Below are 179,666 nucleotides of genomic sequence, written 5' to 3'. Positions count from 1 at the left end.
GGGAGAACCAGCTATCTCCGGGTTCGATTGGAATTTCTCCGCTATCCACACCTCATCCGCCGCCTTTTCAACGGAGGTCGGTTCGGTCCTCCATGGGCTTTTACGCCCACTTCAACCTGGACATGGATAGGTCACCCGGTTTCGGGCCCTATGCATGCAACTTGACGCCCTATTCAGACTCGGTTTCCCTTCGGCTCCGCACCATAAGTGCTTAACCTTGCTGCATACATACGCTCGCCGGACCATTCTACAAAAGGTACCACATCACGCCTTGACGCGCTCTGTGTGCTTGTAGGCTCAGGGTTTCAGGTACTATTTCACTCCCCTCCCGGGGTGCTTTTCACCTTTCCTTCACAGTACTATTCACTATCGGTCACTGGGGAGTATTTAGGCTTGGAGGGTGGTCCCCCCGGCTTCCCACGGGGTTTCACGTGTCCCGCGGTACTCTGGATCCTGCCAGCTGTCTCTCTCTTTCGCTCACGCGACTCTCACGCTCTCCGGTCTGCCTTCCCATGCAGTTCAGCTAGAGATTGACAATGCTTTATGCAGTCCACAACCCCGGAAAGATTGCTCCTTCCGGTTTGGCCTATGCCGCGTTCGCTCGCCACTACTTGCGGTATCTCGGTTGATTTCTCTTCCTCGCCCTACTTAGATGTTTCAGTTCAGGCGGTTCCCCTGACGCACCTATTTGATTCAGTGCGCCATGACGGATCGTTACATCCGCCGGATTGCTCCATTCAGACATCCACGGATCAATGCCTATTTGCGGCTCCCCGTGGCTTTTCGCAGCTTATCACGTCTTTCTTCGGCTCCCAGTGCCAAGGCATTCGCCCTGTGCCCTTTGTAGCTTGACCATGCTTGAATCTTGGTTCTCGTTCGGCTATTGTAGTTTCTATTACCCTATTCCTAGAATAATTTCTTTACTTAGCTTGCAGATATTTGTTTCCATTGTTCAATTTTCAAGGTGCGTTACAAAGCGATAAAAGCTTTGTTGGCGGGCTCAAGTCCCGAGTCACACTCCGCTTACGGCTTATGTGTTTCTCTCAACTTTCGCCCAACTGCTTTCGCAGTTGGTGGGCTCAAGTGGACTCGAACCACCGACCTCGCGCTTATCAGGCGCGCGCTCTAACCGCCTGAGCTATGAGCCCAAATTGAAGGCAGCGCCTTCAAAAATGAACAACGAGCAGATTCCCTTGCTGACCAGAACTCTTGGCCCAAAAGCCAATCGCTCCTTAGAAAGGAGGTGATCCAGCCGCACCTTCCGATACGGCTACCTTGTTACGACTTCACCCCAGTCATCAATCCCACCTTCGACAGCGCCCTCCTTGCGGTTAGGCTACTGGCTTCGGGTGTTACCGACTCCCATGGTGTGACGGGCGGTGTGTACAAGGCCCGGGAACGTATTCACCGCGGCATGCTGATCCGCGATTACTAGCAATTCCGACTTCACGCAGGCGGGTTGCAGCCTGCGATCCGAACTGAGACACTTTTTTGGGATCCGCTTCACCTCGCGGTGTCGCTTCCCTCTGTTTGAGTGCCATTGTAGTACGTGTGTAGCCCAGGTCATAAGGGGCATGATGATTTGACGTCATCCCCACCTTCCTCCGTTTTGTCAACGGCAGTCTCATTAGAGTGCTCTTGCGTAGCAACTAATAATAAGGGTTGCGCTCGTTGCGGGACTTAACCCAACATCTCACGACACGAGCTGACGACAACCATGCACCACCTGTCTGGATGCCCCGAAGGGCTTCCCATATCTCTATGGTATGCATCCGATGTCAAGACCTGGTAAGGTTCTTCGCGTTGCTTCGAATTAAACCACATACTCCACTGCTTGTGCGGGCCCCCGTCAATTCCTTTGAGTTTCAACCTTGCGGCCGTACTCCCCAGGTGGATTACTTATTGTGTTAACTGCGGCACGGAAGGGGTCAGTCCCCCCACACCTAGTAATCATCGTTTACGGCGTGGACTACCAGGGTATCTAATCCTGTTTGCTCCCCACGCTTTCGAGCCTCAGCGTCAGTTAAGGCCCAGCAGGCCGCCTTCGCCACTGGTGTTCCTCCTAATATCTACGCATTTCACCGCTACACTAGGAATTCCGCCTGCCTCTACCTCACTCAAGAACGCCAGTTTAGAACGCTGCCACCAGTTGAGCCGATGGATTTAACATTCTACTTGGCATCCCGCCTACGCTCCCTTTACACCCAGTAATTCCGGACAACGCTCGCTCCCTACGTATTACCGCGGCTGCTGGCACGTAGTTAGCCGGAGCTTCCTCTTAGGGTACCGTCATTTTCTTCCCCTAAGACAGAGGTTTACAATCCGAAGACCGTCTTCCCTCACGCGGCGTCGCTGCATCAGGCTTTCGCCCATTGTGCAATATCCCCCACTGCTGCCTCCCGTAGGAGTCTGGGCCGTGTCTCAGTCCCAATGTGGCCGTTCAACCTCTCAGTCCGGCTACCGATCGTCGCTTTGGTGGGCCATTACCCCGCCAACTGGCTAATCGGACGCGAGCCCATCTTTCAGCGGATTGCTCCTTTGATTGCCAGGCCATGTGACCCGGTAATATCATGCGGTATTAGCAGTCGTTTCCAACTGTTATCCCCCTCTGAAAGGCAGGTTGCTCACGTGTTACTCACCCGTCCGCCACTAAGTGTAACCACTTCCATCCGAAAACTTCCGTGAAAACACTCCGTTCGACTTGCATGTGTTAGGCGCGCCGCCAGCGTTCGTCCTGAGCCAGGATCAAACTCTTTGATTATGGTATCTAAAGCCTTTCGGCTTCAAATCTTCTCAAAGGTCCTCCCGGCAAAGTTTCCTTTGCTGGTTTCGCTTTTGTATCCGGAGATACTCAAATTCTTTTCAAGGGTGATTCCCCCAAAACCTTCGTTTCGGGTTCCTCGTTTCTCTTCTCTCGTTGTTCATTTTTCAAGGTGCTGGCCGCTGTCGCATACCGGGCATTTCTGTCGTTATGCACGAGACAGCTTTTGTATAATACCATAATCAAAAAATTTTGTCAACGGGTTTCCCAAAGTTTTTTTATGAAAATTGGGAGCGGCCTGCGCCGGGGCCCGTCTTCCCTTGATTTTGCGGGCGCAATGCGCTATCATGAAGGTTATCAAACGTCGAAGGTGGTATCCCCATGCCGATTAAAATCCCGGACAGCCTGCCGGCTTCCCGGATCCTCGAAAACGAGAACGTCTTTGTGATGACCGAGTACCGCGCGCTGCATCAGGACATCCGCCCGCTGAAGATCGTCATCCTGAACCTCATGCCCAAAAAGATTGAGACCGAGACCCAGCTGCTGCGGCTGCTCGGGAACTCCCCCATCCAGGTGGACATCGAACTGATGCAGACCAAGTCCCACACCTCGAAGAACACGCCGTCCGAGCACCTCTTCAAGTTCTACAAGACCTTCGACGACCTGCGCGGGCAGCGGTTCGACGGCATGATCATCACCGGCGCGCCGGTCGAGCAGATGGCGTTCGAGGAGGTCGAGTACTGGGACGAGCTGTGCGAGATCATGGAGTGGAGCAAGCAGAACGTCTACTCCACCCTGCACATCTGCTGGGGCGCGCAGGCGGGGCTCTACTACCACTACGGCGTCAACAAATACCCCCTCGACGAAAAGCTCTTCGGCATCTTCCAGCACCGCCTGCTTGTTGAGAACCACTCGATCACCCGCGGATTCGACGAGCTCTTCTACGTCCCCCACTCCCGCCACACGACGGTCAGCCGCCGGGAGATCGACCGATGCCCCGAGCTGGAGATCCTCGCCTCCTCCAAGGAGGCGGGCGTCTATATGGTCGGCCGGCGGGACGGACGGCAGTTTTTCATCACCGGGCACTCCGAGTACGACCGCGACACCCTCTCGCAGGAATACTTCCGCGACCTGGAGAAGGGACTGCCCATCCACATCCCGGAAAACTACTTCCCCCACAACGACCCCAAGCAGAAGCCGCCCTACACCTGGCGGGGGCACGCGAACCTGCTCTACTGCAACTGGCTCAACTATTACGTCTACCAGACGACCCCCTACGATCTCGAGGAGCTCGACGAAAATACCCCTCCGACTGTATAATGCCGCGAAAGGCGGTCAAAAATCCCTCCAACGAAAGCTGGGGGGATTTTTCATGAAATACAAAAAGCGGCGTTTCCAACTGATTACCCGCCTCGATCTCGCGGTGCTGCTGGGGATCGTGCTGGCGGTTTTCCTTTCCAACGTGGCCGCCTTCGGGCAGGAGTGCGACGCCGTGCGCGCCGACGTGGTCCGTCTACATATCCTCGCGAATTCGGACAGCCCCGCCGACCAGCAGGTAAAGCTGCGGGTGCGCGACCGCATCCTCGCCGACGTGGGCGGCGTGTTCGCCGGGCCGCAGACCCAGGCGGACGCGAAGGAGGCCGCGCGGCAGAACCTGCCCGCCATCGAATCCGCCGCCCGCGCCGCGCTCGACGAGGCGGGGGTGGACGCGCCGGTGCGCGCCGAGCTCTGCCGCATGTACTTCACCACGCGGCAGTACGACGACCTCATGCTGCCCGCCGGCGATTACGACGCGGTGCGCGTCACGATCGGAGAGGGCGCGGGGCACAACTGGTGGTGCGTCATGTACCCGCCCATCTGCGTTTCCGCCGCCATGGCAGAGGACATGCCCGCCTTCGAGGAGATCGAGACGCTCAACAGCGAGCCGCTCTTCAAACCCAAGCTCGCCGTCGTCGAGGTCTTCGAGAAGCTCTTTGGAAAAGATACGGACCCGGAGTAACGGAAAGCCGGGGCGCGGTCACCGCGCCCCGGCTTTTTGATTCTGGATTCGGGGACTACGCCCGCGAGACGATCTCCTCCGTGTCGCGCGCGATGAGCAGCTCCTCGTTGGTCGGGATGATCCACGTCTCGACGAGGCTGTGGGGCGCGGAGATGTTGCGCTCCTGTCCCTGCGCCTCGCGGTTGGCGACCACGTCGATGCTCAGCCCGAGGAACTCCATGTCGGCGCAAACGCGCTTGCGGACGTGGTGGTCGTTCTCGCCGATGCCGCCCGTGAAGACGACCGCGTCGAGCCCGCCGAGCGCCGCCGCGTAGCTGCCGACGAACTTTTTGATCTGGTAGGAGAGCATATCCACCGTGAGCTGGGCGCGCGGGTCGCCCTTGTCCGCCGCGCGGGTGACGTCGCGGTTGTCGCTCGAGATGCCCGAAAGGCCGAGCAGGCCGGATTTCTTGTTGAGCATGTCGCTCATCTCCTTCATCGACAGCCCCTCCTTCTCGGCGAGGTAGGTCACGATCGAGGCGTCGATGCTGCCCGCGCGGGTGCCCATAATGAAGCCGTCGAGCGGGGTGAAGCCCATGCTGGTGTCGATGCAGATGCCGTTTTTGATGGCGCAGAGCGAGCTGCCGTTGCCGAGGTGGCAGGTGATGATCCGGCTGCCCGAACGGCTGATGTCAGAAATATCAAAGAGGCGGTTGCTCACATAGCGGTGGCTCGTGCCGTGGAAGCCGTAACGGCGCACATGGTATTTCTCGTAATACTCGTAGGGCAGGCCGTACATATACGCCTTCTCGGGCATCGTCTGGTGGAAGGCGGTGTCGAACACCGCCACCTGCGGGGTGTCCCCGAACACGTCGCGGCAGGCGCGGATCGACTGGACCGCCGCCGGGTTGTGCAGCGGGGCCAGGTCGCAGATGTCCTCGATCCCCTTGAGGACGTCGTCGGTGATGAGCACCGATTTGGTGAACAGCTCGCCGCCGTGCACGATCCGCTGGCCGATCGCGGCGATCTCCCGCACGCTGTCGATCGCGCGGCCCTCCCCCTCGGTCAGCAGCTTCACCAGCTCCTTCAGGGCCTGGGTGTGGGTCGGGAAGGGCACCTCGTAGGAGGTCTTCCGCTCCCCCGCCTTGTGGGTGATCACCCCGTCGATCCCAATCCGCTCGCAGTTGCCCTTCGCGAGCACCTGCTCCTCCTCCATATCGATCAGCTGATACTTCAGCGACGAGCTTCCCGCGTTGATAACCAGTATCTTCATGTTTGCTCTCCCTTTCTTTGTTGTTGCCCGATGGTCCCTTTGCTTGACATCGACACATACATTTATATATTATTACACTATGGCTAAAAATACAAGGCGCTTGCCGGGAATGCCGCAAATATTTCCGCCAGCCGCCGGGCAAAAAGAGGGGAATCGGATGGGCAATCAGGTCGTCGCGGGGATCGTCGCGGAATACAACCCCTTCCACAACGGTCACGCGCATTTGATCGAGGCCGCGCGCGCGGCGGGCGCGACCCACATCGTCGCCGTGATGAGCGGCAGCTTCGTGCAGCGGGGCGGGCCCGCCTGCGCGCCCAAAACGGTGCGCGCCAACGCCGCCGTCGCCTGCGGGGCGGACCTCGTGCTCGAGCTTCCGCTCCCCTACGCGATGGCCACCGCTGAACGGTTCGCGGCCGGCGCGGTCGGGATTCTTGGCGGGCTGGGGTGCGTCGACGTGCTCGCCTTCGGCAGCGAGTGCGGCGACATCGACCTGCTCGCGAAGGCGGCGGGCGCGGTGCTCGCCCCCTACTGCGGCGAATACACGAAAAACCTGCTCGATACGGGCGTCACCTACGCCCGCGCCCGCCAGAAGGCGGTCGAGGAGCTCTACGGCCCCGAGGTGGCGGAGGTGCTCTCCTCCCCCAACAACACCCTCGCGGTGGAATATCTCAAGCAGATCTCCCTCCAGGAGCTGCGCATCGCGCCCTTCACCATCCCGCGCGCGGGCGCGGCCCACGACGCGCGGGAACCCGGGGAGCAGTTCGCCTCCGCCTCCCACCTGCGCAACCTGCTCGACCTCGAATCGGCCGAGGCGCTCGCGCCCTACGTCCCCGCGGCCGCGATGAGCGTCTACCGCTCCGCCGCGGCCGCCGGGCTGATGCCCTTCGACCCGCACAGCCTCAACACGGCGGTGCTCTCCACCCTGCGGCGGATGGAGAAGAGCGCCTTCTCCGCCCTGCCCGACGTGTCGGGAGAGGGGCTCGACAACCGCCTATACGACGGGGTGCGCGCCGCCGTCTCCCTCGACGAGCTGCTCTCCCTCGTCAAAACCAAGCGCTATCCCCTCTCCCGCATCCGCCGGCTCGTGTGGAACGCCTACCTCGGCGTGGACGCCGACCTCATGACGCTGCCGCCCCCCTACGCGCGGGTCCTCTCCTTCAACAAGCGCGGCATGGAGATCCTCTCCGCCGCCAACAGAACCACCCGTATCCCCGTATCCCATTCGCTGCTCAAGCTCGCGGAGAAAAACGAGGCCTGCGCGCGGTTCGCTTCCCTCGAGGCCCGCGCCACCGACCTCTATTCCCTCGGCCTGCCCGCCGTCCAGCCCTGCGGCTCCGACTATACCCAGAAGATTACGGTAAGATAATTTGGGGAAACTTTTGAAAAAGTTTCCCCCAAACCCCTTCAAAACTTTTGGTGCAGGCCGGCCGCCATCCGCCGCCACCGGCTCTGCCCGTGCCGCAAAGCGTTTTGAAAGAGCTTCCCCAAAACCCTTTCAAAACTTTTGGTTCAGGCGAAGCGCGGCGGCCCGCCGCATTCGCCGCCCCTGCCGGCTGGTTCCGTCCCCGTCCCTCCCGCACGGGCCGCGGGAGGCGGGGCGGGCGGAGGCCGGCCTGATCAAAAAGTCTTTGGGCGCTTTCTTCAGAAAGCGCGAAAAAGAATCCCCCGGCCGGACGCCGGGGGATCGTTTTTCCCGCATCCCGGTGAAACCGGAAAAAAGTCCGCCGTTCCGAGGGAACGGCGGCTTTTTTCTTGTCCCCCGCGGGAAAAAATGGTATAATGACATTAGACACAATGTATGTGCGAAGAATGGAGGAACAGCTATGGTTATGAATTCGGTTAAAATCGTATCGTCCAGCAACCGCAACCTGGAGATCACCGCGATTCCCGGCCACTTTGTCACGAGCCATTCCCACATCAACTACTACATCGACATCACGATGATGAAGCACGATTTCGTGATGGCGCGCGAGGCGGCCGTCACGCTCGCGCAGCATTACGCCTATGAGAAGCCCGTCGACACGATCATCTGCATGGACGGCAGCGAGGTCATCGGCGCGTTCCTGGCGCAGGAGCTCGCCAAAAATAACCTCGCATCGGTCAACAGCGAAAAGGACATTTTCGTCGTCACCCCCGAGTTCAACACCAACGGGCAGATGATCTTCCGCGACAACCTCATCCCGATGCTTACCGGCAGGCACGTGCTCCTGCTGCTCGCCTCGGTCACCACCGGCAAGACGATCCACCGCGCGCTCGAATGCATCGCCTACTACGGCGGCATCGCCGAGGGGATCACCGCCGTGTTCAGCGTGCAGGACGAGATCGAGGGCTACCCGATCACCCATCTCTTCTCCGCCGCCGACCTGCCCGGCTACCAGTCGAACTCCTTCCGCGACTGCCCGATGTGCAAGCAGGGTCGCAAGATCGACGCGCTGGCCAACAGCTTCGGCTTCTCTCAGCTCTGAGCGCATAAACGGTAAAAGCCCCCGCCGCTTTCGCGGCGGGGGCTTTTTGACGCGGTCAGTCCTCGGACGGCGCGTCTCCGTTGACGTATTTTTCCCACATCGCGGAGGTGTTGCCGTAGCCGCAGCACCCTCCGAGAAACACCGGGTCCCCCTTCTTGCGCACGAGCGGGGCGTCCACCACGAGGTTTTCCGCCTCCGCCGGGGTGAGGGAGAATTCCCTGTCCCGGAGGCGCACCAGCGCGCCCCCCTCCGGCGTGAGGGAGAGCAGCGTCACGTCGACGCCCGCGACCACGCCGCGCTCCTCCAGCGGGCGGGCGATCCTGCCGCCGCCTTTCACCCAGCTTACCGTGTAGACCTTACCCGGGGTCCCCTGCCTGAGCCTGATCATCCGAAGGCCTCCTTCCGTCCCCGTCGAGCGGGGCTTCCACATTTATGCTACTACAGCCCCTCCCGTTTGTCAACGCGGTTTCGCCGGAAGGGCCCGCCCGCTACTGCAGATATTCGTGTTCCCGGTAGAGGCACACGGTGATGAGGGCGGAAGCGAGCAGGGCCGCCGCCCCGACCAGCCAGAGCAGGGAAACCTCGCCGGACGGCAGCGGCGGAAGCCCCCCGCGCCCCGCCTCCGAGGCGTACCGGAAGAGGAGGAAAAAGACCGCCATGTAGATCGCGACCAGCCCGTAGCGCGCCCGGATCGAGCCGAGCAGCAGGATGAGCGGCAGCGATACCGCGATGATGACCGCGGCGCCGCAGAACTGGAGGGCGAGCAGCGAGCCGATCGGCAGCGGATTGACGGAGGGCGGCAGCAGTCCGGCGGCCGCGCGGTTCACGAGCAGCACGACCCCGTCCGCCAGCAGCAGGAACGCGGTGCAGAAGAAGTACTTTCCCCACACGATCTGGGCGCGGCTGACGGGGAGCGTCCCCGTGAAGAGCCCGGCCGCGCCGTTGTCGTCGAAGCCCACGACCGTGGCGGACAGGACGTAGCAGGCCATGATATAGCCGATCGGAGCCACATGGGTGGAGACGGAAAAGCCGGCCAGGATGAGCAGGTAAACAAGGGAATACCTGGGCAGGCCGGCGAGCCGGAACCAGTCCGTCCGGCAGAGCAGCAGCACGTTTCGCATGGCGGGCCTCCTCAGTCGGTGAACTGGCGGCGGGCGTAGAGCCGCCGCGCGATGGGATAGGATACCGCGAGCAGCGCCGCGCCGAACAGGATCAGCAGCGGGGCGAGCCAGCCGGGCAGCGCCGAAGGCATCTGCGCGCGCGTTCCGCCCACGTTCATGCCGAGCACGGTCGCCGCCGCGACGCCGAACGCGTAGGCGGCCAGGATCCAGTAGCGGGCCCTCGTCACGCCGAACCCGAGGATGAGCGGCTGGACGAACGCCGTGAAGGCGCAGCCGATCAGGATGAGCACCGGCAGCATCCCCGTCACCGAGCCGCCCCGGCCGAGCTTCAGCGCCGCGCCGATCCCCCCGGCGGCCAGCGCCGCCAGGCAGGCTCCGGCGACCACCGCGAGATCATAGAGGTATTTCGCCGCCACGAGCTTTTCCCGCCGCACGGGCAGCGAGCCGGTCAGGTAGTCCCCCTTGCTCTGCTCGTCGTAAGCGGCGGGGGTGTACACGAAGAAGTAGACGACGATCACATAGAGGAAGACCGCCGCGCTGACGCTCAGCGTCGCGGACAAAAAGAACACGATGATGAGCAGCGGGAACATCGCCCCTGCGACGCTGCGCAGCTTCAGCAGGTCCATGCGGATGACGGAAAGCATCTCCTTCACCGCGCCTCCCCCCTTTCCCTGCGGGTATAGCCGAGGAAGAGGTCCTCGACCGTCGGCTTCTCGTAGAGCGCCTCGTCGCCGAGCAGCGCGTGCACCGCGCCGGGGTCCCCCGCGAGCCCGCGGAAGCCGAACTCGGTCGCCTCCACCCCGCAGAGCAGCCTCTCGACCTCGCCGGTCAGCAGCTCGCGGCGTCCCTTGACAATCCGGTGGCTGTCGGTAAGGACGTCCTTCTCCCCCTCAAGCAGCAGCTTCCCGCCGTGCAGGAAGAGGATGTAATCGGCGATCTTGTCGAGGTCGGAGGTGATGTGGGTGGAGAAAAAGACGCTGACCCCCTCCTGCTCGATCTCGTCCGCGAGGATGTCGAGCAGCTCCTGCCGCACCAACGGGTCGAGATTCGCGGTGGGTTCGTCCATCAGCAGCAGCTTCGGGTGGTGGGAGAGCGCCAGCGCAAGCGCGAACTGCTTCTGCTTGCCCTTCGAGAGGTCCTTGAACTTCTTGCCCGGGTCGAGGGAAAAGCGGTCGAGATAACGGCGGAAGACCACGTCGTCCCAGTTGGGATAGAAGGGCTTCACCATCTCGCGCAGGGTCCTGAGCTTCGCCTGCCCGAGAAAGCCCGTCTGCTCCCCGATGTAGCCCAGATCCCGCTTGATCTGCTCGGAAAAGGCGTGCGCCTCCCGGCCGAACACCCTGACCTCCCCCTCGTCGGGGAAGAGCAGGTCCATCACGAGCTTGATCGTCGTGGTCTTGCCCGCGCCGTTCTCGCCGATGAAGCCGGTCACGTACCCCTCCCGCACCGTGAGGCGGGGCAGGTCCAGCACAAAACCGCTCTTATCGAACCGCTTTTTCAGTCCGGTGATCTCAATGACGTTCTGATCCATCCTATGGTTCCTCCCTGTACAGCGTGGCCGTGATCTCCCAAAGCTCGTCGAGCGTCAGGCCGATCGACTTTGCCGCGTCGATGATCTCCGAGAGCTTCCCCTCGATCTGGCTCATGGCGACCTCCCGCAGGCGGTCGCGGCCGGCAAGCGACACATAGGTCCCCTTGCCCGGCGTCGTCTCGAGGAAGCCCTCCGCCTCGAGATCGTCATAGGCCCGCTTGGTTGTGATGACGCTCACCCGCAGCTGTTTGGCCAGGTAGCGGATGGAAGGCATCGCGTCCCCCTGCCCGAGCGCCCCCGACAGGATTCCGTTCTTGATCTGTTCCTCGATCTGCTCATAGAGCGGGCGCGGCGAGGAATTCGACAGGATAATGTCCAGACGACCGCCTCCGATCTTTCTGCGCCTTACTGTGTCTTTCTGTATCTATATTATGTATACAGTTAGTCACGCTGTCAAGAGGAAATTCCTGCGAAATGCAAAAAAACATCCCACGGCCGACTCCCCGGGCCTTACAGCCACATGCCCAATAAAAGACGCCGCCCCTCGGTATTTCTTCCAATTCGTATTTTCCGGCCTTGCGGAGCAGGCATCGGACCGGTATAATAAAAACTGAAATAAAATTTTGTTCTTATTTTCGAGCGGAGGGACGTCATGCCCAAGATAGCTTATTCCGAGGCGGAGCGGGAGCGGGTCAGGAAGGAACTGATCACCACGGGGCTTGAACTGATGGCAAAGCAGGGCATTCAGCACACCACGATCGAACAGATCTACCTGCGGGTGGGAATTTCCCGCACCTTTTTCTATTCCTTCTTCCCGGCCAAGGAGGATCTGGTCGTGCAGGCGTTTTATTACCAGCAGCCGCAAATGCTGGCGCGCGCGCGGGAGCTGATGGACGACCCCGGGCTCGGCTGGCGGGAGGGGGTCGAAAGGTTCCTCCGCCGTGTCTGTTATGGGGGGCGGGACCGCTTCGCGATCATGAGCATCGAGGAGCAGCAGGCGCTCGCCAAATGTCTGTCGGAGGATAAGCGCCGGGAATTCCTGAAAAGACGGCTTGCGTTCTTTACGGAAATGCTGCGCGCCTTCGGCATCCGCGCCGGGACGCAGACGGTAAAGCTGCTCGGCAACCTGCTGTTTTCCGCCGCCATCCTGCGCAAAGCAATCCCGGATACGCTGCCCTTCCTCTTCCCGGACGCCGCCGATGATGCGACCGATTTTCAGCTCAACGCCATTTTGGACTATATGGAAACACTGCGCGGGCAGGATCATCCATAAATATCAAGGAGGAACATTCGTATGGGACTTTTCAGCAAGCTGTTTCAGGGGCCGGAGATCGACCAGGCCAAAAGCGACGCCAACCGAAAGAAGATGCGGGCCCTGTTTAACCAGGTGGTGGAAAACGGGGACGCTTATCAGCTGATCTTCGGCTTCACCGAGGACGTGAGCCGTTTCAACTACGGCCTCGTCCGCGGCAGCAAGAGCAAGATCGGCAACCTGATCGTGGGCTGGGACGAGGCCGCCGAAACAATCGTGGCGGTGCCCACCGTTCCGGACCTCTCCGGCTGCGGCGACCCTGTGTATTACCGCCGCTCTGAGATCCACAAGGCGTACCGGAACAAGTATCCCACCGACGCCTTTATCATCTACCCCGACCGGAAGGGCTACATCGGCATCAACGCCTACGACTGGCTGGAGGACGAATCGCTGTACGTCTATGTCTCCCAGGAGGAGGAGTTGAAGGCGTTCACTGAGTTCTTCATGACCAAGTTTAAGACGAAATAAGGGGGCGGAAATATGTCCTGGGGACAGATTGGCGCGGTACTGATCGCTCTGGTGGTTGTGTTTATTGTGGGACACCTGTGGTTCCACATCGTCGAGGGGGTGTTGGGCGGCCTGAAGCGGCTGTTCTCCCGCAAAAAAGAGCCCCCCGCATGGCACCCCCTCCCGCCAGACGCGGACAATGCCGACAAGGAGGAAACGAAGCATGTTTGATATCGACGAGCTCATGAAGCGGGCCCAGGCCGCCAGCGACGCGGCCTCACAGCAACTCCAGGAATCCATGGAGAAGAGCCGAAAGATTGCGGAGCAGGCGCAGAAGGACGCCGAAAAAGCGGCGGAAGATGCGGCGAAACGGCAGAACGACGAGGGGCAAGCCGCCGAGCTGGACGCGGCCAACCAGCAGCGCCAGGTGGAAATCCTTGGCCAGATGTTCAGCCCGGAGGCCATGGCGCAGATGGCGGTCAACCAGGAGCTGATCCAGCAGGCGGTGGACGAAAAGGTGGCCGCGGCGGCCGCCCTCGGCGCGGAGGGCATGATGGGCCAGCTTTTTGGGGAGGACATGGGCGTCATCGCCGCCGCCCTGGAGACCCTGGCCATGGAGGAAGAGGACGGCGAGGATGAGGAGCGGGAGCTCGACCAGGCGATGGAGCGGGAGCTCTATCAGGTGCTGGAGGAAAAGCTGGCCCAACTGGACGCCCTGCCCGAGCCCGAGCCGGCCCCCTACGCCAAGGACGACCCCCGCTGGGGCCGGTTCGGCATCCTGCTCTCCGGCATTATCTCTACGCTGAACGACCACGAGCTGGACGGCATGGATGTGGAGGAGCATATCCCCGTTATGGAGCAGCAGATTGTCTCCCTGGTCCGCCGCTCCTGGGGCATCAACGGGCGGGGCGAGCTGCTGGACACCATCCGCTACCTGACCCGGGAGGGCTACACCCTGCGCTACGCCCTCTACTGTGAGGCGGATTCGCCGGAGGAGCTTCTGGAGGAGGACATGGACGAGGAGGACCGGGCGTCGGTCTGCCGGGGCTGGCGGTTCGCCCGGTACTTTAAGGGCCGCTTCCTCCCCGACTTCCTGCTGGGCTGGGACGTGGGCCGGGCGGCCATGCTGGCCCGCTGGGGCTGCTATCTGGGCTGGATCACCGAGGGGGAGGCCGTGGGCGTCCTGTGGGAGCTGTCCCAAAAGGCGGCCCGGGGGCTGCACAGCTGGCGGGAATTCGCGGAATCGTACCTGTTCGGCGGCCTGATGTGGAAGCTGCTCTGCGGCGACAGCGCGGCAGAGAGCTATCTGGGCTTTTTGGCGGACGCCGCCGTGGACCTGCTCACCGGGGATCCGGACGAAAACGAGGGACAGTGGCGGGAGTGCCCCTGGCCCGCCGCGCGGAAAATCGGATTCCAGCCTTAGACGCGCGCCTCCGCCGGGGAATCAGAGAAGGACGCCAATGAAGCATTGGCGTCCTTCTTCCGTTTTTTCATCTTCAATTCACCGGCAAATCCGTCAATCATGCGGCGGCGAGCGCCGGCTTTCGCGGGGGGGCCCGGAATCTCTCCGTCAGGGGGTCTCGAGCTTCCCGAAGGTGACGCGGACCTCGCCGTTTTCCGTGCGCAGCGTGAATTTCGGCTCGCCGCTTCCGAGGGTGACGCCGCCGTCCCAGCCGCGCGGAAGCCTTATCTCGTCGAAGTTGCCGCCCGAAAAGACGAAGTCGAGGTCCTGCGGCTCCTTGCGGAAGTTGACGCGGACGTCCCCGTTCAGGTCCTTCAGATAGGCGTCCTTGGTGAGCTCCTTCACGTCGAGCAGCAGGTCGCCGTTCTGGGTCGTAATCGTCGCGCGGCCGAGCGTTTCGGCCCGGACGGCGATATCCCCGTTTTCACTGCGGAAATAGAGCTCGCCGCCGACCTTCCCGGCGATGACGGCGATGTCGCCGTTGTCCGTCTGGACGTCCTGCTTCCCGGTGATCTCGTCCGCCTCGATCACGATGTCGCCGTTCGTGCAGGTCATCGTGCAGCGCGCGGAGAGCTTTTCGGCGGTGACGTAGAGCATCCCGCCGTCGGCGCTGCCGCCGACCGATCCCACCGCTTCGCCGTAGGCGTGCACGAGCGCGTCGCGCGCCGAGAGCGTCAGCGAAAAATACCGCTGCGCGGGCACCCGCAGCAGGACGGTGTTGACCCGCGCGTCCTCACGGGTGCAGAGATAGCGCAGGCCGGTGGAGCCCCGCGCCGTGAGGGTGAGGGTCCCGCCCGAAAGGGTCAGCTTGGCGCTGATCGGCCCCGAAGCGCCGACGGTATCCAGTTCAAAGCTGCCTGTGTCCGACGGCTCGATCACAACGCCGCAGAGCGCGGCGTTGACCGCCAGCCGGCTCACCCCGTCGGCGGGGAAGGTCTGGAGGTGGACGGTCTCGCCGGAGGCGTATTTCGACGCGGCGGCCGCGAAGGGGTTGCCCTCCAGCCTCCAGTCGGCGGGACCGAAGAGCATCTGCTCCCCGTCGAGCGCCACGGCGTAGGAACTCGCGTCCGCCGAGGGCGCGGGAGGCAGGACGTTCTCATGCACATCAGCCGCGCCGGCGGCCAGCGCCGCCGCGGAAAGGCTCATGCTCAGGGCGGCGGCCGCCGCCAGCAGGAAGGCCGGCATTCTGCGCGTTTTCATATCAAACACCTCGCTGTCTTAATGGTTCCACTTTACGCCGCGCGGGGGAGTTTGTCAAGCGCGGCGGATACAAAAGCGGACCTGCGCGCAGGTCCGCTTTTATCAGGCTTCTTCATCGCGTCCGACCAGCCCCTGCGCCGCGTAGCTCGACGGGGGCGTGCTGTTCGCCACGTTGTCGAGCAGGCGCCGCCGCACGTCATAGTCGTCCAGGGTCTGCGCGTTCCTGTTGACCGCGCTGGATTCGGCGCTGCGCAGCACGAAGTAGAGGGTCGGCAGCTCCTCCAGTCCCTCCGCGTTGGCAAACGGCTTGCCCGAGATCGCGTAGCGGTACCGCCCGACGACCGCCGGGTCGTCGGGATAGCGCGCCGAAAGGTCCTCGAAGAGGGTGTCGTTGCCGAGCAGGTCATAGACGTAGCTGTCGAGCAGCACCAGGTCGGCGTCCCCCTCGGAGAGGGCGCCGCTCAGCTCGCCGAGCATCTTCGCCGTGTCGCCGCCGCCCGTGGCCGGGAACTCGTAGGTCACCAGCGTCACCGGCGCGCCCCCCTCCTCAATATCGGGGGCGTAGCCGGTCAGCTGCATGGTCAGCGCGTCCTTCTGCTCGACCGAGAGGTAGCCGCGCACCGCGGCCACGACGGTCAGCTTCCCGTCGTCGGTCCCCTCGCTGAAAAAATAGGCGAGCGCGAGCAGCACGACGACGATCAGCGCGACGACAAAAATGCCCAGCCTGCGCTTGTGCACCACACGGGATTCCTTTTTATCCGGTTCTCCCAAGGACGCCCACCTCCTTTTGTCTGTTCAGCGGTCCGGTCAGTCCCTGATCGGCTTCATGGTCGGGAAGAGCAGCACGTCGCGGATCGACGCGCTGTTGGTCAGCAGCATCACCAAGCGGTCGACGCCGATGCCGAGCCCGCCCGTCGGGGGCATGCCGTATTCGAGCGCCGTGAGGAAATCCTCGTCGACGTCGGTGGCCTCCTCGTCGCCCGCGGCCTTGAGCGCCGCCTGGTGCTCGAACCGGCCGCGCTGGTCGATCGGGTCGTTGAGCTCACTGAACGCGTTGGCGTGCTCCCGCCCGAGGATGAAGAGCTCGAACCGCTCGGTGTATTCGGGGTCCTCCGGCTTGCGCTTGGAAAGCGGGGAGATGTCCACCGGATGGTCGGTGATGAAGACCGGCTGGATCAGGTGCTCCTCACAGTATTCCTCGAAGAAGAGGCTCAGGATATCCCCCTTGCCGTGGCGCTCCTCGTATTCGATGTGGTGCTCCTTCGCGAGCGCGCGCGCCTGCTCGAGCGTCTCCACCTCCGCGAAGTCGACGCCGCCGTACTTTTTGACCGCGTCGCGCATCGTGAGGCGCTCGAACGGCTTATCGAGGTCGATCTCCACGTCGCCGTACCGGATGACGCCGGTGCCGAGCACCGCGTGCGCGCAGTGGCGGATGAGCCCCTCGGTGATGTCCATCATGCCGTGGTAGTCGGTGTACGCCTCATAGAGCTCGAGCAGGGTGAACTCGGGGTTGTGGCGGGTGTCGATGCCCTCGTTGCGGAAGACCCGCCCGATCTCGTACACCTTGTCGAACCCGCCGACGATCAGCCTCTTCAGGTGCAGCTCGAGCGCGATGCGCATGTACATGTCGATGTCGAGGGCGTTGTGGTGGGTGATGAACGGCCGCGCGGCCGCGCCGCCCGCGATCGTGTGCAGCACGGGGGTCTCGACCTCGAGGAAGCCCAGCCCGTCCAGGTAGCCGCGGATAGCGGTGATGATCTTCGAGCGCTTGACGAAGGTCTCCTTGACCTCGGGGCTCACGATGAGGTCGACATACCGCTGGCGGTAGCGCAGCTCGGTGTCCTTGAGGCCGTGCCACTTCTCGGGCAGCGGCAGCAGGGATTTGGAGAGGAGCACGATCTCGTGCGCCTTGACCGAGATCTCCCCCTTCTGGGTGCGGAAGACCTCGCCGCGGATGCCGACGATGTCGCCGATGTCCCATTTCTTGAAATCTGCGTACCGCTCGTCGCCCACCTCGTCGCGGCGCACATAGCTCTGCACCCGGCCCGAGGCGTCGCGCAGGTCGAGGAAGGAGGCCTTGCCCATGATGCGGCGGCTCATCATGCGCCCCGCGATGGACACCTCCTGTCCCTCCAGCTCGTCGAACCGGTCGACGATCTGCCGCGCGTAGGCGGTGCGGCTGTAGGTGGTAATCTCAAAGGGGTTCTTTCCCTCGGCTTTCAAGGATTCCAGCTTGTCGCGCCGGATCTGCAGGACCTCGGACAGCTTCTGCTGTTCCTCCTGCTCGGTCAGCTCCCCCTCCGGGAGGTTGCGGGATTCTTCCATCGTATGCACATCCTTTATCTGTTGCGGGCCCCGCGGCCCGTCTGCCATGCGGTTATTATAACAAAAAAGCGGGCTCTTGCAAAGCCCGCTTTTACAAAATATTGACTCTGCTTACCGGCTGATCTCGAGAATTTTCAGTTTCAGGACGGCGGCGGGCGCCTGGATTTCCACCACATCGCCCACCTTGTGGCCGATGAGCCCCTTGCCCACCGGCGACTCGTCGGAGATCGCGTCGAGGTCGGAATGCGACTCGACCGAGCTGGCGATGACGTACTCCATCTCCTCGTCAAAATCAACGTCGAGGATTTTAACCTTGCAGCCGACCGAAACGGCGTCGGTGGAGATCTCGTCCCGGCTGATGATCTTGACGTTCTTGAGCTGGTCCTCCAGCTTTTTGATGCGCGCCTCGACGACCGCCTGCTCGTTCTTGGCCTCGTCGTATTCGCTGTTCTCCGACAGGTCGCCGAACCCGCGCGCCACGCGGATTTTTTCGGAGATCTCCCCCCTGGTCACGCTCTTGAGTTCATTCAGTTCCTTTTTGAGCGCCTCGTAGCCCTCTTGTGTCATTAACATTTCCGTTGCCATATCCCATTCTCCTTTACAGAGCATTTGGTTCCATCACGAAATCCCGCAGATACGAAAAAAGCGCATACCCCCGGCGGCGCGGACATCGGGTCTTCCCGCTTCTCGCGCGCGTTTTGCAGCCAGACGTATAGCAATGGTTAGTATTATAGTCAAAACGTTCAAATATGTCAAGCGTTCCAAAGTTTTTTAAGGAATTGTTTACAGGTAATCTTTCCCTGCTCCCCTCTTACGACCTGTCCCTTCATCTTATGTCCCGGCCGCGCGGGATATGCACGGGGCCGCCGGTTTCACGCGCGCGGCGCTTTTCCGCGCACACGCAAAAGAGGCGGCCGCCTTTCGGCGGCCGCCCGGACGCTTCGCTTATCTTCTGCCGCTGGAAAACGCCCCGAGGCGTGCGGGCGGCGCGGAGGACGCCTCGCTCGACGACTCGGTCTCCTCCTCCCCGGAGGTCGCGGTCTCCTCGGAGGAGGAGCCCTCCGGGCCGCTCTCCGTCCCGGAGGATTCCGCGGGCGGCTGGCTCTCCGCCTGCGATTCGGCGGGGGCCACGCTCTCCGCGGGCTGGGATTCGGCGGGCTGACTCGCCGGAGGCTCGCTCACGACGGGTTCGCTCGCGGCGGGCGCCTCGGACTGCACCGGAGGCGCGGGCGGCGCGGGCACCTCGAAGGTGAGCCCCGCCAGCAGGTCGATCGCGGCGCTGAATTCCGTCAGGTCGAGCGGTTCGCGCGCCGGTTCCGGTTCGGCTTCGGGCTCCGGTTCGCTCGACGAAGCCTCTTCCTCCTCAGAGGAGGCCTCGCCTGACACGTCCCGCGGTTCCTCCATATCGGAGGATTCCGCGGCGGACGACTCCTCGCCGGAGGACGCCGTCTCGGACGATTCGGCGGCGGACGGCTCCTCCTCCGAGGAGCTCGCGTACGCCGCGTCGGGCAGAGACGTGGCGGACGCCGTGCCGCCGCTCTCCTCCGGCTCCAGGTCGATGATCGTCATGTTCATGCGGATGGTCGCAATGATCGAATCCACCGCCTTCTGGAGCTGCGGGTCGGTCAGCAGGTTCCCCGGCATCGAGTCGTCGTTCATCTTGACCTCGAAGTCGGGCCGCACGCCCTCCCCGTCAAAGCTCGGACTGGTCGGCGGGTTGTAGACCGCCGTCGTGATTTCGATCGCGCTGCCGTCGGTCAGCGGGAAGATGCGCTGCATCGTCCCCTTGCCGGCGGTCTTCTGGCCGATGAGCTTGCCCTTGTTGTAATCGCGGATGACCGCCGCGAAGAGTTCCGACTCCCCCGAGGTCTTCTCATTGATGAGCACCGCCATCGGAAGGGTGACCTCCCGCGCGTCGGAAATTTTGGTGTTTTCCACCCGTCCCGTCTTGTCGACGGTCGAGGCGAGTACCCCGGAGGGGAGGAGCTTGTCGAGCGCCTCGGCCACCGAATCGAGGGCGGAGGTGCCGGAGGAGGTGATGCTGACCCCGCGCACGTCGAACACAAGGCCCTGTGCGCCCTCGTCGATCAGCCTGTCCACCTGCTTGGTGAACTGGTCGGGGGTATTGTCGGCGAAGTCCTTGATGACGACCAGGCCGATCTGGTTTTCAAGCATGGAGGAATAGACCGACGGGACCTCGACGAAGCGGCGGGTCATGTCGGGCAGCGTGCTGTCCTCGACGCCGCGGCGCACGACGATATTCATCTTGGTGCCGGCCGCGCCGTAGAGCATCGAAACCGCCTCGCTGTAGTTTTCGGCGGTGATGTCGGTCTCGTCGATGCGCACGATCAAGTCGCCCTCCTGCAGGCCGGCGGCCTGCGCGGGCGAATCGGGATAGACCTCGTCGACGACGATGTAGCCGCTCTCATCCATCCGGGGCACGATGCCGATCTGCACCCGCTGGTCGTTGTAGCTCTGTTTGAGGCGGGCATAGGCGGCCGCGTCGTAATAGCGCGCGTACGCGTCCCCCGTGCCGTTGAGGTAGCCGGTGACGAGCTGGTTGACCAGCTCGCCCTCCCCGATCGCGCCGGTGTAGTTCTGCCGCACGTAGTCGTCCACCTCGGCGAGCTTGGAATACATCGCCTCGCGCTCGCTGAGGTTATAGGCGGTCTCGTCAAAGCTGCGCCGCGCAAAAAGCCACGTCATCGTGATCGTCGCCGTGATGACGATCACCGTGAACGCGATCGCCGCGCCCAAAGAAATCTTTTTGCTCATCAGTCGTCTCCTTTCGGCCTGCGTTCTGTCGCCCGGACGGGTCAGGCCGGCCACTCTGTCCGCGGGGGCCGCCCCGCGGCCTCCGCCAAATCCGGCCGCCGCCCGGCGCGGCCGCGCCGGACAATGCGAAGGGCGGAGAGTCTCCGCCCTTCACCGGAAGGTTCTTTGTTTTTCACGTCACGGGGACCAGCCCTGCGGGTTGACCGCCTTGTTGTTGACGCGGATCTCAAAGTGGATGTGCGGGCCGGTCGACCAGCCGGTCGAGCCGACCTCGCCGATCTTCTGCCCCTGCGCCACAACGTCCCCGACCGAGACGGAAAGTGCGCTCATATGCCCGTAGAGGGTCTGGATGCCGCCGCCGTGGTCGATGATGACGTACTTGCCGTAGCCGTAGCCGGGCGTGAAGGAGGTGTTCGCGACCTTGACGGTGCCCGAGTTGGCCGCGAGCACGGGCGAGCCGTAGGCGCCGCCGCCCGAGATGTCGATGCCCGTGTGGAAATCGCTGCCGCCGAAGCGGGAGCCGTAGGGGCAGGTCACCTGGAAAAGGGAGGCGGAGGGCCACGCCATGCCGCCGCCGATATATTTCGTGTTGAGGGAGGTCTTATTGATCTCCGCGATGATCGCCGAAATTTCCGCCTGGACCTGCTGCATCTGCTTGGTGAGCTCGGCCTTGTTGGCCAGGAACTCCTGCTCCTGGGCGGCGATGTCCTGAATCCGTGAAACGGCGGTCGCCTGCTGGGCCTTGAGCTCCTCCTGCTTGGAGACCGTCTCGCGCTTGTCCTCCTCGACGGAGGTCTTGTCGTCCTCGATCTCCTTCTTGATCGCCTCGAGCTCCGCCTTCTGCTCCTTGAGCTCGTTGATCAGGTCGGTGTCATGCTGCGCCACGGCGGTCACGACGTCGGTTCGCAGCAGCATGTCGGAAAAGTCGTCCACCCCGAGCACGAGGCCGAGGGTGCTTGTCCCCTGCAAGGAGCACATCGCGCGCAGCCGCTGCTGGTAGAGGGAAAAGTTTTCGTCGATCTCCTTCTGCTTGGCGGACATCTCGCGGGTCTTCTCCGAGATCCGCTGCTCGAGCACCGCGATCCGCTCGTCGAGCGTGTCGATCTGCTCGATCGTCGTGTTGATCTGCCCGTCGATCTCCTGCTTGATGACGACCTGCTTCTGTTTCTCGGAAGCGGCCGCGTTGATCTTCTGCTGCACAGCGTTGTTCTGCTCCTGCAGCTTCTTGTATTTGCTGTTGAGGCGGTCGAGCATGTCCTGGAGGTCGTCCTCGTCCTCGTCGTAATCGTCCTCGTATTCCTCGTCGTCGTCCGCGTGCACCAGGATCGACACGGTCGGCGCCACGACCATGACAGCCATAAGCAGCGCCATCATCCATGCAAAGACGCGTTTGCCCTTTTCGCCCACATCCAGGCCCCCCTTCCGCCTTCCGCCGCAGCGGAGGTCATACTTTCAGGTATCTGTTTACAAAGAACATGCTGCCGAACACGCCGATCCCGATACCTCCGCCCGCGAACCAGGCGAGCAGCTCGAGCGCGACCTCCTCAAAGGGGATCGTGTTCTGATAGGCCGACTGGATAAAGGCGGAGGGATTGAGGGACACCGCGTCGAGCACATAGTTGTAGCCGATCCACAGCAGCCCGAAGGCGAGCAGCGCGGAGAGCAGCCCGAGCAGGAACCCTTCCACGAAGAAGGGCAGCCGGATGAAGGCGTCGGTCGCGCCGACGTATTTCATGATATTGATCTCCTTGCGGCGGTTGAAGACGGTGACCTTGATCGTGTTGGCGATGATGACCAGCGACACGACAATGAGGATGGCGACGATAAACATGCCGCTGACCGACACCGCGCGCTTGATGCTGGAAAACGCCTCCGCGACCGCGTCGGGGGCGCGCACCGCGGAAACCCCCGAGATCGATTCGAGCCGCATGACCGTGCCGGTGAGGACGGAGAGGTCCTTCACCCGCACGCTGTAATAGTTGAAGAGGGGGTTCTGGTCGCCCTCCAAGCCGGTGAGCAGGTCCTCCAGCTCGGGGGACTTGGCCTTCTGCTCCTCCAGCAGCTCGTCCTTCGAGACGAACCGCTGGTTATAGATGTTGTCCACAAGCCCGAGCTCCAGCCCGACGTCCGCGATCTGTTCCTCGTCGAGGCCGTCCTCCAGCTGGACCACGACCTCGTTCTGGGTCTCCGCGAAGCCGACGATCTTGTTGACATTCATCGAAAAAAGCATCGAGGCGCCGATCAGGAGCATGCACGCCACCAGCGTGCCGATCGACGCGAACGACATCAGCCGGTTCGCGTAGATGCTCTTGGCGCCCTCCTTGATGAGGTACCCGAAACTGCTGCCCTTCATTCGTCGTAGTACCCCCTGTTCCGGTCGTCCGAGATGATGGTTCCCTCGTCGATCGTAATCACCCGGTGATCGAACTCGCTCACCAGGTTGTGTTCATGGGTGACCATGACGATGGTGGTGCCGCATTTGTTGATCTCGCTGAGCAGGTCGACGATCTCAAACGAGAGATCGGGGTCGATGTTGCCGGTGGGCTCGTCCGCGATGATGAGCGGGGGGTTGTTGACGAGCGCGCGCGCGAGCGCGACGCGCTGCTGTTCGCCGCCCGACAGGTGCTCGGGCAGGCTCTTGGCCTTGCCGGAAAGCCCGACCAGGCCGAGTATGTACGGAACGCGGCTGCGGATGTCCTTGGCGGACACGTTGGTGACCCGCAGCGCGAACGCGACGTTGTCATAGACGTTCATGGTCGGGATGAGCCGGAAATCCTGGAACACCACCCCGAGCGTGCGGCGGTAGTAGGGGACCTTGCGCCGCTTGAGGCGCACGAGGTTCTGGCCGTTGACGTAGATCTCTCCCGACGTCGGCTTCTCCTCCCGCATCAGCAGCTTGATAAAGGTGCTCTTCCCAGCTCCCGACGGGCCGACGACGAATACGAATTCCCCTCTGTCAATACTCACATTGAAATTGCTGAGCGCGCGCGTCCCCGTCGCCTTGTAGACTTTGGAGACATTGACGAATTCGATCACTGGTACACCGCCTTTGAAAAGGCCTGTCTTTCGGCAGGCCAGGTTTCACAATTAATATTTCACCGGATTCGCCGTCAGGTATTTCTTGACCATCAGCGCCACCTTGAAGATGATCGCGTGGTCGAATTCCCGCAGGTCGAGCCCCGTGAGCTTTTTGATCTTCTCGAGCCGGTAGACGAGGGTGTTGCGGTGGACGAAGAGCTTGCGGCTCGTCTCCGACACGTTGAGGTTGTTCTCAAAGAATTTCTGGATGGTAAAGAGGGTCTCGTGGTCGAGGCTTTCGATCGAGCCCTTTTTGAAGACCTCCCGCAGGAACATGTCGCACAGGGTGGTCGGCAGCTGGTAGATCAGCCGCGCGATGCCGAGGTTGTCGTAGCTGACGATCGCCTTTTCGGTGTCGAACACCTTGCCGACCTCAAGCGCCACCTGCGCCTCCTTGAAGCTGCGGGCCAGATCCTTCACGCCGACGATCGAGGTGCCGATGCCCACGACCACCTTGGTGTAGAACTCGCTGCCCAGCGTGTCCACGATCGAGCGCGCGAGCTTTTCGAGGTCTTTCGACTCGATGCCGGGCTTTGTCTCCTTGACGAGCACGATGTCGCTTTCGGAGATGTTGAAGACAAAGTCCTTCTGCTTATCGGGGAAGAGGTTCTGAATGACGTCGAAGGCGGAGATGTCGTTGGAAGCGACGATGCGGATGAGCAGGACGACGCGGGTGGAGTCGGTGTTGAAGTGCAGCTCCCGCGCCTTGACGTAGATGTCCCCCGGCAGGATGTTGTCGAGGATGACGTTTTTGATGAAGTTGTTCCGGTCGTATTTCTCGTCGTAATACTGCTTGATTGACGAGAGGGAGATCGCCAGGAGGTTGCAGTATTTTGCGGCGGGATCGTCCACACCTTCGACAAAAACCGCAAATTCGGGTTTCATCTTGTTGCCAAACGGCTTATACGTATAGCCGTCGCGCACGAACACCTCGTTCGTGTCGCCGACGTCGAGCGTAAAGAAATCGCTCGTTTCGCCAATTTTGGTGAGATCGCTGCACGAGATGATCGTCGCGCTGTCATCCACGACGCCGATCACCCTGTCGATACAGTCTCTCATCTGGTGGACGATTCCCTGGAAAAGCCTGTTTGACATTCAAATCCCCTCTTTACTCGTAATCGGTTGTGCTTTGCCAAACACATGGATCTTTCTGTGGCCGAGGCGCGATTTTTGTCCGCCGTAGATGGACGAAAAAAAGGCCGCGTTTTTAATCTTACAAGCCATTACGAATATTTTACAACAAATTTGTATATATTGCAACACAAATTCTTATTTTCGTTGTGGAAAAATCATTATTTTTTCCACAGCGGTTTTTCTGGGGATCGGAACCAGGCTTTTCGACCATCATACTACATTTTTATAGGCAATGTGTGTCCAAACTTTGTCGCTTTTTTGAACAGCCTGTCCCTTCCCCGGCGGCCCGCGCCCCCAAATTCCCCGCCGCAACGGGCTTTACAGCCCCTCCGTCAAAATCCGTTCTACCTCTATTTTACTGAGTTTCCTGCATTTTCCGGGCTCCAGATCCGGGTCTAAAGCCAGCCCCCCGATCGCGTCCCGGCGCAGCGCCGTGACCGTGATCCCGTACGCTCCGAACATCCGTTTGACCTGGTGGTACATCCCCTGCCGCAGGACCACCCGCGCCGTCCGGGGGTCGTCCGGGTCGGGCGCGAGGAGAGCGGGCATGCACGTCCTCCCGTCGAGGACGACTCCCGCCGCGAACGCCTCGACAAGCTCCGGCCCCGCCGGCCTGTCCAGCCGCGCGGTATAGGTTTTGGGCACGTGGCTCCTGGGCGCGAGGATGCGGTGGGCAAACTCCCCGTCGTCGGTGATGAGCACGAACCCCTCGGTGTCCTTGTCCAGCCTGCCCGCCGGGAAAAGCCCGCTGCGCCGCAGCTCCTCCGGCACCAGGTCGAGCACCGTCGGCAGCTTATCGTCGTGGGTGGCGCACACCACCCCGCGGGGCTTATTGAGCATCAGGTAGGCGTGGCGGCCCATTTCCAGCGCCCTGCCGGCCACGGCGATCTCGTCCGTATCCGGGTCGACCCGCCGCTCGCAGGAGCGCTCGGGCAGGCCGTTCACCGTCACCTGCCCGCGGGAGGCAAGCCGGCGCACCTCCCGGCGGGACAGCGCCGTCCGGGAGGCCACCACCTTATCCAGTCGCTCGGTTTCCGCCATACCTTCGCCCCCTTCTCCCGCGCGGCGCCTGCCGCGCGGGGATTCCGGGGACTATTGTACCACAAGCGCAAAGCGCGCGGTGGGACAATCGCGCATCGGGACGAAAGCGCCAGGGGCGCGGATCGTCCTGCGCATAAGTCCGGTACAATAGCCGCCTCGCGGATATTGTACCATATCCGCGCCGCCCGTTCAATCAGTGCGCTGCGCGAACCCGTGCATGAAACCGTCCAGCTCGACCGAACAGACGTCGCCGCCGATCACCTTGTTCTTATAGACAAGGATGTTGGCGCGCACGCCCTCCGCCTGGCCGGGGTAGTTTTCGATTACATAGGTGTAGCGTTTGCACCGCTTGCCCGCGTACTTGCTCAGATCGCAGCCCTGCTGCTTCTGGATCTCATTGTACTTCTCGAATACGTCGTCGAATTCCTGCGGGATTTTGACCTCCACGATCTCGTCCTCTTCCCCTTCGACCTCCCAGCCGAACGTTTCGAGGAAGGAGATCCTCTGTTCATTCGTCTTGGCCGCGACCTTTTCCACCTTCGCTTCCGCCGGGGCCTGCGCCGGGTCGCCCCGCAGCTCCGACAGCGCCGCCTGCGCCCAGATGCCCCCCGCCAGCGCCAGCACAAACACCGCCGCCGCCGCGGCCACCTGCTTTTTGGTCACCCGGAATGAGACTGTAAACATACTGCTAACCTCCCGCGCCGTATTCGGTTCCGTTCTATATGTATACGCGCGCGGGGGACTTGTTATGCCGTCCTGTCCTCTGTTGTGCCGCTCGAGAGCGGCGGAGCTTGCCGTCCTTCCGGCGGCGGAGGTTCTCAGGTTTGCCGCTCAGTGAGCGGTGGAGCTTGCCGGGTCCCGCCCCGGCGGGCGGGCCGACTTCTTGCGCGCCCAAGAAGTCGGCGGAAGAAGGGCGCTCAAGGGGACTTCCGCCAGTCCCCTTGAGAAACCCCCGGGAGTACCTTGCCATAACCCGCAGACTACCGCCGCTCCCCACGGGTACACCAGCTGAGGGCTCAATTCAGGTTGCGGACGCTCCCAACGGCGGAAACGAAATGTGCGGCGAGCTTGCCGGGCAGGGGCCGCAACTGACGTGCGCACAGCCCTCCGCTCACGTCCAGCCTGCCGCGTGCAGCAGACCGGTTCCACCCGCGCCGGCAAAAAGAGCGGCCGCCCTTTCGGGCGGCCGCTTCTGTATGCAGTTGCCAGGTGGGGGCCCATGGGGGAGGGTCGCCGACCCTCCCCCATGAGGCGCGCCGGGCGGGCGTCGGCGCGAAGCGCCGCTTCGACGCGCAGCGTCGAGCAGTCCCGCCCTTCCTTAACGTACTTTTGGTCGGGGGCCAAAAGTACGCGCGCCTCAGTCTTCCTCGTTCATCTTTTTGGCTTCCTCGATGACGGCGGCTTCGAGCTGGGGCGGGAGCAGCTCATAGCGCTCGAAGGTGAGGGTGAAGTAGCCGCGGCCCTGCGTGGTGGAACGCAGCACGGTTGCGAAATCGCCCATCTCGCTCATCGGGACCTCGCCCTCGATCATCTGGAGGCCGTCGTCCGCCGGGTTCATGCCGAGCACGCGGCCGCGGCGTTTGTTGAGCTCGCTGATCATGTCGCCCGTGTTGGAGTCGGGGACGTAGACCTTGAGGTTGCCGATCGGCTCGAGCAGCGCTGGGGAAGCCTGCGCCATGCCCGCCTTGTAGGCGAGGGACGCGGCGGTCTTGAACGCCATTTCGGACGAGTCGACCGGATGGTAGGAGCCGTCGACGAGGACCGCCTTCAGGCCGACCACCGGGTATCCGGCGAGCACGCCGTGCTTGACGCAGTCCTGGAGGCCCTTTTCGACCGCGGGGAAGAAGTTCCTCGGCACCGAGCCGCCGAAGACGTTCTCCTCGAAGAGGAGGTCCTCGCCGTCGTAGGGGGAGAACTCGACCCACACGTCGCCGTACTGGCCATGTCCGCCCGACTGTTTCTTATGCTTGCCCTGCACCTTGACCGCCTTGCGGATCGTCTCGCGGTAGGGAACGCGGGGCTTGGTGAGGTCGATGTCCACGCCGAACTTGGTTTTCAGCTTGGAGACGATCACGTCGATATGCTGCTCGCCCAGGCCGGAAATCACCTGCTGGTGGGTCTCGGCGTTCTGCTCGAACTTGATGGTCGGGTCCTCCTCCATCAGGCGGACCATGCCCTGCGCGACCTTGCCCTCGTCGCCCTTGTTCTTGACCTTGACGGCCATCGACAGGCACGCCTCGGGGAAGTTCATCCGCGCGAAGGAGACCACCCGCTTGGGGTCGCAGAGGGTGTCGCCAGTGATGGCGCTCGACAGCTTGGTGACCGCGCCGATGTCGCCCGCGGTGATGAAGGCGGTGTCCTCCTGCTTCTTGCCGGTCATGTAGATGAGCTTGCCCAGGCGCTCCGGCTCGCCGGTGCGGGAGTTGACGGGAGCGATCTCGTTCGAGAGCTTGCCCGCGACGACCTTGAAATAGGAGAGCTTGCCGACGAACGGGTCGGCGACCGTCTTGAAGATATAGGCGGCCAGCGGGGCCTCGTCGGTGCAGGCGATCTCCACCGGGTTGCCGTCCTTGTCCTCGGCGGTCTCGGCGCCCGCCTCCCACGCGGAGGGCAGGTGGTCGACCAGCGCGTCGAGAAGCATGTCGATGCCTTCGAGCGTGGCCGCGGAGCCGCAGAGCACGGGGGTGATGGTGCCGTTGTGGACGCCGTCGTGGATGCCCTTGAGGATTTCGTCGCGGGTGAACTGCTCGCCCGAGAAGAACTTCTCGAACAGCTCCTCGTCCGTCTCGGCGACCGCCTCGCTGATGGCGGCGGTCAGGCCCTCGAAGCGGTGCTCGATGTCGGGCATCGCGACCTCGGAGGGCTCGCCCTTGGCGTTGTATTGGTAGGCCTTGTTGTCGACCAGGTTGATGTAGCACTGGACCTTGTGGTCCTCGACGACCGGCACGACGAGCGGGCAGACCGACGGCCCGAACGCGCCCTTGAGCTCCTCGAGCACCTTGTAGAAGTCGGCGTTCTCGGTGTCCATCTTGTTGACGAAGAACATCCGCGATTTGCCCATCTGCTCGGCGAGCTTATACGCCTTTTCCGCGCCCACGTTGAGGCCGGAACGCGCCGACACGGCGATCAGCACGCTCTCCGCCGCGCGCACGCCTTCATACATGCCCGCAGCGAAATCGAAAAGTCCCGGGGTGTCGATCAGGTTGATCTTGACGCTGCCCCAGCTGAACGGAGCGACCGCGCTCGAAACGGAAACCTTGCGTTTGACCTCCTCGGGGTCGAAGTCGCAGACGGTGTTGCCGTCGGGAACCTTTCCCAATCTATCGGTTGCGCCGGCCTTAAAGAGCAGGGCCTCCGCCAGGGAGGTTTTGCCGCTGCTTCCGTGGCCGGCAATTGCAACGTTCCGGATCTTACCCGCTAAGTATTGTCTCATGTAATAACACTCCTTTTTCTATCTGCACTGAGCATTAGTCATAATTGCCAGCAATCGCCGTGTGTTTGCGAGGCATTATATTGATATTATATAATTTCTCGGAGGCGTGCGCAAGGGATATCCCCTCCGTTCGCCTGTATAAATAATCCGGAAAATACTATGGACTTTGCACAAGGAATATGCGAAAAAAGGGGCCGCTGCTGGTGCAGCGGCCCTGTTGCGGGTAAAATCGATTATTTGCCCGCCGAAGCGGCGGCGCGGGTGATCAGGTACCACGCCAGCCCGAAGAGGAGCAGCACCCCGTAGGAGGCGAGCTGCAGCGAGCCGGTGAAGGCCATGAAGGCGACGAGCCCGTAGCCCGCGACGATGCCGATGAGCTGGACGACGGTGGCGCGCATGACCGATTTCCGGACAGCCGAGGCGGCGCGCACCAGCGCGAGCACGCCCGCGAGCCCGCCCCCGTGGCAGCCGCCCGCGGAGATGCGCTCCTTGGGCTTTGTGAGGAAGGCGTATTCCGCGTGGATCTTGGCGGGGAGCACCCGCACGCTCGTGCGGCGCACGCCGAACGCGGCCGCGACCAGCTCGCTGGTGATGTTCGGGTCGGTGGTGTAGAGCGCGACCGAAACGCCCCGGCGCTCCAGCTCGGAGAGGGCGTCGGCGGTTTCGGGGTCGGCGTTGTAGCTCACGACGAACATCGCGGAGAGCTCGCCCGAATTGGCGATATAGAGCACCTGCCTCCCGTCGCGGGTGTAGCGCATCTCGAAGTCGCGGGAGGGGCAGTCGATGTCGTGGTTGCGCATGAGCTCGTGGCTGCCGATCAGCACCCGCTTGCCGTCCACCCACGCCGAAAGGCCCATCCCGTCCTCGTACATGAGGCTGTCGACCTTTTTGAGCATCCGGCGGTTGCCGCCGATCATATTGAGGAAGATGCCCGACATGATGCCCCCGCAGGAGATGATCACGCTGGCGGCGTCGAGGATCGCCTCGTCGATCCGTTTTTCGGCGAACACCTTCATGCCGTGGAGCATGACGCTGTCGTCCGAGAAGAGGTCCCGGTCGCTGACGACCACCGCGCCGGTGTCGGCGTAGTCCTCGGCGGCGGTGTAGCCCGCGAGCATCGCTCCCTTCCGGGAGAGGCGCCTGGCCTGGCGGGCGAGCATGAGGTTGGGCACGAGCGAGCCCGAGAGGGGCGCGCAGATGCACAGCACCGCCGCGAACGCCGAAACGGCGGAAACCAGCTCACGGTCCATCAGGAAGAAGCCTGCGATCCCCACCACCAGCGCGCCCCCGAGGCAGATGGGCGAGGCGATGTTGGAGAAGGACTCGCTGTAGTCGGGAGAATAGCTGCGGTCGAGGAAGCCGGTGATGAAGCCGGCGCGGGCGCTGTAAGCGACCCGGTCGACGTCCGGCCCGAGGCCGCGGGAGAATTCCCGCGCGAATTCGCGGTTCTGGATCTGGACGAGCGCGTATTTGTCCCCCTCCGCCGTGAGGGTGGCGAAGTTGCGCTCAATCCGTTTCATCATCAGCTTCTTGCCGAAGAGGGAGAAGAGCAGCACCACGACGGCCAGCGGGAAATAGAGGCTGACGTTCCCGTTGCCGAGCACCGCGTCGGGCAGCACGGTCAGCACGATGCCCTGGATGAGCACGGCGAGCACGGCGAGCGCGGCGGGGGTGTCGCAGTTGGCGCGCATGCGGCAGAGGGCCGCGATGCCGCCGCCCACGATGTTGCTGCACACGATGGCGGCCAGCACCACGAGCACGAGGTTCACGATCAAAAAGAGCCGCATGTTGTTTTCCGGCGCGACCGCCGGGGGCAGCGGCAGCATATACCCCTCGGGGATCCCGAGCTTCCCGGCGAAGGGGACCACCTTGAGGGAAACGGTGAGGTAGAGGGACAGAAAGGCGAGCACCGCCGTCACGACCTGCCGGACGGTCAGCCCGGTGCGGATGGACCGGAGGTCCTTCTCCACATAGGGCGCGTCCTCCGGCGCGCCGAAATCGTCCTCCGGGACCTCCTGCTCGAGCAGCTCCTGCTCGGCGTAGGACTGCCGCCACTTGGACTGGGCCAGCTCCTGCGGGCCCTCCTCCCGCGCGCGGCGCGGCGCGGCCGTGTCGATCTCCTGCGTGTGACCCGCCGACGCGTTCCTGCGCGGGCGCGGACGCAGGGGGATGTCCATCCGGGTGCCGTCCGGTTCCGGTTCCGTCCCGGCGTCGAACCCGAACTGGAACCCGAAGCCGCCCGCCTCCGGCGGGGGCGCGTCGTCCTCCCAGGAGGGCAGCCGGAAATCGTCCGCCGGTTCCTCCGGCGCGGCGCGGAAGGTGAAGCCCTCCCCTGCCCCCTCGCGGGGCGCGGCGGGCTGCTGCGCGGCTCCGCCGCGCGAACGGCGCAGCCGGTCGAGCGTCTCCCCGAGCGTCTCGCCCTGCGGCAGCGGCGCGGAATCGCTCTCGAAATCGTAGGGCGTCTTGGGCGCGGGCTCCGCGGGGTAGTCGTCGTAGCGCGGACGCGCGCTCTTCGGCGCGGGCTCCGCGGGGTAGTCGTCATAGCGCGGGCGCGCGCTCTTCGGCGCGGGCTCCGCGGGATAGTCGTCGTAGCGCGGGCGCGCGCTCTTCAGCGCGGGCTCCGCGGGGTAGTCGTCGTAGCGCGGACGGGCGTGCTTCGGCGCGGGTTCCGCGGGGTAGTCGTCATAGCGCGGGCGCGCGCTTCCCTGCGCGGGACGCCGGGGGGGCTCCTCCCGGCGCGGCGCCTCCTGCGCCTCCTGCCCGAACCCGCTCAGGCGGGAGCGCCGCTCCTCCTGGGGGGCGTGCTGGGGGGCGGCCGGCCGGCGCTGCGGCCGGCGGGTGCGCTCATAGTAGGGCTCGTCCGCGCGCGGGACGGCCCTGCGGGGCTCCTGCGCGTCCTCCGCGCGGCGGGGGCGGTAGTCCTCCTGCGGCGCGGGCGCGCGGGCCGGGGGGGCCTCCTGCCCGTATGTATCCTGCGCGGCCTCGCGGCTCTTCTTCCGGCGGATTTCCTCCAGGATATCGTCGACATTGTAGTTCTGAGCCATTCCCGTTTCCACTCTCCTCTAAAATCGCAAAAAATCCGGGTTTACCGCTCTGCACGCGTCCGCTGCCGGACGACCTCATACATCAGAATCCCCGCCGCGACCGACGCGTTGAGGGAGTTGACCTTCCCCAGCATCGGCAGCGACAGGATCACGTCGCAGGTCTCGCGGACGAGCCGGGAGAGGCCGAACCCCTCCGAGCCGATCACGAGGGCGGCCGGGCCGGTCAGGTCGCACTCTTCCCAGCGGCCGCCGCCCGCCTCCGCGCCGTAAATCCACACACCGCGCTTTTTGAGCTCCTCGAGCGTGCGCACGAGGTTGGTCACCCGCGCGACCGGCAGGTGCTCGACCGCGCCGGCGCTCGTGCGCCCCACGATGGGGGTGAGCCCCACGCCGCCCCGCTTGGGCAGGATGAGGCCGTGGGCGCCCGCCGCCTCGGCGGTGCGGATGATCGCGCCGAGGTTGTGGGGGTCCTCGATGCCGTCCGCCACGAGGAAGAAGGGCGGTTCGCCGCCCGCCCGCGCAAAGAGGCCGTCGACCGTGCTGTAGGAAAAGGCCGCCGCCAGCGCGGCAACCCCCTGGTGGGGCAGGCCGTTCGAGAGCGCGTCGAGCTTTTTCGCGTCGACCTTCTTGACCGGCACCCCGCGCTCCTTCGCCATGGCCACGATGCGGGAGATCGGCTGGCCGCGCGCGGGCACCTCGTCGCAGATGTAGACGCACTCCACCTCGCGGGAGCCGCGCAGCAGCTCGATCACCGCGTTGCGGCCGAGCACGGTGTTCTCGTCCTCCCGGTCGAGCCGGGGATTGGAATTCGCCATACGGAGCCCTCCTCCGGAGGGATGGCCTCCGGTTATACGTTCTGTTTTATACAGAGTATATTATAACATAACAGTATACCGGATGCTAGAGATTCGTTGCGATTTTGCAAAAAAAGAGACGATTTTTGCCGAAAAAGATCACAGCAGGAAGAACGCGCACGCAACCGCGGCCCCCACCAGCGCCGCCAGCCCGATTTTGAGGGCCTCTCCCAGCGGGGTTTTGCGCTTTTCATGCCCCGCGGGGTTGTAATCGATCTGCGAGAGGTATTCCCCCGCGCGCGCCCGCAGGCTCAGCTTGTCCTCCCCCTGCGCGTTCGGCCGCAAAAATAAAATCGCCTTTTCAAAGTACCGGTTGTCGGTGTGCACCACCTCGATCACCTTTTGACTGACACCCTTCAGCATCTGCTTGCTCCTTCCCCCGCGCCCGAAAAATTTTTCACCTTCCGCCCCGCGCGGCGGGCGGAAGGGCCTTGCGCCGCAAAAGAGGGGCGGGCGGGCCGCGGCTGCCGCCCGCGCCGCCCCCGACGCCCCGATTTTAAAATCGTTTTGCTTTCCTATTTTGAACAGCGGGTCTTCATTTATTCCCCTGTCAAGGGCCAATTTGAACAAAAATCAGCCGCCCGGTTTTCGGAAACGTTATACGCCGGGTATTACAAAAAAGCCGGAATGGATTCCCCATTCCGGCCCATTGTGGAAAACTCTGTGGAAACGGTAGAAAACTTTGCGGACGTATCCGTGTTTTCCACCTTGTCCCCCTTTCAACGGCGGTGAAAAAAAACGGCGCCTCCCAGTTTCTTCCACTACTGCGAGTAATCCGGCCTTCCCCCCGTTTTTGTATAGATTGATAAAGTTCCCTGTAAAATCTTTGTTCCTTTTGGCGGCGCGATCTGCTATACTGGGAGGGTAAAAATTCTGAAAAAGGAGTCCCGCCCATGGCACCAGTTTCGACCGGATGCGGCGCGTTCCTGCGCGGAAACGACGTGATTCTCCCCGATTCGGGCGATTTCTCCCTGCCCGAAACGCTCGACTGCGGACAGGCGTTCCGCTGGAAAAGGCTGCCCGACGGCGGCTTTTTCGGTGTGGCGCGCGGCAGGGCCTGTCACATTGCACAAACGGCCGGGGAAATCCGCATCCTGGGCGGCGCGGAGGACTTCGAGGCGGTGTGGCGCGGCTATTTCGACCTCGACCGCGACTACGGGGAGGTCAAACGCCGCCTCTCCTCCGACCCCGTCCTCGCGCGCGCCGTCGCCTACGCCCCCGGCGTCCGCGTGCTCCGGCAGGAGCCGTGGGAGGCGCTCTGCTCCTTCATCATCAGCCAGAACAACAACGTCCCCCGCATCAAGGGGATCGTCGAGCGGCTGTGCGCCGCCTTCGGGGAGCCGCTCGGGGAGGGCGTCCACGCCTTCCCCTCCCCCGAACGCCTCGCCGCGCTCGAGCCGGACGACCTTGCGCCCATCCGCGCGGGCTTCCGGGCGCGCTACCTCGTGGACGCGGCGCGAAAGGCCGCCTCGGGCGAGGTGGACCTCCCGGCGCTCGCGCACCTGCCTCTCGAGGAGGCGCGCGGGGAGCTCCGGAAGATCACCGGCGTGGGCGCCAAGGTGGCCGAATGCGCGCTGCTCTACGGCTGCGGGCGCGTCGAGTGCGTGCCGATCGACGTGTGGGTGCGCCGGGTGCTCGACCGGCTCTACCCGGACGGCCTGCCCGCCTGCGCGCGCGGCGTGGAGGGGCTCGCCCAGCAGTACCTCTTTCACGCGGCGCGCACCTGTCCCGGCTTCCTGCCCGGGGAAGCCGCCCAATCCTCCGACGGAAGGTGAAGCCATGTCCCCCGCCAAACTCCCGCGGCCCGGCCTGCGGATCTTAAAGTCCGCGCTCGCCGTCTTCCTCTGTTTTCTCATCGACACGCTGCGCGGCGACGGCGTCCCCTTCTACTCCGCGATCGCCGCCATCCTCTGCATGCAGCCCGACGTGCGGGGGGGCCTCCGCGTCGGGCTCAACCGGGTCGTCGGCACGCTGATCGGCGGTCTCTACGGCATGGGCGTGCTCTACCTGCTGCGCACCTTCCTGCCCGAGGGGACCGGGCTCTTGCAGTACGCGATCATCTCCGCCGCCCTCGTCCCGCTCATGTACCTCACCGTGCTCGTCAAAAAGACCTCCGCCACCTATATCACCTGCGTCGTCTTTTTGAGCATCACCGTCTCCCACGGGCTCGACCTCGTCCCCTATGTGTTCGCGCTCAACCGCATCCTCGATACGCTCATCGGCATTTTCATCTCCCTGTTCGTCAACTGGATCCCCTTCCTGCGCAACCGGAAGGCGGGCCAGGAGCAATAAAAGGAACCGGCGTCCGCCGGATGGAGGCAGTATGGACCAGACGGAACGCATCACGATTCCAGGCGCGGCGGAGGGGATTCCCGCCCTCCTGTGGGGGCCCGCCTCCGACCGCTGGATCATCGCGGTGCACGGCAACTTCTCGCACAAGGCGGACCGGGTTATCGCCCTGCTGGCGCGGCGCGCCGCCGAAAAGGGGTACCGGACGCTCAGCTTCGACCTGCCGCAGCACGGCGAACGGGCCGGCGGCGCCCTGCCGCCCGATCCGCCGTCCTGTGTAAGCGACCTCGGCACGGTCTACGAATACGTCCGCCCGCGGGCGGGAAGCGTCGCCCTCTTCGGGTGCAGCATGGGGGCCTATTTCGGCCTGCTCGCCTACCACGGGCTGCCCCTCTCCCAGAGCCTCTTCCTCTCTCCCGTGGTCAACATGGAGCGGATCATCCGCGACATGATGGCCGCCGCCGGCGTGAGCGAGGAACGGCTGCGGGCGGAAAGGCTCATCCCGGTGGAGGGCGGCCCGCCGCTCGACTGGGATTATTTCGGCTACGTGAGGACCCACCCCGTGCGCTTCGCGTGGGAAAGCCCGACGTCCATCCTCTACGGCGAAAACGACGCCCTCTGCGCGTGGCCGGAGATCGCCGCCTTTTCGCGGCGGTACGGCGCCGAGGTGCGGGTCCTTCCGGGCGGGGAGCACTTTTTTCACACGCCCGGGCAGCTGTCGGCCTTTGACGACTGGGCCGCAGGCGCCCTGCGGGAATAAAAGGCGGCCGCCCCCGGGGCGGCCGCCTTTTATTCCCCCGCGGCGCGCGCCCGGGAAAAAGGGGGGCCGCGGGAACCGGCATTTATTGACATCCTCCGACAATGCATTATAATGGAAGCAACCGGACACCTCTCCATTGGGAAACAAAATCTGACAGGCGGTGGTGCAGTTGACCTTCGCGCAGTTCAAACGGATGAAGCCCAAATACAAGCGCCGGCTGATCCTTGTGACGCTCATTGCCCTCGCGCTCTGCATCGGGGTGCTCTTCGGCATCTCCAAGGGCATCGAGGCACTGCGCGTGCGGCTCAACACCACGACGCTCGACAAGATCACCGCCGCCAACGTCCTGGATAAGGCGAGCATGAATAAAATTCTCGAGGTCATGAAGCAGGACGACCCGGCCAACGTGCTCGTGGTGGACAGCGTCCTCACCATGTCGGGCGAGGGCAGGGTGACGGGGCTCACGATGAACCTCACCAACCTCGTCAGCCAGGGCTCCGCCGAGGAGTGGCGGCTGACCGCCACCGAAAAAAAGGCGAAGCTTCGCAAGGTCAAGACCCGCTATGAGAACCTCAACGCCCAGCGCCTGCGGCTCATGGAGTTCAAGACCTACTACCCCGCGCTCTCCCGCGCGGCCTCCCCCCAGCTGCTCACCCTGCTCACCGACCGCGCCCCCGCCGGGGCGAACGGCTCCTATACCTTTACCGACCATTTCGGCAACAACCTCTCCCCCGAATACGACTCCTTCCTCGCCCGCGGGCTCGAGGGGGTGTGGGTCTCCCGCATCGGCGGGGTCTCCGGCTTCGCCGAGGGCTACGCCCGCCCCAACGACTGCGCGCCCGCCGTCGTCTCGGTCGAGGCGGTCGACACCGCCAGGAGCAAGAACAAGAAGGTCGTCCTGCTCCCGCCCGAGGACCGGTTCGTCGTCCTGCTCGAGGCGGGCCCCTACGCGTAGGGCCGCTTAAATCCCCCGCTCGAGCATGAGCACGATCACCGTGATGTCGTCCTCGTGCCCGTCGGTGCGGCGCCGCCTGGCCTCGTCGGCCAGCTGTTCGCTCAGCTCCTTCGGGTCGTCCCCCCCGTAGTGCTCGAGGTCGGACACCAGCCATTCATAGCCGCCGGCCACCGCGCCGTCCGACACCATGACGATCACATCGCCGTCACGCAGCGTGACGGCGTTTTTTTCGAAGTTCACGCCCCCGAGGATGCCCACCGGCAGCGAGCTCGACTCGACATATCCCCCCTTGCCCGACTTGCGCAGGAAGGTGGGGGCCGCGCCCGCCTTGTAGAACTCCGCCTTGCCGGTGTAGAGGTCGACGCCGGTGATGTCGATCGTGGCGAGCGATTCGTCGCCCGATTTGACGAGCAGCGCCGAATTGACGAGCTTGAGGGAGGCGTCGAGGCTCACGCCCGCCTCGATCAGCCGCGCCAGCAGCTCGGAGGTCATCGTCGAGTCGACCGCCGCCGCGCCGCCGCTGCCCATCCCGTCCGACAGGATGACGTTCACCCGGCCGCCCCGGCCGTCGACATAGCTGTAGCTGTCCCCGCACAGCCGCGAACAGCTGCTCCCCAGCTGGGTCGCGCCCCACTTGACCGTGTAGACCGCCTTCTCGGTGAAGGTCATCACCGTCGCCGCGCAGTCGGTCCGGTTTTTGCAGGCGGGCAGGCCGAAATCCCGCCCGCAGATGTCCGACAGTGACACCGTCAGCTCGGTCAGGTCGAGCCGCGAGAGCTTGTAGGTGGGGACCGTGACCTCCAGCGTCATGTTCGCGCCGCCGTCCACCGTGCAGGTCACGAGGTCGGGAAAGACGTTCAGCGACTGGAGGTACTCCCGCACCTTGCCCGCCGTCGTGCCGTCCTGCGTGGCCAGCTCGTCGAGGTCGCGCCCCATCGCGTCGATCATCAGCGCCATCCCCTCGAACTGGTCGGTCACCACCCCGCGCACCTGCGACACCTTGCGCCGCATGCTCTCCCGCGCGGTATATTCCTGGAAGAGCAGGTTCATCTGGGTCGAAAGCTCGGGGAGGCGCAGGCAGCTCTTGGAGAAGTAGGCGGGGAACGCCTCGGGCGCCAGCTCCTCCCCCCTGCGCAGCACCCCGAGCGCGTCGTTGAGCACATTGCAGGTGTCGGTATATTTGAGCTGCCAGCAGACCGAGCGGTTCTTGCACTTGCGGCACACCCGGTCCGCGGCCGCGTTGTAGACCGACGAGAGGTCCCCGCTCACCATCCCGGAGAGCCGCTCGTTGACCCTGCGGGTCGTGTCGGCCACGTCCCGCAGGGCGAGCGACACGCCGCCGATCCGGTTCTTCAGCAGCGCCTTGTAGGTCTCCCCCTGCACCGCCCGGTCCCCCGCCGGGCGGGCGGAAAACCGCTTGAGGAAGGAGGCGGGGATGAGGATCGAGAGGATGCTCGCCACGAATACCTCGATGAGCAGCCCGCGGTCGAGGATGCGGCGGGCGGCGAGCAGCGCGAAGGTGTTGACGACGATGAACGCCCCGGCCGAGGCGGCGCGCCCCATCGGCGCGAACACCCCGGCCAGCAGCCCGCCGAAGCCGTAGGTCCCCATCAAAAAGGTGTACGGCCCGCCGATCACCCCGGCGGACACGCCGGCCGCGACCCCGGCGATCGCGCCGCCCGCCTCGCGGGCGGCCTGCGCGCAGATGAGGATGACGAGCACCGCCAGCGTGCGCCCGACCGACACGCCGAGCACCTTGAGATTGACGAGGGCGAGGATCACGATGCAGAAGGTGATCACCAGCGAGGTGACGTCGGTCTGGCGCAGGTTGTCGGCCCCCAGCTCGAGCGCCTGTGCGGACCGGGAAAAGAAGTAGGCGGCGCAGCAGGCGAGCAGCAGCTCGGCCACCGCGAGCACCCCGTCGTAGACGCTGCCGCCCGAGAGGAAGGTGATCGCCAGCGAGGGCGGCCCGAGGGCGAGGGCGGTGAGCGCCTGGCCGGACGGGCGGATCCCCTTGAGCAGGCTGCCGGAGGAGAGGACCCAGCGCAGCAGAAACAAAAACGCCATCGCGACGATGTACTTGACGTTCCCGAGCACGTCGAGGGAGAACAGATAGCCGAGCGTGGCGCCGAGGATGGCCGCCGCGCCGAACTTCTGTTTCGCGGACGCCGCGAACGCCACCCCAAAGGGGGCGAGCCCGCCCAGCACGAACGCGTTGGCCGACACAAAGCCCGCCGCGATATACCCGAGATATCCGAGCCCGAGCTTGTGGGCGCGTACCGCCTGGCGCGCCCTCGCGCCGATCGAAAGCCCCGCGAGGCCTGTCCTGTTCTGCATAAAGTTCACCTGTTCCTCATATGATAGAAGGTTATCCTTGCTGTAACATTAATTGTAGATATTACAGTCTGCATAACCGGTCGAAAGAGGTTGTCGATTTTGGAGGCTTTCCGGCGGAGCGCGCGGCAAAAAAGCCTCCGCCTTCCTTGAAATGCCTTTCCGCTTGTGCTAAAATACTTGCATATGATTTAATGTGCGAAAGCATCCTGCCGGAACGCAGAAAGGACGGCCCATCATGACCTATCAGTTTTCCAACCGCATGTCCTCCCTCCAGCCCTCGCTGGTGCGTGAGATTTTGAAAGCCACCTCCGACCCGGAGGTCATCCCCTTCGCGGCGGGCAACCCCGCCCCCGACGCCTTCCCCGTCGACGACGTGCGCCGCATCACGGCGGAAATCCTCCGGGACCGCCCCATCGACGCGCTGCAGTATTCGATCACCGAGGGCTACCCGCCCCTGCGCGAGGCGCTCAAAAGGATGGTCGCCGACCGCTACGGCGTCCCGATGGAGGGAAACGACCTCATCATCCTGTCGGGCGCGCAGCAGGGCGCCGACCTCGCCACCAAGGCGTTCGTCAACGAGGGGGACACCGTCCTCTGCGAGGACCCCTCCTTCATCGGCTGCCTGAACTGCTTCCGGTCCTACAACTGCAACCTCGTCGGCGTCGAGATGGAGGCGGACGGCCTCAACCTCGAAAAGCTCGAGCGCGCGATGGCCGAGCAGCCCAACGTCAAGCTCCTCTACGTCATCCCCAACTTCCAGAATCCGACCGGCATCACGACGAGCCTGCATAAGCGCAGGGAGATCCTGCGCCTCGCGCAAAAATACGACGTCATGGTCTTCGAGGATAACCCCTACGGCGACCTGCGTTTCGCGGGCGAGCCGCTCCCCGCGATCAAATCCTTCGACACTGACGGCCACGTCCTCTATGTCGGCAGCTTCTCCAAAATCCTCGCGCCGGGCGTCCGCGTCGCCTTTGTCGCCGCGCCTCCCGCCGTCATCGCCAAGATGACCGTCGGCAAGCAGTGCGCCGACGTGCACACCAACATCCTCGCCCAGATGATCTGCGAGCGGTGGCTTGCCACCGCCGACCTCGGCGCGCATTTCGCGCGCCTCCAGGAGATCTACCGCCGGAAATGCGCCCTCATGCTCGACTGCATCGACCGGGAGTTCTCCCCCCGCGTCGCCCACACCACCCCCGAGGGCGGCCTCTTCCTCTGGTGCACCCTGCCCGAGGGCGCGGATATGATGGATTTCTGCAACCGCGCGGTCGCCGAGAAGGTCGCCGTCGTGCCGGGCATCGCCTTCCTCGCGAGGGAGACCGACCCCTGCCGCAGCTTCCGCATGAACTTCTCCACCCCCACCGACGAGGCGATCGTCGAGGGGTGCAAACGCCTCGGCAGGCTGACCCACGCGCTTTACGACTAAGAAGATAGGAGCTTTCACAATGGAACAGACCGCACAGCCCAAACCCGAGCGCAGACAGCGCATCTTTTCCGGCATCCAGCCCACCGGCATCATGACGCTGGGCAACTACCTCGGCGCGATCAAAAACTGGGTCGCGCTCCAGGATGAATACGACTGCGTCTACTCGGTGGTCAACATGCACGCGATCACCGTCCGCCAGGACCCCAAGGCCCTGCGCGAAAACACCCTCGCCGCGCTCGCGCTCGTCATGGCCTGCGGCATCGACCCGGAAAAGTCGGTGCTCTTCATCCAGAGCCATGTCAAGACCCACGCCGAGCTCTCGTGGGTGCTCTCCTGCAACACCCAGTTCGGCGAGCTCTCCCGCATGACCCAGTTCAAGGATAAGTCCGCCAAGCATCCCGAAAACGTCAACGCCGGCCTCTTCACCTACCCGGTGCTCATGGCCGCCGACATCCTGCTCTATCAGGCCGACCTCGTGCCCGTGGGCATCGACCAGAAGCAGCACCTCGAGCTCGCGCGCAACATCGCACAGCGGTTCAACGGCGTTTACGGCAACGTCTTTACCCTGCCCGACGGCTATATCCCCAAGCTCGCCGCCAAGGTCATGTCCCTTCAGGAGCCCACCAAAAAGATGAGCAAGAGCGACGACAACCCCAAGGCTTTTATCGGCATCCTCGACAAGCCCGAGACGATCGTCAAGAAGTTCCGTTCCGCCGTCACCGACTCGGAGGCCGAGGTCGTCTGCCGCGAGGGCAAGGACGGCATCAATAACCTCATGGCGATCTATTCCGCCGTCACCGGCAGGGACTTTCCCGCCATCGAGGCGGAGTTCGCCGGACGCGGCTACGGCGACTTCAAAACCGCCGTCGGCGAAGCGGTCGCAGAGACCCTCCGCCCCGTGCGCGAGCAGTTCGACCGCTATATGGCCGACAAGGCCTTCCTCGAGGAATGTTACAGGAAGGGCGCCGCGCGCGCCGAGGCGATTTCCCAGCGGACGCTGGATAAGGTCTATAAGAAAATTGGGTTTTTGGCGAAATAGGTTTTTTTGAATTTGCCGCTCGGGGAGCGGTGCAGTTTGTCGGTGGCCGGCCGACGGCCGTTTTAGGTTTGCCGCTCATTGAGCGGCGCAGTTTGTCGGTAGTCGACCGACGGCGGGTTTCGATTTGCCGCTCATTGAGCGGCGGAGCTGCCGGGTCCCGCCCCGGCAGGCGGCCCTATTTCTTGGCCGCCCAAGAAATAGGGGAAAGAAACCGCAGGGGGCTGCGCCCCCTTGACCCCCGCGCCGCCTCCGGTTGGCCTTCGGCCAAAGTCGGCGGCGCCCTGTCCACGCATCAACGGACAGGTGTTCAGCATCCCGCCTGCCGCCGCGCCGCGGGCGCAATGCCTCTGCCCGAGAGCCTCCGGGACCGTCCCTGTCATGCTTTCGGGGAGATACGATCCCAGAACGCAAAAGAGCGCCGCCCATCCGGGCGGCGCTCTTTTATTCTTCATCGTCATTGAGGTCGTTCTCGAACGATACATCGTTCATCTCTTTAAAATCCAAAAACTCTGAAATTGTCATGTTCAGACCATTCGCTATTTTGTGAAGCGTCATAATGCGTGGATTCTTTGTCAGGCCCCGAACGATATTGTCTACCGTCGACTGCTTCAATCCACTTATCGAGGCGAGTTTGTTGTAGGTTATTCCGCGCTTGCCGCAGAGCGATTTGATTCGCCAAACAATGATTTCTGAATACTCCACAACATCCCCTCCTCCCATGAGCATTACCCGTATACCGGTTAATACCCATATTAGCAGAGGTTTTTTAGCGAATTACCCGAATTCGGGTTGACTTTTCTTATGTTGTCTGCTAAAATTTTGTTATAACCCGAATCCGGGTAATCTGGAGGTGCAAAATGCCCGACTATCAAAAAATGTACCACCTGCTGGTGGGGACAATGAGCGAAACGGCGGACCTGCTGGACATCTACGGAAGGCTGGCGGCGGGGCAGTCGCTTAAGGTGAAGCAGGCGCTTCGGGAAGCCGAAGAACTCTACATATCAGACGAAAGCGCGGAGGACGCGTAAAGGAGCCGCCGAGAGGCGGCTCCTTTGATATAGCGCGGCGTGGCCCGCAAGGTTGGGCGGAAAACTGCGCGGCTTCGCCGCGCACACGCGCAAAGCGCGCGAACGCCCCTGCGGGGCGTTGTTTTCCGCCCTGTGGCCGCCGCGCGCCCACCGTCAGCGGCCGTGCCTCCCCAGGAGCACCCCCGGTACGGTTCCGGGGGCTCTCCGGCAGAGGCATTGCGCCCGCGGCGCGGCGGCGAGCGGGATGCTGCACACCCGCCCATTGATCCGTGGCAGGGCGCCGCCGACTTTGGCCGCAGGCCAACCGGAGGCGGCGCGGGGGTCAAGGGGGCGCAGCCCCCTGCGGCTTCTTTCCCCCATTTCTTGTCCGCACAAGAAATGGGGCCGCCCGCCGGGGCGGGACCCGGCAACTACGCCGCTCAATGAGCGGTAAGCCTAAGGGGTCGCTGTCGGTCGACTACCGACAAGCTCTGCCGCTCCCCGAGCGGCAAATCTAAGCCCGCCGTCGGTCGGCCACCGACAACCTCCGCCGCTCCCCGAGCGGCAAATCTAAGCCCGCCGTCGGTCGGCCACCGACAACCTCCGCCGCTCCCCGAGCGGCAAATCTAAGCCCGCCGTCGGTCGGCCACCGACAAGCTCCGCCGCTCCCTGAGCGGCACATCTGAAGCGCCCCGAAGGGGCAGTCCTCCGAACGAAAGCTCAATAAAAAAGAAGCTTCACAGCAAGCGCCGAAAGAAAGAATCCGGAAATATCCGCGCTGAGGGCGGCGGGGATGGTATGCCGGGTATTTTTGATGCCCGCCGCGCCGTAATAGACGGCGATGGTATAGAAGGTGGTTTCCGTGGAGCCCATCATGACGCTGGCGATGCGGCCGGCGAGGCTGTCTGGGCCGTGGCTGCGGAGGATGTCGTTGAAGATCGCCATGGCGCCGCTGCCCGAAATGGGGCGGATGAGCGAAAGGGGGATGACCTCGCGGGGCAGGCCGAGCAGCTTTCCGATCGGTTCGAGGGCAAAGGAGAGCAGATCGAGGCCGCCGCTGGCCTTGAACATGCCGACGGCGACGACGAGCGCCACAAGGGCGGGCAGGATGTTGACGGCGGTCGTGAGCCCCTCCTTCGCGCCCTCGACGAAGAGGTCGAACACCTTGACGCCGCGCAGAAGCCCGAACCCGACGATCCCGGCGATGGCGAGCGGGACCATCCAGACGCCGACCGCGGTCACGGCCGTTTCCTCCAGAGGGGCGCGAGCAGCCCCGCCATCACGATGCCCACGGCCACCGAGCCGACCGATGCGATCCAGGTGGCGGGCAGGATGTCCAGCGGCGCGGCGGAGCCCGCCTGCATGCGAAGCATCGCCGTGGTGGCGGGGATGAGCTGGATTGAGGCGGTATTGACGACGACGAACATCGCCATATCGTTTGTCGCGGCGCCGTCGGCGCGCTGTTCTTTGGCCATCTCGCACATCGCGCGGATGCCCAGCGGGGTGGCCGCGTTACCGAGGCCGAGGAAGTTCGCGATGAGGTTCATGGTGATGGCGTTCACCGCCTCGCCGTTGGGGCGCAGACCCTTGAAAAGGCGTTTTGTGACCGGAGCGAGCAGGCGGGAGAGCAATTCGGTGAGGCCCGACTCCTGTGCAATCTTCATAAGCCCGCTCCACAGACAGAGCATCCCGGTGAGGGAGAGCACCAGCGTGACCGCCTCTCCCGCCTGCCCCATGGCGGCTTCGGAAAGCTGGGGCATCCGGCCGGTCAGCGCGGCGAAAACGAAGGAAAAGAGAATGATTCCTGCAAAAATGACGTTCATCATACCCGGACACCCCCTATCGGTTCCGTATATGTATATTATACAGTTTATTCTTTTATGTTTCGTTATTCATGACAAATATTGACGCATTTTTCACAAATTCGTTTACAATTTTACAAAAATACGTTATATTGTTAGTTAAAGGCATTTTTGCCGGATAGGGGGTGTATAAATGAAATCTACCGGTATCGTCCGCAAAGTCGACGAGCTGGGACGCATCGTTCTTCCAATTGAGTTGCGCCGCACTTTAGACATTAATGAAAAGGATTCCCTTGAGATCTACGTGGATGGCAACCATATTATCCTGAAGAAATATGAGCCCGCGTGCATCTTCTGCAACAGCGCGACGAATGTCGTCAGCTTCAAGGGAAGAAACGTCTGCGCCGAGTGCATCAATCAGTTGTCTGACGCAAAATAGCTGCGTTGAATGTGTGGGAAGAGAAGAAGTAGTCTTTTTGGGAAACAGAAAAAAGCACAGGACATTGGGTCCTGTGCTTTTCTCTTTCTTTCGATTTGTGACCGGTCAGACGGGCGCTTCCCCCTCCGGTCCGGAACCGCCGGTTTCCTCCCCGCCCGGCCGCGGCGCGGGCGGTTCTTCCGCGGGCGCCCGGGAGGCCTGCGCTTCCAGGTAGCGGTCGATCTCCGGCTTGTATTCCCGGGTGGAGTCCCCATACTCGTCCACGCCGCCGCTCTCCCCCGTCTGGATGAGGTAGCGCGCGTACATCGCGAGGGAGGCGCTCTGGTAGGGCACCAGATAGAAGCAGATCCCCAGCTGGGCGAGCATCAGAAGCAGGAGCAGGCCCGTGACCTGGAAAAGGTAGAAGGGATCGGAGAAGGGGATAAAGAGGACGAGCAGTGCCGCCAGCAGCGACGGCAGGTACCAGAGGATGAAGGAGAGGGCGAAGAGGAAGACGCTCCCCTTGTAGCCGCGCACCAGCTTCACGCCCTCCCGGATGGCCGCGCGCGCCTTGTAGCCGGGATGCTCGGCGAGCAGGTAGGGGGCGAGGAAATAGCGCAGCCCGACGATGACGATCACGACGCAGGCGATCACCATCCAGACGAGCATGAGCAGCATGGCGAAGGTCCGGGTGGCGCGGCCGGCTCCGCCCGCGACGGAGAGCAGCCCTGTCAGCAGGGCGAGCGGGACGGTCAGCAGGAGGGTCCAAAGGAGCATCCGGAACCCGATGAGGAAGTTGAGCCAGAGCGCGCGGAAATACCCGGCGGCCGTCTCAAAGTAGTGGAAGATGCCCGTTACGCCGTCCCGCTCGCCGCCCGTGCGGCGGTAGTACCAGCGGATGATCCCCTGCCGCAGCGGGGTCATGATGAAAAAGACGAGCAGCGACACGAGCAGCGTGATCGCGATGGAGGCGGGGGCGATGTTCGCCGCCGCCCGGAAGGCGTTGCCCGTGCCCGAGCGGTTGACGAATTCCGACACGCCGCTCACCTCGCGGATGCCGTATTCCAGCAGGTTGATCAGCACCCCGGGGATCACGGAGATCAGCATGATGCCGATCGCCCTGCCCCAGCTGCCCGCCAAAGCCCGCCTGGCATTGGTCTTGAGCGCCCTGAAAAGTCCCATTGGTATCCCTCCCTGCGGGAGTCGTCCCGCGGCGGATTACTGATTGCTGTTCATAAGGTGCGCCGAACGGCCCGTTTTCACGCGGCCCGGCGCAAATTTTCCCATCCGCTCACGCGAGCAGTTCGGCGGCCCTCTGGGCGACGAAGCCGCCCATCTGTTCGGTCGTCCACACCGGCAGCCCGTCCCCCCGGATGTCGGGGGTGCGCGCCGTTCCCAGCGCGTCGGAGACCGCCTGTTCGACCGCGCCCGCCAGTTCGGGCAGGTCGAAGGTGTAGCGCAGCATCATCGCCGCCGAGAGGATGGTCGCCAGCGGATTGGCCTTCCCCTGCCCCGCGATGTCGGGCGCGCTGCCGTGGATCGGCTCGTAGAGGCCGAAGGGGCCATCCCCAAGGCTCGCGGAGGCGAGCATGCCGATCGAGCCGGAGATCATCGACGCCTCGTCCGAGAGGATGTCCCCGAAGAGGTTTCCGGTCACGAGCACGTCGAACTGCGCGGGGTCGCGCACGAGCTGCATGGCGGCGTTGTCCACATAGAGGTGGGTGAGCGCCACGTCGGGGAACTCCTCCGCCACGCGGGTGACCGTCTCCCGCCAGACGCGCGAGGTCTCCAGCACGTTCGCCTTGTCCACCGAGGTCACGCGGCGGTCCCGCCTGCGCGCCAGGCCGAACGCGACCCTTGCGATCCGCTCAATCTCGGGCACGCTGTAGCCCATGATGTCCCTGCCGTGGAGGACCCCGTCCCGTTCAAAGCGGCTGTGCTCGCCGAAATAGACGTCCCCCGTGAGCTCGCGCACCACCATGATGTCCACCCCGGCGCCGACGATCTCGTCCCTGAGGGGGGAGGCGGCCCTGAGCGCCGGGAAGATGGTGGCGGGGCGCAGGTTTGCGTAGAGGCCGAGCGCCGACCGGATGCCGAGCAGGCCCTTTTCGGGGCGCAGCCCGGAGGGGAGGCCGTCCCACTTGGGGCCGCCCACCGCGCCGAGCAGCACGGCCTGGGCCGCGCGGCATTTTTCCACCGTCTCGTCGGGCAGCGGGACGCCGGTCCGGTCGATGGCCGCGCCGCCGAGCAGCGCGTAATCGAGGCTGAGCCCGACGCCGCGCGCGCCGCAGACGGCGCGCAGCACCCGGACGGCTTCCTTGACAATCTCGGGGCCGATGCCGTCGCCCTCGAGCACACAGAGGTTCAGATTCATAGCGTACCTTCTCCTTGTAACGATATTATGTACATTCTAGCACGAAAATGTAAAAAGTCCACCAAAAAACGGCCTGCTTATTCGTCGGAATTGTCCCCCTGTCCGGACGGATAGGGGATCTGCTCGTAGACCTCGAACTTCTGGTCGCGCATCCACATCTGCGCGGAGAGCAGCAGCGTGTATCCCTCGCCGGGGCCCGCGTTCCAGCGCACCGCCTCCCGCTCGGGCAGTCCCATCGCGGCCAGCAGGTTCATGATGAGCGCGCCGTGCGTCACGACCGCCACCGAGGTCACGCGCTCCTCCATCATCCGGGCGAAGATGTACGCCACCGCCTCGACGGCGCGCCCCAGGAGCGCCGCCGCGCTCTCCCCCTGCGGCGGGGCGGCCCCGGCGGGGGCCGCGATCCACGCCCGGAAGGCGGGGTCCTGCTCGAGGTCGGTGATCGTCCGGTTCTCGAACGCCCCGAAGTCGAGCTCCCGCAGCTTGTCCAGCGGTTCGAGCGGGCGGCCCGGGTAGAGCAGCTCCGCCGTCTGCCGCGCGCGCAGCAGCGGGCTTGTATACACCCGCTCCGCCCACGGGTACTCGCAGGTGTCCCGCAGCTTTTCCAGCTGCGCCCGACCCTCGGGACAGAGCGGCAGGTCGGTGCGCCCGATGTAGCGCCCCTCGAGATTCGCCCGGGTCAGGCCGTGCCGGAGCAGATGGATTTTGTATGTTAGCATAAACGAAACGCCCCTTTTTGACTTTTTTTCACAAAACTTTCATTTTCTCGACATGCCCTATTTACAAAAGGTTTTGGTTATTATATAATTTACAGTACGTAAAAGGCCTTTTCCGGGACCTCCACGGGTCCTGAGAGATAGATAAAAAAGGTTCTTGAGGGGTATTGACAAATGAACGCTGACTTTCCAAGGGTCCTGACCTTACTGCGCAAGGAGCGCGGCATCAGCCAGAAGCTCGCGGCATCCAAGCTCGGGATTTCGCAGGCGCTGCTCTCCCATTACGAGAAGGGCATCCGCGAATGCGGGCTGGATTTCCTCATCCGCTGCGCCGATTTTTACGGCGTTTCCTGCGACTATATGCTCGGCCGCTCCCCCGACCGCACCGGCTCCAAGCTGACGGTCGAGGACATCCCGGAACCGGACAGCGTCGGCAAGGAGAATGTCTTCAAATCGGGCGTGCTCCCCGTCCTCAATAAAAAGCTGATCGCCAACTCGCTCAACATCCTCTTCGACATGCTTTCGCGCAGCGCGTGCAAGCCGCTCGTCAACGAGGTGTCCTCTTTTCTGATGCTCGCGGTCTACCGGATGTTCCGGCTGGTCTACGGGGCCAACCCGCGCAATCAGAGCGCGATGTTCACCGTGCCCGACACCGTCGCCCAGCAGTACGCCGACGCCGCCATGCAGGTGTGCAGCGCCAACGCCTATTCGATCGCCAAGGGCGATCCCGCCGTGGACATGGAGCGCATCCCCAACGTGGACCCGCTCTACGTCACCACCGAGGCGCTCTCGCGGGACTACCCGCTCTTCGCCTCGTCACTGCTCAACCTCATCCAGAATTCCGAGGCCCGCATCGCCTACCCGGCCGCCGGGAAAAAATAGCGCGGGCGTTCCCCATCCGGACCGCGGCGCGCGCCCCGGCGGAGCCATGGGGCTATTTTACCATTTTTTGCGGCGCGGCCCCGCCCCCGCGCGCGATTGACATCCGCGCCGCAATGGGATAAAATTAGCATAGCTAACTGTGCGTATGCCCGCCCCCGGCGTAACCTTGCGGCGGGCGGGCAAACTCTTTTGAAGGGGGAACCGACATGCCGCGTATCTCGAAACTGCTCGCCGCGGCCGCGGCGTGCCTGATGCTCTCCGCCTGCACCTCCTTCAGCCCGGCGACCGACGATTTGATGCGCCCGCCCCGGCTGACTCCCGAGCAGCGCGCAATCAACGACGCGCTCGACGACGCGGCGCTCACCCAGAACTACAGCCTCAAATATCCCAAGAGCGGCGACCACCGTTCGGCGTTCGTCTTCCACGACATCGACGGGGACGGCGAGGAGGAGGCGATCGTCTTCTACGAGCCCTCGATCGACAACACCGCGCGCATCGTGCTGCTCGACCGGCAGGACGGGGTGTGGCGGTCGCTCTGCGACCTGCCGGGCGCGGGACAGGACGTCGAGTTTGTCGCCTTCGCGAACATCACTGCCAAGGACGCCTCCGACGTGGTCGTCGGCTGGAGCGGCTCCGACCGGGAGGAAAAGCAGCTGCGGGTCTACCGCTATTCCCCCGCCGACCGCGTGCTGGTGAACGCCTTGGCCGAAGGGGTCTCCCCGGGCTATACGACCTATCTGATCGACGACCTCGACCGCAACGGCCAGGCCGACGTCTTCCTGCTCTCGAGCAATTCGCGCACCACGCTGGAATCCTTCTGGATCAACCTGCTCTCCTTTGATGGCGACGCGGTGGCCATCGTCGATAAAAAGCCCCTCACCGAACGGATCTTACAGTTCGCGGGGGTGACCGCCGGGCGGCTGTCGGCCGGTTCCGCGCGGCGCGCGATCTTTGTGGATGAGCTGGTCCCCGGCGACAGCCTCGCGGTCGGCTCGACCGATATCCTCGTCACCGAGGTCTTTTCGGTGGCGGACGGGGAGCTGGTCCCCGTCATCAGTTATTCGGAGGAGGGCGAGGGGGAAGAGGCGGACTATGACCGGCTCGACCCCGATTACCAGAAGCCGAGCCTCTATCAGATGACCAAGCGCCCCAACACCGCCTCGGGCGCCAACAACCCCAACAGCGTCCCCTCCCCCCTCTGTACCGATATCGACGGGGACCGCGCGATCGAAATTCCCACCGCGCGGCTTCTGCCCGGGTACGACCAGGTGGACGAGGCCGACCGGCTCTACCTCACGGAATATAACCGTCTGGAAAAGGACGAGCTTGTCCGGGTGTTCGCCGCCGCGATCAACCGCGGGGGCGGCTATATGGTCGAATTCCCCCAGCAGTGGATCGGCGCGGTCACGATCGTCAACCAGATGGAGAATGGCGAATGGCGGTTTATCGGCTACAACGGCTCGGACGACCCGCTCAACGACCTTTCGGTTGAGCTGGCCCGCATCCGCGTCGTCTCCCAAAAGGATTACCAGGACAAATTCCTGGAAAATTATCAGAAGTTCAGCGAATCCCGCGGGATGTTCAGCTACTACGGCTATATCCCCGAAAGCCCGTCAAGCCCGCTCGCAATCACATGGACCGATCTGCAGGACATGTTCTCCCTGCTCTGACCGGTAGGAAAGGATGGATTTCACATGAAACGGATTTTGGTGGTCGAGGACGAGGACGTCATCCGCGACTTTGAGGTCATCAACCTCAAACGTTCGGGCTATGAGGTCGTCGACGTCCCGAGCGGCGAGGAAGCCCTCCAGATTTTTGACCGCAATCCCGCCTATTTCGACGTGGCGGTGCTCGACGTCATGATGCCCGGCATCGACGGCTTTGAAGTCTGCCGCCGCATCCGGGAAAAGAATTCTTCGATCGGCATCATCATGCTGACCGCCAAAAGCCAGGAGATGGACAAGGTCAACGGCCTGATGATCGGCGCCGACGACTATGTCACCAAGCCCTTCTCCCCCTCCGAGCTGGTCGCGCGGGTCGACGCGCTCTACCGCCGCGTCGCCATGGCCGCCGAAAAGGCCGCCGCGCCCGCGCCTAATGAGATCAAATCGGGGCCCTTTGTCCTCAATACCAAGAGCCGCACCGTCTCGAAGAACGGCAAGATCCTTGAGCTTACTCAGGTGGAATACCAGATCCTTGAATATTTCTTCAACAACCCCAATACCGCCCTTGGCCGGCAGGACATTCTCAATAAGGTGTGGGGCGAGGGATATTTCGGCGACGTCAAGATCGTCGACGTCAATATCCGCCGCCTGCGCATGAAGCTCGAGGACAAACCCTCGGAGCCCGAATTTTTACTCACCGTCTGGGGCTACGGCTATAAGTGGGTGCAGAAGTAGATTTGCCGCGCTGCGCCCGGCGGGGCTTTCGCGGGAATTGCCGCCCGTGGGCGGCAAGAATCACGAGCGCGTTCCGCCGCGCGCCACGGGTTCCTTTTCGCACGGACGAAAAGGAACCAAAAGTCCGCCTAAGAACCCTCCGCCGGGTTCTTAGGAATCTCCGGGAGTACCTTGCCAGAACCCGCGGACTACCGCCGCTCCCTACGGGTACACCAGCTGAAGGCTCAATTCAGGTTGCGGGCGCTCCCAACGATGGAAACAACGGCGCGGCGAGCTTGCCGGGTAGGGGCACACGGGGGAGGGTCGCTGACCCTCCGCCCGTGAGGCGCACGCGCATCGGCTTGACCGATCGCGGGGTCAGTTGCGGGCAGGAGCCGCAACTGACGTGCGCCTTGCGCTCCCAACGAACGAGGCCGGATGGCTCGCATAACCCACGGCGGAAAACAACGCCCGTTCCGGGCGTTCGTGCGCCCTGCGCGCGTGCGCGGCGAAGCCGCGCAGTTTTCCGCCTCCCTGTGGGAGATGCGAGCGAAATAAAAATGGCCGCGCCTCCCCTATGAGAACCTCCGGTACGGTTCCGGAGGCTCGCCGGCAGAGGCATTGCGCCCGCGGCGCGGAGGCTGGCGGGATGCTGTCGCTTGTCCGCTCATCCGTGGGCGGGGCGCCGCCGACTTTGGCCGCAGGCCAACCGGAGGCGGCGCGGGGGTCGCAGGGATTTGGCCGCAGGCCATCCTTGTAGAGAATCCGGCCCGCAGGGCCGGGTCCGCGAAGCGGACTCAAGCCGGGGCCGCGGGGCGGAGCGCCCGCGAGCGGCCGTCGCGCGTAGCGCGCTCCGGGCGCAGCCCGGGCAGGCCGCCTAAGCCCCTCGTGCCCTTCTTTGGTTCCTTTCTTGGGCAAGCAAGAAAGGAACTCGCTGTCGGTCGACTACCGACAAGCTCCACCGCTCACTGAGCGGCAAATCTAAAACCGCCGTCGGTCGACCACTGACAATCTCCGCCGCTCTCCGAGCGGCAAACAGAAAGCGAGGTGACGCTGTGGCTGTCAAAAAAATTACCAAACGCTGGCTCTTTAACAACCTCGGCGTCATTCTGGTCATTCTGATCGCGCTGGAGATCGGCTTTGCGTTCGGCATCCGCGCCTTCTATTACAACAACGTCCAGGCGGCGATCATGACGCAGGCGAACATCGTCGTATCGCAGCTCAACGCCTACGCCGAGGACAGCTCGGCCGTCTTCTCCGAGCAGGTGCGCAGCCTCGTGGAAAACTTCCAGGAGCGCAACCGCATGGAGCTGATGACCGTCGATATCGATAAAAAGGTCACCTTTACCTCGAGCGGGTTCGAGCCGGGCAGCAACATCCAGATGCCCGATTTCGACGACGCGATGAAGGCCGCCGACGGCGTCGGGCGGTTCACCGGCGTGATCAACGGGGAAAAGATCATGGCGATCACGCGCGCCTCCCCCGTCGTCGACCAGCAGATCGCGGCGGTGCGGTTCGCCGTTTCGCTCGACCTTGTGGATCAGCAAATCATCCTGTTTATCCTAATCCTCACCCTCGTTTGCGTGGCAATCATCTTCTTCGTCATCTTCTCCGGCTCCTACTTCATCAATTCGATCGTCAACCCGGTGGGAGAGGTGGGCGTCACCGCGCGCAAGATCGCTCACGGCGATTTCAACGCGCGGCTCGCCAAGCGCAACGACGACGAGATCGGCGAACTCTGCGACACGATCAACTACATGGCGGAGGAGCTCTCCCAGAGCGAACGGATGAAAAACGATTTCATTTCCTCCGTCTCCCACGAACTGCGCACCCCGCTCACCGCGATCAAGGGATGGGCGGAGACGATCGCCGACATGGGCGGCGAGGTCGATCCGGAGATGCTATCCAAGGGGATGCGGGTCATTACCGGCGAAACCGAACGCCTCGCCGGGATGGTGGAAGAGCTGCTCGATTTCAGCCGCATCCAGAGCGGCCGGATGAAGCTCGTCAAGGATAAGATGGACCTGATCGCGGAACTCTCCGAGGCGGTGCTCATGTTCGAGGAGCGCGCCAAGCATGAGGAAAAGCGCCTTATCTACGAGGAGCCCGACCTCGTGGCCCCGATCGAGGGGGACCGCAACCGGCTGCGCCAGGTGTTCGTCAACATCATCGACAACGCGCTGAAGTACTCCGACCGTGGGGACACGGTGACCATCAAGGCCGACATGCGGGACGGCAACATCCGCATCACCGTCGCGGACACCGGCTGCGGCATCCGCGAGCAGGATCTGCCCAAGGTCAAGGAGAAGTTCTTCAAGGCCAATTCCACCCGCCGCGGCTCGGGAATCGGGCTTGCGGTGGCGGACGAGATCGTCGCCATGCACGGCGGCTCGCTGGAACTCACCTCCAAGGAAAATGTCGGCACCCGCGTGACGATCCTGCTGCCCACGGGAAAGAGTTGATTTATTCACAATTGGCGTGGTAATATGTTATCTGAACTTGCCGCCGGGACCGGCGGCGCGGCGGGCCGCGGACAGCGGCCTGTCTGGAAAGGGCTGATCATTTGTCGGAAAACTCCTGTAAAAAAGAGATCAAAAAGACGTCCATCGGCGGACAGGCCCTCATCGAAGGGGTCATGATGAAGGGGCCGCGGATTTCCGCGATGGCGATTCGCCAGCAAAACGGCGAAATTATTACCGAGACCTGGGACAGCGGCGGAAACAAGTGGTACCACAAGGTCCCCATCCTCCGCGGCATCTTTAATTTTATCGGCATGCTCGGGCAGGGCTACAAGTGCCTCATGCGTTCCGCCGACCTCTCCGGCTTCGCCGAGGAGGAGGAACCCTCCAAATTTGACCGCTGGGTCGACGAGCACCTCGGCGACAAGGCCATGTGGGTCTTCAACGCCGTCGTCACCATCCTTGCGGCAGTGCTCTGCGTCGGCCTCTTCATGCTCCTTCCCGCGGCGGTCATCAAATTCCTCGGCCACTTCGTCAACGCCCCCGGTTTCGCCATGACCCTGACCGAGGGGCTGCTCAAAATCGCCATCTTTATCCTCTACCTCTTCCTCGTCACCCGTATGTCGGACATCCACCGGGTGTTCGAATACCACGGCGCGGAACATAAGACGATCGCCTGCTATGAGGCGGGCGACGAGCTCACCCCCGAAAACGCAAAGAAATATGTACGCTTCCATCCCCGCTGCGGCACCAGCTTCCTGCTGATCGTGCTGGTCATCTCCATCCTCGTCTTTTCGGTCGTGACCTGGAGCAATATCTGGATGCGCGTCGCGCTGAAAATCCTGCTGCTGCCCGTGGTCATCGGCATCTCCTATGAGATCATCCGCTATGCCGGGCGCCACAACAATCCCTTCACCCGCGCGCTCTCCGCGCCCGGCCTCTGGCTCCAGCGGCTCACCACCTTCGAGCCCGACCTCACACAGCTTGAGGTCGCCATCGCCGCCATGACCCCCTGCATTCCGGAGAACGGTGAGGATATCTATTAACACTGGAAGCGTTAATGGATATCCCTCCCGGGGGAAACTTTCGGGAAAGTTTCCCCCGGTCCCCCTTCAAAGCTTTTGGTTCAGGCAGGCCGCGCGGCCCAAGCACAGCCGCCGTCCGTGCCGGGAAGATCCATTGACCGGAAGGCTCGCCGGGGCCGCCCGGCGGAAAATAACGCCCCGCACCGGAGGGAAACTTTCGGGAAAGTTTCCCCCGGCCCCCCTTCAAAGCTTTTGGTTCAGGCAGGCCGCGCGGCCCAAGCACAGCCGCCGCCCATGCCGGGAAAACCCATCGACCGGAAGGCTCGCCGGGGCCGCCCGGCGGAAAATAACGCCCCGCAGGGGCGTTCGCGCGCGAAGCGCGCGTGCGCGGCCCGGGCCGCGCAATTTTCCGCCTCCCCGCCCCGTCCACCGCGCCACAACTCAAAAACGCGCCGGCGAAATTCGCCGGCGCGTTTTGGAAAGGAAGGGAAGTTTATGACGCTCGCCGACGCCTACCGCGAAGGGCTCGCGCTCGCGGGGCCGGGCACCGACCGCGCGTTCGAGGTCTCCTGTCTCTTTGAGGGCGCATTCGGGCTCCCCCGATACGCGCCGGGACTGGACGCGCGGCAAGCGGGGGCACCGGCTCTGGAACGCTTTTTCGCGCACTGCCGAAAGCTCGCGGAGGGCGAACCGCTCCAATACCTGCTGGGCGAGTGGGAATTTTTCGGGCTGCCCTTCTTTGTGGGCGAGGGGGTGCTCATCCCCCAGCCGGACACCGAGACGCTGGTGGAGACCGCGCTCGGCCTGATGGAGGGGACCCCTTCGCCGGTCGTCGCGGACCTGTGCGCCGGGAGCGGGTGCGTGGGAATCTCGATCGCGCACATGCGTCCGGACGCGCGGGTGTACGCGCTCGAGCTGTCGGAGGCGGCGTTCCCCTATCTCGCGCGAAACATCGAACGAAACGGCGCGCCGGTGGAGGCGCTGCTCTGCGACGCGCTCGCGCCGCCCGCGCTGCCGCCGCTCGACGGCGTGGTATCCAACCCGCCGTACATTTCGCGGGAGGAGATGGCGGGGCTTCCGCCGCAGGTAAAGCGCGAACCGGAAATGGCGCTTTACGGCGGCGGGGACGGGCTGGATTTTTACCGGGCGCTGCCGGACGTCTACCGTCCGCTGATCAAAGAGGGGGGCTTTCTGGCGCTCGAGGTGGGGTACACGCAGGCGGAAGCGGTCGCGGCGCTGGTGCGCGGCGCGGGTTTCCACGCGGTGGAAACCCGCCGCGACCTCGCGGGCGTCGCGCGCGTGGTAACCGGCCTAAAATGAAAAGTTTTGTCAACTTTTCCAAAAGTTGCGGGTGAGAAAAGGCCCGGCGTTTCTGACGAAACGCCGGGCCTTTTCGAGGGCGGAGCCCTGAGCCCGGGCCCGCGGGCCCTGCTTCAGGCGCTTTTTTGAAGGGTTTGGGGGACTTTTTTCAAGAAAAAAAGTCCCCCAAGGACATGTCCCCACGGGCGGGGCCTAGCAATCCTCCGTGGCCAAAGCAGCCTCCACGCCAAACTCGACCAAACAGACGATGACGCGGTTAAAGCTGACATTCTCCCGCAGCGCGATACGATCAACCGCGTCGGCCAAACGCTCCGGAAGATAGATCGTTTTGTAAACCGAGCGCTCCTTTTTGCAGCCCTGGATCATCAACGGCATCCTATCGCCCCCTTCGCTATCATAACATGGCGGCGGCGGGCGGGCCGCAAAACGTACTTATTCTAAGTACACAAAATTTTACGCGCGAAAAACCGGGGCGGGTATCCTTCGATACCCGCCCCGGCATTTTTCTTTGATCAGCCGCCCAGCTCTCCCAGGATCCTGTGGTACATATCGATGTACTCGCCCGCCGAGCGGTCCCACGAGAAGTCGCAGGTCATCGCCTTCTGGACCGCCTTGGGCCAGACCTCGCGGTTGTAATACAGCCCCGCCGCCCGGTCGATCGCGCCGAGCATGTCGTGCGCGTTGTAGGTCTTGAAGGTGAAGCCGTTGCCCTCGAGGCTCAGCCCCATGTCGGTGATCGAATCCTTGAGGCCGCCCGTCTCGCGCACGATCGGCAGGGTGCCGTAGCGCAGGGACACCATCTGGGCAAGCCCGCAGGGCTCGCTCTTGGAGGGCATCAAAAAGCAGTCCGCGCCCGCGTAGATCTTGCGCGCGAGGTCGGGGATGAACCCGATGCGCACCGCCGTTTTGCCGGGATATTTGGCCTGCATCTCCTGGAAGAAGCTCTCGAAGATGTAGTCGCCCGAGCCGAGCGCCACCACCTGGAGCTCCCGTTTCATCAGCTCCTCATAGATATACTGGATGAGGTCGATGCCCTTGTGCGCGACGAACCGCGTCACGACGCCGACCAGCATCGTGTCCTTATCCTGCTTGAGGCCCATGGTCTTTTGCAGCTCGGTCTTGTTGACGTATTTGCGGTCGATCGTCTCGGGGCCGTAATTCGCGTAGAGCGCCGGGTCGGCCCCGGGGTTGTAGCTCTGGGTGTCGATGCCGTTCAAAATGCCCATCAGCTTGTGCTGGTTGGCGCGCAGCAGGCGGTCGAGGCCGTGGGCGAACCAGGGGTCGGTAATCTCCTTGGCGTAGGTCGGGCTCACCGTCGTGACGTAATCGCACACCTCGATGGCCGCCTTCATCATGTTGAGGCATCCGTCGTAGAGCATGGTGGGCGCGGCGTAATAGGGCAGCCCCAGCACGTCGGTCGCGATCTCCATGCCGTATTTGCCCTGGTACTGGATGTTGTGGATGGTGAAGACCGTCTTGATGTTCTTGTATTTGTCAAGGTGGCGGTAGAAGAGGTTGAGGTAGACGGGCGTCATTGCGGTCTGCCAGTCGTTGCAATGCAGGATTTCGGGGTCGAAATCGACGTACTGGATCATCTCGCAGACGGCCTTGGAGAAAAAGGCGAACCGCTCCGCGTCGTCGTAGAAGCCGTAGATGCCGCCGTCCCGCTTGAAGTAGTACTCGTTGTCGAGGAAGTAGTACTTGACGCCGTTGTAGTTGCTTTCAAAGACGCCGCAGTACTGGTTGCGCCAGCCGAGCGGGACGTAAAAGCTGCAAACGAACTGCATCTTTTCCCGCAGTTCGGGCTTGATCGAGCTGTAGAGCGGGACGACGACCCTGCACGCGTGCTGCTTGCTGCGGATCGCCCGCGGCAGGGAGCCCGCGACGTCGGCAAGCCCGCCGGTCGCGATAAACGGGGTCGCCTCGCTCGCCACATATAAAATCCTCATGTTCTTCCTCCTGTATTCGCCGGCATGGCCGGTCTGCTGTGAGGACAGGGGCGGCCACAGCCGCCCCTGTACGAATGGCCCTCCGGTCAGATGCTGTTCCCCTTGGCGATGTAGGTCGGATAGGTCTCATATCCGATCAGCACGCGGGAATCCTTGATGAGCACATCCTTGTCGGTGATGACGTACTCGAGATGGGCGTTGTCGCCGACATAGGTGTCCTGCATGATGATGCAGTTTTTGAGCACCGCGTTGCGCCCGATCTTGGCGCCGCGGAAGATGATGCAGTTCTGCACGTCGCCGTTGATGATGCAGCCGTCAGCGATCAGCGAATTGCCCACCCGCGCCGACAGGCCGTATTTGACGGGCACCTGGTCGCGCACCTTGGTGAAGACGGGGCGCTTGTTCGGGAAGAGCTCGGCGCGCACCCGCGGGTCGAGCAGCTCCATGTTGGCGGCGAAGTAGCTCTTCATGCCCGAGATCTTGTGGGTGTACCCGCTGAACTCGTAGGCCTTGATGGCCAGCTTGCCGACCGCCGGCTGGATGGCGTGGCGGATGAGGGAATACTGGTCGTGGCTCTTGCCCTCGCCGACCAGCCGCTCAAGCAGCGTCTTTTCCAGCAGCATGACGTTCATGTAGACATGCTGGGTGCCGCGCACGTCGGGGCGCACCGAGATGTCGGTGACGTCCTTTGTCTCCTCGTCGTAGGCGAGGGTCGTGGTGTCGCGGGCGCTCTCGGCGGAGACCTCGGTGGTCTTGAACATCATCGAGATCTGTGCGCCCGATTTGATATGCTCGTTGATCATCTCGCGCATGTCAATGTTGGCGATGATGTCGCTGTCGCAGAGAAGCACGTATTTGGCGTCGTTGTGCTTGATGTAGCTCATCGCGCCCTGGAGCGCCTCGAGCCGGCCGCGGTAGATGCCGCTGCCCTGGCTGCTCGCGAAGGGGGGCAGGATGACGAGGCCCCCGCGCTTGCGGGCGAGGTCCCACGCGCGGCCCGCGCCCACGTGGTCCATCAGCGACTGGTAGTTCTGCTTGGTGATGATCCCGATATCCTGGATGTCGGAATTGACCATGCTCGAGAGCACGAAGTCGATCAGGCGGTAGCGTCCGCCGTAGGGCACCGAGCCGGTCGTGCGCCGCTCGGTCAGCTCGCCGAGCATGCTGTCGTGCATATTGGAGAAAATAATCCCCATTACTTTATTTTCTCTCATATCCTTATTGCACCCCCTGAACGTCTTTGTCGATCATCGCTTTGGGGGCTACCACCGCGCCTGCGCCGATTGTGATGCCGTTGCCGACAACGGCGATTCCCCAGTTGTCCCTGTTCTCGGCGTTCTCGGGCCTCTGGCCAACCACGGCCCCCTCCCCGATCACGCAGTTTTCCGCCACGATCGCGTATTCGACGACCGCGCCCTTTTTGATCACCGTGCCGGGCATGATGATCGAATCGCGCACCACCGCGCCCTCCTCGACGGTCACGCCCGCGAAGAGGATGGAAAAGTCGACATTGCCCGCGATCGTGCAGCCCTCGGTGACCATCGAGTTCTGCACCACCGCGCCGTTGGCGATGTAGTGCGGCGGCATGACCGGGTTGCGGGAATAGATCTTCCAGCTGTCGTCGTAGAGGTCGAGCGGGACCTTCGGGTCGAGCAGGTCCATATTCGCCTCCCACAGGCTGTCGATCGTGCCGACGTCCTTCCAGTAGCCCTCGAACGGATAGGCGACCATCTTCTGCCCGTCGCCCAGCATCGCCGGCAGGATGTTCTTGCCGAAGTCCTTGGTGGAGAGCGGGTCGGCCTCGTCCTCGATGAGGTATTTGCGCAGCTTCTCCCAGGTGAAGATGTAGATGCCCATCGAAGCGAGGTTGCTCTTGGGCTGGGGCGGCTTCTCCTCGAACTCGAAGATGGTGCCGTCCGGGTATGTGTTCATGATGCCGAACCGGCTGGCCTCCTCCATCGGGACCTGAAGCACCGCGATCGTGCAGTCGGCGTTCTTCTCCTTGTGGTAGGCGAGCATCTTCTCATAGTCCATCTTGTAGATGTGGTCGCCCGAGAGGAGCAGGACGTATTCCGGCTCGTAGCGGTCGATGAAGTTGATGTTCTGGTAGATGGCGTTCGCCGTGCCGGTGTACCAGTCGGACCCGGAGGACTTCTGGTAGGGCGGCAGCACGAACACGCCGCCGTTGGCGCGGTCGAGGTCCCACGGCTGGCCGTTGCCGATGTACTCGTTGAGCACGAGCGGCTGGTACTGGGTGAGCACGCCCACCGTGTCGATCCCCGAGTTGATGCAGTTGGAAAGCGGGAAATCAATGATCCTGTACTTGCCGCCGAAGGGAACCGCCGGCTTGGCGAGGTTCTGCGTTAGTGTGTACAGCCTGCTGCCCTGCCCGCCGGCGAGCAGCATGGCAATCCATTCCTTCTTGAACATGTTGTTACCCCCTTTGTTGATGGCTCAAGTCCCCTGCTTTTGGGGTTTCCTGCGCTCTTTCTTCACAACAGGCTTTCCGGCCGGGGCCTTCGCGGCCTTTTTGGCCGTGGTTTTCGCCCGGACGGCCTTTTCCGTCCTGCGCGGCCTGCCCTTGAGGAAGACCGCCGCCAGCGGCGGCACCGTGATCGTGATCGACTGCTTCATGTCGTGGTCCGGCTGGTTCTTCACCCGGATCGCGCCGCGGTTCACCACGCCGCTGCCGCCGTATTTCACGTCGTCGGTGTTGAAGACCTCGTCATAGCTCGTCGCGTCGGGCACCCCGATGCGGTAGTCCTCCCGCGTCACAGGCGCGAAGTTGCAGACCACCACAAGGTCGTCCCCGTTGTCGTCGATGCGGCGGAAGACGATGATGTTCCGGGCGTGGTCGTCGTGCGCCAGCCAGTTGAAGCCGTCCCACGAGTCCTCCACCTGCCACAGGCAGGCGTGCGCGAGATAGAAGTGGTTGAGGTCCCGCACAAACTGCTGCATCTGGCGGTGGGAGTCGTAGTCGAGCAGCATCCAGTCGAGCTGCTGCTTGTAGTTCCACTCGATGAACTGCGCGAACTCGCAGCCCATGAAGAGCAGCTTCTTGCCCGGATGGGTCATCATGTAGGCCAGGAAGGTGCGCATACCGGAGAATTTCATCGCGTAGTCGCCGGGCATCTTGTTGATGAGCGAGCACTTGCCGTGCACCACCTCGTCGTGGGAGATCGGCAGGATGAAGTTCTCCGAGAAGGCGTAGAAGAGGCTGAAGGTCAATTTGTCGTGGTTGTAGCTGCGGAAGATCGGGTCGAGCGACGTATAGGCGATCATGTCGTTCATCCAGCCCATGTTCCACTTGAAATTGAACCCGAGCCCGCCCACATAGGCGGGCTTCGTGACCATCGGCCACGCGGTCGACTCCTCCGCGATCATCAGCGCGCTGGGATGCTCGGTGAGCACGGCGGTGTTCATCTTCTGAAGGAACGCCACCGCCTCGAGGTTTTCGCGGCCGCCGTTGACGTTGGGCAGCCATTCCCAGTCCTCGCGCCCGTAATCGAGGTAGAGCATCGAGGCCACCGCGTCGACGCGGATGCCGTCGATGTGGTACTTCTCCACCCAGAACATCGCGCTCGAGGCAAGGAAGCTCACGACCTCGTTGCGCCCGAAGTCGAAGATGCGGGTCCCCCAGTGGGCGTGCTCGCGCTTGTGCACGTCCTGGTATTCGTAGAGCGGCTGGCCGTCGAACTCGTAGAGGCCGTGCGCGTCCTTGGGGAAGTGCGCGGGCACCCAGTCCATGATCACGCCGATGCCCGCCTGGTGGCACCTGTCCACAAAGTACATGAAGTCGTGCGGGGTGCCGTAGCGCGAGGTCGGCGCGAAATAGCTCGTCACCTGGTAGCCCCACGAACCGTCGTAGGGGTGCTCCATCACCGGCATCAGCTCGACGAAGTTGTAGCCCATGTCGCCCAGGTATTCGACCAGCTCGTCGGCGGTCCTGCGGTAGTCGTAGGTGTTGCCGTCGGGGTAGCGCCGCCAGGAACCGAGGTGCATCTCATAGATATTGACCGGGCTGCGGTAGGGGTTGAAGCCCTGGCGGCTCGCGAACCACGCGCCGTCGTCCCACTCGTAGCCCTCGATGTCGTACAGCTTGGAGGCCGTCTCCGGCGGAGTCTCGGCATGGAAGGCGTAAGGATCCGCTTTCATCAGGGCGCGTCCATCTTTGGTCTTCACGCAGAACTTATATAAATCATATTGCTTGAGGCCAAAAATCATGCATTCCCAAACCGCATGATCTTCCAGAAGCGTCATCGGATTCGCATCCGGGTCCCAGTCGTTGAAATCGCCAACGACCGATACCGACACGGCGTTGGGAGCCCACACGCGGAATACGTATCCATCTTCTTCATCCTTGCGGCAGGGATGGGCGCCTAAGTATTCATAGGCCTTATAATTCGTCCCCTGATGAAATAGATACAATGGAAAGCTGTCTTTCGACTTTGTTTTTTTTGGCTTAACCATTGCCCTCACCTCCCTTTTTTATATTTTAACAGTTTTTGGAGCGCCTTTCAAGTATTTCTTGTGAAATATCGCGTAAAAACAATGAAAACTTTCTAAGCATTTTATCTATTATGCACATATTTTGTGCACATTCCTGTTTCTTTCGCCTAACGATATTTTCCAGTTGCGGCCCTCCTTGTCCTGTCAGAGACCCGCGAGTTTCTATTATAACATGAATTTCGTGTCGTTTTGGCATGTAAATGGTGGTGGGAAATGTTCTTTGATTTGCCGCTTTCCAAGCGGCGGGGATTGCCGGGGCCCGCCCGCCGGCGGCTTTGGATTTGCCGTGCTGCGCCCGGCGGAGCTTTCTTCGCGCCCCTCCGGGGCGCTTTAGATGTGCCGCCTTCGGCGGCGGGGATTGCCGGGTCCCGCCCCGGCAGGCGGGTCCATTTCTTGATCGCCCAAGAAATGGACGAAAGAAGGGCGCTCAAGGGGGGCTCACTTGAAGAAGACGGGGCGCAAAGCTCGCCCCCCTTGAGAATCCCCCCGCCGCTCACGTCCAGCGGAGTGCATAAAGAAGGCAAATACAAACCACCCAAAATAAAAAACGGACACCTTTACAGGTGTCCGCAATCAGATTTCGAAAAGAACTTTCGGTTCAATATGCAATGCGTCGCAGATATCAAACAGCGTTGTAATCGAAAACGACATTTCAATATTGGGTGCCTCAATATGGCTTAGATATCCCCGGCTAATATGGACCAAGTCGGCCAGTTCTTCCTGCGTGAAACCCGCAAGCTTACGATAATACGCGACACTTAACCCAAGTTTACGAAATTTCTCCGCATGCACGCCCACACAACTCACCTCTATGTATTTATTGTAAGCTTGTGTGCCGCCAAAGTCTGCTTGACATTAGATCGCAATTGCTATATTATTGTACGCAAAGCGAACAATATGTACGCATTTGCGAGGTGGGTTTATGGAAGATTACAGGCTCGCTTATTATTTTCTGTCCAGCAAGGTATCCGAAATTGCGGAAATCCTGCGCAAGCCGCTGGAGGGCGAGACGCGCGAACAGATCAAGAACAGCGCGGCGGCGCGGACGGTTCAGGCGATGGACCTGTTGGAGGACGCGCGGCGCCGCTCGCAGGAAATGCTGCACGCGAGCGAGCCCCAGAGGGATTAGCGCGCCCGCCGTCCCCCGTTGGGAGCGCCGCAGCTGACTTTGCATTTTGGCAGCAAAAGCACCTGTGCCCCCTTACGGGTACTATGGGACATGCCTTATTGCCGCGGCGGGCTGGACGTGAGCGGCGGGGGGATTCTCAAGGGGGGCGAGCTTTGCGCCCCGCCTTCTTCAAGTGAGCCCGCCTTGAGCGCCCTTCTTTCGTCCATTTCTTGGGCGATCAAGAAATGGACCCGCCCGCCGGGGCGGGACCCGGCAATCCCCGCCGCCGAAGGCGGCTCATTGAAAGCGCTCCGGAGGGGCGCGAAGAAAGCTCCGCCGGGCGCAGCGCGGCAAATGAACAAAAGAGCCGCCCTCGCGGGCGGCTCTTTCAAAAAACCGATTACTTATGATCAACGGTAGCCATGTGCTGGATGAGCATGAGGACCTTGTTGCTGTAGCCCCACTCGTTGTCATACCAGGAAACCAGCTTGACGAACTTGTCGGTCAGCGCGATACCGGCCTTCTTGTCGAAGATGGAGGTGCGGGCGTCGCCGATGAAGTCGGACGAAACCACGTCGTCCTCGGTGTAGCCGAGGATGCCCTTGAGGGAGGTCTCGGAAGCCTTCTTGAGCGCGGCGCAGATCTCCTCATAGGAGGCGGCCTTCGCGAGGTTGACGGTCAGGTCGACGACGGAGACATCCAGCGTCGGGACGCGGAACGCCATGCCGGTGAGCTTGCCGTTCAGCTCGGGAATGACCTTACCCACAGCCTTGGCGGCGCCGGTGGAAGACGGGATGATGTTGCCGGAAGCGGCGCGGCCGCCCCTCCAGTCCTTCTTGGAAGGACCGTCAACGGTCTTCTGGGTGCCGGTGGTGGAATGGACGGTGGTCATCAGGCCGTCGACAATGCCGAACTCGTCGTTGATGACTTTCGCCAGAGGCGCCAGGCAGTTGGTGGTGCAGGAAGCGTTGGAGACGATGTCCATGCTCGGCTGGTAGGTCTCGTGGTTGACGCCCATGACAAACATCGGCGCATCCTTGGAGGGCGCGGAGATGATGACCTTTTTGGCGCCGGCCTTGAGGTGGGCCTCAGCCTTGTCCATGGTGGTGAAAACGCCGGTGGACTCAACCACATACTCGGCGCCGCAAGCGCCCCACGGAATGTTGGCGGGCTCCCGCTCGGCATAGAACTTGACAGTCTTGCCGTTGACGATGATCGCGTCGTCGGTGTAGCTCACTTCGCCCGTGTACTGGCCATGGATCGTGTCATAGCGAAGCATGTAAGCGCAATAGTCAGGGGTCATGAACGGATCGTTGACGCCCACGAATTCAATGTTCGGATTGTCCAGTCCAGCGCGGAAAACCAGTCTGCCGATACGGCCAAAACCGTTGATACCAACTTTAATTGCCATTGGAAACAACCTCCTGTATTTTTGATACCTTTATCATAATACAAATCTCTGGAAACTACAAGAACCTTGATAAACTTTAAACGATTTTTTTTATTTTCTTCAAACCCGGGATATTTATACTTTGCTTTTTATTGAAAACGCCCAACTCCTATTGAAAATCACACCCTCATATACTATAATTGAAGCGGAATTTTCTGTCGATTTGTGTCGAAAGGTCCCTGTTTTCCCTGTTCCCGGGCCTTCATGCAATATTTGGAATCCGAATATTTCCGCGGTCCTTCCCAAATGATAAGTGCAGTTCCGCAGCGAGGAGGTGCGCCTTTGGACGATCCCCGAACAGACTCTTTTTTCGACCAGCTGACCGGGCTCCTGGACGCCTCCGGCCAGCCCGCCGCCGTGATGGACCATGATTTTCGTCTCGTCTGGTGCAGCGCCGCCGGCTCCCGGGAAATGCCCGCCCTGGCCCTGCCGGACGGCGCGCAGCTGCTGCTGCACGGCTACGACCCCGAGGTCGTCCGCGCGGAGATCGACCGGTGCGGTTCCTTCACCACCGCCGGCCCCAACCACCTGTTCGCAGAGCGGCCGACCGTCATCTGCGCCCTGCCCGACGGGAGCGGCCGCTATCTCATCCAGCCGGCCTCCGGCGCCGAGCAGGGCTCCGGCATGCGACCCGAGGGGATGTCGCGCACGCTCTCCTCCTTCGGCAACCAGTACCGCGCGCCGCTGACCGTCATCTTTTCGATGCTCACCCTCCTCTCCCGCAACTGCGGGCCCGGCTCGTCCGAAAAGGACCGCGAGCGCATGCCCGATTACCTCGCCGCCATCAACCAGAGCGCCTTCCGGCTGCTGCGCAGCAGCGAGTGGATTTCCGATTACACCCGCCTCACCTATGGGTTTTCGCCCGTGCGGACCCGGCGGGTCGACCTCTTCCACTACCTGCGCGAGCTCTTTTCGGCGGCCGCCGACTTAATCGAGCCGACCGGCATCCCGCTCTCCGCGGACATCCCCGAGGGGATGCTGCCCGCCGCCTGCGACACCCAGAAGGTGTCCGCGGCCCTGCTCAACATCCTCTCGAATTCCTGCCGCTACACCCGCCCCGGCAACCAGATCGCCGTCCGGGTGCGCTTCAAGCGGGGGATGCTCAGCGTCTCGGTCGCCGACCGCGGGCTCGGGATTCCGCCCGACGTGCAGCCGCGCGTCTTTGAGCCGTACTTCTCCTACGACCACGGGGGGCGGCCCTTCTCGGGCAACGGCCTCGGCCTGACGATCGCCCGAGATTCCATCGCCGCCATCGGCGGCACCATCGCGCTCACCTCCACACCCGGGAAGGGAACCACCGTCGTGTTCACCCTGCCCGTGGAGGACGACGAGAGCGTGCCGCCCGCCGTTTTCTGCGAGGCCACGGACTACCTCTCCGACCGCTTTTCTCCCCTGCGCGTCGCGCTCAGCGACAGCATCGACTGTCCCCTCTAAGGAACCGCCCGCGGGCGGTTCCTTTTTTGCCGCCGGGGCGCGCTCCGGCGGCAAAAACTTTCCACAGCCCCTGTTCATTTTACCCAATTCGTGGTATACTATATCATTACATTGACGACACCAAACTCATGCAAGGAGGTTCCACATCATGAATGGAACAGGAAAGACATTTTACATCACCACCCCCATCTACTATCCGTCGGACAAGCTGCACATCGGACACAGCTACTGCACCGTCGCGACGGACGTCATGGCGCGCTACAAGCGTATGCAGGGGTTTGATGTCATGTTCCTGACCGGCACCGACGAGCACGGCCAGAAGATCGAGGAAAAGGCGAAGGCCGCGGGCGTGACCCCGCAGCAGTATGTCGACAGGGTGGTCGCCGGCATCAAGGAGCTGTGGAAGCTCCTCAACATCTCCAACGACCGGTTCATCCGCACCACCGACGACTACCATGTGGAATCGGTGCAGAAGATTTTTAAGGACCTCTATGACAAGGGCTACATCTACAAGGGCTCCTACAAGGGCAAATACTGCACGCCCTGCGAGTCCTTCTGGACCGAGAGCCAGCTGAAGGACGGCAAATGCCCCGACTGCGGCCGCGAGGTCATCGACGCGGAGGAGGAGGCCTACTTCTTCAAGCTCTCCGCCTTCCAGGACCGCCTCATCAGGCTCTACGAGGAAAACCCCCACTTCATGGAGCCGCAGAGCCGCCTCAACGAGATGGTCAACAACTTTATCAAGCCCGGCCTCGAGGATCTGTGCGTCTCCCGCACCTCCTTCTCATGGGGCATCCCCGTCACCTTCGACCCCGGCCACGTCGTCTACGTGTGGGTCGACGCGCTGACCAACTACATCACCGCGCTCGGCTACGGCAACGACAAGTATCACGAGTTTGAAAAGTTCTGGCCCGCCGACGTGCATTTCGTCGGCAAGGAGATCATGCGCTTCCACACGATCATCTGGCCCGCCATGCTCATGGCGCTCGACCTGCCGCTGCCCAAAAAGGTATTCGGCCACGGCTGGCTGCTGCTCGAGGGCGGAAAGATGAGCAAGTCCAAGGGCAACGTCGTCGACCCCGTCGTGCTCGTCGAGCGGTACGGCGTCGACGCCATCCGCTATTTCCTGCTGCGCGAGTTCCCCTTCGGCTCGGACGGCCTCTTCTCCAACGAGGGGCTCATCACCCGCATCAACGCCGACCTCGCCAACGATTTGGGGAACCTTGTCTCCCGCTCGGTGGCGATGGCGGAGAAATACTTCGGCGGCACCCTGCCGGCGGAGCGGAAATCCGAGCCGGTCGACGAGGAGATCATCTCGATCGCGCGCGGGCTCAAGGACCGCTACGAGGCGCAGATGGAACAGTACGCCTTCCAGAACGCGCTGATCGAGGTCTTCAAGCTCATCTCCCGCACCAACAAATACATCGACGAGACCGCCCCCTGGGTGCTCGCCAAGGAGGAGGCCAACCGGCCCCGCCTCGCCACGGTGCTCTATAACCTGCTGGAATGCGTACGCATCGCGGGCATCCTGCTCGCGCCCTTCATGCCCGCCACCTCGCCCAGGATCTTCGCGCAGATCGGCGCGGCCGGCGGCATCACCACCTACGAGTCCGCCGGGACGTGGGGCCTGCTGCCCGCCGGCGTGACGGTCAAAAAGGGCGAGGGCCTCTTCCCGCGCATTGACGTGGCCAAGGAGCTCGAGGCGCTCGAAAAGGCGCGCGCCGCCGCCATGGAAAAGGCCGCCGCTGCGGAAAAGAAGCCCGCCGCCAAGGCGGAGCAGCCGGAGGGGGTCGCCTCGCTCATCACGATCGACGACTTCGCGAAGGTGCGGCTGCGCGTCGCGCAGGTGACCGCCTGCGAGCCGGTGCCCAAGGCGGATAAGCTCTTGAAGCTCACCCTCGACGACGGCAGCGGCACGCCCCGCCAGGTCGTGTCGGGCATCCATCCGTGGTACGAGCCGGAGGCGCTCACCGGCAAAAAGGTGATCGTCGTCGCGAACCTCAAGCCCGCCAAGCTGCGCGGCGTCGAATCCAACGGCATGATCCTCGCCGTCGACGCGGGCGAGAACGACGTGAAGGTCATCTTTGTCGACGAGTCCGTCCCCTGCGGTTCGGTGGTCCGGTAGCCAGGGGAAACTTTTGAAAAAGGTTCCCCTGGACCCCTTCAAAACTTTTGGTTCAGGCGAGGCGCCGCCCTCCGCTGCCCACGCGCCCCGTGAAGCAAAGTTTTCGCCCGCCTTTTCCAAAAAGGCGGCGGGGTCAAGGGGCGGAGCCCCTTGACGCGCCCGCAGGCGCGGAACACCCCATCCTGAGAAGCGATTTTTTGGTTCTTTTTTCAAGAAAAAAAGAATGACGGCTGATGCAAAGGGTCTTTGCATCAGCCGTCCTTTTCAGAGGTTCCCCTTCCCGTCGAGGTACTCGAGCTGGCGCTGCACCAGCCGGATCCCGGTGTGTCCGTCCGGAAGCTCCTCGACGTGCAGGTTATAAAGGCGCATCCGCTCGGAGATTTCGAGGTTCGCCTTCTCCTCCTCGTCCACGCCCATGAAGAACCATACCGCCCGCTTGATCGCGTTTTCCACGATCTGCACGTAGGGCGTTCCCGGCTCCATCATGTAGATCGACCCCGGCGTCACGCCGGTATAGGAGGCCATAAAGTTCTTCTTCGCAAGCCGGAGGACCTCGGTGCGCAGACCGCCCTGCACGTCGATGCGGTCGGCGGCGCGCTTGAGCGCCTCGAGCAGTTCTTCCTTGGTCGTCACGGTCATCACAAGCCCCTCCTGTTCGATCATCAGCATTTCATCCAGCACGCGCCCCGGCGTCTCCCCGACCGTCCGGCCGATCGCCTGGAGGATCCTTCCGGTCAGCGCCGCGGCGGGTTTCCCGTTGGCGCTCGCGAGCGTCTGCTGGCTGAGCCCCGTCTCCTTGAAGACGTCGTATCGCTTTTTCCCATGCCTGCCGAGATAGACGTCGATCAGCTTCAATGGAATCCCCCCTTCGCTTTCACTATACTACGATATTTTTTATTAGTCAAGTATTTCGTAGTAGTATATTTTTTCTGTGAGGTGCGCCATGTACCAGAATATCTTCGATACCCACGCCCACTACGACGACGAGCGGTTCGACGGGGACCGCGAAGCGCTGCTCGATGCGCTGCCCGCCAAGGGAGTCGTCGCGGTGGTCAACGCCGCGAGCGACATGAAAACCTCCGCCTCCGGGCTCGCGCTCGCCCGCGCGTATGATTATTTCTACTGCGCGGCGGGGGTGCACCCGCACGAGGCGGGCTCCTTCGCGCCGGGCGACCTCGACGCCATCGCCGGTTACGCGCGCGACCCCAAGGTCGTCGCGGTCGGGGAGATCGGGCTCGACTACCACTACGATTTCTCTCCGCGCGACGTGCAGCAGCAGGTCTTCGAGGCGCAGCTCGGACTGGCCAACGACCTCGGTATGCCGGTCATCATCCACGACCGGGAGGCGCACGCCGACACCCTCGCGCTGCTGAGGAAATACCGCCCCAGGGGGATCCTGCACTGCTTCTCGGGCAGCGCGGAGATGGCAGGGGAGATTTTGAAGCTCGGCATGTATCTCGCGTTCGGCGGGGCGGTCACCTTCAAAAACGCGAAAAAGCCCGCCGAGGCGGCCGCCGCCGTGCCGCTCGACCGGCTGCTCGTCGAGACCGACTGCCCCTACATGACCCCCGAGCCCTTCCGCGGCAGGCGGTGCGACTCGTCGCTCATTCCCCACACCGCCGAGCGGCTCGCCGCGATCAAGGGGATCTCCGCGCAGGAGCTGCTCGACATCACCTGCCAGAACGCGCGCAGCGTCTACCAGCTCGACTGACGGGCGGCGGGCGAGGCGAAATTCCGCCGCCAAACGGACGGAACCTCACCGGCCCAACCCACGCCGGTCCCGACGCGCGCGCCGGAGAAACCGCGAGAAATCGCGTGAAAAACAGAGACCGCACCCTTCCCGGGGGCCGAGGCCGCGCCCCGGCGCGGCTTAGGACGCTCCCGCGCGCCACAATCCGTTTGCGGGTTCCTTGTGCAAAGTGCTATAATCAGAACATCCAGGGACGCAGTTCCATCCGGCAAACAAAACGCTTAGGGGTGGAACTATGACCTAGCCATACTCACCAAAATATGTTGTGCCTATTTGTACCAATCAACAAAATTTAAAGGTGAGTGAATCTTGAAAACCGACCGATTATACCGCGTGGAAAAAGAGGACGCGCCGAAGCTGAACCAGCTTTTGACCGAGTGCTTCGCGAAGGATCCTCTTTACCTGCAACTGATCCCGCAAAAGGACAAACGCCAAAAACTTCTGCCGGAACTTTTTAGCTGCGACCTGGACGAACTGTTTGAAAATTGCGAGGTGTACGCCGACAGCGCCGATCTAAACGGCATCATCGTGGTCTCGGACGAAACCGAGCCCTATAACCCGCTCAAATACTACGCCATCGAGCTGTACTACGCGCTCAAGACGGGCGCGTGCCTCATCCGCGACGACCATTCGCTGCGGACCTTCTGGAACTTCCTCAAAGGCAAGGATTACCTCAACTCGGTGTGGACCGGCGACATCGGTTCCGACCGCCGTATGCACGTCGTCTACTTCGCGGTGCGCCCGTCGATGCGCGGCAGGGGCGTCGCAACCAGACTGATGCGCGCCATCCAGGATTACGCCGACGAAAACGACCTGCTCGTTTCGCTCGAGACCCACAACGAGAAGAACGTCAAAATGTATGAGCACTACGGCTTCCGCCTCTTCGAGGTCGTTCAGAAGCACTTTTCCCTCAAGCAGTTCTGCATGGTCCGTCCGGGCCATGCGGCCGCGTGAAAGGAAAACCAATGAAAAAGAACCGCCTTCCGGCGGTTCTTTTTTTGCCCTTTTACAGCGTGCGGACGAATTCGCGCAGGTAGTCCCGGAATTCCCGGCCGATCTCGGGGTGGTTCACCGCCGTCTCGACCGCCGCCTGCATGATGCCCAGCTTGTTGCCCATGTCGTACCGGGTGCCGACGAAATCCACGCCGATCATCCCCTCCTCCCGCGCGAGCACCTTCATCGCGTCGGTGAGCTGGTATTCCCCGCCCGCGCCCACCGGCAGCGACTCGAGGATCTGAAAGATGCCGGGCGGCAGGATGCAGCGCCCGAGGATGGAAAAGTTGGAGAACGCCTGCTCGGGGGTCTGCGGTTTTTCGACCATGTCGCTCACCCGGTAGACGTTCCCGCTGAGCGGGTCCACCTTGAGGGAGGAGTAGCGCGTCACCTGGTCGAAGGGCACCTCCTTCATGCCGAGGCAGCCGAGCCCGTGGCGCTCGTACTGCTCGATCAGCTGGCGGCAGACGGGGTCCTTCCCCATGATGACGTCGTCTCCATAGAGCACCGCGAACGGCTCCTCCCCCACGAACGGCTTCGCGCAGAGCACCGCGCTGCCCAGCCCCTTGGCCTCCTGCTGGCGCACATAGGTGATGTTTGCGAGCTGGGAGATGCCCACCACCTCGTCGTAGACCTCCCGCTTGCCCTTTTTGAGCAGGTGGTCCTCCAGCTCGGGGGAGCGGTCGAAGTGGTCCTCCACCACGTGCTTGCCCCGGCTGAGGATGATGCAGATGTCCTCGATGCCGCTTTTGGCGGCCTCCTCCACGATATACTGGATCGCGGGCTTGTCCACGATCGCCAGCATCTCCTTGGGCATCGCCTTCGTCGCCGGAAGCACCCTCGTCCCCAGCCCCGCGGCCGGAATCACTGCCTTGCGGATTTTCATCTTCATCGCTCCTTGCCGTTATTCCGTCTTAGTTTGCGCCGAAGCGCGCGGTTTATTTTTCCACAGGTCCTGTTCCCATCATATTCGATTCCCGCCCGTTCGTCAATCTTCTTTCACATGCCCGCCCCTTCGAGCGCGCCGCGCAGCAGCTCCAGCGACCTTTCCCGCAGGGCTTCCAGCCGCGCCGGGGTCCCGGCCGGCAGCGGCCCGGGCGGCCCGGCGGCAAAAGCGCCGGACGAAATCCGCCGGTCCTCCAGACCGAGCAGGGGAAGCAGCGTGTCCAGCCGGGTGTTGGTGGAGCCGCGCGCGCCGGACAAAAAGCGGTCAAACAGGTAAAAGCGCGTGCCGAGGAGGGCGGAAAACGCCGTGCAGTGGTAGGAGTCGGTGAGCACGCAGGCCGCGCCGTCGACGAGGGACAGAAACTCCCCGGGCGAAAGCCCGTAAAGCGGGATGTCCGCGTAACCGCGGTCGGCTGAGACGGCCCCGTCGAGGTGGGGAAGCGCCGCGACGGGCAGGCCGGACGCCTCCCGCAGACGGGCGGCAAACTCCCGGTGGGCGGGGTTTCGGCCGAGAAAATAACAGAGCAGATAGCCGCCCACGGGGAGCAGCGCGGGTTTTTCGAGCGCGCGCCATTCCCCGGGCGGCAGGAGCAGGACCGGGTCGGCGGCGAGCGGGATCTCCCGCCCGGACAGCTCTCCGATCAGCGCGCGGCCCGACTCCTCCCGCGCGGAAATCCAGTCGAACCGGCGGAGGAACCGGGCGGCTGTCCGCCGCTGGCGGACAGAGAGGCGGCCCACCCCGAAGCTCGCCGCCCAGGCGAGCTTCGGGACCTCCTCCGGGACGAAATCGAGCGTATAAAAGCCGTCCGGGTAGTTGGCGGGGTGCCAGAGCTGGTCGCTGCCCGAGAGGAACGCTCCGTAGCCGGGCACGGCCCCCTCGAGCGCCGCCCTGCCGCAAAGGCGGGGGGAGAGGCGCAGATATTCCCGCGCGAATTTCCCGAGCGCCTCCGCGCGCGCCGCGCGGCCCGCGGCCGCCCCGTGGCCGAGGCGCGCTTCGCGCGCCGAATCCGCCGCGCGGGCGAGCCTGCGCCCGACGCGGGCCGGATCGAGCCGGAGGCGGCGGAGCCTTTCGGGCAGGCTCCGTTCCGGTTCGTACCAGAGCGTCTCGTTCGGCACGCCGAGACTGTCCAGCGCCGCCTGCGTGGCGTACGCCTGCAGGACGCTCCCGTAGTTTGGGACCTGCCAGCAGGAGGCGACCGCGAGCGGCTTCATGGCGCCGCCTCCCCCGTGGAAAATTCCCCCGCAAAGAAGCAGAGGGTAAAGAGCAGGAAGTTGTGAAACCGGTAGGGCTCCATCTGGAAGGCGAGCAGCAGGCAGCCGAACGCCGCCGTGAGCAGGAAGCCCGCGCGCGTTTTCCGGAAGCGCCACAGCCGCCGCGCGCAGAGGAAAAGCAGCAGGAAAAACGCCGCCACGCAGACAAGCCCGCCGGTGAACGCAAGGTCGAGGTAGAAGTTGTGCGCGTGGGTGGCGCCGATGAGGGCGCGGGCCTCCGCCGGCTCGGGCAGGCCCACGCCGGTCAGCGGGGAACGCGCGAAGGCATCCCCCGCGCGCTCCCAAATCCACGCGCGCCCCGAGAGGGTCGCGTCCTTGTGGAGGGCCCGCTCGAGGAAGCGGGAAAACCGCTCCTGCACCCCAAAGCAGACGAGCCCCGCGAAGACCAGCGCGTTCCCGGCGAGCGCCGTCCCCGCGTTTACAACGCGGGGCCTCCACCCGGCGGCGGAGAGGAGCACGGCCAGCAGGAAGAGCAGCGTCACGGCGGCGGAGGTCACCGTCCACGACCGGCAGGCCGCCCCGGCCGCGCAGGCGCAGACCGCCGCCGTCCGGACGGACAGCCGCCGCCCCCGCTCGCAGTCCCGCAGGGCGGCGAGGCAGACGGCGGGCAGCAGGGTGGTGAGCGCGGCGTTGTCGTAGCCGAGCAGATAGTTTTCGCGGTAGGCCGCCGTCGCGTACATGCCGCCCGGAAAGGCGAGCACCGTCGCGAAGTGCGCCGCCGTGAGCAGCCCGAGCGCGAGGGACGCGCCGTCGAGGAACGCCCGGCGGCCGGTGCGGACCGCCATTTCCGTGATGGCGGCGGCCGAAAGGGTGCTGACGACGATCATCGGCAGGGTGGAACCGAAGCTGCCGAGGCGGGACCAGGTGGTCAGCAGGCGCGCGCCGCAGAAAGCGGCGAGGGCGAGCATCCACTTGGAGAGGCTGCGGTAGAAAATGAGCCAGACGAGCAGCCCCGCCCCCACCGCGAGGTAGCGCGCCGCGTCCCATGCCCGGTCGAGCGCCGCCAGCGCCGGCAGGTCGGAGACGCAGACGGGCTTATAGAGGAGCAGGAAGGTCACGAAGAGGTAGGCGCGGCTTTGAAGCAGTCTCAAAGGCCCCGCCCCCTCTCCGCGCGGCAGCGTTCATAGAGGGCTTCCAGCCGCCGCGCCGCCGTTTCGGCGCCGCAGCCCGCGGCTTCGACCTCTTCCGCGCGGCATCTTCTCGGGAGCCCCTTCGCGGCGAGAATTTCCCCCGCCCATCCGGCGGCGGAAAGCCCGGGCGGCAGGAGCCGCAAAAGCCCGGTGACGGCCGCTTCGCGCGGCACCGCGCCATCGGGGGCGAAGCAGGGCAGGCCCGCCGCCTGCGCCTCGAGCAGGGCGATGCCGAAGCCCTCGTACCGGGTGGGCAGCGCGAACGCGTCCATCGCCTGAAGGAGCGCGGGCACGTCCTCCCGCGCGCCCAAAAAGCGCACCGCCTCCGCGATCCCCAGCCGCCCGGCCTCGGCGCGCAGGGCGGGCCCCTCCTCCCCGTCGCCCGCGAGCAGCAGCAGGGCGTCCGGTTCGCGCCGCCGCAGCTCCGCGAAGAGCGCGAGCAGGAAGGGCAGGTTCTTCTGCTGGTCGAAGCGCGCGGCGCAGCCGACAGTGAACGCCTCCCCGAGCCCCAGCGCCGCGCGCGTCCGCCGCCGGGCGTCGGCGGAAAAACCGAACCGCGCGGTGTCGACCGCGTTGGGAAGCATGGTGAACGGCGCGTCCCCGAAGAGCCAGCGCCCCGCGTCGTCGGAGCAGGCGGCGCGGTGGGTGGCCTCGCGGCGCATGAAGCCGCGCAGAAGCGCCAGCGCCGCCGGGCGGGCAAGCCGCCGCGCGGTAAACCGGAACGGCAGGCGGACGCCCGCGAGGTGGGCGTGCACGATGCGCGCCGGCACCCCGCGCCGCCGCGCCAAAAACGCGTAGAGGGCGGACCACTCCTCGAGGTGCAGGTGGACGGCGTCGTAGCTTCCCGCCAAGAGCGCCGCGTCCACGGCGCGCAGGTTTTCCCGCAGGCCTCCCACGCGCGGCGGGATGGGGCGGACGGGAATCCCCGCCGCCTCGAGGGCACGCCGGTTCGCGCCCGGCCCCGCCGGGTCCGCCTCCGCGAGCACCTCGCAGCGAAACCGCTCCCGGTCGAGCCGGGGCAGCAGCCCGGCGAGCAGCGACCCCACCCCGCCGATGCGGACGGAGGGCGCGATATGCAAAATGTTCACGGCGTTTCCCCCTCGCAGAGCGTTTGATAGATTGCGAGCAGCCGCCCGCGGACCGCCCCGGCGGAAAACATTTCCCGCGCACGTTTCACGGCGGCGCGGCCCATCCGTTCATATTCCGCGGGCGGAAGGGCGAGCGCGCGGGAGAGCGCCTTTGTGAGCGCGTCCGCGTCGCCCGGCGGAAAGAGAAAGCCCGTCTCCCCGTCCGCGACGTGCTCGGCCAGCCCGCCGGCGCGCGACGCGGCCACGACCCGGCCCGCCGCCATCGCCTCGCAGGCCGCGTACCCGCTCGCCTCCCGCCAGAGGGAGGGGACGGCCACGCACTTCGCGCCCCGGTAGAGCTTCCGCAGGGCCTCCCCCTCCACCCGGCCGCGGAAGGTCACGCGGGAGCCTCCCCGCGCGGCCGCCGCCTCCAGCGCGCTTTTCAAGGGGCCTTCCCCCGCGACGACGAGCGGCGCGCCGAGCCGTTTTGCCGCCTCGAGCAGCGGGAAAAGGCCCTTCTCCTCCGAAAGCCGCCCGCAGTAGAGGATATAGTCCCCCTCGGGCGGCGTGTAGCCGAACGCCGTGCCGGGCGGCAGGGGGTTCGGCAGGTGCAGGACGGGCGCGCGGGAAAATCCCGCGCGCTCCAAAAGCGCCCGGTAGCATTCGGACGGCGCGATGAAGCAGCCGACCTTGTCGTAGAGGCGCAGGCGGCGGGCGGCCCATGTCTCAAAACTCCCCGCGAGGCTTTTTGAGACAGAGCCGCCGACGCACCGGTGCAGGAGACAGGCGCGGTATCCCCCTCGCAGGCAGTCCTCGCAGGGCTTCCCCGCCCGCAGCATCAGGTGGTTGGGACAGAGGGGCAGCAGGTCGTGCACCGTCCAGACGACGGGGATCTTCCGCCGTGCGAGCGGCCCGAGGATCGACAGGGTCAGGCTGTGGTGCACGAGATTCAGGTGCGCGACGTCCGGGCGCTCCCGCGCGAGCAGGGCGTCGAGCTTTCGGGCTGCCTCCCCGTTCCAGAGCATCCGCGCCGCGTCGAACGGGCGCTTTTGGGGGTCGAGCGGCCGCGCGAAGAATTCCGCCTCGCCGCAGGGCAGGTTTCGCGGGTCCGCCGCCGAAAAGTGACGGACCTGATGCCCCGCCTCCCGCAGCATCCGGTCGAGCGCGAAGAGGTAGGTTTCGGTGCCGCCCACGGGATAGTGGTAGCGGTTGACCAGCAGGATCTTCATCCGCGCCGCCTCCTTCGCATCCGGCTTTTCACCCCGCGCGCCCACGGATAGGCGCGCGCGTGCAAGAACGACATCACCGCCAGCATCAGCCCTCGGGGGAGCAGATGCGCGGCGGCGGTCGTCAGGCGGCCGGCCGGCCCGCGCCCATCCGGGCGCGGCGGCTCCTCCCGCCAGGGGGAGGCGGCCTTGTGCGCGAGATACTCCGCCGCGAAGGGGTGCGGGCAGTCCTCGTTCCACGGGCGGCTCCCCGAATAGAAGCAGGCGGTGAAGTGCACGACCGCCGGGTCCTCCACCGCCGCGCGCCACTCCGCCTCGGTGGGCGGGTGGGCGGGCCTTCGCAGGCGGAGCAGGTCGCGGTAGGGAAAATCGAAGAGGACGGTGGGCGCGCCGAACCGGGGCGGGAGCGCGCCCGTCTGCCCCAGCGCGCCGAGCGTGCCGTTGAGCACCCCCTGGTCGACGTAGGTCACGTCGCCGCCGCGCGCCCGCAAAAATGCAAGGAACCGTTCCTCCGTCCCCTCCCGCCGCCAGCGCGCCAGGTTGAGGAGCAGCACGCCGCTGCCCACGTAGGGCGCGTCGGGGGGCAGCCCCAGCTCGGCGGCATACCGCCCGCTGCGGCAGTCGTCCACGCCGAGCGCGCTGGAGGGGCCGAACGGCCGCTCCCAGAGCGGGGCGAGCGGACGGCGCACGAGGGTGTCGCAGTCGAGGTAGAGGACCCGCTCCGCCTCCGGGGGCAGCAGGGAACCGAGGAAGAGGCGCTGGAAGGTCGCGGGGTGCCAGCGGCCCGCAGCGACGGAGATCCCCGCCCGTTCGGCGGGGTCGACGCCGCGCACGAAAAAGAGCGCCCGGCCGTACTCCGCCGCGACGCTCAGCAGCTTTTGCCGATTTTCCCCGCCGATCCCGCAGTCGACCATCCAGACGGCAAGCTCCTCCACATCCCGGTTGCTCTCGAAGAGGGAGCGCATCGAAATTCCGGCGATTTCGGCGTAGCCGCCGCTGCTCGCGTAGACGACGTTCACGGCGCTCCCCCGCAGAGCTCCCGCAGGCCGGGCAGCGCCCGGTCCCGCTCCGAGAGGATGGGGCGGGCGTCCCCCTCGAGCGGCCATTCGACCGCGAGGCTCGGATCGTCCCAGCGCACGCCTCCCTCCCGCGCGGGGTCGTAGCCCGCGCCGCAGGAATAGGCGACCATTGACCGCTCGAGCGCGAGATAGCCGTGCGCCACCCCGTCGGGGAGATAGAGGCACTCGCCCGATTCCCCTGAGAGCTCGAACGCCCGCCACCGCCCAAAGGTGGCGGAGCCGGGCCGCAGGTCGGCGAGCACGTCGTAGACCCGCCCCGAGACGCAGCGGACCAGCTTATCCTGCCCCCGCTGGAAGTGCAGCCCGCGCAGCACGCCCCCGGCCGACTCGGTCCAAAAGGTCTCCGCCGGACAAAAGTCGATGCCCGCCTCCCGGAAGATTTCGCGGGAATAGTCCTTGCAGAGGCACCCGCGCCCGTCGGAGAACCGCTGCGGCCGGATGCGGTAAGCGCCCGCCAGCCCGGCGGGCGCAAAGGAAAACGGCCGGATCATGCTTTCCCTCCGTCCCCGCCGTCAAAGAGGCGCAGATATTCCGCCATCTGGCGGCGGGCGCAGTCCGCCGCGCCCTCCCCCGCCGCATGGCATTTCGTCCATTCCACCGTCTTTTCGACGGCGGTCTCGATTCCCCACAGCGGCCGCCAGCCGAGCCGAGCCTCCAGCTTTCCGCAGTCGAGCAGGAGCGTGTCCGCCTCGGGCGGGCCGCCGTCCGGGGCGGAAATCCACGAGGCGCCTTCTCCCCACGCCCCGCAGAAGAGATCCGCCAACTCCCCCGTCGTAACCCGGCCCTCCGCGCCGGGACCGACGTTGTAGCAGCCCGCGAGCGCGGGGTCCCCCTCCTGCGCCGCGGCGATCAGCAGGTAGGCGCAGAGCGCCTCGAGCACATGCTGGTAGGGCCGCACCGAGCCGGGATGCCGCAGCCGCACGGGTTCCCCCGACAGCACGGCGCGCACGCAGTCGGGCAGAATGCGCCCGGGCGCAAAGTCCCCGCCGCCGATCACATTGCCCGCCCGCGCGGCCGAGACGGCCGGGCCGGAAGCAAAGAAGGATTCCGCATAGCTCCGCACCGCCAGCTCGGCGCACGACTTGCTGCCCGCGTAGGGGTCCGCCCCGCCGAGCGGGTCCTCCTCCCGGAAGGGGCGGCCGGTGCCGCCGTTCCGATAGACCTTGTCGGTCGTGACGACGAGGACCGAGCGCACGCCCGGATGCCGCCGGACGCAGTCCAGCAGGCGCACCGTGCCCATCAGGTTGACGTCAAAGGTGCCGGTGGGGTCGCGGTAGCCCTCCCGCACGATCGGCTGGGCCGCGAGGTGGAAGACCACCTCGGGCCGAAACGCGTCGAAGAGCCTTTCGAGAGGGTCCGGGTCCCGGATGTCCCCCATGACCGAACGCAGCTCCCTCTCCAGCCCGAGCACCGTATAGAGGGAGGGCTCGACCGGCGGCAGCGCGTAGCCCGCCGTTTCCGCCCCCAAAAGCCCGAGCAGTCCGCAGAGCCACGCGCCCTTAAATCCGGTGTGCCCCGTCACGAGCACCCGCCTGCCCCGGTAAAAATCCAGCTTCATGCCCTTCCCTCCCTAGACCGCGCACGCGCGGCGGAGCACCGCTCCCGCCGTTTGCCGCAGGATTTTCCAGTCGAGCGCCGGGCCGCAGTGCCCGGCGTAGAACAGTTCCATCTCCATGCGCGCCTCATAGCTCAGTCCGCCGCGGTCGTTCACCTGCCAGTAGCCGGTGATCCCCGGGCGCACCCCGAGGAGGAGCGCCCCGCGCGCGCCGTACCGCTCGAGCTCTTCCGCCACGACGGGGCGCGGCCCCACGAGGCTCATCTCCCCGCGCAGCACGTTGATGAGCTGGGGCAGCTCGTCCAGGCTCGTCCGCCGCAGAAAGGCGCCCACCCGGGTGACGCGCGGGTCGTCCGCGAGCTTGAAGCGCCGCTCGAACTCCCGCCGCTGGGCGGGCGTGAACCGCTCCGCCAATTCCCACGCGTTCCGCGCCATCGTGCGGAACTTCCACACGCGCAGCGGCTTTCCGCCCATCCCGACCCGCTCGTGCAGGAAAAACGCGGGGCCGGGGGAATCCAGGCGCACGGCGGCGGCGATCAGCAGGAAGAGGGGCGCGAGCAGCAGGAGTCCCGCGGCGGAGACCGCCAGGTCGACAAACCGTTTCCCGGCGAGATAGGCCGTGCGCTCCCACCGCGCGAGGAGCGCAAGCGCATCGTAAAACGCCCCGTCCATCCCCGGCGCCCTCCTTTCCGAGCCTGTTTTCGACAAAAATCGTCATATAGTACCACTATGATAATATGGGTCCGCCCGATCTGTCAAGGAGAGAACGCAAAAACCCCGCCGGGAGGAGACCTCCTCCCGACGGGGTTTCTCAGCCTTTTTCCAGCGCGGCGATCACCGCGTTCAGGTCTCTCCGGCAGGAGGCGGTCAGCGTCCCGCCGTCCCCCCTGCTCAGGTTGACGGCCGCGCCCGGCGGCACAAGCCTCTGCGCCTCCCCCGTGGCCTCCGCCGTCTCGAGCCGGTAGGGCTCGTATCCGGTCGCGGCCTTTCCGATCTCGATCTGCGGGGCCTCGATCGCGACGGACGCGCCGGCGGCCACCGCCAGCTTCACCGCGAATTTGAGGTCAACGATCTCCTCCCCGGCGGTGCACTTCACCTCGGTGCCGGTCACGTGGTAATAGCCCGCGCTGTTGTTGGAAATCAGCACCAGCCCATTCGTGTCCGAGAGGCTCCGGCAGGAGAGGACGAAGGGGGTCCCCGCCGGGATGCGGCAGGGCACGCGCGGCGAGCCCGCGTCCCCGCTCTCCGGCTTGACGGCGCGCAGCGTGTCCCCCTCCACCGTGAAGACATTGCCCGCGAAGGCCTTTAGATCGAGCAGGTTTTTGCCGCGCATCTCGATTTGCGCGCCCGCCGGGACGCCCGTCACCGTCACGGCGCCGCCCGGGCGCAGCTTTTGCAGCGTAAGCAGCGTTCCCGTCTTCTCCTCCGTCAGCGCTTCCGCGAACCGCTCCTCCGCCTGCCGGAGCGCCTCTTCGGCGGCCTCCTCCCGAATTTGCGCGATCTCCTCCGGCGTGAAGTAATCAACGCCGCGCACGGGCGTGTACCCGTCCGCACCGTCCCGCCCCGGCTCGCCCTGCGGGCCGCGCGGACCGCGCGGTCCGGCCGCCGAAGCGCAGCCCGTCAGCGGCGCGGGCGCCTCCAGAATCCCGGTCAGCTCAGGCATCGGCGATCGCCTCCAATACGGTGAAATCGCCGGCGGGCACGATCGTGAAGACGTTGCCCTCCCGGTCGGTCAGGCGCACGTCGTAACGGTAGTTCCCGAACGGGAGCGCCCGCGTGTCCTCCGGCGCGAAGGAAAATACGGCCGCCCCCTCGGGAAAGTCCGTTTCGGCCTTTTGCAGCAGCGCCTCCCGCTGCCGCGCGTCCGCCTTTACGGCCAGGCGGACGCATTCCCCCGCCGAAAAGGGGCGCGCCTCGCCGCCGGGGCCCTTGCAGCGCACCGTGAGGGTTCCGCTGTCGCCGCGCACGATGCTGATGTGGTAGTTTTGCAGTTTCACTACCCATCCCTCCTTTCACCCGTACCGCAGAAAAGGGGGAAAGTTGCAAAATCCCGCACGCCTTCCCGGCGCGCGGTCCTTCATGCGGCGGAAACGGATTGTAATCGCCCCTTCTCTGTGATATAATGTCCCTCACGCGGCACCCGTCAAAATCATACAAAGGAGGCGTATCGGCGGTGGTTCAGCAGAAGGCCGTTTCCACAAACGGCATCACGGAAGGCGTGATCTGGAAGCAGCTGCTCATCTTCTTTTTTCCCATCCTCTTCGGCACCCTTTTTCAGCAGCTCTACAACACCGCCGACGCGATCATCGTGGGGCGGTTCGTCGGCAAGGAGGCGCTCGCCGCCGTGGGCGGGAGCGCCAGCGTGCTCATCAACCTGCTGGTGAACCTCTTTGTGGGGCTTTCGTCGGGCGCGACCGTCGTGGTCGCGCAGGCCTACGGCGCGCAGGATTACGAGGAGGTCGGCCGCACGGTGCACACCTCGGTGATGCTCGCGCTCACGGCGGGCGCGGCCATGACGCTGGTGGGGCTTCTGTGCGCGCCCGCCGCACTGCGGGCGATGGACACCCCCGCGGAGACCATGGCCGACTCGATCGTCTACCTGCGGGTCTACCTGCTCGGCATCGTCGCCTCCTTTCTCTATAACATCGGCTCCGCCGTGCTGCGCGCGGTCGGGGACACCCGGCGGCCCCTCTATTTCCTGATCGCCGCCTGCCTGCTCAACATCCTGCTCGACCTGGCGCTCGTGCTGGGGCTGGGTCTCGGCGTGTTCGGCGTGGCGCTGGCCACCCTCCTTTCGCAGATCTTCAGCGCGCTGCTGGTCCTGGTCACCCTCCTGCGGTCCGACTGGCCGCTGCGCCTCAACCGGAAGGAGCTGCGCTTCACCGCCTCGTCCCTGAAGGGCATCCTCCGCGTCGGCATCCCCGCCGGCCTGCAGGCGGACATGTACGCGATCTCCAACGTCATCCTCCAGTCCTGCATCAACGCGTTCGGCACCGTCACGATCGCCGCCTGGACCGCCTACGGCAAGATCGACGGCTTCTTCTGGATGATCCTCTCCGCCTTCGACGTGTCGATCACCACCTTCGTGGGACAGAACTTCGGGGCGCAGAAATATTCCCGCATCCGTAAGAGCGTGCGGGTCTGCCTCGTGATGGCGTTTGCCACCGCCATCCTCTCGAGCGTGCTGCTCTGCCTCTTCAGCCGCCAGCTCTTCGCGATCTTCACCGCCGACCGGGCGGTGGCGGAGGCGGGGCGGCACATGATGCTCTTTTTGACGCCCTTCTACTTCACCTACGTCTGCGTGGACATCCTGTCGGGCGCCATCCGCGGCACCGGCGACTCGGTCCTCCCGATGATCATGACCTGCGGCGGCGTGTGCGTGCTGCGGGTGCTGTGGGTCTTCTTCGCGCTGCCGCTGCACCGCACGATCGACATGGTCATCGTCAGCTACCCGATCACCTGGACGCTGACCTCCCTGCTCTTCATCGCCTACTACCTCCAGGGGGGCTGGCTGCGCCGCCGCATCGCGAGGGCCGGCTTCCCGCCCGAGGAGCGCGGCAAAAAAACCGAATGAAACGCAAAACCGCCCGCCCGCGAAGATTTTTCGCGGGCGGGCTCGTTTTTTCTACAGGATGATGCAGATGAGGCCGGTGCAGCCCTCGTTGATGATCCGTTCGACCGTCTCCTGCAGCTTGATGCGGGCGTCGGACGGCATCCGGTAGAGCTTGTTGTGCAGGCCCTGGTTGACCAGCTCGTGCAGGCTCGTGCCGAAGATGTTCGATTCCCAGATCTTCTGGGGGCTCTCCTCGAACTCATGCAGCAGGTAGTGCACCAGCTCCTCCGACTGCTTCTCCGAACCGACGATCGGGCTGACCTCGGTGGTGATGTTCGCCGCCATCATGTGGATGGAGGGGGCGCTTGCCCGGAGGCGGACGCCGTAGCGGCCGCCCTGCTTGACGATCTCCGGCTCCTCGAGGGAGAGCTCCTCCAGCGAAGGCATCACGATGCCGTAGCCGGTGGCCGCCACCTCGTCGAGCGCGCATTTGACCTTGTCATATTCCTTCTTGACGGCGGCCAGGTCGATCATGCAGGGCATGAGCGCGCTCTCGTCGGGGATGTCGAGGCCGGTCGCCTCGCCGAGGATGCGGTAGAAGAGGTCGCTCTGGAGGTCCACGCTGACCTCGGCGCTGCCGCTGCCCAGGTCGATCGAATCGACCAGCACCCGGCTGACGTATTCGCAGCCTGAAAGGGTCATGATCTTCCCCTTGAGCGCGCCGATGTGCTCCACCCCGTCGGCGGCCTCGCGGATGGCACCGTACAGCTCGGCACGCAGCCAGTGGTCGGGGGCGAGGGAGGTGACCCAGCCGGGCAGGGTGATCGCGGCCTCCCGCACCGGGAACTGGAAGAGCACGTCGGAGAGGATGACGCGGATGTCCTCCTCGGCGAGGTTCAGGCAGTTGACCGCCACGACGGGCACCGCGTAGCGCTCCTCCAGCTCGGCCCGCAGCGCCTGGGAGGCGGGGGAAGCCGGGTCGGTGCAGTTGAGCAGCACGACGAAGGGCTTGTTGATCTGCCGCAGCTCGGTGATCACGCGGACCTCCGCCTCCTCGTACTCGCTGCGGGGGATCTCGCTGATGCTGCCGTCGGTGGTGACGACGAGCCCGATCGTGCTGTGCTCGTTGATGACCTTCTGGGTGCCGATCTCGGCGGCGAGGTTGAAGGGGATCTCCTTCTCGAACCAGGGGGTCACCACCATGCGGGGCTGCTCGTTTTCGATGTAGCCGAGCGAGCTGGGGACGATGTAGCCCACGCAGTCGATCATCCGCACGTTGAAGGCGGCGTTGTCCGCGAGGGTGACCTTGACGGCCTCCTCGGGGATGAATTTGGGCTCGGTGGTCATGATCGTGCGCCCCGCGGCGGACTGGGGCAGCTCGTCGGTGGCGCGCTCCCGCGCGAACTCGCTGCCGATGTTCGGGATGACGAGCGTCTCCATGAACCGTTTGATGAAGGTGGATTTTCCGGTTCGCACCGGCCCCACCACGCCTATGTATATGTCACCGCCGCACCGTTTGGCGATGTCCTGGTAGATCTTCTGTGCCTCCATTGTTTCCTCCCCTTTCCGTTATTTCATCGGGATGAGCAGCAGCTGGCGCCCTTCCAGGACGTCCCCTTCAAGCTGGTTGCCCGCCTGAATGGCCGCGACCGACGTGTTGTAGCGTTTGGCGATCTCCCACACCGGCTCCCGTTCACTGGCATAATAGAGGTAGAGGACATTGTCCCGCCGGGTTTTCGCGCGCGTCTCGTCGACCGTGACGTCGCACACCACCGTCCTGCGGTAGAGGCTGCACACTTCCCCCCAGATGCGCACCGGGCAGCGCACCTCCAGCTTTTCATGCCCGCTCATCGTGAAGGCCGCCGTCCCCGCCGAGGTGTTCGGGGAGAACACGAGCGTCTCATAGGAGCCGCGCAGGGCGATGCGGTGGCTGTATTCGCGCGCCTGGTCGTAATAGGCGATCTCCCCGTTTGCCTCGCAGACGAACATGCACACCGTCATCTTTCCCGTCACGACGGCGCAGTCCTCCTCGATCTGGACAGTGGGCGCGCCCGCCGTGCACCACACGTCGACGATGCTGCCCGCGTCGGGCGGCAGGTCGAGCGTCTCCTTGTACATGCAGGTCTCGTCGACCGTGTCGATCAGGCGCAGCAGCGGCACCTGCCGGACGGTGGGCTTGCACTCGTAGCTGGTGGAATAGCAGTCGCACACCGCGTCGAGCTGCATCCGCCGGTAGGCCGACGCGCAGGCGTTGAGCGACACGTCGAGCGTGAAGGCGCGGTTCTCCCCGTCGGCGTTGGCCTTGGGGGTCACGTCGAGGGAGCACACCTCGTACCACACGCTGCACGAACAGTCCTCGTCCACCCCGTCCAGGTCGATCACCTGGCTCAGCGGCAGCGCGTACTCCATGACCTCGAGCTTTTTGGCGTCCTCCTCGCACTGGTAGACCACCTTGACGGTGATCTCCCCCTTGGTGACGAGCTTGCCGGTGATCGCCTTGTAATCGGTGACCTGGGCGGAGGCCGACGCGCGGATGACCGCGCCCACGGCCGGCTTCCCATAGCCGAGCTCGACCTCCTCGCGCACGCTCGCCTGGCGCATGACGCGCGGCAGCACGCAGGCGTTCTCCGCCGTGTCGGGGCAGAGCTGGAGTCCCGCGCCCTCGGCGGCGACGAGGACCTCCTCCTCGGTCTGGCCGGTCACCCGCACGTTCATCGTGACCGCGCCGCGCATATCGAGCCGGCGGGAGCTGACCGCGCGGCAGTTGAAATAGTCGACGCTCTGGGTGACGCACACCGAGGGGTTCTGGGGGGCGCACCGCAGCTCCACCACGCGGGTGTAGGGGATTTTATATTCCGCGTGGCGGATACAGCCGTTCTCGTCGAGGTAGTAGAGGTGCGCCATCGCCATGCCGTCCACCGAGAGCTTGTCGCCGTTCACTGCGGTCAGGAGCAGGGACGGGACCACCTCACAGCGGAGGATTTTCTGGATATCGGGGCAGTAGTCGGGCAGCAGCACGTCACACTCGAGCGGCTGTTCCACGACGCCGTCGTATATGGTCTCGTTGATGCTTACCGTCTGTTTTTGCAGATTCAGCTCCATAGTATTACCCTCTCCTTCTGTTTGCTACCATCAATATATGTCCAGCCCTCCCCGAATATGCTCTCCCCGTCCGCCTTTCCGCCGCGTTGCGGCGCGGATGGGCAAATCCTGCCGAGACTTGACTATTCCGGCCAGTGTGGTACAATATCGGCATGGCAAAACCGGCGGCGGACCCTCCCGCCGCTTCGATTCGACAGATCCCGGCGCGACAACACGCCGCGTTATTTTTTTCGGAAGGAACGTGAAATGCCTATGAACCGGACTTTGAAAATTCTGGGCGCCTGCGCCCTGGCCCTGATGCTGACCCTTTCGCTCGCCGCCTGCGGCGGCGGCGCTCCAGCCGAGGCGTCCTCCTCCGAGGTCTCCTCCTCCGAGCCCGAGCCGGAGAGCTCCGAGCCCGCGTCCTCCGAACCGGCCGAGCCGTTGACCGAAGAGGAATACGGCGCGCGGATCACCGAAATCATGACGGGCGTGCAGGAGAAGGCGATCGCCTTCCAGCAGCTTGACCCGAACGAGGAAGGCTATATGGGCGAGGCCGTCGCGCTGATGGACAGCCTGAGCGACGCCTTCTCCGAGGTGGGCGCGCTGACCCCGCCCGAAATCCTCGCGCCGCTGCATGAGACGCTCGCGGCCGCCGCGCCGCGCGTGCAGGAGGCCGCCGACCTCTACGCCGAGGCCGCCGCGATCGACCCGAACGACACCGAGGCGCGCAAGGAGAAGGTGGACGAGGCCAACCAGAAATACGCCGAGGTCCTCCAGGAGATCCAGGGCACGCTGATGGTGATGTCCCAGCAGGAGGCGGGCGACGAAGCCGGAGGCGAAGCGGGCGGCGAAACCGACGGCGCCGGGACCGGCGGCGGGAATGCCGCGGCGAATCCCCCGATCATCATCCACAGCGCCGACGGCACGGCCGGCGCGGTCATGATCGGCTGATGAGAAAAACAAATCAAAAAGCGGCCGGGACGTTCGTCCCGGCCGCTTTTTTACTTTTCAGGCGTTTTTATAGCGTTCCAGCCGCTCGTTGAGCAGCTCCTTCTGCGCACGGTAATAGACGTAGAAGGCGAGCCAGAGCGCGGCGTAGGCGGCGAGAAAAATCCCGGTCGCAGCCAGCACGATCCCGAAGGTCGGGCGCGGCGCCCAGCCGAAGAGGAAAAGCTCCGCGAGCACGACGAGGTAGGTGACGACGAGGTGCAGGACGCGCTTCACCCGCGCCGGGACGCGCGGAAGGATTCCCTCCTCGTAGCAGCAGAAATGCGCGCCCGACAGCAGCACCGCCAGCAGAAAGACCTGCCACAGCGTCGTCATGGACGCGGCGCCTTCGCGCGCCCACACGAGGTCCCACAGCATCAGCAGGAATACCCCGCTCGCAAAATACATCAGCATCAGCGTCTTATAACTCATCGCCCTGCCCAGCAGACGGTAATCCATATCCGTTCCTCCTTAAATCCCGAGCTTTTGCCTGAGCCCGGGGACATATTGCCTCGATACCATGAGGCGTTCGTTGTTTTCGAGCAGCACCTCGATCTTCCCGCCGAGCATCGGGCTCAGCGACTTGACCCGCGCGAGGTTCACCACCGCGGATTTGGACGCGCGGAAGAAATCCCCCGCCCCGAACCGCTCCTCCATCTCGTAGAGGCGCAGGGGCGATTCATAGACCGCGTCGGCGGTGTAGAGGAAGGTGCGTTTGTCCACGCTTTCGGCGTAGTAGACCTCCGCCGGGTCGACGACGAACGTCCTGCCGTCCCGGACGCCCGCCAGCTTCTGCTCGGCGGCGCGCAGCGCGGCGATCATCCGCACGACGCGCTCGTCCATCTCCCGGCAGCGGATGACGATCTCCGGTTCGCCGCACGCGGGGTCCTCGTTGATTCGGATATCCATGCGTCCCCTCCTTTGAAATCGTGGCCGATCGGTTCTGCCTATATCATACCCGTCCGCATCCCCCCCGGTCAACGAAATCGCGCCAAGCTGCCGAAATCCGCCGCCAAGATGCGGCGAAGCCCGGCGGGGAATCCCGCCGGGCTTCGCTGTGTTTTGGATGGCTTACCTGGTTATGTAACGGGGTCTTTCTTGATCTTGAAGAAAAAACGCAGGATCGGGGAGAGGAATTTCGGGCTTTTGATGACGACGATCTTCATAGCGCAACCACCTTTTCTCGTTTTCACAGCAGCAGGATGCGGATTGCCAGCGCGACGAGCATGACGCCCGCCAGGATCAGCACCAGTTTGAGCGAGGTGAACACCGCCAGCACCACGCCCAGGCCGAAACCCGCGCAGCACTGCGCCCAACAGTTGCAGTCCAAAAACTGCTTCTTTTTCATCCTGCTCACCTTCCGCCTGTTGTCTTTACCCCAGTATACGCCGGGCGGAAATTTTGGTGACAAAAACGAACGCGCCGCGGCCCGGGGGCCGCGGCGCGGTTTTTCACAGGTCGTCGGCGTCCTGCACCGGCACCTCGTACTTATTCATCGGCCGCCCGGTATAGCTGCCGTTCGGGTCGGTGCGGCTGGGCGGGATGGCGATCATGTGCTCCACCAGGCGCGACACGCGCACCTTGTCCCGGCCGGAAAGCTCCTCCACGGGGCCGTCCTTGTGCTTCTTGCCCACCGTTATTCCTCCATCTGGCGGCCGAGGAAGGCCGCTCCCACCTGGATGAGCTTGATCTCGGTGTCGGTGGCGGGCGCGGGGCTGTCGCCCGCGATGAACATCAGGCTGCCGCACACGTCGCCCGCGGCGATGATCGGCGCCTCGACCAGCGCGTAGCGGTCGACGCCCTCCACCGGCTGCATCTTTTTGCCGTCGGCGGTCACCGCGAAGCTGCGGCGCTGCTCCATGACCTCCTCGAGCGCGGGGGACACGCGGCGCTCGAGCAGCTCCTTTTTGGGGATGCCCGCCACGCTGATGACGTGGTCGCGGTCGCAGACGACGACCGGATAGCCGCCGATCTTGCTGAGCACCTCCGCGTACTGGGTGGCAAAGGCGGAAAGCTCGCCGATGGGGGAATACTTCTTAAAGATCACTTCGCCGTCGTTGTCGGTATATATTTCAAGGGGGTCGCCGCTGCTGATAACACTGACACGGAACACCTTGTCCGGCCGGTTTTGGCTGGACTGGGCGATTTGTGAGATATGTCCCGTGCCCTGCTTAAAATTTGCGGCCGTTTCCTCCAAAATGGTTCCGCACTGCAAAAGCTGGTCGATGTCAGCCTTGAGCTGGATTTCAATGTGATCCTCGTATACGGTGATTTTTTCGATGATCAGCTCCAAATCCACCTTGTCCAGCTTGTCCTTGGCCAAGATCTCGTCGAAAATGTCCAGCGCCGTACGGGCGATGCGGTTGACCTGGATGATCGTGTTGCGCTTGTCGGCGGTCAGCTCAATCTGGTTTTGGAGGCCGCTGATCTTGGCCTCCAGCTCGGCCTCCAGCTCGTCATAGGTCTGTTCCAGCAGTTCCTCTTTCTCCGGGTGCTTCATCACGTCCCGCACCCGCTGGCGCTTGGTGGCCTTTAGCTCCTCCCAGGCGTCGTCCAGCTGCTTTTGCAGGATTACGGAGGTCTCCTCGTTGTTCTTCACCTCAGCGCTCTCGGCCTTGAGGGAGGCGTTGAGCTTGTCCAGCATATCTGCCGAATTCTCTTTCACCTGCCGGATGTAGCGCTTGAGCAGGTCGTCCAGCAGGTCCACCCGTGTGTGGTGGCTGGTGCAGCCCTTGAGGCCCCGCTTGTGGTAGCTGGAGCAGGTGTAGGCGGGCCGCAGATCCCGGCGGCTCATGGAGAACATGGGCTGTCCACAGTCCCCACAAAAGAGAAAGCCGGAGTACACGTTGTCGTGGATTTTAATGCCCCGATAGCAGGAGGTGCTGCGTTTTTTGCGCCCCTCCTGGGCCAGGGCAAAGGTGCGGTAATCCAGGATGGGTTCGTGGTGGTTTTCAAAGACGATGTGGTCGCTCTCGTCCTTCTTCCGGTCCGCGCCGTTGATCTTCTTCCGGGTGTATTTGCCCTGGCGCAGGGTGCCGATGTAGAAGTCGTTTTCCAGGATGCCCTGTACGGTGACGATGCTCCACTCCGGCCGGGCCTTGCGCTTCGAGTCCTCCCCCTGGGCCTCCTTGCGGGCTTTCTCCGCCATGCGGGGGGTGGGGATGTGCAGGTCGGTAAGGTGGTTGGCGATTTTCTTGTAGCCCCAGCCCTCATTGTAGAGCCGGTAAATGTCCCGCACCACGACGGCGGCGGGCTCGTCGATCTCGAACTGCATGGTTTTGCTGTTGGTGATGACGTAGCCGTAGGGCACCGCACAGATCCATTTGCCGTCGTTCTGGCGGCGCTGGATGACCGACTTGACCTTTTTGCTGGCGTCGGTCACCGGCATCTCGTTGATGAGGAAGCGGAACTGGATGGCCGTCCAGTCGTCGTAGGTGGGGTAGTCGATGGAGTCACCGATGGAAATGATGCGCACCCCCGCGTCCCGCAGGTCCTCCAGCTCCACCAGCCCCCGGCTATTGCGCCGGGCAAATCGGGAGAAGTCCTTGACCACCAGGATGTCATACTTGTGGCCCATGAGCTGGGGGCGCATCTTCTGGTAGCTCTCCCGCTGCTCGAAGGTGTACCCGGAGCGGTCCCGATCCTCGAAAAAGGTCAGGCCGCTGCCGGGGAATTTTTTCGCCACAAAATCCTGAATAATGGCCTTTTGATTCTCGATGGAGGTGTTCTCCCGGTCCATCTCCTCGTCCACCGAGATCCGGCAGTAGCCCGCGATCGTGAAGGTCTCCGTCACGTCGGGTCACCGCCCTTCAAATACTTGGCGGTCTCCCGGTCAAACTCCGAGATGTACGCGGCATCCTGCTTTTTGCGGAACTCCGCATAGATGCCGCCAACCTTCTTCACCGCGTCGTCGTGGGAGATATGCCCCTTGTCCTCCAGCACCTTGCGGCGGTTGTTGGTGAGAAAGCGGTCGGTTTCCGCCAGCCAGTCCGCCATGCTCATAAGCTGCTGATCCTCCGCCATCAGTTCGGCGTAGTCGATGAACATGGTGACCAGGCGGTTCAGGCGGGAGAGTTCCTTTTCATTGAGATAGTTTTTGGCGATCAGCGTGTCGCTCTTGAGGATTTTCCCATCCGGCGCGCCCTTCCAGGTGGTCAGGCCCATGGTGGGGCTGTCCAGCGTGGCCCGGTCCGCGATCAGCTCCGCCGCCGTCATACCCGTGACGGCAAAGTGCAGCTTGTTCTGCACAAAGGCGTAGAATGCCTTCGTGGTCTCGCTGTTCTTGTTGTAGTCATAGCTGCACTGCTCGAACACATCGGCGATCTTCTGGTAGGCCCGCCGCTCGCTGGCGCGGATCTCCCGGATGCGCTCCAGAAGCTCGTCAAAGTAGTCCTTGCCGAAGGGGCGGCCGTTTTTCATCAGCTCGTCGTTGAGGACAAAGCCCTTTTGGATGTATTCTTTCAGCGTTCTGGTGGCCCACTGGCGGAACCGGGTGGCCTTTTTGGAGTTCACCCGGTAGCCCACGGCAATGATGGCGTCCAGGTTGTAGCACTGGGTCAAATAGTTTTTGCCGTCGGCGGCAGTTACCGAGAATTTCTCGGTAACTGAATTCTTGTCAAGCTCGTCCTCCGCGAAGATATTTTTCAGGTGCAGGGAGATGTTGTCCGGCGTACAGCCGAACAGCTCCGCCATGGCCTTCTGCGTCAGCCAAAAATTTTCATCCTTGAAAATGACGCTTATAAATTCCTTTTCGCCGCCGTTGTCGTACAGCAGGATTTCTCCGCTGTCCATCTTTTGATCCGCCATGCTCATTCCTCCCGACGCAAGCAATCTATCAATTTCATTCTAAGTTTGCTGATTTATATCAGATAATATTGTACCATGCGTACCGGCTAAAAGCAAGAAAAAAGACGGGCGCGCCGTCCATGCCGCTTCTATGTAACGGATGCGCCACGGCGCATCCGGGGGGTTTTACATACCCATGGTTATTCCCATCGCCGGTTCCGGTCCCGGTGACTCCCGCTCCAAGTCCCGGCGGGCGGCTGCGGTACGGTTGTGCAGCAGCAGTCCCTCTGTGAGGTCCAGCAGATCGCGTCTGCCGGAGCGGAATACCACTGGGCGGTACTGCCTCTCGCGCCAAGCCTCGTAGAGCGGCTTCAGGGATTCCATCAGTGCCGTGTCGTTCTGCTCGGCAGCGGTGAGCCAGAGTTCCACAATTTTCTTCTCCTCATCCACGGACATCTTCAATAGGCGTCGCCTCCTCCGTTTTCTAAGAGTGTCCCCAGATTTTGGCTCTTATATGCCGGGTTACATTTGCGGACCCAATTTCTGCTCCTGCTCGCTCTGGAGCTTGTGGCCCTGGGCCAGCTTTTTTAGAGCCTCCCGCCGCCGCTGCTTGCTGTCCGTCCAGGTTCGCGGCACGGGCAGCGGCGGTACTTCGCCAATGCGCTCCAGATTCCTGCCGAGGGAAACCACATCCCCTGCCAGCTCTCTGGCCCGCTCCAGCTCGCCCAGCCAGCCCTCGGGCGGCTCCGGCGTGAGGGGAACAAAGCCCGTGGCCTGCCGGTGGGCGAACAGTTTCTCCAGATTCTCTTTCAGGTAGGTTTCGTCGTGAAGCTTGTTGTCCCGGCACTTCATCCCGTTGGGGCAGGTGTAGGTGATATACTTCCGGGTGTCGCTCCACTGCACCTGATAGCCCTCATACTCCATATTTTGAATGAAGCTCTCCCGGTCGGGGGAGTACAGCAGAGCTTCCTCAATGGCCTTGATGAGTGCAAACTTCCAGCTCTCACCCCGCTGGGCGGCGCGAAACTCGCCCGGTGCAAGCCGGCGCTTTTTCTTCTTTCCGTTATAGTGTTCCAGCACGGAGAACCCGTGAGCCTGGCAAATTTGGTCGTTCACCTGCCGCATTTCTTGGATGGAGGTAGGCGGCAGATGCAGTTTCTTTCCGTCTCTGAAGCTGACAGAGTTGACGACGATATGGGAATGGAGGTTGTCGGTATCGCTATGGGTCGCTACCACACACTCATACCCTGGGAACAGCTTTTCCGCCAGCTCGCGAGCAATCTCATTCGCCTGCCAGGGTGTGATGTTCTCACGCTCGGAGAAAGACTGGACAAAATGATAGAAACAAACGCCATCCATTTTCTTAAATCGCTGCTTTGTGGTCATCATTTCAAGGTAGCTGGTAACTGGCAGGCAGCCCACGCCGCTCGTCACCCTGGCTCCCTTAAAACGCACTTTTTTATCTTGCAGGACATAAGCCAGTGCACCCAGCATCCGCCCGCAGGACTGGTTCTTGCTCTTAATTCGGGTAAAGGTAGCCATTATTCCGCCTCCCCAATACGCCGCAGCTCCACACAGAGGTCGCCATATTTTTGAATCAACCGCTCGGCCAGCGCCGGATCTGACTGCCCCATGTGCATCCTCGTGACAAACTGATTGAGGTTTCGCCCTTGGGCTTTCATCTCCGCCAGCCATTCGTCCAGTCCCGTAATAATGGTGATCTTTTTATTCAAGGCGCAGGTTGTGAGATAGGCTGTGACAGTCATATTGGCCCGCTTGGCCAGTGCCTTTATTTTGTTCAGTTCAGCCGAACTGACCCGAAACGCATAGGTCTTGTCTTTCTGTTTCTTCATGTAACTCTCCTTCCGCGTTTTTTGGGGTGTGGGGCAGCGCACCGCCACCAGCGGCCGGCGTATAGCCGGACGCTTTGCTTGCCCCTCCCTGACGGGAGGGTTTCCGCATCCTTCACCCAATCGCGCCTATCAAGAAAAGGGCAGAAAAAGAAAAGAGTAGGGAAGCCCTGCTTGCAGGCTTTCCTACTACTCTTACACTTTTGGGTGACGGGATCATCGGCGGCCTATCTTATTTTTCCATGGTGTCGCTCCTCTCTGCTTTGGTACGCAGTCCATTAGGCCTCCATGGGGTGCAGGAGCCCCGCATATACCGTTTTCTCGCATAGGGGCGGTCACTCCCCAGCAACAGAACTCGGCGCACACGGGGCACTACAGCGGCCAACGCATTCTGCGTTCATTTCTTAACGACACCGTATAGACGAAATGTTCCTGTGCTCCACAAAATATTTTTAAACGCAAAAACTGCCCGCCGAAATGAATCGGCGGGCAGTCGTTACGCGCATTGCTCAAACAGTGTCTTTAACTTTTGCAGCCGCTTGGCAACAGCACTGTGGGTTTGATAACCGAGGCGCTGGGCAATCTCTTTTTGTGTCAATCCCTGCATTCGCATTTGCAGCAACCTTCTATCCTCCTCTGAAATACTACTCCAAAAATTTTTCTGCATGACACTCGTGGAGGCCTCCGCCTCGACATCGACTTGCGGGTCCGGTATTTGTAATGCGGCACTCCCCTCGTCCTCGCTGACAGCGTCCTGCAATTCGTCCAGAGAGGCCACCTCCATTTTTGCGCGGGTGTGATTCCACTTGCGGTCAAAATCCTGTGCGCGAAAATTCTGAGGCCTGCGATGATTAAAGTCCTCATTGGCCGGCTCCGCCTGAACCACTTCGGCCATTGTTTTATAGTCGGTGACCTGCATCAGTGTCTCCACCGCGCTGTGCAGGAGGTCATCAGCCTTTCGGTCCATATCTGGATTATCCAAATCAAACTGAGACAAAATCTCAGCGGCCCGTTCCGGGTGCTCCTCCAAAAGCTTGAGCACACCGCCCGCTGCCAGATTCTCCATGTTGTCCCGCAGAGCGATCAACGGATTGTCCTTGCCATAATAGGAGGAGGCGGATTTAAGCCCCATTTCGCGGGAGAGCGGTTCCCAGTGCTCGTCCATCAGGGACTTGGCGTGCTCCAGAAATTCTACGGCGTCGCCGTCCAATTTGTCATAGTCCAAATCGATGTAGGCGGCGGAAGAAAAATCGTTCTCCCGGAAGAAGGTGCGGAGCTCGTCCAGCGTGGGGATACGGTCAAGATCCAAAAGTGTTTTCTCCATGGCACACCTCCACTGTATCAAAACAAGACTGTAAGATTTTGTTAATCCATCTCTTGCTTTTGAAATGCTTGCTCAATCAGAGCCATAATATCATCTAACTGGTCAAGACTATCCATTCCGACCTCCACATCGCCGTTACCCCACCTGCCGAGTTCTGTAATATCCTTGCATAGCCCCTTTGGATCAATGACCTCAGAAAATTTCATATTTAAGGAAAGGCGGAGCCGGGATTTTTGAATGACAATATCCACAAAGTTTGTGTCCGCTTTATAGGCAACGTAGAGCTTCTTAAATTCTCGTTTTACAAATGTACCGAGATTGAAAATTCTCGTATTTAATTTCTCAAATAGCATTCTGTTATACGCATTTATTTGGTCGTAGCTATCGAGTGTGTATTGCTGCGGAGCCTCATTCTGCTTGCGGTACGTGGAAAGTTCTGTCTCGGTCAACGTCGGGAACGGCCAGACTTTTAGAGCCAGTTCTCCAAGCTTGTCGGCGCGCTCCGTTACTTGCTGCTCTCCCCAGGTTGACTGCATCACAACGTATTTATTCAGCCGGAGGGCGCTTTCCTTAAAACCGCCTGCCATATCAAGTTTTTCGGAGAAAGACGAGTCGCTCATTTCAGAGTTGTAAGCTGTCAGAGTTAGGTTCCCAATGGTATGCAGATACTTTTTCTGAATCTCGCTCCAGTCGCTGCCGAGCGCGGCGATCCACTCGGCGGACAGATGTGGATTCTGTGGAATAATGTGTTCGATTGTTAAGTTCTCCAGAGACACAACGGACTTATTATCCCAGTTCTCAAGCCGGCTGAGAATGTAGCGGCATCGGTTCATGTTGTAGATGTCCCTGGATAAGAATTCAGATAAAAACTGTTTATCAGTTGGGAATTCCTTATAGGAATCAAGTAAAACAAAGAAAGCCTTTACAGAGTTCAGGTAATCGTCCGTCCGAATATCATTCTTCATTGTGGCAAAAGTCTTGTTCAGTGAATTTGTCGGGATATTACACACAGCCCGGCGCAAGACATAGCTCACGCAGAGCTGCACAATTTCCCGCAGCTCGGAGGCGGTTAACAGGCCCTTTTTGCAATCCTCATGAACTTTCAGCAGGAATGGGTAGGCAACCTCCATACGGATTGCCCTCATGTCGCCGTACAGTGATTTTAGAATTTCGTCGTCACTTCTTACAAAGTACATATCCGAGTAGTACCTGGCAAAAGCGTATATATCCTGGCAAAGGTCGCGGATAGTCAGCCCGCTGCCATTATGGTAAGCGCGAAACTCCTTATAAATTTCGTTCTTTCTTGGAATTCTGCCGAGCTTCATGGTGAGGTAATCGCGGAAAAAGCTGTCCAGCACCTCGCTTTGGTGCTCATAATCAAAGAGCAATTCCGTCGGTCGCCAGATGTTGTTGTAAACGTCCGCCTGGGTTACGGAGTCCAGGCCCATCAGCAGGTGGTTGCGGATCAGGTCGGAGTCCTTTAAATTCATACCTGTGGAGTTCAGGCTCTCAAAGATCGCCTGTGGATCATCATACTGCCGGTCAAGGACGATATCTACGATTTGCAGTTTCCCGATGGCGTCATAAAGATTGGAGGGGGAGATTTCCAATCTGGTAATTTGCCCCGCAAAGAATTCATAATTGTCAAGCACGCGTGACTTGAGGGCGTCAGGGACCGGCGTTCCTTCGATCTTCTTGATCAGCGCGTCCCTGTCGGACTGCGTCAGGAGCAATTTATACTTGGCATTCCCTGCCTCGTACTGGTTTAATAGCAGTGTATCTGTAATTTTATTGGGGTTTACCCCACAGTCGGGATTTGTCCGTGCATAGTCCCGCAGGGCAATCAGCAGCAAGGTCAGCGTTGTAAGCCGCTGCTGCCCGTCTATGATCATGGCGAGGGTTGATCCTGCCGCCGAGTCCTCGTCAATGCGGACTATGGAACCGACAAAATGTCCCTCCCGACGCGTGTTGTGGAGATTGACAATGTCACTCCAAAGGCGGACGCACTGCTCCTGTCCCCAACTATAGGTTCTCTGATACAGCGGTATCAGGTATTGGCACGTCCCGCCGAGATATTTGTAAATGTTGCTTTTGAAAGCGTTCATTCCCACCGCCCCCTATTCATTGTCCGTCCACATCTCGCACTGTCCGATGACCGTGGCAATGGCGTCCTCCATACCCTCCGGCGGATATTTATATCTTCGCAGCAGTTTCTTGACCATGCGGCGCATTCCGGCACGAGCCGATTCTTTCTTCTGCCAGTCAATGGTACGGTTTTTGCGCAGCAAATCCGTGAGCTCGTGGGTCATCGCCACAAGCTCTTCGTTCTGATAGAAATCCTTCACCGTTTCGGGACGGGTCAGAGCATCATAAAATGCCAGCTCCTCACTCGTGAGGCCCATGGCGTTGCCCTGCGACTGGGCGTCCGCCATCTCCTTTGCCATCTTCATCAGTTCGGCGATGACCTCCTCATTGGAGAGCATCCCGTTAAGGTACGCCTTCATGGCGCGGGAGAGTAACTCAGAGAACTTCTCACTCTTAACCAGGTTTGTTCTGCGGTAGAGGGAAACCTGTTCAGCAAGCAATTTCTTCAACAGTTCGACGGCGAGGTTCTTTTCCTTCATCTTGGCAATTTCATCAAGGAACTTTGGGCCGAACAAGGAAAATCCGGTGTCCACGTCCGAAAATAGATTGATCACGCCCTCGCTTTGAATGCTCGCCTTCAATAATTCGTTGATGCGGGCATTGATTTCTTTCAAGGACAATGGCTTGCCTTCGCCGGTAATCCGGGTGAGAAGCGTCCGTACTGCTTCAAAATAGGCGGCTTCATAACGCTGCTGCGGTGTGAGGCGCGAGCGGCAGAGGGAAAGCGCCTGGCGCAAAAGCATGGCCTCTTCGATAAACGCCTCGCGCCGCTCTTCCTCCTCAACGCCCGACAGGAAGTTTGCGCCACCGCTGATCGCCTTGGCGCGGGAGAGGTCGGTTGCATTCTCCCGCATAAAACCGGAGTAGTCAAAACCGTGGAGCAAATCGCGGCAGACCTCCAGCTTTTCCATGAACTTCGGCAGGGCCGTTTTTGCGATGTCTGGATCGCCGTAGTTATTTTTATCGCGGTTGGTGTAATCGTTCATGGCCTGCTTCAACGCCGAAGCGATGCCGATGTAATCGACCACCAGGCCGCCCTCTTTATCCTTGTAAACGCGGTTGACGCGGGCGATGGCCTGCATGAGATTATGTCCCGCCATCGGCTTATAAACATACATGGTGGCGAGGGACGGTACGTCAAAGCCCGTCAGCCACATATCCACCACGATGGCAATTTTCATGGGGTCGCCATCGTCCTTAAAGCGCTTCGCCAGCTCGTCGCGGCGGTGCTTGTTGCCGATGATCCCGCGCCATTCCTCGGGGTCCTTGTTGCTCTCTGTCATGACCACACCGATTTTTTCGGCCCACCCAGGGCGGAGCTCCAGCAGCTTGCGGTAGATGTCCATAGCGATGGCGCGGGAATAGGCGACGATCATGGCCTTGCCCGTAAGCTCATACTGCCGGTTTTCTTCGTAGTGCTTGACGATATCCTCGCACAAGGCGGTTATGGTCTGCTCCGCGCCCAGGATCGACTCCATCCTGCCCAGTTCCTTTTTGCTCTTTTCGATGGCGTAGTCCTCGGCGTTCTGGGCCATGATGTCGTATTCGGCGTCGATCAGCCGCAGGACGTCCTGGTCCAGCTTGAGGTGGATGACGCGGCTCTCATAGTAAACGGGGCGGGTGGCTCCGTCCTCCACGGCCTGGGTCATATCGTAGATGTCGATGTAATTTCCGAAGACCTCAATGGTGGAACGGTCCTTGCTGGAAATCGGCGTTCCGGTGAAGCCTATGTAGGTGGCGTTCGGGAGACTCTCGCGGATAATCAGGCCGAAGGATTTTTGGATGCGGCCTGTCTTCTTGTCCACCTTTTCATCAATAAACTGGCTACGGTGGGCCTCGTCCGCCATCACAACGATATTTCGCCGCTCAGACAGGCAGTCCTCGGCCTCCTCAAACTTCTGTGCCGTGGTGAAAATAATGCCGTTCGCCTGCCGCCCCGCCAGCAGCTCCTTTAGGTGGGTGCGGCTCTCGGCCTGCTGCGGCACCTGGCGCAGGAAGTCGGCGCACTTGGCAAACTGCCCGAAAAGCTGGTCGTCCAGGTCGTTGCGGTCGGTGAGGACTACAATCGTGGGCGAGTTCATCGCATTCTGCAGCAAATGGGCATAAAAGACCATGGACAGCGATTTGCCGCTGCCCTGGGTATGCCAGAACACGCCGCCCCTGCCGTCCGTGGCGGTGGCGTTCACGGTGGAGGCGACCGCTTTTTTCACGGCAAAATACTGGTGGTAGGCGCCGAGAATTTTTGCATCGCCGGAGAAGCAGATAAAGTTTTTGATGATATCAAGCAGCCGCATCCGGTCGAACATCCCCTCAAGGAAGGTGTCAAACTGGGCGTACTGCGTGTTTTCGTAGCTGCCGTCCTTGGTTTTCCACTCCATAAAGCGGTCCTCGCCGGCTGTGATGGTTCCCGCCTTGGAGGTGGCGAGGTCGCTCATGACAAGGAATGCGTTGTAGATAAACAGGGATGGAATCTCCTGCATATAGTTCCGCAGCTGGAGAAACGCCTCGGAGGCGTCTGTCTCCTCGCGGGAGGGAGATTTCAGCTCAAACACCACCACGGGCAAACCGTTCAGAAATACGATCACGTCGGGGCGCTTTTCGCTGTTCTCGGTGATTGTCCACTGGTTGGCGACGGTAAAGGTGTTGTGCTCCACGTTTTCATAGTCCGCGAGATACACCAAGGCCGCCTGCTGTTCGCCCTTGTCGTAGTAGTTGACGGACACACCGTTTTGGAGGTATTCCATGAACTGGATGTTCTTCTGCAGCACCGTGCCGCCCTCAAAATTCCGCAGCTTGTAAACCGCCTCGGTCAGTGCCGCCTCCGGCAGCTTGGGATTGACGCGGCGCAAGGCGGGCAAAAGCTCGTCCATAAACAGAGGGTCGGCGTAGTCGCGGGCCACGTCGGGGCCATAGACATAGTTGTACCCCAACGTGTCGCGGAACACCTCGATAACCGCGTTTTCATAGTTGGCCTCGGTATATGCCATGGAAAGACCTCCTCTCGTTCTGGTACAACGCGCACAGGTGGTATACCATCATTTAGCGTCGTCGAGATCGGAAACGGACAGTTCGCCGGACATCAGGCGGGGTAGCAACGCGTCACGCAACAGGGACAGCTTGCGGCTCTCGACCCTATTGTTAATAATCTGTTCGTATAGTGGAGTGAGTAGGCCTCCAAGCTGGCGGTAGCTGTCCCCGTCAGGAATGATGACTTCGGCGTTTTCCAGGGCTTCCCGCTTAATGTGCCCCATTGTGGTTGCCTTGTCTGCCGCCATTGTTATAAACCGGGCGAGATGGTGACAAGTCCAGGCGTAGTAAAACCACTTGTCGTACTTGCGGGACGTAACCTTGAAAAGGTGTTGATTTAGACCACAGTCACCACCGCACCAGAAATCAACAAGGAGGCTACCAGACCATGAAAAAATCACATCGCCATCATGAACAATATAGTCAGAGCGGACGTTGGGTGAACAGAGCTCGCTTTGTGCATCACACGAGCCCTGCCGCAGTTCTTTAATTTTAAGGACAGGCATTCCCACCTCGCTTTCGGTAGGTCTAAACCGCTGCATTGCAAGGCCATTGAGGTAGTCGGCAATATCAGTGAGATGCCCGACTTGCCAATCGTCCGGCATCACTCCATCGAACGGCTCAAAATCCACGAACCACGATTTGAAAATGGCCTGCGCCATCTGCTCTAAATGATGATTTATCTTTTTGTTTAAAGCAATCCGAGCATCAAGGCATGAAAGCGTATCGGAAATAACTCGTTGGACTTCTATTGGGGGCAATAAAACAGGCATCCTTTTAAAATCTTTTAAGATTATGCGGGGAATTGCAGAGCCTGAACCATAATTGTCTCGCACATCTGCTCGAAAATCAGGCGTTTTTAAGGTATAGTATAGAAACTCTGGTATAACCTTGGCCATATTGCACCGAAGAATAGCAATAGAGGATAAGAGTGCCGGGCGTTCACTTTGCCTGTAAATCACTATATCCTCAAAGAAACGTGCGCCATCTTTACCTATCAATATATCGTTGTATTCCGGCACACAACCATTCTTTTCAAGTATCATATAGTCCTTTTCACTTATCTGGCGACAAGATGTAAAGTCAAAACCGTCATAAGTAAAGTCTTTGACTGAAACCATAAACTTGCCTGCGTCAACACTTTTGGGGCTAAAATGAGAGCCATCCGTAACTAATGAACAAATGTCAGAAATTGTACTTTTTATCCAATCAGACCTCATACCCAATCGCCCCCAGTCTTTTGCGAATCTCCTCCTCCAGCTCATGGGAACGCTTGAACATCTCCGACAGTTCCCCTGTCAGCCGCGTCATCTTCTCCTCAAAGGGTTCGCCGTCATCCTTCTGCTCCTCGATGCCGACGTAGCGCCCAGGCGTGAGGATATAATCCTGCCTGGCGATCTCCTCCATGGACACGGCGGCACAGAAGCCCTTTACATCCTCAAGCGTCCCATCGTCAAACGCCTGAAATGTGGCGGCGATTTTGGCGATGTCCTCCGTGGTCATCTCGCGCAGGCGGCGGTTGACCATCGTACCCATTTTGCGGGCGTCGATGAACAGCGTCTTGCCCTTTTGCTTCTTATTGCGGCTGATAAACCACAGCGAAACGGGAATCTGCGTGGTGTAGAATAACTGTGTGGGCATGGCGACGATGCCTTCCACCAGATCGTCCTCCACGATCTTTTTGCGGATGTCCCCCTCGCCGCCGCTTTGGGAGGACAGGGAGCCGTTGGCCAGCACCATGCCGATCTTGCCGCCCGGCGCAAGGTGCCAGATCATGTGCTGGAGCCACGCGAAGTTGGCGTTTCCCGCAGGCGGCAGACCGTATTTCCAACGGGGGTCGTCGTTCAGCGAGCCGTCGTTCCAGTCCGAGAGGTTAAACGGCGGGTTTGCCATAATAAAATCCGCTTTTAGGGTCTTATGCAAGTCGTTGTGAAACGTGTCGGCGTTGTAGCTGCCAAGATCGGCTTCAATCCCGCGGATGGCAAGGTTCATGATCGCCATTTTGCGGGTGGTCGGGTTGGCGTCTTGCCCGTAAATTGAGAGATTTCCAATATTTCCGGCGTGGTGGCGGACAAAATCCGCCGACTGCACAAACATACCGCCCGAGCCGCAGCAGGGATCGTAGACCCGCCCCTGGAACGGCTGGAGCACCTCCACAAGCGTCCGCACCACACAGGACGGCGTAAAAAATTCTCCCGCGCGCTTTCCTTCTTGCTCGGCAAACTTTTGAAGGCAATACTGATAGACCTGTCCAAGAATATCCTTCTCCGCCCCATGCTCCACCATCTGGATGTTGGTGAACAGGTCGACCACATTCCCGAGACGGCGCTTGTCCAGCTCTGTACGGGAGTATGTTTTGGGAAGGACGTCCTTCAGCCGTTTGTTCTCCTTTTCGATTGCCCGCATGGCGTTGTCGATGACCGTGCCAATCTCCTCGGTATGGGCAGCGTCGGCAATTACTTTCCATCGGGCTTCCGGCGGCACAAAAAACACATTCACCTCTGTGTAGGCGTCCTTATCCTCCACGTCGTCGTCTTCATCGCGCAGTTCCTGAAAACGGGCGTCAAACTGGTCTGAAATGTATTTTAAGAAGATCAGCCCCAGAACCACGTGCTTATATTCGGCGGCATCCATGTTCCCCCGCAGGATGTCCGCCGCCGCCCAGATCTGCTCCTCAAAGCCGATGCTCGCTGTATTGTTGCTTCCGTTTGCCATAAAAAGTCCTCCGCATCATTCGCCGCCGACCTTCACAACTGCCTGCCAGCGATAAAGTTTTTTCATGGAAATATGTATTTCTGATGCTTATTACAAAATTATACAGGATAAGCAGCAAAAGCACAAGCTCGTTTGCTCTTTATGTGATATGGAAAAAGGCCCGTCAGGGAAAGCATTTACTTTCCCTGACGGGCCTTTATGTACCCCTATATCCCCGCCCGTTTTGCCAGCTCCAGCATGGCAAAGCAGTAGCTCTCCCACTGTGTCCGTGTTATCAGCAGCGGATCGCCCTCCCTGATACGCATTGTTCGCCGGATTTCCTTGGGGATGACCACGCGTCCCAGGTCATCGATACGCCTTACAATTCCTGTGGCTTTCATCCGAATTGCTCCTCCTTGTTCTATCTGAAAATATGGTATGTTCGGCAAGGTTATTATTGACTGGCAAAATCGGATTTATGTGGAAGGCTTCGACGGATTCGCAGGAATCTTATGGCACGCCAAAAGTCCAAAAAATACGGGCGGCCATTCGGCCGCCCGCTGCGGGAAAAACGCGTAAACCGTTTCCGGTCAGACGTCCACGCCGAGCCACATTTTGACGAGCAGCCCGACGACGAAGGAGAGCGCCGCGACGCCCAGCGAGATGCAGGCCATCTCCGCGAAGCGGCGTTTGAAGGGCAGGTCCTTGGCGACGGCGATATAGTAGTTGAAGATGACGATGATCAGCACCACGACCGCCAGCATGGTGCCGAGCGCGAACAGATAGCCCTTGGGCGGAAAGAGCAGGTAGGGCAGGATGAGCAGCGCCACGGTGACCAAGTAGGCGATGCCGGTGTAGACGCAGGATTTGAGCGCGTCCTTGCGGCCCTCGCTCTTGGCGGAGAGAAATTCGCTCGACGCCATTGAGAGGGTGGCGGAGATGCCGGTGATCAGCCCGGACAGCGCGATGATCCGCGTGTTCTGCATCGCGAGGGTGAGCCCCGCGAGGGTTCCGGTCAGTTCGACGAGCGCGTCGTTGAGCCCGAGCACCATCGACCCGACGTACTGGAGCCGTTCCTCGTCGAGCAGGTCCATCAGCGCCCGTTCATGCGCGTCCTCCTGCGCCATGACCTCGGCGCTCTCGGGCACCTCCGCGGCCAGCGCGGCGTAGTCGTGCTGCGCCACGTCCTCCCGGTTCTCCATCAGCTTGATCGTGAAGGTAAAGCCGAGCACCCCTGCAAGCAGCTTGCGCCACCACACCTTCAGGCCCTGCGGTTTTATCTCCTCGCCGGTGTATTTTTTCCAGATATTGCAGTGGACGAGCTCCTCCTCCGCCAGCCGGTTGAGCACCTGCTTGTTTTTCCCGTCCTTGAGGCGGGACGCGATCGCCTTATAGGTGGCATACTCGGTAATCTCGGTCTGCTGCATCACGCGGATCGCTTCCAGCGCTTTTTGTGAAATTTGGGTATCCCGCTCCTTTTCCATCAAAACATCCCCTTCCGTCACATTTTTATCCGGTTATCATTGTCCCCTATTTTAACACGTTTTTCTCATCCATACAAATCCAAATCACACAATCAACGGCCACTCATAGTATGAATCGAGGGGGTCAACACCCCAACCGTTTTGGTAAAGGAGAAATTCGGATATGGTACTCAAACCCGATATGGGCGCATACGCGGTCCAGGTGCAGGACCCGTGCTGGCCCGACGTGATGCCCGCCCTGTCCATGACCTATTCGCCATGGCAGCAGTGGGGCCCCGTCTATGAGGCGGAAGTGGGACTTTCCCGCGGAACGATCTTCCCCGGGCTCGACAAACCTTTTTTAGAGGGGGCGTGTCCTTGTGTGTGAACGTCAGAGGCTTTTAAAGCAGATCCAGATGCATGACTTTGCGATTACCGAAGTCGTCCTCTATTTGGACGGTCACCCCACCTGCCAGCCCGCTCTGGCATACTACGAGAAACACAAAAAACTGCGCGATGAAGCGGTTGCGCTCTATAACCAGCAGTTTGGGCCGCTGACCATGCGTGAAAACTGCAACCCGAACAGATGGACATGGGTGGACGATCCGTGGCCCTGGGAAATGGAGGCTTAGTACATCATGTGGTTATACGAAAAGAAACTGGAATACCCCGTTAAGATCAAACGTCCCAACCCCGCGCTGGCCAAATTCATCATCAGCCAGGTCGGCGGCCCCGACGGTGAAATGGGCGCCGCGACCCGCTATCTTCAGCAGCGCTATTCGATGCCCTACGCGCAGGTAAAAGGCATGCTCACCGACATCGGCACCGAAGAATTGGCTCGTAGTTTATATCAATGTAAATGCAGCTGAGAGGCGGCCCGCTGTCGAAGTTTACACCATGCGAATCTCTATGCGACAAGCCGGGACACGGGTACCCCCAGCGCCCTAGCGAGGCTTTCGATCACGTCCGATGTGGGATTTGCGGTTCCGCACTCGATTGCGCTGATCGTGCGCACGCACACCCCCGAAGTAAATGCAAGCCGTTCCTGCGACCATCCCAATTCCAATCTGCTCATTCTGACATTCACTCCGATTGTCGTTGACAACATGACGCGTTCCCTTTCTGCGGGCCGCCTCGTTCGATTCTACTATAATGTGTATGGCCTGCCAACACTTTCCGCTTGTTTTCGCGCCCGGTTCATCCTACAATAAGAACATACGTTCCGATTCGAGGAGGTGACCCGATGGACCGCACGATTTTACACTGCGACTGCAATTCCTTCTATGCGTCGGTGGAGGCGCTCCACCGGCCCGCCCTGCGCGAGAAACCCCTTGCGGTCGGCGGCGACGTCGAGCAGCGCCACGGCATCATCCTCGCCAAAAACGACCGCGCCAAACGGTATGGCGTCAAGACCGGGGAGGCGCTCTGGCAGGCGCGGCAGAAATGCCCCGGTCTGGTCATCGTCCCGCCCGACTATCCGCTCTACCTGCGGTACAGCAGGCTCTGCCGGGAAATCTTTATGGAGTACACCTCGCAGGTGGAGCCCTTCGGCATCGACGAGGCATGGCTCGACGTGAGTGGAAGCACCGGCATTTTCGGCGGCGGGCCGCAGATCGCGGAGGAAATCCGCCGCCGCATCCGGTTCGAGCTGGGAATCACCGTCAGCATCGGCGTGAGCTGGAACAAGATTTTCGCAAAGCTCGGCAGCGACTACAAAAAGCCGGACGCGGTCACGGTCATCAGCCGGGACAACTACAGGGAAATCGCGTGGCCCCTCCCCGCCTCCGACCTGCTGTATGTCGGCCCGGCTACCAGCCGCAAGCTGGCGTCCCGGCAGATCACCACCATCGGCAGGCTTGCCGCCGTCGATCCCGCGAACCTGCGCAGGTGGTTCGGCAAGTGGGGCGACGTACTCTGGGCGTTTGCCAACGGCGAGGACCGCGCCGCCGTCGCGGAATTCGACGAACTGGCCGTGATCAAATCCATCGGCAACAGCTGCACCACCCCCCGCGACCTCGAGGACGACGGGGACGTCGGACTGGTCCTGTGGGTGCTGGCCGAGAGCGTCGCCGCAAGGATGAGGGAACAGGGGTTCGTGGGGCAGACGGTGTGCATCAGCGTCCGCGACCGCGGTTTGCAGAGCTTCACCCGGCAGCGGAAGCTACCGCGTCCCACCTGCCTGTCTTCTGAGATCACCGCCGCCGCCATGGAGATTTTCCGGGCAAACTACCGGTGGGATGAACCGGTCAGAAGCATCGGCGTCTCGGTGACGGATTTTTCGCACGACGATATCCCGGTGCAGCTCGACATGTACGACGATTATCAAAAGCGGGAGGACCTGGCCGAGATCGAGCGGACGGTCGACGGCCTGCGGCGGCGGTTCGGCAACGGCTGCGTGCGGCGGGCAGCCCTGCTGCAGGACACGGACCTGACCGGCTTCGACCCGAAGGCCGACCACATCATCCATCCGGTCGGATATTTTTAAAGGAGACGCTGTGCAATGAACGATCTGGCGCGTAAGGTCTACGTGCGTGTCAACGCCACCTTCGGCACGGACGGAAGCATCTCCCCCGAGGTTATCGAATGGGAGGACGGGACACAATATCAGGTGGAACGCGTCCTCGATGTGCGCCGCGCCGCGTCCATGCGGGCGGGCGGCAGCGGCATCCGTTATCAGGTGCGGGTCGTGTGGGACACGCCCGAAGGGCAGCCCGCATACGCCGTCAGCTACGTCTGGCGGGAGGACGACAATAAATGGTTTGTGGAGGCGAAGAACTGATATGTGCGGACGGTACAATTTCAGTCAGGAAGAGAGCGACGAAATCCGGGAGATCGTCCGGGAGGTCGAGCGGCGGCAGCGCGGGGAATTCAAGATGGGTGAAATCTACCCGACCAACGTCGCCCCGGTGCTCGTCGCCGGGGACGACCGACCCGTGCCCGAGCTGCTGGCGTGGGGGTTCCCGCGCTTCGATAAAAAGGGAGTGGTCATCAACGCCCGCGCCGAGACGGCCCCGGACAAGCCGATGTTCCGCAAGTGCCTCGAGCAGCGCCGCTGTGTGATCCCGTCCACCGGCTTCTACGAGTGGGCGGCGGACAAGACCAAATACCGCTTCCGCCTGCCCGGCGAGGATGCGCTTTACATGGCGGGACTTTACAACGAGTTTGCCGGGGAACCCCGCTATGTCATCCTGACCACCGCCGCGAACGAATCCATTGCCGACGTCCACAACCGGATGCCGGTGGTGCTCCCCCGCGCGAGAATCGCGGAGTGGATCGGCGGCCTCGGGGCCGCGATGGAGATCCTCCGCGCGGTTCCGCCAATGCTGGAACGGACCGCCTCATAAATCAATCCTCCCGCAAAAGCGGGAGGATTTTTGATATTCATCCGGGTAAAATATGCCCGAGGTGATCGTATGGCAGTATCCCACAAAGGCGCTATCAGCTTCGGGCTGGTGCACATCCCCGTCGGCCTGTACACGGCCACGCAGGACGTCGACGTCCGTTTCAACCAGTTGTGCAAGGACGATATGAGCCGGGTGCGTTACAAGAAGGTCTGTGCCTCCTGCGGCAAGGAGATTAACAGCTCGGATATCGTCAAGGGCTTCCAGTATGAGCCGGATAAATACGTGGTCGTCACCGACGACGAGTTTGAGCGCATCAAAACCGAGAAGGACAAAAGCATCCAGATCCTTCACTTCTGCGATCTTTCGAGCATCCGCCCCATCTACTACGACAAGACCTACCACGCGGTCCCTGAGACGGGCGGGGAAAAGGCGTTCGAGCTGCTCCGCCGCGCGATGAGGGACGAGAATAAGGTGGCGATCGCAAAGACCGTCATGGGAAACAGCGAGACGCTGCTCTGCATCATCCCCACCGACGACGGCATCCTGATCGAGACGATGTTCTACGCCGCCGAGATCAAGGAGCTGCCCAAGGAGTTTACGCATCCGGAAGTCAGCGACGCGGAACTGACGATGGCCAAGACGCTCATCGGTTCGATGGAGAAGCCGTTTGAACCCGCCGCTTACAAAGACGAGTATCAGGAACGCCTGCGCGACCTGATCGCGAAGAAGATCGCCGGCCAGGAGATCGTCGCCACCGCAGCGGAGCAGCAGGGCAACGTCATCGACCTCATGGACGCGCTCAAGGCGAGCATTGAACAGGCCGAGCCTCCCGCAAAGCCGAAGCGCGGCAGGCCGAAGAAGGGCGCGTAATGGATATCTTCGACGAGAAGGACGTCAAGCCGATGCTGATCGGCGCCGATGCGGAAGCGTTCGACGACCCCGATTTCCTCTACGAATTGAAGCTGGATGGCGAACGGGCGATCGTCTATCTCGACCCAAAGCACGGAACCGAGCTGCGCAACAAGCGCAACAAGCGGATGCTCCCGATCTTTCCCGAGCTGTCGGAACTCCACCGGCAGGCGAAGGGCCGGTGCATCCTCGACGGGGAATACATCGTTCTCAAAGACGGGAAGCCGAACTTCTCCGAGGTGCAGCGGCGCTCGCTCATGTCCAATCCCTTCAAAATCAGGCTGGCCGCCGACAAGCTGCCGGCCTCTTTTGTCGCGTTCGATATCCTCTATCTGGACGGGGCGCAGCTCACCGGCCTGCCGCTCACCGAACGCAAGGACATCCTGCGCGGGACGGTTTCTGAAAGCGGGCGCATGGCGGTTTCGCGCGTCGTCGAGCGGGGCGGCGTCGAGCTGTATAAGCTCACCGAGCGGGCGGGGCTGGAGGGCATCGTCGCGAAGCGCCGGGACAGCCGGTACTATCTTGACAAGCGGACAAAGGATTGGATCAAGTGCAAGAACCTGCTGGACGACGATTTCGTCGTGTGCGGATACATCCGCAAATCCGACCACATGACGAGCATCGTGCTGGGGCAGTACGACGGCCCCGCGCTCGTCTACAAGGGCCATGTGACGCTTGGGGTGTCCGGGGAGGATTTCCGCCGCATCGAGGCGCACAATACCGTCGCCGCGCCCGCTATGGAAGTACCGGCGGGCCACGGAAACGAACAGGCGGAGTGGATAACCCCCGACCTCGTATGCACGGTGAAGTTCATGGAGCGGACCGCAAACGGAGGGATGCGGCAGCCGGTGTTCAAGGGATTGCGCGACGACAAAGCCGCTCATGAATGCAAAGTGGTAAAATGAAAGCCGCCCCGAAGGGCGGCATGTTTTCACTCTGCGTTAATGGTCAACCCAGATTCGTTGCACTCAAAGCTATTGACCTTCAAACCGAGCAGGTACTCGGTGATGTCACTGCCCAACTTAAAAGCATAGCGGTTTGTGCTAACATACTTCTTTTTGGTTCCACCACGGTCATGGATCGTGGTGTGCTGCCCGGGGTACAAATGACATTTGCTTATAAGCTCTCTTACTTTCATCGTCTTATCCTTTCTGCCCTCGTAACCTCCGGGGCGGGTTGTCTTGTTACTGGTGGTCTGGCTCCAGCCACTCCTCGCGGCTCCCGTCGTCGCAGACCTTGATATGCTGCTCCCATCCGTTGTCCTGATAGATGATGATGTGCGTGCCGTCTGGTTCCGTTATTGTGCGCTTGTAATCCATGGTAATCTCCTTTTCTGCCCTCGTGACCTCCGGGGCGGGGTGAACTTTACTGTTCTTCGTTGACAACCCATTCGATGTAGCGGACGCAGTTGATGGAGTCTACCGTGATTTTCAGCAGGCGGCTGTCTCTGCGGTCCTTTTCGATGTCGTATTTTCCACAGGCGTTGTGTTCTCCGATGAACCAGCCCTGCACTTCCACGCCAAGATGGAAAAGCCGCACATCGCCTCTAGTGTACCAATCACCGGTGTCAACCTCGAACTCAATTTCTGTTGCGCAGGGTTCGCCGTCCCATGTCTTACCATATTGGGTGCCGTTGATATGCCCGATGAACTCTCTCATAGCATCAATCCGATCAGCGCGGAACTCCTTGAGCCACGCTTGAAGCATTTCCACTTCTTCGGAGGCTTCTTTGTATTCCGCCTCGAACCCCTCCTTTGGCTCCGTCATTGAATAGTTCGCAGAATAGCACATGAGGTTATGCGAGGCCATCTCCAGACGGTTTCTTAAAAACTGCTCTCTTTTCATTTTCGTGTCCTCCTCAAATTATCAATCGTACTGCCCTCGTTCCTCCGGGGCGGGCTTGTATTTCATCGTGCGGTCTGATATAATAGAAGCAAGGCAAGGGGCTTAGTTGGTCGTGCTACTGGGTCTTTGCTATGCGGTTAGTTGTTAGCGCAACTGGCCGCTTTATTTTTTGCCTCTTGCCAGAGCCTTTGCCGATCATCCTGTGGGAGCCGGTCAAACTCTTTGCTCGTCACGGGCCATCCTCCTTTCATGGCCCCTTGCCTTACCTCTTGTCTATATTATACTACTGATATCAGTAATTGCCTATTGACAAAACACCGAAATACTGATATCAGATTTGTGTATTTTAGTGATATCAGTATCGGCGCGAATGTGCTATAATAGCTTTGAGGTGATAAACATGGTAGATAAGCCCTATGTTGTAGATGGCCAAAGGTTATCAAAGGATGATTATAACCGGCTAAAATTTGATCGCTTTCTTCTTACGGTTGAAAAGGGAAAGGGCGACATAATAACAGCCTATGCCCGAGCGAGGGGCATGAGCCGAAACGAGTACATCAATAAGCTGATCGACGAGGATATGAAAACAGCGGGGCAGCAACCGGAATAACCAGAAGCCGCCCCGTTTTCTTAACCCATCACACCCGCAAGCAAGGTGACCATCGCTCCGACAATCCCGCCCGCAATCGTCGACACCACCGTGGTAAAAATGGTCCGTTTCATGGTGTTCCACTGCTTCGCGGGCTGCATCTCAAGTGCCGTGAGGCGCTCACCCTGTCTGACCTGTTCATCCGTCATCTGTCGCATATTCTGCGCCAGCAGTTCAACCGATGTCGCCAGCCTCTGTACCGCCTCGGTGTTTTCCTCGAGCTTATCCAGCCGCTTGCAGTTGGATTTACTGCGCGCTTCCGTTTCGATCACCCGGCGCTCGATGTCGTCCATGCCTACACCCCCAGCATCTTCTTTAACTTTTCGATTGCCTCCCCGGTTGCGTCGTGAGCGGCTTGCAAGGCTGAGTAAGCGGCCTTCAGCTCTTCTGTCGGGATTCTTACCGTCTCTTCCTCCGGGGCCTCTGCGGGCTTGTCCTGCGTGCTGGGCGGTGTCCATCCGTTGAGCCGGTGCGCCCGCATGATCCCGGGGTAATCCCGGTAGCACTCGTTGATATCCACCGGCACGCTGATCCCCGGGCACGTCCCTCCGCCTGTCCGCTGCCACATGCCATACACTCCCTGGTAGGTGCAGCAGGGCGCGTATTGCGCCACCCACTTGTCATAGGCGGTAAGCTGCCCCGCGTCCACCCAGTAATCGAGCCAATCCTTCGAGGCGTACAGCCCCGCATAATAACCCGCGTCCTGGAGCACGCCCAAAAACGCCTTTGCCATGTCGGTGCGAAGCTGCTTTCCCCTACCCACGCCCCAAGCGTTGCCGCAGGGGGACTCGTATTCCTGGTCCATGTACACCGGGTATGTGGGGCGGAGGCCGTCAAGCACCTTGACGAATGCCCGCGCCTCCGTCCCGGCCTCGTCAACCGTCACCGCATCGCTCCACCAGTACGCGCCCCAATCGAGACCGGCCGCGAGTACGGCGGGGAGATACCTGCCCTTGAAGGTTTGCATCTCCCGCAGCCCTTGCCCCGCCTTGATGATCACATAGCTGTAGCCCGCCGCCTTGACCTTGGTAAAGTCGATATCGCCCTGGTGGGACGAGATATCAATCCCCCGTGCGATCACATCAGCCATTGCCCGCCTCCGTATCCTTGTGCGGCGTCTCGTAGGTCATGGCCCTCACGCTGTCGTTCACGCCTGCGGTGGTCGGGTCGGTCAGGGCATTGAACACGCTGACGAGCACGGACACCACCACAACGGGATTCTGTACCGCGCGCAGGAGCACGCCGCCGATCGACGCCCATGTCGTCATGTCCTCCCACGCGAGGCCGAAGTATGCGAGGATGGGCAGGACGACGGCGCAGGCCATCTGCGCCCACCAGAGCGGGTTCTTGATTCGGACTGTCCAGTTGATTTTCATATGTAGCAGCTCCTTTCACATGTGCCGCCAAAGGGCGGCATTTTTGCGTTATTCTGCTTCCTTCCACCACCGCTCGTCCGTCCCCGGTTCGGTGGTGTTCGCGTCGATCTGGCTGATATAATGCTTACCCTTATGGGACACTTTCGACCCCTTCGGGTATGCGTCCGTGCTCCCGGCAGGCTGCCGCCACTCCGGCCACTCGACCGCCGGGTCGTCGATGCGCACCCACAGGCTCGGGGCCGCGTCGGGCGTCCAGCTCTCCTGCGAGGTATGCGCCGTCAGGCACCTGTACAGAAGTTCGCCATACCGCACCCGGTCGCCCACGGCATAGGAAGCGCCGCCCGCGTCCCACACGGGGAAGAGCTCGGGGGACTTTACCGCCGCCTCGTCCGTGGCCGTCGCCGCCGTCTGCCGGTATCTTGCCATCGTGGCCGCCGCCCTCTCCGCATACATCACTGACCGCCTCCTTCGTAGATATCAATTGCCGCCCGCATGTCCGCTTTCTCCGGGTCGGCGGCCCCCGCCCGGATTGCGTCCGCCTGCGCCTGCGTGATCCACCCGACGGCCACGCAGTTCTCGGTGATCTCCGGGTCGCCCTCTGCGGCCCCCATCCCGTCAAGCTGCTTGTCCGTCAGGTAGCGTTTGCCATACCTCCCGCTGATCTCATCGTAGGTCATGTCGTTCCTCCTTCCGCCGCCGCGTGGAGCACTGCGGCTGTGTACCGCTGTTCTGCCGCCGCGAGGGCCAGCTCCCGTCCGGTGATCTCCCGCTGCAAGCCCGTGGGGCTCTCCTGTGTGGCCTTTGCCATGTAGGGCAGTGTCACCGATGTGGGGTGATGCCGGATACGCCGCCCGTCGAGGGTGTAGACCGTGAGATACCGTCCGTCGTCCTGTTGGATGCTCACCGCTCCCGCGAGCAGGGCCGCGATTTCGGCGTCGGTGATCTCGCGGTCGAAGGTCAGGGTAATTGCCGGGTGCCAGAGGGCGTCTGTCACGCCGTCCTTGTAGGCCGTTGGCGCGTCGGTGAGGGTCGCCGGGATGGTGGTCCCGGTGTTTGTGTAGATCATGTGGATGCCTCCTTAAAGCAGATCATAAGACCCGTCCGCATTGGGCTCAGTTTTTACCAGTGTAGATTTTGGGAGATTGAGCGCGGGTACAATCCAATTACTCGTACTTGTCGAACCGGATTGACCGCCGTTCAGTACCGCCCCTCCGTCCGAGGTGACTACGCAGCTGTAGTATTTTCCCGATGTCGATGTCGGTCCGAGGTTTCGTGTGTAATATGTTTGTCCTCTTACGCGCTTCGCCTTCGCCGCCGAAGCATCTCCAGAGAAATAGTCAATAAGGGTGCCGTTTACCGGATCACTGGATGACCAGTTCGCTGCAATCTCAGTGCTCGATAAGAGGAATGCGCGAAATGTCCGGTCGGCAGTTACGTACGAAGACCATCTTGAAGTGGTGGGCATGATTTTATCCGCGCAGGCAAGCCGGTCACTGAAAGCGTCCAATGCCGTATTAAGTGTATCAACCAGATTGCTATAGGTGGTTGATATCTTTTCATATACAGCGGTTCCCCATAACGTCACTGAATCTGCGGGGAACCCGGCATGATCCATCGTAATCAAGACACCTTGGAAGTAGCCTGCGTCCGTGTATGGCAAATTGATTACCGTTTCTGTTGGCATGTCCCCCAAGTACTGCCCCGCCCTCGGTGTCGCCGCCGCCGTGGCCCCCTCCAATGCCGTCTGGTATCCGAATTTGCCTTCCACGAATAACCGCACGCCGTATTCGGTGTCGTTGACGAGGCCCGAGATCATCGCCGTCACGAGGGAATCCCCGGTCATGAGCACCCGCACCCCGTCATACGGATGCGCCGGTACTCCCCCGGCCTTGCAGACCGCCCACACTCTCTTGCGCTGTGCGTCCTCCGTGAGGCTGCATTGTACGTTGATCGTTTCCGGGGAGGTCGTCGCAACGAAGTCCGTCACCGGCTCCGACAGGGTTAAGACGTTGTAGTTTGCCATCATGTCACCTCACAGTATTGGACTGTAGCTGCCGTCGGGGTTGGGTTCCGGGGAGATCAACGTGCTTGCTGGCAGGCAGATGACCGGGCGGATACCCAGCGTTTTCCCCGAGCCGTTACCGCTGACCGTTCCGCTCGCGTCCACCATTCCGTCATAAGAGGATGGGCCGTAGGGATATCGCGTGCGAAGCTGGTAATTTTGCGCCCCAACTGGGGCGCGCCTTTGCGTGTTGGTAAGAAACGCAAATTGAGCACCCTCAGTTTTACCGTAATTAGGGGTACTTCCGTCTATTTCCGTAGAGGACGGGAGAAAAACGAAGTCATCTGTGTATACAATCTGCCGTTTGCTTGCGTCGTTGTTCGTCCCTCCGGTGCCATAAAACGATGTGGAAGGAACGCGGGTGGATACGATCAAATCTTTGCGATCAAAAGCATTATAGAAGTCTCCATTTAGATAAGTCCTGTTATCCGATTGTTCCCACGCCGATGTGTTGACCCCATTGCTCGTGGAAATACTGTTATATTTTGCAGCGCGGGACTCTGTAATGGTTTCTAACCAAAGTGGGATGATTTCGACGTTGCCGTTATAACTGTTTGATACCTTACGCCATAAGCAAGTTGCACCGCCGCGCGAAACATTGATCATCGAACCCAGCTCCCATTCTCCAAGAGGGATTCCCGCAACCGGCGTCGCCGTTGCCACCGCTCCCCCAACCCTCGTCTGGAACCCCAACCTCCCCCGGATGAATACCCGCACGACATATTCGGTGTCGTTCACGATATGTTCCGTGAGCGTCACCGCGACGGTCGTTTCCGCGTCCCCGGAGAGCGGCGTCACCACGCGCCAGCCGTCATAGGGATGCGCCGGGACCCCTTCCGCAGAGGGACGGTAGACCGTCCATGCCTCCACACCGGGCGGGGCCGTGTATGCCGCGATGACCTGCGCCGGTTTCGTCGTCACCACGAGGCTGCGGACATAGTTCGGCACCGTCAGGACGTTGTATGGCGCGTCTTTCAGGATAGGGATACCCTGTGCCATTACCGGATCACCTCTAACTGCATCGTCAGGTCAACCTCCGGTTTCGCCAGCAGGGCCGTAAAGGTCACGCTTCCCGCCGCCGTCTCACAGGAGGACACGAACCCCGCCATGATCGACTGCTCGATCTTCTCGTCATTCGTCCCCGAGTAGACGGGGCCGAAGATGGGCCGGTCGTCCGCGAGGATTCCCGCAACGGATACCGCCTGCGTGTAAGGGCCGTTTCCCGTCCATCCGGAAGCGGGAAGGGAGACGGTGTAGGTTGCGGCCGAGGCCTTGCTGTTCCATCCTCTGCGCTCATCACCTGTGATATGGGCGATCTTATCTGCCAAGTGTGTCGCAATGCTCGCCTTTTCTCCAACCTCCATGTGAATGTCGGTATCGCTTACATGATCATCGAATTCCGAGCGCGGCACATATTGCGCTGACGAATCCACCGTGATCGTCACCGCACCAGGATCGACGACCTCGAAATACAGGCGAATCGACATATCCTTGCTTGCGCCCGAGTCTGGCGCAACTTTATCCGAAAGCGGCTGCTTCGACACACCCATCAGCACGCCGTCAGCGTCAAAGACGCCCGCCTCGCGCACCTGAAAGCCACCGACCGTCGAAGGGATTGAGAACGTGACGATCACTCGCTTGGAATTCCCGGGATCCTTGGAGACTTCACAGTTGCCGCGCCATTTTTCACCCCGCAGTGCTGTCTGGTCTTTCGTCAACTCGTAATAATTCCCACCACCGTCACCCACAGCACCATATACAAACGTCTTCGTGGTTCCGGATGCCAACGCCGCCGCGATCGCTTCATCACCGGCGTTGGTCGTAATCGTATAATACTGCTCCGCCATCAGACCGCCTCCTTTGGGTAGACCGTCACGGCCTCGCTTTGAATTGCAGCTGCGGCAATTCCAGTTTGCGCGACGCCGATCAGAACCAGCCGGATCTCATCCAGAATCGAGCGCAGATTTTTCCCCGCCTCGACAAGCTGTTCCGCGCGGCGGATATCAGCTTCCCCTGCTCCACGGTCAATACAGTAGACCTCAACCTTGAAATGATATGGCTGCCCATCGTAATCGAACCATTCGACGATATTTGCCTGCGCGCCAAACACGCTGTCCACCAGCTGTTTAACGGCATATACGCTGCCCTTGTACTTATGAACCGTAAAGCTGCTTTTGATCATCCTGCGTTTTTCGGCCGGTGCTGCTGTCGCATCATAGGCATCGACGTGATATTGCCAAGCGAGCTCATCAAGCGCCGCTTCAGGTAAGTGGTCGATCATCGGCAGGACCAGAACCATGTTGATGACCTCCGACAGGCTAATCCAGAACGGCTCGAGTGCGTAGCACGTCGCCTGCGTGATCAAATCTCGGCGCATATATGCGGTCTGAAGGCCCAACAGGTCAAGGTTTTTCAAATTCATCATCACAGCAGCCCCCCATAGGTAATGGAGATGGTACCCGGCACGGCCACCTCCTGCGGCTGCAGCTCGGTAAACACTGGTTCGGTGATGTCGATCCGATATCCGCCCGCCCGCAGGATCGCCCTCCTCAGCATATCCGGGTTCAGGTTCCCTCCAAGCGACCTTTTCTGCGTGGCCACGTAATCTGACACCGCGGACTCCACTGCTTTTTTGATCTTTGCTTCGTCAGTTGCGTCGTTTTGATCGATGTAGTATGTCAAGCGGACGTTGTATGCTTTTGTCACCGCCGCCTGCGCAGTGACCTTATCAGTCAAGGGGCGGCGTTTATCCGCCGATGTCGCTGCGAGCACGTCATCCAGCACCTTCTGAGATGGAGTTGACGCGTCTTCCATCAGGACGTAGATCGTGATCTCGCTGTTCGCATTGCTGACTGCCTCAACGTCCACAATATCCCAGGGTGCCGTCCGCGCCCAGTATTCATATCCCTCTTTGCATCCGCAGGTGGAGATCGCTTCCCAACTCAAACGAATCTGCTCCCGGTAGCTGTCGTCGTCCTGAACGTCGGCTCCTCCGGCACTGGCCGTTACGTTGGTCACGCTGTCGACGTACTCGATCGGATCCACAATGCTGCGGATCTGGTTTGGCAAAAAGCCGTTGTACAACGCTCCCGCCTCCTCGGCGACAGCATCCGCCCGGGCCGCGGTATCCCCGGCCGGGATTACCGCACCGTCCTGGACGATGAAATTCAGCTTGCCGTCCGGTGTCACCCGTGCACCGCGCGGGATCTGGACGTCAAAACTCAATGCGGCCATAAGCCGAAATTCCAGCGTTACCGTCGCATGACTCGCCGGCCGGCGCTCCACGTCGAACTGTTCCCCATAGGCGTCAAGGATTTCGCCCTCGGCATACCGCAGCAGGTTCTGGTTCGCGATTCGGTTGATCTCCTCACGCGCGGCCACCACCAGCTCCACCTGTTGGGCCAGAAAGATGTAGTGCTCGTCGCCCGGCATCAGGGACTCGCCCGAATACCCTTCATATCTGCTCACCGCCTCAGCCAGCAGCTGCTTGGGATCCGTCGTCAAAAAACTGATCAAGCCAGTATCACCTCCACCTGTATCTCTCCATCTTCGCCCGGGGTGCAGACGACGTCCTCTACCCTTGCCCGCGGCTCATAACGCGCGATCAGCGCCCGGACTTCGACGCCCAATTCCGCCATTGCCTCCGGCGTTGGTGCGTCGATAATCTCCGCCGGCAGCCCCATCGTTCGGTGGTAAGCGACCTCATAGCGGTAGGTATTGATCAGGTTCCGCACGTTCTGCGCGATGCGGTCGCGCCCCTTGACGCTCCAATCGATCCATCCCGCGCTGGAGACAACCACAATCCATCATCCTCCCATTCCCGGATTCACCCGCTTCATGTCGCCCTTCTCCTCTGAGGTCGGCATGTCATAGGCATTATTCACTGCGATGGATGATCCTGTTTTTTTACCGGACGCCGCGGTCTGTGCCCCGGGCGGCAGGTATTCCTCGAACTCCAATGACATTTTCGCGATCGCCATTTTTGCAGCCCCCTTGGATCTGACGATTGTAATGTCACTCGCACTGCACGATTTCAGCAGGAACTTGTTGGCGCTGACCGCCTGTCCGCAGATAATCAGCGGATTTGGCGTTCCAGCCTCAGCCAGCTGCATCCAGCTGTCGATCGCCGTCCGGACCTCGACGCCCAGCGAGGCGTTGAGCTGGAGGGTCAGCCTTACCTTACGCAGGCTCGGACCGCTGACTTTTGTCGCGCCTTTCTTTCCCTGAGCGGCGCTCTCGGTCGACGTTCCCGTGCCGGCGCTGATCGTAATGTCCCCGATCGGCAGGATCGTCGAGGAGCTGACCACAAATTGCTGGCTGCCAAACTTGCCGACTACCATAATCTATCCCTCCAAAATGCCGACGATCCAGCCGTCTACATACGCCTCTCCGGGAAAGATGCACAGAACGCGATCCCCAACCTGCGGGGACTTTTCCTCCCAACTCTTTGCCTCAAAGTCGATATCCAGCCGGTACGCGCTGCGCACGGCAGGAATCTTCGCCGAAAGCCGGCCGCCTACGATCACCTGATAGAGCCCGCCCGCGGCAGTGGATACCGTCCCAATGACTGTCATGTCAATACCTCTCAAAGCACCTGCGTATCTGCAGGGTCGTGACCTGCTCGGCAAAGCTGTGCCGGGCGAGCTCCACGAAATACCGGCCGTCGCTGAGTCCCATCCCGGTCACCTCCACGACGCTGCCCCCTGCGATCGTTGTATCAAGCAGCACGGAAATCTCCCCTCGCGTCTCTCGTTTGTTGGCGTCCCGCAGGAGGTATCGCGCAAACCGTTGCGCCTCGCCGATCGAGCTGACCGGGATATTGCTGACGATCCTTTCCGGGCCAAGGCAGCCGGGGTCCGTGTGCGTTGCGGAGAAATCTCCCCAGCTCACTGTACAGCTGCTATAGGTCTGCCCGGCCGAATCGTCAAAGTTTGGAGGCCCATAGAACTCGGACGCATCGATCCTGCGGGCCGCTGGCAGAGACTCCATATAGGCGTCCGAGTAGATGACGAGCTTCCCGTCACTGAGTTTCATCGTGCACCCCTCGAGTCTCGCACGCTCCTGCAGGAATCCGAAGTCCTTGCGGGAAATCTGATCGACTCGTGCGTACGGATAGGACGGCACCCCATAAAACTCGGGCGTCAGGCCGTAGAGCGCCGCCTTCTCCGCGGCCAGCGTGAGAAGCGTTACATTTTCCCACACCTTCGTCCGGGGCGTCCGTCCGGCCGGAGGCAGACTGATCGCCCCCAGCGCCAGCTTGCCATTCTGCTGCCGGATCCGGTCGATCCACATCTGGCCGGCCCGGTATCCGTCCTGCTCGACGTCCAGCGTCTCGCCTTTCTGCGGCTTCCAGCCGCTCCACTGTCCCCGACTGTCCGCGAACACAGCATCGATTGCGTCGATCTGATCTCCGCAGCTGTCGCTGACGTCGAGTACGCCGATCTCGACGTCAGCGGAAATGTCCTTGCCATTATAAAGCACCTTTGCCATTTCGGTCACTTCTTCCAAGGCGGCAGAGATTCCGGCGGGGCCGCCTGCAGATAGGGAATGCGGAGGGTTGTGCCGGCGTCGAACACGACCACCCCGGCATGCTTCGGGTTTGCCCGGATGAGTTCTACCGCCTGAAACTCATCATTATAGGCATCAAGCGCCAGCATGTCGAAGGTGTCCCCCTGCATCGTGACATAGTCGAAGCCCTCTACTCCCATGCCAGCCGCCCCCTATCAGAGAAAAAGTCCTCGATCATCCGCCGCATCTCCGCCGCGCCGCGGCGCAGCATCTGCTCGACGGGGCCCGTGTCGCCCTCCGCGTAAATGACCGGCGCATAAGTAAAGTTGATTTCCTGCTTTTGGTCGTCGCCCTCATTGAGGGTCCCTATTCCAAGCAGCTGCGCGGTGCGCTGCAGAAGGCCAATGCTGCGCGGGTTGCCGGGCTTAATCGGGATCGCCGCCTCAAGTCCCGCTTCACCGAAAATCGCTGGCCGGGCAGAGAAGCCGCCAAGCGCATAGTTTTGCATCTCCAGGTCGGATGCAGATACATTCGATAGTTGCTCCTGCGCCTTACCTCCGCCCCCAAAGAAATTGACAATCCCATTGATAAAGTCAGTAATTGGCTTTGCAAAGGCCGCGATCAGGTCGCAGATCGCCTGAAAAATTGCTCCAACCACCTTGAGCACCGGGCCGAGCACGTTGCCCAGCAGATTTGCCAACGCCGTAAGGAGCGGAGAGATTGCCGTGAGCAACGTCTGCAGAGGCGGCAGAAGCACCTGGACAAATTGCATGACCGGAGGAATCAACGGCTCAAGCACCTGCATCAGGGTCTGCACCACCTGCACGATGATTGGAATAATTGCCTGACCGATCTGCAGCAGCGGCGGCATGATCATTCCGATCAGGTTGCCGAAGAGCGGCATCAGATCCATCACGAGCGGCATAAACGCCACAGCCATGTCTGCAAGGCTGCCGACAAACTGTCCGATCGCCGCCGTATCAAGGCTCTTGATAAAGCCATTGGCCTCCTTCATCGCACCGGCGAGCGCCGGCAGCATGTTTTGCATGATCTCGCCTGCCGTCTGCTGGATATTTGCCTTCAGCAGCTTTTGCTGATTGGCGAAGCTGTCGGAGGTATCCGCGAAATCCCCCTGCGCATCCGCTGTCGCAGAAAGAAGGTAGTTGTAGCGTAGCACGGCCTGATCCGCCTGCGACATCTTATTGTACGCCGTCGAAATGCCCTGACTGAGCGCGTAGGCTTCCAGATTGGCCACCGACATATTGATGCCGAGCTGCTTGAGCGGCTCCGTCTCTCCCGAGATCCCGGCGCGGATCTTCTCAAACGCCTCGTCGCCCGAGAGGTTGTAAAAGCTCGCAACATCCCCCGCGAGGGCCGTGAGGTTCTGGGACATGACCAGCGTTTCATCGCTGGTCAGCCCCATGGATTTGAGCATCGCGCCCACCGTCGAGCTGTACTTTTTCGCCTCAAGCGCGTTCAGGCCGTAGGCCTCGAGCGAACGGGCCGCGAAGTCGTCAATGATTGCGCTGTTTTCCGCGAAGGTCTTGTCGACGACGTTCTGGACTTCCTGCAGGTCGCTCGCGTACTCAAGGCCCGCAACTCCCATCGCCCCGAAGGTTACGGCTGCGGCAGTGCCCACGGCGAGTATGGTCGTCCCCAGACCTTTGAGCAGTCCCACCGCTCCAGATTTGAGTTTTGTGCCCAGACTGCCCCACATCTTCCCTATTTTTCCGGAGGTTTTCATGCTCTCTCCGCTCGCCTTGAGCATAGCCACCTGCAGAGAGGGGTCCACCTTCCCCGCGATGGTGATCAGCGCGCGTAACTCCTTTTTATTCATTCCTGCGCCTCCTTGCCCTTCGCGAATTGTTCCAGTTCAAAGGCTACCGCCTCATAATACTCAAAGAGATCTTCAAGCGGCATTTCGGCAAGTTCCCGGGCGGAATTTGCCGTGGTCATCGTGAGCTGAGCGATTACTCGTCGGATCCAAGCTCCCTCTGCCCGGGATCCAAATCGAGCAAAAAATCCCTCGTGAGACCTGTCGCTTTCATGGCGTCGGCACTGGAAAGCCGCATGAGGTCATTGAGCGTAACCCGCGGCATCCGCTTTTTGACGGCCTTGCCAAAGACCGTCAACTGGTAATCCATATCGAGAGCGGGCACGCTCACGGGAATGCCCAGCTGCTTGAGGTACTTTGATGCTTCATGCAGATCCTTCGCGGTCAGCACGTCAAAATCGTACTCAATCTTGTCAATTTCCTCACCGTCGACCTTAAGCGGGTGTTTTAGTTCCAGCACGTTCTCCGTTGCGGTCTCTTCCGCCTCTCCTCCAAGATCACCCATTGTACGGTTTTCGTCCATATAGATCCTCCTTATTTAATAATCCTGCTGACCCCACCCATGAGATCCTTTCCACCGACGACAAAACGGCCGGCGATCTGGTCGACCAGCAGCGTTTCCTCACCGTCCACGACCTCACGGTAGCGCACGACCGAGTAATCGTACGTCTCATCCCGCGTGCTCCCGGGCTCGGCCTTTCCGCTGCCGATCTTTGTCGTGTGTCCGCGTAGAAAAATTTTTGTGCCGGCGACAAACAGAGTTCCGTCACTGGCGCGGCAGTCGAAAGCGAACCGGATTTCCAGGTCGACGTTGTTGCCCACCAGATACCGCTTGTCCGCGTTGGCCGCGCGCACCGCGACCGACGCCGTCATCGCGTTGACCTGCCCGGAGATCGGCATAGCAAAGGTCCCCATGATCCCCGCACCCTTAATCTCCGTCGTCGGGCGCTCGATATCCGGCAGCGTGACGCTCGTCGCGTCTCCAATCTCCCGGCCCCCGGCAAGTATGTTCATCGCACCGACCGCGCCGGTAATCACCTTACTCATTCTCGTCACCTCCAAAGATCAGTAGCAGACCCTCGGAGGTCCAGCGCACCGACGTCGTCAGGTTCTTGCCTGGGACGGGGTTGCTGATCTCCGTGGTAAACACAAAGTTCCCTTCAACCATATCGTCGAGGCTGTTCTTACCCTCCTCGAATTCGATCGTGCCGAGGAGCAGCGCGCCATCCGAGATCATCGCATCCAGCTGGGCCTGGAAGTCATTGAGCATCGTGTCCTTTCGGCTGCGTTTCATCGGCTTATCAACCTCATCACCATACCGCCGCTGGAAGAGATTGGCGACGTACCGCACCATTCGCACGTTGACGTCGAAGATGTCCCGCCGGTCGTTCATGACTTTGTCATGAGAAAAGGCCGCCGTGTGGGATCCCCACATCCGCCAGGTTCCCTCCCAGAAGGTCATCGTATCGATACCCGCCGCGTTGAGGAGATTGGCATCCTCCTGATCGTACTGGATCGGGGTTCCATCCGCCAGGCACATCGAGTCAATATCGACCCGCTTATTGGAGGGCGTCTCATAGGGCACGTTGCCGTTCCCGTAGTCAACGCGCTGCATCGTAACCGTGTTGAGGACGCTCGCGTGAAAAACCCGCGTGCCCTTTTTCCCACGCGGCCACAGAAGCGAGACCGTCCCTGCCTCGGTTTCATACGCCGCCTTGGCATCGATCGCCGCAGAGATCGTCTTGGCCGTCCTGCAGTCCAGATCGGCGTTAACATAGGCGTACCAATGCCCATTGACCTTCTCTGCCGAGGCGACCAGCGCCTCATACACTACCTTTTTCTCACTCCACCCGGGGGCGCAGAGAATGGTCGGGACCTCACCCAGATCGTAGTAGACCCGCTTGAGGCCCAACACCAGCGCGTCGACGACATCCTCTTCGGTGACGCTCGCCGGATCCACCTCCGAGTAGGTGACCGTGACCGAGGACAGGCCGCCCTTGAGATCCGTCAGCTGCACGCTCATGCCATCGGCAGAGTAAACCGCAGTGTAGTCCACATCGGCGGTCTTGTCGGCGAGCGCCAGGGTAGACAGAATCGCCGTGCTTGTCCGAATCGTCGCCCGGCGCTTGCTGAACTGTACTTCGACGCTCTTGGTCTGCGCGCCCTTCCCGGTTTCCGGATCCATGGCATTGATCACGACGATCGGTCCTACGCTCTGGACGTTGTTCTTGAAGTGGGCGTAAACTGCCTCGGAAAGCTCGTAATTCTCCCAGTCGTCGCTGTATCCGATTTGCTGGATCGCATCATTGTAGCTGTTGATCAGCAAGGGGACATCTTTCCTGCCGGCGTAATCCGCCAGTTGATGCACCGGCGCACGGCCAACGTACACCGGGATCGTCCCGATTCCGGGGGGCGATACATAGTCCCGCGAGGCCTCCGGATCGGCATATGCACCATGCCGGTATTCGCTCATGCTATCACTCCTATTCCAAAAATTCCGCATACCCACTTGCGGGGTATGGCTCACACGTCGCTGTCAGCTTTAGATAACCATACCAGTATGGCCACGGCTGCTCCTCGTAGGTTTTAAGGACAACCGTGGAGGCCACGCGGTATTTGACTGCAATTCTTCGGTCCCGGAGGATCCTCGCCCGGAGGCGATCCAAGAGATTAAGCAGGTTCACATAGCCGTCAAAGTTGGCCGCCCAGCCAAGGCTGCCGTTCTCCCCTCTGACCTGATGTCCCGGGTCAAAGACCACCGCCGTGAACATCAGCTGGATCTCCGTCGATTCCTCGTCTGCGTCGACCTCATCGGCGCCGACCACGACGCAGGGGACGCGGATCCGGTCGCCCGATCCAGACGGCAAAATACTTCCGGGAGGCACCCACCCAATATGCACCGCTGGCGTCACCAGCTCATATTGGTCCAGCCGCTCCCCATCGGCTGGCCGTTGGAGCTGAACGTCCCTCAACGCATCCTCCGCCCATTCTTTGATTTCCCGCAACGCTGAAACCGTCATAACGTGCCTCCCGCCTTGAGATTTGTCCCAAGATTTCCAAACTCCTGGTCTAGCTCGTGCAACAGGCGTTTACTGATCGTTTCGTTTACCTTCTCGGTCAGGGGCTTAGCCACCTTTTCATTGGTTACCATCTGGGGGACCGACAGACTGACTACCGGCTTTATGCCCTCGCGGCCACCACCCTCTATTTGCCCCGTGCGGTAAAAGAAGATGTAAGGCACTTTTACCGGATTTTTCGTGCCCGTGCTCGCCAGAAATACTGATTTATTCTTGCCGTCCGAACCCGCCACTGGACCCAGCGTAAGCATCCCGCGGTCGCGGTAGATCATGACCCTCGCTTGGTACCTGCGCGGGTTTCGTGACTTTTTGCCGCTTGCCGCCCGCTCCTTCGCGGCAACTGAGGGCGGGACCGAGGGTGTGTGCTTAAACCTCACAGCTGTAAGCGGCCGCCCGACAACCTCCACAGAGACCGTCCCTTCACCGACCGCTCCCTGCACGGTACGCACTTTTCGTCTTCCGCTGTTCAAGGCATCCTTGATCTCCTTCTGCGGCGCGCCAAACACCTTTGGAATCTGTCGGCCCAGCTCGACACGGACGGTATCCCCTGCCCGGGCAAACACATGGTTCAGGGTTTTTACCGCACTGACCGGATATCCCTTGAGCAGTTCCGCAACCTTATCCAGCTGATCCGTATTGGCATAGACAATGCTTTCCACTTCAATAGCCTCCCTGAGCTGCCGTCAGCGTGATCTGCGTCACCCCGTCCTCATCGATAATTCCCGCGATCACGTATGGCCTGCCGTCGAAGTCCACCGCGCGGCCGGGCGTGAGCTGCAGGCCGGCGAGCTGCCCAGCCTTTGCAAAGATCAGAACATCCCCGTCGTAGAGGCCTCCGGGGGCCTGCAGGGCGTTCTTTTGCAACTGGTCGTTATCAACGACCAGCTGCAGTACCCGGCCCGCGAAGCTGTGCTCGGAGGCCATCTCATCAAGGTTGAAGATCGTCTTCAAATCCTCAAGCACCTGGTCCCGCAAGCTCATCAGAACCCTCCACGGCCGGGACGGCCCAGCCGTATTTCTAAGTCCTCCGATTCTTCCTGCGGCTCCCGTTCTTCTGGTGTCTCGCCATCCGGCTCAGGTTCCGGGAGGGCCGCTCCCGCCTCGCTCGGGCCGACCTGCTCCGCGTTGCCGGCAGCGACGATCGCGCGCTCGAATTCTTCATCCAGTATGATCATTTCGCCGGCAGGGCAAACTCTTCCGTCGTGGATCAGCGGGTTTGTCAATCTAATCATCGCCGCACCTCACAGCTTGACGAGCGCCAGCGCGGCCGCGGTTGCTTTCGGCTCGATCGCAACACCTGCGACGATCGCCCCGGAGGCAGGCTTCGTCGCCGTGAGGCGTTTATTGGTGGTGTCCCAATACACTGTCTGCCCGACCTCAAATGCCGCAGTTGCCTCGGCAGGCATCTCATAGACGCCCTCCAAGCTTATGACGCCGGTCTCTCCTGCGGAAATATCCACAGAGGCAACTCCGATCCGGTCGGAGATGACCACGACATCACCGTACGCGATTTTTTCCGATCCGCCATTCTTGTAATTGATGTTTTCGCCCTTCTGAACATAAGTCGCCATCATTCTAATCCTCCCCTCTTATTCCTTTCCCGGATTTTTGACAAGACCCCGATAGCCAAGCAGCGTAATCCCGCGGTCGCCGTAGATGCGGTAGCGGAATCCGAGCCGGTCAAAGTCGGCCTGCATCTCAACCGCCGGCGTCTCGACGCCGTTGAGGTAATCAACCTCGACCGTATCTGCCATCCGGGGATCTGCCGCGAAGTAAAAGGGCTGCGCGCCCGAATCGACATCGAGTTCCGCGTCTACGACCATCTGCATTTTGTTGCGGAATACGTTGGCCACGCCCGAATTGCTGCCGCTCGGATCTGCCAGCGAAGCGAGCAGTGCCTCGATTGTGGTTTCGTCTGCCGAGCTTGTAAGCACGTACGCCGGCGAAATGTTCATCGTGACCTTGCCGCCGAGATCCTTCTGGCGGCGCATGAGCTTGCGGGCCTCTGCGAATGCGGCCGTGCCAGGCGCCGCGCCCGTGCAGAGGTTCTTGTGCGCCGCGCTGAAAAGTGTGTTGCCGTCGTACATCGTCGGATTATCCTTGAGCAGCCCGTAAACCGCCTTATTGATGCCCCGCTGGAATGCCATCGTCAACGCCGTCAACGTGCGGGTGACCATGCCGATGTCGTCATTGATAAACATCTGTCGGGAGAAGGTCACCATTTTGCCGAAGGTAAGCAGTTTTTTCTGCGCGACTTTCTTGTCGGAAAGGCGCGCCTCCTTAAATTCGCCGGTCTGCTTGATCTCATCCAGTTCGCCCGACTCGCTGATCTCGTAGACGTCGGTCGGCCGGAAATCCGTCAGGCTTCCCTTCGTCGTCCAGTACTGGAAGGTCGTCGGGGCCGCCTCGTGCGCTGCCAGCACCACCCGATCAGCGACGTTGGCCGCGATCGCGGAGAACGCGCTGTCCGGAGTCAACGAACGTTTCCAGAGTTCGTCCCGGCTCATACGGTTCGCGCCGCTGACTCCGGAACGCATCAGGCATTCGGCCGCGATCGCCTGCAGGCTCATACCGCGGAACTCTTCCGCGCCCGGGGCCGGATTCTTTACAGCGAGCCCCTCGCGCATCAGCAGCCCGTCGACAGCCGCCGCCCTGGTCTTATCCACTTCATCGGCGACGATTTCCACGCCACGCGCGCCGGTCGCAACCGGCTGGCCGCCGGGCCGCCTTGCCAGTGCCTCCAGTACGCTGGTCTGCACCCGCTCCAGCGATTCTCCGCCGCGGATATACTCCGTCGAATCGAGGCCGAAACGGCCACAGAGGGCCACGATACCCGCCGCGCGGGTGCGCTCCTCTGCGATCGGATCCGGATTGGGTGCATTGGGTTCTACGGATCTCGCAGCCCCTTCCGGCGCTGCCGGTACTGCGGGGGCAACTGCGGGCTGCTCTGCGGTGGGCTGGTTCGCCGGTGCCGCCGCTCCCCTGATGCCATTGTTCATCTCGTTTTCATTCATTTGATTGTCCTCCTCATGATCAAAATTTTTACCGAGCCCGACCGTAGGATCGGCCGGCACCGGCTCCAGACTGATTTCATGCGGCGTCCATTGCGCCGCCAGGTACATCGGGCCGGTAAACCGGCCGTCTACACTCCTCTGCCCCGGTTCGAGCCGCGTCCATGCCCTGACCGAGTAGCCCACGGACACCCCGTTGAGCATCCCCCGGTCGAGTTTGGATTTGAGGCGCTTGCAGGATTCATCCTCCTCGTCAAATTCAATCTCAGCGCGGCAGACGCGGTCGGTCTCGTCAAGCCATGCGCGCAAGACTCTGCCGATCGGCACCCGCCCGTAATTGGGGTCGTTCCCATGGGAGAAGAGCAGCGTTCCGACGTCTCCAAATCTGCTCAGGTCAACCGCGCCGGGTTCGTGCAGCAGGACCTCGACATCTCCCCATCTCGCATAAGGCTCCTCGCTCGAAAAGGCAAGCTCGTACCGGTTTGTCTGCCCGTCCACGGCGCGGCACATCAGGTTTGCGCTGCGGTACATCGGGGTGTTGGCGGTGGGCGGGCGCTTTTTATTCGGCATCGCTTTCGTCCTCCTTTTTGGTTGGTATCTGTTTCCCATTATTCAGGACCTTTTTGGCCTGCTCTTCATCAAAGGGAAACGCCGCGGTCAGGATCGCCAGCGCGGACTCATACGGGAACGCTCCAGTGACCACCAGCTGAACGATCGCGATCAGGCTTTCGATCTGCGCTCCGTTGAGCGAGATGCTCTGAATAGAATCGCCCTGCGAGGCCACCTCCGCCGCTGTGGACTCGTCCGAAGCCTTCGTTTCCTTGCTGGACTCTTCCGGCTCGATATCCTCTTCTTCCGAAGTCTCCTCCTGTTTTCCATGCCACTCCAAAAGGGATTGTGTCAGCTCCAGTTCCACGGCCCGCTGGCGCAGGACATCGCGGTAATCCTTACCCTTGCTTGCACAGATCTCCTGCAGCGTCGTCTGGCAGCTGTCGAGCGCCTGTTTATTGGCGTTCGCTTCCTTGAGCGGATCGATCCAGTCCCACCCGCTGGCGATCCAGATGTGCCGCAAGTACCGATCCCGGTCTGAGAAGTAGCCGGGTATCTGCAGCTGCCCGCTCAGGATCATCCAGTCAAGCCACTCTCCATAGACCTCGTCGCAAAAGTGATCGATCAAATATCGCTGCAGCATCCTGTATGTTTTCTGGTCCTCGAGCAGCCCTTGGCGTGCCGAGGAGTAGTTGACCTGCGACATGTCCCGGGAGACGGATTCATAGCTGAGCCCAACTCCGCCGCCGACGAGGCGCTGCGTTGTCTTGACCATTGGATCGACGGTGGAGCTCGTGCCGGCCGGCGCGATGGTTGATACCTTCTCCCCGGGTCGCAGGTAGGTGACCGTCCCCTGCTCGAGGATCTCCGGATCGGCTTCCTCGTTCCTCCCGGGCACCGGATCTCCCCCGCCGCGTCCAAGCGCGGAGATGCCGATCCCGCCGCCTCCGTCCGATTCGACGACCACAGAAAGATGCGCCAGCACGCGCTCTTTTTCGACCGCGGCGTCGACCAGCTCGTTCACGTCATCGATGCGCGGCAGCGACGCCGCAGCCGGCGTCATCTCCCGCGTCTGACTGGGCCGTGTGAGATAGGGCAGGTAGATGACGCGATCCGCGGGTACCCGCTCAGTCCGCACACGCATCCCCCATGCGTTAAAAACTTGGATATGATAGGCGACTGGGCGTCGATACTCATCCACTTCAATCCCGCCTATCACACGATTCCCGTTGCACATCGGCAGCGTGCCGTCCAGATCATCCACTTCCAGCAGCTGCAGCTTAAACGCGCCTTTGTCAAATACTTTGAGTATCAGGATCCCACCGTCGACAAAGCGCCGGCGAACGATCATTGCCTCGATTTCGCCCATGCCAAACCGCCCTGTGATCTCGCAGTTGCCCGGCCGGCTCCACTCCCGCCAAAGTGTCTCGATTTGCGTATTGAGATCCTCGTCCTCTTTTCCGTTGGATCCGAGCACCTTCGCCTGCAACACGATTCCCGTCCCGACAACGTTGCGCTCAAATGCCAGGATCTCCGCGCCCATAATGTCCGAGTTCCGCTCGAGGTCGCGGCTTCGCGTCCGGACGATGTCCCGCGATGCGCTGTTGGCCTGTTCACCCGTTGCGTTGACCGTGGTCCAGTTCGCACTGCGCGGGCCGCGGTCGGCGGCCGTGTAAAAGCCGCGCCCCAGCTGGCGGTAGACATCGCGGTGGTATGCCCATTTTGGCGCGACTCCATAAGCCATCCGTTTCAGAAGACCCATATCCTTTGCCAAATCATCACCTCCTCCGGCCCAAAACGGCCACTGTCGAGCGCGGGCGCTCCAACCGTGAGATCTCTTTACTCAGGTCGGACTCCTGCTTGTAGAGCGTAGCCAAATCCCCATACCGGACCGTCCTCTGTCCAATCCGATACTCCTGTGCCCCGTTTTCGATCTTATTGATCGCCCGCAGGACAGCCGTGTGTCGCGCCTTGAGTTCCTCCAGTGTCATTACCATCCCCTCCATTTCCTGCGCCTGAACGTATTGCCGCTCCCCATCGGCCGGTGCTGCGCCGATTCGGCGCGCTGATAATGCTGCGGTTCCTGCTGCACGGCGGGCTGCCGCTCCTGCCGTGCCTGGTTGGCGCTGAGAGTGCGCAACCCATAGACGTCGGCGGCGCAGGCGGCATATACTTCGCAGTCCAGATAGTGGTTGTCCGCTCCGGTCACCTTTGGCCTCCAGCGGCTCACCAACCGGCCGCGGTCCCGCTCGATAACCTTATGCTCGGCGGTCACCATTTCCGCATACTCCGCGTCGCATTTGTCGTGCAGGTACCAGCCACCGTTCTCCTCATCCCGGAAGAAGCGGGCAAAGATCATATCCTTGTAAAAGTCCGTGTCCACCATGATCAGCGTCATGCCCCGGGAGATCCCGTCCCGGTCAATCGTCGTCGCCCGATATTTGGTCAGCATCCTGTTTGAGGAGCCTTTGATCGGCACCGCCCATTCGCGGTTGATCGCACAGAAATTGTATACGTCGTCCGTCTGGTCTCCTGAGTCCACGCAGCAGAGGTTGACCTGATACCGACCGCCTGCGGGATCACGGTACCATGCGTTCATGACCTGCTCGATTTCCATCCAGGTAAACGCCTGCCCGTGCGCAACGTTGAAGCTCGTCATGTTCGGCATCCAGGCGCGGACCGTCCAGTAAAAGCTCTTTCGCTGCACGTCCACTCCTCCCGTCAGCATGGCTGCGCCTGTCGGGACCGTCATCGCGGGATACTGGCTCTGCCGTTGCAGCAGCTTCTCGGCATCCATCTGGCTTTCGACCTCGCGGTAGGGCTCCGCCAGCCAGGAGTTGATGAAGTTCTGCAGGAGCTCCGGATAATCCTTGCTCTTGAGGAACTCCGCCGCGATATCCCCAAATTTTATCCAGGGAGAATAGAAGGTATTGAAATGGAACGCAAGGCGCTTCCGGCTCCCATTGGATCGCGTGACCTCCCAGTGACAACTCCTGATCATGTCTGCCTTTTCGGTCTCGGTGATAACCGCGCCGCAATTCGGGCAGCAGTAGACCGCCTCCTTGCGTGCCCGTTCTTCGTCCGCGCCCTCCGGCCATTTGAGCTGCTTAAACTCAAAGCCCCAGCTCGTTCCGCAGTGAGGACAATCCACAAGGCACTCCATCTGCGTGTCGGCTTTCAGCCAGCTCTGCCAGATCGGCCCCTGCTCAAAGACGGGCGTCGAAGCACGCATCGTTTTGCGGTTCGCCGGGTAGGTCTTTTGCCGCTCCATCGCCAGCGCGGCGGGCGAGGCCTCCTTGCCCGCCCGGGCGGGGAATTTATCCTCCTCGTCGAGGAAGACGTTCTTGACCGGGCGGCTCGCGAGGTCGCTCGGCGAATTCGCGCCGACGATCCCCACGTAGACTCCGCCTGTAAAGTTGAGGTCGAGCCGCTTGCTGTTCTCGTCGTAGCGCCGGCGAAGCTCGGGACACGCCCGGATCATCGGCTGGATCCGGTGATCGCTGACTGATTCGGCCAATTCCTTTTGCGGATAGACCACCAGCATCGGCGCGGGATCGTTGCAGATCGCGTATCCCATCATATTGAGCATCGCTTCCGTGCCGCCGACCTGCGTCGGCTTTACCAGGATGATTTCTTCAACGTCCGGCGCTGTAAAAGCGTCCATGATCTCACGCAGATACGGGGTAAAGTCGGTGCGCCAGCGCCCAGGCTTATTGGATTCCCCGCTAGTCAGGACACGGTTGGCGTCGGCCCACTCGCTTACCGTCAGCCGCCCCGGAGGGCGCAGCGCCTGCAGCGCCTCCATAATCCAGTCCGGGATGATCCTGTCTGGCATCAAATCGCCTCCGTGGTGCTGGTCTTTGCGTCGTACACTCCCTCAACCGCCATCTGCTCGAGCATATCCTTGACGCGCTCGTCAATCGTCCTGTCAATCTGGCGGCCCCGGTCCGCGTCGACGTAGGGAGACACCATCAGACTCAGTTCGTGCCCCAAGCCGAGCAGCGAGTGTTTGAGCACGATGAAGTACTTTGCAAGCTCATCCACAACCGTCGCCCGCTCCAGGTACATGCCGCTGTTAAACCGATTGCGCAGCCGCGCAGCCTCCAGCTGTACCTCTTTCAGCTGTGCCTCGTAGTGTACCTTCTGCTGAGCAGGCGTCAGCTTTGAGGGATCGCTTGCCGCAGCCGCCGCGAGCTTCTCCCCCTCCTGCTTGCCACGCCAGTCAGTGACCGCACGGATGTCCCAGTATCCATGCTTATAGCGCGGGCACCCGGCACGCATCCAGTTGGAGAGTGTCGCCGGCGTCACACCGAAATACTCCGCCGTGAGCCGCGTACAGGCGATAATCGCCCCACCCTCGAAATACAGCTCATCCTTTTCCGCCATTATTCCGCTCCTCCCCTGTCCCCCGGGACGGTGCCGTCCGATTCCTCTTCCATTCCATCCAGCGCCAACCACCACAGGACAATTTTTCGTCACTTTGCCGGTTCCCGCCGCCCCGGCCCCGGGCCGGTTCTGCCGCGCGGGCGTTCGGCATTCTTCACAAAATTCGGACGTAACCTGGCGGACAAACCCCGATCAAGATTTCAAACCACTTTTTTGGTTTTTAATGCGGGTGATTGCCGGGCCTCGCAAGACCCGCGCGCGGGGTACCCCCGGGGAAGTACCTTGACGCATACGGCAGGCTGGCAATATCGCGACGGCTCCTGCTCGGAGACGGTGGAAAACGCCCGCCCAGGGGCCTCAGCGTTGATGACTGGTGGATAACTTTCGAGCGGCGATTTGAATCCATTCCGGAGACTTGAATCCGGCCCAATTTGAATTTGGGCATCAAAAAAGAGACACGCCCTTTCGAGCGCATCTCTCTAAGCATTATTATACGTCAAGAACGGTATGGAATTCAAGTGGACAAATGCGGACAAACCCGGACATTTCCGGACATTTGCGGACACCTACCCCATGAAATACCCGCTGAATCGATCGAGGTCTCGAATCGCGGTGCCCAGCCGCCGGCGCACGGTACGCTCGCACACACCGTACTCTGCCGAGAGCTGGGCGTTGCTCTTTCCCTCGAGGTACTTCCGTTCGAGCAGCTCCCGCCGCTCATCGTCAGCGACCTGGTCGAGCGCGGTTACCAGCTCCCGCCGCAGGTCGTTGGCCTCCGAGGCAAGCTGCTCGCACTCCTGCCGCACGGCGATCGCCGTCTCCTTGATCACGTCTGGCTCTCCCCGCCGACGCCCAGCCTGCACGATGCCGCCCGTGCCCTCGGCCATGCTATCCCAGCGGTCCGCCTCTCTGCACTTCCGCGCGAGTCTATCAATCGCTATGGCATATTTCCTCAGCTTATTCTTCTTTTCTTCGAGCGTCATAAAAGAGAGTCCTCCTATTGGATGGTATGGAAGGGATATGGAGCGGAGATTCAACACAAAAGCCTATGGATAGTGGATTTGTGGAGACGTTTCTAACGTTGGAGGCTACCAGACGAACTTTTCCTAGCGTTTTTCAATGCTAGGGGAAAGTTCCGGTGATATCCTCCAAGCTGGCATCGTCTCCATCAGGGGTGGGGGGAGTCGGGGGAAAGAAGGCAGAACTGCTGCCCGACCTCCGTAAAGTCGACGTCCATGTACTCGTTGAAGCGGGCGTTTTTCTGCTTGCGGAATCCGTAGTGATCCTGCAACTCCATTGAAAATTTGGTTGTGGAGAGCGGGTATCGCTCTCCATTCTGCTCGCACCAGCGCCGGTAGACCCCGTATAAAACCATCGCCTGCAGCGAGTTGCCCGGTGTGCGTGTCAGGCAGTCCTCAACAAACTGCTGCATCCGGTCCATATCCTTGCGATACTCCTCGTTGGCGTAGTCCACCGCCGCGCACGGCGGCAGCCCCTCGTTATACCAGCCGATCGCGCCGGCGATCGCCCAGTTGAGGATACCCGATTTTTCCTCGCGCAGCTTATCCCCCAGCCGCCGATCAATTTTGTTCGCCGGGATCTGTGCCGTGAAAGGAATCATCTTGACGCGCCTCCAGATACCGTCGTCCGAGCCGGTGATCTTTGGCCGGACGTTGGTGCCCATCATGATCTTGAACTCGGGGCGATATTCGATCTCGGCCTTATAGAGCATCCGGGCCGTAATCTTTTCGCCGCCGGTCATCTGCTTTACGATCCCCTCGTCGAGGCGGCAGCCGTCGTTGGGCTCGCTCGTCGTAACGAGGCGCGCGCCTTTAAGCCGCGCGACATCCGAGCTCGCGCCCCTGCTCCCACGGTCCTTTTGCATGACCGTTTCAGCTTGGCTGTTCTTGGCGTAGTCCCCCATGATCGAGCTGATCGTGTCAAGGAAGGTGCTTTTGCCGTTTTTGCCGTTGCCGAAGAGGAAAAACACACACTGTTCGATCGTCGAGCCGGTCAGGCAGTAACCGACCGTGCGCTGCAGGTACAGTTGAAGTTCCTGATCTCCCCTCGTGACGTCCTCGAGGAAGTGGATCCAGCGGGGGCACTTGGCGTCCGGATTGAAGTCTACGTCGGCCAGCATCGACAGCATGAGCTTGCGGCTATGCGGGCGCAGGCGGCCGGTCTTGAGATTGACCACACCGTTCTGCACATTGAGGGCATCCTTATAGCGGTCAAACTCGTTGGGCAGCACCGGTATGCCCTCGAGGTGCTGCGCCTCCTTGATCATGGCCTCCTTGCTCTTGGAGCTGCGTGTACGCCGCACGAGCTTGAGCAGCGGCGCGGCCTCGTCGTCTGGTTTGCGCTTTGCCTCCCCCTCCATCTCGTCGAGCAGTTCGTCGGCCCGCCGCTTGACCTCCCCGGTCTGGTCCTCCTGCCATCGCTTCCCTGTCCAGCAATACCACACCTTATCAACGTGGTCATAGCGCAGGTCCTTGTAGTTGGCGTCGCGGAACCGATGCGCGTTGCCGGTGTCGTCGTGCGTATACTTTGTGGGATTTTGAGGGATGACCTGGTCTTCCTCCTCCGCAGGCAGGTCGGAGGCCGCCGCGGCCGATTTGCCCGGGGACGGCGGGGGCGGCTCGTCCGGCATCGGCGGCTGCAGGGAATCACTTGGCCGGTCATAGGGAACAAACACGTCTTTACGCCCCCTGCAGGCGATTTCCACCGTCCTCTGGCCGTAAGTCTTGCCTCCACCGACTGAACGGTCCCATTTGGGCCGAAAGAGCGCAGATCGACGGAACATACGGTCCACCCGGTCCGGGTCCGCGCCGTACCAAAATGCCAGATGATTGGCCAGCCGCATATCGATTGAGGATTGATCGGGCGTACCGTCCTTGCGCTGTGGCACCTCTGCAGCAGAATAGGTCCCGTCATAAAGCCGCCGGAATGCCTCTCCGTTTCTGGATTTGTAGGCGATCTCCAGGATCTCCTCGTCCGAGAGATCGCGGACCGCTTCCCCCTGAGCTGACGCCGCCCTCTTTTGAGTATCCGCAGGAGATGCAGACTTTGTTTGCAACTTCGTCTGCTCGGGCGGAGTATCATCGAAGTACCGCTTATAAAATGCGCCGAGCTCCTCGGTGCAGTCGCGCAGAGGATATGCGTCGCCATCCGGATCAAGGTAGGCGTTGCCCGTAACGGTAAAATACCGGCCGCTGTCGTAGACCTCGAGGCCGAGCATCGGCAGCTTGCGGCCGGTCCCGGGCAGCTTGCCGCGAAAGAGGATATGCACGCCGGTACCGGAAGGGGATATCTCCGTATAACTCCGAAACGTCTCGACGATCTCCCTGGCCAGCTCGGATAGCTCCCCGCCGTCGACGCAGTGATCGATGTCGATCCCCGCGATGCCGTTGGCAAATTCGATCCCGATGCCTTTGGCCCAGCCGAGGGAAACGGCCTTGACCGCGGCCTCGAAACTCCCCCATGTCTCCGGCTTGTTGCAGGAGGCAAACGTCAAATCGCCGCGTTCGTCCGGGAAGGGGCAGAGCGGGGCCTTGTCGGGGAATCTGTGGCAGACCCACTGGCGCAGGCTTCGCAAGCCCTCTGGGACTCTATCGTACACAGTATCACATCCGATCGTCTATCGTCATGCGGGATGATATTGGGCGGGGTCTCCGCACCCCACGTAATTACCGACAAAGACCCGCTGTTTTCCCTCGTCGGTTTTGAGGGTCAGGCGCGCGATACGCCCAACCAGCTGGTCACGCACCTTGTCGACCTCCTCCGGGCCTCTCACCCGAAGGCCAAGCCGCAGAAAGTCGTCCATCAGCCTGCGTGGCAGCTGGTCTTCGTAGAAATACCGCGTTGCAAGGCTCTGACCAGACTGGTCCCCCGCGATGATCATCCAAGTCAGCTCGCATACAGTAAGACCGTCCGCTTTTCCGCGGCCGGCCTCACATTTTGCGGCAGTGACGATAGCGAGCTGATTGCCGTCCTGCAGCACTTATCTCACCTCCGATGCGTCCTGCTGTATCATATCCATAAGATATCCAAGCCCCGCCTGAACCTGCCCAAATAGCCTCCATGCTTCGGGCGCGCCGGCGTTTTCCGCCATCATCGTTCCCGCCTTGCCCAATGTCTCCTGTATGGCACTCAAGAGCTTCAAGTGCCGCTGAGTTGACGCCGCCCTCTTTTGAGCATCCGCAGGAGATGCAGTGGACTTTACTTGCAACTTCGTCTCCTCGGACAGAGTATTATCGAAGTACCGCTTATAAAATGCGCCGAGCTCCTCGGTGCAGTCACGCAGAGGATATGCGTCGCCATCCGGATCAAGGTAGGCGTTGCCCGTAACGGTAAAATACCGGCCGCTGTCGTAGACCTCGAGGCCGAGCATCGGCAGCTTGCAGCCGGTCCCGGGCAGCTTGCCGCGAAAGAGGATATGCACACCGGTACCAGAAGGGGATATCTCCGTATAACTCCGAAACGTCTCGACGATCTCCCTGGCCAGCTCAGATAGCTCCCCGCCGTCGACGCAGTGATCGATGTCGATCCCCGCGATGCCGTTGGCAAACTCGATCCCGATGCCTTTGGCCCAGCCGAGGGAAACGGCCTTGACCGCGGCCTCGAAACTCCCCCATGTCTCCGGCTTGTTGCAGGAGGCAAACGTCAAATCGCCGCGCTCGTCCGGGAAGGGGCAGAGCGGGGCCTTGTCTGGGAATCTGTGGCAGACCCACTGGCGCAGGCTTCGCAAGTCCTCTGGGACTCTATCATACACAGTATCACATCCGGTCGTCACCTTTTTTCTTCTCAAATTTTTATCTGATTTTTTATAGGGCTTTATATCGGTACTTTCCTTCGATGAAATCATGTGCTTCCCTCCCCATCCGTGAGGCTCCGGCTCAATTTTCGCGCGGAAACCGAGCCCCAGAGCCTGCGCTTTCGAGCGGATCGATATCTCTGATCTACCGAGGTCGGCTGCGATCTCCGACGCCGATTTATGTAAGGCGACCATCTGCCGCAGTTTGACGACCTCGTCCGGATCCCAACCCTTACGCTCCGCGCTCATTTCTGACCTCATCTCCCAAACTGCGCATCAGTTTGATCTTATATCGCGGCTTCTCCCGATGGAGCAATCCCGCCACCAGGTGAGTTGCCGCAAGCACAATCGCTATCCCACATGAAAGAGAAATACCCACGAGGAAATAGTACACCATGAAGTTCATAAATTTGTCACTCCTTTTGACGCGCTTCTGTGGTTTGTGGCCGGCAGGGCCCGCCTTCCTTTCTGGCGGAAGCGTATGAATCGTGCTGCAGCTAATCATCGTCTTCCTCCCCTGGCAGTTCGTCGTCGCCGGCGATTGCCAGATTGGCGGCACGGGCTTCCAGCTGGCTCAGCTCCGCCTGCAGCTCGTCCAGCCGCCTCCTGCAGGCCTTAATTCCCGTGGCCGCGCAATCCGGGGCAGAGAGCTCGATGATCGACTTATAGATTCGATAGGCGGATCCCACCGCGTCCAAGAAGTCCGCAGTCGCATCCCGGGTTACTTCCTCCGGCAGAGCCTCGACACTGTTTTTTTCCGCGTCCTCGAGTTGATTACGCAAGGACATATTTTCCCGTCGCAGTTCAAAAACTCTCTTGAGCTTGTCCGTCAGCTCTTGGTCGATTCGGTCGTACTCCTCCTTCATCTCATGCCGTGCAGCCTCGAACGCCTCCTGCCGGATATTCTCGTGTTCCTCGGCACTAATCTCGGCGACCGCGACCTCGATAGGCGCATTTTTGAGCTCCTCTATCTGTTTTTCCAAATCAAAAATCCGACGTGCTCGGTCCCCCGCCAATGTTCTCGAGGCCCTTAGACTTTCCTCTGCCTGACTGGCCCGAAGTTTCTCGTCGGCGAGCTGCTTGACGGCTTTGTTGCGCTCCTTCACCACTGCCTCAAACTCCCGCTTGCTCATCTCGTCGACGGTCTTTTCCTCGCCATTTACAACATGCTTCTTGGCAAGAAAATCTTCGCGCTCGGCGTCGGGAACCTGCAGAAGGGCCACCAGCTTGGTATAGCTCAAATTCCCAACCGGTTGGGAATTTGAATACTGCATGGCGATGTTCATAAAGTTCGTAGCCGTCTGCTGGCTGAACTCCACGGTATCCCTCAGCCAGTTGGTCCATTGTCCATGTGGCAGTTTTTGCTTCGCCTCGATGAGGCGGCGGCCGATCTCGATGATATTCTGCGCGGTCTGCTGCTTATAGTAATTGATCTCAGCCGTGATCGTATCGATCGTGCGCAGCGCGGGCTGTCCAACATCCACAGGAGCAGGGGGATCGGCCGGTGCCGCCATCATGTCCCGAACACTGAATTTTGCCATGCGCAGTCCCTCCCCTCGAGATATTCGGCCACCAATCGAAGGTAGTCCTTTGAAGCCGTGCAATTGGGGGAGTAATCCAGCAGCGGCCGCCCTGCATAGGTGGTTTCAGTCACCTTGACGGTATTGCGGATCTGCGTCTCAAAGACGGGATAGGGCTGTTCCTGCCGCATCCAGTCGTCCCCCTCCCGGCTGACGCGATTACGCTGGTACATGGTGAAAAAGCAGCCCGCCAGCCGCAGACGGTCGTTGCTGGTGCGTATGTCGTCGATCTGCTCGACGAGCTCCTGCAGGCCGTCGAATGCAAACCGATCGATCTTGACCGGGATCAGGACGTCATCGCTGGCCATGAGCGCGTTGATCACGCTGATATTGATATCGGGCGCGTTGTCGATGACGCACCAGTCGTAATGATCGGCGACGGCCTCGAGGGAGCTGCGCATCCGATAATCCCTTGTGCGGCTCGTATCCACCAGCAGCGAACTGTTGGCGGTAAGCAGACCCATGTTTGCAGGCACCAAATCGAGCCGGTCGTATTGGGAATGGCGCACCACCTCGGCAATCGGCATCGCGCGGCCGGTGAGAACGTCGGCCACGCTTGGCAGGTCGTAGCTGTGCAGCTCAAAAAACTTCGAGGCATTCCCCTGCTTGTCGTTGTCGATCAGCAGGACGCGGGCTTTGTAGTTCGCGGCCAGAATATGGGCAATGTTGATCGCGCTGACCGTCTTTCCCACTCCGCCCTTGAGGTTGATGATGCTGATGACTCTCATGTTGTCTCCTCCCGGATACGGCGTTGCCGCCGCATTTAAAATGGTAGATCGTCCGCGGGGGCGGACATCTCTGAAAAATCACCGCTCACGGGGGCAGGCGGCGTAGCTTGTCCGTTGGTTTCAGGCGGCGGATCCGGCAAGCCCCTTCCGTCGTCCGCCCTCTTGCTGTCGCCGCCAAATTCGACGTGATCGACGATCAGCTCGACCGCACGGCGGCGGGCTCCGTTGCGGTCGTCGTAGCTGCGGGTTTCAAAGCGACCTTCGACGATGATGAATTTGCCTTTTGTGAAGTACTTACAGACGAATTCCGCCGACTGCCGCCAGGCGATCACGTCGAAGAAATCCGCTGTGCGTTTCCCATCCACAAGGTAGGGCCTGTCCACTGCCAGGCGGAAGCGGCACACCGAGATGCCGTTGGGCGTATGCCTCAGCTCCGGAGTCTCAACCAGCCGCCCGGTCATGACTGCTTTGTTCATCCTTTTTTTCATCCTTTCCCCAGCTCATGATGCAATTCAGTGCAGCCGCGTTGATCCGCGCCCTGCGCTTTTCAAGCTCTTCGGGCGAGGCGTCTCGATAGCATGTGTCAAAAAAGCGCACCTGCGTCGACCCCACGGCCATTTCCTTGACCACTTTCCCCGAGTAGAGATACTCCAGCAGCTCCGGTCCAGAGCGCGGCCGCTTTTCCATGCCATCACCTCGCTTTATGTTATGACGTGGACTTCCTCAATCTTGCCTGTCCCGCTGTTTTTCGACCTCGTCAATTCTCTGCTGCGCATACAGTACAATGGATGTCAGGTTGTTCAGAGCCTCCTGCGCCTCGCTCACCGCTTTGCGCATGGCGGGCAGTTCCTCCGGATTCAACTGGCGGTCACGGTAGATCTCTTTGATTGCCGCGTAGGCCCCCGAAACGCCGTCCTCTGCGAGCGCAAGGGAAAACATCATGTCTCCCACCGACTCTGGCTCGAAAAAATCCGGAAGATACTGGCCGAGGCGGGTCTTGTTTTTGAGATGCCACAAGGCAAGGTATTTCGTGTCGTACGCCGTGCACATCCGGTCCACCACGTCGTCCGGCACCGGGGCCTTGTCGTTTTCGTAATCGCTAAGCTGCCGGACCGATACCCCCAGCGCGCCGGCCGCATACTCCTGCGTCAGGGAGGCGTTTTCCCTGCACATCTTGTAATAATTCTTGCAGCAGTCGCTCATGGCCTAAACCGCCTCCTTGTGCGATAATATGTACATGAGGGGATCGATCTGGAGTGCCCTGCAGACGGCTCGCTCAAATGCGTCCGAAGCGGCCTTGGTCGTGTCGCACATGTATTTGCGCACGGTGCTGCCGGCATATCCGGTCGCTCTCCCCAGATCTTCGGAGTCCCAGCGGCGGATATCCATCTGCTTCCGGATCTCCCCGCGCAGCTCTGGAGACGAGATCATCCGTCATCCTCCTCCATGCCGGCAGGCAGACGGTAGTAGTTCGCATCCGCCCGCTTGATCTTCCGGATGCCGATTTCACGCAAATACCTGCCGAACGTCGAGACGGTCTCCGAAGGTTCCGCCATATCGCCGCACCACTCGACGTAAGCGTCGTACAACTCCTGTGCGCGAACCTCTCCTTCGTTGCCTCCGGCCTCAACGTAGGACCGCAAAAACGTCCGAATATTCGTGGCAGTCAGCTGAGGCGCGTCACTGAAAAGCAAGTCAAGATCGACCTCCCCCACCAGAATCCCCTGCAGGACAACCTGATGCAGCTCTTCACGGCGCGCGGCGGACATCCGGATGCTGTTGGTGTAATAGATGATCATCTGGAGCTTCTCCATGTCTAGGGCCACTCTCATATGCTGTCGCTTCCTTTCGTGATTTTGGCCAATGCGCCAAGCCGATAAAAGGTAACAATTGTTGACTTTTTCGGCAAAAAAAAGTAAAATAGACCTGACGGACCGCGTTTGACAGAACATGGCGTTACAACGTATGGGAAGTACGTATTTGGGGTGCTGTTTCTGGCGAATCGGATGTGTGGAATGGCCCGTCAGGTCGCGCAACGAGGACAATTTGACCGCAGCTTTTGGCAGGGCGCTGGTCAGGTTGTTTTTTCGTCGCATATTTTACTGTGCAATTGCATTATATTCTTATATCAGAGTTTTGTCAATACTTTTATTCTGATTAAAGAGTGTTTTGTTGGGGGTGAAATTTATTGCTGATATAGGGTACCGCGTCCATGAGATTCTGAAAGAGAAACACCTGACTGCAGCCGCACTAGGCAAATATGCCAACATCAGTACCGGAAACATCAGTGACTGGAAGAGAAAAGGTACCAACCCATCATCTGACAGGCTTGCTCTTATATCGGAATTTTTGGGCGTCTCTCTGGAGTATCTTATTACCGGAAAAGAAAAAAGCTCACCACCCATCCGGGATGACGAGCGCGAACTGCTCAAGTACTACAATGCCCTGCCAGAACTTGAGCGTGGGAAGATCCTCGCAAGACTGGAGGACAAAGCTAAGGAGGCTGATGTCTTGCCGGGGCGTGTCGGATAAGGCGGCAAGGAAACATCATCTTTGTGGTCTTTGACTGACACCGGAGGCGCTGCTTTATTCGTCAAAGGACAACGTAGGATAGTCAATAAAATCAGGAGGGAATTTTATGAGAAGAATTGTTACAGCTTTGCTTCTGTCATTGTGCTTAGCCTTCCCTCTTATTGCTTGCGGCGAGGCTGCGGAGGCCGCCCCCCAGCAGACTTCACCCGCATCAGAGCCGGTACCTGCCGCCGATCCCGAAAAAACAATCGAGGACATTGCGGACAGTGAGAATTCTCGAATCGGCGAATTCCAGCATTCCTACTTCCTCCCTCCATCAGGCGGATTAAGCATTGAAAGCGTGGCGTATCATCCCGAGTTTGATGTCACGGAAAAAGTCCTGAAAAATGTCATTGCCGTCGAAGTCGTTAGTGATTTTGATGCTTTAAAGGCATTCATGTCAGAACGGGGAACTGTCCAGCTGTTCGATAAAAGTGGGAATGAGTATTATAATTTAAGTTCTGGGGCATGGCGTGATGCCGAAAATGATCGCCTTTATATGCTGTACTATACTGACGAGGATATTTCGAACTACTCTTACATAGTAATTGGGCAGTTTGATTCTGAGAAGAATGACGGGAAGACAACACTAACGTATGAAATAGCAAGATAATGATTATGCCGCCCTCGATTGGGGCGGCATCACTTTTAAGGAGTCGGTTATGCCCTATCTGATGTACCTGAGAAAATCCCGTGCAGACGTCGAGGCCGAGGCCCATGGAGCGGGGGATACCCTCGCCCGCCACCAGGATGAGCTTTTGCGAGCGGCAAAGCGCCTGAATCTGCCCGTCTCGAAAATATACCGAGAGATCGTCTCCGGGGATAGTATTGCCGCCCGTCCCGTCATGCAACAGCTGCTCGACGAGGTCGAGCGCGGCATGTGGGAGGGCGTCCTGGTCGTTGAGGTGGAACGTCTGGCGCGCGGGGATACGATCGATCAGGGCATCGTGGCGCAGGCATTCAAGCTGAGCCACACCAAGATCGTCACACCAGCGAAGATCTACGACCCCAACAACGAGTTCGACGAAGAGTATTTCGAGTTCGGCCTTTTCATGAGCCGCCGTGAGTATAAAACGATCAACCGTCGCCTGCAGCGCGGGCGGGTTGCCTCCGTCATGGAGGGGAAGTACACCGGCAACATACCGCCCTATGGATATACGCGCGTAAAGCTGCAAAATGAAAAGGGATGGACGCTCGAGCCCGATCCCGACGAGGCTGAAACCGTTCGCCTCATTTTTGAGCTTTACACGCTCGGGGCCACTGATTCTGACGGAACAACCACAAGGCTGGGCTCCAAGAAAATCGCAAACCGGCTCAACGACCTGCACATACCGACCCGGAAGGGCGGTTTGTGGACCTACAACTCTGTTGTGGCAATTCTGGAAAACCCCGTTTACTGCGGGCAGCTCCGGTGGAACCGCCGGCCGGGCGTCAAGTCGATCTCGGGCGGCGATGTGAAAATTTCGCGTCCTAAAAAACGCGACTATATCGTCACGCAAGGCCGCCACGAGCCGATCATCTCACGGGAGACATGGGATGCGGCCCAGGAGAACATTGCACACAACCCGCCTATCCGGTTTGACGCGCATAAGCAAATGCGAAATCCCCTCGCGGGACTCCTCGTCTGCGGTGTTTGCGGCCACATGATGGTACGGAGGCCATATGCAAATCGCCAAGCATCTATGATCTGCCAATACCCCGGTTGCCCGAACGTCAGCGCCGATTTGCCGCTTATCCTCGCGAAGGTCCGGACGTCGCTCCAAGAATGGTTGGAGGAATATCGTTTGTCGATCGAAGGAGTCCATGACAAAAAGCCCGCGGGTATCGAGGCCGCAGAGAAGAGCGTCCGCCGCCTTGAAAAGGAGCTGGCGACGCTGGATCACCAGCTGAGCAAGGCGCACGACCTGCTTGAGCAGGAAATATACAGCGTTGAGATCTTCCTGTCTCGAACCCAAAGCATCTCCAGCCGCAGGCAGGAATTACAGAACCAGCTCGACGAGCTGCAGCATGAAGCCGATACGTATCGGCAAGCCGAGGCCGGACGTAAAAAGATTATACCAAAAGTAGAGAATCTACTAAATGTATTTGATTCAACCATGGATCCGGCGCAGCTGAACCAGCTGTTGAAAGAGGTCATCGACAAGATCGTATACACCAAGGCGCGGGGTGGGCGGCACGGTGATCCCAGCGACTTCAAGGTCGACCTATTCATGCGTCTTCCATAGTCATATATATAATCCTTGCGCCAAAGAGCTCGCCCACATCGAGATGGTTTCCGCGATCATCTACCAGCTCACCCGCTGCATGACGCCCGAAGAGATCAAGCGCAGCGGCTTCGACACCTACTTTGTCGACCACACCGCGGGCGTCTACCCGCAGGCCGCCTCGGGCTACCCCTTCTCGACCTCCGAGCTCCAGGTCTCCGGCGACACCCTTGCCGACCTTTACGAGGACCTCGCGGCCGAGCAGAAGGCCCGCAAGACCTACGACAACATCCTGCGCCTCGCCGACGATCCCGACGTGCGCGACCCGATCAAGTTCCTGCGGGAACGCGAAGTCGTGCATTTCCAGCGGTTCGGCGACGCGCTGCGCATTACCCAGGAGAACCTCGACGCGAAGAACTTCTACGCGTTCAACCCGAGCTTCGATAAAAAATGCAACCCGCCCCAGAAGCTCTTTTCGCCTCCCTGCACGCCCGACGCCGTGGCTGCTCCCGCCTGTGGCTGCGCCCAGCAGGCGCAACCCTGCCAGCCCTGCCAGCCCTGCGCCCAGCCCCGCTCCTGCGCGCCGGTCAACAACGCCTGCGGGTGCGGATGTGCGGTTCCCGCCGCGGAGCCTGCCTGCGGATGCGCGAACGCGATCCCGGACACCGTCTGCGGATGCGCGGCCGTCGTGACGGAAACGACCTGCGGCTGTGCCGCCGCTGCGGACCCCGCCTGCGGATGCGCCGCCGCGATGCCCGAGAAGCCGGCCTGCGGCTGTGTGGAGACCCCGCCGGTCTACAGCTCCTTTGTGCCCAATCCGATCGGCATGAACAACTGCTGCTGCGCGCCCCAGCCCGCCCCCTACGCCAAGCGCAATAAGCGCGGCGGCTGCGGCTGCGGCTGACCCGCTTTCCCCGCGCGCCTGCTCTTTGCTTTGGCAAATTACGATATCCCCGAGGGTCCCCGTTTACCGGGGGCCCTCTTTTTGCGCCCGCTTTGGCGCAAAAGGGGAGGGGCCCGCCGGGCGGGCCCCTCCCCTTTCGGCCGGATTATTCGCCGCCCAGCGTGATGCGGATGCCGTCGTGGGCGGCGACCGCGCCGGGGAATTCCTCCCGCGCGCGGCCGATCCACTCCTGCGGGTCGGCGAGCGCGGGGCTGTAGTGGGTCAGCCACAGCCGCCGAACGTCCGCCCGCGCGGCCAGGCGCGCGCTCTGGGAAAAGAGGCTGTGCATCTTTTCCCGGAGCTTTTCCTCCATCGCGTCGTCGCCGTACATCCCCTCGGCGATCATCAGGTCCGCGTCCCGCGCGAATTCAGCGATCGCCGGGATGGGCAGCGTGTCGGTGCAGTAGCAGACGGAAAGCGGCCTGCGCGCGCCGTCGAGCACCTGCTCCGGCTCGATCCGCCGCCCGTCCGGCAGCGTCACCGCCTCCCCCGCGTGCAGCGTGCGGTAGAGCGGTTTGGGGATTCCGAGCGCCTCGGCCTTTTGCGGGTTGAAGACCGGCTTGCGGGCCACCCGCACCCGGTAGCCGTAGCAGGGGATGCGGTGCTTGAGGAGGAGGCTGGAGACGGTCAGGCCGTCCCAGCCGTCCAGCGCGTCCCCGGCGCCCAGCTCGACGAGCTCGACCGGGTAGGGCACCGGCGCGATCATCATCAGGGCGGGCACGACGTACCGCAGGCCGGGCGGCCCCGCGATCGTGAGCGGGGTGGTCTTGCCGCTGTTGCCCGCCGAGAGCAGCAGCCCGGGCAGCCCGGCGACATGGTCGGCGTGGTAGTGGGTGATCAGCAGGGTGTCCAGCCGGCTCAGCCGGCACCCGGCCGCCCGCAGCGCGAGCTGGGTCCCCTCGCCGCAGTCAATGAGCAGCGCGCGGCCCTGGTATTCCATCCAGCAGCAGGTGAGCCAGCGGTTCCCCAGCGGCATGAAGCCGCCCGTCCCCGGCAGACAGACCGACAGCATCCAAATTCCCCCTTTCTCCGCGGATATTCCTATTATAGCACGGCGGGGGGCGGTCTTTCCTCCCGCGGTTGACTTTTCAGGCAAAATGATGCAGAATGTGATTAAAATATGTGGCTCGTCTGGAAGGATCGTGCATCAAAACGCGCCTTTCCGCACACCTATTAGAAAGAAGCGGCGCGGAGGACGGCTTTGCGTTCCCGCCCGCCCGAATCGACACCACCGCAGCATGAAGAAAGAAAGGATTTCGATCAAAATGTCTGTCAAACGGATTACCGCAATCTGCCTGGCGCTCGTCATGATGCTCTCCCTGGCAGTCGGCGCGTCTGCGGCATCAAACTACAGCCTTAAGGTCCAGAATAAGTATGTCCAGTTTTACAGGGGAGGAAGCCTCACCGGGTCCTATCTCTCCAAGGACGGGGCGGTGTCCCTCACCTCGAGCAAGGGCGACCTGCTCGTCTGCTTCACCGACTCGACCGGAAAGTCCCGCCGGATCACGCTGGGCAGCCAGTCCGACCTGAGCGTCACCGGCTCGCTTCCCTCGCTTTCCCTCTCCAAGACGCTTGACAGCGACGTTCAGGTGACCATCGGCGGCACGGTCGGCACGCTGACCGTAGCGGGCGCCAACAAGGTCACCGTCTCGCGCGGCGCAACGGTCACGACCGCCAAGCTCACCAGCAGCAAGGCCAAGCTGACCGCTTCGAGCGGCTCCAGCGTCAAATCGGTGACCGCCGTGACCAAATCGTCCGTCTCGGGCACCGTCGGCTCCCTCAAGACGGGAAGCGGCAGCGATTCGGACAGCACGAGCGGTTCCTCCGCCCTCAAGCTGAGCACCCGGACGATCGACGCCGATTACGGCGACAGGCTCAGCTCGCTTCAGGACGACCTGGAGGAAAACGTCACCGCCTCCTATAACGGCCGCAAGGTGTCGGGCAGGGTGAGCTGGGTCTCCTCCGGCAGCACCGCGATCCGCCGCAGCGGCACCGTGCGCTTCCTCTTCACCCCCGACAGCAGCAGCTACAAAAAGACCTACGGCTCGATCTACATCGACGTGGACGGGGGCGACGACGATGAGGACAGCAGCACGAGCAGCACCGGCGTCAAGCTGACCACCAAGACGATCCGCGCCGATTCGGGCGACCGTCTGCGCGACCTGGAGGACGACCTCGAGGACAACGTCAAGGCCACCTACGACGGCAAGACGATCTCGGGCGAGGTGAGCTGGGATTCCTCCCGCTCCACCGTCGTCAAGAAGAGCGGCAGCTACAAATTCGTCTTCGAGCCGGACAGCAGCCGGTATAAGACCACGACCGGCACCATCCGCATCACCGTGGACGGCGATGACGATGACGGCGATGACGACGTCGAGCTGCGCATCGGCTCGATCAACGTCAAGAACACCACCACCCGCCTGCGCAGCCTCGTGAGCGAGCTTGAGGACGAGGTCGACGCCTACGACGACGACGGCGACCGCATCAGAGGCGAGGTCAAATGGGTCTCCGACACCACCCGCGTGACCAAGACGGGCTACTATGAGTTCTACTTCATCCCCGACAGCAGCAAATACGACCGGGTGCGCGACGAGATCAAGATCACCGTCAACGGCAGCGGCTCGAGTTCGAGCAGCAAGAAGCTGACCCTCAAAACCGACAGCTTCAAGGCCGACAAGGACGACCGCCTCTACTACTACGAGGACAAACTCGAGGACAACGTCACCGCCCGCAACAGGGACGGCGACAAGGTGAGCGGCAAGGTCAAGTGGGTCGACGAGAGCGCCCGGATCACCAAGACGGGCAGCTACGACTTCTACTTCATCCCCGACAGCAGCAAGTACGAGAAGACCCGCGGACAGATTAAGATCACAGTCAGCGGCAGCGGCAGCGGCGCGGTCCACTTCAACACCTCCTCCTTCCGCGCGGACAAGAACGACCGGCTCTACGAGTACGACGACGAGCTCGAGGACAACGTGCACGCCTACAATTCGGACAACGACCGGCTGGACGGCGATTTCGAGTGGGTCGACGAGGACACCAAGATCACCAAGAGCGGCTACTACAGCTTCTACTTCTATCCCGACAGCAGCAAATACGACCGGACCAAAGGACAGATCAAGATCAACGTCCGCTGACAAACGAACGAAAAAAGGCGGCCCGCGCTCGGCGGGCCGCCTTTTGGATTCCCGGGGACTATTTTACGTCGAAGCGGTAGATGGTCGTGTGGTCGTAGAGCTCGCCCGCCCGCAGGACGGGATTCGGCCACTCGGGGTGATTGACCGAGTCAGGCGCGAACTGCGTCTCGAGGCAGAGGCCTCCCCGTTTCTCATAGTAGCAACCCTCCTTGCCGAGCTGGGTGCCGTCGATGAAGTTGCCCGAATAGAACTGCACGCCCGGCAGGGTCGTCAGACAGGTCATATGCCTTCCGCTCGCCTCGTCCCACATTTCGGCGCAGGGGCCGAGCTCGCCCGCGGGGGAATTGAGCACCCAGTTGTGATCGTAGCCGCCGCCGTAGTTGAGCGGGAGATAATCCGCGTCGATCCGCTCCCCGACCCTGTGGTAATCGCGGAAGTCCATCGGCGTGCCCTCCACCGGCAGGACCCTGCCGGTCGGGATGCTCTCGGCGTCCGCCTCGGTGAAATGGTCGGCGTAAATTTTCAGCTGCTGGCCGAGGATCGTGCCCGAGTTGTGGCCCGCGAGGTTGAAGTAGGCGTGGTTGGTGAGGTTGCAGACGGTGTCCGCGTCGCTCGCCGCCTCGTAGTGCAGGACCAGCTCGTTCCGGTCGGTGAGGGTATAGGTCATCGTGACGCTCAGGGCGCCGGGGTAGTGTTCCTCCCCGTCGGGGCTCACCAGCCGCAGGCGCAGCGCCTGCCCCTCCTCGCAGGAGATCACCTTACCGGCCCACAGCTTCTGGTCAAAGCCGACCGTGCCGCCGTGCAGGTGGTTGACGCCGTTGTCGTTGAGCGCGAGCTGGTACTCCTTCCCGTTGAGGGTGAACCGGCCCTTGCCGATGCGGTTCGCGCAGCGGCCCACCGCCGCGCCGAGATAGTATTTGTTCACCTTGTAGCCCGCGTAATCCCCGTAGCCGAGAATGACGTCGGCCAGCTTTCCATCACGGTCGGGCGCGAGGACCGACACGAGGTGGCCGCCGAAGTCGGTCGCGGACACCTGCATGCCGTTTTTGTTCCGCATCGTATAAAGGGTCGACTGTCCCAAGTCGGTCATCAAATAGGGGGCCTGGGTGATCGTTGTCATCTCTACCGCTCCTTCTCCTCATCTCTGTCATGGACTGCGAACATGCTTCTATTATAGGCGCGTTTGCCCGGAAAGTAAAGCAGCCCGCCAAACGGCGGGCCGCTTTTTATTCCGCCGTCCCGGCGGGGGCGGTTTCATTTTTCTCCGTGTCCCGGGCCTCCCGGCGCGACGCGATCACGATCAGGGTGCCGCGCGCGACCTCGATGCGCGCCGTATCGGCGGAAAACTCGTTGCTCACCCCGATCGGCATCGACGGGGAGAGCCGCGCCCCGGTGAGCGGGTATTCCACCCCGCGCAGCGTCACGCCCTCACATTCCCCGGCGGCGAAGACCGACAGATACCATCCCTCCATGCGGGGCAGCTCGAGCGCGCCGTCCCTGACCGCCCAGGCGCGGTTATCCGCCGAAAGGATGACTCCCCGCGCGCCCTGCGTGCAGAGCCAGCAGAGGGCCTGCAAATTGGCGACCGTGTGGTCGAGCCTGCCGCCCAGCGCGCCGACGATCACGAACTCCCGGCAGCCGCGGCCCAGCCCCAGCCGCAGCCCCGTCATCGTGTCGGTGTCGTCCTTGCGCACGGGGGTGCGCACCACTTCGACGTCCGGGGCGATCTCCCCGCCGTAGGAGTCGAAGTCCCCGACCGCGAGGGCGGGCTTCAGCCCGAGCCGCAGCGCGGCGGGATAGCCCGCGTCGCACGCGATCACGAGGTCGCCCGGCGCGGCTTTCAGTTCCACGCCGGCGCGGTCCCCGGACGGCCCGCCCGCGACCAGGAGACAGCGGCCCGTCCCCCTGGGGGCGGGCCGTCTCTTTACGCGCATGCAGTCGGGCGGGTTGGGGCGCGTCTTATGGAAGGCGATGCACGCTTCGCAGTCCCCGTGGCGGGGGCAGTCCCGCGGGCAGGCGCAGTCGGGATTCTTCGGCATCATTTTTTCTCCTGTGGGTCCTTCAGTTCCCATTCCTTCAGCTTCTTCGCGTCTTCATAGAGCGCGCGGTAGCTCGCGTGGCGCGACGGGTGGATCTTCCCCTCCCGCAGCGCCTCGAGCACGGCGCACCCCTTTTCCACCGTGTGGGAGCAGCCGGTAAACCGGCAGTTCCCCGAAAATTCAGCGAATTCCGGAAAGCAGCCGGCGAGCTCCTCCTTGCGGATGATCTCGTACCGTTCGAGGTCGACCGCCGAAAAGCCCGGCGTGTCGGCGATCCAGCCGTCCTCCCCGATGGGATAGAGCTCGACGTGGCGGGTGGTGTGCCTGCCGCGGCCGAGCTTGCGGCTTGTCTCCCCCGTCGCGATCGACAGCCGCCCGTCGATGCGGTTGAGTAAGCTCGATTTGCCCACGCCCGTGTTGCCGGAAAAGGCGCTGATCCCGTGGGAGAGCGCCGCGCGGATCTCTTCGAGGCCCTCGTCGCTCTGCTGGGAGACGGCGAACACCGGGATGCCGACCGTCCGGTAGATCTCCTCGAGCGCGTCGGGTCCGCCGAGGTCGCTCTTGGTGATGACGAGCATCGGGCGGATCTCCTTGTGGCAGGCGATCGCCATCAATTTATCGATGACGAGCGCGTTGGGCGCGGGGTCGGAGACCGAGGCCACGATCACAAAGGTGTCGACGTTGGCCAGCGGCGGGCGCACGAGGGCGTTTTTGCGGGGCAGGATCGCCGTGACGTATCCGGACGCCTCCCCCGTCGGCTCGAGCTCGACGCGGTCCCCGACCAGCGGGCTCACCCCCTCCTTGCGGAAGAGGCCGCGCGCGCGGCACTCATGGAGGGCGCCGTCCGCCTGCACGTAATAAAAGCCTCCCGTCGCCTTGACGATCAGTCCTGTGCGCTTGTCCATCGCCGTTACTCCGCGAAGTCGGACGAGTAGTCGTCCAGCAGGTAGTAGCCGTTCTCGTCGAAATCGAGGTCGTAGACCTGGTAGAGCTCGCCGTCGAAGTAGATCTTGACCGACGCGTAGCCCTCGCCGGTGAAGTAGGCGGGCCACCTGCCCAGCTCAGCCGGGTTGACCGTCTCCTTCTGCACCTCGGTGCCGTCCTGCGCCGCCGTCATCTCGACCATCCGGTCGACCCCCGCGGGCAGCGGGATGATGAGGCGCAGGCGCTTGTTCGACTCCGCCGTGCCCGCGATCGTGATGTCGACCGGCGTGCGCGGCGACACCTGGGAGTCCTCCGCCGGGCTCTGGCTGACGACGAGGCCGTTCATCGCCTCGTCCTCGTAGTCCTCGTCGTAGGTGATCTTGCCCACCAGCAGGCTGCGCTGCTGGAGCAGAAGCTTGGCGTCGTCGAGGCTGATCCCCTCGAGCGGGGGCACCGTCACCAGCTTCTCCTCGCGGCCCATGCTCTTATAGACGGTGACGATGTCGCCCGCCGCCACCTGGTCCCCCTCGGAGGGGATCGTCTGCACGACGCTGCCCGCCGGGACGGTGTCGCTGTACATCTGCTTGGGGTCGGCCGTCAGCCCCCACTCGGTCAGCTTGGCGACGACCTGCTCGTAGTCCTGGCCCGAAAAGTCGGGCAGCGTGACCATCTGCTTGCCCTTGCTGATCTTGACGCGGATTTCCGAGCCGACCTTGACCGTCGTGCCCTCCTTGGGGCTCTGCTCGTAAATGACGCCCTTGTCATAGTCGGTGTTGTAGACCGGGTCGTCCTCCGGGACGATCTCGAACTCCTCGTACTTGGGGGAGACGCGCACCACGTCGTATTTTTCTCCCACGAGGTTGGGGACCTTCTTGTCCTCGACGCTCGCGAAGGGGTTGTTGAGGTAGATCATCCAACCGATGAAGGCGGCCGACACGATGACGAAGGCGGCCGTCACCCCCGCGAGCACCGGGATGACCGGGGCGCGGCGGGGCTTGTCCTTTTTCTTTTTCTCCTTTTTGCCGCGGCGGGCGTTCTGGATGGCGTCGGAATATTTGCTGTCGTCGTGCGCGAGGGGCGCGCTGAGGTACTTGTACTCGAAGGAGATGGAGGGGTCGCGCTTGAATTCGTCGATGTCGCGGAGCATCTGCGCCGCCGACTGGTAGCGCTTGCCCGCGTCCTTCTCCATCGCGTGCATCGTGATCTCCTGGAGGCCCTCGGGGATCGAGGGGTTCACTTCGCGGGGGAGCACCGCCTTGGACTGGATCTGCTTGAGCGCCACCGACACCGGCGTGTCCGCCTCGAAGGGCACCTTGCCGGTGAGCATCTCATAGAGCATCACGCCCACCGAATAGATGTCGGTGCGCGCGTCGATCGTGTCGCCCGCCGCCTGCTCGGGGGAGATGTAGTGCACCGAACCGATCGCCTTGTCGGTGAGGGTGCGCGTCTCGCTGCGCGCGAACCGCGCGATGCCGAAGTCGGTGATCTTGATCGTGCCGTCCGAGAGGAGCATGATGTTCTGCGGCTTGATGTCCCGGTGGACGATCCCCTTGTCGTGCGCGTGCTGGAGGGCCCGCAGGATCTGGACGGTGAAATGCACCGCCTCCTTCCACTTGAGGACCTTCTCCTGCTCGATGTATTCCTTGAGAGTGATGCCGTCGATGAACTCCATCACGATCGACTGGAGCCGGTCGGAAAAGCTCACGTCGTATACCCGCATGATGTTGGGGTGGTTCAGCACCGCCATCGCCTTCGATTCGTTCTTGAACCGGCGGCGCATGTCGGCGTTGTCCATATATTCCTCGCGCAGAATCTTGACGGCCACGATCCGGTCCTCGATGGTGTCGTACGCCTTGTAGACGTTCGCCATCCCGCCGATGCCGATGATCTCCATGATCTCATATCTGCCGTCGAGCTTCTTGCCCAGATATTTATCCATCTGAATTGTCCTCCCGCTTATTTCGCGACAACGACGGCCGTGATGTTGTCCGGCCCGCCCGCCTTATTCGCTTCGTCGATCAGCAGGAAGATGTCCTGCTCGCTTGCGCACGTGGTAATGAGCTCCATATGTTCCTCCGGCGGCGCGTAGTTATAGAGCCCGTCGGTACAGAGCAGCAGCCTCCCCGACGGGAAGGGCTGTTCCATGTACTCCACTTCCACCGTCCGCTCCACGCCCAGCGCGCGGGTGATATAGTTGCGTTTCGGGTGGCTGCGCGCCTCCCGTTCGGTGATCTCGCCGCTTTCGATGAGCAGCTGCACCACGCTGTGGTCCCGCGTGATCCGCCTCAGGGGCCCGCCCTCCGCCGCCAGGTAGGCGCGGCTGTCGCCCGCGTGCGCGATATAGAGCATGTCTCCCAGCAGTACCGCCGCGACCACCGTGGTCCCCATGCCGCGCAGCCCCTCGTCCGCCGCGCCCATGTCGTAGATCACCGCGTTGGCCGCCGTGACCGCCGAGAGCAGCAGCGGCTTCACCGAAGCCGGGAGGGGATGCGCCGCCAGCCCGCGCGAAAGCGCCTGGCCGATGATCTCCACCGCCCGTGAGGAGGCGATGTGGCCGCCGTTTTCGCCGCCCATCCCGTCGCACAGCACGACATAGGCCGTGGACGCGTCGACGATCTCATGGACATAGGCGTCCTGGTTCGTCGCACGCACACAACCCTTGTCGGTGCCGCCAAATATCCGTATCAATTGAAATCCCCCTTTTCCGCGCGCGGCGTCCTGCCTCGAATCGCCCGCCGCGGCTCATGTCCGCCCCGCGGACCCGGCCCTATTCCCGCGCGGCGTCCTGCCGCCGCAGCTGCCCGCAGGCCGCGCTGATGTCCGCGCCCAGCTCCCGGCGGATGGTCGCGTTGACCCCCAGCCGCTGCAGCTCGTGCTGGAACCGCTCGATCGCGGCGCGGTCCCCCCGCCGGTAGCCCGTCTCCGCGACGGGGTTCACCGGGATAAGGTTGACGTGCGCGCCCATGCCGCGCAGCCGCGCGGCAAGCTCCGCCGCGTGCTCCGGCGCGTCGTTCACGCCGGCGATCAGTGCATATTCAAACGAAATCCGCCGCCCGGTGGCTTCAAAATAGTCGCGGCAGGCCTCCAGCAGGCGGTCGATATGATACTTTTTGTTGATTGGCATGGAAAGATTCCGAATCGTATCATTCGGCGCGTGCAGCGACACCGAGAGGGTGAGCTGCAATTTCCGCTTTGCTAGCTCGTAGATCCGGTCGACCAGCCCGCAGGTGGAGAGGGAGACGTGCCGCAGGCTGAGGCCGAGCCCCCGCGCGTCCGAAAGGTTCTCCAGAAACGCCATGACATTGTCGAAGTTGTCGAGCGGCTCGCCGATGCCCATCAGCACGACGCCGTCCACCCGCTCGCCGCTGTCCGCCTGCGCGGTGTAGACCTCGTCGAGCATCTCGGAGGCGGTCAGATCGCGCACCCGGCCCGCCAGCGTCGACGCGCAGAATTTGCAGCCCATCCGGCAGCCCACCTGCGTCGAGATGCAAAGGGAGTTCCCGTGGCGGTAGCGCATCAGCACCGCCTCGACGCAGTTTCCGTCCCGCAGCTCATACAGGTATTTTACCGTACCGTCTATGTTGGAAACAAGTCTTTTTTTGATACGGATGGCGTTTATGTAGAACTTTTCGTCAAGCTGACCGCGCAGGGAGGCCGGGAGATTGCTCATTTCGGCAAATGTGGACACCCTTTTTTCGTGCAGCCAGCCGAAAATCTGCCCCGCGCGAAAGCGCGGCAGCCCCAGCTCCGCGACCGCCGTTTCCAGTTCCGGGAATGTATAGGATTTCAGGTCCAGCCCGCCCATTCGTTCACCGCCCCGCAGTCAAAATGTTTGGCCCGATCACCGCCGCTCGAGGCAGGCGGTGAAAAAGCCGTCGGTATCCTCCCGCTCCCCCGTGTGGGTCTCTTGCGAGATCAGGCCGAAGCCCCCGTTCTCCGCGAGGAACCGCTCGACGACCCGCTCGTTTTCCGCCGGAAGCAGCGTGCAGGTGGAATAGACCAGCCGCCCGCCGCTCCTAAGGTATTGTGAGGAGGTTTGCAGGATTTTATACTGGATTTCCGGCAGATTCTGGATGCTCCCGGGGGGCTTGTACTTGATCTCCGGCTTGCGGCGGATGACCCCGAACCCCGAGCAGGGCACGTCGCAGAGCACCCGGTCGAATTCCCCGAGCGCCGGGTCGTACACCCCCGCGTCCCCCGCCGAGGCGGTGACGATCGACACGCCCAGGCGGCGCGCGCCCTTTGCCACCAGATCGGCGCGCTTTTGGTGCAGGTCGCGCGCGACCACCTCGCCGTGGTTTTCCATCCGCTCGGCGATCGTGAAGGTCTTGCCGCCCGGCGCGGCGCACGCGTCGAGCACCCGCTCGCCCGGCAGCGCGCCAAGCGCCTCGGCGCAGAGCTGGGAGGCGCGGTCCTGCACGTGGAAGAGCCCCTCCGCGAAGGCGGACAGCGTCTCGACGGCGAGCCTGCCCCGCACCGCCACGCAGCCGCCGGGCGGCGCGGCCGGGACGGCTTCCGCCCCCTCCGCCGCGAGCCGCTCGCAGAGCGCCTCCGGCGTGATCCGCAGGGTGTTGGCGCGCAGGTAGACGGGCGCCTTGCCGAGCGAGCCCGCGAGCATCCGCAGGGCGGCCTCCTCCCCGTAGGAGGCGAGCCACTCCTTCACCAGCCAGGCGGGACAGGAATAGTCGACCGCGAGCTGTCCGGCGCGGGAGCCCCCCGCGGGCGGGACGGCCTTGCCGTCCCGCAGGAAGGCGCGCAGCACCCCGTTCACGAACCCCGAGGCGCGCGCGCAGCCGAGCGATTTTACAAGGTTGACGCTCTCGCTCACGGCGGCGTAGTCGTCCACGCCGTCCATGTAGAGGAGCTGGCAGACCCCCATCCGCAGGGAAGCGCGCACCGCCGGGGTGAGCGCGGAAAGCGGCTTGGCGGAGTAGCGCGCGAGGATGTGGTCGATCGTGAGCATCCGCTCGAGCGTACCGTAAAAGAGCGCGGCGGCAAATGCGCCGTCGCGCGGGGAAAGTCCGTTTTTGGCGGACAGCGCATCGATCACGAGGTTGGAGTAGGCCCCCGCCCCCTCCATCCGCATCAGCGCCTGCGCCGCCGCCGTACGTGCATCCTTCATGGCGCGGTCCCGATCAGTCGCGCCGGCGGTTGCCGAAGAGAAGGATCAGCCGCATCAGCTGCGCCACCGAGACGAGCAGCGCCGCCACATAGGTCAGCGCCGCCGCGCGGAGCACCTTGCGGGCCCCCTCCAGCTCCCGGCGGTCGAGGAAATTTCCGTTCTCGAGCGTCGCAAGCGCACGGGAGGAGGCGTTGAACTCGACCGGCAGCGTCACGAGCTGGAAGACGGCGACGAGGGAAAAGAGCAGCAGCCCGATATCCACAAGCGTCCCCGAGAGGAAGAGCCCGACGATGATGAGCGGGATCGACAGCTTGGAGCCGAAATTGGTGATCGGGATGATCGCGTTGCGGAAGGTGAGCGGCGCGTAGTGGGTCGCGTGCTGCACCGCGTGGCCGCACTCGTGGGCCGCCACGCCGAGCGAGGCGACCGAGTCGCTGTCGTACACTCCGGCCGAGAGGCGCACCACCCGTTCGCCGGGGTCGTAGTGGTCGCTGAGCTTGCCGGCGACGCGCTCGACGCGCACGCCCGTGAGGCCGTTGTCGTCGAGGATGCGGCGGGCGGCCATCGCGCCCGTCATCCCGCGGGAGACGCGCACCCGCGAATAGCGGTTGTACGCGCCCGAGACCTGCGCCTGCGCCCACGCCGCGAAGAGCAGCGCGGGCACGACGAGGATCAGATAGTAGTAGTCAAACGGATAAAACATCAGTTACTCCCTTTCGTTGGGGGATTCCCCCAGCCTGGTCCCCGCGGCGACGGGATGTCCCCGCAGGTAGTCGGCGGCGTTCATCCGGCGGCCGCCCTCGGCCTGGATTTCCACCAGTTCGACCGCCCCCTCGCCGCATGCCACGGTGAAGGACTTTCCGCCGAGCAGCTCGCCCGGCGCGCCCTTTCCCTGCGCGGCGCGGGTGCGGTAGACCTTGAGCAGCTTCCCGCCGAGCGTCGTGTGCGCGACCGGCCAGGAATTCATGCCGCGCACGAGGTTGTGCACCTCCCGCGCGGGCTTTGAAAAGTCGATCTCCGCCAGCTCCTTGGAGAGCATCGGCGCGTAACAGGAGGCCGCGTCGTCCTGCGGTTCGCGCGGGGCCCGCCCCGCGGCGATGAGCGTTACCGTCTCGGAGAGGGCCTGCGCGCCGAGGGCCGCCAGCCGCTCGTAGAGCTCGTCCGACGTCTCGTCGGGGCCGATGGGGGTCGCGCGGCGCAGGATCATATCCCCCGTGTCCAGCCCCTCGGCCATATACATCGTCGTGACGCCCCCTTCGGCGTCCCCGGCGATCACGCTCCACTGGATGGGCGCCGCGCCCCGCCAGCGGGGCAGCAGCGAGCCGTGCACGTTGACGCAGCCGTACTTCGGCAGCTCCAGGATCTCCTTCGGCAGGATTTTGCCGTAGGCGACGACGACGACCAGTTCGGGAGAAAGCTCCCGCAGGATCGAGAGCGCCTCGCCGTCCCGCATTTTGGCGGGCTGGTAAACCGGCAGCCCGCGTTCGAGCGCCAGCTCCTTGACGGGCGGCGGCATCAGCTTGTAGCCGCGGCCCCTGGGCTTATCCGGCTGGGTGAACACCCCGGCCACCTCGTGCCCGTCGTCCAGCAGGCGCGCCAGGCAGGGCACCGCGAAATCGGGGGTCCCCATGAAAACGATTCTCATCGCGATCCCTCCGTCATTCGGTCTCCTCGAGCTCCTCGGGGTCGAGCATCCGGTCGGCCTTGTCGATGAAGAGGACGCCGTCGAGGTGGTCGGTCTCGTGGCAGACCGCCACCGCGAGGTACCCCTCGGCCTCCAGCTCGAACGGCTTGCCGTAGCGGTCCTGCGCCCGCACCCTGAGCTTCTGGGGGCGGTGGACCATGCCGTACTGGCCGGGCACCGAAAGGCAGCCCTCGCCGCCGTACTGGTCCCCCTCCTGCTCGACGATCTCGGGATTGACGAGTTCATGCCGTCCCTCGCCCACATCGATGACGACCGCGCGGCGCAGGATGCCCACCTGCGGGGCGGCGATGCCCACGCCGTCTCCCTTCATCGTCTCATACATATCGTCGAGCAGCGTCCACAGCCGCTCGTTGAACTCGGTGACCGGGCGGCTCTTTTTGCGCAGCCGCTCGTCCCCCTCCTTGATAATCGTCCGTAGCGCCATGATTCTATCCCCTTTGTAATCTGTGTGGAAATATTTCCTTATAGTTTATTCAATCGTGACATCCGGCTGGTTCCACGCGGTGAGCGTCGTTTCCGTTTCGGAGAAGAGCTGGTCGGTTTTCCCGTCCACCGTCACGCTCGCACGCGAGGTCACCCGCTGGCCGACGAGCAGCCCTTCGGGATTGACGAGGTAGGTCGCGCTGCTCTCAAGCACCTGCTGGCCCTCGGGGGCCTGCTTATTGAGATCGGCAAGGGCCTTTTCGTTCATCTCGAACGTGTATTCGGTGCCGGTGTCCCACTCGGTCGTGGTGACGACCGCGATCCCGTTTTTCAGGCGGCCGCCGAAGGGCGCGAAGCTGCCGCCCGCGTCCCCCTGCTCCTGCCACGCGCCCTCGACGAGGGAGTAGACCTTTCCGCCCTGCATCTTCATCTCGGTGACGACGGTCTCATCCCCCATCGCGGTCTCCGAGCGGTAGAGCGCGTCGGTTTGCCTGCCGTCGCGCACGAAGGTGAGCGTCTCCTTCGTCACGGCGTCGAATCCCTCGACGATCCCCTGCTCGCTCGAGAGGGTCACCGTCACCGTGAGCTCTCCGTTCTGGAGCGCGTCGAACCGCTCCATCGCGTCGTTGACGAGGTCGGCCTCGGTCTTCCGGCCGCAGGCGGCCAGGGATAGCGCCATCAGGATGGCGAGGATTCCCGCTAAAACCTTTTTCATCTTGTCCTCCAGTCGCATGTCAGATCGAGCTTTCATATTTCGGGTCGACGGTAAGCGTCACGCCGCGCAGGGCCGGCTGGGAGAAATACCAGTCCGCCGTGCCGCGCAGCAGCGCGCGGGTGCGTTTGTCGTAACGGCATTTGACCGCCATGCGAAAGCGGTACTTGCCCGCGAGCTTGACGATCTGGCTTTCGCAGGGGCCGAGCACCCGCAGCGGGAGCCCGGCGTAGTCCGCCTTCGCCCGGCGGGCAAATTCCGCGAGGAACTGCCGGGCGGCCTCCTTCGTCTTCGCGTACGCAAGGCCGGAGAAGCCGATCCCCACCATGTCGCAGAAGGGCGGGTAGAGGTGGATGCGGCGGCTGTCGATCTCCTCCGCGTAGAACCCGTCGTAGTCCTGCGCGGCGGCCAGCGCGATCACCGGGTTTTCCGGCGTGAAGGTCTGGATATAGGCGCGGCCCGCCTTTTCGGCGCGGCCCGACCGCCCGACCACCTGTGTGAAGAGGGAAAACGCCCGTTCAAAGCTGCGGTAGTCCTGCGCGTAGAGGGCCGAATCGGCCGACAGCACCCCCACGAGGGTGACGTTCGGGAAATCGAGGCCCTTGGCGACCATCTGCGTCCCGATTATTATATCATATTTTCCGGCTAAAATATCGGAAAAATGCTTTTCATGGGAAAAACGCGCCATCGTCGTATCCATATCCATCCGCAGGACGCGCGCGTCGGGGAAAAGCTCGCAAAGCTCCTGCTCCACCTTCTGGGTCCCGGCGCCCGAAAACCGCCGGAACTTGTTGCCGCAGGTGGGGCAGCTCTCGTCCGGGCGGGCGGTGTAGCCGCAGTAGTGGCACATGAGGTGCCCGTTGGCGCTGTGGTAGGTGAGCGCCACCGAGCAGTTGGGACAGGTGGCGACGGTCGAGCAGACGGCGCATTTGACGAGGGTGTTGTAGCCGCGCCGGTTGAGCAGCAGGATGCTCTGCTCCCCCGCGTCGAGGTTCCTTTGCAGCTCGGCGATGAGCTGCTCCGAGAGGGACGCGCTCTGCGCGCCGAGCGGCTGCGCCGCCATGTCGAGGATCGCCACGTCGGGCAGCCTGGCCGCGCCGTAGCGGTTTTTCAGCGTGAGCAGCTCATAGCGCCCCTCCCGGGCGCGGTAAAAGCTCTCGACGCTCGGGGTGGCCGAGGCAAGCAGCAGCAGCGCCCCCTCCTGCGCCGCGCGGAAGCGCGCCACGTCCCGCGCGTGGTAGCGCGGGGACATCTCCGACTTATAGGTGCCCTCCTGCTCCTCGTCGATGACGATGAGCCCGATGTTCTCCATCGGCGCGAACACCGCGCTGCGTGTCCCCACGACGATCGAGGCGCCGCCGTTTTTGATCCGCTTCCACTCGTCGAGCCGTTCGGTCATCGAAAGCCCGCTGTGCAGCACCGCGACCCGCCCGCCGAAATACCGGCGGAACCGGTCGATCATCTGGGGGGTGAGGGAAATTTCCGGCACCATCATGATCACCCCGCGCCCGCCGTCGAGCACGTGGCGGATGGTGCGCAGGAAGACCTCCGTCTTGCCCGAGCCGGTCACGCCGTAGAGGAGCGCGGTGCGCGCCTCCCGGCTGTCCGCCAGCCCGCACAGCCGCTCAAAGGCGGCGTTCTGCTCCTCCGTCAGCACGATCGCCGCCGCGTCCTCCCGCGCCGGGCCCTCCGCGTAGGGGCTGCGGTAGATCTCCCGCGTGAAAAGCCGCGCCGCCCCCGCCGAAACCAGCCGGTCCACGACCGATTTCCCGACGGCGGCGAAATAGCAGACCTCCTTGAGGGACGCCTCGCCCACCTGCAGCAGCAGCTCGACGACCGCCTTCTGCTTGGACGTGAGCTTCACCCGCACGTCGGAGAGCTCCCCGATCTCCCCGTCGAGCCGCACCATGACGAGCTTTCCGTCGAGCACCCGCCGGCGCACCTCCTGCGCCTTCTGAAGCGTCCCCCGCGCGCAGAGTTCCCGCAGAACGGGCGCGTCCCGCTCGAATCCGAGCGCGGCGAGGAGCGCCTCCTCCCGCACCGGCTTCCCCCGCCCCGCGAGGTAGTCGTAAACCCGGCGTTCCTCCGGGTCTTCGGGGGCGGGCGCGTCCTTGGAAAGCTCGTAGGTATATTCCAGCTCCACCCCGATGCCGGGGGGCAGCAGGGCTTTCACCGCGTCGAAATAGGTGCAGAAGGTGTTGTCCCGCAGCCAGAAGACGAGCGACAGCAGTTTGTCCGACAGGAGCGGTTCGGGGTCGACGAGGGTCGCCAGCGGCTTGAGCCCCGCCGCGTCCGGCTCCTCCTCCACCGCGACGGCCAGGCCGAACCGGGTGCGGTTGCCCGCGCCGAAGGGCGCGGTCACCCGGCAGCCGGGACGGACGGGCATCCCCTCCGGCACGCGGTAGCTGTAGATTTTATCAAAGCTCTGCGCCGCGTTCTCCACGACGACGCGCGCCACTAGCGGCATGGGGGTCCCTCCCTTCGCACGGATGGATGTCCGGATTCAGAGCGCGTCCAGCATCCGCTGGAGCGCGTCGAAAAACCGCCCCACATGGATGCCGTCGCAGAAGGCGTGGTGCGCCGTCACCGAAAGCGGCATTGTCACCCGCCCGCCCTCGCGGGCGTATTTCCCCCAGGTGATGTGGGGGACCGCGTCGTCGCGGTCGAAGCTGCCCGCCTGCGAAACCGACGTGAAGTCGACCCACGGCAGGCAGGAGAGGTAGAGGTAGTCGTCCCGCGCCTCCTCCGAGTCGAGCAGGAAGCGGTCCCCCTGCCGCGCCGACGCCTCGCCGCAGCGGCGCAGGAACTCGCCGAGGTCCTCGCACCACTCGACCCCGACGCACTTGAAGAGCTCGCCGTCCGCGCGCGGCTCGGTGAAGGAGGGGTTGACCCGCTCGTGCAGCAGCGGCCGCCCCTCCCGGATGCGCATCCGGAAGGCGGGGACCCCGTTTGCGGCGCGGACGACGAAATACCCCATCGCGTGGTAGGAGGACCCGCCCCGCGCCTTCATGAACGCGCAAAAGCGGGTCACGTCGAGCCGCGCGCAGAGGTCGTACTGCGGGCGGTCGAGCGAACGGAAATACCGGTACTGCTCCCGCCGGGGCCATGTCTCCAGATCGATCCACTCCATGCCGTCACGCCTCCCCTCTCTCCTCCCGGGCGCGGTAGAGGTCGCGCAGGCGGTCGAGGATCTTTTCCGCCACCGCGTCCTTGCCCATGAGCGGCAGGCACTCGGCCCCCTCCCGCGTGAGGATGGTCACGAGGTTGGTGGCGGTGCCGAAGCCCGCGCCGTGGGTGCCCAGATCGTTGGCGACGATCATGTCCACATTCTTTTTGGAGAGCTTGGCGCGCGAATTTTCCAGAAGGTCGCGCGTCTCCATCGAAAAGCCGCAGATCACCTGCCCCGGCGTCCGGTTGTGGCCGAGGTGGGAGAGGATGTCCTGCGTGCGCTCGAGCGCGAGCGTGAGGCCGCCCTCCGCCTTCTTAATCTTGTGGCTGGCGACTTCGGCCGGGCGGTAGTCGGCCACCGCGGCGCATTTGATGATGATGTCCTGTCCGGACGCGCGGGAGACGACCGCGTCGTACATCTCCGCCGCCGAGACGACGGGCACCACCGCCACTCCGAGCGGCGGCGCGAGCGAGACCGGGCCGGAGACGAGGGTGACGGCCGCGCCGCGCCTGCGCGCGGCGGCGGCGAGCTCGTACCCCATCCGCCCGGTCGAGTGGTTGGTGACGAACCGCACCGGGTCGATCGCCTCCCGGGTCGGGCCGGCGGTGACGAGCAGGCGCATCCCCTCCAGGTCCCGCTCGGTGAGCGCCGCGCGCACCGCCTCAAAGAGCACGGCGGGGTCGGGCAGCCGCCCGCGGCCGGTGTCGCCGCAGGCGAGCAGGCCGCTGTCCGGCTCGAGCACCGTGAAGCCGAAGCCGCGCAGCGTCTCCAGGTTGCGCTGGGTGACGGGATTGTCGTACATGCCGGTGTTCATCGCCGGGGCGACGATCTTGGGGCAGCGCGCCGCCAGCACTGTCGTCGTGAGCATGTCGTCCGCGACGCCCGCCGCGAATTTGGCGATCACGTTGGCGGTCGCGGGCGCGATCAGCATGACGTCCGCCTTTTTTGCGAGCGCCACATGCTCGACGTCGTATTCGTAATTGCGGTCGAAGGTGTCCGCCGCGACGCGGTTTTTGGAGAGCGTCTCAAAGGTGAGCGCCGACACGAACTCGGCCGCGTTTTCCGTCATCAGCACATGCACGTCGGCATCCGTCTTGGCAAGGTCGCTCACAAGCTGCGCGGCCTTGTAGGCCGCGATGCCGCCCGATACGCCGACGACGATCGTTTTTCCCTCAAACATTCCGATTCCTCCTCATTCCAGCGGAACCACCCGCCAGGGCGGTCCGCCGCCTTCGATCGCGTGGGTCCCCTGCGGGTTGATCCCCCAGATCGACGCGCCGTCCAGGCGGTCGAGCCTGCGCGGGGCGTCCTCCCGCGTGTCGTAGAGCCAGCATTCCCGCTTTTCCACCAGGTCCCCGTCCGCCGTCTCCGCAACGTCGGAGACGACGTAGACAAACTGCACGCCGCCCTCGACCGCGCGGGTGCAGTAAAGCCCGAACCCGTAGCCGCCGTCATAGAGCTTGCGCCCGTCGTAGTCGCGCGGGGAAAAGGAGATCTCCTCCCCCGTCGCGAGGTCGTGGCGGCGGAAGCTCGGCCACGCCTCGCCGTCCCGCTTATCCATCCAGATGTAGTCGTAATGGGACGCGTCGAGGGGAAGCGCGTCCCCGGAGGCGGTGTTGTCCTTCGCGACGAGCCGCCATTCGCCCCCGTCGGGGAGGAACCACGCCTCGATCCCCCACTCGTAGCCCTCGTCGGTAAAGATCCCGTTGTTCCACTCCCGAAAGCCGTAGAGGCCCCCCTCCACCGGCTTGTAGCGGAAAAAGCCCGTGTCGTCGCAGAAAAGCTCCCGCTCCCCCGCCGTGTCGAGGCGGTAGAGCACCCGGCGGGGCTCGCCGGGCGGCGGGTCGATGCTCGCCATGTAGTAGAGGCTCTCCCCGAACGGCCAGCACTGGTAGATCCCGTAGGCGCCCGCGTCGTAGACGGTGAAGCCCTGCCAGCGCACGTCACGGTAGTCGTCCACAAGGGAAAGGGCGTCGGCCGCGATGTCATAGAGCAGCAGCATTGCGCCCGTCTCGAGCGCGATGTGCCCGCTGCCGAGCGGGTAGGCGTTCACATAGGCGGATTGCTTTTCATAGTCGCCCGTGGCGGCCTCCACCTCCTCCGGGGAGGCGTCGGGGAAGGCGTGCAGCAGCGTTCCGTCCAGGTCGTAGAGCGCGGCGTTCAGAAGCGTCCACTTCCCCTCCCGCAGCGCCGCGCGGGTGCCGGGGACGGTGCGCAGCACCCAGCCCTCGCCGATCGTGAGGGTGATGTCCTCCGGCGAAAGGCCGGGGCCGGCCGCCGGGTCCCCGAAGGCGGCGGTGCGCAGGACTTCATTGTCGAGCCCCACCCAGGTGAGGGCCGCGCCGTTTTTGATCGCCGTCCCGGTGCCCGCCGCGTTCCACGCGGGGCGGGCGTAGAAATCCGCGTCGTAGTAGACGGGCTCCGCCGGTTCTTCCGCGCCGGGCCCGCTCAGGGCGGGCGGCTCTTCCGGAGAGGAAGAGGGCGCGGACGGCGTTTCTCCGCCGCGCGGCGCGCACCCGGGCAGCAGCAGCGCCAGCGCCGCCGCCAGCGCGAGCAGGCGTATCTTCATCTTTTTCACAACATCGCCTCCCGGGCGTGAAAAACAAAACAGGCCCTGTCAGAGCAGGGCCGCTTTGCCGTTATTCCTTCGGATGGGGGTTCCCCATCTTATACTTCCCGGCGGCAAACTCCTCGACCGCCTTCTGCACCGGCTTTTCCTCGGTGATCGCGTGGTCCTCCTCCTGCTCCTGCGCGATGTCGCGGGCGCGTTTGGCAACCGCGACCACAAAGGCATAGTAGCTGTCGCCCGGCTTGATGATGGAGGTGATCGACGGCCTAAGCATACTCATGAAACTCACACACCTTATCGATAAATTTTTTCATATTGCGGGTGCGGCACTTGGCCGCCGTGATGATCGCGCCCAGCTGTTCGCGCGCCTTTTCCACATCGTCGTTGACGATCACATAGTCGTATTCCGCGGCGTGGGAGAGCTCAAACCGCGCCGTGCGCAGCCGGGCTTCCATCGCCTCCGGCGTCTCGGTGCCCCTTCCGGCGAGCCGCTCGTGGAGCGTCCCATAGGAGGGGGGCAGGATGAAGACGAAGACCGCCTCGGGAAAGCTCTCCCGGATCTTCATCGCGCCCTGCACCTCGATTTCGAGCACCACGTCCCGCCCATCGGAGATGTGGCGCTCCACCGCGGCGCGCGGCGTGCCATAGCAGTTGCCGCTGTACTCCGCGTGCTCCAGCAGGCCGTCGCTTTTGGCCAGCCGGTCGAATTCCTCGCGCGTGATGAAATGGTATTCCACTCCGTCCGTCTCTCCGGGCCGTGGGGCGCGCGTCGTCACCGACACCGAAAGCACCGCCTCCGGGTGGCTTTCAAGATAGGGCCGCAGGATCGTGCCCTTGCCGACGCCCGACGGCCCCGAATAGACGATCAGCGTACCCTCACTCATCGTCCTCGACCTCGTCGTCCTCATCCACCATGCGGTTGGCGACCGTCTCCGGCTGCACCGCCGAGAGGATCACATGGTCGGAGTCGGTGATGATGACCGCGCGGGTCCGGCGGCCGTAGGTCGCGTCGACCAGCGTGCCGCGGTCGCGCGCGTCCTGGATGATCCGCTTGATCGGGGCGCTTTCGGGGCTGACAATCGCCACCAGGCGGTTGGCGCACACCATGTTGCCAAAACCGATGTTGATGAGCTTCATCTTGCGTTCTCCTTATTCGATATTCTGTATCTGTTCACGAATTTTTTCCACGTCGCTCTTGATGTCGACCACCACCTGCGCGACCGCCACGTCCTGCGCCTTGGAGCCGATCGTGTTGGCCTCGCGGTTGATCTCCTGCACCAAAAAGTCGAGCTTCCGCCCGATCGGGTAGTCGTAGCCGAGGATCTCGCGGAACTGGACGAGGTGGCTTTCGAGCCGCACCGTCTCCTCGTCCACCGCGACCCGGTCGGCAAAGATCGCCGCCTCGGTCACGATGCGGGCCTCGTCGATCTGGCGGTCGGCGAGCACCTCGCGGATCTTCGCGGCCAGCCGCTCGCGGTAGGCCTCCACCGTGCGGGGGGACTGCTCCTTGACGAACGCCACGCCCCGCCCGATGCTCTCGAGCCGGCTCAGCAGGTCGGCCCTCAGGCGTTCGCCCTCGGCGGCGCGCATGGCGACAAAGCGGTTCACCGCCTCGTCCGCGACCGTCCTGACCGCCGCCCAAATCTCCTCCTCGTCCTCCGCCTCGCGGCGCACGGTGAAGATGTCGGAGAACCGCGTGAGGGTGGAGAGGGTGAGGTCGTCCTTGAGCCCCGCCTCTTCGCCGATCTTACGCAGCGCGTCCACATAGGCGCCCGCCAGCTCCCGGTTGGCCTCGACAACCGCGTTCTGCCCCTCGACCGTCAGGATGGTGACGCCGACCTCCACCTTGCCGCGGGAGATCTGCCCCTGCACGTAGCTTTTGAGGCGCTCCTCCAAATATCCGTATGCCCGGGGCACCCGCGCCGAAAATTCAAAAAACCTGTGGTTGACCGACTTGATCTCCACCGTAATGTCCCGGCCGCCCAGCATCTGCTGCGCGCGTCCGTAGCCCGTCATGCTTTTGACCATCCGCGTCCCATCCTCCACGTCGTTTTGGCGTGCGCCGCCGCACATTTCCGTATCTTGATATTTTACCCCATATCGTCCCCTTTGTCAATTTCCGGATGGCTTCATAGCCTTTCGGAAGCGCAAAAAGCCGCCGGTCTTTCGACCGGCGGCTTTCGGGAAACAATCAGACGGGATGGACCTTGCTGGCCTTGTCGGCGTGCTTGCCGTCGACTCCGTACTTCTTGTTCTTGCGGGACTCGAAGAATTTGGGCGCGACCTGCGGGAACATCGCCATCGTGAGGATATCCTCCTCCTGCTCGAGGTACTCGGCAGGGAACTCGGCGCGCATCTTCTCCATCTCCGGCTCGAGCAGGTCGGCCGGACGGCAGTCGATCGGCTTTTCGTCGCCGATGATCTTCTTGCGGAAGGCGGGGTCGATCTCGACCGGGGTCTTGCCGTACTCGCCCTTCACGAGGCCCTTGAACTCCTTGGTGACCATCTTGTACCGCTCGCCCATGATGACGTTGAACACCGCCTGGGTGCCGACGATCTGGGAGGTCGGGGTGACCAGCGGCGGGTAGCCCGCGTCCTTGCGGACGTTCGGGACCTCGCGGAGCACATCCTCGAACTGGTCCTCCTTCCCGGCCTGCTTGAGCTGGGAAACGAGGTTGGAGAGCATGCCGCCCGGCACCTGGTAGATCAGCGTGTTCGCGTCGACGCCCATGACCTTCGGATTGAGCAGGCCCGCGTCGAGGTATTTCTGGCGCAGCTTGGCGAAGTGGGCGCGCACGACGTCCAGCTTCTTGAGGTCGAGGCCGGTGTCGTAGGGAGTGCCCTGCAGCGCTGCGACCATCGACTCGGTGGCGGCGTGGGAGGTGCCCATCGCCAGCGGGGACATCGCCGTGTCGATGATGTCCACGCCCGCCTCGATGCTCTTGAGCAGCGCCATCGAAGCGAGGCCGGAGGTGTAGTGGGTGTGCAGGTTGATCGGGATTTTGACCGCCTTTTTGAGGGCGGAGGTCAGTTCAAAGGCCGCGGACGGCGTGATGAGCGCCGCCATGTCCTTGATGCAGATGGAATCCGCGCCCGCGCTCTCAAGCTGCTTGGCGTAGTCCACGAAATAGTCGATGTTGTGCACCGGGCTGAGGGTATAGGACATCGCCGCCTGGAGGTGGCAGCCCGACTTCTTGGCCGCGCGGATCGACGCTTCGAGGTTGCGGATGTCGTTGAGCGCGTCGAACACGCGGATGATGTCGATGCCGTTGTCGACCGACTTCTGGACGAAATACTCGACCATGTCGTCGGCGTAATGGCGGTAGCCCAGCATGTTCTGGCCGCGGTAGAGCATCTGCAGCTTGGTGTTGGGCATTTCGCGGCGGATCGTCCGCAGACGCTCCCACGGGTCCTCGTCGAGGAACCGGATGCACGCGTCGAAGGTCGCGCCGCCCCAGCACTCGCAGGAGTAGAAGCCGACCTCGTCCATCGCGGGCAGGATAGGGAGCATCTCATCCAGGCGCATGCGCGTCGCGATCAGCGACTGGTGCGCATCGCGCAGGATGGTCTCGCAAATTTTAACCTTTTGAGCCATGGATCATTCCCCCTTAACCGATGGAGATGAGCAGATCGTCCGAGTTGACCGAATCGCCCTTCTTGACATGGACGCCCACAACCGTACCGGCAACAGGGGTGAAAATCTCGTTTTCCATCTTCATCGCCTCGAGCATGAGCACGAGCTGGTTGGCCTCGACATGGTCGCCGACGTTGACCTTCACATCGAGGATGTTGCCGGGCATCGGCGCGTTGATCTTGGTCGAGCCGGCGGCGGGAGCGGCGGCAGGCGCGGGAGCCGGGGCGGCCGCGGGAGCCGGAGCGGGCGCCGGAGCGGCGACCGGAGCGGCCACGGGAGACGGGATCGGGGAGGGCACGGCGTAAGGCATCGCGGCCGGAGCCGGGGCGGCGTAGACGGGAGCGGGAGCCGGAGCCGGAGCGGCGGGGGCCGCGCCCGGAGCCAGCTCATCCACCTGTACGTCGTAAGCCCTGCCGTTGACAACTATGTTAAATCTTTTCATGACTGTATCCTCCTGTAAAATATGATTTGTTTTTGATTCATATGGTCTGCCGAGCCGCACTGGTTCCGGGCGGCCGGCCTGCATCGGTAGGTATCCGCCGCATCCCTGCGGCAATGGCGGGCCGGCGCCGGGTTACATCGAGATATTGCCGTGCTTCTTGGGAAGGGTGCTCACACGCTTGCCGGCGAGCATGTCGAGCGCGGAGATGACCGCAGCGCGGGTATCTGCGGGGTCGACCACGTCGTCGATGTGGCCCCTGGCGGCGGCCGCGAGGGCGCTCGCCTCGTTGGCGAGATACTCCGCCTCGACCTCGGCACGGGACTTCTCAAGGGTGATCTTGTCGCCCTCAAGGAAGGCCACGGCGGTCTCGGGGGCCAGCGCGGAGATGACCGCGTTCGGCCAGGCGATCGCGTAATCGGCGTTGGCGCCGCGTCCCGCGAGGGCGACGCAGGCCGAGCCGTACGCCTTGCCGACGATGACCGCGACCTTCGGGGTGGTCGCCTCGGCGTAGACATGGGCGAGCTTGGCGGCCTCACGCACGCCGCCCTGGAAGACATGGCCGTCGGCGGCTGCGAACTTTTCGCAGTTGACGAGGGTCACGACGGGAATCTGGAAGGAGTCGCAGATCGCGACGAAGCGGGCGATCTTGCTGCATCCGCCCGAGCAGACGGCGCCGCTGTCCGACGCGGCGACGAAGCCGACGGTCGTGCCGGCGACGGTGCCCAGCGCGACCTTCGCGCCGGTGCCGGAAAACGCCTTCTGGAGCTCGATCAGGCTGTCCGCGTCCGCGATCTGCTCCGCGATGCCGAGGATGTCGGCCTGGTCCGCGACGCCCGCCGCAAGCGCGTCGAGCGCGGCGCCCGCGCCGGGAGCCTCGGTGAAGTCGCAGTAGGGGGCCGCGGAGAGGTTGTTGGAGGGAAGCAGGGAAACCAGCCTGCGCGCCGCGGCCACCGCGGCGTCGGCGTCCTTCTCCACGATATGTGCAACGCCCGACTTGGCCGCGTTGGCCGCGTCGGTCGCGGAATCCGCGTCGGCGGGGGTCAAAAAGAGTTCGGCGCCCTCGCTCATGACGACGAAGTCGGCGGAGGCGGCGATCAGCGCCGCGCTGCCCGCACAGGCGCCCGCCACGACGGAGACCTGCGGCACGACGCCCGAGAGGTTGTTGGTCCAGAGGAGCATCTCCCCATAAGCGGCGAGCGCGTCGAGGCCCTCGTCCACGGCGGCGCCGTTGGAATCGTAGATGCCGACGACCGGCGCGCCGGTCTTGACCGCGAGGTCGTAGATCTTCTTGATCTTGGAGCCGTGGGCCGCTCCGACCGCCCCGTTGCGCACGGTGGAGTCCTGGGAAAACGCATACACGGGGCTGCCTTCCACCAGGCCGTAGCCGGTGATCACCCCGGTGCCGTCACAGCCGTTCTTCACGAGCGCGCCGACCTCGACAAAACTGTCGGGGTCAAAGAGCGCCGTCAGCCTTTCGCGGGCCGCCGTCGCCTTTTGGGCCTCGTTACGTGCATCGGCCAGTGACATCGCCTTGTCACTCATGTTTTTTTCCTCCTATCTTAAACTGACGCCCGTCGTCCCGACGGGCGGCCGCCATTCCGGCGGGGATCAAAATACGGGATTCGGTCGCATTTGTTGACTTTCCACAGATGAAAAAAAGAAAATGTCAAAATGTAACCACAATAAAGTATACACTTTTCCATCCCAAATAACAAGCTGTTTTTTGCGGTTTTTGATAAAAGATTAACGGTTCTTTTCCACGTTTCCGACAGAAAAAACGCCGCGGTCTCCCGCGGCGTTTTGGTATTTGCGTATCGATGGCGCCCGTGGAACTCACCGCCCGCAGCCGCAGCTCTTCTTCGCGAAGAACGCCTCGAGCGGGAAAGGCTCCCGCGCCTCATAGCCGAGCTTGGTGAGCGCGAGGCGCAGCTCCTCCGAAAGCCCCTCCCCGAGCTTCGCCGAAAGGGCCCCCGCACGCATCTGCGCCGTAAAGGCGGCGCGCGCCATCCCGTCGACGAGCCCCACGTCGAGCCGCCGGCCGGTGTCCGCGCCGGCGAGGGTCACGCAGCCGCCCGGCGCGGTGAAGAACACCGCCGTGCCGAGCACCTCGTCCCCCTTGGTGGCGGCGTAGGCGAAGGAACCGTTCTCCGGCGCGCCGAAGCTGTCGCAGATGCGCGCGGCGAGGCGCGGGTCTGTCACGCGTTTGATCAGAAACATCCCGTTACTCCTTGTAATAAATTCCGCAAATTATACAGAAGGGTTTTCCATCATTTCTTTGAGACGGCGTTGCGCAGGGCAATCAGCTCGCTGGGCTTGAGCTCCCGCCACTGGCCGGGCTGGAGCATCCCCAATTTCAGCGGCCCGACGCTTGTCCGCTTGAGGCGCGCCACCTCGAGCCCCACCGCCTCGCACATGCGGCGCACCTGCCGGTTGCGGCCCTCCTGGATGGTGATCTGCAAGACCGCGCGGCCCTCCGCCTTGTCGAGCACGAGCACGGTGGCCGGCAGGGTCCTCTTCCCGTCGAGCAGCACCCCCGCGCCCATCCGCGCGGCCTGCTCGTCGGTGATGCCGGGGCGCACCGTCACGCGGTAGGTCTTGGTGATGTGGTTGGAGGGGTGCATGACCATGTTGGCGAAGGCGCCGTCGTTGGTCATCAAAAGCAGGCCCTCGCTGTTCCGGTCGAGCCGCCCGACGGGATACACCCTGGCGGGCGCGTCCTCCACGAGGTCGGTCACGCACCGGCGGCCCATCTCGTCCGCCGTCGTCGTCACGAAGCCGCGCGGCTTATGCAGCATGATGTAGACGTTGTGCTTCTTCCTCTGGAGCGCCACCTTGACCCCGTCGATCGCGATCACGTCGCGCGCCGGGTTCACCGGGTTGCCCGGCACCGCCGGGCGCCCGTTTACCGTGACGCGCCCCTGCCTGATCGCCTCCTCCGCCTTGCGGCGGGAGAGGATGCCGTTGTCCGACAGCACCTTCTGGATGCGGATTCCCGTTACCTTTGCCATATCCTAACCTGTCTTTCTATCCGTTTCAGTCGTCCCCGCCCCGTCCGAGCCAGCCGAACAGCCGGCTCCAGAGGGAGGGCTTCGTTTCCTCTGCGTCCACGTCCCGCGCGGCGGTCAGCGCCGCCTCGGCCAGCGGCTGGCCGTCGCAGGAAAATTTCACGCTCCCGACCACCTGCCCGCGCCTCACCGGCGCGTAGAGGAAGGGCGCGGCGGTCACCGCGACATCGACCCGCTCGCCGTCCATCAGCGCGACGGGGCCGGGCTCGTCGAAAACCGCCGCGACCGCGTCCCGCTCCCCGCCCGTCACGGGGATCTCCACCTCCGGCACGAGCCCGCCGACCTCCTCCGGCCGCAGCAGGCCGAAATAGCGGTCGTAGAGCTTTTTATGCTCGTTCCAGTCGTCGGGGCAGGAGAGCGTCACAACGATCAGCCGCACCCCCTCCCGATCGGCGCAGGAGACGAGGCAGCGCCCCGCCGAATCGGTGAAGCCGGTCTTGACGCCGACCGTGCCCGGGTAGCTTTTGAGCAGCCGGTTGTGGTTTTGCAGCCACCGGTCGTAGGGGGGATTCCCATACTGGATCTTCGCGCTCGGCTTCGCGCAGATCTCCGCGAAGAGGGGGTTCTCCAGCGCCTCCCGCGCAAGCAGCGCCATGTCGTAGGCGGAGGAGTAGTGCTCCGGGTCGTCGAGCCCCGACGGGGTGACGAAATGGCTGTCCTCCATGCCGATTTCGGCGGCGCGCTCGTTCATCATCGCCGCGAACCGCTCCTTGCTGCCCGCGATGCGCACGGCGGCGGCTCCCGCCGCGTCGTTGCCCGACGGCAGCAGCATCCCGTAGGCGAGCGCGCGCAGCGTCGCCTGGTCCCCCTCGCGCAGCCCCATCGACGACCCCTCCACATGGATGGCGGCGGTGTCGACGGTGAACCACTCGTCGATCCCGTCCTGCTCGAGCGCGAGCAGCGCCGACAGGATCTTGGTGGTCGAGGCCATCGGCAGGCGCGTGTTCGCGTTCTTCGCGAAGAGCACCCGGCCGCTCGCCGCGTCCATCACGAGCGCGGCCTTCGCCTTGGTCTCGACCCCCAGCGTGTCGGGGATCGACCGCGCCGCCGCGGGCCGCTCCTCCAAGGCCGCCGCCTCGGTCATCCGCACCCCGCACAGCAGAAGCAAAAACGCGATCAGCAGCGCGATCCCCTTTTTCAGCATCTTCCTCACCCGCACCCTCGTTATCATTCGATACAGGTCATTTTATGCGGGATTTTCCGGGCGCATTACAGGTCGATGTGGATTTCCGTCCCGGCCTGCGGGTCGTCCCCGGCGGTTTTCGCTTCCCTGGCGGGCTTCTCCTTCTTCTGGAAGAGCGCGCCCAGCTTGTCGATCACCTCTGGTGCCATCGACACCACCCGGTCGGCGGTCGTCTTGTTGTCGTTCATTTGCAGGAGGTCGACCCTGCCGTCCTTGATGACGAGGAAGGCCAGCGGCTGTACCGAGACGCCGCCGCCCGCGCCGCCGCCGAAGAGCTCCGGCTGCTTGGACGAGGGGATGTCCGAGCCGCCCGACACGAAGCCGAAGCTGACCTTGGACACCGGGATGATGATGGTGCCGTCGGGGGCGGTGATCGCCTCGCCGATGATCGTGTCCGCGTCGACGAGCGAACGCAGGTTTTGCAGCGAGCTGTCCATCAGCCCGTTGATCGGATGGCTGTTGTTTCCCATAGCGAAAAGACCTCCCTGTGATCTGTTAGTCTCCGGTTTTCCCCTGCGCGCCCTTCTCCGGGGCCGGGGGCTCCTGCGCATGTTTTCTCCTCATGGTTTTGACCAAAAACGCGCACCCTATGCGGATGGCCGCGCCGAGCGCCACGAGCGGCGTCAGCCGCGCGCGCGAGGCGAAGTCGACCTTCCCCTCCTCCGCCGTGAAATCCGGGCGGATCTGGATATCCGGCTTTTCAATGCGCAGGAAGCCGAGCGCGAGCGCATAGGCGGTGTAGACCACCGCGTTGACCCGGCCGTAGGCCATCGCCGTATCCGCGGCGTCCTCCCCCGCCACCACCATATAGAGGTGGATCCGGTAGAAGACGAAATTCCGGACGAGCATCCCCGCCCCGCCCCGGAGGGAGGAGAGCAGATCGACGACCACCCCGAGCAGCTCGGAAAATTCCAGCGGCTTTTTGGCGGCCTTGGGCTTTTCCTCCCGCGGCTTGGGGGGCTTTTTCCGTTTGGCGCCGCGCTCCTTGGGTTCCTTCGTCAGGTCGATGGTGAAAAAGAGCCAGCGCAGGTACGCTTCGGGCGGCTCCCCCGTGCGGTAGGCCGCCGTGAATGAAACGGGGATGCAGAGCAGCAGCAGGACCGCCGCGAGCACGCCCGCGATGGAAAGCCCCACGACCGCCGCCATATCCTCCGCCTCCCTTTCTTGTTATGCGTCGTCGCCGGCGAGCTCGAGCTCCCCGAAGGCGACCTGCCCCTCGAGCACGTCGTCGGGCACCGGGAGCGCCTCCTCCTCCCCCGAGGGGACGGTGGGCAGCTCGTCGAGGCTCGACAGCCCGAAGCAGCGCAGGAAATTGGCCGTCGTGCGGTAGGCGATCGGCCGGCCGGGCAGCTCCAGCCGCCCCGCCTCCTCGACAAGCGCCTTGTCGATCAGCGAGTTGACCACCCCCGAGCTTTCGACGCCGCGCACCTGTTCGATGAACGCGCGGGTGACCGGCTGGTTGTAGGCGATGACCGCCAGCACCTCCAGCGCCGCCTGCGTAAGCGGGATGTTGCGCCGCAGCTCGAGCGCCTCCCGGATGACGGGGGCGAATTCCGCCCGCGTCGCAAGCTGAAGCCTGTCCCCCAGCCGCAGCAGCTCGAAGGGCATCCCCGCGTCGTCGAGCTCCCCGCGCAGGCCGGGCAGCAGGCGTTCGACCGTCTCCTCGTCGGCGCCGACCGCCTGCGCGACGCGGGAGAGCTCCACCGCGTCGCCCCCCGCGAAGAGGATGGCAAGAATCTGTTTTTGAATGAGGTCGATCATGTGACGGCTCCGTTCCGCCGCGTCCGCGGCAGCGTTAGTCTAGACCGCCGGAGGTTCCCCCTCCGGCGCGCGGCGCTCCTGCTTCGACCGGTCGAAGCGCACCTCGTCCCCCTCCACCGTGATCCTGCGCGCCTTCACCAGCTCGAGCACCGCGAGAAAGGTCGCGACCAGCTCGCTGCGGTCGCCGCTCGACGTGAAAAGGCTCTCGTAGGAGGCGCGTCCGCTGCGGTAGAGGGATTTCAAAATGTGGATGATGCGGCTTCCGACCGACACCACCCGCCGGGACACGATGCCCGAAAACGCCTGCGCCGGGGGCGGCAGCCTCCGGCGGCCGCGTCCGGCCGCGTCCTGGTAGGCGGCGTAGAGCTCGTCCGCCCGATGGGTGAGGCGGTAGGTGTTGTCCGCCTCGATCTTCACCGGCGCGCGCACAAATTGCAGATGCATCCTGTTGCGCGCCCCAAGCTGGGCCGCCACCTGCCTGCACACCTGGTATTCGAGCAGCTCTCCCTGGAGCTCGGTTTTGAGCTGGAGCCCCTCCTCCTCGTGCCGCGGCAGCAGCATGACCGTCTTGATGTAGACGAGCCGGGAGGCCATCTCGAGGAACTCGCTGGCGACCTCGAGGTCCTGTTCCTCCAGCGAGCGGATATGGGCCAGATACTGCTCGAGCAGGGCGGAAATCTCGATGTCGCAGATGTCCAGCTTGTGCTTTTGGATGAGGAAGAGCAAAAGGTCGAGCGGGCCTTCAAACTCCTCCGTTTTAAACAGCAGTTTTTCCATCGTCATACGTAAAGCAGTTCGGGTGTCCGGGTGATCAGGGCGAAGAACCGGAGAATCCAGCGGGTCAGCCAGCCCATCGGGACGCTCAGCACGCCCATGAAGACCGCCACCAGCACGACGATGTAGATGACCTGCTGGTACCGTGCGATCCGCGCTTCCCACTTGGCCGGGATAAAATAGGCCAGGATGCGGTAGCCGTCGAGCGGCGGGACGGGCAGAAGGTTGAAGATCGCCAGCGACACGTTGATCGTGACCATCATGAGCAGGATATAGCTGACGATCACGGCGGCGTCCGTCTGGCCCGCGTAACCGAGCGCGAGCACCGCCAATTTATTGACGAGCAGCAGCGCGAGCCCCAGCAGCAGGTTGGACACCGGACCCGCCAGGGCGGTGACGGCCATGCCGCCCCGCATCGTGATTTTACGGGTGAAATTGCGGGGGTTGACGGGGGTGGGCTTTGCCCAGCCGTACCGCTGGGTGAGCAGCAGCATGACCGAACCGATCGGGTCGAGATGCGCGAGCGGGTTGAGGTTCAGCCGTCCCTGTAAGCTCGCGGTGTCGTCCCCCAGCTTATAGGCCGCCCACGCGTGGGCGCACTCATGCACCGGCATCGAGGTCATCAGCACGATCAGCGTGACGATAAAGCTTTGCATGTCCCAGTTCAGCATGGCGTTCTCCCGTCGAAAATGTGGCGGCGCTTTGCGTCAAACGCCGCGTCCGCTCGTTTATTATACCTGTTCCAGGGTGGAAATACAAGCGGATTTACCGGCAATTCCCTTTTCATGCCTTTTCCCCGAAAATTTTGCGAAAAACCACTTGCATTTAAAGGCCGAATCTGGTAGAATACTAACGTTGACCTACAATACAGGTGTAAAATCTTTCTTATGATAGAGGAGGTGCAGAACATGGCAAAATGCGATATCTGCGGTAAAGGTGTTACTTTCGGAATCAAGGTTTCTCATTCGCACAGGCGTTCCAACCGCGCTTGGAAACCCAATGTCCAGCGTGTCAAGGCGATCGTCGACGGAACTCCCCGCCACATCTATGCCTGCACCCGCTGCCTGCGTTCCGATAAGATTCAGCGCGCGCTGTAATCCTTCGACCACGCAAAAGCAAAAGCCTCCGCTATGCGGGGGCTTTTTTGTTTCTGCCGCTCAGCGAGCGGCGCAGCTTGCCGCTCGCTGAGCGGTGGAGCTTGCCGCGCTGCGCCCGGCGGCGCTTCTTAGGTTTGCCGCTCGGGGAGCGGCGGAGCTTTTACGGGAATTGCCGCTTAAAAAGCGGCAAGAATTACTAGCGCGTTCCGACGCGCACCCCGGGTTCCTTTTCGGACGGACGAAAAGGAACCAAAAGTCCGCCTAAGGGGGCTCCACCGCCCCCTTAGGAATCCCCTGGAGCACCTTGCCAGTACCCACCGGTTACCGTCACTCCCCGCAGGTACACTAGCTGAGGGCTCAATTCGGGTTGCGGGCGCTCCCAACGGCCGTGTCTCCCCGTGCGCATCTCCGGCACGGCTCCTGAGGCTCTCGGGAAGAGGCGTTGCGCCCGCGGCGCGGCGGCTGATGGGCTGCTGTACGCTTGTACTTCGATCCGTCATACGGGGCCGCGACCTTTAAGGCCGCAGGCCGTCGCGGCTTGGGGGTCAAGGGGGCGCAGCCCCCTGCGGCTTCTTTCCCCCATTTCTTGTTCGCATAAGAAATGGGGCCGCCCGCCGGGGCGGGTCCCGGCGATCTATGCCGCCGCAGGCGGCTCCCTTAAAGCGCCCCGGAGGGGCGCGAAAAAAGCCCCACCGGGCGCAACGCGGCAAATCAAAGAAACCTCTCAGCGGCTGAGCAGCCAGATGACCTCCGACTCGTGGCGTTTGGGGCGGTCCATGAGGTTGCGGATCGCCTCGTCGGGGCTGCGGCCCTCATAGAGCACCGCGTAAACCTGCTCGATGATCGGCATCTCGACGCCCCGCTTGCGGGAGAGCTCGTAGGCGCATTTGGTGGCGGTATAGCCCTCGACGGTCATGCCGACCTCGTCGATCGCCTGCCGCGCGGTGCGGCCCTTGCCGATCAGGATGCCGGCGCGGCGGTTGCGGGAGTGCATCGAGGTGCAGGTGACGATCAGGTCGCCCATGCCGGAGAGCCCGGCGAACGTCTCGGTCGAGGCGCCCATCGCCACGCCGAGGCGGGCGATCTCGGTGAGCCCGCGGGTCATGAGGGCGGCCTTGGCGTTGTCGCCGAGCCCCAGCCCGTCGCAGGCGCCCGAGGCGAGCGCGATCACGTTTTTGAGCGCGCCGCCCAGCTCCACGCCGGTGACATCGTCGTTGACATAGATGCGCAGGGTGGGGTTCATCAGCGTGTCCTGCACGAACTCCGCGGCGGCGCGGCTGCGGGAGGCGGCCACGACCGTCGTGGGCACGCCGCGCGCGACCTCCTCCGCGTGGGAGGGGCCGGAGATCATGACGACGCTGTTCTGCGGCAGTTCCTCCGCGATGACGACCGACAGCGACTTGAGCGACTCCTGCTCAAAGCCCTTGGCCACGCAGGAGACGACCGCCTCGGGGGAGAGGATCCCCTTTACCGAGGCGCAGACGCCGCGTACGGCGAAGGAAGGGGTCGCGACAATGACCAGGTCGGCGTCCGAATGCGCGGGAAGCTGCCAGGTCATCGCGACCGATTCGGGAATGATCACGCCGGGCAGCAGCT

The 179,666-nt window shown here is 62.2% G+C and carries 183 protein-coding genes, 1 tRNA gene, 2 rRNA genes and 4 pseudogenes (2 of these 190 only partly in view); 44 read left to right on the top strand and 146 right to left on the bottom strand.

The genetic code is table 11. From position 1 onward, the window contains the following. The 3 genes from C1A13_RS03760 to C1A13_RS03750 all read right to left on the bottom strand — a co-directional run. Positions 1–854: ribosomal RNA gene (locus C1A13_RS03760) — 23S ribosomal RNA — on the bottom strand (it extends 1,978 nt beyond the left edge of the window). 217 nt (positions 855–1,071) lie between these two features. Then, positions 1,072–1,148 (bottom strand) — tRNA-Ile (locus tag C1A13_RS03755). 88 nt (positions 1,149–1,236) lie between these two features. Continuing rightward, a 16S ribosomal RNA gene (locus C1A13_RS03750) occupies positions 1,237–2,761 on the bottom strand. Together the 16S and 23S rRNA genes with 1 tRNA gene alongside form the textbook arrangement of a ribosomal RNA operon. 381 nt (positions 2,762–3,142) lie before the next feature. Here C1A13_RS03750 and metA point away from each other — a divergent pair. Together metA and spoIIR are read left to right on the top strand one after the other, a co-directional pair. After that, positions 3,143–4,081 carry a homoserine O-acetyltransferase MetA gene (gene metA / locus C1A13_RS03745; protein ID WP_101549251.1) on the top strand — a complete coding sequence of 313 codons (939 nt, stop codon included), beginning with the start codon at positions 3,143–3,145 and terminating at the stop codon, positions 4,079–4,081. Positions 4,082–4,133: 52 nt separating this feature from the next. Beyond that, the gene (gene spoIIR, locus C1A13_RS03740) at positions 4,134–4,760 is read left to right on the top strand and encodes a stage II sporulation protein R (RefSeq protein WP_101549249.1); all 627 of its coding nucleotides are present in this window, start codon (positions 4,134–4,136) and stop codon (positions 4,758–4,760) included. Between the two features lie 55 nt (positions 4,761–4,815). Here spoIIR and C1A13_RS03735 read toward each other — a convergent pair whose 3' ends face one another. After that, positions 4,816–6,012, bottom strand: coding sequence for an acetate/propionate family kinase (locus C1A13_RS03735; protein ID WP_101549247.1), 1,197 nt, complete (start codon positions 6,010–6,012; stop codon positions 4,816–4,818). Positions 6,013–6,169: 157 nt separating this feature from the next. Here C1A13_RS03735 and C1A13_RS03730 point away from each other — a divergent pair, with 157 nt between their 5' ends. Together C1A13_RS03730 and C1A13_RS03725 are read left to right on the top strand one after the other, a co-directional pair. Beyond that, on the top strand, positions 6,170–7,378 hold the full coding sequence (locus C1A13_RS03730; protein WP_158595678.1) for a tRNA(Met) cytidine acetate ligase: 1,209 nt from the start codon (positions 6,170–6,172) through the stop codon (positions 7,376–7,378). 457 nt (positions 7,379–7,835) lie between these two features. Continuing rightward, positions 7,836–8,477, top strand: a complete 642-nt coding sequence (locus tag C1A13_RS03725; protein ID WP_101549243.1) for a phosphoribosyltransferase — start codon at positions 7,836–7,838, stop codon at positions 8,475–8,477. Positions 8,478–8,532: 55 nt separating this feature from the next. On the opposite strand, the gene C1A13_RS03720 is transcribed toward C1A13_RS03725, so the two are convergent. The 5 genes from C1A13_RS03720 to C1A13_RS03700 form a co-directional block, all read right to left on the bottom strand. After that, positions 8,533–8,865 carry a FeoA family protein gene (locus C1A13_RS03720; RefSeq protein WP_172439155.1) on the bottom strand — a complete coding sequence of 111 codons (333 nt, stop codon included), beginning with the start codon at positions 8,863–8,865 and terminating at the stop codon, positions 8,533–8,535. A gap of 100 nt (positions 8,866–8,965) precedes the next feature. Then, a complete protein-coding gene (locus C1A13_RS03715; protein WP_101549240.1) occupies positions 8,966–9,598 on the bottom strand; it encodes an ABC-2 transporter permease in 633 nt (210 codons plus the stop codon). An 11-nt stretch (positions 9,599–9,609) separates the two neighbouring features. Continuing rightward, entirely contained in the window at positions 9,610–10,242 is a 633-nt protein-coding gene (locus C1A13_RS03710) for an ABC-2 transporter permease (protein ID WP_242970891.1), read from the bottom strand. A 5-nt stretch (positions 10,243–10,247) separates the two neighbouring features. Continuing rightward, a complete protein-coding gene (locus C1A13_RS03705) occupies positions 10,248–11,129 on the bottom strand; it encodes an ABC transporter ATP-binding protein (RefSeq protein WP_101549235.1) in 882 nt (293 codons plus the stop codon). Position 11,130: 1 nt separating this feature from the next. Then, positions 11,131–11,460, bottom strand: coding sequence for a GntR family transcriptional regulator (locus tag C1A13_RS03700; RefSeq protein WP_418452727.1), 330 nt, complete (start codon positions 11,458–11,460; stop codon positions 11,131–11,133). Positions 11,461–11,781: 321 nt separating this feature from the next. On the opposite strand from C1A13_RS03700, the gene C1A13_RS03695 reads away from it, so the two are divergent. Genes C1A13_RS03695 through C1A13_RS03680 form a run of 4 tightly spaced genes read left to right on the top strand, consistent with a single transcriptional unit; the run spans position 11,782 to position 14,311 of the window. Then, positions 11,782–12,402, top strand: coding sequence for a TetR/AcrR family transcriptional regulator (locus C1A13_RS03695; protein WP_101549231.1), 621 nt, complete (start codon positions 11,782–11,784; stop codon positions 12,400–12,402). Between the two features lie 21 nt (positions 12,403–12,423). Then, positions 12,424–12,909, top strand: a complete 486-nt coding sequence (locus C1A13_RS03690) for a hypothetical protein (protein ID WP_101549230.1) — start codon at positions 12,424–12,426, stop codon at positions 12,907–12,909. A 12-nt stretch (positions 12,910–12,921) separates the two neighbouring features. Then, a complete protein-coding gene (locus tag C1A13_RS03685) occupies positions 12,922–13,119 on the top strand; it encodes a hypothetical protein (RefSeq protein ID WP_101549229.1) in 198 nt (65 codons plus the stop codon). Further along, positions 13,112–14,311 (top strand): DUF1266 domain-containing protein, encoded by a 1,200-nt coding sequence (locus tag C1A13_RS03680; RefSeq protein ID WP_101549227.1) that lies wholly within the window; start codon positions 13,112–13,114, stop codon positions 14,309–14,311. Before C1A13_RS03685 ends, C1A13_RS03680 begins: the two co-directional genes overlap by 8 nt. A gap of 147 nt (positions 14,312–14,458) precedes the next feature. On the opposite strand, the gene C1A13_RS03675 is transcribed toward C1A13_RS03680, so the two are convergent. The 15 genes from C1A13_RS03675 to C1A13_RS14610 form a co-directional block, all read right to left on the bottom strand. Then, entirely contained in the window at positions 14,459–15,550 is a 1,092-nt protein-coding gene (locus C1A13_RS03675) for a DUF4097 family beta strand repeat-containing protein (RefSeq protein WP_101549225.1), read from the bottom strand. A gap of 102 nt (positions 15,551–15,652) precedes the next feature. After that, a complete protein-coding gene (locus C1A13_RS03670; RefSeq protein ID WP_101549223.1) occupies positions 15,653–16,321 on the bottom strand; it encodes a hypothetical protein in 669 nt (222 codons plus the stop codon). A gap of 36 nt (positions 16,322–16,357) precedes the next feature. Beyond that, positions 16,358–17,875 carry a lysine--tRNA ligase gene (lysS, locus tag C1A13_RS03665; RefSeq protein WP_101549221.1) on the bottom strand — a complete coding sequence of 506 codons (1,518 nt, stop codon included), beginning with the start codon at positions 17,873–17,875 and terminating at the stop codon, positions 16,358–16,360. A gap of 111 nt (positions 17,876–17,986) precedes the next feature. After that, positions 17,987–18,460: a transcription elongation factor GreA gene (gene greA / locus C1A13_RS03660; RefSeq protein WP_101549219.1), complete on the bottom strand. Its 474-nt coding sequence runs from the start codon at positions 18,458–18,460 to the stop codon at positions 17,987–17,989. Between the two features lie 360 nt (positions 18,461–18,820). After that, positions 18,821–20,650: a S41 family peptidase gene (locus tag C1A13_RS03655; RefSeq protein ID WP_101549217.1), complete on the bottom strand. Its 1,830-nt coding sequence runs from the start codon at positions 20,648–20,650 to the stop codon at positions 18,821–18,823. Positions 20,651–20,827: 177 nt separating this feature from the next. Beyond that, positions 20,828–22,057 carry a murein hydrolase activator EnvC family protein gene (locus C1A13_RS03650; RefSeq protein WP_101549215.1) on the bottom strand — a complete coding sequence of 410 codons (1,230 nt, stop codon included), beginning with the start codon at positions 22,055–22,057 and terminating at the stop codon, positions 20,828–20,830. A 37-nt stretch (positions 22,058–22,094) separates the two neighbouring features. Beyond that, entirely contained in the window at positions 22,095–23,003 is a 909-nt protein-coding gene (ftsX, locus tag C1A13_RS03645; protein ID WP_101549213.1) for a permease-like cell division protein FtsX, read from the bottom strand. Further along, a complete protein-coding gene (gene ftsE / locus C1A13_RS03640) occupies positions 23,000–23,686 on the bottom strand; it encodes a cell division ATP-binding protein FtsE (protein WP_101549211.1) in 687 nt (228 codons plus the stop codon). The genes ftsX and ftsE overlap by 4 nt, the downstream gene beginning before the upstream one ends. Positions 23,687–23,737: 51 nt before the next feature. Next, the gene (locus tag C1A13_RS03635; RefSeq protein ID WP_101549209.1) at positions 23,738–24,823 is read right to left on the bottom strand and encodes a PucR family transcriptional regulator; all 1,086 of its coding nucleotides are present in this window, start codon (positions 24,821–24,823) and stop codon (positions 23,738–23,740) included. 357 nt (positions 24,824–25,180) lie between these two features. Beyond that, a complete protein-coding gene (locus tag C1A13_RS03630) occupies positions 25,181–25,903 on the bottom strand; it encodes a pseudouridine synthase (RefSeq protein ID WP_101549206.1) in 723 nt (240 codons plus the stop codon). Between the two features lie 189 nt (positions 25,904–26,092). Beyond that, on the bottom strand, positions 26,093–26,587 hold the full coding sequence (locus tag C1A13_RS03625) for a DUF4830 domain-containing protein (protein WP_101549204.1): 495 nt from the start codon (positions 26,585–26,587) through the stop codon (positions 26,093–26,095). Positions 26,588–27,260: 673 nt separating this feature from the next. Then, positions 27,261–29,336: an elongation factor G gene (locus C1A13_RS03620; RefSeq protein WP_101549202.1), complete on the bottom strand. Its 2,076-nt coding sequence runs from the start codon at positions 29,334–29,336 to the stop codon at positions 27,261–27,263. A gap of 233 nt (positions 29,337–29,569) precedes the next feature. Further along, entirely contained in the window at positions 29,570–32,380 is a 2,811-nt protein-coding gene (locus tag C1A13_RS03615; protein ID WP_101549200.1) for a hypothetical protein, read from the bottom strand. A 41-nt stretch (positions 32,381–32,421) separates the two neighbouring features. Further along, positions 32,422–33,195, bottom strand: coding sequence for a 23S rRNA (guanosine(2251)-2'-O)-methyltransferase RlmB (rlmB, locus tag C1A13_RS03610; protein WP_101549198.1), 774 nt, complete (start codon positions 33,193–33,195; stop codon positions 32,422–32,424). A 138-nt stretch (positions 33,196–33,333) separates the two neighbouring features. Beyond that, on the bottom strand, positions 33,334–33,597 hold the full coding sequence (locus C1A13_RS14610; RefSeq protein ID WP_121587278.1) for a hypothetical protein: 264 nt from the start codon (positions 33,595–33,597) through the stop codon (positions 33,334–33,336). A 530-nt stretch (positions 33,598–34,127) separates the two neighbouring features. Between C1A13_RS14610 and C1A13_RS03600 the strand changes: the two genes are divergently transcribed. From C1A13_RS03600 to C1A13_RS03585, 4 genes are all read left to right on the top strand, one after another. Further along, positions 34,128–35,009 (top strand): DNA-3-methyladenine glycosylase family protein, encoded by an 882-nt coding sequence (locus tag C1A13_RS03600; RefSeq protein ID WP_101549194.1) that lies wholly within the window; start codon positions 34,128–34,130, stop codon positions 35,007–35,009. Between the two features lie 4 nt (positions 35,010–35,013). Then, on the top strand, positions 35,014–35,526 hold the full coding sequence (locus C1A13_RS03595) for an FUSC family protein (RefSeq protein ID WP_101549192.1): 513 nt from the start codon (positions 35,014–35,016) through the stop codon (positions 35,524–35,526). Positions 35,527–35,557: 31 nt separating this feature from the next. Further along, positions 35,558–36,283, top strand: a complete 726-nt coding sequence (locus tag C1A13_RS03590) for an alpha/beta hydrolase (RefSeq protein WP_101549190.1) — start codon at positions 35,558–35,560, stop codon at positions 36,281–36,283. 169 nt (positions 36,284–36,452) lie between these two features. Then, positions 36,453–37,238, top strand: coding sequence for a hypothetical protein (locus C1A13_RS03585; RefSeq protein ID WP_101549188.1), 786 nt, complete (start codon positions 36,453–36,455; stop codon positions 37,236–37,238). 6 nt (positions 37,239–37,244) lie between these two features. Here C1A13_RS03585 and C1A13_RS03580 read toward each other — a convergent pair whose 3' ends face one another. Continuing rightward, positions 37,245–39,575, bottom strand: coding sequence for a SpoIIE family protein phosphatase (locus C1A13_RS03580; protein ID WP_146021677.1), 2,331 nt, complete (start codon positions 39,573–39,575; stop codon positions 37,245–37,247). 235 nt (positions 39,576–39,810) lie between these two features. Here C1A13_RS03580 and C1A13_RS03575 point away from each other — a divergent pair, with 235 nt between their 5' ends. Both C1A13_RS03575 and trpS read left to right on the top strand, forming a co-directional pair. Continuing rightward, entirely contained in the window at positions 39,811–41,001 is a 1,191-nt protein-coding gene (locus C1A13_RS03575; protein ID WP_101549184.1) for a PLP-dependent aminotransferase family protein, read from the top strand. Positions 41,002–41,020: 19 nt separating this feature from the next. After that, on the top strand, positions 41,021–42,040 hold the full coding sequence (gene trpS / locus C1A13_RS03570; RefSeq protein WP_101549182.1) for a tryptophan--tRNA ligase: 1,020 nt from the start codon (positions 41,021–41,023) through the stop codon (positions 42,038–42,040). A gap of 441 nt (positions 42,041–42,481) precedes the next feature. On the opposite strand, the gene C1A13_RS03565 is transcribed toward trpS, so the two are convergent. After that, positions 42,482–42,742: a helix-turn-helix domain-containing protein gene (locus C1A13_RS03565; protein WP_101549180.1), complete on the bottom strand. Its 261-nt coding sequence runs from the start codon at positions 42,740–42,742 to the stop codon at positions 42,482–42,484. A gap of 155 nt (positions 42,743–42,897) precedes the next feature. Here C1A13_RS03565 and C1A13_RS14830 point away from each other — a divergent pair, with 155 nt between their 5' ends. Next, positions 42,898–43,068 (top strand): hypothetical protein, encoded by a 171-nt coding sequence (locus C1A13_RS14830; RefSeq protein ID WP_172439154.1) that lies wholly within the window; start codon positions 42,898–42,900, stop codon positions 43,066–43,068. A 699-nt stretch (positions 43,069–43,767) separates the two neighbouring features. On the opposite strand, the gene C1A13_RS03560 is transcribed toward C1A13_RS14830, so the two are convergent. Then, positions 43,768–44,289 (bottom strand): spore maturation protein, encoded by a 522-nt coding sequence (locus tag C1A13_RS03560; protein ID WP_242970808.1) that lies wholly within the window; start codon positions 44,287–44,289, stop codon positions 43,768–43,770. Beyond that, on the bottom strand, positions 44,286–44,873 hold the full coding sequence (locus C1A13_RS03555) for a nucleoside recognition domain-containing protein (RefSeq protein ID WP_101549178.1): 588 nt from the start codon (positions 44,871–44,873) through the stop codon (positions 44,286–44,288). The genes C1A13_RS03560 and C1A13_RS03555 overlap by 4 nt, the downstream gene beginning before the upstream one ends. A gap of 169 nt (positions 44,874–45,042) precedes the next feature. On the opposite strand from C1A13_RS03555, the gene C1A13_RS03550 reads away from it, so the two are divergent. Continuing rightward, positions 45,043–45,288, top strand: a complete 246-nt coding sequence (locus C1A13_RS03550; protein WP_101549176.1) for an AbrB/MazE/SpoVT family DNA-binding domain-containing protein — start codon at positions 45,043–45,045, stop codon at positions 45,286–45,288. 105 nt (positions 45,289–45,393) lie between these two features. Here the strand turns inward: C1A13_RS03550 and C1A13_RS03545 are convergent, their stop codons facing one another. The 3 genes from C1A13_RS03545 to C1A13_RS03535 form a co-directional block, all read right to left on the bottom strand. Beyond that, entirely contained in the window at positions 45,394–46,449 is a 1,056-nt protein-coding gene (locus tag C1A13_RS03545; protein ID WP_101549174.1) for a DUF975 family protein, read from the bottom strand. 109 nt (positions 46,450–46,558) lie between these two features. Further along, positions 46,559–47,641, bottom strand: a complete 1,083-nt coding sequence (gene leuB, locus C1A13_RS03540; RefSeq protein ID WP_101549172.1) for a 3-isopropylmalate dehydrogenase — start codon at positions 47,639–47,641, stop codon at positions 46,559–46,561. A gap of 77 nt (positions 47,642–47,718) precedes the next feature. Next, on the bottom strand, positions 47,719–48,360 hold the full coding sequence (locus C1A13_RS03535) for a histidine phosphatase family protein (RefSeq protein WP_101549170.1): 642 nt from the start codon (positions 48,358–48,360) through the stop codon (positions 47,719–47,721). 171 nt (positions 48,361–48,531) lie between these two features. On the opposite strand from C1A13_RS03535, the gene C1A13_RS03530 reads away from it, so the two are divergent. The 6 genes from C1A13_RS03530 to prmC all read left to right on the top strand — a co-directional run bounded on the left by C1A13_RS03530 (position 48,532) and on the right by prmC (position 56,421). Further along, complete coding sequence (locus tag C1A13_RS03530) at positions 48,532–49,239, top strand: helix-turn-helix domain-containing protein (protein ID WP_101549168.1); 708 nt, start codon at positions 48,532–48,534, stop codon at positions 49,237–49,239. Between the two features lie 206 nt (positions 49,240–49,445). Then, positions 49,446–50,909, top strand: a complete 1,464-nt coding sequence (locus C1A13_RS03525; RefSeq protein WP_101549166.1) for a hypothetical protein — start codon at positions 49,446–49,448, stop codon at positions 50,907–50,909. 24 nt (positions 50,910–50,933) lie between these two features. Then, the gene (locus C1A13_RS03520; RefSeq protein WP_101549164.1) at positions 50,934–51,638 is read left to right on the top strand and encodes a response regulator transcription factor; all 705 of its coding nucleotides are present in this window, start codon (positions 50,934–50,936) and stop codon (positions 51,636–51,638) included. A 1,034-nt stretch (positions 51,639–52,672) separates the two neighbouring features. After that, a complete protein-coding gene (locus C1A13_RS03515; protein WP_101549162.1) occupies positions 52,673–54,079 on the top strand; it encodes a sensor histidine kinase in 1,407 nt (468 codons plus the stop codon). Between the two features lie 101 nt (positions 54,080–54,180). Then, positions 54,181–55,122, top strand: coding sequence for a DUF1385 domain-containing protein (locus C1A13_RS03510; RefSeq protein WP_101549160.1), 942 nt, complete (start codon positions 54,181–54,183; stop codon positions 55,120–55,122). 474 nt (positions 55,123–55,596) lie between these two features. Then, positions 55,597–56,421 carry a peptide chain release factor N(5)-glutamine methyltransferase gene (prmC, locus tag C1A13_RS03505; protein ID WP_172439153.1) on the top strand — a complete coding sequence of 275 codons (825 nt, stop codon included), beginning with the start codon at positions 55,597–55,599 and terminating at the stop codon, positions 56,419–56,421. A gap of 192 nt (positions 56,422–56,613) precedes the next feature. On the opposite strand, the gene C1A13_RS03500 is transcribed toward prmC, so the two are convergent. The 6 genes from C1A13_RS03500 to C1A13_RS03475 all read right to left on the bottom strand — a co-directional run bounded on the left by C1A13_RS03500 (position 56,614) and on the right by C1A13_RS03475 (position 63,677). After that, positions 56,614–56,796 carry a hypothetical protein gene (locus C1A13_RS03500; protein WP_101549156.1) on the bottom strand — a complete coding sequence of 61 codons (183 nt, stop codon included), beginning with the start codon at positions 56,794–56,796 and terminating at the stop codon, positions 56,614–56,616. A 137-nt stretch (positions 56,797–56,933) separates the two neighbouring features. Continuing rightward, the gene (gene glgA, locus C1A13_RS03495; protein ID WP_101549154.1) at positions 56,934–58,370 is read right to left on the bottom strand and encodes a glycogen synthase GlgA; all 1,437 of its coding nucleotides are present in this window, start codon (positions 58,368–58,370) and stop codon (positions 56,934–56,936) included. Positions 58,371–58,456: 86 nt separating this feature from the next. After that, positions 58,457–59,584, bottom strand: coding sequence for a glucose-1-phosphate adenylyltransferase subunit GlgD (gene glgD, locus C1A13_RS03490; RefSeq protein WP_101549152.1), 1,128 nt, complete (start codon positions 59,582–59,584; stop codon positions 58,457–58,459). Positions 59,585–59,588: 4 nt separating this feature from the next. After that, positions 59,589–60,800 (bottom strand): glucose-1-phosphate adenylyltransferase, encoded by a 1,212-nt coding sequence (locus tag C1A13_RS03485; RefSeq protein ID WP_101549150.1) that lies wholly within the window; start codon positions 60,798–60,800, stop codon positions 59,589–59,591. 24 nt (positions 60,801–60,824) lie between these two features. After that, on the bottom strand, positions 60,825–62,840 hold the full coding sequence (gene glgB / locus C1A13_RS03480; RefSeq protein WP_101549148.1) for a 1,4-alpha-glucan branching protein GlgB: 2,016 nt from the start codon (positions 62,838–62,840) through the stop codon (positions 60,825–60,827). 612 nt (positions 62,841–63,452) lie between these two features. After that, complete coding sequence (locus tag C1A13_RS03475) at positions 63,453–63,677, bottom strand: helix-turn-helix domain-containing protein (RefSeq protein WP_172439152.1); 225 nt, start codon at positions 63,675–63,677, stop codon at positions 63,453–63,455. Between the two features lie 124 nt (positions 63,678–63,801). On the opposite strand from C1A13_RS03475, the gene C1A13_RS03470 reads away from it, so the two are divergent. Then, entirely contained in the window at positions 63,802–64,008 is a 207-nt protein-coding gene (locus C1A13_RS03470) for a hypothetical protein (protein ID WP_101549144.1), read from the top strand. 379 nt (positions 64,009–64,387) lie between these two features. Here C1A13_RS03470 and gap read toward each other — a convergent pair whose 3' ends face one another. After that, positions 64,388–65,398 (bottom strand): type I glyceraldehyde-3-phosphate dehydrogenase, encoded by a 1,011-nt coding sequence (gene gap / locus C1A13_RS03465; protein WP_101549142.1) that lies wholly within the window; start codon positions 65,396–65,398, stop codon positions 64,388–64,390. Between the two features lie 321 nt (positions 65,399–65,719). Between gap and C1A13_RS03460 the strand changes: the two genes are divergently transcribed. Continuing rightward, complete coding sequence (locus C1A13_RS03460; RefSeq protein ID WP_172439151.1) at positions 65,720–66,871, top strand: sensor histidine kinase; 1,152 nt, start codon at positions 65,720–65,722, stop codon at positions 66,869–66,871. Between the two features lie 148 nt (positions 66,872–67,019). After that, positions 67,020–68,996 (top strand): methionine--tRNA ligase, encoded by a 1,977-nt coding sequence (metG, locus tag C1A13_RS03455; RefSeq protein ID WP_101549138.1) that lies wholly within the window; start codon positions 67,020–67,022, stop codon positions 68,994–68,996. Positions 68,997–69,260: 264 nt separating this feature from the next. Here metG and C1A13_RS03450 read toward each other — a convergent pair whose 3' ends face one another. Beyond that, positions 69,261–69,851, bottom strand: a complete 591-nt coding sequence (locus C1A13_RS03450) for a hypothetical protein (RefSeq protein ID WP_101549135.1) — start codon at positions 69,849–69,851, stop codon at positions 69,261–69,263. An 88-nt stretch (positions 69,852–69,939) separates the two neighbouring features. Here C1A13_RS03450 and C1A13_RS03445 point away from each other — a divergent pair, with 88 nt between their 5' ends. Both C1A13_RS03445 and C1A13_RS03440 read left to right on the top strand, forming a co-directional pair. After that, a complete protein-coding gene (locus C1A13_RS03445) occupies positions 69,940–70,707 on the top strand; it encodes a TatD family hydrolase (RefSeq protein ID WP_101549132.1) in 768 nt (255 codons plus the stop codon). Positions 70,708–71,055: 348 nt separating this feature from the next. Then, positions 71,056–71,700, top strand: coding sequence for a GNAT family N-acetyltransferase (locus C1A13_RS03440; protein ID WP_101549130.1), 645 nt, complete (start codon positions 71,056–71,058; stop codon positions 71,698–71,700). 52 nt (positions 71,701–71,752) lie between these two features. Here the strand turns inward: C1A13_RS03440 and galU are convergent, their stop codons facing one another. The 11 genes from galU to C1A13_RS03385 form a co-directional block, all read right to left on the bottom strand. Further along, positions 71,753–72,625, bottom strand: a complete 873-nt coding sequence (gene galU / locus C1A13_RS03435) for a UTP--glucose-1-phosphate uridylyltransferase GalU (protein ID WP_172439150.1) — start codon at positions 72,623–72,625, stop codon at positions 71,753–71,755. A gap of 113 nt (positions 72,626–72,738) precedes the next feature. Continuing rightward, a complete protein-coding gene (locus C1A13_RS03430; protein WP_101549125.1) occupies positions 72,739–73,896 on the bottom strand; it encodes a polysaccharide pyruvyl transferase family protein in 1,158 nt (385 codons plus the stop codon). Then, positions 73,893–75,047, bottom strand: a complete 1,155-nt coding sequence (locus tag C1A13_RS03425) for an O-antigen ligase family protein (protein WP_101549123.1) — start codon at positions 75,045–75,047, stop codon at positions 73,893–73,895. The genes C1A13_RS03430 and C1A13_RS03425 overlap by 4 nt, the downstream gene beginning before the upstream one ends. Continuing rightward, on the bottom strand, positions 75,044–76,174 hold the full coding sequence (locus C1A13_RS03420) for a glycosyltransferase (protein ID WP_101549121.1): 1,131 nt from the start codon (positions 76,172–76,174) through the stop codon (positions 75,044–75,046). The genes C1A13_RS03425 and C1A13_RS03420 overlap by 4 nt, the downstream gene beginning before the upstream one ends. Further along, the gene (locus C1A13_RS03415) at positions 76,171–77,382 is read right to left on the bottom strand and encodes a glycosyltransferase (RefSeq protein ID WP_101549119.1); all 1,212 of its coding nucleotides are present in this window, start codon (positions 77,380–77,382) and stop codon (positions 76,171–76,173) included. Before C1A13_RS03415 ends, C1A13_RS03420 begins: the two co-directional genes overlap by 4 nt. Next, positions 77,379–78,398, bottom strand: coding sequence for a glycosyltransferase family 8 protein (locus C1A13_RS03410; protein WP_172439149.1), 1,020 nt, complete (start codon positions 78,396–78,398; stop codon positions 77,379–77,381). The genes C1A13_RS03415 and C1A13_RS03410 overlap by 4 nt, the downstream gene beginning before the upstream one ends. After that, positions 78,395–78,949, bottom strand: coding sequence for a dTDP-4-dehydrorhamnose 3,5-epimerase family protein (locus C1A13_RS03405; RefSeq protein WP_101549115.1), 555 nt, complete (start codon positions 78,947–78,949; stop codon positions 78,395–78,397). The genes C1A13_RS03410 and C1A13_RS03405 overlap by 4 nt, the downstream gene beginning before the upstream one ends. Further along, on the bottom strand, positions 78,946–80,016 hold the full coding sequence (gene rfbG, locus C1A13_RS03400) for a CDP-glucose 4,6-dehydratase (protein WP_101549112.1): 1,071 nt from the start codon (positions 80,014–80,016) through the stop codon (positions 78,946–78,948). Before rfbG ends, C1A13_RS03405 begins: the two co-directional genes overlap by 4 nt. 12 nt (positions 80,017–80,028) lie before the next feature. Then, positions 80,029–80,685 (bottom strand): sugar transferase, encoded by a 657-nt coding sequence (locus C1A13_RS03395; RefSeq protein ID WP_101549110.1) that lies wholly within the window; start codon positions 80,683–80,685, stop codon positions 80,029–80,031. Positions 80,686–80,824: 139 nt separating this feature from the next. Continuing rightward, positions 80,825–81,676: a hypothetical protein gene (locus C1A13_RS03390; RefSeq protein WP_101549108.1), complete on the bottom strand. Its 852-nt coding sequence runs from the start codon at positions 81,674–81,676 to the stop codon at positions 80,825–80,827. Continuing rightward, positions 81,669–82,010, bottom strand: a complete 342-nt coding sequence (locus C1A13_RS03385; RefSeq protein WP_101549106.1) for a hypothetical protein — start codon at positions 82,008–82,010, stop codon at positions 81,669–81,671. Before C1A13_RS03385 ends, C1A13_RS03390 begins: the two co-directional genes overlap by 8 nt. A 176-nt stretch (positions 82,011–82,186) precedes the next feature. On the opposite strand from C1A13_RS03385, the gene C1A13_RS03380 reads away from it, so the two are divergent. After that, complete coding sequence (locus C1A13_RS03380) at positions 82,187–83,587, top strand: MATE family efflux transporter (protein WP_242970807.1); 1,401 nt, start codon at positions 82,187–82,189, stop codon at positions 83,585–83,587. A gap of 51 nt (positions 83,588–83,638) precedes the next feature. Here the strand turns inward: C1A13_RS03380 and spoIVA are convergent, their stop codons facing one another. Both spoIVA and C1A13_RS03370 read right to left on the bottom strand, forming a co-directional pair. Further along, positions 83,639–85,117: a stage IV sporulation protein A gene (gene spoIVA, locus C1A13_RS03375; RefSeq protein WP_101549101.1), complete on the bottom strand. Its 1,479-nt coding sequence runs from the start codon at positions 85,115–85,117 to the stop codon at positions 83,639–83,641. Positions 85,118–85,135: 18 nt separating this feature from the next. After that, a complete protein-coding gene (locus tag C1A13_RS03370) occupies positions 85,136–86,668 on the bottom strand; it encodes a DUF3794 and LysM peptidoglycan-binding domain-containing protein (protein ID WP_101549099.1) in 1,533 nt (510 codons plus the stop codon). 252 nt (positions 86,669–86,920) lie between these two features. Between C1A13_RS03370 and C1A13_RS03365 the strand changes: the two genes are divergently transcribed. Continuing rightward, positions 86,921–87,601 (top strand): hypothetical protein, encoded by a 681-nt coding sequence (locus C1A13_RS03365; protein ID WP_146021676.1) that lies wholly within the window; start codon positions 86,921–86,923, stop codon positions 87,599–87,601. A gap of 57 nt (positions 87,602–87,658) precedes the next feature. Here the strand turns inward: C1A13_RS03365 and C1A13_RS03360 are convergent, their stop codons facing one another. The 18 genes and pseudogenes from C1A13_RS03360 to C1A13_RS03290 form a co-directional block, all read right to left on the bottom strand. Further along, positions 87,659–88,096, bottom strand: a complete 438-nt coding sequence (locus C1A13_RS03360) for a DUF3021 family protein (protein ID WP_101549095.1) — start codon at positions 88,094–88,096, stop codon at positions 87,659–87,661. 12 nt (positions 88,097–88,108) lie between these two features. Further along, positions 88,109–88,546, bottom strand: a complete 438-nt coding sequence (locus C1A13_RS03355; RefSeq protein WP_101549093.1) for a LytTR family DNA-binding domain-containing protein — start codon at positions 88,544–88,546, stop codon at positions 88,109–88,111. A gap of 170 nt (positions 88,547–88,716) precedes the next feature. Beyond that, positions 88,717–88,803 (bottom strand): stage V sporulation protein SpoVM, encoded by an 87-nt coding sequence (spoVM, locus tag C1A13_RS15245; RefSeq protein ID WP_101549091.1) that lies wholly within the window; start codon positions 88,801–88,803, stop codon positions 88,717–88,719. Positions 88,804–88,826: 23 nt separating this feature from the next. Next, complete coding sequence (locus C1A13_RS14825; RefSeq protein ID WP_172439148.1) at positions 88,827–88,985, bottom strand: hypothetical protein; 159 nt, start codon at positions 88,983–88,985, stop codon at positions 88,827–88,829. A 103-nt stretch (positions 88,986–89,088) separates the two neighbouring features. Then, on the bottom strand, positions 89,089–89,271 hold the full coding sequence (locus tag C1A13_RS03345; RefSeq protein WP_101549089.1) for a hypothetical protein: 183 nt from the start codon (positions 89,269–89,271) through the stop codon (positions 89,089–89,091). A 2-nt stretch (positions 89,272–89,273) separates the two neighbouring features. Then, complete coding sequence (locus C1A13_RS15305; protein ID WP_417007788.1) at positions 89,274–89,783, bottom strand: stage V sporulation T C-terminal domain-containing protein; 510 nt, start codon at positions 89,781–89,783, stop codon at positions 89,274–89,276. A gap of 534 nt (positions 89,784–90,317) precedes the next feature. After that, positions 90,318–91,430: pseudogene (locus tag C1A13_RS15300) on the bottom strand (recombinase family protein); the annotation flags it as partial. Beyond that, on the bottom strand, positions 91,427–92,443 hold the full coding sequence (locus C1A13_RS03335) for a virulence RhuM family protein (RefSeq protein WP_101549085.1): 1,017 nt from the start codon (positions 92,441–92,443) through the stop codon (positions 91,427–91,429). The gene C1A13_RS03335 and the pseudogene C1A13_RS15300, both read right to left, overlap by 4 nt. A gap of 165 nt (positions 92,444–92,608) precedes the next feature. Then, positions 92,609–92,884, bottom strand: coding sequence for a hypothetical protein (locus tag C1A13_RS03330; RefSeq protein WP_101549082.1), 276 nt, complete (start codon positions 92,882–92,884; stop codon positions 92,609–92,611). Between the two features lie 60 nt (positions 92,885–92,944). Beyond that, entirely contained in the window at positions 92,945–93,964 is a 1,020-nt protein-coding gene (locus tag C1A13_RS03325; RefSeq protein WP_172439147.1) for a relaxase/mobilization nuclease domain-containing protein, read from the bottom strand. After that, on the bottom strand, positions 93,964–94,275 hold the full coding sequence (locus tag C1A13_RS14820) for a plasmid mobilization protein (protein ID WP_172439146.1): 312 nt from the start codon (positions 94,273–94,275) through the stop codon (positions 93,964–93,966). The genes C1A13_RS03325 and C1A13_RS14820 overlap by 1 nt, the downstream gene beginning before the upstream one ends. Positions 94,276–94,768: 493 nt before the next feature. Then, positions 94,769–95,596 (bottom strand): hypothetical protein, encoded by an 828-nt coding sequence (locus C1A13_RS03320; RefSeq protein ID WP_101549079.1) that lies wholly within the window; start codon positions 95,594–95,596, stop codon positions 94,769–94,771. A gap of 41 nt (positions 95,597–95,637) precedes the next feature. Then, entirely contained in the window at positions 95,638–97,701 is a 2,064-nt protein-coding gene (locus tag C1A13_RS03315; protein ID WP_101549076.1) for a DUF262 and DUF1524 domain-containing protein, read from the bottom strand. Between the two features lie 12 nt (positions 97,702–97,713). Further along, positions 97,714–100,728, bottom strand: coding sequence for a type I restriction endonuclease subunit R (locus C1A13_RS03310; RefSeq protein WP_101549074.1), 3,015 nt, complete (start codon positions 100,726–100,728; stop codon positions 97,714–97,716). A 48-nt stretch (positions 100,729–100,776) separates the two neighbouring features. Further along, the gene (locus tag C1A13_RS03305) at positions 100,777–101,988 is read right to left on the bottom strand and encodes a restriction endonuclease subunit S (RefSeq protein WP_101549073.1); all 1,212 of its coding nucleotides are present in this window, start codon (positions 101,986–101,988) and stop codon (positions 100,777–100,779) included. Next, the gene (locus C1A13_RS03300) at positions 101,978–103,483 is read right to left on the bottom strand and encodes a type I restriction-modification system subunit M (protein WP_101549071.1); all 1,506 of its coding nucleotides are present in this window, start codon (positions 103,481–103,483) and stop codon (positions 101,978–101,980) included. Before C1A13_RS03300 ends, C1A13_RS03305 begins: the two co-directional genes overlap by 11 nt. A gap of 272 nt (positions 103,484–103,755) precedes the next feature. Continuing rightward, a pseudogene (locus C1A13_RS15080) lies at positions 103,756–103,887 on the bottom strand (AbrB/MazE/SpoVT family DNA-binding domain-containing protein); the annotation flags it as partial. Positions 103,888–104,052: 165 nt separating this feature from the next. Then, positions 104,053–104,946 carry a VIT1/CCC1 transporter family protein gene (locus tag C1A13_RS03290; protein WP_101549069.1) on the bottom strand — a complete coding sequence of 298 codons (894 nt, stop codon included), beginning with the start codon at positions 104,944–104,946 and terminating at the stop codon, positions 104,053–104,055. A 163-nt stretch (positions 104,947–105,109) separates the two neighbouring features. Here C1A13_RS03290 and C1A13_RS03285 point away from each other — a divergent pair, with 163 nt between their 5' ends. From C1A13_RS03285 to C1A13_RS03275, 3 genes and pseudogenes are all read left to right on the top strand, one after another. After that, on the top strand, positions 105,110–105,313 hold the full coding sequence (locus C1A13_RS03285; RefSeq protein ID WP_101549067.1) for a spore coat associated protein CotJA: 204 nt from the start codon (positions 105,110–105,112) through the stop codon (positions 105,311–105,313). Next, positions 105,306–105,557, top strand: coding sequence for a spore coat protein CotJB (locus C1A13_RS03280; protein WP_101549065.1), 252 nt, complete (start codon positions 105,306–105,308; stop codon positions 105,555–105,557). Before C1A13_RS03285 ends, C1A13_RS03280 begins: the two co-directional genes overlap by 8 nt. Before the next feature lie 6 nt (positions 105,558–105,563). Further along, a pseudogene (locus C1A13_RS03275) lies at positions 105,564–105,764 on the top strand (manganese catalase family protein); the annotation flags it as partial. 68 nt (positions 105,765–105,832) lie between these two features. On the opposite strand, the gene C1A13_RS15240 reads toward C1A13_RS03275, so the two are convergent. Further along, a complete protein-coding gene (locus C1A13_RS15240) occupies positions 105,833–106,033 on the bottom strand; it encodes a helix-turn-helix domain-containing protein (RefSeq protein WP_101549062.1) in 201 nt (66 codons plus the stop codon). A 135-nt stretch (positions 106,034–106,168) separates the two neighbouring features. Here C1A13_RS15240 and dinB point away from each other — a divergent pair, with 135 nt between their 5' ends. The 5 genes from dinB to C1A13_RS03245 all read left to right on the top strand — a co-directional run bounded on the left by dinB (position 106,169) and on the right by C1A13_RS03245 (position 110,083). After that, positions 106,169–107,410, top strand: coding sequence for a DNA polymerase IV (gene dinB, locus C1A13_RS03265; RefSeq protein WP_101549060.1), 1,242 nt, complete (start codon positions 106,169–106,171; stop codon positions 107,408–107,410). A 15-nt stretch (positions 107,411–107,425) separates the two neighbouring features. After that, the gene (locus tag C1A13_RS03260) at positions 107,426–107,704 is read left to right on the top strand and encodes a hypothetical protein (RefSeq protein WP_101549058.1); all 279 of its coding nucleotides are present in this window, start codon (positions 107,426–107,428) and stop codon (positions 107,702–107,704) included. A 1-nt stretch (position 107,705) separates the two neighbouring features. Then, entirely contained in the window at positions 107,706–108,269 is a 564-nt protein-coding gene (locus tag C1A13_RS03255) for an SOS response-associated peptidase (protein ID WP_101549056.1), read from the top strand. Between the two features lie 69 nt (positions 108,270–108,338). Continuing rightward, complete coding sequence (locus C1A13_RS03250) at positions 108,339–109,139, top strand: Ku protein (protein WP_101549054.1); 801 nt, start codon at positions 108,339–108,341, stop codon at positions 109,137–109,139. Then, entirely contained in the window at positions 109,139–110,083 is a 945-nt protein-coding gene (locus tag C1A13_RS03245; RefSeq protein WP_101549052.1) for an ATP-dependent DNA ligase, read from the top strand. The genes C1A13_RS03250 and C1A13_RS03245 overlap by 1 nt, the downstream gene beginning before the upstream one ends. A 279-nt stretch (positions 110,084–110,362) precedes the next feature. Here C1A13_RS03245 and C1A13_RS15185 read toward each other — a convergent pair whose 3' ends face one another. Together C1A13_RS15185 and C1A13_RS03235 are read right to left on the bottom strand one after the other, a co-directional pair. Further along, on the bottom strand, positions 110,363–110,497 hold the full coding sequence (locus tag C1A13_RS15185; protein ID WP_278277662.1) for a hypothetical protein: 135 nt from the start codon (positions 110,495–110,497) through the stop codon (positions 110,363–110,365). A 46-nt stretch (positions 110,498–110,543) separates the two neighbouring features. Beyond that, positions 110,544–111,023: a hypothetical protein gene (locus tag C1A13_RS03235; RefSeq protein ID WP_101549047.1), complete on the bottom strand. Its 480-nt coding sequence runs from the start codon at positions 111,021–111,023 to the stop codon at positions 110,544–110,546. 400 nt (positions 111,024–111,423) lie between these two features. On the opposite strand from C1A13_RS03235, the gene C1A13_RS03230 reads away from it, so the two are divergent. After that, positions 111,424–111,633: a hypothetical protein gene (locus C1A13_RS03230; protein WP_101549045.1), complete on the top strand. Its 210-nt coding sequence runs from the start codon at positions 111,424–111,426 to the stop codon at positions 111,631–111,633. Between the two features lie 20 nt (positions 111,634–111,653). On the opposite strand, the gene C1A13_RS03225 is transcribed toward C1A13_RS03230, so the two are convergent. The 41 genes from C1A13_RS03225 to C1A13_RS03020 form a co-directional block, all read right to left on the bottom strand. Then, entirely contained in the window at positions 111,654–111,965 is a 312-nt protein-coding gene (locus C1A13_RS03225; protein ID WP_101549042.1) for a hypothetical protein, read from the bottom strand. A 2-nt stretch (positions 111,966–111,967) separates the two neighbouring features. Further along, entirely contained in the window at positions 111,968–112,762 is a 795-nt protein-coding gene (locus C1A13_RS03220; RefSeq protein ID WP_101549040.1) for a glycoside hydrolase family 25 protein, read from the bottom strand. Then, the gene (locus C1A13_RS03215; RefSeq protein ID WP_101549038.1) at positions 112,755–113,048 is read right to left on the bottom strand and encodes a phage holin; all 294 of its coding nucleotides are present in this window, start codon (positions 113,046–113,048) and stop codon (positions 112,755–112,757) included. Before C1A13_RS03215 ends, C1A13_RS03220 begins: the two co-directional genes overlap by 8 nt. Positions 113,049–113,096: 48 nt before the next feature. Further along, a complete protein-coding gene (locus C1A13_RS03210) occupies positions 113,097–113,501 on the bottom strand; it encodes a carbohydrate-binding protein (protein ID WP_101549036.1) in 405 nt (134 codons plus the stop codon). Continuing rightward, positions 113,501–113,725 (bottom strand): hypothetical protein, encoded by a 225-nt coding sequence (locus tag C1A13_RS03205; RefSeq protein ID WP_101549034.1) that lies wholly within the window; start codon positions 113,723–113,725, stop codon positions 113,501–113,503. Before C1A13_RS03205 ends, C1A13_RS03210 begins: the two co-directional genes overlap by 1 nt. Beyond that, positions 113,722–114,114, bottom strand: a complete 393-nt coding sequence (locus tag C1A13_RS03200) for a hypothetical protein (RefSeq protein ID WP_101549032.1) — start codon at positions 114,112–114,114, stop codon at positions 113,722–113,724. The genes C1A13_RS03205 and C1A13_RS03200 overlap by 4 nt, the downstream gene beginning before the upstream one ends. 12 nt (positions 114,115–114,126) lie before the next feature. After that, positions 114,127–115,071 carry a DUF6273 domain-containing protein gene (locus C1A13_RS03195; protein WP_101549030.1) on the bottom strand — a complete coding sequence of 315 codons (945 nt, stop codon included), beginning with the start codon at positions 115,069–115,071 and terminating at the stop codon, positions 114,127–114,129. 9 nt (positions 115,072–115,080) lie between these two features. Beyond that, positions 115,081–116,109: a DUF6273 domain-containing protein gene (locus C1A13_RS03190; protein WP_101549028.1), complete on the bottom strand. Its 1,029-nt coding sequence runs from the start codon at positions 116,107–116,109 to the stop codon at positions 115,081–115,083. Continuing rightward, positions 116,109–116,957 (bottom strand): phage tail protein, encoded by an 849-nt coding sequence (locus tag C1A13_RS03185; RefSeq protein ID WP_101549026.1) that lies wholly within the window; start codon positions 116,955–116,957, stop codon positions 116,109–116,111. Before C1A13_RS03185 ends, C1A13_RS03190 begins: the two co-directional genes overlap by 1 nt. Beyond that, positions 116,957–117,535 (bottom strand): phage tail protein I, encoded by a 579-nt coding sequence (locus C1A13_RS03180; RefSeq protein WP_101549024.1) that lies wholly within the window; start codon positions 117,533–117,535, stop codon positions 116,957–116,959. The genes C1A13_RS03185 and C1A13_RS03180 overlap by 1 nt, the downstream gene beginning before the upstream one ends. Continuing rightward, entirely contained in the window at positions 117,535–118,626 is a 1,092-nt protein-coding gene (locus tag C1A13_RS03175; RefSeq protein WP_101549022.1) for a baseplate J/gp47 family protein, read from the bottom strand. Before C1A13_RS03175 ends, C1A13_RS03180 begins: the two co-directional genes overlap by 1 nt. Further along, the gene (locus C1A13_RS03170; protein ID WP_172439144.1) at positions 118,623–118,910 is read right to left on the bottom strand and encodes a GPW/gp25 family protein; all 288 of its coding nucleotides are present in this window, start codon (positions 118,908–118,910) and stop codon (positions 118,623–118,625) included. The genes C1A13_RS03175 and C1A13_RS03170 overlap by 4 nt, the downstream gene beginning before the upstream one ends. A gap of 6 nt (positions 118,911–118,916) precedes the next feature. Then, on the bottom strand, positions 118,917–119,450 hold the full coding sequence (locus C1A13_RS03165; protein WP_101549019.1) for a hypothetical protein: 534 nt from the start codon (positions 119,448–119,450) through the stop codon (positions 118,917–118,919). Positions 119,451–119,453: 3 nt separating this feature from the next. Then, on the bottom strand, positions 119,454–119,684 hold the full coding sequence (locus tag C1A13_RS03160) for a hypothetical protein (RefSeq protein ID WP_101549017.1): 231 nt from the start codon (positions 119,682–119,684) through the stop codon (positions 119,454–119,456). A gap of 1 nt (position 119,685) precedes the next feature. Next, positions 119,686–120,600, bottom strand: coding sequence for a phage late control D family protein (locus C1A13_RS03155; protein WP_101549015.1), 915 nt, complete (start codon positions 120,598–120,600; stop codon positions 119,686–119,688). Between the two features lie 5 nt (positions 120,601–120,605). After that, positions 120,606–120,818 carry a tail protein X gene (locus C1A13_RS03150; RefSeq protein ID WP_242970806.1) on the bottom strand — a complete coding sequence of 71 codons (213 nt, stop codon included), beginning with the start codon at positions 120,816–120,818 and terminating at the stop codon, positions 120,606–120,608. Further along, positions 120,809–122,455 carry a hypothetical protein gene (locus tag C1A13_RS03145; RefSeq protein WP_101549013.1) on the bottom strand — a complete coding sequence of 549 codons (1,647 nt, stop codon included), beginning with the start codon at positions 122,453–122,455 and terminating at the stop codon, positions 120,809–120,811. The genes C1A13_RS03150 and C1A13_RS03145 overlap by 10 nt, the downstream gene beginning before the upstream one ends. Before the next feature lie 133 nt (positions 122,456–122,588). Continuing rightward, positions 122,589–122,975, bottom strand: a complete 387-nt coding sequence (locus tag C1A13_RS03140) for a hypothetical protein (protein WP_101549011.1) — start codon at positions 122,973–122,975, stop codon at positions 122,589–122,591. An 11-nt stretch (positions 122,976–122,986) separates the two neighbouring features. Then, positions 122,987–123,499 carry a phage major tail tube protein gene (locus C1A13_RS03135; RefSeq protein ID WP_101549009.1) on the bottom strand — a complete coding sequence of 171 codons (513 nt, stop codon included), beginning with the start codon at positions 123,497–123,499 and terminating at the stop codon, positions 122,987–122,989. Then, positions 123,492–124,925, bottom strand: a complete 1,434-nt coding sequence (locus C1A13_RS03130; protein WP_101549007.1) for a phage tail sheath protein — start codon at positions 124,923–124,925, stop codon at positions 123,492–123,494. The genes C1A13_RS03135 and C1A13_RS03130 overlap by 8 nt, the downstream gene beginning before the upstream one ends. 10 nt (positions 124,926–124,935) lie before the next feature. Continuing rightward, positions 124,936–125,472 (bottom strand): hypothetical protein, encoded by a 537-nt coding sequence (locus tag C1A13_RS03125; protein WP_101549005.1) that lies wholly within the window; start codon positions 125,470–125,472, stop codon positions 124,936–124,938. Next, the gene (locus C1A13_RS03120) at positions 125,469–126,188 is read right to left on the bottom strand and encodes a hypothetical protein (protein WP_101549003.1); all 720 of its coding nucleotides are present in this window, start codon (positions 126,186–126,188) and stop codon (positions 125,469–125,471) included. Before C1A13_RS03120 ends, C1A13_RS03125 begins: the two co-directional genes overlap by 4 nt. Position 126,189: 1 nt before the next feature. Further along, positions 126,190–126,510 carry a hypothetical protein gene (locus C1A13_RS03115; protein ID WP_101549000.1) on the bottom strand — a complete coding sequence of 107 codons (321 nt, stop codon included), beginning with the start codon at positions 126,508–126,510 and terminating at the stop codon, positions 126,190–126,192. Continuing rightward, entirely contained in the window at positions 126,510–126,761 is a 252-nt protein-coding gene (locus C1A13_RS03110) for a hypothetical protein (RefSeq protein WP_101548998.1), read from the bottom strand. The genes C1A13_RS03115 and C1A13_RS03110 overlap by 1 nt, the downstream gene beginning before the upstream one ends. A 9-nt stretch (positions 126,762–126,770) precedes the next feature. Beyond that, a complete protein-coding gene (locus tag C1A13_RS03105) occupies positions 126,771–127,103 on the bottom strand; it encodes a DUF2190 family protein (RefSeq protein ID WP_101548996.1) in 333 nt (110 codons plus the stop codon). Positions 127,104–127,118: 15 nt separating this feature from the next. After that, positions 127,119–129,110: a prohead protease/major capsid protein fusion protein gene (locus C1A13_RS03100; RefSeq protein WP_101548994.1), complete on the bottom strand. Its 1,992-nt coding sequence runs from the start codon at positions 129,108–129,110 to the stop codon at positions 127,119–127,121. Further along, complete coding sequence (locus tag C1A13_RS03095) at positions 129,100–130,863, bottom strand: phage portal protein (protein WP_101548993.1); 1,764 nt, start codon at positions 130,861–130,863, stop codon at positions 129,100–129,102. The genes C1A13_RS03100 and C1A13_RS03095 overlap by 11 nt, the downstream gene beginning before the upstream one ends. Positions 130,864–131,079: 216 nt before the next feature. Next, positions 131,080–132,894, bottom strand: coding sequence for a terminase gpA endonuclease subunit (locus tag C1A13_RS03085; RefSeq protein ID WP_242970890.1), 1,815 nt, complete (start codon positions 132,892–132,894; stop codon positions 131,080–131,082). A 29-nt stretch (positions 132,895–132,923) separates the two neighbouring features. Next, positions 132,924–133,475, bottom strand: a complete 552-nt coding sequence (locus C1A13_RS03080) for a hypothetical protein (RefSeq protein ID WP_101548987.1) — start codon at positions 133,473–133,475, stop codon at positions 132,924–132,926. A gap of 566 nt (positions 133,476–134,041) precedes the next feature. Beyond that, complete coding sequence (locus C1A13_RS14810; RefSeq protein ID WP_278277688.1) at positions 134,042–134,362, bottom strand: DUF1492 domain-containing protein; 321 nt, start codon at positions 134,360–134,362, stop codon at positions 134,042–134,044. A 281-nt stretch (positions 134,363–134,643) separates the two neighbouring features. Beyond that, positions 134,644–137,094: a phage/plasmid primase, P4 family gene (locus C1A13_RS03070; protein ID WP_146021673.1), complete on the bottom strand. Its 2,451-nt coding sequence runs from the start codon at positions 137,092–137,094 to the stop codon at positions 134,644–134,646. 24 nt (positions 137,095–137,118) lie between these two features. Further along, on the bottom strand, positions 137,119–137,475 hold the full coding sequence (locus tag C1A13_RS03065; RefSeq protein WP_101548981.1) for a hypothetical protein: 357 nt from the start codon (positions 137,473–137,475) through the stop codon (positions 137,119–137,121). Next, the gene (locus C1A13_RS03060; protein ID WP_101548979.1) at positions 137,476–138,537 is read right to left on the bottom strand and encodes a hypothetical protein; all 1,062 of its coding nucleotides are present in this window, start codon (positions 138,535–138,537) and stop codon (positions 137,476–137,478) included. Further along, a complete protein-coding gene (locus tag C1A13_RS14805; RefSeq protein ID WP_172439142.1) occupies positions 138,521–138,694 on the bottom strand; it encodes a hypothetical protein in 174 nt (57 codons plus the stop codon). Before C1A13_RS14805 ends, C1A13_RS03060 begins: the two co-directional genes overlap by 17 nt. Positions 138,695–138,785: 91 nt before the next feature. Then, positions 138,786–139,829 carry a DUF3102 domain-containing protein gene (locus C1A13_RS03050; RefSeq protein ID WP_101548975.1) on the bottom strand — a complete coding sequence of 348 codons (1,044 nt, stop codon included), beginning with the start codon at positions 139,827–139,829 and terminating at the stop codon, positions 138,786–138,788. Further along, positions 139,802–140,596 (bottom strand): ParA family protein, encoded by a 795-nt coding sequence (locus C1A13_RS03045; protein ID WP_101548973.1) that lies wholly within the window; start codon positions 140,594–140,596, stop codon positions 139,802–139,804. Before C1A13_RS03045 ends, C1A13_RS03050 begins: the two co-directional genes overlap by 28 nt. 35 nt (positions 140,597–140,631) lie before the next feature. Further along, a complete protein-coding gene (locus C1A13_RS03040) occupies positions 140,632–141,072 on the bottom strand; it encodes a single-stranded DNA-binding protein (protein WP_101548970.1) in 441 nt (146 codons plus the stop codon). After that, complete coding sequence (locus C1A13_RS03035) at positions 141,038–141,283, bottom strand: hypothetical protein (RefSeq protein WP_101548968.1); 246 nt, start codon at positions 141,281–141,283, stop codon at positions 141,038–141,040. The genes C1A13_RS03040 and C1A13_RS03035 overlap by 35 nt, the downstream gene beginning before the upstream one ends. Positions 141,284–141,319: 36 nt before the next feature. After that, on the bottom strand, positions 141,320–141,799 hold the full coding sequence (locus tag C1A13_RS03030) for a helix-turn-helix domain-containing protein (protein WP_101548966.1): 480 nt from the start codon (positions 141,797–141,799) through the stop codon (positions 141,320–141,322). A gap of 3 nt (positions 141,800–141,802) precedes the next feature. Beyond that, positions 141,803–142,027, bottom strand: a complete 225-nt coding sequence (locus C1A13_RS03025; protein WP_101548964.1) for a hypothetical protein — start codon at positions 142,025–142,027, stop codon at positions 141,803–141,805. Beyond that, positions 142,024–142,428, bottom strand: coding sequence for a hypothetical protein (locus C1A13_RS03020; protein ID WP_101548962.1), 405 nt, complete (start codon positions 142,426–142,428; stop codon positions 142,024–142,026). The genes C1A13_RS03025 and C1A13_RS03020 overlap by 4 nt, the downstream gene beginning before the upstream one ends. A gap of 346 nt (positions 142,429–142,774) precedes the next feature. Here C1A13_RS03020 and C1A13_RS03015 point away from each other — a divergent pair, with 346 nt between their 5' ends. The 4 genes and pseudogenes from C1A13_RS03015 to C1A13_RS15295 all read left to right on the top strand — a co-directional run. Further along, a complete protein-coding gene (locus C1A13_RS03015; RefSeq protein WP_242970889.1) occupies positions 142,775–143,128 on the top strand; it encodes a helix-turn-helix domain-containing protein in 354 nt (117 codons plus the stop codon). A gap of 106 nt (positions 143,129–143,234) precedes the next feature. Continuing rightward, on the top strand, positions 143,235–143,780 hold the full coding sequence (locus tag C1A13_RS03010) for a hypothetical protein (protein ID WP_101548958.1): 546 nt from the start codon (positions 143,235–143,237) through the stop codon (positions 143,778–143,780). A gap of 49 nt (positions 143,781–143,829) precedes the next feature. Further along, entirely contained in the window at positions 143,830–145,392 is a 1,563-nt protein-coding gene (locus C1A13_RS03005; RefSeq protein WP_101548956.1) for a recombinase family protein, read from the top strand. Then, positions 145,334–145,822: pseudogene (locus tag C1A13_RS15295) on the top strand (manganese catalase family protein); the annotation flags it as partial. The gene C1A13_RS03005 and the pseudogene C1A13_RS15295, both read left to right, overlap by 59 nt. A gap of 598 nt (positions 145,823–146,420) precedes the next feature. Here C1A13_RS15295 and C1A13_RS02995 read toward each other — a convergent pair. Then, positions 146,421–147,326, bottom strand: coding sequence for a ribonuclease Z (locus tag C1A13_RS02995; protein WP_101548952.1), 906 nt, complete (start codon positions 147,324–147,326; stop codon positions 146,421–146,423). Positions 147,327–147,579: 253 nt separating this feature from the next. Between C1A13_RS02995 and C1A13_RS02990 the strand changes: the two genes are divergently transcribed. Beyond that, positions 147,580–149,451, top strand: coding sequence for a hypothetical protein (locus C1A13_RS02990; RefSeq protein ID WP_101548950.1), 1,872 nt, complete (start codon positions 147,580–147,582; stop codon positions 149,449–149,451). Positions 149,452–149,509: 58 nt separating this feature from the next. Here the strand turns inward: C1A13_RS02990 and C1A13_RS02985 are convergent, their stop codons facing one another. The 30 genes from C1A13_RS02985 to C1A13_RS02840 form a co-directional block, all read right to left on the bottom strand. After that, positions 149,510–150,571 (bottom strand): aldose epimerase family protein, encoded by a 1,062-nt coding sequence (locus tag C1A13_RS02985; protein WP_101548948.1) that lies wholly within the window; start codon positions 150,569–150,571, stop codon positions 149,510–149,512. A 106-nt stretch (positions 150,572–150,677) separates the two neighbouring features. Further along, positions 150,678–151,490, bottom strand: a complete 813-nt coding sequence (locus tag C1A13_RS02980; protein WP_172439140.1) for a thiamine diphosphokinase — start codon at positions 151,488–151,490, stop codon at positions 150,678–150,680. Further along, complete coding sequence (rsgA, locus tag C1A13_RS02975; RefSeq protein WP_101548944.1) at positions 151,490–152,395, bottom strand: ribosome small subunit-dependent GTPase A; 906 nt, start codon at positions 152,393–152,395, stop codon at positions 151,490–151,492. Before rsgA ends, C1A13_RS02980 begins: the two co-directional genes overlap by 1 nt. Positions 152,396–152,400: 5 nt before the next feature. Next, positions 152,401–154,353: a Stk1 family PASTA domain-containing Ser/Thr kinase gene (gene pknB, locus C1A13_RS02970; RefSeq protein ID WP_101548942.1), complete on the bottom strand. Its 1,953-nt coding sequence runs from the start codon at positions 154,351–154,353 to the stop codon at positions 152,401–152,403. A gap of 17 nt (positions 154,354–154,370) precedes the next feature. Beyond that, the gene (locus tag C1A13_RS02965; RefSeq protein WP_101548939.1) at positions 154,371–155,102 is read right to left on the bottom strand and encodes a Stp1/IreP family PP2C-type Ser/Thr phosphatase; all 732 of its coding nucleotides are present in this window, start codon (positions 155,100–155,102) and stop codon (positions 154,371–154,373) included. A gap of 79 nt (positions 155,103–155,181) precedes the next feature. Further along, complete coding sequence (gene rlmN / locus C1A13_RS02960) at positions 155,182–156,219, bottom strand: 23S rRNA (adenine(2503)-C(2))-methyltransferase RlmN (protein WP_101548937.1); 1,038 nt, start codon at positions 156,217–156,219, stop codon at positions 155,182–155,184. 36 nt (positions 156,220–156,255) lie between these two features. Beyond that, complete coding sequence (gene rsmB, locus C1A13_RS02955; RefSeq protein WP_101548935.1) at positions 156,256–157,536, bottom strand: 16S rRNA (cytosine(967)-C(5))-methyltransferase RsmB; 1,281 nt, start codon at positions 157,534–157,536, stop codon at positions 156,256–156,258. A gap of 13 nt (positions 157,537–157,549) precedes the next feature. Then, positions 157,550–158,239, bottom strand: a complete 690-nt coding sequence (locus tag C1A13_RS02950; protein ID WP_101548933.1) for a zinc metallopeptidase — start codon at positions 158,237–158,239, stop codon at positions 157,550–157,552. Positions 158,240–158,242: 3 nt separating this feature from the next. Continuing rightward, positions 158,243–159,181, bottom strand: coding sequence for a methionyl-tRNA formyltransferase (fmt, locus tag C1A13_RS02945; RefSeq protein ID WP_101548932.1), 939 nt, complete (start codon positions 159,179–159,181; stop codon positions 158,243–158,245). Positions 159,182–159,194: 13 nt separating this feature from the next. Further along, positions 159,195–159,665: a peptide deformylase gene (gene def / locus C1A13_RS02940; protein ID WP_101548930.1), complete on the bottom strand. Its 471-nt coding sequence runs from the start codon at positions 159,663–159,665 to the stop codon at positions 159,195–159,197. Between the two features lie 45 nt (positions 159,666–159,710). Beyond that, a complete protein-coding gene (locus C1A13_RS02935; protein ID WP_101548928.1) occupies positions 159,711–160,379 on the bottom strand; it encodes a hypothetical protein in 669 nt (222 codons plus the stop codon). A gap of 19 nt (positions 160,380–160,398) precedes the next feature. Continuing rightward, a complete protein-coding gene (gene priA, locus C1A13_RS02930; RefSeq protein WP_101548926.1) occupies positions 160,399–162,843 on the bottom strand; it encodes a replication restart helicase PriA in 2,445 nt (814 codons plus the stop codon). Between the two features lie 36 nt (positions 162,844–162,879). Further along, the gene (locus tag C1A13_RS02925; RefSeq protein ID WP_101548924.1) at positions 162,880–163,506 is read right to left on the bottom strand and encodes a chloramphenicol acetyltransferase; all 627 of its coding nucleotides are present in this window, start codon (positions 163,504–163,506) and stop codon (positions 162,880–162,882) included. A 4-nt stretch (positions 163,507–163,510) separates the two neighbouring features. Further along, a complete protein-coding gene (coaBC, locus tag C1A13_RS02920; RefSeq protein ID WP_101548922.1) occupies positions 163,511–164,725 on the bottom strand; it encodes a bifunctional phosphopantothenoylcysteine decarboxylase/phosphopantothenate--cysteine ligase CoaBC in 1,215 nt (404 codons plus the stop codon). Positions 164,726–164,737: 12 nt separating this feature from the next. After that, complete coding sequence (locus C1A13_RS02915; protein ID WP_101548920.1) at positions 164,738–166,123, bottom strand: hypothetical protein; 1,386 nt, start codon at positions 166,121–166,123, stop codon at positions 164,738–164,740. 61 nt (positions 166,124–166,184) lie between these two features. After that, complete coding sequence (gene rpoZ, locus C1A13_RS02910) at positions 166,185–166,394, bottom strand: DNA-directed RNA polymerase subunit omega (RefSeq protein ID WP_306575217.1); 210 nt, start codon at positions 166,392–166,394, stop codon at positions 166,185–166,187. After that, positions 166,381–166,998: a guanylate kinase gene (gene gmk, locus C1A13_RS02905; RefSeq protein WP_101548916.1), complete on the bottom strand. Its 618-nt coding sequence runs from the start codon at positions 166,996–166,998 to the stop codon at positions 166,381–166,383. The genes rpoZ and gmk overlap by 14 nt, the downstream gene beginning before the upstream one ends. Next, positions 166,991–167,251, bottom strand: coding sequence for an extracellular matrix/biofilm regulator RemA (remA, locus tag C1A13_RS02900; RefSeq protein ID WP_101548914.1), 261 nt, complete (start codon positions 167,249–167,251; stop codon positions 166,991–166,993). Before remA ends, gmk begins: the two co-directional genes overlap by 8 nt. A 12-nt stretch (positions 167,252–167,263) precedes the next feature. Continuing rightward, positions 167,264–168,142: a YicC/YloC family endoribonuclease gene (locus tag C1A13_RS02895; RefSeq protein ID WP_101548912.1), complete on the bottom strand. Its 879-nt coding sequence runs from the start codon at positions 168,140–168,142 to the stop codon at positions 167,264–167,266. A 163-nt stretch (positions 168,143–168,305) separates the two neighbouring features. Beyond that, entirely contained in the window at positions 168,306–169,709 is a 1,404-nt protein-coding gene (locus tag C1A13_RS02890) for an oxaloacetate decarboxylase subunit alpha (protein WP_101548910.1), read from the bottom strand. A gap of 13 nt (positions 169,710–169,722) precedes the next feature. Further along, on the bottom strand, positions 169,723–170,190 hold the full coding sequence (locus C1A13_RS02885; protein WP_101548908.1) for a biotin/lipoyl-containing protein: 468 nt from the start codon (positions 170,188–170,190) through the stop codon (positions 169,723–169,725). A 132-nt stretch (positions 170,191–170,322) separates the two neighbouring features. After that, positions 170,323–171,732: a carboxyl transferase domain-containing protein gene (locus C1A13_RS02880; protein WP_101548906.1), complete on the bottom strand. Its 1,410-nt coding sequence runs from the start codon at positions 171,730–171,732 to the stop codon at positions 170,323–170,325. A gap of 291 nt (positions 171,733–172,023) precedes the next feature. Further along, a complete protein-coding gene (locus C1A13_RS02875) occupies positions 172,024–172,407 on the bottom strand; it encodes a hypothetical protein (protein ID WP_101548904.1) in 384 nt (127 codons plus the stop codon). A 50-nt stretch (positions 172,408–172,457) separates the two neighbouring features. Further along, positions 172,458–173,198 (bottom strand): pseudouridine synthase, encoded by a 741-nt coding sequence (locus C1A13_RS02870; RefSeq protein ID WP_101548902.1) that lies wholly within the window; start codon positions 173,196–173,198, stop codon positions 172,458–172,460. Positions 173,199–173,223: 25 nt separating this feature from the next. Further along, the gene (locus tag C1A13_RS02865) at positions 173,224–174,399 is read right to left on the bottom strand and encodes a D-alanyl-D-alanine carboxypeptidase family protein (RefSeq protein ID WP_101548900.1); all 1,176 of its coding nucleotides are present in this window, start codon (positions 174,397–174,399) and stop codon (positions 173,224–173,226) included. 65 nt (positions 174,400–174,464) lie between these two features. Next, the gene (gene ytfJ, locus C1A13_RS02860; RefSeq protein ID WP_101548898.1) at positions 174,465–174,908 is read right to left on the bottom strand and encodes a GerW family sporulation protein; all 444 of its coding nucleotides are present in this window, start codon (positions 174,906–174,908) and stop codon (positions 174,465–174,467) included. 25 nt (positions 174,909–174,933) lie between these two features. Then, positions 174,934–175,584, bottom strand: a complete 651-nt coding sequence (locus C1A13_RS02855) for a DUF2953 domain-containing protein (RefSeq protein ID WP_101548896.1) — start codon at positions 175,582–175,584, stop codon at positions 174,934–174,936. Between the two features lie 21 nt (positions 175,585–175,605). After that, the gene (scpB, locus tag C1A13_RS02850) at positions 175,606–176,199 is read right to left on the bottom strand and encodes an SMC-Scp complex subunit ScpB (RefSeq protein WP_101548894.1); all 594 of its coding nucleotides are present in this window, start codon (positions 176,197–176,199) and stop codon (positions 175,606–175,608) included. 39 nt (positions 176,200–176,238) lie between these two features. Next, positions 176,239–176,982 (bottom strand): segregation and condensation protein A, encoded by a 744-nt coding sequence (locus C1A13_RS02845; protein ID WP_242970805.1) that lies wholly within the window; start codon positions 176,980–176,982, stop codon positions 176,239–176,241. Further along, complete coding sequence (locus C1A13_RS02840; RefSeq protein ID WP_101548890.1) at positions 176,979–177,644, bottom strand: site-2 protease family protein; 666 nt, start codon at positions 177,642–177,644, stop codon at positions 176,979–176,981. Before C1A13_RS02840 ends, C1A13_RS02845 begins: the two co-directional genes overlap by 4 nt. Before the next feature lie 237 nt (positions 177,645–177,881). On the opposite strand from C1A13_RS02840, the gene rpmB reads away from it, so the two are divergent. After that, positions 177,882–178,070 (top strand): 50S ribosomal protein L28, encoded by a 189-nt coding sequence (gene rpmB / locus C1A13_RS02835; RefSeq protein ID WP_101548888.1) that lies wholly within the window; start codon positions 177,882–177,884, stop codon positions 178,068–178,070. A gap of 724 nt (positions 178,071–178,794) precedes the next feature. On the opposite strand, the gene C1A13_RS02830 is transcribed toward rpmB, so the two are convergent. Further along, positions 178,795–179,666: the 3' portion of an NAD(P)H-dependent glycerol-3-phosphate dehydrogenase gene (locus tag C1A13_RS02830; RefSeq protein WP_101548886.1), read on the bottom strand. The gene runs 142 nt beyond the window's last position; the window shows 872 of its 1,014 coding nt (coding positions 143–1,014); its start codon lies off the right edge, out of view; its stop codon occupies positions 178,795–178,797.

Origin of the sequence: Anaerotruncus massiliensis (ex Togo et al. 2026) (genome assembly GCF_900199635.1) — a bacterium.
Lineage (GTDB): Bacteria > Bacillota > Clostridia > Oscillospirales > Ruminococcaceae > Anaerotruncus > Anaerotruncus massiliensis.
The sequence above is the reverse complement of the archived record's forward strand: the minus strand, read 5'-3'. Positions and strand labels throughout refer to the sequence as shown.

Bases quoted from the DNA above. Each gene is read 5' to 3' on its own strand.
- rlmN (WP_101548937.1), bottom strand. From the start codon at position 156,219: ATGGGCGGGCTGGACCTGAAATCCTATACATTCCCGGAACTGGAAACG.
- C1A13_RS03575 (WP_101549184.1), top strand. From the start codon at position 39,811: ATGACCTATCAGTTTTCCAACCGCATGTCCTCCCTCCAGCCCTCGCTG.
- dinB (WP_101549060.1), top strand. From the start codon at position 106,169: ATGGACCGCACGATTTTACACTGCGACTGCAATTCCTTCTATGCGTCG.
- C1A13_RS03630 (WP_101549206.1), bottom strand. From the start codon at position 25,903: ATGGCGGAAACCGAGCGACTGGATAAGGTGGTGGCCTCCCGGACGGCG.
- C1A13_RS02935 (WP_101548928.1), bottom strand. From the start codon at position 160,379: ATGAAAAAGGTTTTAGCGGGAATCCTCGCCATCCTGATGGCGCTATCC.
- C1A13_RS03690 (WP_101549230.1), top strand. From the start codon at position 12,424: ATGGGACTTTTCAGCAAGCTGTTTCAGGGGCCGGAGATCGACCAGGCC.
- C1A13_RS03145 (WP_101549013.1), bottom strand. From the start codon at position 122,455: ATGAATAAAAAGGAGTTACGCGCGCTGATCACCATCGCGGGGAAGGTG.
- C1A13_RS03140 (WP_101549011.1), bottom strand. From the start codon at position 122,975: ATGGACGAAAACCGTACAATGGGTGATCTTGGAGGAGAGGCGGAAGAG.
- C1A13_RS03430 (WP_101549125.1), bottom strand. From the start codon at position 73,896: ATGAAGCCGCTCGCGGTCGCCTCCTGCTGGCAGGTCCCAAACTACGGG.
- C1A13_RS14820 (WP_172439146.1), bottom strand. From the start codon at position 94,275: ATGAAGAAACAGAAAGACAAGACCTATGCGTTTCGGGTCAGTTCGGCT.
- C1A13_RS03735 (WP_101549247.1), bottom strand. From the start codon at position 6,012: ATGAAGATACTGGTTATCAACGCGGGAAGCTCGTCGCTGAAGTATCAG.
- C1A13_RS03010 (WP_101548958.1), top strand. From the start codon at position 143,235: ATGAGAAGAATTGTTACAGCTTTGCTTCTGTCATTGTGCTTAGCCTTC.
- C1A13_RS03310 (WP_101549074.1), bottom strand. From the start codon at position 100,728: ATGGCATATACCGAGGCCAACTATGAAAACGCGGTTATCGAGGTGTTC.
- C1A13_RS15240 (WP_101549062.1), bottom strand. From the start codon at position 106,033: ATGTTGTCAACGACAATCGGAGTGAATGTCAGAATGAGCAGATTGGAA.
- C1A13_RS03235 (WP_101549047.1), bottom strand. From the start codon at position 111,023: ATGAAAAGAGAGCAGTTTTTAAGAAACCGTCTGGAGATGGCCTCGCAT.
- C1A13_RS14810 (WP_278277688.1), bottom strand. From the start codon at position 134,362: ATGGCCGAGGGCACGGGCGGCATCGTGCAGGCTGGGCGTCGGCGGGGA.
- C1A13_RS03485 (WP_101549150.1), bottom strand. From the start codon at position 60,800: ATGTTCAAGAAGGAATGGATTGCCATGCTGCTCGCCGGCGGGCAGGGC.
- C1A13_RS02890 (WP_101548910.1), bottom strand. From the start codon at position 169,709: ATGGCTCAAAAGGTTAAAATTTGCGAGACCATCCTGCGCGATGCGCAC.
- C1A13_RS02950 (WP_101548933.1), bottom strand. From the start codon at position 158,239: ATGTTTTATCCGTTTGACTACTACTATCTGATCCTCGTCGTGCCCGCG.
- C1A13_RS03720 (WP_172439155.1), bottom strand. From the start codon at position 8,865: ATGATCAGGCTCAGGCAGGGGACCCCGGGTAAGGTCTACACGGTAAGC.
- C1A13_RS02870 (WP_101548902.1), bottom strand. From the start codon at position 173,198: ATGGCAAAGGTAACGGGAATCCGCATCCAGAAGGTGCTGTCGGACAAC.
- C1A13_RS03290 (WP_101549069.1), bottom strand. From the start codon at position 104,946: ATGGAAAAGGAGCGGGATACCCAAATTTCACAAAAAGCGCTGGAAGCG.
- C1A13_RS03190 (WP_101549028.1), bottom strand. From the start codon at position 116,109: ATGGCACAGGGTATCCCTATCCTGAAAGACGCGCCATACAACGTCCTG.
- C1A13_RS03180 (WP_101549024.1), bottom strand. From the start codon at position 117,535: ATGATGAATTTGAAAAACCTTGACCTGTTGGGCCTTCAGACCGCATAT.
- C1A13_RS03500 (WP_101549156.1), bottom strand. From the start codon at position 56,796: ATGCCGTTGATGATCCAGGGCTGCAAAAAGGAGCGCTCGGTTTACAAA.
- C1A13_RS03025 (WP_101548964.1), bottom strand. From the start codon at position 142,027: ATGATCTCGTCTCCAGAGCTGCGCGGGGAGATCCGGAAGCAGATGGAT.
- C1A13_RS03315 (WP_101549076.1), bottom strand. From the start codon at position 97,701: ATGAACGCTTTCAAAAGCAACATTTACAAATATCTCGGCGGGACGTGC.
- spoIIR (WP_101549249.1), top strand. From the start codon at position 4,134: ATGAAATACAAAAAGCGGCGTTTCCAACTGATTACCCGCCTCGATCTC.
- C1A13_RS03085 (WP_242970890.1), bottom strand. From the start codon at position 132,894: ATGGAGGCGCTGCAGGCGCTGCGCCCTCCGGGGCGGCTGACGGTAAGC.
- C1A13_RS03635 (WP_101549209.1), bottom strand. From the start codon at position 24,823: ATGTCAAACAGGCTTTTCCAGGGAATCGTCCACCAGATGAGAGACTGT.
- C1A13_RS03045 (WP_101548973.1), bottom strand. From the start codon at position 140,596: ATGAGAGTCATCAGCATCATCAACCTCAAGGGCGGAGTGGGAAAGACG.
- C1A13_RS03225 (WP_101549042.1), bottom strand. From the start codon at position 111,965: ATGGACGACATCGAGCGCCGGGTGATCGAAACGGAAGCGCGCAGTAAA.
- C1A13_RS14805 (WP_172439142.1), bottom strand. From the start codon at position 138,694: ATGAACTTCATGGTGTACTATTTCCTCGTGGGTATTTCTCTTTCATGT.
- rpmB (WP_101548888.1), top strand. From the start codon at position 177,882: ATGGCAAAATGCGATATCTGCGGTAAAGGTGTTACTTTCGGAATCAAG.
- rpoZ (WP_306575217.1), bottom strand. From the start codon at position 166,394: ATGAGTATGCTTAGGCCGTCGATCACCTCCATCATCAAGCCGGGCGAC.
- greA (WP_101549219.1), bottom strand. From the start codon at position 18,460: ATGGCAACGGAAATGTTAATGACACAAGAGGGCTACGAGGCGCTCAAA.
- C1A13_RS03415 (WP_101549119.1), bottom strand. From the start codon at position 77,382: ATGAAGATCCTGCTGGTCAACCGCTACCACTATCCCGTGGGCGGCACC.
- spoVM (WP_101549091.1), bottom strand. From the start codon at position 88,803: ATGAAGATCGTCGTCATCAAAAGCCCGAAATTCCTCTCCCCGATCCTG.
- trpS (WP_101549182.1), top strand. From the start codon at position 41,021: ATGGAACAGACCGCACAGCCCAAACCCGAGCGCAGACAGCGCATCTTT.
- def (WP_101548930.1), bottom strand. From the start codon at position 159,665: ATGGCGCTACGGACGATTATCAAGGAGGGGGACGAGCGGCTGCGCAAA.
- C1A13_RS14610 (WP_121587278.1), bottom strand. From the start codon at position 33,597: ATGCTGAAGGGTGTCAGTCAAAAGGTGATCGAGGTGGTGCACACCGAC.
- C1A13_RS03160 (WP_101549017.1), bottom strand. From the start codon at position 119,684: ATGACAGTCATTGGGACGGTATCCACTGCCGCGGGCGGGCTCTATCAG.
- C1A13_RS03705 (WP_101549235.1), bottom strand. From the start codon at position 11,129: ATGGATCAGAACGTCATTGAGATCACCGGACTGAAAAAGCGGTTCGAT.
- remA (WP_101548914.1), bottom strand. From the start codon at position 167,251: ATGAAGCTCATCAACATCGGTTTTGGCAACATGGTGTGCGCCAACCGC.
- C1A13_RS03405 (WP_101549115.1), bottom strand. From the start codon at position 78,949: ATGATCCGGCCGTTTTCCTTTGCGCCCGCCGGGCTGGCGGGCGCTTAC.
- C1A13_RS03185 (WP_101549026.1), bottom strand. From the start codon at position 116,957: ATGGCGGAGCAGTATTATACGATTACGACCAACGCCGGTGATGAAGCG.
- ytfJ (WP_101548898.1), bottom strand. From the start codon at position 174,908: ATGGGAAACAACAGCCATCCGATCAACGGGCTGATGGACAGCTCGCTG.
- C1A13_RS03600 (WP_101549194.1), top strand. From the start codon at position 34,128: ATGGCACCAGTTTCGACCGGATGCGGCGCGTTCCTGCGCGGAAACGAC.
- C1A13_RS03255 (WP_101549056.1), top strand. From the start codon at position 107,706: ATGTGCGGACGGTACAATTTCAGTCAGGAAGAGAGCGACGAAATCCGG.
- C1A13_RS02995 (WP_101548952.1), bottom strand. From the start codon at position 147,326: ATGCTGTCGGTCTGTCTGCCGGGGACGGGCGGCTTCATGCCGCTGGGG.
- rsgA (WP_101548944.1), bottom strand. From the start codon at position 152,395: ATGGACAAGCGCACAGGACTGATCGTCAAGGCGACGGGAGGCTTTTAT.
- C1A13_RS03300 (WP_101549071.1), bottom strand. From the start codon at position 103,483: ATGGCAAACGGAAGCAACAATACAGCGAGCATCGGCTTTGAGGAGCAG.
- C1A13_RS15185 (WP_278277662.1), bottom strand. From the start codon at position 110,497: ATGGATTACAAGCGCACAATAACGGAACCAGACGGCACGCACATCATC.
- C1A13_RS02845 (WP_242970805.1), bottom strand. From the start codon at position 176,982: ATGACGATGGAAAAACTGCTGTTTAAAACGGAGGAGTTTGAAGGCCCG.
- C1A13_RS02840 (WP_101548890.1), bottom strand. From the start codon at position 177,644: ATGCTGAACTGGGACATGCAAAGCTTTATCGTCACGCTGATCGTGCTG.
- C1A13_RS03195 (WP_101549030.1), bottom strand. From the start codon at position 115,071: ATGGCAAACTACAACGTCTTAACCCTGTCGGAGCCGGTGACGGACTTC.
- C1A13_RS03035 (WP_101548968.1), bottom strand. From the start codon at position 141,283: ATGGAAAAGCGGCCGCGCTCTGGACCGGAGCTGCTGGAGTATCTCTAC.
- C1A13_RS03005 (WP_101548956.1), top strand. From the start codon at position 143,830: ATGCCCTATCTGATGTACCTGAGAAAATCCCGTGCAGACGTCGAGGCC.
- spoIVA (WP_101549101.1), bottom strand. From the start codon at position 85,117: ATGGAGGCACAGAAGATCTACCAGGACATCGCCAAACGGTGCGGCGGT.
- C1A13_RS14830 (WP_172439154.1), top strand. From the start codon at position 42,898: ATGCCCGACTATCAAAAAATGTACCACCTGCTGGTGGGGACAATGAGC.
- C1A13_RS02980 (WP_172439140.1), bottom strand. From the start codon at position 151,490: ATGCCGAAGAATCCCGACTGCGCCTGCCCGCGGGACTGCCCCCGCCAC.
- gmk (WP_101548916.1), bottom strand. From the start codon at position 166,998: ATGAGTGAGGGTACGCTGATCGTCTATTCGGGGCCGTCGGGCGTCGGC.
- lysS (WP_101549221.1), bottom strand. From the start codon at position 17,875: ATGGAAGAATCCCGCAACCTCCCGGAGGGGGAGCTGACCGAGCAGGAG.
- C1A13_RS03685 (WP_101549229.1), top strand. From the start codon at position 12,922: ATGTCCTGGGGACAGATTGGCGCGGTACTGATCGCTCTGGTGGTTGTG.
- C1A13_RS03060 (WP_101548979.1), bottom strand. From the start codon at position 138,537: ATGAGCGCGGAGCGTAAGGGTTGGGATCCGGACGAGGTCGTCAAACTG.
- C1A13_RS03030 (WP_101548966.1), bottom strand. From the start codon at position 141,799: ATGAGCGACTGCTGCAAGAATTATTACAAGATGTGCAGGGAAAACGCC.
- C1A13_RS03725 (WP_101549243.1), top strand. From the start codon at position 7,836: ATGGTTATGAATTCGGTTAAAATCGTATCGTCCAGCAACCGCAACCTG.
- prmC (WP_172439153.1), top strand. From the start codon at position 55,597: ATGACGCTCGCCGACGCCTACCGCGAAGGGCTCGCGCTCGCGGGGCCG.
- C1A13_RS03580 (WP_146021677.1), bottom strand. From the start codon at position 39,575: ATGCAGAACAGGACAGGCCTCGCGGGGCTTTCGATCGGCGCGAGGGCG.
- C1A13_RS03215 (WP_101549038.1), bottom strand. From the start codon at position 113,048: ATGAAAATCAACTGGACAGTCCGAATCAAGAACCCGCTCTGGTGGGCG.
- C1A13_RS03050 (WP_101548975.1), bottom strand. From the start codon at position 139,829: ATGGCAAAATTCAGTGTTCGGGACATGATGGCGGCACCGGCCGATCCC.
- C1A13_RS03135 (WP_101549009.1), bottom strand. From the start codon at position 123,499: ATGAGTAAGGTGATTACCGGCGCGGTCGGTGCGATGAACATACTTGCC.
- C1A13_RS02885 (WP_101548908.1), bottom strand. From the start codon at position 170,190: ATGAAAAGATTTAACATAGTTGTCAACGGCAGGGCTTACGACGTACAG.
- C1A13_RS03730 (WP_158595678.1), top strand. From the start codon at position 6,170: ATGGGCAATCAGGTCGTCGCGGGGATCGTCGCGGAATACAACCCCTTC.
- C1A13_RS03675 (WP_101549225.1), bottom strand. From the start codon at position 15,550: ATGAAAACGCGCAGAATGCCGGCCTTCCTGCTGGCGGCGGCCGCCGCC.
- C1A13_RS03080 (WP_101548987.1), bottom strand. From the start codon at position 133,475: ATGGCGGAAAAGGATGAGCTGTATTTCGAGGGTGGGGCGATTATCGCC.
- C1A13_RS03220 (WP_101549040.1), bottom strand. From the start codon at position 112,762: ATGGCTGATGTGATCGCACGGGGGATTGATATCTCGTCCCACCAGGGC.
- C1A13_RS03105 (WP_101548996.1), bottom strand. From the start codon at position 127,103: ATGATGGCGACTTATGTTCAGAAGGGCGAAAACATCAATTACAAGAAT.
- C1A13_RS03115 (WP_101549000.1), bottom strand. From the start codon at position 126,510: ATGAGCTTGCGGGACCAGGTGCTTGAGGATTTGAAGACGATCTTCAAC.
- C1A13_RS03470 (WP_101549144.1), top strand. From the start codon at position 63,802: ATGGAAGATTACAGGCTCGCTTATTATTTTCTGTCCAGCAAGGTATCC.
- C1A13_RS03625 (WP_101549204.1), bottom strand. From the start codon at position 26,587: ATGTTTACAGTCTCATTCCGGGTGACCAAAAAGCAGGTGGCCGCGGCG.
- fmt (WP_101548932.1), bottom strand. From the start codon at position 159,181: ATGAGAATCGTTTTCATGGGGACCCCCGATTTCGCGGTGCCCTGCCTG.
- C1A13_RS03130 (WP_101549007.1), bottom strand. From the start codon at position 124,925: ATGAGCGAATACCGGCATGGTGCATATGCCGATCCGGAGGCCTCGCGG.
- C1A13_RS03555 (WP_101549178.1), bottom strand. From the start codon at position 44,873: ATGATGAACGTCATTTTTGCAGGAATCATTCTCTTTTCCTTCGTTTTC.
- C1A13_RS14825 (WP_172439148.1), bottom strand. From the start codon at position 88,985: ATGAAAAAGAAGCAGTTTTTGGACTGCAACTGTTGGGCGCAGTGCTGC.
- C1A13_RS03395 (WP_101549110.1), bottom strand. From the start codon at position 80,685: ATGGACGGGGCGTTTTACGATGCGCTTGCGCTCCTCGCGCGGTGGGAG.
- C1A13_RS03150 (WP_242970806.1), bottom strand. From the start codon at position 120,818: ATGGGAGTAGAGGGCTTCGACTATGTCACGATGCAGGGGGACACCTTC.
- C1A13_RS03535 (WP_101549170.1), bottom strand. From the start codon at position 48,360: ATGCTAACATACAAAATCCATCTGCTCCGGCACGGCCTGACCCGGGCG.
- metA (WP_101549251.1), top strand. From the start codon at position 3,143: ATGCCGATTAAAATCCCGGACAGCCTGCCGGCTTCCCGGATCCTCGAA.
- C1A13_RS02895 (WP_101548912.1), bottom strand. From the start codon at position 168,142: ATGGTCAAAAGCATGACGGGCTACGGACGCGCGCAGCAGATGCTGGGC.
- C1A13_RS03205 (WP_101549034.1), bottom strand. From the start codon at position 113,725: ATGACCTACGATGAGATCAGCGGGAGGTATGGCAAACGCTACCTGACG.
- C1A13_RS03680 (WP_101549227.1), top strand. From the start codon at position 13,112: ATGTTTGATATCGACGAGCTCATGAAGCGGGCCCAGGCCGCCAGCGAC.
- C1A13_RS03445 (WP_101549132.1), top strand. From the start codon at position 69,940: ATGTACCAGAATATCTTCGATACCCACGCCCACTACGACGACGAGCGG.
- C1A13_RS02925 (WP_101548924.1), bottom strand. From the start codon at position 163,506: ATGGAGTGGATCGATCTGGAGACATGGCCCCGGCGGGAGCAGTACCGG.
- C1A13_RS03335 (WP_101549085.1), bottom strand. From the start codon at position 92,443: ATGGCGGATCAAAAGATGGACAGCGGAGAAATCCTGCTGTACGACAAC.
- C1A13_RS03245 (WP_101549052.1), top strand. From the start codon at position 109,139: ATGGATATCTTCGACGAGAAGGACGTCAAGCCGATGCTGATCGGCGCC.
- scpB (WP_101548894.1), bottom strand. From the start codon at position 176,199: ATGATCGACCTCATTCAAAAACAGATTCTTGCCATCCTCTTCGCGGGG.
- C1A13_RS02855 (WP_101548896.1), bottom strand. From the start codon at position 175,584: ATGGCGGCGGTCGTGGGGCTTTCCATCGCGGGCGTGCTCGCGGCGGTC.
- C1A13_RS03125 (WP_101549005.1), bottom strand. From the start codon at position 125,472: ATGACGGTTTCAGCGTTGCGGGAAATCAAAGAATGGGCGGAGGATGCG.
- C1A13_RS03360 (WP_101549095.1), bottom strand. From the start codon at position 88,096: ATGGATTACCGTCTGCTGGGCAGGGCGATGAGTTATAAGACGCTGATG.
- C1A13_RS03165 (WP_101549019.1), bottom strand. From the start codon at position 119,450: ATGGTAGTCGGCAAGTTTGGCAGCCAGCAATTTGTGGTCAGCTCCTCG.
- C1A13_RS03615 (WP_101549200.1), bottom strand. From the start codon at position 32,380: ATGGCTCAGAACTACAATGTCGACGATATCCTGGAGGAAATCCGCCGG.
- C1A13_RS03110 (WP_101548998.1), bottom strand. From the start codon at position 126,761: ATGATTAGATTGACAAACCCGCTGATCCACGACGGAAGAGTTTGCCCT.
- C1A13_RS03365 (WP_146021676.1), top strand. From the start codon at position 86,921: ATGAACCGGACTTTGAAAATTCTGGGCGCCTGCGCCCTGGCCCTGATG.
- rlmB (WP_101549198.1), bottom strand. From the start codon at position 33,195: ATGGCGAATTCCAATCCCCGGCTCGACCGGGAGGACGAGAACACCGTG.
- C1A13_RS03100 (WP_101548994.1), bottom strand. From the start codon at position 129,110: ATGCCGAATAAAAAGCGCCCGCCCACCGCCAACACCCCGATGTACCGC.
- C1A13_RS03595 (WP_101549192.1), top strand. From the start codon at position 35,014: ATGTCCCCCGCCAAACTCCCGCGGCCCGGCCTGCGGATCTTAAAGTCC.
- C1A13_RS02990 (WP_101548950.1), top strand. From the start codon at position 147,580: ATGTCTGTCAAACGGATTACCGCAATCTGCCTGGCGCTCGTCATGATG.
- C1A13_RS03620 (WP_101549202.1), bottom strand. From the start codon at position 29,336: ATGAGACAATACTTAGCGGGTAAGATCCGGAACGTTGCAATTGCCGGC.
- glgB (WP_101549148.1), bottom strand. From the start codon at position 62,840: ATGGTTAAGCCAAAAAAAACAAAGTCGAAAGACAGCTTTCCATTGTAT.
- C1A13_RS03550 (WP_101549176.1), top strand. From the start codon at position 45,043: ATGAAATCTACCGGTATCGTCCGCAAAGTCGACGAGCTGGGACGCATC.
- C1A13_RS03230 (WP_101549045.1), top strand. From the start codon at position 111,424: ATGGTAGATAAGCCCTATGTTGTAGATGGCCAAAGGTTATCAAAGGAT.
- glgD (WP_101549152.1), bottom strand. From the start codon at position 59,584: ATGAGAGAAAATAAAGTAATGGGGATTATTTTCTCCAATATGCACGAC.
- C1A13_RS03040 (WP_101548970.1), bottom strand. From the start codon at position 141,072: ATGAACAAAGCAGTCATGACCGGGCGGCTGGTTGAGACTCCGGAGCTG.
- glgA (WP_101549154.1), bottom strand. From the start codon at position 58,370: ATGAGGATTTTATATGTGGCGAGCGAGGCGACCCCGTTTATCGCGACC.
- priA (WP_101548926.1), bottom strand. From the start codon at position 162,843: ATGCCGCTAGTGGCGCGCGTCGTCGTGGAGAACGCGGCGCAGAGCTTT.
- C1A13_RS03370 (WP_101549099.1), bottom strand. From the start codon at position 86,668: ATGGAGCTGAATCTGCAAAAACAGACGGTAAGCATCAACGAGACCATA.
- C1A13_RS03520 (WP_101549164.1), top strand. From the start codon at position 50,934: ATGAAACGGATTTTGGTGGTCGAGGACGAGGACGTCATCCGCGACTTT.
- C1A13_RS02875 (WP_101548904.1), bottom strand. From the start codon at position 172,407: ATGTTTCTGATCAAACGCGTGACAGACCCGCGCCTCGCCGCGCGCATC.
- C1A13_RS03715 (WP_101549240.1), bottom strand. From the start codon at position 9,598: ATGCGAAACGTGCTGCTGCTCTGCCGGACGGACTGGTTCCGGCTCGCC.
- coaBC (WP_101548922.1), bottom strand. From the start codon at position 164,725: ATGTTTGAGGGAAAAACGATCGTCGTCGGCGTATCGGGCGGCATCGCG.
- C1A13_RS03155 (WP_101549015.1), bottom strand. From the start codon at position 120,600: ATGGCAAAGGTGCTTTATAATGGCAAGGACATTTCCGCTGACGTCGAG.
- C1A13_RS03210 (WP_101549036.1), bottom strand. From the start codon at position 113,501: ATGTATGCGGAGAGGGCGGCGGCCACGATGGCAAGATACCGGCAGACG.
- C1A13_RS03250 (WP_101549054.1), top strand. From the start codon at position 108,339: ATGGCAGTATCCCACAAAGGCGCTATCAGCTTCGGGCTGGTGCACATC.
- leuB (WP_101549172.1), bottom strand. From the start codon at position 47,641: ATGAATCTGAACCTCTGTGTGCTCGAGGGCGACGGCATCGGCCCCGAG.
- pknB (WP_101548942.1), bottom strand. From the start codon at position 154,353: ATGGATAAATATCTGGGCAAGAAGCTCGACGGCAGATATGAGATCATG.
- rsmB (WP_101548935.1), bottom strand. From the start codon at position 157,536: ATGAAGGATGCACGTACGGCGGCGGCGCAGGCGCTGATGCGGATGGAG.
- C1A13_RS02880 (WP_101548906.1), bottom strand. From the start codon at position 171,732: ATGAGTGACAAGGCGATGTCACTGGCCGATGCACGTAACGAGGCCCAA.
- C1A13_RS02985 (WP_101548948.1), bottom strand. From the start codon at position 150,571: ATGACAACGATCACCCAGGCCCCCTATTTGATGACCGACTTGGGACAG.
- C1A13_RS03390 (WP_101549108.1), bottom strand. From the start codon at position 81,676: ATGCCTGAGCTGACCGGGATTCTGGAGGCGCCCGCGCCGCTGACGGGC.
- galU (WP_172439150.1), bottom strand. From the start codon at position 72,625: ATGAAAATCCGCAAGGCAGTGATTCCGGCCGCGGGGCTGGGGACGAGG.
- C1A13_RS03260 (WP_101549058.1), top strand. From the start codon at position 107,426: ATGAACGATCTGGCGCGTAAGGTCTACGTGCGTGTCAACGCCACCTTC.
- C1A13_RS03710 (WP_242970891.1), bottom strand. From the start codon at position 10,242: ATGCTTTCCGTCATCCGCATGGACCTGCTGAAGCTGCGCAGCGTCGCA.
- C1A13_RS03655 (WP_101549217.1), bottom strand. From the start codon at position 20,650: ATGAGCAAAAAGATTTCTTTGGGCGCGGCGATCGCGTTCACGGTGATC.
- metG (WP_101549138.1), top strand. From the start codon at position 67,020: ATGAATGGAACAGGAAAGACATTTTACATCACCACCCCCATCTACTAT.
- C1A13_RS03530 (WP_101549168.1), top strand. From the start codon at position 48,532: ATGAACGCTGACTTTCCAAGGGTCCTGACCTTACTGCGCAAGGAGCGC.
- C1A13_RS03695 (WP_101549231.1), top strand. From the start codon at position 11,782: ATGCCCAAGATAGCTTATTCCGAGGCGGAGCGGGAGCGGGTCAGGAAG.
- ftsX (WP_101549213.1), bottom strand. From the start codon at position 23,003: ATGAAGGGCAGCAGTTTCGGGTACCTCATCAAGGAGGGCGCCAAGAGC.
- C1A13_RS03355 (WP_101549093.1), bottom strand. From the start codon at position 88,546: ATGGATATCCGAATCAACGAGGACCCCGCGTGCGGCGAACCGGAGATC.
- C1A13_RS03590 (WP_101549190.1), top strand. From the start codon at position 35,558: ATGGACCAGACGGAACGCATCACGATTCCAGGCGCGGCGGAGGGGATT.
- C1A13_RS03020 (WP_101548962.1), bottom strand. From the start codon at position 142,428: ATGAGAGTGGCCCTAGACATGGAGAAGCTCCAGATGATCATCTATTAC.
- C1A13_RS02865 (WP_101548900.1), bottom strand. From the start codon at position 174,399: ATGCTGAAAAAGGGGATCGCGCTGCTGATCGCGTTTTTGCTTCTGCTG.
- C1A13_RS03320 (WP_101549079.1), bottom strand. From the start codon at position 95,596: ATGGAGAAAACACTTTTGGATCTTGACCGTATCCCCACGCTGGACGAG.
- rfbG (WP_101549112.1), bottom strand. From the start codon at position 80,016: ATGAAGCTGGATTTTTACCGGGGCAGGCGGGTGCTCGTGACGGGGCAC.
- gap (WP_101549142.1), bottom strand. From the start codon at position 65,398: ATGGCAATTAAAGTTGGTATCAACGGTTTTGGCCGTATCGGCAGACTG.
- C1A13_RS03305 (WP_101549073.1), bottom strand. From the start codon at position 101,988: ATGAGGTCTGATTGGATAAAAAGTACAATTTCTGACATTTGTTCATTA.
- C1A13_RS03285 (WP_101549067.1), top strand. From the start codon at position 105,110: ATGGTACTCAAACCCGATATGGGCGCATACGCGGTCCAGGTGCAGGAC.
- C1A13_RS03325 (WP_172439147.1), bottom strand. From the start codon at position 93,964: ATGGCTACCTTTACCCGAATTAAGAGCAAGAACCAGTCCTGCGGGCGG.
- C1A13_RS03200 (WP_101549032.1), bottom strand. From the start codon at position 114,114: ATGATCTACACAAACACCGGGACCACCATCCCGGCGACCCTCACCGAC.
- C1A13_RS03525 (WP_101549166.1), top strand. From the start codon at position 49,446: ATGCCGCGTATCTCGAAACTGCTCGCCGCGGCCGCGGCGTGCCTGATG.
- C1A13_RS03545 (WP_101549174.1), bottom strand. From the start codon at position 46,449: ATGGGACTTTTCAGGGCGCTCAAGACCAATGCCAGGCGGGCTTTGGCG.